213 protein-coding genes, 3 tRNA genes, 2 pseudogenes and 1 riboswitch (2 of these 219 only partly in view) are annotated in these 219,686 nt (G+C 67.0%); of the genes and pseudogenes, 116 read left to right on the top strand and 102 right to left on the bottom strand.

Annotation, left to right across the window (positions count from 1 at the left end; all coding sequences use genetic code 11):
• The 4 genes in view from ACSQ9A_RS18535 to ACSQ9A_RS18520 are tightly spaced (at most 13 nt apart) and all read left to right on the top strand, a layout consistent with a single transcriptional unit that may run on beyond the window.
• Positions 1-346, top strand: partial view of a sodium:proton antiporter gene (locus tag ACSQ9A_RS18535; RefSeq protein ID WP_436304693.1) — the 3' portion only. It extends 1,067 nt beyond the left edge of the window; 346 of the gene's 1,413 nt are visible here — the last part of the coding sequence; the start codon falls outside the window, past its left edge; it ends in the stop codon at positions 344-346.
• A 2-nt stretch (positions 347-348) separates the two neighbouring features.
• Entirely contained in the window at positions 349-1,335 is a 987-nt protein-coding gene (locus ACSQ9A_RS18530) for a 2-hydroxyacid dehydrogenase (RefSeq protein WP_436304692.1), read from the top strand.
• A gap of 5 nt (positions 1,336-1,340) precedes the next feature.
• Positions 1,341-2,693: a DNA recombination protein RmuC gene (rmuC, locus tag ACSQ9A_RS18525; protein ID WP_436304691.1), complete on the top strand. Its 1,353-nt coding sequence runs from the start codon at positions 1,341-1,343 to the stop codon at positions 2,691-2,693.
• A gap of 13 nt (positions 2,694-2,706) precedes the next feature.
• On the top strand, positions 2,707-3,888 hold the full coding sequence (locus tag ACSQ9A_RS18520; RefSeq protein WP_436304690.1) for an MFS transporter: 1,182 nt from the start codon (positions 2,707-2,709) through the stop codon (positions 3,886-3,888).
• Here ACSQ9A_RS18520 and ACSQ9A_RS18515 read toward each other — a convergent pair.
• From ACSQ9A_RS18515 to earP, 4 genes are all read right to left on the bottom strand, one after another.
• Positions 3,876-4,742 carry a TIGR00730 family Rossman fold protein gene (locus ACSQ9A_RS18515; protein WP_093109868.1) on the bottom strand — a complete coding sequence of 289 codons (867 nt, stop codon included), beginning with the start codon at positions 4,740-4,742 and terminating at the stop codon, positions 3,876-3,878. The two genes, ACSQ9A_RS18520 and ACSQ9A_RS18515, sit on opposite strands and share 13 nt — an antisense overlap.
• Positions 4,743-4,783: 41 nt before the next feature.
• Positions 4,784-5,560, bottom strand: a complete 777-nt coding sequence (locus ACSQ9A_RS18510; RefSeq protein WP_436304689.1) for a crotonase/enoyl-CoA hydratase family protein — start codon at positions 5,558-5,560, stop codon at positions 4,784-4,786.
• Between the two features lie 61 nt (positions 5,561-5,621).
• Positions 5,622-6,176 carry an elongation factor P gene (efp, locus tag ACSQ9A_RS18505; protein WP_093109866.1) on the bottom strand — a complete coding sequence of 185 codons (555 nt, stop codon included), beginning with the start codon at positions 6,174-6,176 and terminating at the stop codon, positions 5,622-5,624.
• A 138-nt stretch (positions 6,177-6,314) separates the two neighbouring features.
• Positions 6,315-7,385: an elongation factor P maturation arginine rhamnosyltransferase EarP gene (gene earP / locus ACSQ9A_RS18500; protein ID WP_436304688.1), complete on the bottom strand. Its 1,071-nt coding sequence runs from the start codon at positions 7,383-7,385 to the stop codon at positions 6,315-6,317.
• 17 nt (positions 7,386-7,402) lie between these two features.
• Between earP and uvrC the strand changes: the two genes are divergently transcribed.
• Genes uvrC through ACSQ9A_RS18485 form a run of 3 tightly spaced genes read left to right on the top strand, consistent with a single transcriptional unit; the run spans position 7,403 to position 10,853 of the window.
• Positions 7,403-9,364: an excinuclease ABC subunit UvrC gene (gene uvrC / locus ACSQ9A_RS18495; protein ID WP_093109864.1), complete on the top strand. Its 1,962-nt coding sequence runs from the start codon at positions 7,403-7,405 to the stop codon at positions 9,362-9,364.
• A 44-nt stretch (positions 9,365-9,408) separates the two neighbouring features.
• Positions 9,409-9,975 (top strand): CDP-diacylglycerol--glycerol-3-phosphate 3-phosphatidyltransferase, encoded by a 567-nt coding sequence (pgsA, locus tag ACSQ9A_RS18490; protein WP_093109863.1) that lies wholly within the window; start codon positions 9,409-9,411, stop codon positions 9,973-9,975.
• Entirely contained in the window at positions 9,972-10,853 is an 882-nt protein-coding gene (locus ACSQ9A_RS18485; RefSeq protein ID WP_436304687.1) for a DMT family transporter, read from the top strand. Before pgsA ends, ACSQ9A_RS18485 begins: the two co-directional genes overlap by 4 nt.
• A gap of 89 nt (positions 10,854-10,942) precedes the next feature.
• Here ACSQ9A_RS18485 and ACSQ9A_RS18480 read toward each other — a convergent pair whose 3' ends face one another.
• Positions 10,943-11,887, bottom strand: coding sequence for a LysR substrate-binding domain-containing protein (locus ACSQ9A_RS18480; RefSeq protein WP_436304686.1), 945 nt, complete (start codon positions 11,885-11,887; stop codon positions 10,943-10,945).
• 74 nt (positions 11,888-11,961) lie between these two features.
• On the opposite strand from ACSQ9A_RS18480, the gene ACSQ9A_RS18475 reads away from it, so the two are divergent.
• The 7 genes from ACSQ9A_RS18475 (at position 11,962) to ACSQ9A_RS18445 (ending at position 17,087) form a co-directional block, all read left to right on the top strand.
• Positions 11,962-12,852 carry an alpha/beta fold hydrolase gene (locus tag ACSQ9A_RS18475; protein ID WP_436296341.1) on the top strand — a complete coding sequence of 297 codons (891 nt, stop codon included), beginning with the start codon at positions 11,962-11,964 and terminating at the stop codon, positions 12,850-12,852.
• A gap of 3 nt (positions 12,853-12,855) precedes the next feature.
• Positions 12,856-13,941, top strand: coding sequence for a tartrate dehydrogenase (locus ACSQ9A_RS18470; RefSeq protein WP_436304685.1), 1,086 nt, complete (start codon positions 12,856-12,858; stop codon positions 13,939-13,941).
• A gap of 228 nt (positions 13,942-14,169) precedes the next feature.
• Positions 14,170-14,442, top strand: a complete 273-nt coding sequence (locus ACSQ9A_RS18465; protein ID WP_007830705.1) for an HU family DNA-binding protein — start codon at positions 14,170-14,172, stop codon at positions 14,440-14,442.
• A gap of 17 nt (positions 14,443-14,459) precedes the next feature.
• Positions 14,460-14,535: transfer RNA gene (locus ACSQ9A_RS18460), tRNA-Val, on the top strand.
• A 74-nt stretch (positions 14,536-14,609) separates the two neighbouring features.
• On the top strand, positions 14,610-16,523 hold the full coding sequence (locus ACSQ9A_RS18455) for a SurA N-terminal domain-containing protein (protein ID WP_436304684.1): 1,914 nt from the start codon (positions 14,610-14,612) through the stop codon (positions 16,521-16,523).
• Between the two features lie 30 nt (positions 16,524-16,553).
• Positions 16,554-16,629: transfer RNA gene (locus tag ACSQ9A_RS18450), tRNA-His, on the top strand.
• A gap of 119 nt (positions 16,630-16,748) precedes the next feature.
• Positions 16,749-17,087: an H-NS histone family protein gene (locus tag ACSQ9A_RS18445; RefSeq protein WP_093109857.1), complete on the top strand. Its 339-nt coding sequence runs from the start codon at positions 16,749-16,751 to the stop codon at positions 17,085-17,087.
• 66 nt (positions 17,088-17,153) lie between these two features.
• Here ACSQ9A_RS18445 and ACSQ9A_RS18440 read toward each other — a convergent pair whose 3' ends face one another.
• Entirely contained in the window at positions 17,154-18,140 is a 987-nt protein-coding gene (locus tag ACSQ9A_RS18440; RefSeq protein ID WP_093109856.1) for an NADPH:quinone oxidoreductase family protein, read from the bottom strand.
• Between the two features lie 126 nt (positions 18,141-18,266).
• On the opposite strand from ACSQ9A_RS18440, the gene surE reads away from it, so the two are divergent.
• The 5 genes from surE to rlmD are packed head-to-tail and all read left to right on the top strand — an operon-like array spanning position 18,267 to position 23,291.
• Complete coding sequence (surE, locus tag ACSQ9A_RS18435) at positions 18,267-19,031, top strand: 5'/3'-nucleotidase SurE (RefSeq protein ID WP_436304683.1); 765 nt, start codon at positions 18,267-18,269, stop codon at positions 19,029-19,031.
• Position 19,032: 1 nt separating this feature from the next.
• Complete coding sequence (locus tag ACSQ9A_RS18430) at positions 19,033-19,806, top strand: protein-L-isoaspartate(D-aspartate) O-methyltransferase (RefSeq protein WP_093109854.1); 774 nt, start codon at positions 19,033-19,035, stop codon at positions 19,804-19,806.
• Between the two features lie 11 nt (positions 19,807-19,817).
• Positions 19,818-20,762 carry a peptidoglycan DD-metalloendopeptidase family protein gene (locus ACSQ9A_RS18425; RefSeq protein ID WP_436304682.1) on the top strand — a complete coding sequence of 315 codons (945 nt, stop codon included), beginning with the start codon at positions 19,818-19,820 and terminating at the stop codon, positions 20,760-20,762.
• Positions 20,763-20,770: 8 nt separating this feature from the next.
• On the top strand, positions 20,771-21,811 hold the full coding sequence (locus tag ACSQ9A_RS18420; RefSeq protein WP_436304681.1) for a sigma-70 family RNA polymerase sigma factor: 1,041 nt from the start codon (positions 20,771-20,773) through the stop codon (positions 21,809-21,811).
• 43 nt (positions 21,812-21,854) lie between these two features.
• The gene (gene rlmD / locus ACSQ9A_RS18415; RefSeq protein ID WP_436304680.1) at positions 21,855-23,291 is read left to right on the top strand and encodes a 23S rRNA (uracil(1939)-C(5))-methyltransferase RlmD; all 1,437 of its coding nucleotides are present in this window, start codon (positions 21,855-21,857) and stop codon (positions 23,289-23,291) included.
• Positions 23,292-23,336: 45 nt separating this feature from the next.
• On the opposite strand, the gene ACSQ9A_RS18410 is transcribed toward rlmD, so the two are convergent.
• Positions 23,337-24,038 (bottom strand): Bax inhibitor-1/YccA family protein, encoded by a 702-nt coding sequence (locus ACSQ9A_RS18410; RefSeq protein ID WP_093109850.1) that lies wholly within the window; start codon positions 24,036-24,038, stop codon positions 23,337-23,339.
• Between the two features lie 179 nt (positions 24,039-24,217).
• On the opposite strand from ACSQ9A_RS18410, the gene ACSQ9A_RS18405 reads away from it, so the two are divergent.
• Positions 24,218-24,625, top strand: a complete 408-nt coding sequence (locus tag ACSQ9A_RS18405) for a GlcG/HbpS family heme-binding protein (RefSeq protein ID WP_436291094.1) — start codon at positions 24,218-24,220, stop codon at positions 24,623-24,625.
• A gap of 177 nt (positions 24,626-24,802) precedes the next feature.
• Here the strand turns inward: ACSQ9A_RS18405 and hemP are convergent, their stop codons facing one another.
• From hemP to bfr, 13 genes are all read right to left on the bottom strand, one after another.
• Positions 24,803-25,015: a hemin uptake protein HemP gene (gene hemP, locus ACSQ9A_RS18400; RefSeq protein WP_093109848.1), complete on the bottom strand. Its 213-nt coding sequence runs from the start codon at positions 25,013-25,015 to the stop codon at positions 24,803-24,805.
• Positions 25,016-25,110: 95 nt separating this feature from the next.
• Positions 25,111-25,524: an ExbD/TolR family protein gene (locus ACSQ9A_RS18395; RefSeq protein ID WP_436304679.1), complete on the bottom strand. Its 414-nt coding sequence runs from the start codon at positions 25,522-25,524 to the stop codon at positions 25,111-25,113.
• Positions 25,525-25,529: 5 nt separating this feature from the next.
• Complete coding sequence (locus tag ACSQ9A_RS18390; protein ID WP_093109846.1) at positions 25,530-26,243, bottom strand: MotA/TolQ/ExbB proton channel family protein; 714 nt, start codon at positions 26,241-26,243, stop codon at positions 25,530-25,532.
• 16 nt (positions 26,244-26,259) lie between these two features.
• Positions 26,260-26,967 (bottom strand): energy transducer TonB, encoded by a 708-nt coding sequence (locus ACSQ9A_RS18385; protein ID WP_436306322.1) that lies wholly within the window; start codon positions 26,965-26,967, stop codon positions 26,260-26,262.
• A 96-nt stretch (positions 26,968-27,063) separates the two neighbouring features.
• Positions 27,064-27,336, bottom strand: coding sequence for a (2Fe-2S)-binding protein (locus tag ACSQ9A_RS18380; protein WP_436306321.1), 273 nt, complete (start codon positions 27,334-27,336; stop codon positions 27,064-27,066).
• Positions 27,337-27,451: 115 nt separating this feature from the next.
• A complete protein-coding gene (locus ACSQ9A_RS18375; protein ID WP_093109843.1) occupies positions 27,452-28,132 on the bottom strand; it encodes a Fe2+-dependent dioxygenase in 681 nt (226 codons plus the stop codon).
• 85 nt (positions 28,133-28,217) lie between these two features.
• A complete protein-coding gene (locus ACSQ9A_RS18370) occupies positions 28,218-30,506 on the bottom strand; it encodes a catecholate siderophore receptor Fiu (protein ID WP_436304678.1) in 2,289 nt (762 codons plus the stop codon).
• A 223-nt stretch (positions 30,507-30,729) separates the two neighbouring features.
• Complete coding sequence (locus ACSQ9A_RS18365; RefSeq protein ID WP_436304677.1) at positions 30,730-32,091, bottom strand: sulfite reductase subunit alpha; 1,362 nt, start codon at positions 32,089-32,091, stop codon at positions 30,730-30,732.
• Positions 32,088-32,990, bottom strand: a complete 903-nt coding sequence (locus tag ACSQ9A_RS18360) for an FAD:protein FMN transferase (protein ID WP_436304676.1) — start codon at positions 32,988-32,990, stop codon at positions 32,088-32,090. Before ACSQ9A_RS18360 ends, ACSQ9A_RS18365 begins: the two co-directional genes overlap by 4 nt.
• A 125-nt stretch (positions 32,991-33,115) precedes the next feature.
• On the bottom strand, positions 33,116-33,922 hold the full coding sequence (locus ACSQ9A_RS18355) for a DUF4198 domain-containing protein (RefSeq protein ID WP_093109839.1): 807 nt from the start codon (positions 33,920-33,922) through the stop codon (positions 33,116-33,118).
• Between the two features lie 35 nt (positions 33,923-33,957).
• Complete coding sequence (locus ACSQ9A_RS18350; protein WP_093109838.1) at positions 33,958-34,479, bottom strand: DUF2271 domain-containing protein; 522 nt, start codon at positions 34,477-34,479, stop codon at positions 33,958-33,960.
• Between the two features lie 20 nt (positions 34,480-34,499).
• Complete coding sequence (locus tag ACSQ9A_RS18345; RefSeq protein WP_436306320.1) at positions 34,500-35,144, bottom strand: PepSY-associated TM helix domain-containing protein; 645 nt, start codon at positions 35,142-35,144, stop codon at positions 34,500-34,502.
• Between the two features lie 106 nt (positions 35,145-35,250).
• Positions 35,251-35,727, bottom strand: a complete 477-nt coding sequence (gene bfr, locus ACSQ9A_RS18340; RefSeq protein WP_093109836.1) for a bacterioferritin — start codon at positions 35,725-35,727, stop codon at positions 35,251-35,253.
• Between the two features lie 239 nt (positions 35,728-35,966).
• Between bfr and ahpC the strand changes: the two genes are divergently transcribed.
• Entirely contained in the window at positions 35,967-36,539 is a 573-nt protein-coding gene (gene ahpC, locus ACSQ9A_RS18335; RefSeq protein WP_093109835.1) for an alkyl hydroperoxide reductase subunit C, read from the top strand.
• 79 nt (positions 36,540-36,618) lie between these two features.
• Positions 36,619-38,196, top strand: coding sequence for an alkyl hydroperoxide reductase subunit F (gene ahpF / locus ACSQ9A_RS18330; RefSeq protein WP_436304675.1), 1,578 nt, complete (start codon positions 36,619-36,621; stop codon positions 38,194-38,196).
• Here ahpF and ACSQ9A_RS18325 read toward each other — a convergent pair.
• From ACSQ9A_RS18325 to ppsR, 3 genes are all read right to left on the bottom strand, one after another.
• Positions 38,148-39,167 (bottom strand): FUSC family protein, encoded by a 1,020-nt coding sequence (locus tag ACSQ9A_RS18325; protein ID WP_436304674.1) that lies wholly within the window; start codon positions 39,165-39,167, stop codon positions 38,148-38,150. The genes ahpF and ACSQ9A_RS18325 overlap by 49 nt on opposite strands.
• Complete coding sequence (locus ACSQ9A_RS18320; RefSeq protein WP_244503992.1) at positions 39,164-39,616, bottom strand: MarR family winged helix-turn-helix transcriptional regulator; 453 nt, start codon at positions 39,614-39,616, stop codon at positions 39,164-39,166. Before ACSQ9A_RS18320 ends, ACSQ9A_RS18325 begins: the two co-directional genes overlap by 4 nt.
• Before the next feature lie 62 nt (positions 39,617-39,678).
• Positions 39,679-40,500 carry a posphoenolpyruvate synthetase regulatory kinase/phosphorylase PpsR gene (gene ppsR, locus ACSQ9A_RS18315; RefSeq protein ID WP_093109831.1) on the bottom strand — a complete coding sequence of 274 codons (822 nt, stop codon included), beginning with the start codon at positions 40,498-40,500 and terminating at the stop codon, positions 39,679-39,681.
• Between the two features lie 194 nt (positions 40,501-40,694).
• Between ppsR and ppsA the strand changes: the two genes are divergently transcribed.
• The 7 genes from ppsA to dnaB all read left to right on the top strand — a co-directional run bounded on the left by ppsA (position 40,695) and on the right by dnaB (position 47,029).
• The gene (ppsA, locus tag ACSQ9A_RS18310; protein ID WP_093109830.1) at positions 40,695-43,088 is read left to right on the top strand and encodes a phosphoenolpyruvate synthase; all 2,394 of its coding nucleotides are present in this window, start codon (positions 40,695-40,697) and stop codon (positions 43,086-43,088) included.
• Positions 43,089-43,326: 238 nt separating this feature from the next.
• The gene (locus tag ACSQ9A_RS18305) at positions 43,327-43,863 is read left to right on the top strand and encodes a hypothetical protein (protein WP_436304673.1); all 537 of its coding nucleotides are present in this window, start codon (positions 43,327-43,329) and stop codon (positions 43,861-43,863) included.
• Between the two features lie 121 nt (positions 43,864-43,984).
• Positions 43,985-44,359 carry a 30S ribosomal protein S6 gene (gene rpsF / locus ACSQ9A_RS18300; protein WP_093109828.1) on the top strand — a complete coding sequence of 125 codons (375 nt, stop codon included), beginning with the start codon at positions 43,985-43,987 and terminating at the stop codon, positions 44,357-44,359.
• Between the two features lie 4 nt (positions 44,360-44,363).
• Positions 44,364-44,666 carry a primosomal replication protein N gene (priB, locus tag ACSQ9A_RS18295; protein ID WP_244503991.1) on the top strand — a complete coding sequence of 101 codons (303 nt, stop codon included), beginning with the start codon at positions 44,364-44,366 and terminating at the stop codon, positions 44,664-44,666.
• 21 nt (positions 44,667-44,687) lie between these two features.
• Positions 44,688-44,969 carry a 30S ribosomal protein S18 gene (gene rpsR / locus ACSQ9A_RS18290; protein WP_007830781.1) on the top strand — a complete coding sequence of 94 codons (282 nt, stop codon included), beginning with the start codon at positions 44,688-44,690 and terminating at the stop codon, positions 44,967-44,969.
• A 13-nt stretch (positions 44,970-44,982) separates the two neighbouring features.
• Positions 44,983-45,435, top strand: coding sequence for a 50S ribosomal protein L9 (gene rplI / locus ACSQ9A_RS18285; protein WP_436291105.1), 453 nt, complete (start codon positions 44,983-44,985; stop codon positions 45,433-45,435).
• A 187-nt stretch (positions 45,436-45,622) separates the two neighbouring features.
• Positions 45,623-47,029, top strand: a complete 1,407-nt coding sequence (gene dnaB, locus ACSQ9A_RS18280) for a replicative DNA helicase (RefSeq protein ID WP_093109826.1) — start codon at positions 45,623-45,625, stop codon at positions 47,027-47,029.
• Between the two features lie 25 nt (positions 47,030-47,054).
• On the opposite strand, the gene ACSQ9A_RS18275 is transcribed toward dnaB, so the two are convergent.
• From ACSQ9A_RS18275 to ACSQ9A_RS18250, 6 genes are all read right to left on the bottom strand, one after another.
• Complete coding sequence (locus ACSQ9A_RS18275; RefSeq protein ID WP_093109825.1) at positions 47,055-47,765, bottom strand: helix-turn-helix transcriptional regulator; 711 nt, start codon at positions 47,763-47,765, stop codon at positions 47,055-47,057.
• Positions 47,766-47,808: 43 nt separating this feature from the next.
• Positions 47,809-48,261: a GyrI-like domain-containing protein gene (locus tag ACSQ9A_RS18270; RefSeq protein ID WP_436304672.1), complete on the bottom strand. Its 453-nt coding sequence runs from the start codon at positions 48,259-48,261 to the stop codon at positions 47,809-47,811.
• A 19-nt stretch (positions 48,262-48,280) separates the two neighbouring features.
• A complete protein-coding gene (locus tag ACSQ9A_RS18265; protein ID WP_436291106.1) occupies positions 48,281-48,730 on the bottom strand; it encodes an EVE domain-containing protein in 450 nt (149 codons plus the stop codon).
• Between the two features lie 76 nt (positions 48,731-48,806).
• Positions 48,807-50,555 carry a PhoH family protein gene (locus tag ACSQ9A_RS18260; RefSeq protein ID WP_436304671.1) on the bottom strand — a complete coding sequence of 583 codons (1,749 nt, stop codon included), beginning with the start codon at positions 50,553-50,555 and terminating at the stop codon, positions 48,807-48,809.
• Between the two features lie 191 nt (positions 50,556-50,746).
• Positions 50,747-51,223 (bottom strand): peroxiredoxin, encoded by a 477-nt coding sequence (locus tag ACSQ9A_RS18255; RefSeq protein ID WP_093109821.1) that lies wholly within the window; start codon positions 51,221-51,223, stop codon positions 50,747-50,749.
• A gap of 135 nt (positions 51,224-51,358) precedes the next feature.
• Positions 51,359-51,745: an Mth938-like domain-containing protein gene (locus ACSQ9A_RS18250; RefSeq protein WP_436304670.1), complete on the bottom strand. Its 387-nt coding sequence runs from the start codon at positions 51,743-51,745 to the stop codon at positions 51,359-51,361.
• 66 nt (positions 51,746-51,811) lie between these two features.
• On the opposite strand from ACSQ9A_RS18250, the gene ACSQ9A_RS18245 reads away from it, so the two are divergent.
• From ACSQ9A_RS18245 to moaD, 6 genes are read left to right on the top strand one after another with little or no spacing between them, the layout of a single operon-like run.
• A complete protein-coding gene (locus tag ACSQ9A_RS18245) occupies positions 51,812-53,038 on the top strand; it encodes a pyridoxal phosphate-dependent aminotransferase (protein ID WP_436304669.1) in 1,227 nt (408 codons plus the stop codon).
• A gap of 28 nt (positions 53,039-53,066) precedes the next feature.
• Entirely contained in the window at positions 53,067-54,389 is a 1,323-nt protein-coding gene (locus ACSQ9A_RS18240) for a homoserine dehydrogenase (protein WP_436304668.1), read from the top strand.
• Positions 54,389-55,804 (top strand): threonine synthase, encoded by a 1,416-nt coding sequence (gene thrC, locus ACSQ9A_RS18235; RefSeq protein ID WP_436304667.1) that lies wholly within the window; start codon positions 54,389-54,391, stop codon positions 55,802-55,804. Before ACSQ9A_RS18240 ends, thrC begins: the two co-directional genes overlap by 1 nt.
• Before the next feature lie 15 nt (positions 55,805-55,819).
• Positions 55,820-56,365 (top strand): molybdopterin-guanine dinucleotide biosynthesis protein B, encoded by a 546-nt coding sequence (gene mobB, locus ACSQ9A_RS18230; protein ID WP_436304666.1) that lies wholly within the window; start codon positions 55,820-55,822, stop codon positions 56,363-56,365.
• The gene (locus ACSQ9A_RS18225; RefSeq protein WP_436304665.1) at positions 56,358-57,605 is read left to right on the top strand and encodes a molybdopterin molybdotransferase MoeA; all 1,248 of its coding nucleotides are present in this window, start codon (positions 56,358-56,360) and stop codon (positions 57,603-57,605) included. Before mobB ends, ACSQ9A_RS18225 begins: the two co-directional genes overlap by 8 nt.
• 2 nt (positions 57,606-57,607) lie before the next feature.
• A complete protein-coding gene (moaD, locus tag ACSQ9A_RS18220; RefSeq protein ID WP_126836506.1) occupies positions 57,608-57,859 on the top strand; it encodes a molybdopterin converting factor subunit 1 in 252 nt (83 codons plus the stop codon).
• Here moaD and dapA read toward each other — a convergent pair.
• Positions 57,846-58,835: a 4-hydroxy-tetrahydrodipicolinate synthase gene (gene dapA / locus ACSQ9A_RS18215; protein ID WP_436304664.1), complete on the bottom strand. Its 990-nt coding sequence runs from the start codon at positions 58,833-58,835 to the stop codon at positions 57,846-57,848. The genes moaD and dapA overlap by 14 nt on opposite strands.
• Positions 58,836-58,988: 153 nt before the next feature.
• On the opposite strand from dapA, the gene ACSQ9A_RS18210 reads away from it, so the two are divergent.
• The gene (locus ACSQ9A_RS18210) at positions 58,989-59,465 is read left to right on the top strand and encodes a molybdenum cofactor biosynthesis protein MoaE (protein WP_436304663.1); all 477 of its coding nucleotides are present in this window, start codon (positions 58,989-58,991) and stop codon (positions 59,463-59,465) included.
• A gap of 9 nt (positions 59,466-59,474) precedes the next feature.
• Here the strand turns inward: ACSQ9A_RS18210 and ACSQ9A_RS18205 are convergent, their stop codons facing one another.
• Together ACSQ9A_RS18205 and ACSQ9A_RS18200 are read right to left on the bottom strand one after the other, a co-directional pair.
• Complete coding sequence (locus ACSQ9A_RS18205; protein ID WP_093109811.1) at positions 59,475-60,473, bottom strand: Bug family tripartite tricarboxylate transporter substrate binding protein; 999 nt, start codon at positions 60,471-60,473, stop codon at positions 59,475-59,477.
• A gap of 94 nt (positions 60,474-60,567) precedes the next feature.
• Positions 60,568-61,461: a LysR family transcriptional regulator gene (locus ACSQ9A_RS18200; RefSeq protein WP_093109810.1), complete on the bottom strand. Its 894-nt coding sequence runs from the start codon at positions 61,459-61,461 to the stop codon at positions 60,568-60,570.
• Positions 61,462-61,574: 113 nt separating this feature from the next.
• On the opposite strand from ACSQ9A_RS18200, the gene ACSQ9A_RS18195 reads away from it, so the two are divergent.
• The 12 genes from ACSQ9A_RS18195 (at position 61,575) to ACSQ9A_RS18140 (ending at position 74,119) form a co-directional block, all read left to right on the top strand.
• A complete protein-coding gene (locus ACSQ9A_RS18195; protein WP_436304662.1) occupies positions 61,575-62,489 on the top strand; it encodes a ferritin-like domain-containing protein in 915 nt (304 codons plus the stop codon).
• Between the two features lie 10 nt (positions 62,490-62,499).
• Positions 62,500-63,480, top strand: coding sequence for a Bug family tripartite tricarboxylate transporter substrate binding protein (locus ACSQ9A_RS18190; protein ID WP_436304661.1), 981 nt, complete (start codon positions 62,500-62,502; stop codon positions 63,478-63,480).
• 4 nt (positions 63,481-63,484) lie between these two features.
• On the top strand, positions 63,485-64,381 hold the full coding sequence (locus ACSQ9A_RS18185) for an alpha/beta hydrolase (RefSeq protein ID WP_436304660.1): 897 nt from the start codon (positions 63,485-63,487) through the stop codon (positions 64,379-64,381).
• Positions 64,382-64,452: 71 nt separating this feature from the next.
• Positions 64,453-67,074: an ATP-dependent chaperone ClpB gene (gene clpB, locus ACSQ9A_RS18180; protein ID WP_436304659.1), complete on the top strand. Its 2,622-nt coding sequence runs from the start codon at positions 64,453-64,455 to the stop codon at positions 67,072-67,074.
• A gap of 5 nt (positions 67,075-67,079) precedes the next feature.
• On the top strand, positions 67,080-67,412 hold the full coding sequence (locus ACSQ9A_RS18175) for a hypothetical protein (RefSeq protein WP_436304658.1): 333 nt from the start codon (positions 67,080-67,082) through the stop codon (positions 67,410-67,412).
• Between the two features lie 45 nt (positions 67,413-67,457).
• Positions 67,458-68,375, top strand: coding sequence for a LysR family transcriptional regulator (locus ACSQ9A_RS18170; protein ID WP_093109806.1), 918 nt, complete (start codon positions 67,458-67,460; stop codon positions 68,373-68,375).
• Between the two features lie 151 nt (positions 68,376-68,526).
• Complete coding sequence (locus ACSQ9A_RS18165) at positions 68,527-68,907, top strand: cupin (RefSeq protein WP_436304657.1); 381 nt, start codon at positions 68,527-68,529, stop codon at positions 68,905-68,907.
• Between the two features lie 68 nt (positions 68,908-68,975).
• Positions 68,976-70,052, top strand: coding sequence for a TRAP transporter substrate-binding protein (locus tag ACSQ9A_RS18160; RefSeq protein WP_436304656.1), 1,077 nt, complete (start codon positions 68,976-68,978; stop codon positions 70,050-70,052).
• Positions 70,052-70,660: a TRAP transporter small permease subunit gene (locus ACSQ9A_RS18155; RefSeq protein ID WP_093109803.1), complete on the top strand. Its 609-nt coding sequence runs from the start codon at positions 70,052-70,054 to the stop codon at positions 70,658-70,660. The genes ACSQ9A_RS18160 and ACSQ9A_RS18155 overlap by 1 nt, the downstream gene beginning before the upstream one ends.
• Positions 70,657-72,057 carry a TRAP transporter large permease gene (locus ACSQ9A_RS18150; protein WP_436304655.1) on the top strand — a complete coding sequence of 467 codons (1,401 nt, stop codon included), beginning with the start codon at positions 70,657-70,659 and terminating at the stop codon, positions 72,055-72,057. The genes ACSQ9A_RS18155 and ACSQ9A_RS18150 overlap by 4 nt, the downstream gene beginning before the upstream one ends.
• An 11-nt stretch (positions 72,058-72,068) precedes the next feature.
• The gene (locus tag ACSQ9A_RS18145) at positions 72,069-72,782 is read left to right on the top strand and encodes a DUF2848 domain-containing protein (RefSeq protein ID WP_436304654.1); all 714 of its coding nucleotides are present in this window, start codon (positions 72,069-72,071) and stop codon (positions 72,780-72,782) included.
• A complete protein-coding gene (locus tag ACSQ9A_RS18140; RefSeq protein ID WP_436304653.1) occupies positions 72,782-74,119 on the top strand; it encodes an amidase in 1,338 nt (445 codons plus the stop codon). The genes ACSQ9A_RS18145 and ACSQ9A_RS18140 overlap by 1 nt, the downstream gene beginning before the upstream one ends.
• A 3-nt stretch (positions 74,120-74,122) precedes the next feature.
• Here the strand turns inward: ACSQ9A_RS18140 and ACSQ9A_RS18135 are convergent, their stop codons facing one another.
• From ACSQ9A_RS18135 to amrB, 3 genes are read right to left on the bottom strand one after another with little or no spacing between them, the layout of a single operon-like run.
• Positions 74,123-74,599 carry a YbhB/YbcL family Raf kinase inhibitor-like protein gene (locus ACSQ9A_RS18135; RefSeq protein WP_436304652.1) on the bottom strand — a complete coding sequence of 159 codons (477 nt, stop codon included), beginning with the start codon at positions 74,597-74,599 and terminating at the stop codon, positions 74,123-74,125.
• A gap of 11 nt (positions 74,600-74,610) precedes the next feature.
• Entirely contained in the window at positions 74,611-75,696 is a 1,086-nt protein-coding gene (gene amrS, locus ACSQ9A_RS18130) for an AmmeMemoRadiSam system radical SAM enzyme (RefSeq protein WP_436304651.1), read from the bottom strand.
• Positions 75,693-76,499 (bottom strand): AmmeMemoRadiSam system protein B, encoded by an 807-nt coding sequence (gene amrB, locus ACSQ9A_RS18125; protein WP_436304650.1) that lies wholly within the window; start codon positions 76,497-76,499, stop codon positions 75,693-75,695. The genes amrS and amrB overlap by 4 nt, the downstream gene beginning before the upstream one ends.
• A gap of 92 nt (positions 76,500-76,591) precedes the next feature.
• Between amrB and arfB the strand changes: the two genes are divergently transcribed.
• Together arfB and ACSQ9A_RS18115 are read left to right on the top strand one after the other, a co-directional pair.
• A complete protein-coding gene (gene arfB, locus ACSQ9A_RS18120) occupies positions 76,592-77,005 on the top strand; it encodes an alternative ribosome rescue aminoacyl-tRNA hydrolase ArfB (RefSeq protein ID WP_436304649.1) in 414 nt (137 codons plus the stop codon).
• A 79-nt stretch (positions 77,006-77,084) separates the two neighbouring features.
• Positions 77,085-77,879 carry a GntR family transcriptional regulator gene (locus ACSQ9A_RS18115; protein ID WP_244503987.1) on the top strand — a complete coding sequence of 265 codons (795 nt, stop codon included), beginning with the start codon at positions 77,085-77,087 and terminating at the stop codon, positions 77,877-77,879.
• Positions 77,880-77,894: 15 nt separating this feature from the next.
• On the opposite strand, the gene ACSQ9A_RS18110 is transcribed toward ACSQ9A_RS18115, so the two are convergent.
• The 4 genes from ACSQ9A_RS18110 to ACSQ9A_RS18095 all read right to left on the bottom strand — a co-directional run bounded on the left by ACSQ9A_RS18110 (position 77,895) and on the right by ACSQ9A_RS18095 (position 80,872).
• Entirely contained in the window at positions 77,895-78,632 is a 738-nt protein-coding gene (locus ACSQ9A_RS18110; protein ID WP_436304648.1) for an amino acid ABC transporter ATP-binding protein, read from the bottom strand.
• Positions 78,610-79,299, bottom strand: coding sequence for an amino acid ABC transporter permease (locus ACSQ9A_RS18105; protein WP_436304647.1), 690 nt, complete (start codon positions 79,297-79,299; stop codon positions 78,610-78,612). Before ACSQ9A_RS18105 ends, ACSQ9A_RS18110 begins: the two co-directional genes overlap by 23 nt.
• A complete protein-coding gene (locus ACSQ9A_RS18100) occupies positions 79,299-79,967 on the bottom strand; it encodes an amino acid ABC transporter permease (protein ID WP_093109793.1) in 669 nt (222 codons plus the stop codon). Before ACSQ9A_RS18100 ends, ACSQ9A_RS18105 begins: the two co-directional genes overlap by 1 nt.
• 71 nt (positions 79,968-80,038) lie before the next feature.
• Positions 80,039-80,872 carry a transporter substrate-binding domain-containing protein gene (locus ACSQ9A_RS18095; RefSeq protein ID WP_436304646.1) on the bottom strand — a complete coding sequence of 278 codons (834 nt, stop codon included), beginning with the start codon at positions 80,870-80,872 and terminating at the stop codon, positions 80,039-80,041.
• 204 nt (positions 80,873-81,076) lie between these two features.
• Between ACSQ9A_RS18095 and ACSQ9A_RS18090 the strand changes: the two genes are divergently transcribed.
• From ACSQ9A_RS18090 to ACSQ9A_RS18065, 6 genes are read left to right on the top strand one after another with little or no spacing between them, the layout of a single operon-like run.
• Complete coding sequence (locus ACSQ9A_RS18090) at positions 81,077-81,403, top strand: (2Fe-2S)-binding protein (protein WP_436304645.1); 327 nt, start codon at positions 81,077-81,079, stop codon at positions 81,401-81,403.
• Entirely contained in the window at positions 81,396-82,844 is a 1,449-nt protein-coding gene (locus tag ACSQ9A_RS18085) for an FAD-dependent oxidoreductase (protein ID WP_436304644.1), read from the top strand. The genes ACSQ9A_RS18090 and ACSQ9A_RS18085 overlap by 8 nt, the downstream gene beginning before the upstream one ends.
• A complete protein-coding gene (locus tag ACSQ9A_RS18080; protein WP_436304643.1) occupies positions 82,841-83,989 on the top strand; it encodes an NAD(P)/FAD-dependent oxidoreductase in 1,149 nt (382 codons plus the stop codon). Before ACSQ9A_RS18085 ends, ACSQ9A_RS18080 begins: the two co-directional genes overlap by 4 nt.
• 12 nt (positions 83,990-84,001) lie before the next feature.
• Positions 84,002-84,937, top strand: coding sequence for a dihydrodipicolinate synthase family protein (locus ACSQ9A_RS18075; RefSeq protein WP_093109789.1), 936 nt, complete (start codon positions 84,002-84,004; stop codon positions 84,935-84,937).
• 26 nt (positions 84,938-84,963) lie between these two features.
• Complete coding sequence (gene hydA / locus ACSQ9A_RS18070; RefSeq protein ID WP_436304642.1) at positions 84,964-86,376, top strand: dihydropyrimidinase; 1,413 nt, start codon at positions 84,964-84,966, stop codon at positions 86,374-86,376.
• Between the two features lie 6 nt (positions 86,377-86,382).
• Positions 86,383-86,646, top strand: coding sequence for an FmdB family zinc ribbon protein (locus ACSQ9A_RS18065; RefSeq protein WP_093109787.1), 264 nt, complete (start codon positions 86,383-86,385; stop codon positions 86,644-86,646).
• A 7-nt stretch (positions 86,647-86,653) separates the two neighbouring features.
• On the opposite strand, the gene ACSQ9A_RS18060 is transcribed toward ACSQ9A_RS18065, so the two are convergent.
• The 3 genes from ACSQ9A_RS18060 to ACSQ9A_RS18050 form a co-directional block, all read right to left on the bottom strand.
• On the bottom strand, positions 86,654-87,436 hold the full coding sequence (locus tag ACSQ9A_RS18060) for a metallophosphoesterase (protein WP_436304641.1): 783 nt from the start codon (positions 87,434-87,436) through the stop codon (positions 86,654-86,656).
• Entirely contained in the window at positions 87,433-89,124 is a 1,692-nt protein-coding gene (locus ACSQ9A_RS18055; RefSeq protein WP_436304640.1) for a SulP family inorganic anion transporter, read from the bottom strand. Before ACSQ9A_RS18055 ends, ACSQ9A_RS18060 begins: the two co-directional genes overlap by 4 nt.
• Before the next feature lie 74 nt (positions 89,125-89,198).
• Positions 89,199-90,020, bottom strand: coding sequence for an AraC family transcriptional regulator (locus tag ACSQ9A_RS18050; RefSeq protein WP_093109900.1), 822 nt, complete (start codon positions 90,018-90,020; stop codon positions 89,199-89,201).
• 89 nt (positions 90,021-90,109) lie between these two features.
• On the opposite strand from ACSQ9A_RS18050, the gene ACSQ9A_RS18045 reads away from it, so the two are divergent.
• Both ACSQ9A_RS18045 and ACSQ9A_RS18040 read left to right on the top strand, forming a co-directional pair.
• Positions 90,110-91,351 (top strand): MFS transporter, encoded by a 1,242-nt coding sequence (locus ACSQ9A_RS18045; protein ID WP_436304639.1) that lies wholly within the window; start codon positions 90,110-90,112, stop codon positions 91,349-91,351.
• 88 nt (positions 91,352-91,439) lie between these two features.
• The gene (locus tag ACSQ9A_RS18040) at positions 91,440-92,192 is read left to right on the top strand and encodes a sulfite exporter TauE/SafE family protein (protein ID WP_436304638.1); all 753 of its coding nucleotides are present in this window, start codon (positions 91,440-91,442) and stop codon (positions 92,190-92,192) included.
• 21 nt (positions 92,193-92,213) lie between these two features.
• Here ACSQ9A_RS18040 and ACSQ9A_RS18035 read toward each other — a convergent pair whose 3' ends face one another.
• From ACSQ9A_RS18035 to ACSQ9A_RS18025, 3 genes are all read right to left on the bottom strand, one after another.
• Positions 92,214-92,672: a hypothetical protein gene (locus tag ACSQ9A_RS18035; RefSeq protein WP_436304637.1), complete on the bottom strand. Its 459-nt coding sequence runs from the start codon at positions 92,670-92,672 to the stop codon at positions 92,214-92,216.
• A gap of 110 nt (positions 92,673-92,782) precedes the next feature.
• Positions 92,783-93,457, bottom strand: a complete 675-nt coding sequence (locus ACSQ9A_RS18030) for a glutathione S-transferase family protein (RefSeq protein ID WP_436304636.1) — start codon at positions 93,455-93,457, stop codon at positions 92,783-92,785.
• Between the two features lie 16 nt (positions 93,458-93,473).
• Positions 93,474-93,986 carry a 6,7-dimethyl-8-ribityllumazine synthase gene (locus ACSQ9A_RS18025; RefSeq protein ID WP_093109780.1) on the bottom strand — a complete coding sequence of 171 codons (513 nt, stop codon included), beginning with the start codon at positions 93,984-93,986 and terminating at the stop codon, positions 93,474-93,476.
• 89 nt (positions 93,987-94,075) lie between these two features.
• A riboswitch (FMN riboswitch) is annotated at positions 94,076-94,232 on the bottom strand.
• 166 nt (positions 94,233-94,398) lie between these two features.
• Here ACSQ9A_RS18025 and ACSQ9A_RS18020 point away from each other — a divergent pair.
• Both ACSQ9A_RS18020 and ACSQ9A_RS18015 read left to right on the top strand, forming a co-directional pair.
• Positions 94,399-94,860: an SRPBCC family protein gene (locus tag ACSQ9A_RS18020; protein WP_436294561.1), complete on the top strand. Its 462-nt coding sequence runs from the start codon at positions 94,399-94,401 to the stop codon at positions 94,858-94,860.
• A complete protein-coding gene (locus ACSQ9A_RS18015) occupies positions 94,844-95,200 on the top strand; it encodes an ArsR/SmtB family transcription factor (RefSeq protein WP_436296329.1) in 357 nt (118 codons plus the stop codon). The genes ACSQ9A_RS18020 and ACSQ9A_RS18015 overlap by 17 nt, the downstream gene beginning before the upstream one ends.
• On the opposite strand, the pseudogene ACSQ9A_RS18010 reads toward ACSQ9A_RS18015, so the two are convergent.
• The 17 genes and pseudogenes from ACSQ9A_RS18010 to ACSQ9A_RS17930 form a co-directional block, all read right to left on the bottom strand.
• A pseudogene (locus ACSQ9A_RS18010) lies at positions 95,169-95,405 on the bottom strand (hypothetical protein); the annotation flags it as partial. The gene ACSQ9A_RS18015 and the pseudogene ACSQ9A_RS18010 overlap by 32 nt on opposite strands.
• Positions 95,406-95,628: 223 nt before the next feature.
• Positions 95,629-96,537, bottom strand: a complete 909-nt coding sequence (locus ACSQ9A_RS18005) for a nucleotidyl transferase AbiEii/AbiGii toxin family protein (RefSeq protein ID WP_436304635.1) — start codon at positions 96,535-96,537, stop codon at positions 95,629-95,631.
• Positions 96,534-97,139, bottom strand: coding sequence for a type IV toxin-antitoxin system AbiEi family antitoxin domain-containing protein (locus tag ACSQ9A_RS18000; RefSeq protein ID WP_436294559.1), 606 nt, complete (start codon positions 97,137-97,139; stop codon positions 96,534-96,536). The genes ACSQ9A_RS18005 and ACSQ9A_RS18000 overlap by 4 nt, the downstream gene beginning before the upstream one ends.
• A gap of 28 nt (positions 97,140-97,167) precedes the next feature.
• Positions 97,168-97,428 carry a lecithin retinol acyltransferase family protein gene (locus ACSQ9A_RS17995; RefSeq protein ID WP_436304634.1) on the bottom strand — a complete coding sequence of 87 codons (261 nt, stop codon included), beginning with the start codon at positions 97,426-97,428 and terminating at the stop codon, positions 97,168-97,170.
• Positions 97,346-97,600, bottom strand: a pseudogene (locus tag ACSQ9A_RS17990) (DNA glycosylase AlkZ-like family protein); the annotation flags it as partial. The pseudogene ACSQ9A_RS17990 and the gene ACSQ9A_RS17995, both read right to left, overlap by 83 nt.
• 42 nt (positions 97,601-97,642) lie before the next feature.
• Positions 97,643-98,521, bottom strand: coding sequence for a sugar phosphate isomerase/epimerase family protein (locus tag ACSQ9A_RS17985; RefSeq protein ID WP_436304633.1), 879 nt, complete (start codon positions 98,519-98,521; stop codon positions 97,643-97,645).
• 34 nt (positions 98,522-98,555) lie between these two features.
• Positions 98,556-99,980 carry an enolase C-terminal domain-like protein gene (locus tag ACSQ9A_RS17980; RefSeq protein ID WP_436294556.1) on the bottom strand — a complete coding sequence of 475 codons (1,425 nt, stop codon included), beginning with the start codon at positions 99,978-99,980 and terminating at the stop codon, positions 98,556-98,558.
• On the bottom strand, positions 99,973-100,827 hold the full coding sequence (locus ACSQ9A_RS17975; protein ID WP_436304632.1) for a sugar phosphate isomerase/epimerase family protein: 855 nt from the start codon (positions 100,825-100,827) through the stop codon (positions 99,973-99,975). The genes ACSQ9A_RS17980 and ACSQ9A_RS17975 overlap by 8 nt, the downstream gene beginning before the upstream one ends.
• A 16-nt stretch (positions 100,828-100,843) precedes the next feature.
• The gene (locus ACSQ9A_RS17970) at positions 100,844-102,370 is read right to left on the bottom strand and encodes a tripartite tricarboxylate transporter permease (protein WP_093109772.1); all 1,527 of its coding nucleotides are present in this window, start codon (positions 102,368-102,370) and stop codon (positions 100,844-100,846) included.
• 21 nt (positions 102,371-102,391) lie between these two features.
• Entirely contained in the window at positions 102,392-102,964 is a 573-nt protein-coding gene (locus tag ACSQ9A_RS17965) for a tripartite tricarboxylate transporter TctB family protein (protein ID WP_436304631.1), read from the bottom strand.
• Positions 102,961-103,971, bottom strand: coding sequence for a Bug family tripartite tricarboxylate transporter substrate binding protein (locus ACSQ9A_RS17960; protein ID WP_436304630.1), 1,011 nt, complete (start codon positions 103,969-103,971; stop codon positions 102,961-102,963). The genes ACSQ9A_RS17965 and ACSQ9A_RS17960 overlap by 4 nt, the downstream gene beginning before the upstream one ends.
• 67 nt (positions 103,972-104,038) lie before the next feature.
• Positions 104,039-105,106 (bottom strand): dihydrodipicolinate synthase family protein, encoded by a 1,068-nt coding sequence (locus ACSQ9A_RS17955; protein ID WP_093109769.1) that lies wholly within the window; start codon positions 105,104-105,106, stop codon positions 104,039-104,041.
• 2 nt (positions 105,107-105,108) lie between these two features.
• Entirely contained in the window at positions 105,109-106,131 is a 1,023-nt protein-coding gene (locus ACSQ9A_RS17950; protein WP_436304629.1) for an NAD-dependent epimerase/dehydratase family protein, read from the bottom strand.
• 26 nt (positions 106,132-106,157) lie between these two features.
• The gene (locus ACSQ9A_RS17945) at positions 106,158-107,345 is read right to left on the bottom strand and encodes a dihydrodipicolinate synthase family protein (protein WP_436304628.1); all 1,188 of its coding nucleotides are present in this window, start codon (positions 107,343-107,345) and stop codon (positions 106,158-106,160) included.
• Between the two features lie 8 nt (positions 107,346-107,353).
• Entirely contained in the window at positions 107,354-108,517 is a 1,164-nt protein-coding gene (locus tag ACSQ9A_RS17940; RefSeq protein ID WP_436304627.1) for a Gfo/Idh/MocA family protein, read from the bottom strand.
• A gap of 24 nt (positions 108,518-108,541) precedes the next feature.
• Complete coding sequence (locus ACSQ9A_RS17935) at positions 108,542-109,519, bottom strand: tripartite tricarboxylate transporter substrate binding protein (protein WP_093109765.1); 978 nt, start codon at positions 109,517-109,519, stop codon at positions 108,542-108,544.
• Between the two features lie 97 nt (positions 109,520-109,616).
• Positions 109,617-110,264, bottom strand: a complete 648-nt coding sequence (locus ACSQ9A_RS17930; RefSeq protein ID WP_436304626.1) for a TetR/AcrR family transcriptional regulator — start codon at positions 110,262-110,264, stop codon at positions 109,617-109,619.
• 93 nt (positions 110,265-110,357) lie between these two features.
• On the opposite strand from ACSQ9A_RS17930, the gene ACSQ9A_RS17925 reads away from it, so the two are divergent.
• Positions 110,358-112,082, top strand: a complete 1,725-nt coding sequence (locus tag ACSQ9A_RS17925; protein WP_436304625.1) for a thiamine pyrophosphate-binding protein — start codon at positions 110,358-110,360, stop codon at positions 112,080-112,082.
• Positions 112,083-112,142: 60 nt separating this feature from the next.
• Here ACSQ9A_RS17925 and ACSQ9A_RS17920 read toward each other — a convergent pair whose 3' ends face one another.
• The gene (locus ACSQ9A_RS17920; RefSeq protein WP_093109762.1) at positions 112,143-112,559 is read right to left on the bottom strand and encodes an SWIB/MDM2 domain-containing protein; all 417 of its coding nucleotides are present in this window, start codon (positions 112,557-112,559) and stop codon (positions 112,143-112,145) included.
• Positions 112,560-112,741: 182 nt separating this feature from the next.
• Positions 112,742-113,668 (bottom strand): DMT family transporter, encoded by a 927-nt coding sequence (locus ACSQ9A_RS17915; protein WP_436304623.1) that lies wholly within the window; start codon positions 113,666-113,668, stop codon positions 112,742-112,744.
• Between the two features lie 35 nt (positions 113,669-113,703).
• Here ACSQ9A_RS17915 and ACSQ9A_RS17910 point away from each other — a divergent pair, with 35 nt between their 5' ends.
• Positions 113,704-114,120: a gamma-glutamylcyclotransferase family protein gene (locus tag ACSQ9A_RS17910; protein ID WP_436306319.1), complete on the top strand. Its 417-nt coding sequence runs from the start codon at positions 113,704-113,706 to the stop codon at positions 114,118-114,120.
• 216 nt (positions 114,121-114,336) lie between these two features.
• Positions 114,337-115,656 carry an isocitrate lyase gene (gene aceA, locus ACSQ9A_RS17905; protein WP_436304622.1) on the top strand — a complete coding sequence of 440 codons (1,320 nt, stop codon included), beginning with the start codon at positions 114,337-114,339 and terminating at the stop codon, positions 115,654-115,656.
• Positions 115,657-115,721: 65 nt separating this feature from the next.
• Here the strand turns inward: aceA and ACSQ9A_RS17900 are convergent, their stop codons facing one another.
• Positions 115,722-116,684, bottom strand: a complete 963-nt coding sequence (locus tag ACSQ9A_RS17900; protein WP_436304621.1) for a GlxA family transcriptional regulator — start codon at positions 116,682-116,684, stop codon at positions 115,722-115,724.
• Positions 116,685-116,798: 114 nt separating this feature from the next.
• Here ACSQ9A_RS17900 and ACSQ9A_RS17895 point away from each other — a divergent pair, with 114 nt between their 5' ends.
• From ACSQ9A_RS17895 to ACSQ9A_RS17850, 10 genes are all read left to right on the top strand, one after another.
• Positions 116,799-117,110 carry a putative quinol monooxygenase gene (locus tag ACSQ9A_RS17895; protein ID WP_093109758.1) on the top strand — a complete coding sequence of 104 codons (312 nt, stop codon included), beginning with the start codon at positions 116,799-116,801 and terminating at the stop codon, positions 117,108-117,110.
• Positions 117,111-117,331: 221 nt separating this feature from the next.
• On the top strand, positions 117,332-119,239 hold the full coding sequence (gene thrS, locus ACSQ9A_RS17890) for a threonine--tRNA ligase (protein WP_436304620.1): 1,908 nt from the start codon (positions 117,332-117,334) through the stop codon (positions 119,237-119,239).
• Positions 119,240-119,338: 99 nt separating this feature from the next.
• The gene (gene infC, locus ACSQ9A_RS17885) at positions 119,339-119,950 is read left to right on the top strand and encodes a translation initiation factor IF-3 (protein WP_093109756.1); all 612 of its coding nucleotides are present in this window, start codon (positions 119,339-119,341) and stop codon (positions 119,948-119,950) included.
• 147 nt (positions 119,951-120,097) lie between these two features.
• Positions 120,098-120,301: a 50S ribosomal protein L35 gene (gene rpmI / locus ACSQ9A_RS17880; RefSeq protein ID WP_028253491.1), complete on the top strand. Its 204-nt coding sequence runs from the start codon at positions 120,098-120,100 to the stop codon at positions 120,299-120,301.
• Between the two features lie 24 nt (positions 120,302-120,325).
• Positions 120,326-120,685 (top strand): 50S ribosomal protein L20, encoded by a 360-nt coding sequence (rplT, locus tag ACSQ9A_RS17875; protein ID WP_028253492.1) that lies wholly within the window; start codon positions 120,326-120,328, stop codon positions 120,683-120,685.
• 110 nt (positions 120,686-120,795) lie between these two features.
• Entirely contained in the window at positions 120,796-121,872 is a 1,077-nt protein-coding gene (gene pheS / locus ACSQ9A_RS17870) for a phenylalanine--tRNA ligase subunit alpha (RefSeq protein ID WP_436294546.1), read from the top strand.
• Positions 121,873-121,893: 21 nt separating this feature from the next.
• On the top strand, positions 121,894-124,332 hold the full coding sequence (gene pheT / locus ACSQ9A_RS17865; RefSeq protein WP_436304619.1) for a phenylalanine--tRNA ligase subunit beta: 2,439 nt from the start codon (positions 121,894-121,896) through the stop codon (positions 124,330-124,332).
• Positions 124,329-124,700 carry an integration host factor subunit alpha gene (locus tag ACSQ9A_RS17860; RefSeq protein WP_093109753.1) on the top strand — a complete coding sequence of 124 codons (372 nt, stop codon included), beginning with the start codon at positions 124,329-124,331 and terminating at the stop codon, positions 124,698-124,700. Before pheT ends, ACSQ9A_RS17860 begins: the two co-directional genes overlap by 4 nt.
• A gap of 63 nt (positions 124,701-124,763) precedes the next feature.
• The gene (locus ACSQ9A_RS17855) at positions 124,764-125,225 is read left to right on the top strand and encodes a MerR family transcriptional regulator (protein ID WP_436304618.1); all 462 of its coding nucleotides are present in this window, start codon (positions 124,764-124,766) and stop codon (positions 125,223-125,225) included.
• Positions 125,226-125,251: 26 nt separating this feature from the next.
• Positions 125,252-125,328: transfer RNA gene (locus ACSQ9A_RS17850), tRNA-Pro, on the top strand.
• A 238-nt stretch (positions 125,329-125,566) separates the two neighbouring features.
• On the opposite strand, the gene ACSQ9A_RS17845 is transcribed toward ACSQ9A_RS17850, so the two are convergent.
• Positions 125,567-126,886 carry a Fic family protein gene (locus tag ACSQ9A_RS17845; RefSeq protein ID WP_436304617.1) on the bottom strand — a complete coding sequence of 440 codons (1,320 nt, stop codon included), beginning with the start codon at positions 126,884-126,886 and terminating at the stop codon, positions 125,567-125,569.
• 900 nt (positions 126,887-127,786) lie between these two features.
• Here ACSQ9A_RS17845 and ACSQ9A_RS17840 point away from each other — a divergent pair.
• Positions 127,787-128,779 (top strand): hypothetical protein, encoded by a 993-nt coding sequence (locus tag ACSQ9A_RS17840; RefSeq protein ID WP_436304616.1) that lies wholly within the window; start codon positions 127,787-127,789, stop codon positions 128,777-128,779.
• Positions 128,780-129,193: 414 nt separating this feature from the next.
• Positions 129,194-129,556: a hypothetical protein gene (locus ACSQ9A_RS17835; protein ID WP_436304615.1), complete on the top strand. Its 363-nt coding sequence runs from the start codon at positions 129,194-129,196 to the stop codon at positions 129,554-129,556.
• A gap of 384 nt (positions 129,557-129,940) precedes the next feature.
• Here the strand turns inward: ACSQ9A_RS17835 and ACSQ9A_RS17830 are convergent, their stop codons facing one another.
• A complete protein-coding gene (locus tag ACSQ9A_RS17830; RefSeq protein WP_093112220.1) occupies positions 129,941-130,885 on the bottom strand; it encodes a GAF domain-containing protein in 945 nt (314 codons plus the stop codon).
• Between the two features lie 218 nt (positions 130,886-131,103).
• Between ACSQ9A_RS17830 and ygiD the strand changes: the two genes are divergently transcribed.
• Positions 131,104-132,009 carry a 4,5-DOPA dioxygenase extradiol gene (ygiD, locus tag ACSQ9A_RS17825; RefSeq protein ID WP_436306318.1) on the top strand — a complete coding sequence of 302 codons (906 nt, stop codon included), beginning with the start codon at positions 131,104-131,106 and terminating at the stop codon, positions 132,007-132,009.
• On the opposite strand, the gene ACSQ9A_RS17820 is transcribed toward ygiD, so the two are convergent.
• Both ACSQ9A_RS17820 and ACSQ9A_RS17815 read right to left on the bottom strand, forming a co-directional pair.
• Positions 132,006-133,067, bottom strand: a complete 1,062-nt coding sequence (locus tag ACSQ9A_RS17820; RefSeq protein WP_170855809.1) for an alpha/beta hydrolase — start codon at positions 133,065-133,067, stop codon at positions 132,006-132,008. The two genes, ygiD and ACSQ9A_RS17820, sit on opposite strands and share 4 nt — an antisense overlap.
• Positions 133,068-133,171: 104 nt before the next feature.
• Complete coding sequence (locus ACSQ9A_RS17815) at positions 133,172-135,283, bottom strand: carboxypeptidase regulatory-like domain-containing protein (protein WP_436304614.1); 2,112 nt, start codon at positions 135,281-135,283, stop codon at positions 133,172-133,174.
• Between the two features lie 152 nt (positions 135,284-135,435).
• Between ACSQ9A_RS17815 and ACSQ9A_RS17810 the strand changes: the two genes are divergently transcribed.
• The gene (locus ACSQ9A_RS17810; RefSeq protein ID WP_436304613.1) at positions 135,436-136,137 is read left to right on the top strand and encodes a response regulator; all 702 of its coding nucleotides are present in this window, start codon (positions 135,436-135,438) and stop codon (positions 136,135-136,137) included.
• Entirely contained in the window at positions 136,134-137,966 is a 1,833-nt protein-coding gene (locus ACSQ9A_RS17805; RefSeq protein ID WP_436304612.1) for a histidine kinase, read from the top strand. The genes ACSQ9A_RS17810 and ACSQ9A_RS17805 overlap by 4 nt, the downstream gene beginning before the upstream one ends.
• 89 nt (positions 137,967-138,055) lie before the next feature.
• On the opposite strand, the gene ACSQ9A_RS17800 is transcribed toward ACSQ9A_RS17805, so the two are convergent.
• The 8 genes from ACSQ9A_RS17800 to ACSQ9A_RS17765 form a co-directional block, all read right to left on the bottom strand.
• On the bottom strand, positions 138,056-138,964 hold the full coding sequence (locus tag ACSQ9A_RS17800) for a LysR family transcriptional regulator (protein ID WP_436304611.1): 909 nt from the start codon (positions 138,962-138,964) through the stop codon (positions 138,056-138,058).
• A 9-nt stretch (positions 138,965-138,973) separates the two neighbouring features.
• Positions 138,974-139,945 carry an ornithine cyclodeaminase family protein gene (locus ACSQ9A_RS17795; protein ID WP_436304610.1) on the bottom strand — a complete coding sequence of 324 codons (972 nt, stop codon included), beginning with the start codon at positions 139,943-139,945 and terminating at the stop codon, positions 138,974-138,976.
• A 20-nt stretch (positions 139,946-139,965) separates the two neighbouring features.
• Complete coding sequence (locus ACSQ9A_RS17790; RefSeq protein ID WP_436304609.1) at positions 139,966-141,105, bottom strand: DSD1 family PLP-dependent enzyme; 1,140 nt, start codon at positions 141,103-141,105, stop codon at positions 139,966-139,968.
• A gap of 1 nt (position 141,106) precedes the next feature.
• Positions 141,107-142,561, bottom strand: a complete 1,455-nt coding sequence (locus ACSQ9A_RS17785; protein ID WP_436304608.1) for an N-acyl-D-amino-acid deacylase family protein — start codon at positions 142,559-142,561, stop codon at positions 141,107-141,109.
• Positions 142,562-142,584: 23 nt separating this feature from the next.
• Positions 142,585-143,700 (bottom strand): DSD1 family PLP-dependent enzyme, encoded by a 1,116-nt coding sequence (locus ACSQ9A_RS17780; protein WP_436304607.1) that lies wholly within the window; start codon positions 143,698-143,700, stop codon positions 142,585-142,587.
• An 18-nt stretch (positions 143,701-143,718) separates the two neighbouring features.
• Complete coding sequence (locus tag ACSQ9A_RS17775) at positions 143,719-144,690, bottom strand: Bug family tripartite tricarboxylate transporter substrate binding protein (RefSeq protein WP_436304606.1); 972 nt, start codon at positions 144,688-144,690, stop codon at positions 143,719-143,721.
• A gap of 118 nt (positions 144,691-144,808) precedes the next feature.
• The gene (locus ACSQ9A_RS17770; RefSeq protein WP_436304605.1) at positions 144,809-145,672 is read right to left on the bottom strand and encodes a DUF2272 domain-containing protein; all 864 of its coding nucleotides are present in this window, start codon (positions 145,670-145,672) and stop codon (positions 144,809-144,811) included.
• A 167-nt stretch (positions 145,673-145,839) separates the two neighbouring features.
• Entirely contained in the window at positions 145,840-146,802 is a 963-nt protein-coding gene (locus ACSQ9A_RS17765) for an AraC family transcriptional regulator N-terminal domain-containing protein (protein WP_436304604.1), read from the bottom strand.
• A gap of 118 nt (positions 146,803-146,920) precedes the next feature.
• Here ACSQ9A_RS17765 and ACSQ9A_RS17760 point away from each other — a divergent pair, with 118 nt between their 5' ends.
• Positions 146,921-147,835 (top strand): LysR family transcriptional regulator, encoded by a 915-nt coding sequence (locus ACSQ9A_RS17760; RefSeq protein ID WP_093112268.1) that lies wholly within the window; start codon positions 146,921-146,923, stop codon positions 147,833-147,835.
• On the opposite strand, the gene ACSQ9A_RS17755 is transcribed toward ACSQ9A_RS17760, so the two are convergent.
• Positions 147,832-148,896, bottom strand: coding sequence for a maleylacetate reductase (locus tag ACSQ9A_RS17755; RefSeq protein ID WP_436304603.1), 1,065 nt, complete (start codon positions 148,894-148,896; stop codon positions 147,832-147,834). The genes ACSQ9A_RS17760 and ACSQ9A_RS17755 overlap by 4 nt on opposite strands.
• Before the next feature lie 126 nt (positions 148,897-149,022).
• Here ACSQ9A_RS17755 and ACSQ9A_RS17750 point away from each other — a divergent pair, with 126 nt between their 5' ends.
• Positions 149,023-149,892, top strand: coding sequence for an intradiol ring-cleavage dioxygenase (locus ACSQ9A_RS17750; protein ID WP_093111973.1), 870 nt, complete (start codon positions 149,023-149,025; stop codon positions 149,890-149,892).
• A 52-nt stretch (positions 149,893-149,944) separates the two neighbouring features.
• Positions 149,945-150,505 (top strand): NADPH-dependent FMN reductase, encoded by a 561-nt coding sequence (locus tag ACSQ9A_RS17745; protein ID WP_244504133.1) that lies wholly within the window; start codon positions 149,945-149,947, stop codon positions 150,503-150,505.
• On the opposite strand, the gene ACSQ9A_RS17740 is transcribed toward ACSQ9A_RS17745, so the two are convergent.
• Positions 150,480-150,749 carry a hypothetical protein gene (locus tag ACSQ9A_RS17740; RefSeq protein WP_436304602.1) on the bottom strand — a complete coding sequence of 90 codons (270 nt, stop codon included), beginning with the start codon at positions 150,747-150,749 and terminating at the stop codon, positions 150,480-150,482. The genes ACSQ9A_RS17745 and ACSQ9A_RS17740 overlap by 26 nt on opposite strands.
• Before the next feature lie 120 nt (positions 150,750-150,869).
• Between ACSQ9A_RS17740 and ACSQ9A_RS17735 the strand changes: the two genes are divergently transcribed.
• Together ACSQ9A_RS17735 and ACSQ9A_RS17730 are read left to right on the top strand one after the other, a co-directional pair.
• Positions 150,870-151,307 carry a DUF1810 domain-containing protein gene (locus tag ACSQ9A_RS17735; protein ID WP_436304601.1) on the top strand — a complete coding sequence of 146 codons (438 nt, stop codon included), beginning with the start codon at positions 150,870-150,872 and terminating at the stop codon, positions 151,305-151,307.
• Positions 151,297-152,919: a phospholipase D family protein gene (locus tag ACSQ9A_RS17730; protein WP_436304600.1), complete on the top strand. Its 1,623-nt coding sequence runs from the start codon at positions 151,297-151,299 to the stop codon at positions 152,917-152,919. Before ACSQ9A_RS17735 ends, ACSQ9A_RS17730 begins: the two co-directional genes overlap by 11 nt.
• On the opposite strand, the gene ACSQ9A_RS17725 is transcribed toward ACSQ9A_RS17730, so the two are convergent.
• The 5 genes from ACSQ9A_RS17725 to ACSQ9A_RS17705 form a co-directional block, all read right to left on the bottom strand.
• The gene (locus ACSQ9A_RS17725; protein WP_436304599.1) at positions 152,916-153,428 is read right to left on the bottom strand and encodes a murein hydrolase activator EnvC family protein; all 513 of its coding nucleotides are present in this window, start codon (positions 153,426-153,428) and stop codon (positions 152,916-152,918) included. The two genes, ACSQ9A_RS17730 and ACSQ9A_RS17725, sit on opposite strands and share 4 nt — an antisense overlap.
• Positions 153,429-153,490: 62 nt before the next feature.
• Positions 153,491-155,284, bottom strand: a complete 1,794-nt coding sequence (locus ACSQ9A_RS17720) for an ABC transporter ATP-binding protein (protein WP_436304598.1) — start codon at positions 155,282-155,284, stop codon at positions 153,491-153,493.
• A gap of 15 nt (positions 155,285-155,299) precedes the next feature.
• Positions 155,300-155,770, bottom strand: a complete 471-nt coding sequence (locus ACSQ9A_RS17715; protein WP_436304597.1) for a CreA family protein — start codon at positions 155,768-155,770, stop codon at positions 155,300-155,302.
• Entirely contained in the window at positions 155,767-156,318 is a 552-nt protein-coding gene (locus tag ACSQ9A_RS17710) for an NUDIX hydrolase (RefSeq protein ID WP_093111985.1), read from the bottom strand. The genes ACSQ9A_RS17715 and ACSQ9A_RS17710 overlap by 4 nt, the downstream gene beginning before the upstream one ends.
• Positions 156,319-156,411: 93 nt before the next feature.
• Positions 156,412-157,113 (bottom strand): fumarylacetoacetate hydrolase family protein, encoded by a 702-nt coding sequence (locus tag ACSQ9A_RS17705; RefSeq protein ID WP_436304596.1) that lies wholly within the window; start codon positions 157,111-157,113, stop codon positions 156,412-156,414.
• A gap of 104 nt (positions 157,114-157,217) precedes the next feature.
• On the opposite strand from ACSQ9A_RS17705, the gene maiA reads away from it, so the two are divergent.
• A complete protein-coding gene (gene maiA, locus ACSQ9A_RS17700) occupies positions 157,218-157,856 on the top strand; it encodes a maleylacetoacetate isomerase (RefSeq protein ID WP_436306317.1) in 639 nt (212 codons plus the stop codon).
• Positions 157,853-158,599 carry a peptidoglycan editing factor PgeF gene (gene pgeF / locus ACSQ9A_RS17695; RefSeq protein WP_093111989.1) on the top strand — a complete coding sequence of 249 codons (747 nt, stop codon included), beginning with the start codon at positions 157,853-157,855 and terminating at the stop codon, positions 158,597-158,599. The genes maiA and pgeF overlap by 4 nt, the downstream gene beginning before the upstream one ends.
• Here the strand turns inward: pgeF and ACSQ9A_RS17690 are convergent.
• Positions 158,531-158,827: a hypothetical protein gene (locus tag ACSQ9A_RS17690; protein WP_436304595.1), complete on the bottom strand. Its 297-nt coding sequence runs from the start codon at positions 158,825-158,827 to the stop codon at positions 158,531-158,533. The two genes, pgeF and ACSQ9A_RS17690, sit on opposite strands and share 69 nt — an antisense overlap.
• A 112-nt stretch (positions 158,828-158,939) precedes the next feature.
• Here ACSQ9A_RS17690 and phaC point away from each other — a divergent pair, with 112 nt between their 5' ends.
• The 4 genes from phaC to ACSQ9A_RS17670 all read left to right on the top strand — a co-directional run bounded on the left by phaC (position 158,940) and on the right by ACSQ9A_RS17670 (position 163,287).
• Positions 158,940-160,664: a class I poly(R)-hydroxyalkanoic acid synthase gene (gene phaC / locus ACSQ9A_RS17685; protein WP_436304594.1), complete on the top strand. Its 1,725-nt coding sequence runs from the start codon at positions 158,940-158,942 to the stop codon at positions 160,662-160,664.
• A 39-nt stretch (positions 160,665-160,703) separates the two neighbouring features.
• A complete protein-coding gene (locus tag ACSQ9A_RS17680; RefSeq protein ID WP_436304593.1) occupies positions 160,704-161,882 on the top strand; it encodes an acetyl-CoA C-acetyltransferase in 1,179 nt (392 codons plus the stop codon).
• 153 nt (positions 161,883-162,035) lie between these two features.
• Positions 162,036-162,515 (top strand): aminoacyl-tRNA deacylase, encoded by a 480-nt coding sequence (locus ACSQ9A_RS17675; protein WP_436294521.1) that lies wholly within the window; start codon positions 162,036-162,038, stop codon positions 162,513-162,515.
• A 31-nt stretch (positions 162,516-162,546) separates the two neighbouring features.
• Positions 162,547-163,287: a Mut7-C RNAse domain-containing protein gene (locus ACSQ9A_RS17670; RefSeq protein WP_436304592.1), complete on the top strand. Its 741-nt coding sequence runs from the start codon at positions 162,547-162,549 to the stop codon at positions 163,285-163,287.
• A gap of 159 nt (positions 163,288-163,446) precedes the next feature.
• Here ACSQ9A_RS17670 and ACSQ9A_RS17665 read toward each other — a convergent pair whose 3' ends face one another.
• On the bottom strand, positions 163,447-163,674 hold the full coding sequence (locus ACSQ9A_RS17665; RefSeq protein WP_093112001.1) for a CDGSH iron-sulfur domain-containing protein: 228 nt from the start codon (positions 163,672-163,674) through the stop codon (positions 163,447-163,449).
• Positions 163,675-163,964: 290 nt separating this feature from the next.
• Here ACSQ9A_RS17665 and ACSQ9A_RS17660 point away from each other — a divergent pair, with 290 nt between their 5' ends.
• A complete protein-coding gene (locus ACSQ9A_RS17660; protein ID WP_436304591.1) occupies positions 163,965-165,383 on the top strand; it encodes an MFS transporter in 1,419 nt (472 codons plus the stop codon).
• On the opposite strand, the gene ACSQ9A_RS17655 is transcribed toward ACSQ9A_RS17660, so the two are convergent.
• Positions 165,353-166,264 carry a LysR substrate-binding domain-containing protein gene (locus ACSQ9A_RS17655; RefSeq protein WP_436294518.1) on the bottom strand — a complete coding sequence of 304 codons (912 nt, stop codon included), beginning with the start codon at positions 166,262-166,264 and terminating at the stop codon, positions 165,353-165,355. The genes ACSQ9A_RS17660 and ACSQ9A_RS17655 overlap by 31 nt on opposite strands.
• Before the next feature lie 131 nt (positions 166,265-166,395).
• Here ACSQ9A_RS17655 and ACSQ9A_RS17650 point away from each other — a divergent pair, with 131 nt between their 5' ends.
• The 7 genes from ACSQ9A_RS17650 (at position 166,396) to ACSQ9A_RS17620 (ending at position 173,880) form a co-directional block, all read left to right on the top strand.
• Entirely contained in the window at positions 166,396-167,373 is a 978-nt protein-coding gene (locus tag ACSQ9A_RS17650; protein ID WP_436304590.1) for a tripartite tricarboxylate transporter substrate binding protein, read from the top strand.
• Positions 167,374-167,377: 4 nt separating this feature from the next.
• Positions 167,378-168,268, top strand: coding sequence for an FAS1-like dehydratase domain-containing protein (locus ACSQ9A_RS17645; RefSeq protein WP_436304589.1), 891 nt, complete (start codon positions 167,378-167,380; stop codon positions 168,266-168,268).
• 7 nt (positions 168,269-168,275) lie between these two features.
• Positions 168,276-169,445 (top strand): acyl-CoA dehydrogenase family protein, encoded by a 1,170-nt coding sequence (locus tag ACSQ9A_RS17640; protein ID WP_436304588.1) that lies wholly within the window; start codon positions 168,276-168,278, stop codon positions 169,443-169,445.
• A 13-nt stretch (positions 169,446-169,458) separates the two neighbouring features.
• Positions 169,459-170,640, top strand: coding sequence for a CaiB/BaiF CoA transferase family protein (locus tag ACSQ9A_RS17635; protein ID WP_436304587.1), 1,182 nt, complete (start codon positions 169,459-169,461; stop codon positions 170,638-170,640).
• A gap of 1 nt (position 170,641) precedes the next feature.
• Positions 170,642-171,997, top strand: a complete 1,356-nt coding sequence (locus ACSQ9A_RS17630) for an MmgE/PrpD family protein (protein ID WP_436304586.1) — start codon at positions 170,642-170,644, stop codon at positions 171,995-171,997.
• Complete coding sequence (locus tag ACSQ9A_RS17625) at positions 171,994-172,854, top strand: HpcH/HpaI aldolase/citrate lyase family protein (RefSeq protein ID WP_436304585.1); 861 nt, start codon at positions 171,994-171,996, stop codon at positions 172,852-172,854. Before ACSQ9A_RS17630 ends, ACSQ9A_RS17625 begins: the two co-directional genes overlap by 4 nt.
• 90 nt (positions 172,855-172,944) lie before the next feature.
• Complete coding sequence (locus tag ACSQ9A_RS17620) at positions 172,945-173,880, top strand: tripartite tricarboxylate transporter substrate-binding protein (protein WP_436306316.1); 936 nt, start codon at positions 172,945-172,947, stop codon at positions 173,878-173,880.
• Between the two features lie 12 nt (positions 173,881-173,892).
• On the opposite strand, the gene ACSQ9A_RS17615 is transcribed toward ACSQ9A_RS17620, so the two are convergent.
• Complete coding sequence (locus tag ACSQ9A_RS17615; protein WP_436304584.1) at positions 173,893-174,720, bottom strand: endonuclease/exonuclease/phosphatase family protein; 828 nt, start codon at positions 174,718-174,720, stop codon at positions 173,893-173,895.
• 154 nt (positions 174,721-174,874) lie between these two features.
• Between ACSQ9A_RS17615 and phbB the strand changes: the two genes are divergently transcribed.
• From phbB to ybaL, 5 genes are all read left to right on the top strand, one after another.
• A complete protein-coding gene (gene phbB, locus ACSQ9A_RS17610) occupies positions 174,875-175,612 on the top strand; it encodes an acetoacetyl-CoA reductase (RefSeq protein WP_436294511.1) in 738 nt (245 codons plus the stop codon).
• A 122-nt stretch (positions 175,613-175,734) separates the two neighbouring features.
• Positions 175,735-176,271, top strand: a complete 537-nt coding sequence (locus ACSQ9A_RS17605) for a (2Fe-2S)-binding protein (protein WP_436304583.1) — start codon at positions 175,735-175,737, stop codon at positions 176,269-176,271.
• Positions 176,268-177,263 (top strand): FAD binding domain-containing protein, encoded by a 996-nt coding sequence (locus ACSQ9A_RS17600; protein WP_436304582.1) that lies wholly within the window; start codon positions 176,268-176,270, stop codon positions 177,261-177,263. The genes ACSQ9A_RS17605 and ACSQ9A_RS17600 overlap by 4 nt, the downstream gene beginning before the upstream one ends.
• Positions 177,260-179,506 carry a xanthine dehydrogenase family protein molybdopterin-binding subunit gene (locus tag ACSQ9A_RS17595; protein ID WP_436304581.1) on the top strand — a complete coding sequence of 749 codons (2,247 nt, stop codon included), beginning with the start codon at positions 177,260-177,262 and terminating at the stop codon, positions 179,504-179,506. Before ACSQ9A_RS17600 ends, ACSQ9A_RS17595 begins: the two co-directional genes overlap by 4 nt.
• Before the next feature lie 52 nt (positions 179,507-179,558).
• Complete coding sequence (ybaL, locus tag ACSQ9A_RS17590; RefSeq protein ID WP_436304580.1) at positions 179,559-181,250, top strand: YbaL family putative K(+) efflux transporter; 1,692 nt, start codon at positions 179,559-179,561, stop codon at positions 181,248-181,250.
• A 7-nt stretch (positions 181,251-181,257) separates the two neighbouring features.
• Here ybaL and ACSQ9A_RS17585 read toward each other — a convergent pair whose 3' ends face one another.
• Positions 181,258-181,662 (bottom strand): hypothetical protein, encoded by a 405-nt coding sequence (locus tag ACSQ9A_RS17585; protein ID WP_436304579.1) that lies wholly within the window; start codon positions 181,660-181,662, stop codon positions 181,258-181,260.
• A 273-nt stretch (positions 181,663-181,935) separates the two neighbouring features.
• Here ACSQ9A_RS17585 and ACSQ9A_RS17580 point away from each other — a divergent pair, with 273 nt between their 5' ends.
• The gene (locus ACSQ9A_RS17580) at positions 181,936-182,124 is read left to right on the top strand and encodes a hypothetical protein (RefSeq protein ID WP_244503896.1); all 189 of its coding nucleotides are present in this window, start codon (positions 181,936-181,938) and stop codon (positions 182,122-182,124) included.
• A 28-nt stretch (positions 182,125-182,152) separates the two neighbouring features.
• Positions 182,153-182,725: a hypothetical protein gene (locus tag ACSQ9A_RS17575; protein ID WP_436294506.1), complete on the top strand. Its 573-nt coding sequence runs from the start codon at positions 182,153-182,155 to the stop codon at positions 182,723-182,725.
• A gap of 22 nt (positions 182,726-182,747) precedes the next feature.
• Here ACSQ9A_RS17575 and ACSQ9A_RS17570 read toward each other — a convergent pair whose 3' ends face one another.
• From ACSQ9A_RS17570 to ACSQ9A_RS17560, 3 genes are all read right to left on the bottom strand, one after another.
• Complete coding sequence (locus ACSQ9A_RS17570) at positions 182,748-183,002, bottom strand: hypothetical protein (protein WP_436304578.1); 255 nt, start codon at positions 183,000-183,002, stop codon at positions 182,748-182,750.
• 125 nt (positions 183,003-183,127) lie between these two features.
• A complete protein-coding gene (locus ACSQ9A_RS17565; RefSeq protein ID WP_436304577.1) occupies positions 183,128-183,508 on the bottom strand; it encodes a helicase SNF2 in 381 nt (126 codons plus the stop codon).
• A gap of 272 nt (positions 183,509-183,780) precedes the next feature.
• A complete protein-coding gene (locus tag ACSQ9A_RS17560; RefSeq protein WP_436294503.1) occupies positions 183,781-183,996 on the bottom strand; it encodes a hypothetical protein in 216 nt (71 codons plus the stop codon).
• A 263-nt stretch (positions 183,997-184,259) separates the two neighbouring features.
• Between ACSQ9A_RS17560 and ACSQ9A_RS17555 the strand changes: the two genes are divergently transcribed.
• Both ACSQ9A_RS17555 and ACSQ9A_RS17550 read left to right on the top strand, forming a co-directional pair.
• Complete coding sequence (locus tag ACSQ9A_RS17555) at positions 184,260-184,481, top strand: hypothetical protein (RefSeq protein WP_093108238.1); 222 nt, start codon at positions 184,260-184,262, stop codon at positions 184,479-184,481.
• Positions 184,478-184,843, top strand: a complete 366-nt coding sequence (locus ACSQ9A_RS17550; RefSeq protein WP_093108236.1) for a hypothetical protein — start codon at positions 184,478-184,480, stop codon at positions 184,841-184,843. Before ACSQ9A_RS17555 ends, ACSQ9A_RS17550 begins: the two co-directional genes overlap by 4 nt.
• 19 nt (positions 184,844-184,862) lie before the next feature.
• Here the strand turns inward: ACSQ9A_RS17550 and ACSQ9A_RS17545 are convergent, their stop codons facing one another.
• Entirely contained in the window at positions 184,863-185,258 is a 396-nt protein-coding gene (locus tag ACSQ9A_RS17545; RefSeq protein WP_436306315.1) for a response regulator, read from the bottom strand.
• Between the two features lie 250 nt (positions 185,259-185,508).
• Here ACSQ9A_RS17545 and ACSQ9A_RS17540 point away from each other — a divergent pair, with 250 nt between their 5' ends.
• Positions 185,509-186,309, top strand: coding sequence for an exodeoxyribonuclease III (locus tag ACSQ9A_RS17540; RefSeq protein ID WP_436304576.1), 801 nt, complete (start codon positions 185,509-185,511; stop codon positions 186,307-186,309).
• 29 nt (positions 186,310-186,338) lie between these two features.
• Here the strand turns inward: ACSQ9A_RS17540 and ACSQ9A_RS17535 are convergent, their stop codons facing one another.
• Complete coding sequence (locus ACSQ9A_RS17535) at positions 186,339-190,721, bottom strand: DEAD/DEAH box helicase (protein WP_436304575.1); 4,383 nt, start codon at positions 190,719-190,721, stop codon at positions 186,339-186,341.
• 149 nt (positions 190,722-190,870) lie between these two features.
• Between ACSQ9A_RS17535 and ACSQ9A_RS17530 the strand changes: the two genes are divergently transcribed.
• Positions 190,871-194,368 (top strand): indolepyruvate ferredoxin oxidoreductase family protein, encoded by a 3,498-nt coding sequence (locus tag ACSQ9A_RS17530; protein ID WP_436304574.1) that lies wholly within the window; start codon positions 190,871-190,873, stop codon positions 194,366-194,368.
• A 178-nt stretch (positions 194,369-194,546) separates the two neighbouring features.
• Here ACSQ9A_RS17530 and ACSQ9A_RS17525 read toward each other — a convergent pair whose 3' ends face one another.
• Both ACSQ9A_RS17525 and ACSQ9A_RS17520 read right to left on the bottom strand, forming a co-directional pair.
• On the bottom strand, positions 194,547-195,077 hold the full coding sequence (locus tag ACSQ9A_RS17525; protein WP_436304573.1) for a protein-tyrosine phosphatase family protein: 531 nt from the start codon (positions 195,075-195,077) through the stop codon (positions 194,547-194,549).
• A gap of 63 nt (positions 195,078-195,140) precedes the next feature.
• Positions 195,141-196,052, bottom strand: a complete 912-nt coding sequence (locus ACSQ9A_RS17520; RefSeq protein ID WP_436304572.1) for a LysR family transcriptional regulator — start codon at positions 196,050-196,052, stop codon at positions 195,141-195,143.
• A gap of 90 nt (positions 196,053-196,142) precedes the next feature.
• Here ACSQ9A_RS17520 and ACSQ9A_RS17515 point away from each other — a divergent pair, with 90 nt between their 5' ends.
• From ACSQ9A_RS17515 to ACSQ9A_RS17500, 4 genes are read left to right on the top strand one after another with little or no spacing between them, the layout of a single operon-like run.
• Positions 196,143-197,522, top strand: coding sequence for an acyclic terpene utilization AtuA family protein (locus tag ACSQ9A_RS17515; RefSeq protein ID WP_436304571.1), 1,380 nt, complete (start codon positions 196,143-196,145; stop codon positions 197,520-197,522).
• Positions 197,519-197,884: an AtuA-related protein gene (locus ACSQ9A_RS17510; RefSeq protein WP_436304570.1), complete on the top strand. Its 366-nt coding sequence runs from the start codon at positions 197,519-197,521 to the stop codon at positions 197,882-197,884. The genes ACSQ9A_RS17515 and ACSQ9A_RS17510 overlap by 4 nt, the downstream gene beginning before the upstream one ends.
• Before the next feature lie 40 nt (positions 197,885-197,924).
• Positions 197,925-198,890, top strand: a complete 966-nt coding sequence (locus ACSQ9A_RS17505) for a Bug family tripartite tricarboxylate transporter substrate binding protein (protein WP_436304569.1) — start codon at positions 197,925-197,927, stop codon at positions 198,888-198,890.
• Between the two features lie 36 nt (positions 198,891-198,926).
• On the top strand, positions 198,927-201,095 hold the full coding sequence (locus ACSQ9A_RS17500; RefSeq protein ID WP_436304568.1) for an alpha/beta hydrolase domain-containing protein: 2,169 nt from the start codon (positions 198,927-198,929) through the stop codon (positions 201,093-201,095).
• Positions 201,096-201,113: 18 nt separating this feature from the next.
• Here ACSQ9A_RS17500 and ACSQ9A_RS17495 read toward each other — a convergent pair whose 3' ends face one another.
• The gene (locus tag ACSQ9A_RS17495) at positions 201,114-202,469 is read right to left on the bottom strand and encodes an aspartate aminotransferase family protein (RefSeq protein ID WP_436304567.1); all 1,356 of its coding nucleotides are present in this window, start codon (positions 202,467-202,469) and stop codon (positions 201,114-201,116) included.
• A 91-nt stretch (positions 202,470-202,560) separates the two neighbouring features.
• On the opposite strand from ACSQ9A_RS17495, the gene ACSQ9A_RS17490 reads away from it, so the two are divergent.
• The gene (locus ACSQ9A_RS17490; protein ID WP_436304566.1) at positions 202,561-203,511 is read left to right on the top strand and encodes a LysR family transcriptional regulator; all 951 of its coding nucleotides are present in this window, start codon (positions 202,561-202,563) and stop codon (positions 203,509-203,511) included.
• On the opposite strand, the gene ACSQ9A_RS17485 is transcribed toward ACSQ9A_RS17490, so the two are convergent.
• The 4 genes from ACSQ9A_RS17485 to ACSQ9A_RS17470 are packed head-to-tail and all read right to left on the bottom strand — an operon-like array spanning position 203,508 to position 206,987.
• On the bottom strand, positions 203,508-204,806 hold the full coding sequence (locus ACSQ9A_RS17485; RefSeq protein ID WP_436304565.1) for an NAD(P)/FAD-dependent oxidoreductase: 1,299 nt from the start codon (positions 204,804-204,806) through the stop codon (positions 203,508-203,510). The genes ACSQ9A_RS17490 and ACSQ9A_RS17485 overlap by 4 nt on opposite strands.
• Complete coding sequence (locus tag ACSQ9A_RS17480; protein ID WP_436294495.1) at positions 204,803-205,558, bottom strand: amino acid ABC transporter ATP-binding protein; 756 nt, start codon at positions 205,556-205,558, stop codon at positions 204,803-204,805. Before ACSQ9A_RS17480 ends, ACSQ9A_RS17485 begins: the two co-directional genes overlap by 4 nt.
• Entirely contained in the window at positions 205,555-206,220 is a 666-nt protein-coding gene (ehuD, locus tag ACSQ9A_RS17475; protein WP_244503894.1) for an ectoine/hydroxyectoine ABC transporter permease subunit EhuD, read from the bottom strand. The genes ACSQ9A_RS17480 and ehuD overlap by 4 nt, the downstream gene beginning before the upstream one ends.
• Positions 206,220-206,987 (bottom strand): ABC transporter substrate-binding protein, encoded by a 768-nt coding sequence (locus ACSQ9A_RS17470; RefSeq protein ID WP_436304564.1) that lies wholly within the window; start codon positions 206,985-206,987, stop codon positions 206,220-206,222. The genes ehuD and ACSQ9A_RS17470 overlap by 1 nt, the downstream gene beginning before the upstream one ends.
• A gap of 178 nt (positions 206,988-207,165) precedes the next feature.
• Between ACSQ9A_RS17470 and ACSQ9A_RS17465 the strand changes: the two genes are divergently transcribed.
• Positions 207,166-207,969 carry an IclR family transcriptional regulator gene (locus tag ACSQ9A_RS17465; protein ID WP_436304563.1) on the top strand — a complete coding sequence of 268 codons (804 nt, stop codon included), beginning with the start codon at positions 207,166-207,168 and terminating at the stop codon, positions 207,967-207,969.
• A 17-nt stretch (positions 207,970-207,986) separates the two neighbouring features.
• Here the strand turns inward: ACSQ9A_RS17465 and ACSQ9A_RS17460 are convergent, their stop codons facing one another.
• Positions 207,987-210,095 carry a TonB-dependent siderophore receptor gene (locus tag ACSQ9A_RS17460; protein ID WP_436306314.1) on the bottom strand — a complete coding sequence of 703 codons (2,109 nt, stop codon included), beginning with the start codon at positions 210,093-210,095 and terminating at the stop codon, positions 207,987-207,989.
• A gap of 554 nt (positions 210,096-210,649) precedes the next feature.
• Between ACSQ9A_RS17460 and ACSQ9A_RS17455 the strand changes: the two genes are divergently transcribed.
• Positions 210,650-212,341 (top strand): ShlB/FhaC/HecB family hemolysin secretion/activation protein, encoded by a 1,692-nt coding sequence (locus tag ACSQ9A_RS17455; protein WP_436304562.1) that lies wholly within the window; start codon positions 210,650-210,652, stop codon positions 212,339-212,341.
• An 18-nt stretch (positions 212,342-212,359) separates the two neighbouring features.
• Positions 212,360-219,686: the 5' portion of a two-partner secretion domain-containing protein gene (locus ACSQ9A_RS17450; RefSeq protein WP_436304561.1), read on the top strand. 1,985 nt of this gene lie beyond the right edge of the window; 7,327 of the gene's 9,312 nt are visible here — the first part of the coding sequence; its start codon is at positions 212,360-212,362; its stop codon lies beyond the right edge, outside the window.

Raw genomic sequence — 219,686 nt, 5'->3', positions numbered from 1 at the left:
CGTGACCCGCCCCGACGGCCAGCCCGATCCGGCGATGTACTTCTGGGGCACCGGCGTGCTGAGCTCTTTCCTGGACAATGCACCCACCTACCTGGTGTTCTTCAATACCGCCGGCGGCGATCCGCAGGCGCTGATGACCACCTACGCCACCACGCTGGCCGCCATCTCGGCGGGCGCCGTGTTCATGGGCGCCAACACCTACATCGGCAACGCGCCCAACCTGATGGTCAAGGCCATCGCGGAAAGCCGCGGCGTGCGCATGCCGAGCTTCTTCGGCTACATGCTGTGGTCGGGTGCCATCCTGGTGCCGCTGTTCGTCGTCTCCACCTTCATCTTCTTCCGTTGATCATGAGCAAACCCAAAATCCTTGTTGCACGTTCGATCTTTCCCGAGACCATCGCACGCCTCGAAGAACACTTCGAGGTCGAGTCCAACCAGGGCGACCAGAGCTGGAGCAAGACCCAGCTGATCGACAAGCTCAGGGGCAAGCAGGGCGCCTTCACCACCGGCAGCGAGCGCATCGATGCCGAGGTGCTTGCGGCCTGCCCCGAGCTGAAGATCTGCGCCAACATGGCGGTGGGCTACAACAACTTCGACGTCGATGCGATGACCGCGTGCGGCGTGCTCGCCACCAACGCGCCGGACGTGCTGACCGAGACCACGGCCGACTTCGGCTTCGCGCTGCTGATGGCCACCGCGCGCCGCATCACCGAGAGCGAACATTTCCTGCGCGCAGGCAAGTGGGAGAAGTGGAGCTACGACATGTTCGCCGGCTCCGACATCCACGGCGCCACGCTCGGCATCGTGGGCATGGGGCGCATCGGGCAGGGCATCGCGCGTCGCGGTGCCTTGGGCTTCGGCATGAAGGTGATCTATCACAACCGTTCGCGGCTCGATGCGAAGCTCGAAGCCGAATGCAAGGCCAGCTACGTGAGCAAGGAAGAGCTGCTCAAGACCGCCGACCACGTCGTGCTGGTGGTGCCCTACACGCCGGCCTCGCACCACACCATCGGCGCCGCCGAGCTCGCGCTGATGAAGCCGACGGCCACGCTGGTGAACATCGCGCGCGGCGGCATCGTCGACGACGCGGCGCTCGCCGCTGCCTTGCGCGACAAGCGCATCGCCGCGGCGGGACTCGACGTGTTCGAGGGCGAACCCAAGGTGCATCCCGAACTGCTCCAGGTTCCGAACGTCGTGCTCACGCCGCATATCGCGAGCGCCACCGTGCCGACGCGGCGCGCGATGGCCGATCTGGCGGTGGACAACCTGATCGGCTTCCTGGTCCACAACAAGCCGGTGACGCCGCTCAACCCTGCAGTGCTTGCGAGCAAGTAGACGCAATGCCCCCGTTGGAACCCTGGATCCTCCTGGCCCTCGCGGCCCTGACTTTCATCCTCGTCGTCTGGCTGCTGCTGCGCAAGCCGCCGGCGCTCGACCACAGCACGCTGATCGCCACGCTGGGCGCGGCCAACGAACGCATCGAACGCGAGCTGCGCCACGAGATCGGCGAGTCCTCGCGCGGCGCGCGGCAGGAGACTGCCCAGTCCTTCGCGACCTTTCAGCAGGCGCTGGTGCAGCAGAGCGCCGAAGCCACGCGCACACAGAACGCCCAGATCGATGCCTTCGCGCAGCAACTCACGCTGCTGCAGAAGAGCTTGGCTGACACGCTCAATACCCAGCTGCAGGGCCTTTCCGAGTCGAATGCACGGCGGCTTGCCGAAGTCCGCGCCACCATGGAAACCCAGCTCGCGCAACTCCAGCAGAGCAACACCGCCAAGCTCGACGAGATGCGCAAGACAGTCGACGAGAAGCTGCAAAGCACGCTCGAGGCGCGCCTGGGCGAGAGCTTCAAGCAGGTGGCCGAGCGGCTCGAACAGGTGCACAAGGGCCTGGGCGAGATGCAGACCCTCGCGGTCGGCGTCGGCAGCCTGCAGCGCGTGCTGACCAACGTGAAGACGCGCGGCGTGTTCGGCGAAGTGCAGCTCGAGGCCCTGCTCGAGCAGGTGCTCACGCCCGACCAGTATGCGAAGCAGGTCGAGACCAAGCCGCGCAGCGGGCAGCGCGTGGACTTCGCGATCCGCTTTCCGGGCCGCGGCGGCGACGGCGCGCCGGTCTGGCTGCCGATCGATGCCAAGTTCCCGCGCGACGACTACGAGCGGCTGCTCGATGCCCACGAGCGCGTCGACCCTGGCGCCGCCGATCTCGCGGCCAAGGCGCTGGAGGCGCGCATCCGCAGCGAGGCGCGATCGATCGCCGAGAACTACCTGGCCGCGCCGCACACCACCGACTTCGCGATCCTGTTCCTGCCGGTGGAGAGCCTGTATGCCGAGGTGCTGCGCCGCCCCGGATTGATGGACGCGATCCAGCGCCAGCACCGCGTGACGCTGGCCGGCCCGACCACGCTGCTGGCCATGCTCAACAGCCTGCACATGGGCTTCCGCACGCTGGCGCTGGAGCAGCAGGCTTCCGAAGTGTGGAAGGTGCTCGGCGCGGTCAAGACCGAGTTCGAGCGCTATGGCGAATGGGTCGCGCGCATCAAGGAGCAGGTGGCCAAGGCCTCCGACACGCTCGACAAGGCCGACACGCGCGCCAAGCAGATGCGCCTGGCGCTGCGCAAGGTGGAGGCGCTGCCCGAGGCGCAGTCGCAGGCCTTGCTGCCATCGCCCGAGGACACCGACGACGGAGCCCCGTGAGCCCCAAGACTGCATGACCCCGGAGCTGCTGAAGCTCATCGCGGCCCAGATCTGTTTGCATGCGGCAATGACCGGCCTGCGCTTGGCGGGCCCCTTGCTCGCGCTCCAGCAGGGCTACAGCGCGGCGGCGGTGGGCCTGCTGATCGCGCTGTTCGCGCTCACGCAGGTTTTTCTGGCGCTCCCGGCCGGTCGCTTTGCCGACCGGCATGGGCTCAAGCGGCCGCTGATGCTGTCGGTGATCGCCGCCTCCGTGGGTACGGCGCTCGTGGCCGTCGTTCCGTGGTTTTCGGTGATGTGCCTCGCGGCGCTGATGACCGGCGGCGCCACCGGTGCGGCCGTCATCGCGCTGCAGCGCCATGTCGGACGGGCCGCGGCCGATCCGGTGCAGCTCAAGAAGGTGTTCAGCTGGCTCGCGATCGCGCCGGCCGTGGCCAACTTCGTGGGGCCCTTCTGCGCCGGATTGCTGATCGATCATGCAGGCCGAACCCCGGCCGACCTGCCAGGCTTTCGCATCGCATTCGCGGCGCTGGCGCTCTTGCCGCTTGCGGGCTGGTTCTTTGCGCGCAAGACCCCCGAGCTGCCGCGCGTGTCCTTGCCGGCCGGCGGCGCCAGGCCGCGCGCCTGGGATCTGTTGCGCGAGTCGATGTTCCGGCGCCTGCTGTTCGTGAACTGGCTGCAGTCTTCGGCCTGGGACGTGCATGCTTTCGTGCTGCCCATCCTCGGCCACGAGCGCGGACTGGGCGCTTCGGTGATCGGCTCGATCCTCGGCGCCTTCGCGATCGCGGCCGCGGTGATACGGATCGTGCTGCCGCTCGTGGCCTCGCGTGCGTCGGAGCGCAGCGTGATTGCCGCGTCGACGGTCGTCACCGCGCTGGTGTTCGCGGTCTATCCGCTGTTGTCGTCGGCGCTGGCGATGGGCGTGTGCTCGGTGGTACTGGGCTTCGCGCTCGGCGCCGTGCAGCCGATGGTGATGAGCATGCTGCACCAGATCACCCCGCACGCACGCCACGGCGAAGCGCTCGGGCTGCGGCTCATGGCCATCAATGCCTCGAGCGTCGCGATGCCGATGCTGTTCGGCTCGGTCGGTGCGCTGATCGGCGTCGCGGGCGTGTTCTGGCTGGTCGGCGGGGCGGTGGCCCTGGGCGCGCGAGCGGTGTGGGGCTTGCAACTGCCCCGGCACGATCAGAGCTTGTAGAAGCGCTTGATTGCGTCCCAGGCGTCCTGCGGCGCGTCCACGTACTCGATCAGCTTCACGTCCTCGGGCGAGATCACGCCCTCCTCGGCCAGGAAGTCGAAATTGATCAGCTGCTTCCAGTAGTCCGAGCCGAAGAGCACGATCGGCACCGGCTTGGCCTTGCGCGTCTGCACCAGCGTGATCACCTCGAACAGTTCGTCCAGGGTGCCGAAACCGCCCGGAAACGCGACCAGCGCCTTCGCCCGCATCATGAAATGCATCTTGCGGATCGCGAAGTAATGGAACTTGAAGCTGAGCGCCGGCGTGACGTAGGGATTGGCTTCCTCTTCCATTGGCAATGCGATCGCAAGACCGACCGAGAGCCCGCCGCCTTCGTAGGCGCCACGGTTGGCGGCCTGCATGATGCCGGGGCCGCCGCCGGTGCAGACGAAGAGCTTGTCCGCCGGATCCTTGTCGTCGCTGTACTGTGCGACCAGCTTGCCGAAGGCGCGCGCCTTCTCGTAGTAATGGGAGCTGCGCGCCAGCCTGCGCCAGCGGGCCGCCGCCACCGCGTCGCCGGCGGCATCGGCCTGGGCGATCAGGGCACCGGATTCCTCCTCGCTGCGAAAGCGGGCGCTGCCGAACACCACCACCGTGTTCTCGATGCCGTGCGCGCGCATCTCGAGGTCGGGTTTCATCAGCTCGAGCTGCATGCGCAGCCCGCGCGTTTCGCGGCGCAGCAGGAACTCGGGGTCGGCAAAGGCGAGGCGCGAAGGATCGGAATGGAGGGGAAGGCCCTTGTCGGCGTGGGACTGAAGGGTGGCCCAGGCGTCGGCGAGGCGTTTGTCGTGGAGGTCGTGCGTGCTGTTGTGCATGGTCTGGCGAAGGGTTTTTCTTGGATTGTGCGCGCGGTTGCTCAGAACCGGCCGTGCCGGCCCGCGCCGCCGACGAAGCGGGCCGCGCCGGCCGCACCCTCGGTGGCGACGATCGGTGCGCCCAGTCGGCCTTCCTGCTGCAAGGCTTGGGCCAGGGGCAGGTCCCACTGGGCATAGGCGGATGCGCGGTCGGCCAGCATGCATTGCTGCGGAAAGGCCGCCAGTTCGCGCGCAAGCTGTTCAGCCGTCTGCCGCGCGCCGCCGTCGGGCACCACGCGATTGACCAGGCCCATGGCGAGCGCTTCGCTGGCGGCCACGGCCCGGCCGGTAAGGATCAGGTCCAGCGCCCGCCCCATGCCGACGATGCGCGGCAGCCGCACGGTGCCGCCGTCGATCAGCGGCACGCCCCAGCGGCGGCAGAACACGCCGAGCACGGCGCTGTCTTCGGCCACGCGCAGGTCGGCCAGCAGGGCGAGTTCGAGGCCGCCGGCCACGGCATGGCCGCTGATGGCGGCGACGAGCGGTTTGGCCAGTGCCATGCGCGTCGGCCCCATCGGTCCGGTGCCGCCGCCTTCGGGATCCACCTCGTTGCGGCGCGCCGGGTCGTTCACCGCGCTCAGGTCGGCGCCGGCGCAGAACACGCCGTGTTCGCCCCAGAGCACCGCCACGCGTTGGCTGTCGTCGGCCTCGAAGCGCTCGAAGGCCTCGCGCAGCTGCCTTGCCATCTCACGGTCCACCGCATTGCGCTGCCGCGGGCGGCTCATGACGATGGTGCTGACGGGGCCGTCGATCTCGGTGCGAACAGAAGCTGCGCTCATGGCACGAAGCGTACGCAAAAAAGGCTCCCTCGGGAGCCTTCCTTGTCGGCGCAGCAGGCGTTTAGACGCGTTTGCGGTATTCGCCGGTGCGGGTGTCGATTTCGATGCGGTCGCCCTGGGCAACGAACAGCGGCACGCCGATCTCGAAACCGGTTGCGATCTTGGCCGGCTTCATGACCTTGCCCGAGGTGTCGCCCTTGACGGCCGGTTCGGTCCAGGTGATTTCGCGCTCGACGCTGGTCGGCAGTTCGACCGAGATCGCCTTGCCGTCGTAGAACACCACTTCGACCGGCATACCGTCTTCGAGGTAGTTGAGCGAGTCGCCCATGTTCTCGGCTTCGACTTCATACTGGTTGTACTCGGTGTCCATGCAGACGTACATCGGGTCGGCGAAGTAGGAGTAGGTGCACTCCTTCTTGTCGAGCACGATCTGCTCCATCTTGTCGTCGGCCTTGAACACGACTTCGGTGTTGAAGTTGGCGATCAGGCTCTTGAGCTTCATGCGCACGGTTGCGGAGTTGCGGCCGCCGCGGCTGTATTCGGTCTTGAGGACGACCATCGGGTCCTTGCCGTGCATGATCACGTTGCCGGCGCGGATTTCTTGAGCGATTTTCATAATCAGGGTCTCTGGATGTTGGCCGCTCGGTGTGCCATCGGGTTCGTATATCCCTTTGACACATTCACCGCGGCGGGTTCAGCGGAAGGTGCGGCAAACGGGGCTGACCCCGGCCGGAAATCCGCAAAGCCCGCAATTTTAGCTTTTTTGGGCGACGAAGCGCAGCAAGCGGGTCAGAAGATCATCCTGCGCGAGCAGGCACGCGCGCGCGGCGGCGCAGGCGGCGCCCCAGGAAGCCAGCGCCGCATCGTCCAGCGCCGGCAGTTCGCCCTCGGCCATCCCGTTCCACAGGTGGTGGAAGCGGCGCAACGAAGGCGGGGCTTCCAGCCAGTCGAGGAAGGCGCCCAGCTTGGTGTGGTGGGCGTCGTCGTCCTGCGCATAGATCTGCCAGACGAAGGGCGACCCGGCCCAGAGAGCCCGCACCAGCGAGTCTTCGCCGCGCACGAAATTCAGGTCGCAGGCCCAGAGCAGGTGGTCGAAGTCGGTCTGCGGCAGATGCGGCAGCCAGGTGATGTAAAGCGCGCCGCGCCGGGCCGGGCCCGGCGGCAGGGCACGGGCCGCGCGGCCGGCGGTCACCAGCAGATGCGTGGGCTCGCCGGCGCTCTCGAACTGCGCGAGCAGTGCATCGAGGGCCGGTGGCTCGTAGCAGAACAGGCAGACAAGGCGCTCGCCGTGCCATGCGATGCCCTGCTGCGCGAGCCAGGCGGCGCGGTCGAAGCGCTGGCGGCGTTCGAGCAGGTCCCCTTCGCGCAGCAGCCCGCCGGTCGCGGGCGTGAAGCCGGGGTAGAAGAAGTGCTTGGTCAGGCTGGTACCTGGCCCCTTGAACACGGGGGAGGGCAGGCCGTGCAGGCGCTCGACATAGGGTTCGGCCGAAAGGTATTCGAGATTGATCCACACGCGGCGTGCGCCGCCCGGGCGCACGGGCTCGGCAAAACGCGCGATCAGCTCGGGCTCGGGATCGCAGCCGAAGGCCTCGATCAGCACATCCGGCGGTGGGCCGGCGGCGGCCCGTTGCGCGGCATCCCTCCTGTTCCAGGTGACGATTTCGACGCCCTTGCATCCCCCCGGCGCCATCCAGGCCAGCGCCGACGGGTCGTCGATCCAGAGCCGCACCGTTTCGCCCCCGGCGGCGAGTCCGCGGGCCAGCCGCCAGCAGACGCCGGCGTCGCCGTGGTTGTCGATGACCTTGCAGAAGATGTCCCAGCGCATCGCGAGATACTCTACAGATGTCCGAGACGCATTCCGATCAACTGCTCAGCGAGGTGGCGGCACTGCCGCAACTGCCGGGCGTCTACCGCTACTTCGACGCGGCAGGCGCCGTGCTGTACGTGGGCAAGGCGCGCAATCTCAAGAAGCGCGTCGCCAACTACTTTCAGAAGAACCACGCCGGCACGCGCATCGGCCACATGATCTCGAAGATCGCCCGCATGGAGACCACGGTGGTGCGCTCCGAGGCCGAGGCGCTGCTGCTCGAGAACAACCTGATCAAGACGCTCAAGCCGCGCTACAACATCCTGTTTCGCGACGACAAGAGCTACCCCTATCTCAAGATCGCATCGCACACCTTCCCGCGCCTGGCCTACTACCGCGGCGCGGTCGATCGCAAGCATCGCTACTTCGGCCCGTACCCGAGCGCCTGGGCGGTGAAGGAGTCGATCCAGCTGCTGCAGAAGGTGTTCAAGCTGCGCACTTGCGAAGACACCGTCTACGCCAACCGCACGCGGCCCTGCCTGCTCTACCAGATCAAGCGCTGCACCGGCCCCTGCGTGGGCTACATCACGCCCGAGGCCTACGCGCAGGACGTGGCCAACGCCGAGGCCTTCCTGATGGGCGACACGCAGGCCGTGCTCACCCAGCTCGAGGCACGCATGATGGCGCACGCCGAAAAGCTGGAATTCGAGCAGGCGGCCGAGCTGCGCAACCAGATGTCGGCGCTGTCGCGCGTGCTGCACCAGCAATCGGTCGAGATCGCCTCCGACAAGGACGTCGACATCCTGGCGGTCAAGGTGCAAGGCGGCAAGGCCTGCGTCAACCTCGCGATGGTGCGCGGCGGCCGGCACCTGGGCGATCGCGCTTACTTCCCGGTGCACGTCGAAGACGCGACGCAGATCCAGCATGGCGAGAGCGCCATGGAAGGCGAGGAGGCCGCGCCGCCCGCCGAATCGGTCGAGGTGCAGGTGCTCGAGGCCTTCATCGCGCAGCACTACATCGATGTGCCGGTGCCGCCAACGCTGGTGTTGAGCGAGCTCGTGAGCCGCGAGCTGATCGAGGCGGTCGCCCAGCAGGCCGGCACCCGCGTCACGGCGGTGTTCCAGCCGCGCGAGCAGCGCCGGCACTGGCTCGAAATGGCGCAGACCAATGCCGGGCTCCAGCTCGCACGCCTGCTCGCCGAGGAGGGCTCGCAGCAGGCGCGCACGCGCGCGCTGGTCGATGCGCTGGAACTCGCGCCAGACGAGCTCGACAACTTCCGCGTCGAATGCTTCGACATCTCGCACACCGCCGGCGAGGCGACCCAGGCCTCGTGCGTGGTGTTCGAGCACCACACGATGCAGAACCGCGAGTACCGCCGCTACAACATCGAGGGCATCACGCCCGGCGACGACTATGCGGCGATGCGCCAGGTGCTGCATCGCCGCTACGGCAAGCTGGCCGAGGCGATGGCAGCGGAGACGGACGCGCCACCTGCCGGCGACGCAGGCGGCGTCGGCACCGATGCGCGGCCGGGCACGCGGGCGGCGCGCATGCCCGACCTGGTGCTGGTCGACGGCGGCAAGGGCCAGGTGTCAATGGCGCGCGAGGTCTTCGGCGAGCTGGGTCTGCCGCTGTCGCTGATCGTCGGCGTGGAGAAGGGCGAGGGCCGCAAGGTCGGGCTCGAAGAGCTGGTGTTCGCCGACGGCCGCGAGAAGGTCTACCTCGGTCGCGATTCGGCGGCGCTGATGCTGGTCGCGCAGATCCGCGACGAGGCGCACCGCTTCGCGATCACCGGCATGCGCGCCAAGCGGGCCAAGGTGCGGGTGGGCGGCAGCCAGCTGGAAGACATCCCGGGCATCGGCCCCAAGCGGCGCGCGCGCCTGCTGCAGCGCTTTGGCGGCATTCGCGGGGTGGCGGCGGCCAGCGTGGAAGACATCGCCTCGGTCGACGGCATCGCGTTCGATCTGGCCGAAGAGATCTATCGCGCGCTGCATTGACCGTCGACTCGAAGGCATACCTGCCCCGTGACACAATCGCTGCAATGTTCTGGACGCTCCCAACGATCATGACCTGGACGCGCATCGTCGCGATTCCGCTGATCGTGGGCGTGTTCTACCTGCCGCTGGCAGAGCCGATGCGCAACCTCATCGCCACGGTGATGTTCATCGTGTTCGCCGCGACCGACTGGCTCGACGGCTTTCTGGCGCGCAGGCTCAACCAGACCTCGGCCTTCGGTGCCTTCCTCGATCCGGTGGCCGACAAGTTCCTCGTGTGCGCCTCGCTGCTCGTGCTGGTGCATCTGAACCGCGCCGACGTGTTCGTGGCGCTGATCATCATCGGCCGCGAGATCGCCATTTCCGCCTTGCGCGAATGGATGGCGCAGATCGGCGCCGGCAAGAGCGTGGCGGTCCACATGATCGGCAAGATCAAGACCGTGGTGCAGATGGTCGCGATCCCTTTCCTGCTTTTCAACGGCACCTTGTTCGGCCTGATCGACACCGGGGCCTGGGGGCAATGGCTGATCTGGATCTCGGCCGTGCTCACGGTCTGGTCGATGGTGTATTACCTGCAGAAGGCCATTCCCGAGATCCGGGCCCGCGCGAAATGACGGGCACAGCCCGGCCGTCGGGTTGGCTGCGCGCCATGCCCACGGTCTTCGTGCTCATCTGGAGCACCGGCTTCATCGTCGCGCGCTATGGCATGCCCTATGCCCCGCCGCTCAAGTTTCTGGCGGTGCGATATGCGCTGTCGGTGTTCTGCTTCCTCATCTGGGTGCGGCTCGCGCGCGCGAACTGGCCGGAACAGCGCACGCAGTGGCGGCACCTCGTGGTCACCGGCGTGCTGATGCAGGCGGGCTACCTCGGCGGCGTCTGGGCCGCGGTCCGGGCCGGCATGGGCTCGGGGCTCGTCGCCTTGCTGGTCGGCATTCAGCCGGTGCTCACCGCCGTCTGGTTGTCCATGTGGGGCGGCTCGATCACGCGCCGCCAGTGGGCCGGACTGGCCCTGGGCTTCGCGGGCCTGGTGCTGGTGGTGTCGCGCAAGTTCGGCGAGGGCGGGGAGGTGAGTGCGATGACCATGGGCCTGGCGCTGATGGCGCTGTTCTCCATCACGGCCGGCACGCTGTACCAGAAGCGCTTTGTCGCACCTTGCGACGTGCGGTGCGCGGGCGCCATCCAGCTCGCCGCCGCCCTGATCGTCACGATGCCCTTCGCGGCGTTGGAATCCGACAGCATCCAGTGGAACCTGTACTCGGGCGGCGCGATGGCCTGGTCGGTGCTGGCGCTGTCGCTGGGCGGCAGCTCGCTGCTCTACATGTTGATCCAGCGCGGCACGGCGACGGCGGTCACGAGCCTGCTCTATCTCGTGCCACCGTGCACCGCGGTAATGGCATGGCTTCTCTTCGCGGAGCCGATCACGGCGATGACCTTGGCAGGCATTGCGATGACGGCCATCGGCGTGAGCCTGGTCGTGCGCGGGGAAAGGTAAACCGGCTCCCACGCTCCGTCACTGCGTGTACTCGCTGCCCCCCCGAGGGGGCCGCAGGCCGCCTTGGGGCGGCCCGGCGTCGGCCTGATTCAGCGCGAACGCTTGCCCTCGGGTTTCCACGGCTCGCCGCGAAAGCGTTCGATCAGGAAGTCGACCAGGACGCGCACTCGTTTTGGTGTCTTCGGGCGCCAGGGTGCGATCCACTGGATGTCGGCGTCCGGCATCGCGAACTGCGGCAGCAGTTGCACCAGTTCGCCCGATGCGAGCTGCGGGGCGATGTCCCACAGGCTGCGCAGCATGATGCCCTGGCCGGCGAGGCACCAGTCGCGCACCATCTCGCCCGAATTGCTCGACAGTGGGCCGCGCACGCGCACACGCGCCGTGCTGCCGTCCCTGACGTGACGCAGCGTCCAGAGCGCGGCCTCCCGTTCGCTGCCGTCGCCGTTCTCCCGCGCCACCAGGCAGTCGTGCGCGGCCAGCGCGGCGAGATCCGCGGGCTTGCCACGCCGCTCGAGGTAGCTCGGCGCTGCGGCCAGCACGCGCTGATTGCGCGCGATCCTGCGTGTGACCCAGTCGCCGGCGTGGCGACGCTGCACCGGCCACAGCCAGAGCGCGCCGTCGTGGCCTTCGGCGCCGAGGTCGGGGAGTTGCTCCATCAGCTGCAACTGGAACTGCAGCGCGGGGTGCTGCTCGCGAAAAGCCGCGAGCGCGGGGCCGAGCCAGCGCCGGCCGAAACCGAAAGTCGCAACAAGGCGGATCGTGCCGGCCAGCTCGTTTTGGCGCTCGCCGAGCTCGTTCTCGAGCGCCGCAAAGCCGGCCAGCAGGCTCTTGGCGTGCAGGCACACGGCTTCGCCTTCGGCGGTGAGGTTGAGCCGGCGCGTGGTGCGATCGAACAGGCGCTGGCCGAGCCGTGCCTCGAGCGCGCCGAGCCGCTTGGTGACGACGGAGGGCACGACGTCCAGCGCCGCCGCCGCGCCCGCGAGGCTGCCGCGATCGCGGATGGCGATCACCAGTTCCAGGTCTCCACGGTCCATTACTGCCATTTTGGAAAGTATCAATTGGCTGATTGTTGCTTGATGCTGTGCGGCACGCAACGCACAATCGGCCCGTGTTCACCTCGTTCTCCACCTTCGACCTGTCGCGCAACGGCGTGCGATTGCACGGCCGCATCGGCGGACACGGCGCGCCGCTGCTGCTGCTTCATGGCCATCCGCAGACGCATGCGATCTGGCATCGCACGGCCCCGGCGCTGGTGGAGCAGTTCACGGTCGTCATGGTCGATCTGCGCGGCTACGGCGATTCGGGCCGCCCTGCGGCGGATGCGGACCACGCGCACTACAGCAAGCGCGAGATGGCGCTCGATGCGCTGTATGCCATGCAGCAGCACGGCTTCTCACGCTTCGGCGTGCTGGCGCACGACCGCGGCGCTCGAGTGGCGCACCGGCTCGCGGCGGATCATGCGCAGGCGGTCGAACGGCTCATGCTGCTCGACATCGCACCGACCCTCGCGATGTACCAGAACACCTCGGAGGCCTTTGCGCGCGCCTACTGGCACTGGTTCTTCCTGATCCAGCCGCCGCCCTTGCCTGAAGCGCTGATCGAGTCCGATCCGGTGCGCTACGTTCGCAGCGTCATGGGCAGCCGTCATGCCGGTCTCGCGCCCTTTGCACCCGAGGCCTTGGCCGAGTACGAGCGGTGTGCGGCGATCGAGGGCACCGCGCGAGGTATCTGCGAGGACTACCGGGCCTCGGCCACGATCGATCTCGAACACGATCGCGCGGACATCGCCGCCGGCCTCAAGCTGACCCAGCCGCTGCGCGTGCTGTGGGGCGAGCATGGCGCGGTGGGCCGCTGGTTCGACGTGCTCTCGCTGTGGCGCGAACGCGCCGTCGACGTGTCGGGCGCGACCTTGCCTTGCGGTCACTACATTCCTGAGGAGGCGCCGCGCGAGCTGCTGGCCGAGGCGCTGTCTTTCTTCAACACCACTCCAAGGATCTGAGACATGAGCGCCCAACGAATCGCAGTCATCGCCGGCGACGGCATCGGCAAGGAAACGATGCCCGAAGGACTGCGTGTGCTCGATGCCGCGGCACGCAAGTTCGGCATCGATCTTCATTTCGACCATTTCGATTTTTCGAGCTGGGACTACTGCGAGAAGCACGGCAAGATGCTGCCCGACGACTGGAAGGATCAGATCGGCGGGCACGACGCCATCTACTTCGGCGCGGTCGGCTGGCCCGAGAAGATTCCGGACCATGTCTCGCTCTGGGGCTCCCTGCTGCTGTTTCGCCGCGAGTTCGACCAGTACGTCAACCTGCGTCCCGCGCGCCTGATGCCGGGCATCGTGGCGCCGGTGGTCCGGCGGGACGGTACGCCGCGGCAGCCCGGCGAGATCGACATGTACATCGTGCGCGAGAACACCGAGGGCGAGTACTCGAGCATCGGCGGGCGCATGTACGAGGGAACGGCGCGCGAGATCGTCGTCCAGGAGACCGTGATGTCGCGCGTCGGCGTGGACCGTGTGCTCAAGTTCGCCTTCGAGCTCGCGCAATCGCGACCGAAGAAGCACCTCACCAGCGCGACCAAATCCAACGGCATCTCGATCACCATGCCGTACTGGGACGAGCGCGTCGCCGCGATGGCGAAGAGCTATCCGGGCGTCAAGCTCGACAAGTTCCACATCGACATCCTGACGGCGCACTTCGTGCAGCGTCCCGACTTCTTCGATGTCGTGGTGGCGAGCAATCTGTTCGGCGACATCCTGTCCGACCTCGGACCTGCATGCACCGGCACGATCGGCATCGCGCCGAGCGCGAACCTCAATCCGGATCGCACCACGCCCTCGCTGTTCGAGCCGGTGCACGGCTCGGCGCCGGACATCGCCGGCACGGGCATCGCCAATCCGATCGGGCAGATCTGGTGCGGCGCGATGATGCTGGAGTTCCTGGGCCACAAGGCTGCGCATGACGCCATCCTGGCAGCGATCGAGAAAGTACTGGCGCCGGCGAGCGGCGCACCGCGTACGCCTGACATCGGCGGCAGCGCGGGCACGACTGACCTGGGTCGTGCGGTCGCACAAGCGCTCTGAAAAGAGCCGGCGCAAAACACCACTAAAATCGCGGTCCTCGCTGGATTGCGCGGCTGAGTGTCGTATTGACACCCCGTGGACCAGTGGTTGTAATCCTTGTCGGCAGTGCGCTGCCGGCGCGTCAGAACTGCCATCCTTTTTCATTCATCACACCCCATGGCACCGTCATGGGGCCGGCATTGTTTCTGACGTTACCTGATCAACAATTTTTTCCTGCAAGGGGTCCTTGTGAACAAAACCGAACTGATTGAGCACATCGCAAAAAACGCCGATATCTCCAAAGCCGCTGCCACGCGCGCACTTGAATCGACCATCGGCGCCATTCGTACCACGCTCAAAAAGGGCGGTTCCGTATCGCTCGTCGGTTTCGGCACCTTTGCAGTCGGCAAACGCGCTGCGCGCACGGGCCGCAATCCGCGCACCGGCGACGCGATTAAAATCAAGGCCGCCAAGATCCCGAAGTTCCGTCCCGGCAAGGCGCTCAAAGACGCGCTGAACTGAGACACTGGTTCCCGGTGGGGTGCTTAGCTCAGCTGGTAGAGCGGCGCCCTTACAAGGCGTAGGTCGGGGGTTCGAACCCCTCAGCACCCACCACCCGATGCAAAGGCGAACACTCAGTTCGCCTTTTTTGTTTGCTGTTTCGTTCATCCCGCAGAGAGTGTCCAAGCATGTTTGATTCCTTCCGCAAGTACAACAAGGTCATCATGGTGCTCTTGTTCTTGCTGATCATTCCGTCCTTTGTGCTGTTCGGCGTGGATCGCTACCAGGGCGGCGGCCAAGGGGAGAAGGTTGCACGCGTGGACGGCACCGACATCACGCGGCCGGAATGGGATGCGCAGCACCGCAACGAAGTCGACAGGATCCGGCAGCAGGCACCCAACATCGAACCGGGCTTGCTCGATTCGGACGCTGCCCGCTACGCGACCCTGGAGCGGATGGTGCGCGACCGCGTGCTCGCGGCAGCCGCTTCCAAATCGAACATGACGGTGTCCGAAGAGCGGCTCGCGCGCTTGTTCGCCGAAGATACGGGCCTGGCTTCTTTCCGTACGGCCGACGGCAAGTTCGATCGCGAGCGCTTCATGCGTGCGACGGGCCGCACACCCGAGCAGTACGAAGCCTCGGTGCGCGCCGATCTGGCAACGCAGCAGGTGCTGCTGGGCATTTCGGGAACGGCATTCGCCACGCCCGCCCAGGCAGCGGCCACGCTCAATGCGTTCTATGACCGCCGCGAAGTGCAGGTCGCACGTTTCAACCCGGGTGACTTCGCAGCAAAGGTCAGCGTGAGCGATGCCGACCTCGAGGCCTATTACAAGCAGCATGTCGCGCTATTCCAGGTGCCCGAACAGGCGAGCATCGAATACCTGGTGCTCGACCTCGAAGCGGCGAAGAAGAACATCGCGATCAACGAGGCCGATCTGCGCAGCTATTACGATCAGAACGCCGCGCGCTTCGGTACCAAGGAAGAACGCCGTGCCAGCCACATCCTGATCAGTGCGCCCGCGAGTGCGCCCGCTGCCGAGCGCGAGAAGGCGCGTGCGAAGGCGCAGCAGCTGCTGGCCGAAGTCAAGAAGGCGCCTGGCACTTTCGCCGACCTCGCGCGCAAGAATTCGCAAGATCCCGGATCGGCGGAAAAGGGCGGCGACCTCGATTTCGTGACGCGCGGCGCCATGGTCAAGCCTTTCGAGGATGCGATGTTCGCGCTCAAGAAAGGCGAGGTCAGCGATGTCGTCGAAACCGAGTTCGGCTATCACATCATCCAGCTCAACGACATCAAGCCCGCGGTGATACAGCCCTTCGAGCAGGCGCGCGCCGCCATCGAGAACGAAGTGCGCGGCCAGCAGGCCACGCAGGAGTTCGCCAAGGCGGCCGAGAGTTTTACCGACATCGTCTACCAGCAGCCCGACAGCCTGAAGCCGGCCGCCGACAAGTTGAAGCTCACCATCCAGACCGCGAGCAAGATCGGCCGCATGCCGGCGCCGGGCGCCGCGGGCGCGCTGGCAAGCCGCAACTTCCTGAACGCGCTGTTTGCCGCCGATTCGCTTGAGCGCAAGCACAACACCGAGGCGATCGAGATCGGGCCCAACCAGCTCGCATCGGGGCGCGTGACGCAATACAGCCCTGCTCGGGCGTTGCCTTTCGAAGAGGTCAAGGACAAGGTTCGCACGCAGCTTGTCGCCGAGCGCGCAGCCGCGCTCGCCAAGGCCGAGGGCGAAGCCAAGCTCGCGGCGTGGCAAGCCAAGCCGGCCGACGCGAGCCTTGGTGGGCCGGTGACGGTTTCGCGGCTCGAGACCCAGTCGCAGCCGGCGCCTGTCATCGAGAGCGCATTGCGGGCCGATCCGGCCAAGCTTCCTTCACTGGTTGGTGTCGATCTCGGCGCACAGGGCTATGCCGTTGTGCGCGTCAACAAGACGGTGCCGCGGACGCCGTCCGCACCCGAGGCGGCGCAGCAGGAGACGCAGCAGGTCGCCCAGGCCGTGGCCGCGGCGGAGAATGCGGCGTACTACGACATGCTGAAGAGCAGGTTCAAGGCGCAGATCCTGGTGCCGAAACCGGTGGATCCGATCGTTGTCGGCGGGCGCTAGTTTTTTGCCGCTACAATTGCAGGCTCTGTGGTGGCTGTAGCTCAGCTGGTAGAGTCCCAGATTGTGATTCTGGTCGTCGTGGGTTCGAGTCCCATCAGCCACCCCAAACCCCTTTGACATAAAGCGCCGATCATTCGATCGGCGCTTTTTTTTTGGAGTTGCCTCACTTGCGGCAATTGGGATTTGAATTAGAATTTTTACTTTCCAATTCGGAGGATTTCACCGATGGCCTCAACCCTTGCCGACATCAATTCCCAGATCAAGAAGCACGACGAGCAGATTGCGCAATTGCGCAAACAAGCCGAGGAGCTGCGCAATCAGGAGCGCGCGGGTGTCATCGAGGAACTGCGCAAGAAGATCGCGGAATACGGTTTGACTGCGGCCGATCTGAAACTCGGCACGCGTGGCGGCAAGCGCAGTACGGGGGTGGTCACGATCAAGGCGGCTGCAAAGTATCGCAGTCCCACCGGTGAAACATGGTCGGGCGGGCGCGGGCGCAAGCCGCGCTGGATTACGGAGGCGCTGGCCGCCGGCAAGTCGCTGTCGGACTTCGAGATCAAGTAGACGGTTTGCTTGGTCCCTCGTAAAAAAGCCCGCATGTGCGGGCTTTTTTATTGTGTGTAGCAGGCCTTAGTTGACCATCACGAGCTTGCCTTTGACGCCGCGCGAACCCATGTGCGCGTAGGCGGCCTTCAACTCCGCCATCGGCATGGTGCGGTCTATCACCGGCTTGATCTTGCCTTGGCCGTACCACTTTGCCAATTCGGCCATCATCTGCGCATTGGCTTTGGGTTCGCGCTTGGCGAAATCCCCCCAGAACACGCCAACCAGCGACGCGCCTTTGAGCAGCATCAAATTCAATGGCAGCGAGGGAATGGGACCGGCGGCGAAGCCCACGACCAGATAGCGCCCGCGCCAACCGATCGAGCGGAATGCAGGCTCCGCGAAATCGCCGCCTACCGGGTCATAAATGACATCCGGACCCTTGCCGTCGGTTGCTGCCTTGATGGCTTCGCGAAAGCCATTGGGCAGTGCATGCGTCGTGTAGTTGATCGTGAGATCGGCGCCGATGGATTTGCAGAGCTCGCATTTTTCATCGGTGGACGCGGCAGCGATCACCTTGGCGCCGGCGGCCTTGGCGATCTGGATCGCTGCCGTCCCGACGCCGCCTGCCGCACCGAGCACCAGCAAGGTTTCGCCGGCCTTGAGCTGCGCCCTGTCCATCAACGCGTGCCACGATGTCGCGTAGATCATGATGAAAGCCGCCGCATCGACATGGCCGAAGCCCTCGGGCAGCGGCATGCAAAGGGCGGCCGGCGCCAGCGTGTGGGTGCCGAAGCCGCCGGTGCCGGAAAGACAGGCGACGTTCTGGCCGACCTTCAGATGAGTCACTCCGTCGCCGACCGCCGCTACCACCCCTGCATATTCAGACCCAGGCACGAAGGGCAGCGGCGGCTTGATCTGGTACTTGTTCTGCACGATGAGCAGATCGGGGAAGTTGAGGCTGGCAGCCTTGATTTCGATCAGCACCTGACCCGGGCCGGGGGTTGGCGTCGGCAGTTCTTTCCAGGTCAGGGCGTCGACGCCGGTGGGGTTTTCGCAGAGCCATGCGTGCATGCTCGTGTCTCCTTGAGGTAGGTCTCTGGGGCAATGAATCCGGGCCATGATAGGCGGGCTGGCAGGCCGGCATTGTCCCTGCCGTGACGCATCGGCCGCCTACAATCGCGCGCACTCACAGACGACATGAAGATACTTATTTCGAACGACGATGGCTTCCAGGCTCCCGGCATCGTTGCGCTGCACGATGCGCTGAAGGAGGTGGCGGAAGTCGAAGTGGTCGCGCCCGAGCACAACAACAGCGCCAAGTCGAACGCGCTCACGCTGGCGGCGCCGCTCTACGTGCACACCGCGCACAACGGCTTTCGCTACGTGACCGGCACGCCCGCCGACTGCGTGCACATCGCACTCAAGGGGCTGCTCGACTACCGGCCCGATCTGGTGGTTTCCGGCATCAACAACGGCGCCAACATGGGCGACGACACCATCTACTCGGGCACCGTCGGCGCTGCCATGGAGGCCTACCTGTTCGGCATTCCGGCGATCGCGTTCTCGCAGATCGAGAAGGGCTGGGCCCATGTCGACGCGGCGGCCCGCGCGGCCCGGCGGCTGGTGGAGCAGATCGAGCGCGAACGCATGCTCGAGAGCGGCGCATTTCTGCTCAACGTCAACATCCCGAATCTTCCCTTCGACAAGCTGAAATCGCTCAAGGTTTGCAGGCTGGGGCGCCGCCATGCAGCCGAAAAGGTCATTACGCAGGACAGCCCGCGCGGCGAGACCATGTACTGGATCGCGGGGGCGGGCGGCGCCAAGGATAGCGGCGAGGGCACCGACTTCCATGCGACGGCGGCCGGCCACATTGCGCTCACGCCCTTGCAGATCGACCTGACCGACCATGCCAACCTCGGCCAATGGCGCGAGACGGTGGCTCGCCTGGGCGAGCCGTCCTGACATGGCGAGCCAGCGACCAGGATTCCCCGTCCGGCTCACGCCCACCGCGTCGGCTGCGACGCGCGGGCGCGCGTCGGCCGTGCCTGCCAAGCCGCTCGTTCATCACACGCCTTCGATGGCCTCCGACGCCGTGCGCGCGCGCATGGTTCAGCGGCTCGCGGCGCAGGGCATTGCCGACGCGCGGGTGCTGCGCGCCATGGGCACGGTCGAGCGTCATCTTTTCGTCGACAGCGCACTGGTCAATCAGGCCTATGAAGACACGAGCCTGCCGATCGGTCTGGGCCAGACCATCTCGAAGCCGAACGTGGTGGCCCGCATGATCGAACTCCTGCTTGGTGCGCCCGCATTGGCAAACAAGCCCGCCGACCGCCTGGGCCGCGTGCTCGAGATCGGGACCGGCTGCGGCTACCAAGCGGCGGTGTTGAGCCACATCGCGACCGAGGTCTACAGCATCGAACGCCTGCGCGGATTGCACGAGCGAGCGCGCATCAATCTCCGCTCGTTCCGGCTGGCCACGGTCCATCTGCTGCTGGGGGACGGCATGGTGGGCTATGCGAAGGGCGCACCCTACGCGGGCATCATCGCGGCGGCCGGCGGCGAAGCGGTGCCTGAGGCGTGGATCGCGCAGCTGGCCGTGGGCGGCCGCATCGTCGCGCCGACACAGTCCGAGGTCGGCAAACAGGCGCTTGTCGTGATCGACAAAACAGCGCGGGGACTGGAGCGCCGCATTCTTGAGGCGGTTCACTTTGTCCCCCTAAAATCGGGAATTGCTTGAAGGAAGAACACATGCTGGGTATTGGCAATCGGGGCTGGCTTGCCGGCGTGACGCTGCTGGTCGCGCTCTTGATTGCGGGGTGTGCCGCCAGGCGCGGCCCCGTACCGGTCGAGGACCGCGGCACGATGACCAGCGCGACGGTTGCCGCGCCCAGCGCGCCCGGTGTCCCGACCATCACCACGGACGCTTCGGGCAAGCCGCTGCCGGGCATCGAAAACTACGGCAAGCCCGGCTATTACGCGGTGCGTCCCGGTGACACGATTCGCCGCATCGGCACCGAAACCGGCCAGAGCTGGCAGAACATCGCTCGCTGGAACAATCTCGACAATCCCGACCTGATCGAAGTCGGTCAGGTGCTGCGCGTGATCCCGCCGGTCGGCGCTACCGCAAGCGCTGCGGCACCGGCATCTGCAACTGGCACGACCGACGCCTCGAGCGCCGTGACGCGGCCGGTCACGCAGGCCGCTGTCGCACCGTCCTCCGGCGCCGCAGCGGCTCCTGCGGCCGCGGCGAGTCCGGCTGTCAAACCCACCCCGCCCATCATCACCGCTTCACCTTCCGCGCCGGCTGCCACGGCATCGGGCGATGAAGATGTGGGGTGGATCTGGCCTGCGCACGGCTCGTTGATTGCGGGCTTCGACGAAGCCAAGAACAAGGGACTCGACATCGGCGGCAAGGCCGGCGATTCGGTGCTTGCTGCAGCCGATGGACGGGTGGTGTATGCCGGCGCCGGCCTGCGCGGCTACGGCAATCTGATCATCCTCAAGCACAACAACACCTACCTGACCGCTTATGCGCACAACAGGACGCTGCTGGTGAAGGAAGACCAGTCCGTGCAGAAGGGCCAGAAGATTGCCGAGATGGGCAACAGCGACGCGGATCGCGTGAAGCTGCACTTCGAAATCCGCCGCCAGGGCAAGCCGGTCGATCCGGCGCGCTACCTGCCCGCGCGCTAGGATCATGCATGGCTGCCTCCGTCCCGCGTCGCATTCCGGTCGTGCGGCGCGCGGCGGGCAACGGCAGCATCTCGACCTTCCGGCCCTACAAGCCTGCGAGCCTGCCCGCTCCTGCGGATGACGTCGTTGATCGCGCGGACAAGGGCGCGCTGCCTGAGATTCCGCACGACGCGGTGCCGGTCGACCTAGGCGGTGAAGGCGGCGATTCGCTGACGCTCTACCTGCGCGAGATCCGGCGCACCGAACTGTTCACTCCCGACGAGGAATACCAGACCGCCTGCGCCGCCCGCAGCGGCGACTTCTCGGCGCGGCAATCGATGATCGAGCACAACCTGCGGCTCGTGGTGAACATCGCCAAGGCCTATCTCGGCCGCGGCGTTCCGCTGGCGGATCTGATCGAGGAAGGCAACCTCGGCCTGATGCATGCGATCAACAAGTTCGAGCCGGAGCGTGGTTTTCGCTTCTCCACCTATGCAACCTGGTGGATCCGCCAGTCGATCGAACGGGCGGCGATGATGCAGGCTCGCGCGATCCGGCTGCCGGTGCATGTGGTTCGCGAACTGCAACAGGTGATGCGGGCGCGCCGTGCGCTGGAAGGCGACGCCGACTTCATCTCCCGCCGGCCCGACGGCGTGCGGGTCGAAGATGTCGCGGCGCTGCTGGGCCGCGAGGTGCAGGCGGTGGCCGAGCTGATGGCGCTCTCCGAGGCGCCACGTTCGCTCGACGCGGGCAGCGAGCGCGGCGACGACAGTTTCAGCCTGGCCGATACGGTGGCTTCGGAAGACGAGGGCGGAGACCCGACGGGCGTGACGCAGACGCACGAGGTCGAGAAGCTTCTCGATCGATGGATCCTCGCACTGAGCGAACGCGAGCGCGAGGTGCTGGAAGGCCGCTACGGCCTGCACGACCGCGATCCGGAGACACTCGAGGTGTTGAGCGTGCGCCTCGGCCTGACGCGGGAACGCGTGCGGCAGATCCAGAACGAGGCGCTCGCCAAGATGCGCCGCCAGCTCGCGCGCGCCGGCGTCCAGCGCGATGCGTTTTTGTAGCGCTCGGGCCGAGGGCGCCCCGCAGCCCTGAGACAATCCGTGCATGACGGATTCGATAGAGAAGAAGGCGGCGCAGCAGCAAGCCCGCGATGAATGGCTGCACGTCGAGTCGCTCGACCTCGACGCACAAGGCGTGGCGCACAAGGCCGACGGCATGGTGGTATTCATCGAAGGCGCATTGCCTTTCGAAGAAGTGCAGTTCAGCGTGCACCGCAAGAAAAACAACTGGGAGCAAGGCACCGTGGCCGCGATCCGCCGCGAGTCGTCGCAGCGTGTGCGGCCCGGCTGTCCGCATTTTGGTCTGCACGCCGGCGCATGCGGCGGCTGCAAGATGCAGCACCTGGATGCCGCTGCGCAGGTGGCGGTGAAACAGCGCGCACTCGAGGACAACCTGTGGCATCTCGGCAAGGTGCGTCCCGAGAACATGCTGCGGCCGCTGGAAGGGCCTGCCTGGCACTACCGCTATCGCGCCCGCCTTTCGATGCGCTACGTGGCCAAGAAGGGCACCGTGCTGATCGGCTTTCACGAGCGCAAGAGCCGCTACTTGGCGGACATGCAGGTGTGTCCCGTGCTGCCGGCCCGGGTCAGCGCCATGCTCATGCCCTTGCGCGAACTCGTCGGTTCGATGGAGGCGCGCGACACCTGCCCGCAGATCGAACTGGCTTGCGGGGACGCGCCGGACGGCGCCAGCCTCGGCGTGATCGCCTTGGTGCTGAGGCATCTGGAGCCGCTGTCCGCTGCGGACATGGCGCGGCTCAAAGCGTTCGCGGCGCAGCACGCCGGCGTGCAATGGTGGCTGCAGGCCAAAGGGCCCGAGACGGTGAAGCTCCTCGAACCCGACGGTCCCGCGCTGGCTTACGAGTTGCCGGAGTTCGGCGTCACGATGCCTTTCAAGCCGACCGATTTCACGCAGGTCAATCCGCACATCAACCGCGCGCTGGTCAGCCGCGCTTTGCGCCTGCTCGACGTGCAATCGGGCGAGCGCGTGATCGACTGGTTCTGCGGACTTGGCAACTTCACCCTGCCGCTGGCGAGCCGCGCGCGCGAGGTGCTGGGCATCGAGGGCAGCGATACGCTGGTGGCGCGGGCGACCGACAACTTCGAGCGCAACCGCCCCGCCGTGCCAGGTCGAAGCGCGCTGGCCGCGACTCGCTTCGTCGCGCGCAACCTGTTCGAGATGACGCCCGCGATGCTGATGGCCGACGGCGCCGCGGACAAGTGGCTGGTCGATCCGCCGCGCGAGGGTGCGTTTGCGCTGGCCAAGGCGCTCGCCGACCTTCATCAGCAGATCGAACTGCACGAGGGCGGCTGGTCGCCGCCGAAGCGCATCGTCTACGTGAGTTGCAATCCCTCGACGCTGGCGCGCGACGCTGGCCTCCTGGTACACCAGGCGGGCTATCGCTGCACCTTCGCGGGTGTGGTCAACATGTTCCCGCACACGGCGCATGTCGAGTCGATCGCCGTGTTCGATCGACCATGAAAAAGGGCCCCGAGGGGCCCTTATTGCTTCAAGCCGAGCAGGTGCTCAGTCGCGCTCGCCGCCGAAGATGCCGAGCAAGGCCAGCAGGCTCTGGAACACGTTGAACAGGTCCAGGTAAAGCGCAAGCGTGGCGCTGATGTAGTTGGTCTCGCCGCCGTCCATGATCTGCTTCAGGTCATACAGCATGAAGGCCGAGAAGATGCCGATGGCGGCGACCGAGATCGCCATCATGCCGGCGCTGGAGCCGACGAAGACATTGATGATCGCACCGACCATCAGCACCAGTGCGCCGACGAACAGCCACTTGCCCATGCCCGATAGGTCGCGCTTGATCACCGTTGCCAGCGAGGCCATCACAAAGAACACGCCGGCGGTGCCGCCGAAGGCGGTCATGATCAATTCGGAGCCGTTCTTGAAACCCAGCACCATCGCGATCAGCCGCGACAGCATCAGGCCCATGAAGAAGGTGAACGCCAGCAGCACCGGCACGCCGGCGGCCGAGTTCTTGGTCTTCTCGATGGCGAACATGAAACCGAAGGCACCGCCCAGAAAGACCATGAGGCCGATACCGCCGCTCAGCGAGCGGGTGATGCCGGTGGCGACGCCCAGCCAGGCGCCCAGCACGGTGGGCAGCAGGCTCAGGGCGAGCAGCCAATAGGTATTGCGCAGGACGCGCTGGCGCTCTGCCTGCGGCAACGTCTGGCCGTAGCCGACGGTGGTGTCGAGGGTGTTGACGCGGTCGTTCATTGCTGAAACTCCTGATGTTCGCTGCAACGCTGCAGTTGGGGCCCATTCTAGGTGGCCGCAAGAGCCGGCCGCGACAAAAACCCGCATCCGGATGTCCCTAAAGCACTTTCTGCCATCCGTAAGGGCTCATGCAGGTGCGGGCGCTATGCTTCAGGGCTTAGTTCACTTTTTGCAAGACCATGAAGACCAAGTCCTTTCTCGAACTCGCCGATGTCAAGGCCATTGCCGCCGCGGCCGAAGCCGAAGCGCTCAAGAACAACTGGGCCGTGACCATCGCCATCGCCGACGACGCCGGCAATTTGCTCTGGCTGCAGCGGCTCGATGGGGCAGCGGCCTTGTCGTCGCACATTGCGCCTGCCAAGGCCCACACGGCCGCGATGGGAAGGCGAGAGAGCAGGATCTATGAGGACATGATCAACGGCGGGCGCCCCTCGTTTCTGACGGCGCCTGGGGTGCAAGGCCTGCTCGAAGGCGGTGTGCCGATCGTCAAGGATGGCCAGGTGATCGGTGCGGTCGGCGTCAGTGGCGTCAAGTCGAACGAGGACGCGCAGATCGCCAAGGCGGGTATCGCCGCGCTCGGCCTCTGATCGCCAGACTTCCAAAACAAAAACGCCGACTTTCGGGTCGGCGTTTTCTTTTCGGATTCAAGGCGGAAAAAAAGCTTGGCTAGTCGGCGAACCGTTGGCTAGCAAAAAACGACCCTTCGGAGATGAATCTCCTCGAGTCGCCCCACGATGAAACTTGCGCGAGGGGCGGGCTGATCTCTATTTGGTCAGGATCAGCTTGCCGAGTTTGGTGGCTTGCAGCCGATAGAGCGAGCCGTTGTGCATGATCCCGACGATCTTGCTGCCCTTGAGAAGCTCCGTGCTTTCGAAAAGGGCAGCAGGGCGGGGCGCCTCGGCGGCGGCGCGGCCACCGCCCGAATGATCGAGCGAGGGATGGCTCAGGACGGTGAATGCGTTGGGAGTGGCTGGCATTGGAAATCCCCTTGTCGAAGCGATGCGCGAATGATAATGATTCGCAATAAAAAGTCAATCGTCTCGATCGATCTTTTTGCCTTGCAAAGCAGGCTTTACTTCGCCTCGGGTTCCGTGATGAAGCCGATCTTGCGTACGCCGGTCTCGCGCGCCGCCGACATCGCTTGTGCAACACGCTCGTAGCGCACCGCCTTGTCGCCGCGGATGTGCAACTCGGGTTGCGGTTCCTTGGCCGCTTCGGCCGCGAGCCGTGTCTTCAGCTCAGTGTCGTCGATCTTCTGTTCGTTCCAGTAATAGCTGCCGTCGGCGGCGACGGTGAACAGGATGTTCTGCGGTTTGGTCTGCTCCGGCTCGCTGCTCGCGCGGGGCAGGTCGATGTTCACCGCGTGCTTCATCACCGGCACGGTGATGATGAAGATGATCAGGAGCACCAGCATGACGTCGACCAGCGGCGTCATGTTGATCTCGTTCATCACCTCATCGGGTTCGTCCTGGGTTCCGAAAGCCATGGTGCTCAGCCTTTCTTGAGCGGGACGACGATGGCTTCGACGCCGCTCTGGACGCGTGCGCCCGTCACGAAGTAGGCATGGAGGTCATGCGCAAAGCTGTTGAGCTTGGTCAGCACGAACTTGTTGCCGCGCACCAGCGCGTTGTAGCCCAGCACCGCGGGAATGGCGACCGCCAGGCCGAGTGCCGTCATGATCAGCGCTTCGCCGATCGGGCCGGCCACCTTGTCGATGGTGGCCTGGCCGGCCGAGCTGATGCTCATCAAGGCGTGGTAGATGCCCCAGACCGTGCCGAACAAGCCGATGAACGGGGCCGTCGAACCGACCGAGGCCAGGACGGCCAGACCAGTCTGCAGGCGCGCGGTGAATTCATCGATGCCGTTGCGCAATGCGCGTGTGATCCAGTCGCTCACGTCGAGCGCATCGTGCAGATGGGCCTTGGTGTTGCGATGATGCGCCGCGGCTTCACGGCCTTCCAGGGCGAGGGCGCGGAACGGGTTGCTGTCGTCCTTGCCGAGCTTGTTGAGCGCGGTGGCGAAGTCTTCGCTGTGCCAGAAGTCCTGCGAGTGCTTCGCGAGGCGCTTGTACTTGATGACGTCCAGCGCCTTGATCAGGATCACGATCCACGAGGCGAGCGACATGCCGATCAGCAGCAAGGCGACGGCCTTGGTGACGAAGTCGCCCTGCGCCCATACGTTCATCAAGCCAAATTGGGAATCCATAACTACTGCTCCGGGACTATTGGGAAAGTGTGAAATTGAAAGGCGCCTTCAACAAGTAGACGGTCGCCTCGTCGGCGCCCGGCTGCCTGATCGGCGTGACCTGCGATGACATGGCTGCCTCGCGCGCTGCCTGGTCGAGCCGGTCATAGCCGCTGGACTTGAAAATCTCGGCGCGCTTGGGAAGGCCCGCGCTGTTGAAATAGACCGCCACGACCACCGTGCCGGTCTCGCCCAATCGCTTGCTCATCGCCGGGTAGGTGATGCGAGGTTCGCGGATGTATTGCGTCTGGCCCTGGCTGATTTCGACGAGCTTGGGCGCCGGCGGTGCGGGTGGCGAGGCAGGAGGAGCCGGCGGCTCTGCGGGGGCGGGCGGCGCAATGGGCGCGGGTGGGGGCGGCGGCTCGATGCTCCCCGTGGGCGCATTCGGCGCTGGTGTGGGCTTCGGCTCGCGTATCGCCTGAGGCCGCGGCGGCGGAGGCGTTTTCGTCACTTCCCGCTTGGGCGGTTCGGGTGGCGGGGGCGGCGGTTCTGCCGGCTTGGGCGGCTCAATGAACTCGCTCAGGATTTCCACCGGGATGACCACCTCGGCGGCGCGGCGGAGCAGGCCGCTCTGCAGCGCCCACAGGGCAGCGACGTGAAAAAGCACCACGCCGCCTGCGATGACGGCGTTGCGTGACAGGCCTAGAACGGAGGGAGGAGGCGAGGAAAAGCGGTCAGACACGATCAACTATGGAGTGCCGGCCCTTGCGAAAGGTGCCCGGGTGCAGCGGAACCGCCAGTTACTTACGAAGAATCCACCAGACCGAGCCGGTGACGAGGATCAGGCTGCCGCCGAGTGCCGAGAAGAGTTCCATGCCTTGCTTTCCGTGATGGAGTTGGCAAGCTGGATCGACCTCGGTTCCGATTCGCGGTTGAGTGCGGCAACCGGATGGGAAGCGCTGCATTGCGCGACCACGTCGCGCGCGCAGCCTTCGCACTGGCCGCACTGGGTGGCCACGCCGAGCTCAAACTGCACTTCGTCGAAGGTCATGCCGGCGCGCACATGGCGTGCGATTTCGCGGTCTGACACTCGGCGACATACGCAAACGATCATGGCGGTGAGGCGGCAGTTGGCTGGCTGTTTGTAGAAGGCTCGATTATAAATACGAATTCCTCGCATTTGCAATAACTATTGCAGCTCTGGGGCCAAGCCCTTCGATAGCTGGCCCCTACACCTCGGACCACATGCGCAGCAGGTTGTGATAGTGGCCGGTCAGGGCGACCGTCTCCTCCGATTCGCCGAGCCGGGCGCGCAACTTGATGATGGTTTGGTCGAGTTCGAACAGCATGGCCCGCTGCCGGTCGTCGCGCACCATGCTCTGCAACCAGAAAAAGGAGCAGATGCGCACGCCCTGCGTCACGGGATGCACGCGGTGCAGGCTGCTCGAGGGGTAGAGGATCAGATCACCGGCCGGCAGCTTGACTTCGTGGGTGCCGTAGGTGTCCACGACTTCCAGTTCGCCCCCTTCGTAGTCCTCGGGCTCGGACAGGAACAGGGTGCACGACAGATCGGTGCGCAATTGCTCGCCGGTGCCGGGCACGGAGCGTACCGATCCGTCCACATGCAGTCCGTAGTGTTCGCCGCCTTCGTAGCGATTGAACAGCGGCGGCACGAACCGGAGCGGCAACGCGGCGGAAAAGAGCAGGGCATTCTTGGCCAACGCGGCCAGGATGGTGCTGCCCAGCGCACGGGTCACGGGGGAGAACTCGGGCAGCTGACGATTACGCTTGACCCTGGCGCCCTGTTCCCCGACGGTTTCCCTGCCGTCCACCCAATCGGTCGTGTCGAGGGTTGCTCGCATTTCGCGCACCTGATCCCGCGTCAGGACATCGGGCACATGCAACATCATTTGCAAGATCTCCATGAAAAAAGCCCCAGCGCGACGACTGGGGCTGCGAGTTTCGCAGTCCTCGAGAGTGGGATGGCGGGGCGTGTCAGAACTTGAAGTTGGCGGTCAACGTCGCGGAGCGCGGCGTCCCCACCGTCAGCCGGTTCCCTGCGTTGTTCACCCGTGCCAGATAGAACTTGTCCGTCAGGTTGTACAGGTTGAGCTGGATCGCCACGTTCTTGTTGATTTCGTAGCCGATCATCGCGTCGAAGACCGTATAGCTCGGAATGGTCGGGAAGAAGGTGGTCGGTGTCAGCGCCGCGTTCGACGTCGCCCGCGCCTGCGTGTCGACGTAACGTGCGCCTGCGCCGACGATCAGGCCCATAGGAAACTTGTAGGTCGTCCAAAGCGTGGCCGTGAGCTTCGGCGAGAAGCGAATTTGCGCGCCGTTCTGCGTGGTGCTTGTCCGCGAACCTTCCAGGATCTCGGTGTCGATGCTGGCGATGCCTGCAATGACCTGCCATGCAGGCGTGATCTGCCCGATGGCGCTCAGTTCCACGCCTTGCACGCGCGTCTTGCCGTATTGCTCGGTGTTGCCGAAGGTATCGATCTGAACCTGTTCGTTCTCGTTGGTTGTCCGGAACAGTGCGCCGGTCACCGCGAGGCGCTTGTCGAGCAGATCCCACTTGGTGCCGACCTCGGCGGTCTTCGCCTTCTGCGGATCGAGGTTCGGATTGTTGATGTTGGTGGCCGTGCCCGACAGCGCGAAGTCGGAGCCTGGCGGTTTCGCGGAAGTGGCGTAGGCGGCATAGATGCTGCCGTTGGGGGCCGGCTTGAACACCACGCCTACCTTGCCTGTGAGAAGGTTGTCGGATTTACCGAGCCGTGTTGCGAGTTGCGTCCCGTTGGCTGCAGGTGCGTCCAGGCCGGAAAAGTCGCTCTTGTAGTGCTCGTAGCGGAGACCGCCGTTGATCAGCCATTGCTCGTTGAGCTTGATGGTGTCGAAAGCGTACAGCGCGGCCGTGGTCGTCTTGCCGGCCGTGCTGGCGCCGGTCGGCAGCACCGGAACGAAGGCGCGGTTGACATTGGGGGCGTAGAGGTTGTTGTAGGCAAGAAACGAAGTGCCCGAGCGCACGCCGTTGAGCGCGTTGATCTGGGCCGCCACGGCGGTGTTGTCCTGCTCTTCGCGGCCCAATTCGACGCCGGCGCTGATGGAGTGCTTCAAGCCGCCCAGGGTCAGGTCCGCCGTGATGTTCGTCTGGTTCGCAAAGATCTCGTTGTCTTGAAGCTTGCCCTGCGGCGTCGTGCGCACCGACCAGCCGAGCGGATTGAACACGTTCGGGACGAGCAGCCCGTTGCTGAACACGCCCGTGAGTACCAGGTCCTGCTTGGTGCGGCCCCAGCGGGAGATGTTGCGGATGGTCACGCCGGGCGCAATATCGTGTTCGATGCGCGCCGTGAACATGTCGGCCTTCACGTCGTCATGGTCTGACAGAAAGCCGTAGTAGTTGTTGGTGTCGACCCGGGGCCCGTTGCCGCCGATGCGCGCCAGATCGGCAAGGTAGTAGCCTTCGAGGCCGACCACTGGAATACCGCCGTCAGGGCGATTCTTCTGATCCATGTGCAGATAGGACAGGTAGATGCGCGTCGGCGTACCGAGGCCGATGGCGAGCGAGGGCGCGATGCCCGATCGATTGTTTTCGACCAGGTCCCGTCCCGGCACGCCGCCGTCCTGCACCATGGCATTCAGACGAAATGCCACGGAACCAGTTTCGTTCAGCGCCCGGTTGAGGTCGACCGTCGCCCGCTTCTGGCTGGCGGAGCCCAGGCTCACGCTGCCGGCGAAGAAGTTCTCGGCGGTGGGTACTTTGGATACGAGATTGATGTAGCCGGTCGGCGATCCGCGGCCAATGTCGGCGCCCGCCGGGCCTTTGACGACCTCGACCTGCTCGATATTGAACATGTCGCGCGAGACGGTGCCCACGTCGCGGATGCCGTCTACGAAGATGCTGCCCGAGGTGTCGAAGCCGCGCATGAACACGGCGTCGCCTGTGGACGTGTTGCCGTTTTCCCCCATCTGGAAGGTAATGCCGGGCGTATTGCGCAGCGCCTCGGTCAGCGTCGTCGCGCCCTGGTCCTGCAGGACCTCCTTCTTGATGACGGTGATGGTTTGCGGCGTATCCACCAGGGGCTGGGTGAACTTGGGCGATGAAGACGTTTCGGGCTTGTAGCCATCGGCCGTCGCTTCGATCTTGACTTCGCGCAACGTATTCGCCGTGTTGGTCTGCGCCGCTACGGGCATCGATATCGCGATCAGGGTTGCGGCTGCTGCGCCAGTCAACTGGGGTGACGGTGCACGCCCGACGGCGTGCTTGCGGCTCTTGATGTAGGCCATGAAGGGTTCTCCGGGAAGGACGGCATGTGAGAACTCGACTGGCGGGTCCGAGCGCGCTCCTCCAAGAGGCGGCGGGATTGGCTGGGTGAGCTGAGTTGCGGCTGCGCGAACTCGAAGCGAATGATAATTAATCTCAATACGTTTGTTTACGTATTTCCAAAATTGAGACTAAGTGCCGCTGTGTTTGTTGCCAGTTAGCAACTGGCCTGCAGGCGCCAAAGCGTCAATAGACGTCGCGTCTATAGCGGCCGGTGGCCGTGAGTTCACGCACCAGGGCTTCACCGGCGATCTGGCGCAATGCCGCGTCGACGCCGGAGGCCATTCCCTGCAGGCTGCCGCACACATACACGGCTGCGCCGCGACCGATCCACGAGAGCACTTCCTCGGAAGCCTGCAGCAAGCGGTGCTGGACATAGAGCCGGTCGGGCTGATCGCGCGAAAAGACCATGTCGAGCCGGCGCAGAACGCCTGCGGCGTTCCAAGCTTCGATTTCGGCGCGGTAGAGAAAGTCATGCCGCGCATTGCGCTCCCCGAACACCAGCCAGTTGTCGTGCTGGCGGGCGGCGGCACGGGCTCGCAGATGGCTGCGCAGGCCGGCCAGCCCGGTGCCGTTGCCGATGAGAATCAGCGGCCGCTGCGCATTGCCTTCGAGGCGGAAATTGCGGTGGGGCCGCAGGCGCAGCGCGACCGTGTCACCGATGGCCAAGGTCGAGGTCAGCAGGCCCGATGCGGCACCCAGAGTCCCGTCGGGGTGCTGTTCCTGGCGCACCAGCAACTGGAGTTCTGCGTCGGTTTGAATCGAGGAGATCGAATAGTCGCGCGGTCGACCTGGATCGCTGGCGATGGTGATCTGCGCCACGTCTCCGGACTCCCACTGTGCTGCAGTTCCCGCCGGCGCCACGAACGCCAGGTGGTACACCGGCGCGCCGGCGCTGCCCGCATTCAAGCGCTCGCGCGCTGCGAGACGCCAGGGCATGGTCCTTGCGCTGCTGTCTTCCGCCTGCGCAACTGCGTCGCCGCCGCATCGGGCTCGCCAGACGGCGAGGCTGGCCGGGTCGGTATTGTCGACTTCAAGGCGTTCGAATGTGCGTGTGGCGCCGGCCGAGTGAAGCCATTCGTCGAGCGCGCGGCCGAAGCCGCAGAAGCTTGCGTACTGGCGGTCACCCAATGCGAGCACGGCGTAGCGCAACGAGGAGAAGTCGGCAGTGCTGCCCATCACCTGCTCGGCGAACACGCTGGCGCCGTCGGGTGCGTCGCCTTCACCGTAAGTGCTGGCGATGAAGAGCGCAGAGCTTGCGCCGCGCAAGGTCTTCGTATCGGCTTCGTTGAGCGACATGACGCGGACCGGCGACCCTGCCGCGCGCAGCCAGCCTGCGGTCTGCCAGGCGATGGCTTCGGCCTGGCCGGTCTGGCTTGCGTACAGCACCAACGCGGCCTCTTCGGCGCCATTCCCCGCGAGCGCTGCGGCAGCGCGTGCCAGGACCTGATTGCGTCGGCGTTCGCGCCAGTACACCGCGAGGCACAGGCCCGCGTAGGCGCACACGGTCGAGCCGGCTGCCAGCGCGCGCACGGTGGCTTCGGTCATGCAACTTGCGCTGTCCAGGCCTCGCTGGCCAGCGCCCGGTGCCCCGCACCTTCGCGGCCAACGAACAGGGCTGCGATTCCGTGATGCTGCGCAAAGGTCAAGCCCTTGTCCGGACCGAGCACCGTGAGGACGGTGGCGAGCGCATCGGCGTGCATGCATTGGCGATGCAGCACCGTCACCGCTGTCAGCGCATGGCCGGGCGGCTCGCCGCAGCGCGGATCGAGGGTGTGCGACCAGCTTCGACCCTCGTGTTGACGCAGGTGCCAGCGGTCGCCCGAAGTGGCAACCGCCATGTCGCTGAGCGCAATGCGTGTTGCGACACCGGGCGCGGCATCGATCTGGACTTGCCAGGGCTGCCCACCGGGGCGGCGGCCGACGCCACGCAGTTCGCCGCCCACTTCAACGAGAAAATCCCCGAGCCCGAGAATTTGTAGTTCAGCTGCTACTTGGTCGACCGCAAAGCCCTTGGCGATGCCCGAGAGATCGAGCCAGACACCGCCCGGCTGCAGGATCGAATTGGTATCGGACTCGAAGGCGATGCGCTGCCAGCCGACATGCGAGCGTGCCGCCGCGAGTTCGGCGGGCGAGGGCGGCAGTGGCGATGCATTGGCGTGCGCGCCGAAACCCCAGAGCGCCACCAGCGCCCCGATGGTCGGATCGATGGCGCCGTCGCTTGCCGCAGCCCATTGCAATGCGCAGGCAAGCACCTTGCCGAATTCGGGCGCCAGTGCATGCCGGCTGCCGGCAGCAGCGCGGTTGAAGCGGCTGAGGTCCGAGTCCGATTCCCAGGTGCTCATCTGGGCGATCACCCGGTCCAGCGCAGCCTCTGCACTCGCGCGAACGGCGTCCAGAGGAATCAAGAGCGGGTTGTCGAACCTGAGCGACCAGGTCGTGCCCATGGTCCGCCCGGCAAGTTGCTGAAGACTCGCAGGATCGGCGCGACGCGGCACGGCCGCGTTGGCATAGCCACCCGTGCGCCGGACCGCGAAAGAAGGCCGCTTGTGCGGCGTGTCCCGAGACGTGTTCAGGGCATCACTTCCAAGGTGGCGGCATAGCTCAGGCGCCGCTCCTTGGCTTGCGGCACCGTGGTCTTGCCGTCCTTGGTGCTGGCTTCGAGCCAGTACATGCCGGCTTGCGGCCAAATCACGGAGAACTGGCCCTTGGCGTCGGTCTTGGCCGTGATCTCATCCACCTTGTCGCGGTAGCGCGTGTTGCCGGGCGTGACCGTCACTTCGAGGTCCTTGGCCGGTTGCCCGTCGATCTGCAAGACGAAGCTGGCCTTCTCCCCCTTCACCAGATCTGTCGGATGGGTGGTGGTCACCAGTTCCAGGCCCTTGCCGCTCGGTTTGAGCACACCGGGCTTGCCCACGGTCACGAAGGTTTCGATGCGGCCGGCCGACTGCGTTACCTCGACCTCCTGCGCATCGGCCGGGATCTGGCTGGCAATGTTCTCCGGCGTGCCGCGTGCGCGCTTGGGTTGACCGGTGGCCTTGTCCTTCCAGCGGGCAAACACGCCGCCATTGAGCACCGCGACGCGGTAGGTGCCGGGCTGCGCGAGGTTGAGGTCGAACACGCTGCGCAACTTGCCCTTGTGGATGTTCTCGGCCTTCACGGCGCTGCCGTCTGGTGCGGTCACGGCCAAGTTGTCGAGCGCCAGCGGGTTGTGATTGAAGAAGAACAAGTCGTTCGAGACGGCCGCGTCGACCGTGATCCAGTCGCCTTTCGAGAGCACGGTGCTCGAAGGCAGCAGCCACACGTTGTGCGCCTGCACGGCAGCGGCGCCGGCGGAAAGAGCAAGGGCCAGGGCGGCGGTGCGAAAAGCAAACTTCATGGTGAGACCCGATGAGGAGGATGAAAGGGGATGGATCAGGGCTTGAGCTCGAGCCGGACTTCGCCGAGCTCGCTGTTGCCGGCGACCTGGGGCTGCTCGGCTTTGGCCGGCGGCCACTGGAACGGAATGCTCACGATCTCGCGGCCGCCGACTTCGCGTGCCGCTTCGACGTACAGCTTGTAGGCGCCCGGCGCCAGCTTCGGCAGCGCGACCGAGCCTTCGGTGAAGCTGATCTGGTGCTTGCCGGCAGGGCGGGTGGCGCTGCTCACGCCGTCGACCGGCATTTGCAGCTCGCGTCCCGTGCGCCGCCACCACTGGCGCATGTCCTTGAGCCACTTGGTGCCTTCGCCTTCCGCGTTGCCCTTGTTCTTGATGTCGTACCAGACGGCCAGCGTGGTGGCGACCGACTGGTCGGCGCGCTCGATCCACGCTGCGACGTACGGGCGGTGGTATTCGGCCACCGTCAGGCGCGGCACTTCGATGTTGACCGCGAGGCCGGCTGCGAAGGCGGGCGCGCCGAAGAGCGCTGCGAGCGCGAGCGAATAGCGAACTTGCACGGGAAAACCTCTTTCCTGGATCAATGAATGAACAACAGCGCGAGCAGCACCGGCACGACCAGACCCATGCCCACCATGGGCCAGGTGAAAGGCCGGTTGCCCGCGTGCATCTTGAGAATGAACAGGCCGGTGACCGAGAACACCAGCGTGGCGGCCGCAAAAATGTCGATGAACCAGCTCCAGGCAACGCCGGTGTGGCGGCCCTTGTGCAGGTCGTTGAAATAGGAGAGCCAGCCGCGGTCCGTGCGTTCGTATTCGATCTGCCCGTCGGACAGGCTGAGCCGCAGCCAGGCGTCGCCGCCGGGGCGCGGGAGCGAGAGATAGATTTCGTCGTCGGACCACTCGGCTTCGCGGCCCGAAGTGTCGATCGCCCATTGCTTGTGCACCCAGGCCTGAAGTTCTGCCGGGAGTTCGGCCTTGCCTTTTCGCGCCTTGGCAGCCGGCAGTTGTTGCGCGAGGTGGCCGCGCAACGCGTTGTCGATAGTGCCGGTCAGGCTGCTGACCTTCGGCTTGGCTTCGATGCCGGCGGCATGATTGAGGGTGAATCCCGTGACGCTGAACAGCGCCATGCCGATCAGGCAGAGCGCCGAGCTGACCCAATGCCATTCATGCAAGGTCTTGAGCCAGTAGGCGCGGCGGCGGTTGTCGGTGGCGGCGGGGGGCATTGGAGCCCGCGATTCTAGCCTTGCAAATGAGAATGAATGCCATTTACAAGATGCGATGCGGGCAAAAAAATGCGGGCCGCAGCCCGCCTGCATGGCGCGATGCGCCTTACTCGATCTCGCCCATTTGCGACTGCAGATAGTTCTGCAGCCCGACCTTGTCGACCAGATCGATCTGGGTTTCGAGGAAGTCGATGTGCTCTTCGGTGTCGTCCAGGATCTCTTGCAGCAGGTCGCGCGAGACATAGTCGCGCACCGATTCGCAGTGGGCGATGCCGGCCTTGATGGTGGCTTGTGCGCCGGTCTCTGCGGTGAGGTCGCACTGCAGGATCTCGGGGACGTCTTCGCCGACATTGAGCTTGGCCAGATCCTGAAGATTCGGCAGGCCGTCGAGCACAAAGATGCGATCCATGAGCTTGTCGGCGTGTTTCATTTCGCCGATCGACTCCTCGTATTCCTTCTTGGCCAGCTTGTCCAGGCCCCAGTGCTTGAGCATGCGGTAGTGCAGGAAGTACTGGTTGATCGCAGTGAGCTCGTTCTTGAGCTGCGCCTGGAGATGGTCGATGACTTGAGGGTCGCCCTTCATGGTTATTCCTTGTTCTGAAACCGTCGATTGTGTGAGCCGCTCGTGACAGCACGCAAGCAAACCCATGCGCTGGCGGTCTGCATGCGTTTGATCGTGATAGGTGTTCGCATTTGGCGGTGGCCGCCGACCTCATAGGCCACCGCAATTTTTTTCATAGTTCATAACTATGAATTCGCCTTGATTGGTAGTTATACTAATCGCTCGCCACTTTCTTTCATCAGTCACCCAAGGAAAACTGAATGTCCCTGATCAACACCGAAATCATCCCGTTCAAGGCCACCGCGTACCACAACGGCAAGTTCGTTCCGGTCAGCAACGAAAACTTCAAGGGCAAGTGGTCCGTCGTGGTGTTCTACCCGGCCGACTTCACTTTCGTGTGCCCGACCGAACTGGGCGACCTGGCCGACCACTATGCTGAATTCCAGAAGCTCGGCGTCGAGGTGTATGGCGTGTCGACCGACACCCACTTCACCCACAAGGCCTGGCACGACACCTCGGAAACCATCGGCAAGGTCCAGTACCCGCTGATCGGCGACCCGAGCCAGCAACTCGCACGTGCCTTCCAGGTCCTCATCGAAGAGGGCGAAGACGCAGGCCTCGCCTATCGCGGCACCTTCGTGATCGACCCCGAAGGCAAGATCAAGACCATCGAAGTGCACGACAACGGCATCGGCCGCGACGCCGCCGAGCTGCTGCGCCGCGTGAAGGCCGCCCAGTACGTGGCTGCCCACCCCGGTGAGGTCTGCCCGGCCAAGTGGACCGAAGGCGCCGAAACGCTCAAGCCTTCCTTCGACCTCGTCGGCAAGATCTAACTCGCCGTTTGCGCCAGGCCCGGGCGCGTTTCGCTCCCGGGCTTTTTTGTTCCCCTCGTATTTTCAAAGTGAGTTCACCATGCTCGACGCCGGCACCAAGGCACAACTGAAAAGCTATCTCGACCGCATCACGCAGCCGATCGAAATCGTCGCTTCGCTCGACGACAGCAAGGCGTCGGGCGATCTGCAATCGTTGCTGAAGGACGTAGCCGACTCGTCTTCGCTGGTGAAGGTGACCGAGAGCCGCGACGACAACCATCGCAAGCCCTCGTTCTCGATCAACCGGCCGAGCCAGAGCCATGGCCCGCGCTTCGCGGGCATTCCGATGGGCCACGAATTCACCTCGCTGGTGCTCGCGTTGCTGCAGGTCGGCGGCTATCCGCCCAAGGTCGACGAAGCCGTGCTGCAGCAGATTCGCGCGCTCGACGGCGATTTCGAGTTCGAGATCTACATCTCGCTCACTTGCCACAACTGCCCGGACGTCGTGCAGGCGCTCAATCTGATGGCGGTGCAGAACCCGCGCATCAAGACCACCATGATCGACGGCTCGCTGTTCCAGGACGAGGTGAAAGAACGCCAGATCATGGCCGTGCCGACCGTGTTCCTGAACGGCACCGAATTCGGCCAGGGCCGCATGAGCCTGGAAGAAATCCTGGCCAAGATCGACACCAGCGGCGTCGAGCGCGAGGCGAAAAAGATCGCCGGCAAGGCTCCGTTCGACGTGCTCATCGTCGGCGGCGGGCCGGCCGGCGCGGCAGCGGCCGTGTATGCGGCGCGCAAGGGCATCCGCACAGGCGTGGCGTCCGAGCGCTTCGGCGGCCAGGTGCTCGACACCATGGGCATCGAGAACTTCATCTCGATCAAGGAAACCGAAGGACCCAAGTTCGCGCTGGCGCTCGAGGAGCACGTGCGCAACTACGAGGTCGACATCATGAACCTGCAGCGCGCCGCGGCGCTGGTGCCGGGCACGGATTTCATCGAGATCAAGCTCGAGAACGGTGCTTCGCTCAAGAGCCGCTCGGTCGTGATCTCGACCGGGGCGCGCTGGCGCAACATCAACGTGCCGGGCGAGCACGAGTACAAGAACAAGGGCGTGGCCTACTGCCCGCACTGCGACGGCCCGCTCTTCAAGGGCAAGCGCGTGGCCGTGATCGGCGGCGGCAATTCGGGCGTCGAAGCGGCGATCGACCTCGCCGGCATCGTGGGCCACGTGTCGCTGATCGAGTACGACACGCAACTGCGCGCCGACGCGGTGCTGCAGCGCAAGCTGAAGAGCCTGGCGAACGTCAGGATCGTCACCAACGCACAGACGACCGAGATCACCGGCGACAAGCAGAAGGTCAACGGCCTGATCTACAAGGACCGCGCGACGGGCGAGAGCCACCAGGTGGAACTCGAAGGCGTGTTCGTGCAGATCGGACTGGTGCCCAACACCGATTGGCTCAAGGGCACGGTCGAGCTCTCGAAGCACGGCGAGATCGTGGTCGACGCGAAGGGCCAGACCTCGGTGCCCGGCGTGTTCGCGGCGGGCGATGCGACGACGGTGCCGTTCAAGCAGATCATCATTGCGGCCGGCGATGGTGCGAAGGCCGCGCTCAGCGCCTTCGATCACCTGATCCGGACCTCGGCGCCGGCAGAGGAGGCCGTGGCTGCCTGAATGCGAAGGTGGGCGAGGCCCGTCAAGTCCTGCATCAGCAGGCGGGCGGCGGGTGCGATCCACGGGATCGGCGAAGAAGGCGAGGCCGGGGCGAACCGGCGCAATGCGGCAAGATCGGGTGGAGCGCCTGCTTCCAGGCTTTCTGCGCTGCTTTCGAGCGCTCGCCCCGCGGCTTGGCCGAGTGCTGTCCATGCTGCATCGTCGCGCGCGAGCGGCGCGCTCTCGGCCAGCCGAGCGAACAGGGCGGCGTCATGCGCGATGCGTGCCACGAGCTGCGCCGTCCGGGCGCAATCCTCGGCGCCGTCCTGCGCTCTGCGGCGCAGGCAGCGCCAGAGCTTCGCTTCCCGATCGGCGCCCACCGCCATCACGGCCAAGTCGCGCAATGCGAGCCGCGCTGCGCCAGCGGCGGCCTCCTTTTCTTCCGGCGTCAAAGGCGCCGGGCCGAGATCGCGTTGCACGTCGGCCGCGATGCGCCGCAAGACCGACGCACACGCCGCATCGAAGCGCGCTTGCGTGCGCGATGCCAGCCCCAGCATGGAGATCGCCACGCCCGTCGAGATCCCGATCGCAATCTCGACCACGCGCAGGCCGGCGACCTCGAGCGCCGGGTGGCCCGCGATCCCGCCGCTGGACAGCACGATCAATGCAGCGATCGGCGCGCTGCGCATCGAAGCAATCCATGCGCTCCCCAGCGCGAGCAGTGCCACGATGCCGAGCGTGGCCGCCGTCGACCCCACCCCGATGTGATGCTGCAGCCAGACACCGGCCAGTCCCAGGCCGGTACCGGCCAGCGTGCCGCGCACCCGGTCCCAGCCCGCACCGAGCGTGGAGCCCGTGGTCGGGCGCATCACGATCAAGGCGCTCATCACGGCCCAGAAGCTCTCGGGCATATGCAGGGCATCGGACGCCAGGTAGGACAGCACTACCGCGGCCGCCAGTTGAAGGCCGTGGCGCAACGTGGCGTCGTTCATGAACGGCCGACCGGGACTGTTGAAGGCTGCGCGCCCAAGCCTTCGGCCACACGGTCGATGAGCTCGCAGGCCGCGAGCAATTGCGCGCGCTCACCGGCGCTCAGCTGTGCGCCGAGCGCGGATGCAAGCGACGCCTCCCTGCGATGCACCTCGGCGGTGAGCAGATGCGCGCCTGCGGCAGTCAGGGACAGGATCGATTTGCGCGCGTCGCCCTCGTGGGCACGACGCTCCACGAGGCCATCGGTCTCGATTTCTGCGAGCAGCCTCGTCAAGGTCTGGAGCTTGACCCGCTCGTGCAGCGCCAGTTGCGTCGGCGTCAGCGGGCCGCGCCGGTACAGCTGTCCGAGCACGCTCAGCTTGGCCGAACCCGGCTGGTCTGTACTGCCCTGCGAACGAAGATGCCGTGTCAGCTGCGAAACCGCCGCGCGCAGACGCACGGCGGTGTGCATCGCATCTGCGGGAGGTTTGGGAGCCATCCGCAGATCATAAGATCAATCTTAGTAAAAGCCAATCAGTAGGTTAGCCGCTCGGGCCGCAGCTCCTGCAGGATGGTGGTCGCGATTTCCTCGATCGACTTGGTGGTGGTCGACAGCCAGCGGATGCCGGCCCGCCGCATCATCGCCTCGGCCTCGCTCACCTCATGCCGGCAATTCTCGATGCTCGCGTAGCGCGAGTTCGGGCGCCGTTCGTTGCGGATCTCGCTCAGGCGCTCGGGCTGGATCGTGAGGCCGAAGATCTTCTTGCGATGTGGCATCAGGGCTGGCGGCAACTGCCGGCGGTCGAAGTCTTCGGGGATCAGCGGGTAGTTCGCGGCCTTCAGGCCATGCTGCATGGCGAGATAGAGCGAAGTGGGCGTCTTGCCGCTGCGGCTGACGCCGACCAGGATCACGTCGGCGCCGTCGAGGTCGCGGTTGCTCTGGCCGTCGTCGTGCGCCAGGCTGAAGTCGATGGCCTGGATCCGCGCGTTGTATTCCTTGCTCTTGCTCACGTCGCTGAAGCGGCCGATGCGATGGTTCGACTTCATCGCCAGCTCGATTTCGAGCGGCCGCACGAAGGTGCCGAACATGTCGAGCAGCATGCCCTTGCAGCCGGTCTCGATCACCTCGAGCACGTCCATGTTGGCCAGCGTCGTGAAGACGATCGGCCGCAGACCCTCGATTTCGGCCGTGTGATTGATCCGCCGCACGGCCTGGTGGGCCTTGTCGACCGTGTCGGTGAAGGGCAGCCGCACGTGGCGGGGCTTCATCTCGAACTGGGCGAGGACGGCGTTACCGAAGGTTTCGGCAGTGATGCCGGTGCCGTCGGAAACGAAGAAAACGGTGCGCGTGTGCATGGTTGGCGGCCTTGTCCTGCGGCGCGCCGAAGCGGGCGGCGCCTACAATCCGGCCCATTATCGGGAATGCGCCAGCGCCGTTCCCCAATCCCAATGCCTTCTTTCATGCACACCGCCCCTGCGCCCAGAGCAAAAAGAACGATTGCGTCGCGCCGTCTGCATGTTGCCCCGGTTTTAACTTCTGGAGCTTTCCCATGTCTGCACTCTTCGAAGCGACCGCCCTGGTCGTTGCGTTTGAAAACCTGAGGATGACCGACGTCGAGTCGGTCGGCGGCAAGAACGCCAGCCTCGGCGAGATGATTTCCCAACTGCCCCAGGGGGTTCGTGTGCCCACGGGGTTTGCGACCACCGCCCACGCGTTCCGCCAGTTTCTCGCCCACGACGGCTTGGCCGACCGGATCAGCGCCAAGCTCAAGAGCCTGAATACCGAGGACGTGCGCGCGCTGGCCACGGTCGGCGCCGAGATCCGCGCCATGGTCGAGGCCCAGCCTTTCCCGGCCGACCTGCAGAAGGCGATCGGCGAGGCCTTCGCCAAGCTCAGCGCGGGCAACCCCGAAGCCTCTTTTGCCGTGCGCTCGTCGGCCACCGCAGAAGACCTTCCAGACGCCTCGTTCGCGGGCCAGCAGGAGACCTTCCTCAATGTGGTGGGCATCGACGACGTGCTCCACAAGATGAAGGAGGTGTTCGCCTCCCTCTACAACGATCGCGCCATCAGCTACCGGGTTCACAAGGGTTTCGCCCATGACGTCGTGGCGCTGTCGGCCGGCGTGCAGCGCATGGTGCGCAGCGACCTGGGCGCTGCGGGCGTGATGTTCACGATCGATACCGAGTCCGGCTTCGAGGACGTGGTCTTCATCACCTCGAGCTACGGCCTGGGCGAGACGGTGGTGCAGGGCGCGGTGAATCCCGACGAGTTCTACGTGCACAAGCCCACCCTTCGAGCCGGCAAGCGCGCGGTGATCCGGCGCAACCTCGGCTCCAAGCTGATCCAGATGGAGTTCGCGAGCGCGGAGGAAAAGGCGGCCAGCGGCAAGCTGGTGAAGACCACCGACGTGCCGACCGAGCAGCGCAACCGCTATTCGCTGAGCGACGCCGATGTCGAGCAGCTTGCGAAGTACGCCTTGGTCATCGAGGAGCACTATGGCCGTCCGATGGACATCGAGTGGGGCAAGGACGGTACCGACGGCCAGCTCTACATCCTGCAGGCGCGCCCCGAAACCGTGAAGAGCCAGCAGCAGGGCAAGGCTGAGCAGCGCTACAAGCTGCTGGCCAAGGGCGCCGTGCTGGCCGAGGGGCGCGCCATCGGGCAGAAGATCGGCACCGGTCCGGTGCGCCTGGTTCACAGCATCAGCGAGATGGACAAGGTCCAGCCCGGCGATGTGCTGGTAACCGACATGACCGACCCGAACTGGGAACCGGTGATGAAGCGCGCTGCCGCGATCGTCACCAACCGCGGCGGCCGCACCTGCCATGCGGCGATCATCGCGCGCGAACTCGGCATTCCGGCCGTGGTCGGCTGCGGCGATGCCACCGACCTGCTGAAGGACGGCACCCTGGTCACGGTGAGCTGCGCCGAAGGCGATACCGGCTTCATCTACGACGGCCTGCTGGAAACCGAAGTCACTGAAGTCCAGCGCGGCGAAATGCCCGAGATCGACATCAAGCTCATGATGAACGTGGGCAATCCGCAGCTCGCCTTCGACTTTGCCCAGTTGCCGAACCACGGGGTCGGCCTGGCGCGGCTCGAATTCATCATCAACAACAACATCGGCGTGCATCCCAAGGCGATCCTCGACTACCCGAATGTCGATGCGGACCTCAAGAAGGCCGTCGAATCGGTGGCGCGCGGCCATGCCTCGCCGCGCGCCTTCTACGTCGACAAGGTCGCCGAAGGCATCGCCACCATCGGCGCCGCGTTCTGGCCCAAGCAGGTGATCGTGCGCCTGTCCGACTTCAAGTCCAACGAATACCGCAAGCTGATCGGCGGCAGCCGCTACGAGCCGGAGGAAGAAAACCCGATGCTCGGCTTCCGTGGCGCGGCGCGCTACCTGAGCGCGGACTTCGGCGAAGCCTTTGCCATGGAATGCGAGGCGCTCAAGCGCGTGCGCAACGAGATGGGCCTGACCAACGTGCAGATCATGGTGCCCTTCGTGCGCACCCTGGGCCAGGCCGAGCGCGTCACGGGATTGCTGGGCGAGCATGGCCTGAAGCGCGGAGAGAACGAACTCAAGCTGATCATGATGTGCGAGGTGCCGAGCAATGCGATCCTGCCCGAGGAGTTCTTGAAGTACTTCGACGGCTTCTCGATCGGATCGAACGACCTGACGCAGCTCACTCTGGGTCTCGACCGCGATTCCGGTCTCGAACTGCTGGCGGCCGACTTCGACGAGCGCGACCCCGCAGTCAAGGCCTTGCTGAGCCGCGTGATCAAGGCCTGCAAGGCCCAGGGCAAGTACGTGGGGATCTGCGGGCAGGGGCCCAGCGACCATCCCGACTTCGCGCTCTGGCTGGCGGAAGAGGGCATCGAGTCGATCTCCCTGAACCCGGACAGTGTGATCGACACCTGGCAGCAACTGGCGCAACGCTGAAGCTCGAAGCTCGAAGCTCGAAGCTCGAAGCTCGAAGCGCGGCGGGCGGCCTGTCACCGCCGCGCTACAAATTTCGTCACACCCGGCTTGTAATTCCCATGTCAGCTCGGTGTAATTGCAACCAGATGAATCTTTAGTGTCAAACTCATGACCTAGGGGAGGCGCAGCCCCGAGAGCGTAGACAGAGGACAACCATGAAACCTCGATCGCTCTCGGGAAATTCGCGTTGGGGGACAGCATGATTCTTGTCAAGACGGAAGCCGGGCAGCAGGCGCTCAAGGACCGTTCGATCCGGCTCACGCCGCGCCAACGCTCGGCCTTCATCCTGTGCGATGGCAAACGCTCGGTGAGCGAAGTGCTCGATGCCGGCATGGGCATCGCACGCGAGGACATCGACCAGATGGTCGAACTCGGCTTGCTCGGGCAGGTGGGCGGAACGGCCGATGCGGCCAACGCAGGGACGGTTTCGGTCCCGCCCAATTCGGCTGCGCCGGCCGTTGAAGTTCCGAAGGAGGCCGCGCGGCCGGCCGCGCCCGCCCCGACGGAGGCGTCCGCGGCGCACCCAGCCCCGGGGCGCTCGAATCAGCAACGCTACAAGGACGCCTATCCGATCGCGACCCAACTCACCGGCAGCCTCGGCCTGCGGGGCTTCAGGCTCAATCTCTCGGTCGAAGGCACATCGACCTACGAGGAACTGCTCGCCCTGTCGCCCAAGATCCGCGACGCAGTGGGCCCGGAGAGGGCGGCCGCACTCGATCGCGCCCTGGGCCTTTGACGATCTTCAGGCACTTCCCGGACGGCGATACCCTGCTACAATAGCCGGCTTTGCCTTGCCACACTGCGACCGACGCTGCAGGTGGCTTTATCCCTTCCACGGAAGATCCACAAGGAGTGCCATGCGTCACTACGAAATCATTCTGCTGATCCATCCGGATCAAAGCGAGCAAGTTCCGGCCATGCTGGAGCGCTACAAGGGCCTGATCACGGCCGGCGGCGGCAAGGTCCACCGCGTCGAAGACTGGGGCCGCCGTCAGCTGGCCTACCAGATCAACAAGCTCAACAAGGCGCACTACCTGTGCGTGAACATCGAGGCCGAGCAGGCCGTGATGGCCGAACTCGAGCACGCGTTCAAATTCAACGACGCCGTCCTGCGCCACCTCACCGTGGTCAAGAAGAAGGCTGAGACCGGCCCGTCGTCGATGATGAAGACGGTCGAGCGCGAAGAGGCCCGCAAGGCTCAGCAGGCCGAGTACGCCGCCAACAACAACTGATGGTGTGAGCGCTGCCGCAGTCAACAGCCTCGTGCTGACTGCCTGCGTCGCCGAACTCGGTACCTTGCGCTTCACGCCTGCCGGCCTGCCTGCTATCGACCTGCGACTCGAGCACGAGTCGACGGTGACCGAAGCGGCCCAGCCCCGGCAGATCAAGGCGGCCCTCAAGGCCGTGGCCTTCGGCGCAGTGGCCGAGCGGCTCGCGAGACAGGCGTTGGGAAGTCTCTGGCGTTTTCAGGGCTTCCTCGCGACACCGGGCAACGGCAAGCACCCAGTGCTGCACATCCAGGATTTTCAGCAAGATTAATTTTCGAAAAGAGGTCCCACAATGGCCACGTTCAAGAAATTCAACAAAGACAAGCGCCCGAAGCGCAACACCCAGTCGCTGCTGTTCAAGCGCAAGCGCTTCTGCCGCTTCACCGTCGCCGGCGTCGAAGAGATCGACTACAAGGACATCGACACGCTGCGCGATTTCATCAGCGAAAACGGCAAGATCATCCCCGCGCGCCTGACCGGCACGCGCGCGATCTACCAGCGCCAGCTCAACACCGCGATCAAGCGCGCACGCTTCCTCGCGATGGTGCCGTACAGCGACCAACACCGCGTTTAAGGAGCAAGACACCATGCAAGTCATTCTTCTGGACAAGGTCGTCAACCTCGGCGTGCTCGGCGAGATCGTCAAAGTCAAGGACGGCTACGCGCGCAACTTCCTGATCCCCTCGGGCCGCGCACGCCGCGCCACCGAAGCCAACAAGGCCGAATTCGAAGCCAAGCGCGTCGAACTCGAAAAGGCCGCGGCTGCCAAGCTGGCCGAATCGCAAGCCCAGGGCGAGAAGCTCGCCGGCACCACCGTCAAGCTGACGCAGAAAGCCGGCGTCGACGGCCGCCTGTTCGGCTCGGTGACCAACCACGACATCGCCGAAGAGCTCAACAAGCAGGGCTACAAGGTCGCGAAGTCGCAGGTGCGCATGCCCAACGGCCCGATCAAGACCGTCGGCGACAGCACCGTCAGCGTTGCACTGCACACCGACGTGGTGGTCGACATCACCGTCACGGTGTACGGCGAAAGCGCGTAAGCCTTCGGCAAGGAGAAAACAAGATCGCTGGTGCGAACTTGTCCTTGTGGGCCGCCTTTGGGCGGCCTTTCTTTTTGGCCTGCTGTGTTGTCCCGCGCATTGCACCGACAACTCACCGTTTATCCACAGCCTTATAAGGTGACGCCGTCCGCCGTGCCGCTTAGCATGTGCGGCTGCAAGGAAGTCCATGTCCGCCGTTTTCTCCTATGCCGACAACGATCCGTCGGCCGACCGCCAAGTTGCGCAGCTGCGCATCCCCCCGCATTCGATCGAGGCCGAATCGAGCGTGCTCGGCGGCCTCTTGCTCGACAACGGCGCCTGGGACCGCATGGGCGACCTGCTCGTCGACGGCGACTTCTATCGCCACGAGCACAAGCTGATCTATGCGGCGATAGGAACGCTGATCAACGCCAGCAAGCCGGCTGACGTGATCACCGTCTACGAGCAGCTGCAGAACCTTGGCAAGGCCGAGGAAATCGGCGGTCTGGTCTACCTGAATTCGCTGGCGCAGTACGTGCCGAGCGCGAGCAACATTCGCCGCTACGCAGAGATCGTGCGCGAGCGCTCGATCCTGCGCAAGCTGGTGAGCGCCAGCGACGAAATCGCGACCAACGCTTTCAATACCCAAGGCAAGTCGGTCGACAAGATCCTCGACGAGGCCGAACAGAAGATCTTCAACATCGGTGAGGAAGGCACGCGCATGAAGCAGGGCTTCCAGGGCATGGATTCCCTGGTGGTCGAACTGCTGGACCGCGTGACCGAGATGGCGGAGAACCCCAACGACATCACCGGTGTGCGCACGGGTTTCTACGACTTCGACAAGATGACCTCGGGCCTGCAGCCGGGGGACATGATCGTGCTGGCCGCGCGTCCGTCCATGGGGAAGACTTCGCTGGCGATCAACATCGCCGAGCATGTGGCGCTCAACGAGGGGTTGCCGGTCGCGGTGTTCTCGATGGAAATGGGCGCTTCGCAGCTGGCGGTGCGTATCGTCGGCTCGATCGGGCGCATCGACCAGGGGCACCTGCGGACCGGCAAGCTCACCGACGAAGAATGGCCGCGCCTCACCGAGGCCATCGAGAAGCTGCGCAACGTGTCGCTGCACATCGACGAGACACCGGGCCTCACGACCAGCGAACTTCGTGCAAACGCACGCCGCCTCGCGCGCCAGTACGGGAAGCTCGGCCTGATCGTGGTCGACTACCTTCAGCTGATGAGCGTGTCGAGCAGCATGAGCGACGAGAACCGCGCCACGGCCGTGGGCGAGATCTCGCGCGGACTGAAGATGCTGGCAAAGGAACTCAAATGCCCGGTGATCGCGTTGTCGCAGCTCAGCCGCGGTGTGGAAAGCCGGACCGACAAGCGTCCGATGATGAGCGATCTCCGGGAGTCCGGTGCCATCGAGCAGGACGCCGACATCATCATGTTCATCTACCGCGACGACTACTACGACAAGAACAGCAAGGAGCCCGGCGTGGCCGAGGTGATCATCAGCAAGCATCGCAACGGCCCGACGGGCACGGTCAAGCTTGCATTCCTCAAGCCGCTCACCAAGTTCGAGAACCTGGCTGGCGGCGGAGGCGCCGACTTCTGACCCTGGCCGGCGGCGCGGACGGACGCTACCGCAGCCCGGACGATTGAGGTTCCGCCGGGTCCTCCTGCAGGCGGCGCAGCATCTCGGCCAGCGTCTTGCCGGGTTCGTCGCGAAAGCGCTCGGGCAGAACTTCGACCTGGTCGATGCGATCGATCCGGAAGGCTCGAAAGTCCTGCCGCAGCTCGCACCAGGCCGAGAAGGTCCAGACCCGGCCCCAATAGAAACAGCCGAGCGGCCGCACGATGCGCTGGCTCGGCGCGCCGCTGACGTCGCGGTAGTCCATGCTCAGCTTGTTGCGCGACTGCACCGCTTCGCGCAGCGTCTGCAAACGGGCGCGCGTGCCATCGTCGATGGAGAACGCCGGCGCGAAGAGCGCCAGGCTTTCTGCCGAGGCGCGCGCTGCCGGCGGCAGCACCGAGAGGATCTTGCCGAGCGCGGTCTGGATGTCGCGCGCCAGGGCGGGATCGACCGAGCTCTGGGCCAGCCTCGCCGAGGCGACGAGGGCCGCGGCCTCATCCTGCGTGAACATGAGCGGCGGCAGGTCGAAGCCGGCGCCCAAGCGGTAGCCGACGCCGGCTTCCCCTTCGATCGGCACGCCCTGGCGCTGCAGGTCGGCCACATCGCGGTAGACGGTGCGTTCCGACACTTCCAGGCGCTGTCCCAGGAATGCGGCGGTCGTGAGTCGTCGCCCGCGGATGAGCTGGACGATCTGGAACAGGCGGTCGGCGCGGCGCATGCAGGCAAGTCAATGTCGAACGGGCTTCTTGTCGAAATCTTTGTCAGTCCAGGGTGACGCCGATGTGGATGGCGACCTGGTCGGGGCCGCTGTAAGCCTCGAAGTCGCTGCGATAGGTGCGCTTGATTTCCGGGTGCTGCTCGAAATACTGCCAGATCGACTGCCAGACCGCGAGCACCATCTGCGGCATTTCGCCTTGTCCGCTGAAGACGAGGTAATCGCCGGCTTCGATCCGCACGGTCGCCGGGCCGTCCGAGACGGCCACGCCGGTCGTGATGTCGAAGGCGCCGTGCGCATCGGATTCGTAGGCCGAATAGACGCCGTAGAGCCGCATGTCGTTGATCCGGTGCGGCCTTTCATAGGCTCGCTCGTCGAAGAAGCGCGTCCAGAGCTTCCCGATCCGGGCCGATTGCGGATCGTTTTCCTCGCGGTTTGTGGTTCGCACGGTCAGGCCGGCGATGCTGAACGCGTCATGGCGTTGGAGCTGGGGTTGCATGGTTTCTTCTCCTCTTGAATCAAAGGTCCAATGCCCTGATGCTGGCGTTCATGGCGCCGGCGATCAGGTGGATGTCGTGGTCGCTGACTTCGAGCAGCCCGAAGCGGAGCTTGTAGCCCCAGCGCTTCGGGTCCTCGACGAAGTCGAGGTGGTCGATGAGCGGCAGGATCGGTGCCTCCTGCGCGGCCACGTAGCCCACGTCGCGTCGCCACGCCACGAAGCCGCCGCCCATGTCCGCTTCGTAGGGCTCGCCCTTCTGCACGACGCCGATCGAGACGAAGCTCTGCAGCTTGTCGGTGCCGTGGAGCACCGTGGCGGGCGCGTAATAGGCGACACGATCACCCGGCGCGAGGCGCCGGAGGGGCGCGAGTTTGCCATGGCCGACCTGCATGAAGCCCAGGCCGGCGTGGTCGCGCCCACGGCGTGCATGTTCTGCGCTGGCGACGGCGATCCAATTCCTGCGGTTCATGCCGCCAATGCTGCGCGGAGGCTACTGACAACGTCCTGTCAGCAGCCTTCGCGCAAAGCGCAGGAACGCAGGCCGGCTACAGCACGTCGCTCGCGAAATCCGCCAGGCGCGAGCGTTCGCCGCGCGCCAGCGTGATGTGCCCGCTGTGCGGCCAGCCCTTGAACTTGTCGACCGCGAAGGTCAGGCCGGAGGAGCCTTCTGTGAGATAGGGTGTGTCGATCTGCGCCAGGTTGCCCATGCAGATGATCTTGGTGCCCGGGCCCGCGCGCGTGACCAGCGTCTTCATCTGCTTGGGCGTCAGGTTCTGCGCCTCGTCGATGATCACGTACTTGTTCAGGAAGGTGCGCCCGCGCATGAAGTTCATGCTCTTGATCTTGATGCGGCTGCGAATCAGCTCGTTGGTGGCCGCGCGGCCCCATTCGCCGGCGCCGCCGCTGTCGCCCTTGGCCAGGAACTCGAGGTTGTCGTCGAGCGCGCCCATCCAGGGCCCCATCTTTTCCTCTTCGGTGCCGGGCAGGAAGCCGATGTCTTCGCCGACGCTCACGGTCGCGCGGGTCATGATGATCTCGGTGTAGCGCCGATCGTCGAGCACCTGGGTGAGGCCCGATGCCAGCGCCATCAGCGTCTTGCCGGTGCCGGCGGTGCCGGTCAGCGTGACGAAGTCGACCTCGGGGTCCATCAGCAGGTTCATCGCGAAGTTCTGCTCGCGGTTGCGCGTGTTCACGCCCCAGACGGCATTCTTGATCGACCCGTAATCCTTGAGCGTCTTGAGCACCGCCGTCTTGTCCCGGATCTCGGTGACCCGTGCATACATGCTCGGCTCGCCGGGCGCCTCGAAGTAGACGAACTGGTTGATGTAGAGGTTCGGGACGATCGGGCCGCTGATGCGGTAGAAGGTGCTGCTGCCGCTCTGCCAGCTTTCGATGGTCTTGCTCTGGCGCGTCCAGAAATCGGCCGGCAGCGCCAGCGAGCCGGAGTAGAGCAGGTCGCCGTCTTCGAGCGTCTTGTCGTTCTGGTAGTCGTCCGCCGCGAGGCCGAGTGCACGCGCCTTGACGCGCATGTTGATGTCTTTCGACACCAGCACGACCTCCTGCTTCGGCCGGCCGGGCGCGTCCTGGGCATAGAGGTCGCGCAGTGCCTGGACGACGCCAAGGATCTGGTTGTCGGCCTTGCCCTGGGGCAAGCTGGTCGGCAGCGCATAGTCGAGCGGAGCGGTCTGGAAGAACAGCTTGCCGCCGGACTCCCGGTGGCCGGTGGAGTCGAGCTTCAGGCCCTTGGCGATGTCGGCGCCCTGCGTGCCGGCGAGCGCATCGAGGGTGCGGCTGGTCTGGCGGCCGTTGCGCGCGACTTCGGTCGTGCCTTTCTTGTGGCCGTCGAGTTCCTCCAGCACGATCATCGGCAGGAAGATGTCGTGCTCCTCGAAGCGGAACAGGCACATCGGGTCGTGCAGCAGCACGTTGGTGTCCAGCACGAACAGCTTGGCCGGGCCGTTGGGTTTGCTGCGCTTGGCGCGCGCCGCGTTCTGTGGTGCAGCGGGGGCTGGAGCGGGGCGGCTCTCGATCTGGCTGCGCGACGGCGCGGTCGGCGCCGGAGAGGGCGCCAGCGCCCTGACTTTGGGCACGGGCGGCGCCTCGATGCTGCCGCCGCCTTCTGCGGCGTGACGGTCGAGCAGTTCGAGCGGCTGGGGCCCGCTGGACCGGGTCTCTTCAGTTCGCCGATCGGACGAGCGGCGGCCGTTTCTTCCGTGCGAAGAACGGGCGGGCGCGTCGTGCGCGTCCGGCGAAAGCAATGCGGCGCGTTTCGTGGGTGCGGGAGGCAGGGGCATGGGGCAGTTCGCTCGCAAAAAGAAAGAGGCCAGAAAGCGAAAAAGCCGCCTGAAGACCAGGGCGGCTTTGTTCGGGGGATGCGGTCGTGGAGCTCAACGGCATGAAACCATTATGCACATCGAATGTGTCACCTCCCGTGAACGTTGCGCATCGCCAACGCGACCGCGCAAAAGTACACGCTTGCAGGAGATCAGGCGGCCTTCTTGAGCGCCTTGACTGCTTTGAGCACGTCATCGACATGGCCTGGGACCTTGAGGCCGCGCCATTCGGCCTTGAGCACGCCGTCGGCACCGATCAGAAAGGTGCTGCGCTCGATGCCCTTGACCTTCTTGCCGTACATGATCTTGTTCTTGACCACGCCGAACATGTGGCACATCTTTTCTTCGGTGTCGGCGATCAGCTCGAAAGGGAGCTCGAGCTTGGCCTTGAATTCGTCGTGCGACTTCATGTTGTCGCGCGACACGCCGAAAACGGTGGCGCCGGCTTTCACGAAATCCTTGTAGCGGTCGCGGAACTGCATCGCTTCGGTGGTGCAACCGGGCGTGTTGTCCTTGGGGTAGAAGTACATCACCAGCACGTGCCCGAGGTGCGAGGTGTTCGAAACCTTGATGCCGCCGGTGGCGTTGGCGTCGAATTCGGGAATGGGTTTGTTGACAACGATCGCCATGAAACTTGTTTTCTCCGTTTGATTCCATGTTCGAGCCCGCTCCTGGCTCTGGAGGCGCTCGAAATGGAGGATTGGTCGTTGCTTTACTGGGCGGGCTGCCGCTTTGCAACCCGCTATTTTACCCCGAAACGCCCTCTATTTGCCGTCATCCGGCCTCTCGACCAGCAGGGCGGCAACCACATGACGGCCTTCGCCCGCGAGGATGTTGTAGGTGCGGCAGGCGGCGGCCGTGTCCATGGTCTCCACGCCCGTGCGCTGCGCCATGAGTGGCTGCAGCCAGGCTGCCTGCGGAAAACGGATGCGCCCGCCGCTGCCGAAGATGATCAGTTCGGCGCCCATCGAGGCCAACTGCGCGAAATGCTCGGCGCCGAGCTGGTCGAAGCGGGTGCAGTCCCACGCGAAGCGCTCGCCGCGCGAGCCGATCACCACGCTGCTTTCGATCTTCTCGTAGTTGACGGCCACCCAGCCGGGACCGTGTGCGGTGAGGGTCTGGACGTCGGATTTGTCGGGCTGGAGCTTCATCGGGAGGCCGGGGGAACTGTGGTCAAATTATAGGTTTTCCCCCGTGCAGACGCCCTTGGAGGGACTTTGAAAGCGATCAAGAAATCGGCCAAGCTGGCCAACGTGCTCTACGACATCCGCGGCCCGATCATGGACGCCGCGAAGCAGATGGAGGAAGAGGGCCAGAAGATCATCAAGCTCAATATCGGCAACCTCGCGCCGTTCGGCTTCGATGCGCCCGAAGAGGTGCAGCAGGACATGATCCGCAACCTGCCGGCCTCGTCCGGCTACTCGGACAGCAAGGGCATCTTCGCGGCGCGCAAGGCGGTGATGCACGAGACCCAGAAACAGGGCATCGCGGGCGTGACGCTCGACGACATCTACCTGGGCAACGGCGCCAGCGAATTGATCGCGATGGCCGCCAACGCGCTGCTCAACGACGGCGACGAGCTGCTGCTGCCTGCCCCCGACTACCCGCTGTGGACTGCGGTCGCGAGCCTTTCGGGCGGCAAGCCGGTGCACTATCTCTGCGACGAGGACAACGGGTGGATGCCGAGCCTCGACGACATCCGCGCCAAGATCACGCCCCGGACCAAGGGCATCGTGGTCATCAACCCCAACAATCCGACGGGGGCGCTGTATTCGGACGAGCTGCTCCAGAGCATTGTCGCGATCGCGCGCGAGCACGGCCTCGTGATCCTTGCCGACGAGGTCTACGACAAGGTGCTGTACGACGGCGTCAAGCACACCGCCATCGCCAGCCTGTCGAAGGACGTGCTGACCCTGACCTTCAACTCGCTGTCGAAGAGCTACCGCTCCTGCGGCTACCGCGCCGGCTGGCTCGTGGTGTCGGGCGACAAGAAGATCGCGCAGGACTACATCGAAGGCCTCAACATGCTTTCGAACATGCGCCTGTGTCCCAACGTGCCGGGTCAATGGGCGATCCAGACGGCGCTCGGCGGCTACCAGAGCATCAACGACCTCGTGGGGCCCGGCGGCCGCCTGCGCCACCAGCGCGATCTGGCCTACGAGCTCATCACCGCCATCCCCGGGGTGACTTGCGTCAAGCCGAATGCCGCGCTCTACATGTTCCCCAAGCTGGACCCCAAGGTCTACCCGATCGACGACGACCGGCAGTTCTTTCTCGAGCTGCTGAAGGAAACCAAGGTGATGCTGGTGCAGGGCACCGGCTTCAACTGGGCGACGCCGGACCATTTCCGCATCGTGTTCCTCCCGCATGAGGAAGACCTGCGCGAAGCGGTGCAGCGCATCGCCGACTTCCTCGAACGCTACAGAAACCGGGCCGCCGCCTGAGGCCCTCATCGCTCAAGAGACGAAACGAATGAAACCCATCCAAGTAGGCCTGCTCGGCATCGGCACGGTCGGTAGCGGCACCTTTCAGGTGCTGCGGCGCAACCAGGAAGAAATCAAGCGCCGTGCCGGGCGCGGCATCGAGATCACGATGGTCGCCGACCTCGACCTGGCGCGCGCCAAGGCTGCCGTCGGCGAGGGCGTGCAGGTCGTGAACGACGCGCGCGCCGTGATCGCCAACCCCGACATCGACATCGTGATCGAGCTGATCGGCGGCTACGGCATCGCGAAGGAACTGGTGCTCGAGGCGATCGCCGCGGGCAAGCACGTGGTTACCGCCAACAAGGCGCTGCTCGCGGTGCACGGCACCGAAATCTTCGCGGCCGCCCATGCCAAGGGCGTGATGGTGGCCTTCGAGGCCGCCGTGGCCGGCGGCATCCCGATCATCAAGGCGCTGCGCGAAGGGCTCACGGCCAACAGCATCCAGTGGATCGCCGGCATCATCAACGGCACCACCAACTTCATCCTCTCGGAGATGCGCGACAAGGGCCTCGATTTCGGCACCGTGCTGAAGGAGGCGCAACGCCTCGGTTACGCCGAAGCCGACCCGACCTTCGACATCGAAGGCATCGACGCCGCGCACAAGGTCACGCTGATGAGCGCCATCGCCTTCGGCATCCCGGTCCAGTTCGACAGGGCGCATATCGAGGGCATCACCAAGCTCGCGGCGCAGGACATCAAGTACGCCGAGCAGCTCGGCTACCGCATCAAGCTGCTCGGCATCACCAAGCGGAAGGCGCAGGGCATCGAACTGCGAGTGCACCCGAGTCTCGTGCCCTCGAAACGCCTGCTCGCGAACGTCGAAGGCGCGATGAACGCCGTAGTGGTCAACGGCGATGCCGTCGGCACCACGCTCTACTACGGCAAAGGCGCCGGCAGCGAGCCCACCGCCAGCGCGGTGATCGCCGACCTGGTCGACATCACCCGTCTGCACACGGCCGACGCGGCGCACCGCGTGCCGCACCTGGCCTTCCATCCCGACGCCATGAGCGACCTCAAGGTGCTGCCGATGGCCGAGGTCGTGACCAGCTACTACCTGCGCCTGCGCGTCGCCGACGAGGCCGGCGTGCTGGCCCAGGTCACGGGGCTGCTCGCCACGGCCGGCATCAGCATCGATGCGGTGCTGCAGCGCGAAGCCGACGAGGTGGGCGGCGAGGGTTCGACGCAGACCGACCTGATCATCCTCACGCACGACACGCGCGAAGGCACGCTGGACGACGCGCTCGCCCAGCTGCAGGCGCTGCCCACGGTGCTGGCGCCGATCGTGCGCATCCGCAAGGAAGAGCTGTCCTGATGCGCTACCTGTCCACGCGCGGCCATCCGGACCGCCGCCGCTTCTGCGAGATCCTGCTGGAAGGCCTGGCGCCCGACGGCGGCTTGTACCTGCCCGAGCGCTACCCGCAGGTCGACGCGGCCACGCTCGCGAAGTGGCGCGGCCTGCCGTACGCCGATCTGGCCTTCGAAGTGCTCTCGCTCTACATCGACGACATTCCGCCGGCCGACCTGAAGGCGATCTGCGCCAAGACCTACACCGCCGAGGTGTTCGGCACGCCCGAGATCGTGCCGCTGCGCGAGCTCGAAGATGGCGTCTATCTCGAGGCCCTGTCCAACGGCCCCACGCTCGCCTTCAAGGACATGGCGATGCAGCTGCTCGGCAACCTGTTCGAGTACGAACTCGCGCGCCGCGGCGAGGAGCTCAACATCCTCGGCGCGACCAGCGGCGACACCGGCAGCGCCGCCGAATACGCGATGCGCGGCAAGAAGGGCGTGCGCGTCTTCATGACCTCGCCCGACGGCCGCATGAGCCCGTTCCAGCAGGCGCAGATGTTCAGCCTGCAGGACGCCAACATCCACAACATCGCGATCGCCGGCGTGTTCGACGATTGCCAGGACATCGTCAAGGCGGTCTCGAACGACCTGAATTTCAAGCGCAAGTACAGGATCGGCACCGTCAATTCGATCAACTGGGCGCGCCTCCTGGCGCAGGTGGTCTATTACTTCGCTGGTTACTTTCAAGCGACGGCGGACAACGAAAAGCAGGTGAGCTTTACCGTGCCTTCCGGCAACTTCGGCAACGTCTGCGCCGGCCACGTGGCGCGTTCGATGGGCCTGCCGATCCGCACGCTGGTGGTCGCGACCAACGAGAACGACGTGCTCGACGAGTTCTTCCGCACCGGCGTCTACCGCGTGCGCTCGGCCGCCGACACGCACGAGACCTCGAGCCCCTCGATGGACATCTCCAAGGCCAGCAACTTCGAGCGCTTCGTGTTCGATCTCGTGGGCCGCGATGCAGCGAAGGCGCGCGGCCTGTTCGAAGGCGAGCTCGGCCGCAACGGCCGCTTCGACCTGAGCGCCGACCCGGCCTTCGCGCAGGCTTCCGAACGCTTCGGTTTCGCGAGCAGCCGCAGCACGCATGCGGATCGGCTCGCGACCATCCGCGACACGGACAAGCGCTTCGCCACGCTGATCGACACACACACGGCCGATGGCCTCAAGGCCGCCCGCGAGCATCTCGCACCGGGCATTCCGATGATCGTGCTCGAGACCGCGCTGCCCATCAAGTTCGCCGAAACCATCGTCGAGGCACTGGGCCATGAGCCCGAGCGCCCCGCGCGCTTCGAAGGCATCGAGGCGCTGCCCAAGCGCGTCGTCAAGCTGCCGGCCGAGGCCGAGGCGGTGAAAGCCTACATTGCCCAGCACTGTGATTGATCGCGAAGGCGGCGCATGAAAGTCATCGGCTTCGCCGGCTTTTCGGGCGCGGGCAAGACCACGCTGGTCGAACGCCTGATCCCCGTGCTCAAGCTGCACGGCCAGCGCGTTTCGGTGGTCAAGCATGCCCATCACAAGTTCGACATCGACCATCCGGGCAAGGACACCTTCCGGCATCGCGAAGCCGGTGCCTTCGAGGTGGTGGTCGGGTCGGACAAGCGGCTCGCGCTGATCCGCGAGTTCGAGCGACCGACGCAGCTCGGCGTGCACGACCTGGTGGCCGAGCTCGATGACCGTGTCGACTGGGTGCTGGTCGAAGGCTTCAAGCACAGCGACCTGCTCAAGATCGAGATCTGGCGCGAGCCCGGGGAGGGCGAGGCCGCTCGCCCCGCGCGCTACGTGGAAGACGCGCACATCGTCGCGATCGCGACCGACACGCCGGAACGCCTGCCTACCGCCACCGAGCTGCCGATCTTCGACCTGAATGACGTCGATGGCATCGGCGACTGGCTGCTGCAGAACGCGGGGCGTTTCGAGTACAAGGTGGAACGCCATGGCTGATCCATCCGCACGTCCTCCCTTGATGCCGCTCGACGAAGCGCTCGCGCGCCTGCTCGCGGCCGCCACGCCGCAAGTCGGCATCGAAAGCGTCTCCACCTTCGAGGCCGACGGCCGCGTGCTCGCACAGGACGTGGTGTCGGCACTCACCGTGCCGCCGCGTGACAACAGCTCGATGGACGGCTACGCGCTGCGCGTAGCCGATTGCGCGGCACCCGGCGCGGTGTTGCGGGTGGCGCAGCGCATTCCGGCCGGCAGCGTGGGCACGCCGCTTGCGGCCGGCACGGCAGCGCGTATCTTCACCGGCGCGCAGATTCCCGAAGGCGCCGACGCGGTCGTGATGCAGGAAGACACGAGCGCGCTGCCCGAGGAGGGTGGCCTCGGAAGCGTGCGCATCGAGACCGTGCCCACCGCGGGCCGGTGGATTCGCCGCGCCGGCGAAGACGTGGCGGCCGGCGACGTGGTGCTGTCCAGGGGCGAACGCCTCACGCCCGCGGGCCTGGGGCTGGCCGCCAGCGTCGGCCTCGACCGGTTGCAGGTGGCGAAACGCCCGCGCGTCACGCTGCTGTCGACCGGCGACGAACTCGTGATGCCCGGCGAGGTGGCGCCCGAGGCGATGAAGCCGGGCTCGATCTACAACTCCAACCGCTTCTTCATGCGGGCGCTGCTCCAGCGGCTGGGCTGCGAGGTGAACGATCTGGGCATCGTGCCTGACCGGCGCGACGCGACCATCGAGGCCCTGCGCGCCGCGTCGCTTCGCAGCGACGTGATCATCACCACCGGCGGCGTGTCGGTCGGCGAGGAAGACCACATCAAGGCCGCCGTGCAGGCGCTGGGCCAGCTCGACCTGTGGTCGCTCTCGATGAAGCCGGGCAAGCCCTTCGCCTACGGCCGCATCGGCGACGCGCACCTCACCGGGCTGCCCGGCAACCCGGTTTCGAGCTTCCTGACATTCCTGCTGCTCGTGCGCCCGTTCCTGCTCACTCTGCAGGGCGCGACGCGCGTGGCGCCGGCGCCGATCGCGATGCGTGCCGATTTCGACTGGCCGCGCGCCGACCGGCGCCGCGAGTTCCTGCGCGCGCGGCGCAACGCCGCGGGCGGGCTCGACCTGTTCGGCAACCAGAGCTCCGGCGTGCTGACCTCGATGGTCTGGGGCGACGGCGTGATCGACACGCCGGCGGGCCGGCCCTTCAAGGCCGGCGACACCGTGCAGTTCATTCCCTTCGCATCGCTCCTGGCCTGAACATGAAAGTCACGGTGCGTTATTTCGCCTCGGTGCGCGAGGCACTGGGAACCGGCAGCGAGACCGTCGAGACCGGCGCGTCCGATCTGGCCGCGCTGCGCGACGAGTTGATCGCGCGCGGCGAGCCCCATGCAAGCGCGCTGGCTCGCGGCAAGGCCGTGCGCATGGCGCTCGATCAGGTCATGAGCGCCGAGAGCGCTGCGCTGCGCGAAGGCCAGGAAGTGGCCTTCTTCCCGCCGGTCACAGGCGGCTGAGCGCGGCCTGCATCCGAAAGAGGTGCTCGCGCAGCGCGCTGCCGGCCCGCGTCATCGGCGCGCGCAACTCGTCCTGCATCCATCCTTCGTTGGCGAGCACGGCCTTCAACGGTCCGGGGTTCGGTTCGGCGAAGAGCGCTTCGATCAAGGGCAGCAAAGGCTGCCATTGCGCGCGCGCTTCGGCCAGCCGGCCTTCGCGCAACAGCTGAACGACCTGCACGAAACGCGCGGTCTGCAGATGCGCGCTGGCCGCGATGGCGCCCACGCCGCCCTCGGCCAGCGTGCCGAAGAGCTGTGCGTCTTCGCCGGCCAGCACCTGGAGGCGGCCGTCGGCGATCAGCGCCCGGGTCTTGGTCATGTCGCCGCCGCAATCCTTGACCCCGCGGATGCGCGGATGGGCCGCGAGCGAGAGCAGCGTCTCGCGCGCGATCGTCGCGCCGGTGCGGTAGGGGATGTCGTAGACCAGGAGCGGCACGGTGCTCGCTTCAGCGATCGCGCCGAACCACGCGACGAGGCCTGCCTGCGAGGGCCGGATGTAGCTCGGCGCCGGCACCAGCAGCCCGGCCAGCCCGCAGTCGTTCAGCCGGTGCACCCAGTCCAGCGTCTTGCCGAGGTGGTAGCCCGAGATGCCCATGATGCGCGGCAGCGCGGGCGCGGCCTTCGCGACCGTGGCGAGCACGGCCAGCTGTTCGTCGCCGTCGAGCGCCGCTGCCTCGCCGGTCGAGCCGCAGACCACGAAGCCGGCAATGCCGGTGGACGCGAGCCGCTCGGCCAGCGCGGCGAGCGCCGCGTGGTCGACGGTGCCGCCCTTGCGAAACGGTGTCACGAGCGGGATCCAGAGGCCCGAGAAATCAGGGGTGGAAGAAGAGGGGTGCACGCGGATGTCCTTCAGGAATCGACCGATGGAAGAACCACCATCGGATGCGCGCACACGAGAAAACAGCTTCAGCTGGAGCCTTGCAGTTCCGTCGCTCATCCGACGACGGAACCGAAGCTCCGGTCAGACGAGCTCTGGTTTTTTGGCTTTGCCGCCCACGCGCACGCAGGCCATCGCTTCGGGCGAAGCGGGGTGGCGGTGCGGGGCGCGGGAAGGCATCGCCGCAGTCTAGCGCGGTGCCACAATCCGGCCATGGGCAGCCCACGCGTTTTCATTCAAACAGGCGATTTCGACCTCGCGCACGAGATCGCCGCGTTGCGCGGCGACGACAAGCGGGTCGGAGCGGTCTGCAGCTTCATCGGCACCGTGCGTGACCGCAACGATGGGGATGCGGTCGCTTCGATGGAGCTCGAGCACTACCCCGGCATGACCGAGAAATCCATCGAAGCCATGATCGACGAGGCGCATCGCCGCTTCGACATCCTCGGCGCGCGCGTGATCCATCGCGTCGGCCTCTTGCAGCCGCTCGACCAGATCATGATGGTGGCGGTGATCTCGGCCCACCGCGGCCAGAGCTTCCAGGCCTGCGAGTTCCTGATGGACTACCTCAAGACGCAGGCGCCGTTCTGGAAGAAGGAGCAGACGCCCGACGGCGCGCGCTGGGTCGATGCGCGCGTGGACGACGATGCCGCCCTGGCGCGCTGGGGCATCACGAGCAGCAACGCCTGAGCCAAGGGCTTATTGAGGGGTGAAGCCGCTGGCCTTGATGATGCCTTCCCAGGTCTGCGTATAGCTCCGCACGCGCCCCGCGAACTGGCCTTGCGGCTCGTAGGCGACCGTCAGGCCCATCGTGGTGAGCTTCTGCTTCACGTCTGGCATGGCCAGCACCTTGGCCAGGGCATCGCCGAAGCGATCGATGACCGGCTGCGGCGTGCCGACGGGCGCGAACACGCCGTAGTAGGGCAGGTCTTCCAGGTTCGCGAAGCCGAGCTCGGTAAAGGTCGGCACCTGCGGCAGCAGCGCCTGGCGCTTGCTGCCGATGGTGGCGACGATGCGCACCTTGCCCGCCCGATGGTTCTCGATGAAGTCGGGCACCGAGGCGATGCCGGCGCTGATCTGGTTGCCCAGCATGTCGGCCGTCATCGGCGCGCTGCCGCGGTAGGGCGCCGACTGCACGTCGATCTTGTACTTGGTGCCGATCATCTTCACCAGGAACTCGGGGATCGAGGCCGGCGCCGGCACGCCGATGGTGTCCTTGCCGCCGCGCTGGGTGCGCACCCATTTGAGGTACTCGTCCAGGTTCTTCGCCGGGGTACCGCCCGATACCGCGAGCACGTTGGCGAAGGTCGCGAAGCCGGCGACCGGCACGAAATCGGTGGCCGGATTGAAGCCCGCGTTCTTCACCACCTGCGGCAGGATCGAAATGCTGTGGTCGTGCGAGAGGAACAGCGTGTGACCGTCCGGTGCGGCGGCCTTGAGGGCCTGCGCGGCGATCTGGCCACCGGCACCGGCGCGGTTCTCGACCACCACCGGCGCTCCCAGCTGGTCCTTGAGCTTCTCGGCCAGCGTGCGGGCGATCGCGTCGCTGCCGGCGCCGGCAGGAAAGCCGACCAGCAGCTTGATCGGCGTGCCCTGCTGCGCCTGCGCGAAGCCAGAGAAGCCCGCAATCGCGGCCAGGAGCCCGAGCGCGAAGACACGGCGCGGCGCGGAAGCGGCAATCCACCTTGAACAGAACATGAGCAACTCCAGACGATTGAATAAAGAACGAACGAGCGAGCAACACGCGTGCCCGGGTTCGAGGGAAGCTATTCTGAACGAGCGCGGTTCGCTTTCATCGCCGGCGCAGCCGATGCGCCATCGCGATGAAGGCATCCAGCGCCGGGTTGCCGTTGGACGGCCGGAAGGCCAGCCCCAGCGCGTACTTGACCGGTGCGTTGCGCCGCCGCACCTGCAGGTAGACCACGTGCTCGGTCTGCACCGCCTGCATGGCCTGCGGCACCAGCGCGATGCCCAGGCCGCCGCCCACCAGCGCGAGGATGGTCTGCATCTGCGAGGCGACCTGGACGAAGTTCGGTATGAAGCCGCTGTCCTGGCAGGCCGCCATCACCACGCTCTCGAAGCCGGGCCCTTCCTTGAAGGGAAAACCGACGAAAGGCTCCGAGGCCAAGTCGCGCAGCTGCACGCGCTTCTGCTGCGCGAGCGGATGCGTGTCGGGCACCGCCAGCGTGAGCTCCTGGTCGCAGAAGGGCTGGATCCGGAAGTCGCCCGCGTCGTGCAGCGGTGGCACGACGATGCCGACGTCGATGGCGCCGCTCAGGAGCGCCGCCACCTGCTGCGAGGTGGTGTCGCCGGTCAGCACCAGCTTGACGTCGGGGTAGTCCTCGCGAAAGGCGCGCAGGAGCCGCGGCACCACGCCCAGCGCGGCGCTGGGCACGAAGGACAGTCGCAGCGTGCCGAGCTTGCCGGCCGCTGCGCGCTGCGCGATCTCGATCGACAGCTGCGCATGCGCCAGCGTGCGCCGCGCTTCGCGCAGGAAGGCCTCGCCGGCCACGGTCAGGCGCACATGGTGGCGGGTGCGGTCCAGCAGGGTTGCGCCTACCTCGGCTTCGAGCCGCTGCACGGCCACGCTCAGAGGCGGCTGCGACACGTGAAGGCGCTCCGCGGCGCGCCGGAAGCTGCGCTCTTCCGCGACCGCGACGAATTGCCGGAGCTGACGAAGGTCCATCGCTGCTTCCAGGATTGGTGATCGCTCCAGCCTATCACCAGCCCCTTCAAACGGTATTGGACGAAGCACCCGCGCTGCCGCAGCATGCGGCTGAAACTGAGAAAGACCACACGATGCAGCCTTCGCTTCTCGAAGAACTCACCCCGGTTCCGAACCCGTATCCCATCAAGTCCGAGATCGAATATCCGGAGGTCTGGCGCCTGTGCGAACAATCGCGCGAACTGGCATGGAATCCGGCCGCGATCGATTTCTCGGACCTCCGCGACGCGGAGCTTCCCGCCGAGGTGCGAGAAGCCGGTGCGGAATGGTGGAGCCTGCGCGCCTGGATGGAGCACGGTGCCATTCCCTACGGCACCGAACGGCTGCGCGAAGCCGTGTTCGCGCACCAGCCTTTCGAGATCAAGCAGCACATCGTCAACTTCATCGCGGAGGAGCTGCGCCATCACGAGGCCTCATTCCTCGTCGCGCGCGGGCTGGCTGGCTACCAGGACGAGCCGCGCGCCGACTACTTCAAGGCGGTGATCCCGCGCTTCCACGACGAGCGCGACGAAAAGGCGATGTCCTTCTTCGCGGGGCTCGCGGTCAACACGCTGTTCGAGCAGCTCTCGGGCGAGCTGCTGCAGGCGCGCTACGAGAACGCGCGCTTCAAGTCGATCCGCACCGCCTGCCAGCTGATCCTGCGCGACGAGGCGCGGCACATCCAGTTCGGCCGCATCATCATGCGCAGGTTCTTTGCCGAGCTGTCCGCGGACGACCGCCGCCTGCTCGGCGAAAAGGTGGCCAAGAAACTGCGCGGCAGCCTGCTCAACGGCGTCTATGCGGTGGTCAACCTGCCTGACGACGAGCGGGCGCGGGCAGGGCGCAACCGGGCGCTGGCGGCCGAGCACGGGTTGGGCGCGACCCATCCCGACCAGGAGATCGCGATCATCCGGCGTGCGCTGGACCGGATCCGCGCCGACGTCGCGCCCTACGGCGTCGAGATACCGGAAGTGCCCGAAGTGGATCGCGCCGCGGTTTCGGCGCATTGAGGACGAAGCCATGAACCGACTGATGGAAACTCTGGGCTGCTGCCTGATGGCGGCCGTCGGCGCGGTCGCGCTCGCGCCGCCGGTTCATGCGCAGGGCGCGTATCCGCAGCGTCCGGTCACGATGGTGGTGCCGTACCCGGCCGGCGGCTCGGCCGACATCCTTGCGCGCACCGTGGGCCAGAAGCTGGCCGAGCGGCTCGGGCAGCCGGTGGTCGTCGACAACCGCGCCGGTGCGGCCACCGCCATCGGCGCCAGGTTCGTCGCGGCTGCCGCAGCCGACGGCTACACGCTGCTGATGGGCACCGTCAGCTCGCAGGCCATCAATCCGGCCATGAACAAGGTCGGCTACGAGCCGGTGAAAGACTTCACGCCGGTTGCGCCGCTGGCCTCCATTCCCTTCGTGCTTGTGGCACATCCGTCCTTCGCCGCCAGGAACGTGGCCGATGTGGTCGCGCAGGCCAAGACCAGGCCCGGCGAGCTGAGCTACGCATCGGCCGGGCTCGGAACCTCCAACCACCTGGCCGGCGAGCTGCTGGCCTCGGCCGCCGGCATCAAGCTGCTGCACGTGCCCTACAAGGGCAGCGCTCCCGCGCTCAACGACGTGGTGGCGGGCCATGTGCCGCTGATGTTCGATCTGCAGGCCACGGCCTTGCCCTATGTGCAGTCCGGCAAGCTCAAGGCGCTGGCAGTGACCGGCAGGACGCGCAGCGCCTTGTTGCCCGAGGTGCCGACCGTGATCGAGAGCGGGCTCGCGGGCTACGAGGTCACAGCCTGGTTCGGCGTTTTCGCGCCAGCCGGACTGCCGAAGCCGGTGCTCGATCGGCTCAACGCCGAGATCACGGCCGTGCTCAGGATGCCGGACATGCAGAAGCGCCTGCACGAGCTCGGCGCACAGCCCGAAGAGGCCGTGCCCGACGCCTTCGCCGCTTTTGCGCGCAGCGAAGTCGGCAAGTGGTCGGTGGTCGTCAAGAACGCGGGGCTCGCGCAATGACGGAATGATCGAGGGTCCCGAAACCCTGCGCGCGCTGATGGCCGAGATCGGCCCGCGCTGGGCGCTCGATCTCCCAGGGCACAGCCAACGCGTTAAGGACGCCTACGCACCGCTGCTCGCGAGCGCTCCCAAAAATGGCGTGGCGGTGGCGCGGAACCTGGCCTACGGCACGCACGCACGCCAGGTGCTCGACATTTTTCGCCCGAGCGGCGCGAGGCATGCGCCCGTGGTGGCCTTCGTCCATGGCGGCGCCTTCGTGCGCGGCGACAAGTGCACGAGCGCAGAGCTCTACGACAACGTGCTTCACTGGTTCGCGCGGCAGGGCTTCGTCGGCGTCAATATCGAGTACCGGCTGGCGCCCGAGGCGCCTTACCCCGGCGGTGCGCGCGACGTGGCCCAGGCCATGGCCTGGCTGCATGCGCAGGTGGCGGATTACGGAGGCGATCCGTCCCGCATGATGCTGATCGGCCATTCCGCGGGCGGGACGCATGTGGCGAACTACGCATTCGATCCGGATCTGCAGCCGGGCGGATGCCATGCGCGGGCCGTAGTGCTCGTCTCGGCGCGCCTCCAGGCCGACCAATCGCCCGAGAACCCCAATGCGCCGGGCGTCCGTGCCTACTTCGGCGACGACGTTTCGCTCTATGCAGCGCGCTCGCCGATGCGCCTTGCGGGCTTGAGCGACATCCCCGCCTTCATCGTGATCGCCGAGTTCGAGAACCCCCTGCTCGATGTCTACGGGCTCGAATTCGCCCACCGCCTGGCCGACGCGCGCCGGCGCGCACCGCGTTTTCTGCAGATGCGAGGCCATAACCACATGTCCGTCATGGCCCACTTCAACAGCGGCGAAGAGGCGCTGGGGCGCGAGATCATGGACTTCTTTTCCTCGCTGCCTGTTTAGGTGTAGGGTCGTTGCTTTCCGCTTGAATTCGGTGCCGCCCACCCCTACATGCCGGGGAATCGGAGTCATTCATGCGCCAAGACAAACTCACAACCAAATTCCAGGAAGCCCTCGCCGACGCGCAATCGCTCGCTCTCGGCAACGACAACCCCTATATCGAACCGCTCCACCTGCTGGTGGCCATGCTGCGCCAGGACGACGGCCCGCGGGCCTTGCTCGAGCGCGCCGGCGCCAACGTGCCGGGCCTCTTGCAGGCCGCCGAAGCGGCGATCAAGAAGCTGCCGCAGGTGCAGGGCCATGACCAGGTTCAGGTCGGCCCCGAGCTGGGCAAGCTGCTGCAGGCGACCGAGAAGGAAGCCATCAAGCGCAACGACCAGTTCATCGCCGGGGAGCTCTTCCTGCTCGCGCTGGCCGACAGCAAGGCCGAGATCGGCAACCTGGCGCGCAGCCACGGCGTGACGCGCAAATCGGTCGAAGCCGCTATCGATGCTGTTCGGGGCGGGCAGGGCGTGAATAGCGCCGATGCCGAGGGCCAGCGCGAAGCGCTCAAGAAATACTGCCTGGACCTCACCGAGCGCGCTCGCCTCGGCAAGCTCGATCCGGTGATCGGCCGCGACGAGGAAATCCGCCGCGCCATCCAGGTGCTGCAACGCCGCACCAAGAACAACCCCGTGCTGATCGGCGAGCCCGGTGTCGGCAAGACCGCCATCGTCGAAGGCCTGGCGCAGCGCATCGTCGCCGGCGAGGTGCCCGAGTCGCTCAAGGGCAAGCGCGTGCTCTCGCTCGACATGGCGGCGCTGCTCGCCGGTGCCAAGTACCGCGGCGAATTCGAGGAGCGCCTGAAGACCGTGCTCAACGAGCTCGCGAAGGACGAGGGCCAGACCATCGTCTTCATCGACGAGTTGCACACCATGGTCGGCGCCGGCAAGGCCGAGGGCGCGATGGACGCCGGCAACATGCTCAAGCCCGCGCTCGCGCGCGGCGAGCTGCATTGCGTGGGCGCCACCACGCTCGACGAATACCGCAAGTACATCGAGAAGGATGCCGCGCTGGAGCGCCGCTTCCAGAAGATCCTGGTGGGCGAGCCCAGCGTGGAGGCGACGGTTGCGATCCTGCGCGGCCTGAAGGAAAAGTACGAGGTGCACCACGGCGTCGATATCACCGACCCGGCGATCGTCGCCGCGGCGGAGCTGTCCGACCGCTATGTCACCGATCGCTTCCTGCCCGACAAGGCCATCGACCTGATCGACGAGGCCGCGGCCAAGATCAAGATCGAGATGGACTCCAAGCCCGAGGTGATGGACCGGCTCGATCGCCGCCTGATCCAGCTGCAGATCGAGCGCGAAGCCGTGCGCCGCGAGAAGGACGAGGCCTCGCAGAAGCGCCTGGCGCTGATCGAGGGCGAGATCGAGCGCCTGCAGAAGGAAATCGCGGATCTCGACGAGATCTGGCAGGCCGAGAAGGCGCAGGCCCAGGGCAGCGCGCAGATCCGCGAAGAGATCGACAAGATCAAGTTCCAGATCGCCGAGTTCACCAGCAAGGGCGACTTCAACAAGGTCGCCGAGCTGCAGTACGGCAAGCTGCCGGGCCTGGAGAAACGCCTGAAGGAAGCGCAGGACACCGAGGCCAACAAGGGCAAGTCCAGCGCGCCCACGCTGCTGCGCACGCAGGTCGGCGCCGAGGAGATCGCCGAAGTCGTGGCGCGCGCCACCGGCATTCCGGTGGCCAAGCTCATGCAAGGCGAGCGCGACAAGCTGCTCATGATGGAAGAGAAGCTGCACGAGCGCGTGGTCGGCCAGGACGAGGCCATCGGCGCGGTCGCCAACGCGATTCGCCGCTCGCGCTCGGGCCTCGCGGACCCGAACCGCCCGACCGGCTCCTTCCTGTTCCTCGGCCCGACGGGCGTGGGCAAGACCGAGCTGTGCAAGGCGCTCGCGGGCTTCCTGTTCGACAGCGAAGACCACCTGATCCGCGTCGACATGAGCGAGTTCATGGAGAAGCATTCGGTCGCGCGCCTGATCGGCGCGCCGCCCGGCTACGTGGGCTACGAGGAGGGCGGCCACCTGACCGAAGCGGTGCGCCGCAAGCCTTACAGCGTGCTCCTGCTCGACGAGGTCGAGAAGGCGCATCCTGACGTCTTCAACATCCTGCTGCAGGTGCTTGACGACGGTCGCCTGACCGACGGCCAGGGCCGCACCGTGAACTTCAAGAACACGGTGATCGTGATGACCAGCAACATCGGCTCGCCGATCATCCAGGCCATGGTGGGCCGGCCGAACGAAGAGATCAAGGACGCGGTCTGGGACGAGCTGAAGAACTACTTCCGCCCCGAGTTCCTGAACCGCATCGACGAGACCGTGGTGTTCCATGCGCTCGACGCCAAGAATATCGAGGCGATCGCGGCCATCCAGCTCAAGGTGCTGCAGGAGCGCCTGGTCAAGATGGACCTCGGGCTCGAGGTGTCGCCGGCGGCGCTGGCGGAGATCGCCAAGGTCGGCTTCGACCCGGTGTTCGGCGCCCGGCCGCTCAAGCGCGCCATCCAGCAGCGCATCGAGAACCCGCTCTCGAAGCTGCTGCTCGACGGCAGCTTCGGGCCGAAGGATACGATCGTCGTCACCACCGACCCGATCCAGGCGCCGGGGCAGTTCAGCTTCCGCAAGGCCGGGGAACAAAGCCTGGAGGCCGTGGCCTAACTTCGATGCTCAACTTTCTTTTGCGCCTCGTTCTTTTCTTCTTGGGCCTCTTGTTCGCGGCCAGCCTCGCAGTTGCCGTGCTGCTGTTGGCGGCGGTCTGGGGCCTGCGCTATGGCTGGGCACGTCTCACGGGGCAGCCGGTCCAGCCGTGGGTGATGCGCTTCGATCCACGCCACGGCTTCGATCGCTTTCGGGCTGCAGCGCGCCCGGCCGAGCCCACCGCGGCCGACGTGGCTGCGGCGCGAGCGCGCGGCGAAGCCGCCGACAGCCCCGTTCGCCTGCGCGATCCGGGCCGTGTGACGGACGTGGAAGCCCGTCCGGTGTCGCGCGGCGAGTAGAACCCCCCATCGTCCGCACTGCGGCGGGTCGCCTAGACTCCGCCCATGAACGTGCGTTTTCTCGAGGCCTTCGTCTGGGTTGCCAAGCTCGGCAGCTTCAAGGCGGCTGCCGACAAGATGCACACCACGCAGGCCGGCATCTCCAGCCGCATCGCCACGCTGGAGCAGCAGTTCGGCGTCAAGCTCTTCGACCGCGAGCACCGCGGCGTCATGCTCACCTACCACGGCACCGAGCTCATGCCCTATGCGGAACGCATGATCGAGATGCAGGCACGCATGATCGGTGCCATGGGCCAGGCCGATGCCTTCTCCGGCATGCTGCGCATCGGCGTGATCGAGACGGTGGTCCATACCTGGCTGCCCGACCTGCTGTCGCGCTTTGCCGAGCGCTACCCCAACGCCACGCTTGAGCTCGACTCGGACATCACGCCGCACCTGCGCGACGACCTGCTGCGCGGCACGCTGGACTGCGCCATCCTCTCCGAGGAGATCACGCCGGGCTTCATCGACAACCGGCGCATGGTGAACTTCGCGATGCGCTGGGTCGCGAGCCCGAGCCTGGCGCTGAAGCTGCCGGCGCGCAAGCTGCTGTCCTTTGCCGACATCGCCGAGCAGCCCATCATTTCCTTCCATCGCGAGTCGGGCGTCTACCGCAACATCGCACAGGGCGCGAGCGGCTGCGCCAATCTGCGCGTGAGCTACTTCTCGTCGCTGGGCGCCATGGTCGACCTCGCGCGCACGGGCTTCGGCACGGCTTTGCTGCCGCTCGCCGTGATCCAGGAAGACTTGCGCCTCGGGCGCCTCGTGGTGCTCGACGTCGACCCCTTGCCGATCCCGCTGCCGCTGGTTGCCAGCATGCGGCTGGAACCCGCCTCGCCGCTGGCCGAGGCGCTGGTCAACATGGCCCAGGCGGCCTGCGACCAGTTCGTCGCCAACAGCCGCGACGACGTGCTCGCGCCCTAGAGTCTGCCCTCATTCGGTACACCGCGCGCCCGTTGCTGGGGCGGCGGCATGCGCCAGGGCCGTGCATCAGAAAATCCTATCGGCCTCCAAAAAAATTTCCCGTTTGACCGGGCGGGGGTGCGCGACAACACTGCGCGCCATGCACAAGGCCATGTCAAGCAAATTACATCGCGAGTTCTTCGCGATCCGGCTCGATGCGGCATCGACCGCCTGGGTGCCGGTGCCTTCTTCCGCCGGCCGCATCGAGGAACTGGTGCTCGCCGACAACCTCGACGCGGCGGCCCGCACCGGCTCGCGCACGCGGCTCGCACGCTGGGCCGCCGGCGCGCTGATCGACCGGCCGGTGATCCATGACTTCCACGAGGAGGTCTTCATCGTCGAAGGCGAACTCGTGGTCGGCTGCAATGCCGAAGGGCAGGGCGGCGAAGCCTTCGGCCCCTACACCTTCGCCTGCCGCCCGCCGGGGGTCTGGCACGGCCCCTTCGCGTCGCCGGTGGGCTGCGTGCTGCTCGAGTTCCAGTACTACGGGTGAGGCAGCGACCGGCCTGCCGCTCCCCGATCGTTCGTTCCCTTTCTTCGTTTTCCCTCCAGGAGTTCCCGATGAAGCGTTCCCTGCCTCCTCTTGCATGCCTCGCAGCCGCCGCGATGCTGGCTGCCGTGTCTGCCTTCGCCCAGGTGCCCGCCGGTCCGAAGATCGCCGTGCAGGCCATTACCCAGGTGGCGCCCAACCTGCCGCAGTACACCAAGGTCGACCAGCCGATGCTGCGCGACGGCATGACCAAGGCCACCAACGGGCGCGTGGAAGTCACGCTCTCGTCCTGGCCCGAACGCAACGTCAACGGCCCCGAAGTGCTGCGCCTGGTGCGCTCGGGCCAGGTCGACATCGCCGCCGCGCCGCTGACCACCGTGTCGGGCGACGTGCCCATGCTCGACGGCGTGGACCTGGCCGGCATGAACGCCGACATCGCGCAGGCCCGCAAGGTGGCCGATGCGATGGTGCCGGTCGCCAACAAGGAACTCGAACGCCTGGGCATCAAGCTGGTCGCGACCTATCCCTTCTCAGGCCAGATGCTGTTCTGCCGCAAGCCGGTGGCGAGCCTCGCGGACCTGAAGGGCCTGAAAGTGCGGACCAACGGTCCCTCGGCGGCCGACCTCATGAAGGGCCTGGGCGCGCAGCCCGTGTCGCTGGCCTTCGGCGAGGTCTACACCGCGCTGGAGCGCGGTACGGTCGATTGCGGCATCACCGGCGCGGGGTCGGGCAACGGCGTGAAGTGGCCCGAGGTCACGACGCACCTCTACACGTTGCCGCTTTCGTGGTCCACCTCGGGCTACTTCGTCAACCTGGCCTGGTGGAACAAGCTCGACCCCGCCGTGCGCGCGCAGTTCGAGAAGACGATGTCCGAAGTGCAGGAGGCGCAGTGGAAGCTCGGTGTCGAAGCCACCAACGACGGCATCGCCTGCAATGTCGGCCGCGCGGCCGATTGCAAGCTGCACACGCTGGTCAAGAAGCCGATGGTGGAGGGCAAGCCGCAGGGCGACGTGAGCGCCACCCTCAAGAAGCAGCTCGCCGACGACGTGCTGCCCGGCTGGATCAAGCGCTGCGGCGAACGCTGCGTGGCGGTCTACAACGACGTGATCGCGCCGATCACCGGCATCAAGTACGCCGCGAGCCGCTGATGTTCCGCGCGCTCGAATGGGTCAGCGGCAAGGCGATGACCATCGCCGGCTGGTGCTACCTGGTCATCACGGTGCTGATCTGCTTCGACATCGGCGCGCGGCGCCTGCTGGGCTTCTCGACGGAGGCGACAACCGAAGTGACCGGCTATCTGATGGCCATCGGCATGAGCTGGGGCCTGGCCGGCACGCTGTTCGAGCGCGGCCATGTGCGCATCGACGTGCTGGTGCAGAAGCTGCCGCTGAAGATGCGCGTGTGGCTGCACCTCGCTTCGCTGCTCGCGCTGCTGGTCGCCACCGGCTTCTTCGCCTGGGGCGCGTTCTCGCTCGCCAAGGACTCGTGGGACTTCGGCGCCACCGACTTGTCGGCGCTGCACACGCCGCTGGCGATTCCGCAGGGCTTGTGGGCCGCGGGCCTGGCGCTGCTGCTCCTGGCCGGTTTGGCCATCGCGGCGCGCGCGCTGCGCCAGCTGGCGATCGGCGATGCCGATGCGATGGACCGCATGCTGATGGCGCGCACCTACATCGACGAAGCCGCCGAAACGCTCGAGGCCGTGGCCGAAGCGCAGCAGGGCATGCAGCCCGTCGCCGCCGCAGGAGCCACCCGATGATCGCCATCGTCTTCATCGTCGCGATCGGCCTCCTGATCGGCGGCGCTTCCTTGTTCGGCGTGCAGGGCCATGCCGCCGCCGTGGCCTCGGCCGGCGTGCCCTGGTGGGCGCTGGCCGCGGTGCTGCTCGCCTTCGTCGGCTTCTTCGCGGGCGGGATCTATGTCGGCGCCGCGCTGGCCGTGCTCTCGCTGCTGGCGGGTTTCGGCCTGTCGGACCGGCCGTTCTGGAACTTCATCGGCGAAATGATCTGGGGGCCCTCGACCAACTTCGTGCTGGTGTCGGTCCCGCTCTTCCTGCTGATGGGAGAGATCATGCTGCGCGCCGGGCTCTCCGAGCGGCTCTACCGCGCGCTCAACATCTGGATGGGCCGGCTGCCCGGCGGCCTGCTGCACACCAATGTCATGGCCTGCGGCGTGTTCTCGGCGGTGGCCGGCTCCAGCGTGGCGACGGCCGCGACCATGGGCTCGGTCGCGCTGCCGTATTTTGAGAAGAGCCACTACCCCCCGAAGCTGGTGCTGGGCTCGCTGGCGGCCGGTGGTGCCTTGGGCAACCTGATCCCGCCGGGCATCACCTTCATCATCTACGGGCTGATCACCGAGACCTCGGTGGGTGCGCTCTACCTCGCTGCGGTGGGGCCGAGCATGCTGGTGGTGCTGCTGTTCACGGCGGTGATCCTCTACTACAGCTTCAAGCTCGAGCTGCACGGCGACGCGGCTTCCAAGGCCATCACCTGGAAGCATCGCATCGCGAGCCTGTCGGATCTGGTGCCGACGGCCCTGCTGATCGCACTGGTGCTCGGCACCATCTACGCCGGCTGGGCCACGCCCACCGAATCGGCCGCGCTGGGCGTGGCCGGCAGCGTGGTGCTGGCGCTGGCCGACCGCAAGCTGACGTGGAAGATGATGGCGGAATCGATGCGCGCCACCGCGCGCACCACCTCGATGATCGCGCTGATCCTGTTCGGCGCCTACTTCCTCAACTACATCCTCTCCTCGCTGGGCATTCCGCAGATGCTGGCGAAGTTCCTCACGGGGCTGCCCTTTCCGGGCTGGGTGATCATGCTGGTGATCATCGGCTTCTACCTCGCGCTGGGCACCTTCATGGAAGGCATGTCGATGGTGATCACCACCATCCCGCTGCTCTTTCCGGTGGTGACGGCGCTGGGCTACGACCCGGTGTGGTTCGGCGTGGTGATCACCATGCTGGTCGAGATCGCGATGATCAGCCCGCCCGACGGCACCGTGCTCTACGTGCTGCAGGGCATGCGACGGCAGCCCGGGCCGATCACCGACGTGTTCTCCGGCGTTCTGCCTTTCATGGGCGTCTACATGCTCGCGATCATCGTGCTGATGGTGTTCCCCGCCATCGCGCTGTGGCTGCCGGGCGTGCTTATTTAGGACTTTCATTCATGTCATCGAAGCTTCATTTCGCCTGCGAGTCGGTCGCTGCCGACGGCACGCGCTCCGCGCAACTGATCGCCAGCGCGCCGCAACGCCTGGTGGTCGCGGGCTGGACCGGCCGCGACGCCGCCGCCATCGCACACCACATCGAGGAGCTGGAGGCCATCGGCGTGCCGCGTCCCTCGGGCGTGCCGCTCTACTACCGCGTCGGCGCCAACCTGCTGACGCAGGCGCCCGCGATCGAGGCGCTCGGCGAGCAGAGTTCCGGCGAGGCCGAGCCGGTGCTGTTCTTCGCGCGCGGCGAATGGTGGCTCAGCGTCGGCTCGGACCACACCGACCGCAAGGTGGAGGGCTACTCGGTCGCGGTCTCCAAGCAGATGTGCGCCAAGCCGGTGGCCACGGCCGCATGGCGCTGGGCCGACGTGGCCCACTACCAGGACGAACTGCAGCTGCGCTCGCGCATCCTCGAGGATGGGAAGTGGGTGAGCTACCAGCAGGGCAGCCTGGCGGCGATCCGGCCGCTCGCTTCGCTGCGCGACGGCATTTTCGAAGACAGCGAAGAGGGATGCTTCATGACCTGCGGCACGCTGGGCGCGCTGCCAAACGCACGCGGCGAGGGCATCCGGCCCGCGCCCGAAATGGAGATCGAGATCCACGATCCGCGGCTGAAGCGCAGCATCGTGCATCGCTATGCGGTCCAGCCGCTGCCGGTGGTGGCGTGATGAGTGGCGAGACGATCGCCGCGCTGCGCAGCCGCATGGCGCGCGACGAACTCTCGCACGAGCATCTCGTCGCCCAGGCGCTGGAAGGCGCCGCGGCCTCGGGCGCGCAGCATGTGTTCACGCAGCTGTATGCCGAGGCCGCGCTGGCCGCGGCGCGCCATGCCGATGCGGCGCTGCGCGCGGGCGTCGCGCTGCCTGCGCTCGCCGGCCTGCCGGTGTCGGTCAAGGATCTCTACGACGTGGCCGGGGAGACCACCATGGCCGGCTCCATCGTCTGCCGCGACGAGCTGCCGGCTGTGGCCGACGCGCCGGCCGTGGCGCGGCTGCGCGCGAACGGCGCCGCCATCGTCGGCAAGACCAACATGACGGAGTTCGCCTTCTCGGGCGTGGGCATCAATCCGCACCACGGCACGCCGCGCAATCCGGCGGACGCCGCGGTGGCGCGCATCCCGGGCGGCTCCTCCTCGGGCGCCGCCGTGTCGGTGGCGCTGGGGCTGGCGGTCGCCGGCCTGGGCTCGGACACCGGCGGCTCGATCCGCATTCCGGTCGCGCTCTGCGGGCTGGTCGGCTTCAAGAGCACGCAGGCGCGCACGCCACGCACCGGCGCGCTGGAGCTGTCGCGCACGCTCGACACGGTCTGCGCGATGGCGCGCAGCGTGGAGGACTGCCTGCGGGTCGACGCCGCCATCGCCGATGCGCCGCTGGTGGTGCGGCAACGGCCGCTCGCGGGCATGCGCTTCGGCGTGCCGCAGACGCTGATGTTCGACGGCATCGAGCCCGCGGTGGCCAGCGCCTTCGATCGTGCGCTGAAGATCCTGTCCGCGGCCGGCGCGCTGATCGTCGACATCGGGTTGCCGGAACTGGCCGAGATCGCGCAGCTCAACGCGCCCGGCGGCTTCTCGGCGGTCGAGGCGCATGCGGTGCATCGCGAGCGCCTGGCGCAGGCGCGCGAGCGATTCGACCCGCGCGTGGCTGTGCGCATCGCGACCGGTGCCGCGGCGAGCGCGGCAGACTACATCGCGATGCAGGACAAGCGCCGCGCCTGGATCGCGCGCACCGAGCGCGCGCTCGAAGGCTTCGATGCGCTGCTGTGCCCGACGGTGCCCATCGTCGCGCCGCCGATCGACGAACTGGTGCGCTCGGACGAGGCTTTCTTCAAGGCCAACGGCCTGCTGCTGCGCAACACCTTTGCGATCAACTACCTCGACGGCTGCGCCTTCAGCCTGCCTTGCCACCGCGCGGGCGAATTGCCGGTGGGACTCATGCTCTCCTCGGTGCAGGGCGACGATGCGCGGCTGGCCGCGGTGGCGCTGGCGGTGGAGGCGGCGCTGAAGTAGCGCCTATCGACGCTTCTCGTACGTGCCCACCAGCTCCGCCTGTGCGAGCACGTGTCCCTTCATCGCCTTCTCGAGCGCGGCCTTGTCCGGGCGCTCGAGTTCCGGCAGCACGGCGTCGAGCGCGTAGAGCTTGTGGAAGTAGCGGTGGCGGCCGATGGGCGGGCAAGGCCCGCCATAGCCCGTGCGGCCCCAGTCGTTGACGCCCTCGCGCGTGCCCGCCGGCAATGCCGCCGGCTTGACCGCTTCGGGAAGCTCGCCGGCCTCCGCGCCGATGTTGTAGAGCACCCAGTGGACCCATGTCATCTTGGGCGCCGCCGGATCGGGCGCATCCGGGTCGTCGACGATGAGCGCGAAGCTCAGGGTCGCCGCGGGTGCGCCGCTCCACGCCAGCGGCGGCGACACGTCCTTGCCTTCGCAGGTGTGGATGGGCGGTATCGCGCCGTCCGGTGCGAACGCGGTGGAAGTGAGGGTCAGGCTCATGGAGGTCTCCTTTATGATGGCAGTGATTGCGCTGCCCGCACCGGGATGCGCCGCCGGCCGAAGCCGTGGCTGAAGGCGCCGAAGCGGCCTGCGATCGGCGTGCCGCAGTGCGGGCATTCGCCGCGCGCATCGAGTTCGCAGTCCAGCACGAGATACCAGTCGCGGCGCACCAGCGGCGCGCGGCAATGCGGGCACCAGGTCGTCCCGCCTTCCACGTCGTGGACATTGCCGGTGTAGACATGGTTCAGCCCGTTGGCGAGCGCGATGGCGCGGGCGCGCGTCAGCGTGGCAGGCGGCGTCGGCAGCACGTCCATCATCTTGTAGTCCGGATGGAAGGCGGTGAAGTGCAGCGGCACGTCCGGCCCGAGGTGCTCGGCGATCCAGCGGCTCATCGCCTCGATCTCGGCATCGCTGTCGTTGTGGCCGGGGATCAAGAGCGTCGTGATCTCGAACCAGCAGCTCGTCTCGTGGCGCAGGTACTGCAGGGTGTCGAGCACCGGCGCGAGGTGGGCGCCGGTCTGCTGGAAATAGAAGGCTTCGGTGAAGCCCTTGAGGTCGACATTGGCCGCGTCCATCCTGGCGTAGAACTCGCGCCGCGGCGCGGCGTGCATGTAGCCCGCGGTCACGGCGACGCTGAACAGGCCCAGCGCATGGCAGGCATCGGCGGCGTCCATCGCGTACTCGGCGAAGATCACCGGGTCGTTGTAGGTGAAGGCCACGCTCAGGGCGCCGCGCTGGCGCGCCAGCTCGGCGATGCGTTGCGGCGATGCGGCATCCATCAGCCGGTCCATCTCGCGGCTCTTGGAGATGTCCCAGTTCTGGCAGAACTTGCATGCCAGGTTGCAGCCGGCGGTGCCGAAGGAGAGCACGCTGGAGCCGGGATGGAAATGGTTCAGCGGCTTCTTCTCGATCGGGTCGAGGCAGAAGCCCGAGCTGCGCCCGTAGGTCGTCAGCACCATTTCGTCGCCGACACGCTGGCGCACGAAGCACATCCCGCGCTGGCCTTCGTGCAGCCGGCAGTCGCGCGGACACAGGTCGCACTGGATGCGCCCGTCGTCCAACCTGTGCCACCAGCGCCCGGGATGGCTCGCGCTCATGATGCCGGCGCCTCGAACGCGATCGCCGCGTAGCCGACCACGCGGCGGCGGTCTCCCGCGGTATCGCCGGAATTGCGCAGGTCCAGCAGGCGCGGCTGCAGGCGGTGGCTGCGTGCCGCCTGCAGCGCACCGTTGATCGCCCGTGCGCCGCAAGCCTCTTCGGGAACCAGGGCGCCGTCGAAGGCGAGGATGCGCTGCACCGTCGCGCGGTCGCGCGCCTGGGCCTGCGCGTACGGCAGGTAGTGCGACAGGTCGGAGCTGACGACGATCAGCGTTTCGTCTTCGCCCCACAGCCGTTCCAGAATCTCCGCGACCTCGGAGGGACTTGCGTTGCCGACGAGCAGGGGGACCAACGCGAAGTTGTTCAGCACCGTCTGCAGGAACGGCAGTTGCACCTCCAGCGAATGCTCGAAGGCGTGAGGCCAGTCGTCGTGCACGACCTGCGGCGGGCTGCCGAGCAGGGCCAGGGACGCATGTTCCAGTGCGATGCGACCGAGCGGCGTATCGAAGGCGTCCGCTTCCGGTGCCGCCAGCGCGCGCACCGCGCAGCGATGGGCCGGACCGAGCAGCACGACGCGCGTGATCCGCTCGCGCCATGGTGCGAGCAGGGCATAGGCTTGTGCCGCGACGGCGCCGGAATACACATAGCCGGCGTGCGGGACGATCAGCAGCTTCGGTGGCTTCGTGGACTCGGCGACAGCGCTGCCGGCAGCGGCGAGGCAATCGCCGACCTCGCGCTGCAGCTGCAGCGCATCGCCGGGGTAGAAAGTCCCCGCGACCGCGGCGGGACGAACGGCAGGCACGGCATCACACCTCCTGCGTGAATATGGACTCACCGCGGGTCAGCGTCAACCGGCTCGAGATGAAGGCACCACCGCGCAAGCCAAAATAGCGGATGCCCGCGCCGCGTCCGCCCATCCTCATCGACCCTCTGGAAGTCGAGTTCAGCGCCATCCGCGCGCAGGGCGCGGGCGGGCAGAACGTCAACAAGGTATCGAGCGCGGTGCACCTGCGCTACGACATCGCGGCGAGCTCGCTGCCCGAGGACGTCAAGGAGCGCCTGCTCGCGCTGCGCGACAGCCGCATCACGCAGGAAGGCGTGCTGGTGCTGAAGGCGCAGAAGCACCGCAGCCAGGACATGAACCGCGCCGACGCGCTGGCGCGGCTGCAGGAGCTGGTCGACAGCGTCGCCACGCCGCCGCGCGTGCGCCGGCCGACCAAGCCCAGCTATGGCGCGAAGCAGCGGCGGCTCGAGGGCAAGAGCCAGCGTTCGGAGATCAAGAGCCTGCGCGGGCCGGTGAAGGATTGAGGCAGGCGCTTGGCGCCGGTCGCGAGAACACCGTATGCTGTGGCATCGCTCGATTGCACACAATTTGTAGACAAAGCATATGAAATCCAAAGTCACGGCCAAGGCGCCGGTGCATGAGGAGGCCAGGAAGCCCGGTCGGCCGAAGAAATCCGCCGCTCGCGCGGCTGCCGATGCCACGCCTGCAAAGCCGTCGCGCAAGGCCGCGGCGCCCGAGGCGCCGGCCGAGTTGTCGACGAACCTGACCGACCGGGCCTACGCCGTCGTGCGGCGGCTCATCCTCCAGCGGGAGCTGTCGGGTGGGGAAGTGCTGGTCGAAGGGCGCTTGGCCGAGCGGCTCCAGATGTCGCGCACGCCGCTGCGCGAGGCCCTGCTGCGGCTCGAAGGCGAGGGTTTGCTGGTGCGCGCCAATGCGCGCTCCTATGCGGTGCGGCGCATCGCGGCGTCGCATTACTTCCAGTGCCTGCAGGTGCGCGAACGCCTGGAGTCGCAGGCGGTGTCGCTTGCCATGGGGCGCGTGCCGGCCGAAGAGGTGCGGAACCTGCGCGCCAGCATCCTGTCGCTGGACTCGAGCCAGCAGGGCTCCAGCCACTGGCAGGCCGATGACGAGATCCACGGGCTGTTCGCGCGCGCCTCCGGCAATGCGATGCTGGCCGACACCATCGCCCATCTGCGCGTGCTGTGCCGCCTGTTCGAGGTGGTCGATCCCTTCAAGCGCATCGAGGACGACCGCAAGGAGCATCTGGCCATCCTGGACGCGTACATCGCGGGCAACGAAAAGGCGGCCGAGGAGGCCGTGGTGGCGCACCTGCGAAATCTCGCGCGCTACACGCTCTCGCGGCTCAGCAACGGGCTGGTGAGCGAGTTCTCACCATAGCCCGGGCGAACGCGGTCAGTGCCGCAGGATCTTCCCGACGAACTCGCGCGTGCGCGCTTCGCGGGGCTGATCGAAGATCTGCTTCGGGTCGCCGACCTCGACCACCTGCCCGCCGTCCATGAACACGACCTTGCTCGACACTTCGCGCACGAACCCCATCTCGTGCGAGACGATGAACATGGTCATGCCGTCGGCTGCCAGCAATCGCACCGTGTCCAGCACCTCGTTGACGAGCTCCGGGTCGAGCGCAGCCGTCACCTCGTCGAGCAGCACGATGCCGGGCTGCAGCGCGAGCGCACGTGCGATGGCCACGCGCTGCTGCTGGCCGCCCGACAGCTGGTCGGGGTAGGACTGCAGCTTGCTGCCCATGCCGACTTTTTCGAGCAGTTGCGTCGCATAGGCTTCCACCTGCTTGCGCGGCCGCCCCTTCACCTTGATGGGGGCGACGGTCACGTTGTCGAGCACCGTCATGTTCTGGAACAGGTTGTACTGCTGGAACACGATCGCCATCTGCGAGCGGATGCGGCGCAGCTGCCCGCGGTCGTTGTAGTCGAGCGCCTGGCCGTCGATGCGCACCTGGCCGGAAATCGGCGGCAGCAAACCCATCAGCACGCGCAGCAGCGTGCTCTTGCCGGAGCCCGAGGGTCCGATCAGGCTGACGATCTCGCCCTTCTCGACCGACAGGTTGATGCGCTCGAGCACGGTGTGCGCGCCATAGTTGGCCTTGAGGTCAACGATTTCGAGTTGGGGCAAGCTTTCTCTCCAGGTATTTGCCGAAACGCGCCAGCGGATAGGACAGCATGAAATAGAGGGCGAGCACCGTGCCGTAGACGAGCGTGGCCGAGAAGCCCTTGTTGTTCATCGTCTTGCCGGCGAAGGCCAGTTCGACCACGCCGATCTGCGATGCGAGCGCCGTGTCCTTGATGAACAGCACGAAGAAGCCGAACACCGGCGGCAGGATGATCTTCCAGGCTTGCGGAACGATCACCAGGCGCAGCGTCTGCAGGTAGCTGAAGTTCAGCGTGATGGCGGCGTCCCATTGGTTGCGGTGCACGGATTCGAGCCCGCTGCGCACGATCTCGGCGATGAAGGCCGTGGCGATCAGGCACACGCTGATCAGCGCCACCGCGAACATGCTGAGGTCCGCATGCATCCCCTGGAAGATGAAGAACACCAGCATCAGCGTCACGAGGAAGGGGATGCGCCGGAACAGCTCGGTGAAGATCGTCACCGCCACGCGCAGCGGCCTCGCCGCAGGCCGCGTGCTCAGGCGCACGGCCGCGAGCACGAAGCCGAGCGAGAAGCCCACGATGCAGCCGATGGCCGACAGCGCGAAGGTCGCGCCCAGTGCCTTGGCGAAGAAGATCAGGTTGTAGTAGCCGAAGAAGCGCGGCAGCTCTTCGATGATCTGGTCCCACATCAGAACCACCTCATCTTGGCGCGGAAGAAGCGCTTGCCGACGAAGGCGAGCGACAGCGTCGCGATCAGCGTGATCACGATGTAGAGCACCGCGGCGACCGAGAACACCTCGATCGAGCGGAAGGTTTCGGAGTTGATGTTGAAGGCCCGGCCGGTGAGTTCCTCGACCCCGAACACAGCGGCCATCGAGGTGCCGAGCGTCATCAGGATGTACTGGTTCGAAAGCGGCGGGAACAGCACGCGCACGATGTGCGGCACGATCACGTGGCGGATGGTCTGGAGGCGCGAAAAGCCCAGCGTCTCCGCCGCCTCGAGCTCGGGCAGGCGCACCGATTCGAAGCCCGCGCGCTGGATCTCGGTGAGGTAGGCACCGGCATTGAGCGTCATACCGATCAGCACCGCCTGGTAGGGCGACAGCAGGATGCCCGCGTCAGGCAGTGCGAAGAAGATGAAGAAGATCTGCACCAGCTGCGGCGTGTTGGTGAAGAACACCACGTAGGCGCCGACGATGCGGCGCGCCCAGCGCGGGCCGTAGGCGCGCACCGACGCGCCGCCCAGGCCGATCAGCATGCCGAAAGCGAAAGCGAGAAAGGCGATCTGCAGGCTCAGCCACGCACCGCCGATGAGGTAGGGCAGACGTTCGAGGACCGGGGTGTAGTCGAATTGCATGGGATCTCGGTCGTGCATGCGCGCCGCGCGCAGGCAGGCTGCGCGCGGCGCGGGATCATTCGGCGCGACGCCTACTTGTAGCTCGGCGCGGTGCGCGGGTCATGCAGCATGGGGCCGCCGAACCATTTTTTCCAGCGCTCGTCCACATAACCGTTGCGGTGCAGTTCCTTGATCGCGCCGCTCAGCTTCTCGCGCAGCGCGTCGTTGCCCTTCTGCACGCCGATGGCACAGAAATAGACGTCGATGGGCGCGTCCACGATGCGCCAGTCGATCTTGTGCTTGGCGGTGTGCTCGGTCATGAAGTCCATCACGTCGATCATCGCGTCGGCGCGGCCCTGGGCGATCGCACGCACCGCGTCGGGGTAGTTGTCCAGCAGCAGCAGTTGGGCCTTGGGCAGCTTCTCCTGCACCAGTTTCACGGGGGTGGCGCCGCGCACCTCGACCAGCTTGACCGAGGGGTCGTTGAGCTCCATCCAGTCCTTGTACGGCTTGGCCTTGGTCGTCAGGACGCCCAACACCTCGGTGTGCAGCGGCACGGTGAAGTCGATGACTTTCTGGCGTTCGGCCGTGATCGTCATGGCGCCGAGCACGGCATCGATCTTGCCGCTGCTCACGAAGGGAATGCGATCGGGCGAGCCGACCTGCACGATTTCGGTCTTCACGCCCAGCAGCTCGCCGAGCTTGCGTGCGATTTCGACGTCGAAACCATCGATCTCATTCTTGTCGTTGAAGATGCCCAGTGGCGGCAGCGTGGGATTGACGCCGATGACGATCTTCTTGCTGGCAACGATCTCGTCGAGCGTTCGCGCCGACGCGGACGCCGGCAGCCCCAGCAGGGTCGAGCCGAGTGCGAGCGATCCGGCCGCCAGCAAGGTGCGGCGGACTGCGTTCCTGATTTGCTTCATCGAGAAGAACTCCTAGAGATGGATGGTTGGATCGAACCGCCGATCGCGGTTCGCAGAGCGGGAACGAACGCAAGACGAATGCCAGTTCGATCGATGTCTGCAAAAGAAATAACATCGATATATGAAATGTATACAATAAAATCCAGCGGGTCCAGCCTGGACTTGCTCGGCTTGTTTCAATCGCTCATCCGACGCTTTTTCTTCATGACGAAGTCTTCCTATTCCGCGCCTGCGGCACTGCGTGCCGATCAGGCGGTGCAGCGGGGGCCGGCGGTGCAGTTCCTTGTCGATGGTTGCACCGTCCGGGCATTCGGGGGCGAAAGCGTCGCCGCGGCGCTGTTCGCGGCGGGCCGGCGCGAGCTGCGGTGCAGTCCGCGCGACGGGGCGCCCCGCGGCCTGTTCTGCCTCATGGGCTCCTGCCAGGAATGCCTGGTGTGGGTCGGTGCGCGCAAGCTGCTCGCCTGCCAGGTGCCGGTGGCGGGCGGGCTGGAGGTCGAAACGCTCCCCTTCAGGGAAGAGCGTCATGGCTGAGGCAGCGCTCCAGTCCGTCGATCTGCTCGTGATCGGTGCCGGTCCGGCCGGCGCGCGGGCGGCGCTGCGCGCGCAGGGCTGCGGCCTCAGCGTACTGCTGGTCGACGAGAACCACGACGCGGGCGGGCAGGTGTGGCGGCCGCTTCCCGCAGGATTCACACGTGCAAGCGGCACCGCGCTGTCGACCGAGGCGAGGCAGGGCGATGCCCTGCGCGAAGAACTGCGCCGGGCCGGCGTGCGCTGCCTCTTCGGCCACAAGGTGTGGAACGTCGGTACGAGTCTGCGCACCGACCTGATCGGTCCGGATGGCACCGTCAGCTGGCAGCCGCGTGCGCTGCTGGTGGCGACAGGAGCGACCGAGCGCGTCGTGCCCTTTCCCGGCTGGACCCTGCCGGGCGTCATGGGCCTGGCCGCCGCGACGATCCTGCTCAAGTCGCAGAACATGCTGCCGGGGCGCCGTACGGTGGTGGCGGGCAGCGGGCCGCTGCTGCTGGCGGTGGCGAACGGGATCCTCAAGGCAGGCGGCGAGGTGGCCGCGGTGCTCGACCTGGCCGGGCAGGCCGACTGGCTGCGTGCGCTGCCGTCGCTCACTGGCCGCCCCGATCTGCTGTGGCGAGGGGCGCAGTGGTACGCCAGCCTGCGCATCGCCGGTGTGCCGGTGCTCCACCGGCACGGCATCCATTCCGTCCAGGCGGTGGGCAATGGGTTTCAGGTACGTGCGCTGCGTGTCGATGCGGCCGGCAAGCCGATTGCCGATGTCCCGTCAGCCGTGTTCGTGGCCGACGGCGTGACGGTCGGGCACGGCCTGGTACCGGGCACCGACGTGACCCGGCTGCTGCGCGCCCGCCATCGCTATGCCGCGGAACGCGGCGGCTGGATCGCCGACACCGACGCCGACGGCCGCAGCTCGGTCGCGGGCCTTTACGTCGCAGGGGACGGCGCGGGCATTGCCGGCGCCGCCGCGGCCGGCGCCCATGGCGAACTGGCAGCCTTGGCCTGTGCGCACGACCTCGGCCGGCTGGTGCCAGAGGTCCATGCAAGCGAACGCGCCCGCCTGCTGGCGCAATGGCACAGGCCTGCACGATTCGGGCGTGCGATGGCGGGCCTGATGGCACTGCGCGAAGGCACGGTTGCCGGCATTGCCGCGGACACCATCGTGTGCCGCTGCGAAGACGTGACCCGCGCCGAGATCGATGCGGCAGCGCGCGACGGTGCACGCGACATGAACCAGCTCAAGGCCTGGACCCGCTGCGGCATGGGACCGTGCCAGGGCCGAAGCTGCGGCGATGTGGCCGGGGCACTGCTCGCAGCGCATGTCGGCAGTCGCGAGGCAGTGGGCTGCTTCACGGGCCGCGCGCCGCTGCGTCCGGTCTCGCTCGCCGAGGTGGCGGGCGACTACACCTACGCCGACATCCCCATTCCGAAGGCGGCCCCGCTGTGAGCGAGGCCACGCGCCATGCGGCGGCCTACGACGCGGTCGTGATCGGCGGCGGGGTCATGGGCTGCGCCACCGCCCTGCATCTGGCCGAGGGCGGCATGCGGGTGGCGGTGGTCGATCGCGGACCGCTGTGCCGCGAAGCCTCGGGCGTCAACGCCGGCACGCTCACGCTGCACATGACGCGCGCCGCGCTCGTGCCCTATGCCATGCGCGCGTGGCAGATGTGGATGGATGCGGAGAAGTGGCTCGGCATGGGGGTGCTCGCGACCCACGTGCCCGGGCTCACGCTGGCCTTCACCGAGGCGGAGTGCGAACTGGTCGAATTGCGCGCCAAGGCCCGCCGCGCGTATGGCGCGCCGATCGAGGTGATCACGCCCGAGCGTGCGCGGGAGATCGAGCCCGGCCTGCATTCCGGCCTGCTGAAGGCGGGTTACTGCGAGATCGATGGTTTCGCAAGCGCCTACCTCACGGGCCGGGCGTTCCGCCATGCGCTCACGCACGCCGGCGTCGAGGTGCTCGAAAACGCGCCGGTTGCGGCCATCGATTCGGGCGATGCGGGCCACGTGATTCGTCTCGACGCCGCCGCCGGCCGCGCACCGCTGCACGCGAAGCGGGTGGTGCTGGCCGGCGGCGTGTGGATCCAGAACATGCTGGCCTGGCTCGGCGTGCAGATTCCGATCAAGGTGTTGATCAACCAGCTCATCATCACCGAGCGCATCCGCCCCGTGATGCGCACCGTGCTCAGCGTCGCGAGCGGTCTGCTCTCGCTCAAGCAGTTCGCCAACGGCACCGTGCTGATCGGCGGCGGCTGGCAGGGCGATGGCGACCGAGAGCGCGGCGGCGTCGAGGTCCGCCCGCAGAACCTGGTGGGCAACGTGCGCCTCGCGGCCTACGCGGTACCGGCGCTGGCCGAAGCCCGCATCGCGCGCATCTGGCTCGGCCTCGAGGCCGAGACCGCGGATGCGATGCCCATCATCGGCGACGTGCCCGGCGTGCCGCAGGCCTATGTGGTCGGCAGCGCGCACTCGGGCTACACCAGCGGCCCGTTCATGGGCCGGATCATGGCCCAGCACATCCTCGGCCAGGAGCCCGACCTGCCTCTTTTCGATCCCGCCCGCCTGCTGGGCATGCCGATGTCCGGCACTTGAAATGTCCCCTCCATGATTCCTCAACGACCTGACCCTTTTCACGGCATCTATGCCGCCACGCTGTGCCCGCTGCAGGGCGATGGCCGCATCGACGAGACCACGCTGGCGTCCCACCTGGAGGCCAACGCCTCCGTGCCCGGCATGACGGGCCTGCTGATCAACGGACACGCCGGCGAGAATTTCCTGCTCTCGCGCGAAGAGAAGCGCCGCGTGACCGAGATCGCCTTCGAGGTCTGCGGCCAGCGCGCCATTCTGGTTTGCGGCATCAACGCCGAGGACAGCCTCGAGGCCCGGCACCATGTCGACGATGCCAAGGCCGCCGGTGCCGACGCGGTGCTGGTCTTCCCGCCGTTCTCCTGGGCGCTTTCGCAGGATTCGCGCATGGCCGTGACGCACCACAAGACGGCCAACGCCAACGCGCAGATGCCCTTGATGCTCTACCAGGCCGGCGTCAATGCGGGCGCGATGGCTTATCCGCCGGAGGTGCTCGCCGAGCTCGCGCAGCTGCCGCACGTGGTCGGCGTCAAGGAGGGCAGCTGGGAGGCTGCGGCCTACGAGGCCAACCGCCGCCTGGTGAAGCGCGTGGCGCCGCAGGTGGCGATGATGGCTTCGGGCGACGAACACCTGTTCACCTGCTTCGCCATCGGCACCGAGGGCAGCCTAGTGAGCTTGGCCGTCGTGGTACCGGAGCTCGTGATCGCGCTCGACCAGGCCATCCGGCGCAAGGATCTCGACGAGGCGCGCCGTCTCAACGAGCGCATCTATCCGCTTGCCAAGGCAATCTACGGCACGGCGCCGGGCGGCTACGCGACGGCACGGCTCAAGACCTGCCTGAAGCTGCTCGGACGTTTTCCGAGCGATGCCATGCGGCTGCCGATGGGGCCGCTGCCGGCCGAGGAAGTCGCCGCCCTGGAGCGTGCGCTGGCCGAAGCCGGCGTCAGCGCGTAGCTCGGATTTTTCAGGAGTCAACACCCATGTCCCGCAAAATCATTCTCAACGGCCGCATCGTCACGGCCGTGGACGACTACACCGCAGACCTGCTGGTCGATGACGGCCGGATCGTCGCCATCGGCCGCTCGCTCGACGCGGGCCCCGACGCCGCGGTCATCGACGCCACCGGTCTTCTTGTGTTGCCGGGCGGCGTGGACTGCCACACGCACATGGACAACACCTTCGGAGACTCCACCACCTGCGACAGTTTCGAGTCCGGCACGCGTTCGGCCGCCTTCGGCGGCACGACGACGATCGTGGACTTCGCGTTCCAGCGCAAGGAGGTGAGCGTGCTCGAGGCGATAGCACGCGCCCAGGCCAAGGGCGTGGAGGGCGCTTGCATCGACTACGGTTTTCACGTCATCGTGACCGCGGTCGACGACCAGGCTCTGGCCGACATGCAGCACGCGATCCGGCACGAAGGCGTCTCGAGCTTCAAGATGTTCATGGCCTATCCGGGCTCGGTCATGGTCGACGACGCGGCCATCTTCCGGGCCATGCGCATGGTCGGCCAGCACGGCGGCATGATCGCGCTGCATGCCGAGAACGGCACCATCATCGAGCTTCTCATCCAGGAAGCGCTGGCGCAGGGCCACACCGCGCCCAAGTACCACGCGCTCACGCGGCCGGCCCTCATGGAGGGGGAAGCGACGCACCGCGGCATCAAGCTCGCCGAACTCGCCGATGCGCCGGTGTACTTCGTGCATCTCTCGGCCAAGGAAGCGCTCAAGCATGTGATCGAGGCGCGCGACATGGGCGTGCCGGTGTTCGCCGAAACCTGCCCGCATTACCTGTTCTTCGACGAGAGCGCCTACGACAGCGAGGACTTCGACCTGGCGCGCTACGTCATGAGTCCGCCGCTGCGCTCCAAGGAGTCGCAGCAGGCGCTGTGGACCGCACTGCGCACCGACGATCTGCAGCTCGTGTCGACCGACCATTGCCCGTTCTGCATGAAGGAAGGGCATCTGGGCCGCGTCAACCAGAAGCCGTACGGCCGCGATGATTTCTCGAAGATCCCGAACGGCGTGCCGGGCGTCGAAACACGCATGGCAACCCTCTACGACGGCGGCGTCCGCTCCGGCCGCATCTCGCTCAACCGCTTCGTCGAGCTGACCTCGACGGCGCCGTCGAAGCTCTTCGGCCTGTTTCCGCGCAAGGGCACCATCGCGGTCGGCAGCGACGCCGATCTGGTGCTCTTCGATCCCGGCGCCCAGCATGTCATTTCGGCGAACACGCAGCACGGCAACTGCGACTTCACGCTCTTCGAAGGCCGCAGCGTGACGGGCCGGGTGAGCAAGGTGCTGCTGCGCGGCGAGCTCATCGTCGATGGCGAGCACTGGCTCGGCAAGACCGGCAGCGGCCGCTACGTGCCGCGCGGCGAATCGGGCGGCTGGTAAACGCCTGTGCCCACCTACGACTACGCTTGTGCACGCTGCGGTCCCTTCACCGCGCGGCGGCCTCTGGCGCTGTTCGACCAGCCCGCCCCGTGCCCTGCATGCGGCGCCGAGTCCGGCCGCGCGCTGAGTGTTCCGGTTTCGCTGGGCATGGGCAGCCGGGAGCCAAGATCCGGACTGCGGTCGGAGCAGGGCGCCGGTTCGGGCTACCAGCGCCTGCGGCATGGCGGCGCTTGCGGCTGTTGCCCGCCGGCGCTGCGGACCCGCGCCTGAGGCCGCGTCAGCGGCCGGTGTTCCGCGTGCCGACCTCGACCACGAGCAGCGGGTCGAAGAGCGCGTTCTCGTTGACCCCGTCGCGCGCATAGCCGCGCGGGTTGCACAGCACGCGCGTGTCGTTCACGCGGTAGTCGAAGCTGTCGTGCGTGTGACCGTGGATCCAGAGTTCGGGCCCGCCGCCGGGCATCAACGCCTGCAGGTCGGACACGAAGGAGGCGTTGATCGGCGAGCCGGCAAAGCGCGGATGAATGCTCTTCGGCGAAGGCGCGTGGTGCGTGATGACCACGGTCGGCCCTGCATTTGGGTCGGCCAGCTTGCCCGCCAGCCAGGCCGCGTGGCGCCGGAACAGCGCGGCCGCGTCCGCCGGCGTGAAGAGGGCAGGCGAATCCTCGTTCAGCCGGATGCGGCTGAAGTCGCGCATGAACTGGGCGGCCAGGGCCGTCGCCGACGTGCGCGCCTCACCCGCGCCGAACAGCATGTAGTCGGTCCACAGCGTGCTGCCGAGAAAACGCACGCCGTCGACAACGACCTCCTCGTCGTCGAGCACGCGGATGCGCGTTCCGGCCGCGCCTGCCTTGAGTTCGCGCATCGTGCCGTCGATGCTGGCGCCGTAGAACTCGTGATTGCCGGCCACATAGAGCACCGGCTTGTCGAAGCCCGCGGCCCAGGCCATCGCTTCGGCCGGGCGCGCGATGTCGCCGGCCAGGATGACCAGATCGGCATCGGTTTGCGGATGCGGCAGCACGCCGCGGCTCAGGTGTAGGTCCGAGAGGATGTGGAGTTTCATGCGACGCTCTCCTGCTGCAGGACCGACGCATCGGCCAGCGCGGCCAGCGCGTCGCTGTCGGTCCGGTAGACGAAGAGCATCGGCCCCGGCGCCAGCAGCCCGGCGCGTTCCAGCACCTGCTGCGCCGGCAGCTTGAGCCCGCTCAGGTGCAGCCGCACGCCCTTGGATTCCACCAGCCGGCGGATGGCACCGAAGACCTCCGCGCCGGTCACGTCGATGCGGTTGATCGGCTGCGCGAACAGGCAGATGTCGGTGAGCTCGGGCCGCATCGCCAGCGTGACGGTGATGGCGCGCTCCAGCGTGCTCGCGGTGGCGAAGTCGAGTTCGGCGTCCATGCGCATCGCGTGCAGCTGCGGCGCCAGCGGCGGCAGGTTCCACAGGTGGCGGTCGCGCAGGCTGCCGTCGGGATGCAGGCCCACCTCGATGATGCGTGGATGCAGGTGCCGGTACATGTAGTGGCTCAGGCTCATCAAGAGGCCAGCCAGCACGCCCCAATAGATCGAGGGCGCGGTCGCGATCGTGAGCACGAAGGTGACCAGCGCCGTGACCGCTTCGACGCGCGAGATGCGCCAGAGCGATACGAACTGCCCCGGCCGCACCAGCCCCAGCATGGCGATGACCACGATCGCCGCGAGCACCGCCTGCGGCACGTGGTAGAGCAGCGGCATCGCCCACAGCAGCGCGGCGCCGATCAGCAGCACGCAGAACACGGTGGCCCAGCCGGTCTGCGCACCGGCGTAGAGATTGATGGCCGAGCGCGAAAACGAGGAACTGGTGGGGAAGGCGCCCGAAAAGCCGGAGGCGATCTTGGCCAGGCCCTGGCCGATCAGGTCCTGGTTTTCGTTCCAGAGCTTGCCGGCGCGCGCGTTGTCGACCTTGGCGCTCGATGCGGTTTCGAGAAAGCTCACCAGCGTGATCATCAGGGCCGGCAGCAGCAGCGTGCCGAAGCTGCCGAGCGGGAGCGGGCCGGGCCAGTAGAAGGCCGGCAGGCCCGAGGGCAGGGTGCCGATCACGGCGCCGCCGCGCAGCGCATAGCCGATGGCGGCGCTGATGGCCGCGCAGGCGCCGACCACGATCATCGCGGCCGGAAAGCGCGGCCAGCGCTCCTTGGCGAGCCACAGCGCGGCGATGCTGCCGAGCCCGAAGGCAATGGCCAGGAAGTCGGGCGGCGCGCCATGCAGCAGCTGGCCGATGCTACGGCCCGTGAAGCCGAAGAGCGCCGGCAGCTGCGACAGGATGATCAGCACCGAGGCCGCCTGCGTGAAGCCGATCAGCACCGGCGAATTGACCAGTCGCAGCACCCAGCCGAAACCGCCGAGTCCGAGCACCAGCTGGATTGCGCCGGACATGAGACAGAGCCACACCGCGAGCGTCACCCACTCGGCGCTGCCCGGAATGGCCAGCGGCCCGAGCGAGGCCGCGACCAGCAGGCTGGACAAGGCGGTCGGCCCGACCGAGAGCCTCGTCGATGCACTGAACAGCACGCCGATCAGCGCCGGCAGCAGCGAGGCGTAGATGCCGGTGACCAGCGGCATCCCGGCCAGCGCCGCATAGGCCACGCCCTGCGGGATCATCATCAGCGCCACGGTGACGCCGGCCAGCGCCTCGCCGGTGAGCAGCGCGCGACTCGGGCGGGGCCAGCCGAGGAAGGGAAGCCAGCGCACGAGCTGGTCGCGGTGGAGGGCCATGCCTTCAGCGCGCGGGATGTTGTTCGAGGTGCACCGGCCGATGATACGAAAGCGCTTCCGAGGCGCCGCGGCAGCTACTTCTTCTTGTGCTGGAACGCCGTCGGCGATTTCCCCGTCGCGGCCTTGAACATCGCGCAGAAGGCGCTGTCGGTCGCATAGCCGCTGGCCGACGCCACCTGGCTCACGGCCATGCCGCGCGCGAGCAGGGGCAGCGCATGCGCGAGCACGGCCTGCTGGCGCCATTGCTGCCAGCTCATGCCGAGCTGGTCGCGGAACAGCCGCGCCACGGTGCGCTCGCTGGCGCCGATGGCCTCGGCGCGTTCGGCCAGCGTGGCGCGGCTGGCCGGGTTGCGCAGCAGCGTCTCGCACAACTGGCGCAGGCGCTTGTCGGCCGGCAGCGGCACATCGATGCGGATCTGCGTCGCGCGCTCGAGCTCGTCGACCAGCAGCGGCGCGATCCAGCGCTCGCGCTGCGCCGCATGCGGGTCGGACGGCGGCAGGCCGTCGGGCGTGGTGTCGAGCGCGAGCATCAGGGCGCGCAGCAAGGGGCTGATCTCGAGCACCTCGCATTTCTCCCAGGCCGGCCCGAGCCAGCTGTGCAGGTAGACGGTGCGCAGCTCGGCGTCCTCGATCAGCGTGACGCTGTGCGGCATGTCGGCTGGCACCCAGAGCGCGCGCGAGGGCGGCACGATGTAGCTGCCGTCCTCGGTGCTCAGGCGGATCACGCCGCGCGTCGAGAAGGTCAGCTGCGGCCAGGGATGGGAGTGCAGCTCGACGAGGGTGTCGGCCTTGAGAAAGTGTTCCTTGGCCCGCAGTGGGCGCAGCGCGTCTGGCGCATAGAGATGGGGCGTGAGCGAGGCGACGCTGTAGATCGGCGTGGCGGCAAGGGGCGGCATGATTTCGACAAATGTTGTCTCTGTATCGGCATTCTGCCGCGGCATCCGGGAATACGATCGGTGCCCGCTCCAGTTTCTTGTTGCAATTCATGTCTTCATCCCACGCTTCCGCCGCCACGCCCACCCTGCGCTCCGACGCCAAGCTGATCGGCCTGGTCGGCCTGGCGCATGCCATCAGCCATTTCGCCCAGCTCGTGCTGCCGCCGCTGTTTCCGTGGCTCAAGGACGCCTTCGACGTGAGCTACACCGAACTCGGCGCGGTGCTCACCGTGTTCTTCGTGGTCTCTTGCGTGGTGCAGGCGGCCTCGGGCTTCGTGGTCGACAAGCTGGGTCCGCGGCCGGTACTGTTCGTGGGGCTCGGCCTGCTGGCCCTGGCCGCCGTGGGTTATGCGCTGGCGCAGAGCTACTGGATGCTGCTCGCGAGCGCGGTGGTTGCGGGCGTCGGCAACGGCGTGTTCCATCCGGTCGACTACACGCTTTTCAATCGCAAGGTGGCGCCCACGCGCCTGGGCCATGCCTACAGCGTGCACGGCATCACCGGCAGCCTGGGCTGGGCGGTGGCGCCGGCTTTCGTGGTGCCGCTGGCCATCGCTTTCTCGTGGCGCGTGGCGCTGGCCTCGGCGGGCGCGGTGGCCTTGGTGGTGCTGGCGGTGCTGTGGTGGAACCGCAGCGTGTTGGCGCTCGATGTGAAGGCAGTGCACAAGGCGACCGGATCGGACGCGGCCGCGGGCAGCGAATTCACCTTCCTCAAGATCCCGGCGGTCTGGATGTGCTTCGGCTTTTTCCTCTTCTATGCGATGGCGCTGAGCGTGGTGCAGACCTTCGCTCCGGCCGCGGCCGGCCATCTGCACGCGGTGCCGGTGGCGCTGATCGCGGTGTGCCTCACGATCTACATGGTGGCCAGCGCCGCCGGCATGGTGGTGGGCGGCTTCCTGGCGTCCGACCCCTCGCGGTGCGAGCGCATCGTGGGTGCCGCCTTCGGTGTGGCCGCGGTGCTGGCGCTGGTGCTCGCGCTGGCCGACTTCCCGCCCATCGTGGTGCCGGTGATGTTCGGCGCGATGGGCTTCGCCTCGGGCATCGCAGGGCCTTCGCGCGACCTGCTGGTCAAGCGCTCGACGCCGGCCAATGCATCCGGCCGCGTCTATGGCGTGGTCTACGCGGGCCTGGATATCGGCCAGGCGGTGGCGCCGCTGATCTTCGGCCGGCTGATGGACCATGGCCAGTACGCGAGCGTGATCGTCGGGCTGGCGGTGGTGCAGGCGGTGCTGATCGCCAGCGCGTTCAATGTGCGGCGCGTGCGGCGCGAGGCCTTGGTTCCTGCCTCGGCATGACGAGCCCCCACGCTCGGCACTGCGTGTCCTCGCTGCCCCCCGAGGGGGCCGCAGCCGCCTTGGGGCGGCCCTGCGTCGGCCGATTCGCTTGTCTCTCTACCTGATCGTCGCGCTCGGCGCGGTCGTGGCCGGCTTCGTGCAGGGCCTGTCGGGCTTCGCCTTCGGGCTGGTCGCGATGTCCTTCTGGGCCTGGACGGTGGATCCGAAGCTGGCCGCGGTGCTCGCGACCTTCGGCGCGCTCGCCGGCCAGGTGATCGCGGCCGTCACGGTGCGCCGCGGTTTCAACTGGGCGCTGCTGCTGCCCTTCATCCTTGGCGGCCTCGTCGGCGTGCCGTTCGGCGTCTGGCTGCTGCCGCGGCTCGATGTGCCGCTGTTCAAGGCGTGCCTCGGCGGCCTGCTGGTGCTCTGGTGCCCGGCCATGCTGATGGCGCGCAATCTGCCGCGGGTGAGCGCGGGCGGCCGGGCGGCCGACGCGGTGATCGGCCTGATAGGCGGCGTCTGCGGCGGCCTCGGCGGCTTCACCGGCGCGATCCCGACGCTCTGGTGCACGCTGCGCGGCCTCGAGAAGGACGTGCAGCGCTCGGTGATCCAGAACTTCAATCTCTCGATGCTGGTGGTGGCCTTCTCGTTCTACCTCGGCGCGGGCTTCGTCGCTACCGAGACGCTGCCGCTGCTCGGCATCGTCGCAATCGCGGTGCTGGTACCGGTGCTGCTCGGCGCGCGGCTCTACATCGGCATCAGCGAGGCGCGCTTCCGCCAGGTCGTGCTGGGGCTCCTGACGCTGTCGGGCGTGGCGCTGCTGGCGTCCTCGGTGCCGGTGCTGCTGGCGCGGATCGGCTAGGGCCTGTTAACAGGCCCTAGTTCATTCCAGGTAGTCGATGAACTCCGGGATCACCTCGCGCAGGAAGGTGATTTCCTCCGCCGGAATGCTGCGCGGCTCCAGATCGAAATGGATGAAGGTGCCATAGGGCGTGCCGTCGGCGCGCGTCAGCAGCTGGCCGTAGTAGGACTCGACGAAGCCGGCGTAGGGGCGGTTCGTCAGGCGCTGGTCCTTGGAGGCATCGCTGGTCACGAACTCGCCATGCTCGATCGCATATTGGCAGAAGCTCCTGCCGAGCGGCACCACCTTCAGCCAGCTGCGGTATTCGGAAATGCGGTCGAAAGCGTGCGCCGCATGCATCACTTCGCCGCTCAGTTTGTAGATCGCCGTGAACCGATAGAGCGTCCGGTCGTTGAGCAGGGCCAGCGCCGGGACGATCCCGTGGTTGGCAAGAAGGCTGCGAACCGCCGCAGCAGGCACGGGCAAATCGATGTCGAGCATGGGGATCCTGGTTGGCGTGGGCGCGAATCTTACGCAATTCTTACGGGACTCGGGAACAGGGTTTGACCCCCATCTTGTCAGCGCAAACCCTTGGATGGCCTCACGGAGGCTCAGGGCTCCGCGGCCTCCCAGCCGGGCGTGAAGGGATAGCGCGCGGCCCAGAACTGGGCCAGGCGCGGCTCCGCGTCGACGCGTCGCACCACCTCGGCCATGCGCGGCGCCTCGCGGTAGAAGCGCAGCCGTCGCGGCGTCCAGCGCGAGACCACCGTCACGTAGAGGTCGAGCATGCCGATGGTGTCGCCCAGCAGATAGGGTGTGCCGCGCGGCATCTGCGCATCCATGAGGCGCCAGCATTCGGCGATGCGTTCTTCCGTGCGCTCGAGGATCACCTTCTCGGCCGCCGCATCGGCCGCCAGCCGCGACGGCACATCGCGCGCCCAGAATAGCGAATAGATCGCCGCGGAGACGAAGCTCATCCAGCGCAGGTACTGCGCGCGCTGCGGATCGTCGATGGCGGGGGCGAGACCCGCCTCCGGATGGCGGTCGCCGAGCCAGACCAGGATCGCGGCGCTCTCGGTCATGAGCTCGCCCGAAGGCAGCACCAGTACCGGCACCTGCCGCATCGCGTTGACCGGCAGCAGGCGGTCGCGCTCGGCTTCGCTCTCCCAGGGCGCGACGTCGACGATGGTGCAGGGGGCACCGATGAGCGTGAGCGCGGCATGCGCCGGCGTCGCGCCGGAACCGGGCGCGCCGTAGAGGGTGTAGGGCTTGGCGATGGTGTTCATCGCGAAAGCCTAGGGCTCAGGCGGCGAGCAGCGCATCGACGCGCCGCAATCCCTCCAGGGTCTTCACGCAGGCCTCGGCCACTTCCGTGCCCTTGACCGCGAAATGGCGGTGGAAGTACTTGCGGTGCTCGATGTGTTCGTGGAAGTGGTGTGGCGTGAGCACGGCCGAGAAGACCGGCACGTCGGTCTCGAGCTGCACCTGCATCAACGACTGGACCACCGTGCTGGCGACGAACTCGTGGCGGTAGATTCCGCCGTCGACCACCAGCGCGCAGCCGACGATGCCGGCATAGCGCCCCGAGTTGGCGAGCCGCTTGGCATGCAGCGGGATCTCAAAGGCGCCGGGCACGTCGAAGATGTCGATGCTGTCCTGCGGCACGCCTTGGCGCTGCATTTCCTCGAGGAAGGCGTCGCGCGCCTGGTGGACGATATCCGAATGCCATTGCGCCTGCACGAAGGCGATGCGCCGGCCGCGCGGTGCTTCCGTCGACGCGACGGCGGAGAGGGGAAGGTCGTTGATCTGACTCATGGTTTGCCTTTTGAAGAAGGGTTTCCTGAATCAGGGCGCACGAACCCGAGGCCCGGCACGCGCGCGAACGCGCCTGCCCGGCAACGGGATCGCGCTCTCTTTCATCCGGACTGTGACCGTCGGCCCCGGGATCTCACCAGGTCTGCTGACCCTGCGGCGCATTGCACGCCGCAGGCGCTCGCGGGCTCGTGCGAACGTGTCGCCATCACCGCCGGTGGGGAATTCCACCCCGCCCTGAGAACGCTTTGCCGCTGCGCTTTCGTGCGGCGGCCCGGCGATTCTAGAAGCCGGGCGGCGAGCCGGTTGTCGCGCGTGCGGCAGACCTCGCGTGGCGCGGGGCTTTCGCTAGAAATGCAATGAAATGGTTGCGTTTGACGTTCGCACTGCCTAATATGCAGCCAGGAGGTTGCATATGAACGCATCCACGGACCGCATCGAAAGAAAGATCCTGCTCAAGGCCCCGCGCTCGCGGGTCTGGCGCGCGCTGTCGAACGCCGAGGAGTTCGGCGAATGGTTTCGCGTGTCGCTGAAGGGGCAGGCCTTCGTCGCCGGCCAGCGCGCACGGGGACACATCACCTATCCGGGTTACGAACATCTGGTCTTCGATGTGCTGGTCGAGCGCATCGAACCGGAGCGCCTGCTGGCCCTGCGCTGGCATCCGGCCGCGATCGATCCCGCTGTCGACTATTCGAAGGAGCCGACCACGCTGGTCGAGTTCGAGCTGACCGAAGTCGAGGGCGGCACCTTGCTCACGCTGGTCGAATCCGGCTTCGACAAGATCCCGCCGGAACGCCGGCTGGAGGCCTTCCGCATGAACAGCGGCGGCTGGGACGAGCAGATGAAGAACATCGAGAAGCATGTCGCCACGCCCTAGCGCGCCGGTGAAGCTGAAGAAGCCGGCCCTGAAGAACTCGGCGTCGATCTTCGCGGCGCTGGGCGACGAGACGCGCCTGCGCCTGGTCACCGTGCTGTGCGCCGGCGGCGCGATGTCGATCGCGCAGCTCACATCCGGCACCGAGATCACGCGGCAAGCCGTCACCAAGCACCTGCAGGTGCTGGCCGGCGCGGGTCTGGTGCATGACCTGAAGGTCGGGCGCGAACGGCTCTGGGAGCTCGAGCGGGCGCGGCTGGAAGAAGGCCGGCGTTCGCTCGACGCCATCGCCCAGCAGTGGGATCAGGCGCTCATGCGGCTGAAGCTGGCCGTCGAGGATTGAGCGCCGGTGGCCGCCTGGCCATGAACTCGCTCATGCGCTGCAGCTCGTCGTCGAGCGCCGCGCGAAAGGCCGCGTCGCGCGGCTTCGCGCCGGCATAGCCGAAGGCCGGTTGCAGCCGGCCTTCGCGCGCCGTGACGTTGGCCCAGCCGATCACGCGGTCGTGCCACAACAGGGGCAGCGCGTAGTAGCCGAACTGGCGTTTCGCAGGCGCGAGCCGGCGTGGACGTTTTATCTTCGCAGGGACGTGATCTTGGCCACGCCGAACGCCTCAGCGGTGATCGTCACGACCGGGCATGGGGTTGCACAGAAGACGATGCTCTACAAGCTCGCGGCCGTGCTCTTGGAGTCTGGCCGATTCCTGCCGCGTGCGCCTACACCAGCGCCTGCACGCTAAGAGCGAAAGCGGTCTGACATCACTGTCAGACCTATCAGCGCCACTGCTTCTCCGGAGCTTTCCATGCAGCGGTGGCGTTGCTGCCGCTGCCGGCGACCTGGGTCGCCGGCCACAGCAGGGTATGGAGCAGAGTGACGGTCTCCGGCAGGGTGCTGGCTGCGACAGCGATGCGGCTCTTGTTCAGGAAAGCCTGCCATTGGCGACGCTTGACGTCGTCATCGCCGAATGCCGGGGTCAGCGCAGTCGGAGCCTGGGTGGGCAGGGCGGTGCCGCGGCGCGCAAAGGTGGCCGCAATGGCGCGCGCCAACGTGGCGCCGTCGAGATCGGTCCGCTGCGCGATGAAGGCGATGTCGAAGAAGTCCTTCATGCGGGTGTTGGCCAAGCCGAGCACTGTCATCGCGTGGAACTTCTCGGCGATGACGGTATAGATTGGGTAGACCTTGAGCGTGGGCGCGGCCAAGTCATCGAGAAGCACCGGGAACACGATGGTCTGGGGCTCGGGTGTGACTGCGTCGCCGAACCCGACGTCAATCTGCAGAGCGCAGCGCACGTTGCCGATGCGGCCGGTGAGGCGCACGCGCAGTCCGCCGTAGCGGTTGTCCTCGCGGATCACATCGGCGCGAACAGACTGGGGATCGAAGGCGATGCCGTCGTGGAGGTCGATGGCGGCGATATCGCGGAAGGTCGCGATCAGTGTCTCGGCGTCGTCGGGGCCGAAGCCCAGCAGTTCGGCGTCACGCGTCGGACGGTGGGGCTGGTCGTACCAGAGCGAGAAGAGCAGGGCACCTTTGAGCAGGAAGCGCTCCGCGTGCGCGGACGCAGCGACGCGGCACAGCAGTCGTTCCAGCGCGAAGCGGTTCAGCAGCAGGTTGTAGTCGTCGCCGCGCTGCTTCGCCAGGTTCAACAGGCGGGCAAGCACCGAGGCCCCGAGGTTTGCCGTCATGCGACGACGGTTTCTAGGTAGGGCTGCATGACCTGGGCCACGCGATTGATCTTGGCGTAGCGTGTCACTTCATCGATGTTCAGCTTGCGCTGGCGCCAGGCCTCCTTGAGCGCTTCAAGAGCCACGTCGAGCCCGACCTTGTGGCGGAACTTGAAGCAGTCAGTGATAGTCTTGGACAGGCTGTAGACGCGGATCGTCGAGCCATGCTCGACGATGGTCTCGATGCCTTCGCTGTAGGCCTTGCCGCGCAGGCGCGCGATGCGCAGCGATGGATAGTCGATGGCGGGCGTCTGCGTCGCCTCGGGCAGCGCTATCCAGACCTCATGGGGGAGCTGCGTGCCGATCTCGTGAAACTGCAGCGCGGAGAGCAGGCAGATGACGGCCTTGGGCACACGCCGGCAGACCTCGACAAGCGATTGGTGCTCGGTCATCTCGCTGTCTGGCAGGCTGTAGAGGCCGCGGGTGACGCGTTGGAGCTGACCGGTCCGGTGGAGCTTGAGGAGAAGTTGCGGCGACCAGCCGTGCGAGCGCAGATCAGCCGCGCTCAGCAGTCGCTGGCGGCGGGCGAGTTCGAGTATGCGTGCGGTCTGGGTAAGTGGCACCTGGGAAGTTTAATGTACGCATCACTTGTCAGCAAGTCATGCGCCATTTCGCCAACCAGAGGACCGTACCAAGCAGCCCGAGAACGACGGCACCGTTCACTTGTGGGCTCTGTGGCTTCTCGCCCATCAGCCAGGTGGCGTAGTGCTCACAGTTGCGATTCCACAGGTCGTAGGGCGGCGTGCGGCCGACCGACTGGTGAGCGCGCCTCGCGCGGCAGGAAGCCGTAGTTGACGAGGCAGTCCTCGTCGATCGCCAACCTGGCGTGTCGGCTTTCGAGATCGCCCGCACGGTAGTCCTCGACGCGGTGGCGCAGCGTCAGGTCCTGTGCGCGCGCCGGCGCGCGGATCGGATCGGCCTGCACGAAGCCGAGGCGCCGGATCGCGCGCGGGAGGGTCGTGGCCTTGAAGAGGGTGCGCGCCACGGCATAGCGGCGCAGGTCGTCGAGGGTCGGTTCAGCCATGCGGCGGATTGCAGCACAACCGCCTGCCGCGTGCAGCGCGGCTCAGACCGCGCTGCAATGGCGCTCGATGCAGGTGTCGAGCACTTCCTCGCCGGGGCGCTGCCACCAGTCGAGCGCCGAGAAGATCTCGACTTCGCTGAAGCCGTCGAAGCCGGCGGCCTCGACCCAGCCGCGGATCTTCTTCAGCTCGACCACGCCGTCGCCCATCATCCCGCGGTCGCTCAGCAGGTCGCGCGTGGGCGTGAGCCAGTCGCAGACGTGGTAGGCGAGCAGGCGTTGCTTGCCGGCGCGCGCGATCTGCTGCTGCAGCTTCGGGTCCCACCATACGTGGTAAATGTCGAGCGCGACGCCGAGCATGCCCGAGCGCTGCGGATCGAGTTCGTCGCACAGGTCCAGCGCGTGCTCGAGCGTGTTGATGCAGGCGCGGTCGGCCGCCTGCATGGGATGCAGGGGCTCGATGGCGAGCGGCATGCCGACCCCGCGCGCGTAGTCGAGCGAGGCGGCGATGCCGTCGTGCACTTCGCTGCGTGCGCGAGACAGATCCTTGTAGGCCGCATTGCCTTCGAGCGCGCCGGGCAGGGAGCCGACCACCAGCACGAGACAGGGCGCACCCAGCAGCTTGGCTTCGTCGATGGCGCGGCGGTTGTCGTCCAGCGCGGCCGCGAGGCCGGCCGCATCGGGCGCCGGAAAGAAGCCGCCGCGGCAGTAACCCGACAGGCCGATGCCGTGCGCCTTGAGCTGCTTCGCGATCTTGTCGATGCCGGCGGCGGCGACCTGGTCGCGCCAGGGGCTGATGGCACGGATGCCGCGCGCGGCGCACTGGTCGATGATGCGGTCGAGCGCCACTTCGGCGCCGCGTTGCTTGCGCACGGTGGCGGTGTTGATGGAGAGCCACTCGTGGTCTTGAGAGAAATCGCGCATGGGGAAAAATTCGAAGCGAAGGGGTGGTGAAGAATCAGATGGCGAGCGCCGTCATGGCGTCGAAGTCGGGCATCGCGGCGCTCGCGAAACCAGGGCAGTCCAGTGAGGCGAGGGCGATGCGGCCGTTCGCGATACGCAGGCGCACCGCGCCGTGCGAGCGCTCGTAGAGATCGCCGTGCGCATCGAGAAAAGCTCGCTGCTCTTCGACCGGCAGCGCGGCCATGCCGTTGACGTAATGGTGGCCGTTGCGCTCCACGTGCGTGATGCCCAGCAGGTTGACCAGCGCCAGGTCCTGCTGCACGGCCAGGCCGGCCTGCGTCGTCAGGTCCTCGGCCGACATGAAGTAGCGGATCTGCGAGGGCTCGGCGTTCCATGCCGCGCAGCGCGCCGCATTGAGCAGCGACTTGTAGAAGCCCTTGCAGGTTTTCGAGGACACGCCGGCATAGCCGCGCGCCCGGGCCTGGACGAAGCTGTCGAGCTCGCCGTCGGACTCGTCGATGATCACCGGCTTGCCGATGCTCGCGCTGCGCAGGTCGCGAAGGTCGCGCTCGAGCGCGAGCTTGCGCGCGATCGGCTGCTCGACGAAAAGGATCGAGGCGTAGAGGCGCGCGAGCGCAGGCGTCTCGCGCATCCGCGCCATCAGCTCGGCGATGCCGGCCGCGTCGGTGTATTGCTCGTTGCCGTCGAGCGAGACGAAGTAGGGTTCGGCGGTGCGGTCCAGCACGGCTTCGATCGCGCCGAGGCGCGCGAGGTCGGCATCGATGTCGCCGCCCACCTTGAGCTTGAAATAGCGGTGGCCGTAGACGCGCACCACGTCTTCGAGCGTTTCCGGCAGGCCGTCGGCCACGGGCTCCTTCAGCTCGGTCGCAGTGATGGCATCGACCATGCCGACGGTGTGGCGTGCCTCGATGTGCGCGGCGGGCGCGAGACCGGCGAGGAAAGCGTCCATCCCCAACCCGTCGAACTCGGGCCGCGCCGACCCGATGCCGGCCGCGTTGCTGCGCACCGCTGCGTAGAAGGACATCTGCAGCGCGCGGCACAGCGCGTCGAGCACCGCGCGGTCGAGCAGCGCCGGTCCGTAGCTGGCCAGGAGAGGATTGAAGCCGAGCCGCCCGGCGGCCAGACGGTGCGCATCGTGGTGCCGCGCGAAGTGGCCGAAGGCGCTCCCGGGCGTGGCGTCGCTCAGGTAGGCCTCGCGCGCGAGGGCGGTGACGCGGCGCAGCTGGTCGAAGTTGTCCTCGTTGCTGAGCGCGAGGTTCTTGTCGAACCACTTGGGCGCCATCAGCTCGGCGGCGGCGCCCCAGGCGCTTTGCCCGTCGGCGAACACGATGCGAACGTGCGCGAAGACCTGGGGACATTCGGTCAGCGTCACCACGCCGAAGCGGAAGGGCAGGCGCAGCACCACCGGGCGCTCGTACAGTGCGATCTCGCGGATCACGAAGCGCGGTGCCTCAACCATGGCGAGTTCCTGCGGCTTCCTCGAGCCCGCGCAAATAGCCGATGGCCCGCGCGGCCGAGCCCATGCCGTCGGGCACGTAGTCGAAAGGCTCGACCGCGACGATGCCCTCGTAGTGGCCGCTGTCCTGCATCTCGCGCACGGTCGCCAGGATGGGCGCGAAGCGCATCTCGCCTTGCCCCGGCCCGCGGCGGTTGGGGTCGTTCACCTGCACGTGGGCAATGTGGCCGGTGGGCATCCAGCGGCGCATCAGTGCGGGCACGTCTTCGGCCTCGACCTGGCCTGCAGCACTGCAATCGATCATGGTCTTGAAGGCGGGCGAGGCGATGGCTTGCACCAGCTCGACCGCCTGGGCCACGGTGTTCAGCAGGTCGGTCTCGGTTGTGGACAGCGGCTCGATGCAATAGACCACGCCGCACTGCTGCGCGGACCGCGCGGCGGCCGCCAGGCATTCGCGTGCGCGTTCGAGCGCCGCCGCCTGCGTATCGCCCGGTGGCACCGAGCGCTGCTTCGGCGAGCCGTGCACCAGGTAGCGCCCGCCCATCAGCGCGCAGAGCTCGACCAGGCGCTGCATGACGGCGGTGGTCCGTTGCCTCAAAGCGGCGTCGGCGCTGACGATCGACAGGCCCGCGGGCGCGACCAGCAGCCAGTGCAGTCCACTGATCTCGATGCCGTGGTCCCGCGCCATGCGGCCGAAGGCGCGCGCCTGCGCGTCGCCGATGGCCATCGGGTCCACCGCGAGCGTGAAGGGCGCCACTTCCAGTGCGTCGTAGCCGAGGGCGGCCGCGGCGCGGCACTGCGCCTCGAAGGGCATCTGCTTCAGAACCTCGTTGCAAAGAGAGAACTTCATCGGCGTCAGTCTTCGTTCAGGCACTGCGGCGGAACACGAAGCGTTTGGCGCCGCCCCAGGCACGCCGCAGGCGAACGTTCACCGCCGGGATGTACATCAGCATGGTGAGGATGGTGACGGCAGCCAGCGCCGCGCAGATGGGCCGCGTGAAGAAGGGCGCGATGCTGCCGTCGGACAGCACCAGGCCGCGGCGCAGGCTCTTGTCCAGCAGCTCGCCCAGCACCAGGCCCAGCACGAAAGGCGCCATCTCGTAGCCGCGGCGGCGCAGGAAGAAGGCGCCGACACCGATGGCCAGCATGCAATAGACGTCGAACAGGCGCGAGGCGATCGCGAAGGCGCCCACGGTGCACAGCACGAAGATCACCGGCATCAACACCGAACGGCGCACGCGCAGCACGTGCAGCAGCGGCCGCACCAGGAAGAGCCCGAAGATCAGGATGCTGAAGGTGGCCAGCGTGGTCATCGCCACCACGTCGTAGACGAACTGCGGCGTCTTGATCATGAGCATCGGGCCGGGCTGGATGCCGTGGATGATCATCGCCGCCATCAGCACCGCCGCCGGCGCCGAGCCCGGAATGCCGAGCGCCAGCGCCGGAATGATGCCGCCGGGAATGGCCGACATGTCGCCGGTCTCGGCCGCCATCAGGCCGTCGATCGAGCCCTTGCCGAACTGCTCGCGCTCGGGGCTCACCGTCTTGGCGGCCGCATAGGACATCCACGCGCCCGAGTCCTCGCCGATGCCGGGCAGGATGCCGGTCACCACGCCGATCACGCCGGAGCGGATCACGGTGCGCCAGTACTTCACGACCTCGCGGAAGCGCGGCAGCACGGAGTCCTTCATCTCGACGATCTTGCGCTCGATGGGATCGGCCAGCGAGGTCAGCACCTCGGCGAAACCGAAGGCGCCGATCAAGGCGGGGATGAGCGCGATGCCGCCGGAGAGCTCGTCCCAGCCGAAGGTGAAGCGGTCGTAGGCGTAGAGGCCTTCCTGGCCGATCTGCGCGACCAGGAGGCCCAGGCAGCCCATGAGCCAGCCCTTGATCGGGTCTTCGCCGACGATGCTGCCCGACATCGCCACGCCGAAGAGCGCGAGCCAGAAGAACTCGAAGGCGCCGAAGGACAGCGCGATCTCGGCCAGCGCGGGCGTGAACATCGCCAGGCACAGCACGCCGAACAAGGTGCCGGTGAAGGCCCCCGAGGTCGCGATGCCGATGGCGCGGCCGGCCTCGCCCTTGCGCGCGAGCGCATAGCCGTCGGCGCACGACGCTGCGTTGGCCGCGGTGCCGGGAATGTTGAGAAGAATGGCGCTGCGGCTGCCGCCGTAGAGCGTGCCGACGTAGGCGCAGATCAGGATCAGGATGGCGTCGTTGGGCGCCATCTTGATGGTGAGCGTGGTCAGGAGCGCGATGCACAGCGTGGCCGACAGGCCCGGCATGCAGCCCACCAGGATTCCCAGCAGTGCCCCGCCAAGCCCGTAGGTGATGGACCAGAAGTTCAGGAAGCTGAGGTAGGAGTGCCCCAGCATCTGCAAGCCTTCGAACATGCCGTCTCCTTGGTCTGCGCGTCAGGGCAGGCGCACCAGGAAGAACTCCTGGAACACGAGCGTGACGATGACGCCGGCACCCAGGCCCACGGCCAGCGCGAAGGCCAGGCCGCGGAGGCGCTGGTTCTTCGCCGTCCGCTCCGCGTACTGCAGCAGGCTGATGGTGACGGTGACGAAGATCGCGGCCGCGAGCCAGAAGGGCAGGCCATGGCCCACCAGGCCAGCCGCGAAGCCGATGCACAGCGCGAGCACGGTCCACATGCGGCGCATCTCGGCGCGGTCGGCCTCGGTGCGCGCGTGCGGCACGTGCGGCGCCTTGGCCAACCGGCGCCACGAGCGGTAGAGCATCAAGAGGCCGAAGAACACGATCGCCGCGCCGAGCAAGCCCGGCAGCAGGCCCGGCACGGTGTAGGGGTTGATGTCCTGCCGCTCGAGCCGGTCCATGCGCAGCGAGCCGATGGTGGTCGCGATGCCGAGCGCGATCCAGCCCAGCGACTGCCAGAGGTCCGCGCGCGGCGAGGTCTTGCGCTCGTGCGCCGCGGCCTCGGCCTCCGCCGCGGCGCGTTCGGCGCTGTGGGCGGTGTCGGTCGTCACGGCCGCGCGATGCCGAGCGTCTCGGGCGAGACCTTGGCCTTGCCGCTGTCGAAGAGCAGCCAGGCATTGGCCTGGATGGCCGGCGTGACCGCGGTCTGCGCCTCGGCGCCGTGGAGCGGCGCGAAGAGGGCGCCGCGGCTGGTGGCGTACTTCTTCAGCACCTCGCTCTTGGAGACGTTGTCGACCCAGATCTTCTCGACCGTCTTGACCACCTCGTCGGGCACGCCCTTGGGAATGAAGATGCCGAAATAGTTGGCCGGCGCCTTGAAGCCGGGCAGCGTCTTGGCGAGCGGCTCGATGGTGCCGAAGCCTTCGAGCTCCAGCGCCTTGTCGCTCACCGTGGCCAGCGGCCGGATGCGCTTGCCGCGGATCATGTCGGCCTGCTCGACCGCGAGCTGCGTCGTGACCTCGGTCTCGCCGGCCACCGTCGCCACCACCGCCGGGTTGCCGCCGTCGTAGGTGACGTGCCGGTACTTGACGCCGGTGATCTTGGCGATGAGCTCCATCGCATTGTGGCCGGCCGAGGTCACGCCCGCGGTGGCCACGCTGATCTGGCCGGGCTTGGCCTTCATCGCGTCCAGCAGATCCTTGGCGTTCTTGTACGGCGCGGCCGCATTCACGCCGATGACCTGGACGTTGGCGACATTGAGGAACAGGTGCCAGTCGGCGATCTTGGTCTTGAGCATGCCCAACGTCTCGTAGGAGCCCAGGTCCTGCGCTGCGCCCGCCGTCCAGGTGTAGCCGTCCTTGGGCGCGTCGAGCGCGCTCTTGCTGCCGATCGAGCCCGAGGCGCCGGGCTGGTTGACGATCACCACCTTCTGGCCCAACGTCTTTTCGATCTCCGCCGCCGTGACGCGCGTCACCTGGTCGGTGGAGCCGCCGGCGGCCCAGGGCACGATGATGGTGATGGGCCGCTCGGGCTTCCACTGCTGGGCCAGGACGGGCCCGCCCAGCGCGGCGAGTGCCGCGGCGAAGGCGATGCTTCGGATCAAGGTGCGCTTCTGCATGGTGTCTCCTGGGGTGAGTTGGACTGGGGAAACGGGATGCGGGAACCTTTGAAAAGTGAAGCGGCGCTCAGCTCAGCCAGCGCTTCAGGTGTTCGGCAACGAAGCCGTCGTCGTGCAGATCGGGGTAGGCGTCGTGCACGCGCGTGAGTTCGCTGTCCTGGCCCGGGCTCAGGCCTTCCTGCGGATCGAGGCACCAGGTGCCGGCCAGCAGGCCCTGGCGCCTGAGCACCTCGTGGCAGCCGGCGATGCAGCCGCGGAAATCGTTGGCGACGTCGAACAGGGCGGCGTTGCAGTCGGTCACTTGCGCGTCGAGCGCGAGCATGTCGGCGGGCACGGCGCCGGACGGAACCATGTCGTGGATGCGCGCCAGCAGCTGCACGGCGCGGCGCGTCCACACGCTCCAGTGGCCGAGCAGCCCACCCTTGATGCGCACCGTCACTTCCTTGCCGTCGCGCACGAAGCGGTAGGGCGTGAGCAGGTCCAGCACGATGTGATCGTCGTTGCCGGTGTAGAGCGTGACGCGCGCCTCGGCGCCGGCCTCGACCACGCCGCGCAGCACGTCCAGCGTGCGGTAGCGGTTGAAGGGCGCCATCTTGATGGCCACCACGTTGTCGATCGCGGCGAAGCGGCGCCAGAAGCTCGTGGGCAGGTGGATGCCACCGACCGCGGGCTGCAGGTAGAAGCCCACCAGCGGCATGAGCTCGGCGATGGCGCGGCAGTGGTCGATGAGCGCGTCTTCGCTCGCGCCCTTCAGCGCGGCCAGGCTCAGCAGGCCGGCGTGGTAGCCCAGCCCGCGTGCGGTGATCGCTTCGGCGCCGGCTTGCGCGGTCGAGCCGGCCAGGCCGGCGACCATGAAGAGCGGGCGCCTGCCGTCCAGCGTTTCCCAGGTGAGCGCTTCCTGCATCGCGAGCTCGAGCACCGGCTTGTAGAGGCCCGCCTCGCGGATTGCGAACTGCGTCGAGTGCACGCCCACGGCCAGGCCGCCGGCGCCGGCGTCGAGGTAGTAGCGGCTCATCGCGCGCTGGCGGCGCTCGTCGAGCTTGCGATCGGCATCGAGTGCCAGCAGGTGCGCCGGAATCACTGCGCCGCGCTTGAGCAGCGCGAGCGAGGCGGGCGGGATTTCGGAGTAGTGCATGGTCAGTACTTGCCGTCGCGCGCCTCGAAGTGCGTGGGCTTGCCGAGGCTGGCCATGCCGCGACGCGTCCAGTCGGCCGTCCAGTCCAGCATGCGCGCGAGCGTGACCTGCTGCGGGCCGAAGAGTTCGAAAGCGCGGCTGCAGTCGATCAGCCAGGCGGTGTCGGCCTCGCGGCCGGTGAAGACCGCTTCGACGCCGAGGCGCTGCGCGAGTCCTTCCGCGGCCTCGCGGATGGAAATGGCCGGCCCGCTCAGGTTGAGCGGCGAGGTCGGCGTGTCGCAGTGGGCCAGGGCGCGCAGCGACCAGTCGTTGGCCTCGCCCTGCCAGATGATGTTGGCATGGCCCATGGCCAAGTCGATCGGCGCGCGCGCGATGAGCTTCTGCGCCAGGTCGTGCAGCACGCCGTAGCGCATGTCGATCGCGTACGAGAGTCGGATCAGCCGCCCCGCGGTGCCGTGCAGGTGCGAGAAGTGCTGGAACATGCGCTCGCGCGCGACGCAGGAGTTCGCGTATTCGCCGGCCGGCGGCGTGGGCGGCACCTCTTCGCGTGCGCCCGGCCCGTGCACATCGGCGAACGGGTACACGCAGGCGGTCGAGAAGGCCACGATGCGGGAGCTGCGCCAACGCTCCGCCACCAGTGCCGGCACATGGGCATTCATCGCCCAGGTCAGCCATTCGCTGCCGGAGGAGCCGAACTTGCGCCCGGCCATGAAGACCACGTTCGGTGCATCGGGCAGGGCGGCCAGCGCCTCGCGCGAGAGCAGGTCGGCTTCGATGCAGTCGACGCCGTGGCCTTCGAGCCGTTCGCGCAGGCCGGGTTCGGAGAAACGCGCGACACCGATCACGCGCCGGCCCGGCGTCGCGCGCTTGGCCATACGGGCCAGCGTGGGGCCCATCTTGCCGCCCACGCCCAGCACCAGGATGTCGCCCTCGATCTTCTGCAGCGTCTGCACGAGCGCCGCGGAAGGCTGCGACATCAGGTCCTCGAGCTGCTCGAGGTCTTCGAAGCGGTCGGGCAACGGCATGATGGCGACTCCCGGGTGGTGTGCAATCAGCTGTCGACGCCGTGCATCGCGAGCAGCGTTTTCATGCGCGACACAGCCAACTCCGGCTGCTCCAGCAGATTGGCCGCATCGGCCAGTCGGAACAGTTCGGCGAAATGCGGCAGCGAACGCGTGCTCTGCTGGCCGCCGACCATCGCGAAATGCTTCTGGTGGCCATTGAGCCAGGCCATGAAGACCACGCCGGTCTTGTAGAAGCGCGTGGGCGCCGCGAAGATGTGGCGCGACAGCGCCACCGTGGGGCCCAGGATCGCGTGGAACTTCTCGGTGTGGCCCTGCGCCAGTTCGCCGAGCGCAGCGCTCGCGGCCGGCGCGATGGCGTCGAAAATGCCCAGGAGTGCATCGCTCTTTCCGTGCGTGGGCTCGCTGCCGAAGCCGTCCCCCGCGATCAGCTCGGCATAGTTGAAGTCGTCTCCCGTGTACATGCGCACATCCGCCGGCAGGCGGCGGCGCATCGCGATCTCCTTGTCCTTGTCGAGCAGCGAGATCTTGATGCCGTCGACCTTCTGCGGATGGGCGGCGATGATGCCGAGCGCGGTGTCCATCGCCGCGTCGACATTCTTCGTACCCCAGTAGCCGGCGAGCGCCGGGTCGAACATGTCGCCCAGCCAGTGCAGCACCACCGGCTGCCTCGCCTGCGAGAGGATGCGGTCGTACACGCGCTCGTAGTCGGCCGGGCTCTTCGCGACATGGGCCAGCGCGCGGCTGGCCATCACGATCAGCTTGCCGCCGAGCGCCTCGATGGCTTCCATCTGCTCTTCGTAGGCGCGGATCACGTCGTCGACGTTCTTCACGTCGATCAGGCTCAGATGGTCGGTGCCGCAGCCGGAGGCGACCAGTGCGCCCGGCACGTCCTTGGCTGCGTCGAGCGAACGGCGGATCAGCTCCAGCGAGGTCGGCCAGTCCAGGCCCATGCCGCGCTGCGCGGTGTCCATGGCCTCGGCGACGCCCAGGCCCAGCGACCAGAGATGGCGGCGGTAGGCGATGGTGGCGTCCCAGTCGACCGCGCATTCCAGCCACGGATCGATCGCGGCCAGCGGATCGGCCACCACATGTGCGGCCGAGTAGGCGATGCGGTTGAAGCGGACGCCCGGCGGCGGCTTGACCGGTGTCGTGCCGCGCAGCGTGTAGGGCGCGAGCTTGCCGCCGGTGGTGGGAAGCGTGAGCGAGAGGGTCATCGCAATCCTCAGATCTTCAGCGCTGGCACGTCGATCCAGCGCCGGTCCTTCCACGATTCGAGCGCGGCCTCCACCAGCTGCACGCCCTTGGCGCCTTCGGGCAAGGTCCACTTGTAGGGCGCGTTCTCCACCACGTGGCGAATGAAGTGCTCCCACTGGATCTTGAAGCCGTTGTCGTAGGCCTGCGAATCGGGGATCTCCTGCCACTGGTCGAAGAAGTTCATGCTCTGCTTCTCGTCCGGGTTCCACACCGGGCGCGGCGTGGCGACGCGCGACTGCGCTCGGCACGACGAGAGCCCGGCCACGGCCGAGCCGTCGGTGCCGTCGACGTGGAAGGTCACGAGGTCGTCGCGGCGCACGCGCGTGGCCCAGCTCATGTTGAGCTGCGCGATCACCGGCTCGCCGTTGTGGCCTTTGAGCTCGCAGGTGGCGTAGGCGGCGTCGTCGGCGGTGGCTTCGTAGGGCTTGCCGTCCTCGTCCCAGCGCTTGGGGATGTGCGTGGCGCCCAGGCAGGAGACCGACTGCACCTCGCCGAACAGGTTGTCCAGTACATAGCGCCAGTGGCACATCATGTCCAGGATCATGCCGCCGCCGTCTTCCTTGCGGTAGTTCCACGAGGGGCGCTGGATCGGCTGCAGGTCGCCCTCGAACACCCAATAGCCGAACTCCAGGCGCACCGAGAGCATGCGGCCGAAGAAGCCGGCGCGGCGCAGCATGTCGAGCTTGCGCAGGCCGGGCAGGAAGAGCTTGTCCTGCACTGCGCCATGCTTGAGGCCCGAGCCCTCTGCCAGACGCGCGATCTCGACGGCTTCGTTGAGGTTGGTGGCGATCGGCTTCTCGCAGTAGACATGCTTGCCGGCACGGATCGCCTTGGCCAGCAGGGTGGGGCGCATCTGCGTGGTGCCGGCGTCGAAGAAGATCGTGTCGTCCTTGTTCTCGAGCGCGCGGTCGAGGTCGGTGCCCCAGCGCTCGATGCCGTGCGCCTTGGCCAGCGCCTCGATCTTCTCGGCGTTGCGGCTGATGAGGATCGGATCGGGCATGACCTTGTCGCCGTTGGAGAGCGGGACGCCGCCCTGCGCGCGGATCGCGACGATCGAGCGGATCAGGTGCTGGTTCATGCCCATGCGTCCGGTGACGCCGTGCATGATGAGTCCGAGTCGTTGCTGTGCCATGTATGTGTTTCCTTCCCTGGGTTCTTACTGCGTCGGCGTGAGGCCAGCGGCCTTCACGAGCTTGGCGTTGCTGGCGATTTCTTCCTTGATGTAGGCATCGAACTGCTCGGGCTTGAGCGTCCAGGCGTCGGCGCCGAGCTTCAGGAAGCGTTCCTTGACTTCCGGGCTGGCGAGCGCCTTCGCGACCTCGTCGTGCAGCCGGTTCACGATCTCGCGCGGCGTCTTGGCCGGCGCCATCATTCCGATCCAGAAGTTGAATTCGGAGCCCGGCACCCCGGCCTCGGCCGTGGTCGGCACATCGGGCAACGCGGCCGCGCGCTTGGGCGAGCCCACGGCCAGCGCGAGCAGCTGGCCGTCCTTGATCTGGCCGATGACCGGCGCGATCGGCGAGAAGTAGTAGTCGACGCGGCCGGCCAGCACTTCGGTCACGGCCTCGGCCGAGCCCTTGAACGGGATGTTGGTGGCATCGATGTTGGCCGCCAGCTTGAACTTCTCGGCGTTCAGGTGCGTGGCGCTGCCCTGGCCCGCGGATGCGAAGTTGATGCTGCCGGGCTTGGCCTTGGCGGCGGCGATCAGCTCCTTCAGCGTCTTGATGTTCTTAGAAGGCGAGATCACCAGCGCGTTGGGCAGCGAGGAGATCGGCGTGACGCCGGCGAAGTCGCCCACCGTGTCGAAGGGCAGCTTGGCGAAGGTGGAGGGGCTGACCGTGTGCGAGGACGAGTGGATCATGATCGTGTAGCCGTCCGGCGCGGCCGTGGCCACGGCCTGTTGGCCGATGGTGCCGCTGGCGCCGCCGCGGTTGTCGATCACCAGCGTCTGGCCCATGCTGGCCCCCATCTTGTCGGCGATGGCGCGCGCAATGATGTCGGTGGTGCTGCCGGCGGCGAAAGGCACGATCACGCGGATCGGCTTGTTGGGGTAGACGCCCTGCGCCGCGGCGCCGAACGAGGTGCAGAGCGCGAGCGCGGCAATGAGGGCGGTACGTCGGGTGGTGGGTCGCATGGGAGTCTCCTGTGTGCAATTCACCAAAAAGTGAATTAGAGATTCTAGGAAGCCACTCGCCGGCTCGTCAACGGCCGGACCCTAGGAGATACCCGTATCAGCGCAGCACGTAGCCCAGCACCAGGTCGGTCATGTGCGACAGACGCTGCGCCATGGCCTTGGGCGCGCGCAGGTCGCGGCCGAAGACGGCTGACAGCGTGTCGTTGTTCGAGAGGTAGAAGTAGCAGAGCGAGGCGATGGAGATGTAGAGCTGCACCGGGTCGACGCCGGCGCGGAAGAGGTTGTCGCGCCGGCCGCGCTCGAGCACGGTGTCGAGCAGCTGTACCAGTGGCGAGTTCATGTCCTGGATGCGGTCCGAGCGCTTGAGATGCGCCGCGCGGTGCAGGTTTTCGCTGTTGAGCAGCGTGATGAACTCGGGATGCTCGAGGTAGTAGTGCCAGGTGAAGGAGATCAACCGGCGGACTGCTTCGACAGGCTCGATCTCGTCGAGGTGCAGCCTTTGCTCGGCCTCGCGGATGTCGGCATAGGTGCGTTCGAGCACGGCCAGGAACAGGTCGTCCTTGCTGCCGAAGTAGTAGTAGATCAGGCGCTTGTTGAGCCCGGCGCGCGCCGCGATGCTGTCCATGCGCGCGCCGGCGAGGCCACGCTGCGCGAACTCGTCCCGCGCCGAGGCGAGGATCGCGAGCTGCGAGCGATCGGCATCGCGCGAGCGCGGTTCGGCGGGCACAGGGGATGGGGCTTTCATGGGCGGAATTTAACCAGTTGGTGAATTAAGGCAAGAGGTTTCGGGGCGCGCAGATAATCCGCGCACCGATATTGCAACAGAGGCATCACGTCCATGAGTTCATCGCAACCCGCAGGCCATTTGATCGTCGAGTGCCTGGTCGAGCAAGGCGTGGAGCTGGCTTTCGGCGTCCCGGGCGAGAGTTTTCTGGCAGTGCTCGACGGCTTCCATGCCTACGGCGAGCGCATCCGCTTCATCGTCAATCGCCAGGAGGGCGGGGCCGCCTTCATGGCCGAGGCGCACGGCAAGCTCACGGGCCGGCCGGGCATCTGCTTCGTCACCCGCGGCCCGGGCGCCACCAACGCTTCGATCGGCGTGCACAACGCCTTCCAGGATTCGACGCCGATGGTGCTTTTCGTGGGCGATGTCGGCAGCGACTTCCGCGATCGCGAGGCCTTCCAGGAAGTCGACTACGGCAGCTTCTTCGGCCCCAGCACCAAGGGTTTTGCCAAGCGCGTGGAGCGCATCGACGCTGCGAACCGCATTCCCGAGTACATCGCGCGCGCCTTCGCCACGGCGATGAACGGCCGTCCGGGTCCGGTGGTGCTCGTGCTGCCAGAGGACATGCTGCGCACCATGACCTCGGCGCGACCGCTGGCGCGCGTGGAGGCCGTGCAACCCTGGAGCGACCCCGGCGCGCTGCGCACGCTGCGCGAGCTGCTGATGAAGGCCCAACGCCCGCTGGTGATCGCCGGCGGCGGCGGCTGGACCGTCCAGGCGGCGCAGGCGCTGCAGCGCTTCGCCGAGAACTGGAGACTGCCGGTCGCCAATGCCTTCCGCTTCCAGGACACCTTCGACAACCACCACCCACTCTATGCCGGCGACGTCGGCATCGCGATCAATCCGAAGCTGGCCGAACGCGTGAAGCAAAGCGACCTGATCCTCGCGATCGGCCCGCGCTTGGGTGAGATGACCACCGGCGGCTATACGCTGCTCGAAGCGCCGAAGGCAAAGCAGACGCTGGTGCACATCCATGCGAGCGCCGAAGAGCTCAACCGCGTCTACCAGGCCGACCTGGCCATCAATGCCGGCATGAGCGCGGCCGCACGCAGCCTCGAGGTGCTGAGTGCGCCGGCCGAGTTGCCATGGGAGGCGTGGACCGCGCAGGCCAACGCGGACTACCTGGCGAACCTCGAGCCTCAGGCTCTCGCCGGCTTGCCGGTGGAGACGCCGCGCGGCGCGGTCGACATGGCGGCGGTGGTCCGCCTGCTGCAGCAGCACCTGCCGCAGGATGCGGCCATCACCAACGGCGCGGGCAACTTCGCGAGCTGGGTGCATCGCTACTTCCGCTACCACGGTCTCGTGAAGGGCCACAAGACGCAGCTCGCGCCGACCAGCGGCGCCATGGGCTATGGCGTTCCCGCCGGCATCGCGGCCAACATCGCGACCGGGCGCATCGCCTTCACCATCGCCGGCGACGGCGACTTCCTGATGAACGGCCAGGAACTCGCCACCGCTTCGCAGCATGGTGGCAAGAGCATCATCGTGCTGCTCAACAACGGCATGTTCGGCACCATCCGCATGCACCAGGAACGCGAGTACCCGGCGAAGGTGAGCGGCACGGCCTTGCGCAATCCGGACTTCTGCGCGCTGGCCCGCGCCTACGGCTATGCGGCCGAAAGTGTGACCGAGACTGCCCAGTTCGAAGCGGCACTGCTGCGGGCGCTGGCGGCCGATACGGGGACGCTGATCGAGATCCCGCTGGACCCCGAGGTGATCACCACGCGCGGCACGCTGTCGTCGATCACCAAGGCCGCGCAGGCGCGACCGATCGCGTAGGGCAAAAAAAAGCCGGCTCGCGCCGGCTTTCTTCATTCGGGCACCGATGGCGCCCGAGGCTCACTTGACGTGCTTGCCGATCAGCGAGGCGAGCTCGAACATCGACACTTGCGGCTTGCCGAAGATTTCCTTCAGCTTGGCATCGGCGTTGATGTTGCGCTTGTTGGCCTTGTCTTGAAGGTTGTTCTTCTTGATGTAGTCCCACAGCTTGCTCACGACAGCGGTGCGCGGCAGAGGCGTCGAGCCGACCACGGCAGCGAGTGCCGGGCTGGGGGTCAGTGCCTTCATGAACGCAGCGTTGGGGGTGCGCTTCTTGGCGGGAGCTGCCTTCTTCGCAGGAGCCTTCTTGGCGGGAGCGGCCTTCTTTGCGGGTGCTGCCTTCTTCGCCGGAGCCTTCTTGGCAGGAGCCGCCTTCTTGGCCGGAGCGGCCTTCTTCGCAGGAGCTTTCTTGGCCGGAGCCTTCTTTGCAGTTGCCATGGTTGATTTCCTTTTTGGATTGGATACTTTCACCAATGAAAAGCGGTGTCTCCACTGGCATTGCGGATGCTAAAGGAGAAAAAACGCGTTTCCAAGGGAAAAAGCGGTTTTTTCATTGGGAGCTGTTGTTTTTTCAGAGGAGAGAAGCGCTCGTTTTCCCTCTGAGCGGCGCGCAAGCTGTCTCAGGAGCGGCGCGAAGGCCACGTGGCGAGCACCACGCCGAGCAGCGCGAGCGCGAATGCGCAGACCTGCAGCATCGACAAACTCTCGCCGAGAACGAGCACGCCGACGACGGCCGCGCTGACCGGCAGCATCACGGTGAACACGCCGGCCTGCGAGGCCGGCACGCCCTTCAAACCGGTCATCCAGAGCCACACCGTCCAGATGCTCGCGGCCAGCGCATAGACGATCAGGAGGCCCCAGAGGCCGAGCGACACCGCGCCGAAGTCGAAGCGAAGCGCGAACCAGATGCCCAGCGGCGTCGAGAGCACGAAGCCCCAGAGGTTGATCAGCGAAGAGATGCGCTTGGGTCCGAGCCGCCCGGTGAGCGACTTGCCGATCACCGCGTACGCGGACTCGCAGAGCACCGCGCAGAAGACCAGCAGGTTGCCGAGCCAGGGCAGCGGTGCGGAGGCGTCCCTGCCCGGATGGGTTTGCGCAGGCGCCGGCGCGAACGCGAGCAGCCCGATGCCCAGCGCCGCGCAAGCGATCGCGATCCAGATGCGCAGCGTGATGCGCTCGCGCAGAAACAGCCAGCTTGTGAGCGCAACGACAGCGGGGATCGACGCCATGATCACGCCGGCCGACACCGCGCTGGTCAGGCTCACGCCGAACAGCATGCAGATCGAGAACATGAAGTTGCCGAGGAAGGACTCGAGAAAGACCAGGCCGCGCGTGCGCGCCGTCATCGCGGGTTCGTCGCTCGGGCGGCGCAGCCAGTGCGGCATCGCCAAGGCGGCGATGCCGAAGCGCAGCCAGGCGAGCAGCAGCACAGGGAAGGCGACCACCAGGGGTTTGGAGAGCGCGACGTAGCTGCCGACGAGCGACATGCTCAGGGCCAGGCAACCGTAAGCCACGAAGCGGCCGGGCGCGGGGAGGGCGGTGTTCAATAGACTGGGCGCGTTGTGCGAGGAGTGATTCGATGATGCCCCAATCCGCAGCGCCTGCAGACCCGGCCCGCCATGTGTTCGTCTACGGCACCTTGCGCCGTGGCGGGCGCAACGACATCGCACGCTTTGTGCCGGCGCCCGCGCATGTGGCCGATGCCTCCATCGCCGGCACGCTGTACGACCTGGGCAGCTATCCGGGCGCCGTGCTCGGCGGGACTGCGCGGGTGGTCGGAGAGATCTACGCGATCGCATCGGCGCTCGAAGCGCAGCTCGATCTGCTCGAAGAAGTGAAGCCCGATGACAGCGGCGAATACATCAAGCGCGAAGTGAAGGTGCAAGCCGGCGCGAAGGAACTCGTGTGCCTGGTCTACGAGATTCATCCGAAGCGCATCGTGGGCAGGCCGGTGATCGCGAGCGGCGACTGGCTGGCACACATGCCCCCGATTTCATGAGCGAAGAGTTCATTGCGCATCGCGAAATCCGTGCATGCTGCGACGCAATATTTTTTCTCAATACAAGAAAATTTATTCCGCATTGAGAAAACATCGCGTAAGTGGTTGATTTTAAACGGTGAAAAATATGTCTTCTATAAGACATAAGAGTGTGGCCTTGTCGTACAGTAAGTCCACGGCCGCAGCGCCACCTCTCAATCAACCCTCGGAGTGACCATGCCCCAAACCATCACTGAACAACTGAGCCGCGAACAGCAAATCGCCGCCCTCGAAAAAGACTGGGCGACCAACCCGCGCTGGAAAGGCATCAAGCGCGGCTACAGCGCAGCCGACGTGGTGCGCCTGCGCGGTTCCTTCCCGATCGAATACACCCTCGCACGCCGCGGCGCCGAGAAGCTCTGGGATCTCGTGAACAACGAGCCCTACGTCAACTGCCTCGGCGCGCTCACCGGTGGCCAGGCCATGCAGCAGGTCAAGGCGGGCGTCAAGGCGATCTATCTGTCCGGCTGGCAGGTCGCCGCCGACAACAACAGCTACGCATCGATGTACCCCGACCAGTCGCTCTATCCGGTGGACTCGGTGCCGACGGTGGTCGAGCGCATCAACAACACCTTCCGCCGCGCCGACGAGATCCAGTGGTCCAAGGGCGGCAACCCCGGCGACAAGGACTATGTCGACTACTTCGCGCCGATCGTGGCCGATGCCGAAGCAGGCTTCGGCGGCGTGCTCAACGGCTTCGAATTGATGAAGGCGATGATCAAGGCCGGCGCCGGCGGCGTGCACTTCGAAGACCAGCTCGCCTCGGTCAAGAAGTGCGGCCACATGGGCGGCAAGGTGCTGGTCCCGACCACCGAAGCGGTGCAAAAGCTGATTGCCGCGCGCATGGCCGCCGACGTCTGCGGCACGCCGACGCTCGTGATCGCCCGCACCGATGCCGAAGCGGCCGACCTGCTGACCAGCGACTACGACGAGAACGACAAGCCCTTCCTCACGGGCGAGCGCACCGCCGAAGGCTTCTACAAGACCAAGAAAGGCATCGAGCAGGCCATCTCGCGCGCCGTCGCCTACGCCCACTACGCCGACCTGGTGTGGTGCGAGACCGGCACGCCCGACCTCGAGTTCGCACGCAAGTTCGCCGAAGCCGTGCACAAGGTGCATCCCGGCAAGATGCTGGCGTACAACTGCTCGCCTTCGTTCAACTGGAAGAAGAACCTCGACGACGCGACCATCGCGAAGTTCCAGAAGGAGCTGGGGGCCATGGGCTACAAGTACCAGTTCATCACGCTGGCCGGCATCCACTCGATGTGGTTCAACATGTTCGACCTGGCGCAGGACTACGTGAAGCGCGGCATGTCGGCATACGTCGAGAAGGTGCAGGAGCCCGAGTTCGCGGCGCGCGACCGCGGCTACACCTTCGTGTCGCACCAGCAGGAAGTCGGCACCGGCTATTTCGATGAAGTGACCACCGTGATCCAGGGCGGCAAGTCGAGCGTGACGGCGCTCACCGGTTCGACCGAGGAAGAGCAGTTCCACTGATCTTCGTCGGCGCTTGAGTTTTGTCCCCGCGCGAGCAATCCGCGGGGATTTTTTTTCGTCTCGCCTCAGTCGACCATGCGCAGCTCGCGCACGCCGCGGCCCAGGCGCTGGCGCAGCAGTGCGCGCAGCGTCACGCCCTCGGCGTAGCCCACCAGCGTCGCGATCTGTTCCAGGCTCTTGTCGCTGGTCTTGAGCAGATGCACGGCGCGTTCCACGCGCAGGTCCTGGAAGTAGGACAGCGGCGTCTTGCCGAGCACCTGCTGCATGCGTCGCGCCAGGGTGCGTTTGCTGGTGCCCGCCGCCGCGGCTGCCTCGTCGAGCGAAAACCCGTCTGCCAGCCTGCCGCGAGCCCAGCGTTCGAAGCGCTCCACGGTCGGGTCCGAGTGGCTCAGGTGATCGGTGATCACGTAGGCGGACTGTGAAGGCCGCGAGTCGACGATCAGGTATTTCGCCACCAGCGCCGCGAGTTCGGGGCTGGCCTGGCGCACCAGCAGCAGCGCCATGTCGATGTGGCTCAGCGCGGCGCCTGCCGTGACGAAGGCGCCGGAGCTCACCAACATGCGCGATTCGTCGAGCTTCACGCAGGGATAGCGTTGGCGAAACAGCGAGGCCAGCCACCAGGTGGTCGTGGCGTGCTGGTGGTCGAGCAGCCCCGACTCGGCCAGCACGAAGGTGCCGATGCAGGCTGCGGCGATGCGGACACCTCGTACGGATTGCGCGCGCAGGCAGGCCGCAGCCTCTGCGACGTCGCGCCGCTGCAGCGCGAACTGGAGGCCGTCGGGCATCTTCTCGCCGATCGCGGGCACGACGATCCAGTCCGGCTTGCCGGCATCGGGCGATGAGGCCACGGGCACGCTCAGGCCTTGCGAGGTGCGGACCCTCTTTCTCACGCCGGTGAGCTTTGCCTCGAAAGGCGCGACATCCAGACTGAGCATGCCGGCCAGTTCGTTGGCTGTGGTGAACACGTCCAGTACCGTGGCCAGGCCGGTGTCGAACACGCCGTCGAGTGCGAGGATGTTGACCTTCATGACAACAACGATATCAAAGATGTCAAAAATGCCAATAGGTCCTATGCCGCGGCATGCCTAGAGTCACCACCATGGACGCGCAATCCCGCGCTTCCGTGTCCACCGGAGACCTTCATGATCAAGTTCGCATTGTTCGCCCGCCTCGAAGCCAAGCCGGGCAAGGAAGCCGAGGTCCAGCAGTTTCTCGAAGCGGGGCTTTCCATGGCGCGCGACGAGAAGACCACGCCGATCTGGTTCGCCCTGCGCATTTCGCCCACCACCTTCGGTGTCTTCGACGCGTTCGAGGACGAGGCCGGTCGCCAGGCGCATCTGAACGGCCCGATCGCCCAGGCCTTGATGGCCAAGGCGCCGGAGCTGTTCGCCAAACCGCCGGCCATCGAGCCGATCGAGGTGCTGGGTCTCAAGAATGCAGCGCCCGCGTCCTGAGCGGGCTGCGGATAGAATCGGCAGCTCCGTCTCAGCAGCAACAAGAGCGAGAAAGGCACCCTGGTTATGACACCGCGAACTACACCGCAAGCAATGAGCGGTCTTTTCCTTGAAGGAAGAGGCCGGTAGTCCGCGCACGCTGGAAGCATCCAGCACTCAAACCACAGCCAAGCGCGGTCCCAGACCGCGCTTTTTTGTTTTCTCGCCGAGGTTTTCTTCCCATGATCCAGATCACTCTCCCCGACAACTCGCGCCGCGAGTTTCCCGGCCCGGTTTCGGTGGCCGACGTTGCCAAGTCCATCGGCCCCGGCCTCGCGAAGATGACCGTGGCCGGCAAGGTCGACGGCCAGCTGGTCGATGCCAGCGACCTGATCGAGCATGACGCGAAGCTGCAGATCATCACGCCCAAGGACGACGAGGGCCTGGAGATCATCCGCCACTCGACGGCCCACCTGGTCGGCCATGCAGTGAAGCAGCTCTACCCGACGGCGAAGATGGTGATCGGTCCGGTGATCGAGGAGGGCTTCTACTACGACATCGCCTACGAGCGCCCTTTCACGCCCGAGGACATGGAGGCGATCGAGGCGCGCATGCGCGAGCTGATCGCGCGGGACTACGACGTGGTCAAGAAGATGACGCCGCGCGACGAGGTCATCGAGGTGTTCAAGTCCCGCGGCGAGGACTACAAGCTGCGGCTGGTGGAGGACATGCCCGACGAAAAGGCGATGGGCCTGTACTACCACCAGGAGTACGTCGACATGTGCCGCGGCCCGCACGTGCCGAACACTCGCTTCCTCAAGGTCTTCAAGCTCACGAAGCTGGCCGGCGCCTACTGGCGCGGTGATGCGAAGAACGAGCAGCTGCAGCGCATCTACGGCACGGCCTGGGCCGACAAGAAGCAGTTGGACCAGTACGTCCAGCGCATCGAGGAGGCCGAGAAGCGCGACCATCGCCGGCTGGGCAAGGAGCTCGATCTGTTCCACATCGACGAGGTGGCGCCCGGCGTGGTGTTCTGGCATCCCAAGGGCTGGGCGATCTGGCAGCAGGTCGAGCAGTACATGCGCAAGGTGTACCGCGACACGGGCTACCAGGAAGTCAAAGGACCGCAGATCCTCGACAAGAGCTTGTGGGAAAAAACGGGCCACTGGCAGAACTACCGCGAAAACATGTTCACGACGGAGTCGGAAAAGCGCGACTACGCGCTCAAGCCGATGAACTGCCCGGGCCACGTGCTGATCTTCAAGTCCGACCTGCGCAGCTACCGCGACCTGCCGCTGCGCTATGGCGAGTTCGGCCAGTGCCATCGCAACGAGCCCTCGGGCGGCTTGCACGGGATCATGCGGGTGCGCGGATTCACGCAGGACGACGGCCACATCTTCTGCACCGAAGACCAGATCCTCGAGGAATGCGTGGCCTACACGGGGCAATTGCTCAAGGTCTATGCCGATTTCGGCTTCACCGAGATCCTCTACAAGGTGGCAACACGGCCCGATAACCGCATCGGCGCCGACGAACTCTGGGACAAGGCCGAGCATGCGCTGATGGAGGCACTGCGCCGATCGGGTGTGGAATTCGTCATCTCGCCCGGCGAAGGCGCCTTCTACGGGCCGAAGATCGAATACACGCTGCGAGACGCCATCGGCCGCCAGTGGCAGTGCGGCACGATGCAGGTGGACTTCAACATGGCTGAGCGCCTGGACGCAGAGTACGTCACCGAGTCCAGCGGCCGCGCACATCCGGTCATGCTGCACCGCGCGATCGTCGGCAGCCTCGAGCGATTCATCGGCATGTTGATCGAACATCACGCCGGCGCACTGCCCGCTTGGCTGGCGCCGGTGCAGGTCGCGGTGCTCAATATCAGCGAAGGACAGGCGGATTACGCATCTCAAGTTGCGAAATCGCTGCAAAATCAAGGGCTTAGAGTTTTGCTCGATCTGCACAACGAGAAGATTACGTATAAAATACGGAAGCATTCGTTGCAAAAGCTTCCCTACATCCTCGTCGTGGGCGACAAGGAGAAGGAAGCAGGTGCCGTCGCAGTGCGCGCCCGGGGCAATCTTGATCTCGGTGCCATGTCGGTGGAGGCGTTCTCCCAAAAGATCGCCGCCGACATCCAACACAAGCTTTGAATTTGAACCGGTTCAAAGGCTGATTTTGAGCAATCAGGCTGCTTGTGGGCGTGGACTCTACGGCGTTCGCTACAATTTTTGTAGCAGATTGATTGAAGGATTCTGACCATCGCTACTGCATTTCGCGACCGCCGCCACCGCGAGGAACGCCAACACCGCCTGAACCGGGAAATCATGGCCCCGGAAGTCCGCCTGATCGGGCCCGATAACGAGCAATTGGGTGTCGTGAGTCTTGCCGAGGCATTGCGCCTGGCTGGTGAGCAAGACGTGGATCTGGTGGAAGTCGTCGCGGCGGCCAATCCGCCGGTCTGCCGCCTGATCGAGTACGGCAAGTTCAAGTACCACGAGCAGAAGAAGGCCGCCGAAGCGAAATCGAAGCAGAAGGTCATCGAGGTCAAGGAAATCAAGTTCCGGCCGGGTACCGACGAAGGCGACTACAACATCAAGATGCGCAACATCCGGCGCTTTCTTGACGAGGGTGACAAGTGCAAGATCACGCTGCGTTTCCGGGGGCGCGAGATCACGCACCAGGAACTCGGGCTGGCGCTGTTGCAGCGCATTCGTGAGGATCTCGGCGACGCGATCGTGGTTGAGCAGTTTCCGAAGCTCGAGGGCCGGCAGATGATCATGATGATCGCGCCGGGCCGCAAGAAGGCGGGTGGCGCGGCAAAACCGGCGGCTGAGTCGACAACCGCACCCGCCGCGGCCTGAGCTGAAGAGATAGAAGGATTCGAAGGGATTTCGCCCTTGTCAGCACTCCAAGGTGCAGGCAAGGGCGGGATAAAGAAGTGTCTCGGGGCCAACAAGCCCGTGGAATATCCGCGGCGCCTCACGAGCACAAACTAAAGGAGCATTCACATGCCCAAAATGAAGACCAAGAGCAGCGCGAAAAAGCGTTTCCGCGTTCGTCCCGGTGGCACCGTCAAGCGCGGTCAAGCCTTCAAGCGTCACATCCTGACCAAGAAGACCACCAAGAACAAGCGTCACCTGCGTGGTGCAACGGCAGTGCACGAGACCAACATGGTTTCGATGGCCGCCATGTTGCCCGGCAGCGGCATTTAATCCAGACGAACAAGGAGTACACACATGCCTCGCGTCAAACGTGGTGTAACGGCTCGCGCCCGCCACAAGAAGGTTCTCGCACTCGCCAAGGGTTTCCGCGGTCGCCGCGGCAATGTCTTCCGCATCGCCAAGCAGGCGGTGATGAAGGCAGGCCAATACGCCTACCGTGACCGCCGCACCAAGAAGCGCGTGTTCCGTCAACTGTGGATTGCCCGTATCAATGCCGCTTCGCGCGAACTGGGCCTGACCTACAGCCAGTTCGCCAACGGCATCCGCAAGGCCGGTATCGAGATCGACCGCAAGGTCCTGGCCGATATCGCCGTGCACGACAAGGCCGCTTTTGCCGGCATCGTGGAGCAGGTCAAGGCCAAGCTGGCTGCTTGATCCTGCACAGCGGGTTGCCGTCTTCCGGGACAGCGGCCTGCGCCCACGGCACAAGGGCTGGCGCTTGAAAGGGCTCCAGCCCTTTTTTCTTTCACCTCGAAGTATTCCCCATGAACGAGTTGGACTCCCTGGTCGACACCGCACGTGCTGCCTTCGCGAAGGCGAAGGCCCCGGCCGAACTCGAGAACGCCAAGGCGCAGTTCCTCGGCAAGGCCGGCCGCATCACCGAGTTGATGAAGGGCATGGCCGCGCTCTCCGTCGACGAGAAGAAGTCGCGCGGCGCGGCGATCAACGTTGCCAAGCAGGCCATCGAAGCCGCGCTCACCGAGCGCCGCCAGCAACTGGCCGACGAGGAACTCGCCGTCCAATTGCGTGCCGAGGCGCTCGATGTCACATTGCCCGGCCGCCAGCGTGCGCCTGGCGGCCTGCATCCGGTGAGCCGCACGATGGAGCGCATCGAGGCGATCTTCTCGAGCATGGGCTTCGATGTCGCGGACGGTCCCGAGATCGAGAGCGACTGGCACAGTTTCACCTCGCTCAACAACCCGCCGAACCATCCCGCGCGCTCCATGCAGGACACTTTCTACGTCGACATCAACGGCGAAGACGGCATCCCGTACAACCTGCGCCCCCACACCAGCCCGATGCAGGTGCGCTACGCGCATCAGCACGTCAAGAAGTACGCGGCCGAGTTCGAAGCCGCGGCGGCCGACACCACCGGCACGGTCAAGGCGCCCGAGATCCGCGTGATCGCGCCGGGCCGTACCTACCGCGTCGACAGCGACGCCACGCACTCGCCGATGTTCCACCAGTGCGAGGGCCTCTGGCTCGGCGAGAACGTGAGCTTCAAGGACCTCAAGGTCGTGTTCACCGACTTCTGCCGCACCTTCTTCGAGACCGACGACCTGGTGCTGCGCTTTCGTCCGAGCTTCTTCCCGTTCACCGAACCGAGCGCGGAGATCGACATCCAGTTCCAGACCGGCCCCCTGGCCGGCCGCTGGCTCGAGGTCTCGGGCGCGGGCCAGGTGCATCCGAACGTGGTGCGCAACATGGGCCTGGACCCCGAACGCTACATCGGCTTCGCCTTCGGCATGGGCCCGGACCGGCTCACGATGCTGCGCTACGGCGTCAACGATCTGCGCCTGTTCTTCGATGGCGACCTGCGCTTCCTGAGCCAATTCCAGTAAACAGAGAACGAGAACGACGAGATGCAATTTCCAGAGTCCTGGTTGCGCGAGTTCTGCAACCCGCCGCTTTCCAGCGCAGAACTGGCGGAGACGCTCACGATGGGCGGGCTCGAGGTCGAGGAGCGCCGGCCGGTGGCGCCGCCCTTCACCAAGGTCGTGGTCGGCGAGATCAAGGAAGCGGGTCCGCATCCCAACGCCGACCGGCTGCGCGTGTGCCAGGTCGACGCGGGGCAGGGCAGCTTGCTCAACATCGTGTGCGGTGCGCCCAACGCGCGCGCCGGCATCAAGGTGCCGCTGGCGCTGGTCGGCGCGGAGCTGCCGCCGGGCGATGACGGCCAACCTTTCCTGATCAAGCTGGGCAAGCTGCGCGGCGTCGAAAGCCAGGGCATGCTGTGCTCGGCGCGCGAGCTCAAGCTCAGCGAAGACCACGGCGGCCTGCTCGAACTTCCGGCCGATGCGGCCGTAGGCGCCGACGTGCGCGAGGTGCTGAAGCTCGACGATTCGCTGCTGACGCTCAAGCTCACGCCCAACCTGGCGCACGGACTGAGCGTCTACGGCATCGCGCGCGAGCTCGCGGCGTTGACCGGTGCACCGCTCAAGACACCTGCCATCGCCCCGGTGGCGGTGGCATTGAAGGACAAGCTGCCGGTCCAGGTCGCAGCCCCCGATCTGTGCGGCCGCTTCTCGGGCCGCATCGTCCGCGGCGTCGATACGAAGGCCGCCACGCCGGCGTGGATGGTCGATCAACTTGCGCGCTGCGGTCAGCGCAGCGTGTCGCCGCTGGTCGACATCTCGAACTACGTGATGTTCGAGTACGGGCAGCCGTCCCATATCTTCGACCTCGACAAGATCCACGGCGGCCTCACGGTGCGCTGGGGCAAGCCGGGCGAACAGCTCAAGCTGCTCAATGGCAACACGGTCACGGTCGACGAGAAGGTCGGCGTGATCGCCGACGAGCGCGGCCAGGTCGAATCGCTGGCCGGCATCATGGGCGGCGATGCGACGGCGGTGTCCGACGACACCCGCAACATCTATGTCGAGGCGGCCTTCTGGTGGCCCGAGTCCATCCAGGGCCGTTCGCGCCGCTTCAATTTCAACACCGACGCGGGGCACCGCTTCGAACGGGGCGTCGACCCGAGCCGCACGGTGCAGATCATCGAGCGCATCACGCAGCTGATCGTCGACATCTGCGGCGGCCAGGCCGGCGCCATCGACGACCAGAGACTGCGCCTGCCGGAAGCCAAGCCCGTCACGCTGCGCGTGGCGCGTGCTGCGCGCGTGATCGGCATGCCGCTCACCCAGGCCCAGTGCGGCGACGCGCTGCGCCGGCTCGGCCTGCCCATGGAAGAGGGCGAAGGCACGCTGGTCGTCACGCCGCCGCCGCACCGCTTCGACCTGCAGATCGAAGAAGACCTGATCGAAGAGGTTGCCCGCCTGGTCGGCTACAACAACCTGCCGACCATGGCCCCGCTGGCACCGATCACCGCGCGCGTGCGGCCCGAGGTCCAGCGCAGCCGCTTCGCCGTGCGCCATCGCCTGGCCGCGCTCGGCTACCAGGAAACCATCAACTTCAGCTTCGTCGAGGCGCACTGGGAGCAGGAGCTCGCGGGCAACGCCAACCCGATCAAGCTGCTGAACCCGATCGCGAGCCAGATGAGCGTGATGCGCTCGTCGCTGATCGGCTCGCTGCTCCAGGCGCTGAAGTTCAACCTCGACCGCCGGGCGCCGCGCGTGCGCGTGTTCGAGCTGGGCCGCGTGTTCCTGCGCGACGACACAGTCGTCACCACCGACAGCACCGTGAAGGGCATCCACCAGCCCATGCGCGTGGCAGGCCTGGCCTGGGGCGATGCCGAGGCCGCGCGCTGGGACGGCAAGGCGCAGCGCGTCGACTTCTACGATATCAAGGGCGACGTCGAAGCGCTGCTCGCGCCCCTTGTGCCGAGCTTCGAGGCGACCGAGCATCCCGCGCTGCATCCGGGCCGCGCGGCGCGCGTGCTGCTCGACGGCCGTGCGATCGGCGTGGTGGGCGAGCTTCACCCGCGCTGGCGCCAGACATGGGAGTTCGCCCAGGCGCCTGTGCTGTTCGAACTCGAGCTCGATGCCGTCACCGCGCGGCCGCTGCCCGAAGCCCAACCGGTGCCCAAGCACCAGGCGGTGGAGCGCGACATCGCCGTCGTGGTGGCCGAAGCGATCACGCACGATGCGCTGATGCGTACCATCCGCGCGGCCGCCGATCCCAGCTTGCTGCGCGACGCCGTGCTGTTCGACATCTACCGGCCGCCCGTGGCGAGCGACGGCACTGTCGCGCCCGGCGGCCTGGCGCAAGGCGAAAAGAGCATGGCCGTGCGCCTGAGCTTCAATAGCGACAGCGCCACTCTGACCGACGAGCAGGTCGAAGCGGCGGTGGCCACGATCCTCGAGCAACTCAGCGCGCGGCTCGGCGCGCATCTGCGGGTATGAACGCCATGGAATTCACGCTCGAAGTCCTCGAAACGCCCGCGCTCACCAAGGCGCACCTGGCCGACCTGCTGTTCGAGCAGATCGGCCTCAACAAGCGCGAATCCAAGGACATGGTCGAAGCCTTCTTCGACCTGATCGCGGCCAGCCTGATCGAAGGCACGGACGTCAAGATCTCGGGCTTCGGCAATTTCCAGATCCGCGTCAAGGCGCCACGGCCTGGCCGCAATCCGCGTACCGGCGAGGCCATTCCGATCGGCGAGCGCCGCGTCGCCACCTTTCACGCCAGTGCCAAGCTGAAGGAACAAATTCACGGCAGCATCGGCGAAGAGGGGCCGCAAGAGGTGGAGTGGAGTCTCGGCGCCGAATAGTGCTTGGTCGCGCGCGGTGCGTGGAGTAATCTCTAAGGTTTCCCTCGCACCGTCTTGATTTCAATGGAGAAAACGCTCCCACCGATTCCTGTCAAACGCTACTTCACGATCGGTGAGGTCGGCGAGTTGTGCGGCGTCAAGCCGCACGTGCTGCGCTACTGGGAGCAGGAGTTCACGCAGTTGCGCCCGATGAAGCGGCGCGGCAATCGACGCTACTACCAGCACCACGAGGTGCTGATGATCCGCCGCATCCGCGACCTGCTCTACGACCAGGGCTTCACCATCAGCGGGGCGCGCAACAAGCTGCAGGAAATGGTCCAGTCGGAGCGCGACCGCCGCAAGGCTGGCGAAGTGCCGCTCGAAGGCATGGAGGCGGTCGAGATCGATCAGGAAGAGTTCGAAGCCGCACTCAAGGAAGGCACGGATATGCCGCAAGGCGCAGACCGGACCATCGATCCGTCGCAGCTACTCCACCTGCGGCGCGAACTGTACGAAATTCGCGAACTGCTGAGTCCAGGTCACTGAAAACGCACGGCTATAATCGAGAGCTTCGGTGTGTGGCGCAGCCTGGTAGCGCACTTGCATGGGGTGCAAGGGGTCGAAGGTTCGAATCCTTTCACACCGACCAATTTAAAGTCCGGCGTAATCCGGCAAGCTCCGAAAAGCCCTTAAGAATCAACGCTTAAGGGCTTTTTCTTTGTCCGGGTTTGTCCGCCGGGATTCGGCGGCATCCGGCGCCTGTGGGGGCAGCTGGAAATCTGAACGTCAAAGGGCTGGCTCAGAATCCAGGCTCGTAGGAACCTTGGCACATGTCTTTTTGCGCCTTCTCAGAGGCCGCCTCGCGCCTCGCGGGCGTAGCCGGCTATCTATTCGAGCGCCGCCGTGGCGGCCTCTGGATACAGGTTTGGGAACAGGATGTTGAGCGAGGACATGGGGAATCCAATGCTGAGTTCCGACCGGTGGCCGTCGCTCTTCAGCAACCCGTCGGCGAGGAATCGAGACACGACCTTGCGGGCTGTTCGCTCCTCCAAGCCGGTCATTCTGATGAAGTCGCCCCGCGCGACCGAACCCGTCGTTGCGACCGTCTGAAGCGGAAAGACCGCCTCCTCCCGGTACTCCGAGATGCCGTCCGTGGTCCCTCTCACGAGCACGTAAGCCCGAATGCGATCTTTGAGCTTCGGAAGGTCAAGCATGGTGGCCATGAACGTGACCTGGTCCTCGCACAGCTCGATGAAGTAACGACACCACTCCCAAAGCATCTTCTGGCTGAGGTTTCCGCGGCCATCGAGGTCGCCCTGCCGGGCACTGTCGGCGTTGTCGAGCATTTCGTAATAGCGCTGTCGCTGGCGTGCCAGCGCTCGATTTGGGGACCATAAGCCGCCGCTGAGGGGAAACAGGGCGCAGTGGCTCTGCAGTCGAACAGCACGCCCGTTGCCGTCCTCGAACGGATGAGTCCACGCCATGCGGTGATGGGCGGACGCAATGGCGTAGAGAACGGCGTCGACGCCCTTGAGCTGGCCATATCGCTCATCCATCCGCTTTAGGAATTGAGGGACGGACTGCCAGGTCGGAGGTTGATGTCGGCCGACTGCGACGTCGTGCTTCCGGAGCTCTCCCGGAACAACAATGCGTCCATCGTCGGTGCGCCGGTCTTCTTCCGAGAGCCTGCCGTACAGACTTGCGTGCGCCCTCAAGAGAAAATCGCTGCTCAGGGCCGCCGCCTCCGTCGTCACGAGGTGCTCGAGCTCCTGTTCCGCTTCGATGTGCGCCACGGCCACCCGCTGGCGCATGGCCACGTCGGGTTTCTCGGAAAAGTCGTGCCTGAGCGCCCGCTCGATGTTCGCAGGGTGCGTGCCCTGGCCCTCGATGCTGTTCGAGTAGTAGGAGTTCATCGAGCGGACAATTGCGCGCAGGGCATCTCGTGCTTCTGGGCTTGCCGAGGCTCGCAGCTGCGCCGATTTCTCGAAGACGCGGCGCGTGGCCTCAATCAACCCGTCCAGGTTCAGCGCTGGTAACAGCGGCTCAAACTGGTGGGGTTGGTCATAGGCGGCAATCGTCTTGGGTTTTTCTGACATGATTTCCGGTTCTGTTTCCGGTATTGTCGATGAAAAAGTCATACGAAACAACGGGTTAGAGACGAAGCTGGCTGGCGTGGATTCCGGTTGGTTTACCGGTTTGGTTTCCACTTGGATTTCCGATTGGGATGCCCTTCACCAGTTGTTGCGCCAGCATTTAGCCCCTCCAGCGCCACACACGACCAGAGACGCTCCGTTCTAGCGACCTCGCGGCACGCATGGTGCCGTGCGACACTGAGTGAGACGAGGCGCGGAGACGCGCACGGGCGAGTGGCCATCCGCGATACAGCAAGGCCTCCGATTTGACCGGCGGAACGCCTGATCGACCCGTCGATTGCCCGGTCGCACGTCCCCGCATTCGATCCGAGCCGAGCGTCATGCGCGAGGGCGCGCGTTCTTGGAATCAATCGGGTGAGGGCCTGTGCGAAAGGCGCACGTCCATGAGTTCGTGCAGGCAGAGGCAATGTCACACTACCGCGCCGAGAGTCCCGATGCGTTTGAACGGTCATTTCTCGTGCGGTAACGAGGCGGTGTTGCACCAGAACATCGTGGGGGCAGCTATGGGGGCAATTTCTACAACCAAGACGTTGATTGGCAGTAGTGGCGCGGGCTGCAGGTCGAAATATGGATCCTTTCACAGCCAACAAAACGTCCAAGGGCGTCCGGTTTCATCCACCGGACGCCCTTTTTCATTGGGGGACTGGGCGAATGATGTCTATCGGCGTGGGAATGTTTGGGGCATGGATCCTTGCCTCCATTGTCGCCCAGTCGTGGGGAGCGGGGATTTGCGCTCCAGGGCGATTCGATGGCGCCGCGCGAGACGGAGATGGCTGATTGGCCCGTTCCAACGTCGAACAGTGGGCGCGTGCGGGCGTGGAGGGGCGTGCTGAGGGACGCACAGGCTTTGGGGGCCGATCCAGGGGAGAGCCGGCTCAACCTTGAGTAACACAAATTCGCACGATAACAGTGCCTGTGTTATCGTGCGGAACCGATGTTACATAGGAATCAGCCGTGCCGGCCCTCACAACCGCCGTTCGACACTACCTCCATGAGGTCTTGGGCATTGCCGCGCCCGGCGTCAAGCCGTGGGCGCGCGCCGACGAACTGCCGTATTTCCTGCGGGACGCGTTTCAGTTCAGTGAGCTGGAACTGCTGGGGCAGCCTATTGTGCTGGCAGTGGGACGCGCTGGGCGCAAGTATTCCCTCAGCGAGGTCCGAACCTGGCTGACCAAGGTCAGGGCGCTCGCTGGCCAGCCGGCGGTCTACGTCACCGATGCCCTCGCTTCCCACGAACGGAGGCGCCTGATCGACTACAAGGTGCCGTTCATCGTTCCGGGCAATCAGCTTTACCTGCCGGACCTCGGTCTCGACCTGCGTGAATACTTTCGCCAGCGCGCTCCGGCTGCGGAAGCGCTGAGCCCGTCTGCACAAGCCATGTTGATCACGGCGCTGCTGCGCCGGCCGTGGGAACCCGAGTGGCAACCTTCCAAGGTGGCAATAGCCTTGGGCTACACGCCCATGACGCTGTCGCGCGTGGTGAAGGAGCTGACCGCGGCCGGGCTCGCGAGCGTGCACGCTGTGGGCCGCGTGCGCCTGCTGCGCATGGGAGGCCCTCCAGAGCAGGTCTGGGAGCGGGCGAAACCTGTACTGCGAACACCCGTCAGGCAAACGGTGTGGGTTGCCCCCGAAAGCGTCCTTGCCAACGTGCATGGCCGTTTGGCCGGGTTGAGCGCGCTCGCACGGTACTCGATGCTGGCCGAGCCCCAATGGCCGGTGTATGCGATGACGGGCTCCGATTGGAAGGCAACCACGGAGGCAGGCATTCGGGAGCTGCCTGAACCCGTCGCCGGCGCGCAGGAATGGCAGTTGTGGAGCTACAGCCCGGCGTTGCTGCCGAACGCCGCCACGGTAGACCCGCTTTCCCTGACGCTCAGCCTGCAGGACAACACCGATGACCGGATCCAGCTTGCGCTGGACGAACTGAAAGGACACCTACCATGGTGAGAGGGCTAGACGTTTTCAAGGAATGGTTCGCGGCCTACGCCGACCAGTACGTTCTGATTGGCGGCACGGCCGCCACCTTGACGATGGAAGGCGCCGGGCTGGCATTTCGCGCCACCAAGGACCTCGACATCGTCCTACATGTGGAAGCGCTGACGCCGGCCTTCGGGGAGGCCTTCTGGAAATTCGTCGACGCGGGCCGCTACGAAATCCGCCAAGCCAGCGACACGGGCAAGCCGATCTTCTACCGCTTTCAGAAGCCCGGCGACGAACGATTCCCGGCAATGGTCGAGCTCTTTGCGAGAGCGCCCGACGGACTGCAGCTGGCGGAGGGCAGCCAACTCACTCCGATACCCCTGGACGAAGCCGTCTCCAGCCTGTCCGCCATCCTGTTGGACGAGGTCTACTGCGCTCATCATGGCGGGCCGTCGCGAAGAAGATGGCCTGCCATGGGTCGGCGAGGACCGCCTGATTCCCCTCAAGGCCATCGCGTGGCTGGAACTGAGCGCGCGCAAGGACCAGGGTGCCAAGGTGGACGCCAAGGATGTGCGCAAGCACCTCAACGATGTGCTGCGCCTCTCGCAACTGCTGGCGCCCGCCACACGCATTGCGCTCGACCGGAAGGTCGGGGAGGACATGGCGCGGTTCCTGACCGCGGTGGCCGCCGACACCACCATCGATCCGAAGGCGCTGCAACTCGGCGCTGTCACCATCGCCGAACTGGTCGGACGGATCGCCCAAGCTTATGAAATTGAACTGCCGGCACAGGCGGTGAAGTGAGAAGGGGGAGGTGGCATGGCCTTATTCAAGGACTGGTGCGCCGGTACCAAGCAGACAGACAAGAAGAAGACCTTTCGCACGTATATGGCGGGCCCTGCTGCGGGGGCGGCGCGCCGCGGAGCGCAGCAGCAGCGATCGGCGTGGCCCTCCTCCGCCGACCATCTCTTGGGGGCAGGAGGAGTTCAAACCAAAAGCTGCAAAAAGTTCATGCTAAGTTGAAAACCGACAGCCGTCACTTGATCCCGGCGTAGTACTGATGCGTCATGCTTCCGACTGACAGTCGTCCGGCGCTGGTGCTGGTAGAGGTGGCTTCGGCGCCCGACCGAATCGGGCGGCATCCTCGGTGCCGGCGGCTGTCTCAATTTTCGGGGCCGCGGCGGGCAGTTAGAGGTACAGCGCCACCACCTCGACCACTTCGCTCTCCCACACCACAGGTATTGCCAACAGCGCCCAGGACCCGATCGCCGTCGCGGCAGCAGCGGGAGCGCCTGGTTCGGAAGCCGGCCAGTCATTGATCGCCGGCACCCCGCTGAGCCAGGCCCTGGCGATCGATCCCATCGGCGCTGACAAGGGCAGCGTCGCTTCGATCAGCGAGGCACCACCATGGAGTTCACTGAAGGCGTAGACGCGCTGCAGCAAGCCGCCTGGCGCAGCGGGAACCCAGCGCTCGATGCGGCGCGCCAGCGGCAACGTCGCACCGGCAAGGAAGGTCACGACATGGCTGTCATCGAGCCGCGAACCAACTGGGATTGCCAGACCCCGCAGAAGGCCTGCATCGGCCGCCTCATGCGCGCGCAGGAACCGTCCGGTGGTAGGCAGGTTTTCCATGAACACTGCTTCGCCGCGTTGCCAGGCCAGCCCCGGCAGGCCCACGCCGCGCGGCAGGTAGGTCTCGAGCGAGGCTGATTCGAAGGCTTGAGCGTTCGCGCCAAACGCACCATCGACAAGTCTCATGTCGCTGGTGATGCGTGCGTCGTGATGCCAGAGTTCCAAACAGCTGGCTGCGGCGGCCTCGTGTCCGCAGAAGATCACGAGCACCGAAGTGAGGCGGTCATGCACAAAAAGCGGCAGCGCGATGGCGCAGTCCAGGCCGGCGTCGCGGGCGGCCGAAATGCGGCGGAAGTTCGAGCCTTCGAACTGACGCAGAAGGATCGGTCTGCCTTCGTCCCAGGCGCGACCCGGCAAACCTTCCCCTGGGCCGAAGCACATCTCCCGGCTGATGGCCGCGAATCGCCTGGCGGCACCGAATGCGCCGCTTCCGAACTCGAGCAGGGAGCCGTCGTCGCTCGGCAACCAGACTTCTGCGGCCTTGATGAATGTTGAAGTCATGCTGCGACCTGCATACGAACAATCCAAAGCAAGTTGCAAGCCATGGCTACCGGGTGGCGGGTCTTCGCACCACGACTGTCGAGGCCGAATCCATGCATCCGTCGCTATGATCCGGCGGCGGCAAGGCACGAACGACTGCGTTGCGAAGACCTTGGGTCCACGCACGCAGATTGTTCGGCGAGCCTCCAAGCCGTGCACCGAGCCACTCACTTGAAATCATGTTTTCTGCTGACCTGCGCCGCCGCGGCTTCCTTCTGAACACCACGGCGCTCGGCGCCACGGCCGCGCTCGCCTCCCTGTCGTCGTACGCTCACGCCGCGGCCGCCAAGGCCGGCAAACCCTCGAGCCGCATGCCGGTCATCTTCATTGGCCATGGCAGTCCCATGAACGCCATCCGCGAGAACGCGTTCACCCGCCGCCTGATCGACTGGGGCAGGGCGCTGCCGCGACCGACCGCGATCCTGAGCATCTCCGCGCACTGGCTCAGTTCGGGGGCGACGGGCGTTGGCATCCAGGAGAAGCCAAAGACGATTCACGACTTCGGCGGTTTTCCTCAAGCGCTCTTTGACATCGAGTACCCGGCGCCGGGCCATCCGGCCATTGCCCAGGAGGCGCCGAGCCTCGTGAAGCAGGCCAAGGTCATCCCCACGCAGGAGTGGGGCCTCGACCACGGCAGCTGGACCGTCCTGAAATACCTGTACCCGAAGGCTGACGTGCCGGTCTTCCAGATGTCCATCGACTATGACAAGCCGGCGGCCTTCCACTATGCGGTGGGTCGCGACCTGGCCGCCCTCCGCGACAAGGGCGTCTTGGTGCTGGGAAGCGGCAACGTCGTGCACAACCTGCGCGCGACCGACCGCGGCACGCCCGATGGCCTCAGGGCAAGCCGGCCCTGGGCGCAGTCGTTCGACGATGCAGTCAAGGCGGCCCTCCTGGGCCGCGACGACCAGGCCCTCCTCAATTACGGGAAACTGGAAGGCGCGTCCATCGCCGTCGCCACGCCCGACCACTACTACCCCTTTCTGTACGCGCTGGGCGCTGCCAGCGCCAACGAGCGCGCGCAGACCATCTATGAAGGGTTCCAGTCGGGGACCTTGAGCATGCGCTGCCTGCAGTTCGGTTAAGGCTGCCCTGCGATCCCCGGAATTCCCGGCGCACCCATGTAGCAGGTGAGGCCATCGGCGTCGCAGCCGACCAGATACACCTTCTTGGGGGCCTCGTCCCCTTGCAGATCCCGTTCAGACGAGAACACCCGTTCGAACAGAAGCTTCATCTTCTTGGGCATGCCGTCGTTCACGAAGTAGCCATGGCCCCCCTTTCCAACTTCGCCGTTCGTGAAATTGACGTACCGCATGTGTGGAGCTCGAAGCAGTTCGCTCCCTGGAGCGGCGCCGAGCTTGAACTGACTCTTGTCGGCAATGAAGGCTCCGGCCAACACGGTGTCGTTCTTGTTGAAGGTGACAAAGACCTGCCCCTTGGGCCGCACGTTCGCAAGCCAGTCGCGATGCCCGCTCGAGCGAACGCAAGGCGCCAAGAGTGCGACGTTCTGCGCGGCCGCCACGGATTCCGTGGCGCCCGCGACGTCGAGCGAGTACTGAAGGAAGTGCGCGCCGAGGCTGTGTGCAGCGATGGTGAACGGCTGACGATTGATGAACAGCCTGGCTGCGGCGACCATGCGGAAGAATCGCGCGAGAGCTTCCCCGGAATTGATGGCGTTGGTCTTGGCCCTCTGGTACCGCAGGATCTTCGACTTGATCCGTGACGGCTTCTGCTTGCCGACGGCCACGCCGGAAAGGTCGTCCTCATCGCCGTCTTCTGTGTCGGGCTCGACCTCCGGGAGCTTGTCGCCGTTGGAGAGGTAGCCCTCCGACGGCCAGGAAAAGCCGACGACTTCGACGTTGTACATTGCCTCCAGCGTTGCGCATCGCGCGAAGCACTTGGCTGGCGTGTTGTTGTTGCCATGGAGATAGACCAGAACGGGGCGACTTCCCTCGAACAATGGCCGAAGGGCGCCCATGGAGTCCTGGTTGTCGACATCGTTGTCCACGCCGGAGACGCTCCAGCCTTTGCTGGTCTTCTTGACCGTAGCCAACCCGAGGCGATCCGACTGCTCGATGAAGCTGGTGCTAAAAACAGCTTCGTCCGTGCCAGTGGTCAACAAGCGATTCGTGAAGATCAGCATGGGTCCTCCAGTTGTTTTGGGGCGCATTCTGCACCTGCTCGCAGGTGCGTTCAAAGAAAAACAGCCCCGCAAGCGGGGCTGGATTGCGAAGCCGCCGCGGCTTGCTACTGGAGCTTGTAGAACCCGATCTTCTTGCTGATCTCCACCTGGCGCGCGTTGCGGGCCCAGAGTTCGACGGTGTTGATCGATGTGCCCTCGGCGTACTGCTGGCCGAAGGTGTTGTCGCAATGCTTGTCGCTGCTGCCTTGGGTCGAGCAGAACACCATCGCCTTGCGCGCCGAACTCGCTACGCCGGTGCTGTCGTTGAAGCGCGCGCCCGGCTGGCCGGCAGTGGTGCTGCCGAAGGGCGCACGACCGTACACGGCCAACGAGGTCGGCGCCAGCGCGCCCTGCGGCACGGTCCAGGCGTCCAGCTGGCCGTCGGCGCTGAAGTCGACGTTGTTCGGATCGTTCTGGCTGGGCGCGCCGTAGATGCTGGCGCCGTCGGTCGCGATGTCGGTTTCAGCGAGCAACCCGGCACGCATCGTCGCGGTGATGTTCGCAAAGGTGAGCTGCCGGATTTCGGCGACCGACTGCGCGCGGGCCAGGGTGCGGTACTTCTGCGTCGCGACGCTGGCGTTGCTGGTGTCGAAGAACTCCAGCGTCCACACGCTCTGGTTTTGCAGCGCCGCGATTTGCGCGTCGGTGTACTGCGTGCCCACGAAATAGAGGCCGAGCTCCTTGTCGGCCGGGTTGCCGGCGGTGGCCGTGTTCTGGTAGGCGCCGGCGAGCCGAACGATCGGGCTGCCGCTCGGCGTCACGCCGTCGTCCTTCATCACCACCAGGTACGACAAGCCCGACTGCGGCACGAAGGTGCGCACCACGCCGTCAGGCGCGGTCACCAGCACCTTGCTGAAGATCGGGTTGCCGCTGCCGTCGGTCTTGTTGTCGATGTTGATGTTGTAGCCGGTGGTGTAGGAGTTGAAGTTCGGCGTGTTGATCAGGTCGCGGTGCTCCGAGAAGGGGCGCACGCTGGCGCTGTGGTCGTTGCCGTTGCCCGCGAGCTTGAGCGTGCCGCCGACATTGCGCGCAATGATGGTGTCGTTGTCGGCGTTGCCGGCCGTGTCGGTCCAGCGGTAGCTGAGCACCAGGTCGCCGTTGGCGCGCACGAACTCGAAGTTGCCGCGGTCCCACACCAGGCCGGTGGGGCCGGGCCGGAACAGGCTGTTGAATGCGCCCCGGTTGCTGGCAGTGCGGCCCACGGTGTTGCCGTTGTTGTAGTAGGTGGACGGATCGTCGCCGACAAACAGCGTGCGGCAGGCCGGGGCGATCACGTCGGCCGGACCGCCCGTGACGGCGGCCGTGTCGTTCGGCGCGTTGACCCGCTGCGACAGCGGCAGCGCATAGCAAGCCGTGAGGCGCGTGAAGAGGTCCGCGACCGTCGCCGGCGAGGGCGTGTTGGTCAGCGCGCTGGCCGTGACGGTGGGCAGCACGGGCGTGATGGCGCTGCTGGTGCTGTAGCTGATGGACAGCGGCGCGCTGCCGTCGTCCGCGGGCGTGGCCTTGACGGTGATTTCGATGTTGGCGGCGGTGCCGTCGGGCAGCACGCTGACCGAGATCGAATCGAGCACCTTGTCCTGGCCGGTGCCGTCGGCCGCGAAGCTGCCCGAGATCGGGTCGATCGCCGCCAGGCCCAGAGCCGACAACAGCGGGGTGATGGCCGCCACCAGCTCGTCGGTCTGCTTCTTGATGGTCTCGGCTGTCACGGCGCCGGGATTGGTCTGGATCGCGCCGGCCAGGCTGGCCGGATTGCCGTCGGGTGAGAGCTCGGCCACGATGATGGTGGTCAGCGGCGTCACGTTGGCGGTGCCGCCGGCCGCGCTGGCCGTGGTGCTGTAGAAGGCCTGGTCATCGCGCACGGCCTTGATGACCAGCGGTGCCTTGGTGGTGGCCGGCAAGGTGCAGGCGTAGGCGCCGGCGCTGTCGGTCTGGGTCGTGCAGACCGTGCTGCCGGTCTGGTCGACCACGGTGATCGTGGCGCCGCTGAACGCCGCGCCGGTGGCGGCCACGCCGCTGAGCTTGGCGGCCGTCGTGGTGCCGCCGGTGTCGGTGCTGCCCGTACTGCCGGCGGCGGTCGGGAATCCACCTCCGCCTCCTCCGCCGCCTCCGCAGGCGGCCAGCGAGAGCACCAGTGCCGCGGCCCAGCCGGCACGGATCTTGGGGGAAATGGATGTCATGAAAAGAACTCCTCGTGGTTTTGGGTTGTTGACAGGTGGTTGCATGAAAAGAAGCGACGCGAGTGTCGAGGCAGGGTCGGCGAGAGCGCATCCCATGAACGAGTGAGGCGAGGGCGGCCTGCGGCGGGTTCTGTGGCTTTATGCTCACCGCCATGCAAACAGAGGGATCCGAGGCGGAGACGCCGAGCCGTTGGAACGTGCTGGTGGTCGAGGACGATCGCAATGCGCGCGCGTTCTTCGAGGCCAGCGTGCGGCGCAGCCCCCAGCTGCGCTGGCTGGACGGCCTGGGCACGGTGCGCGAAGCGCTGGCCTGGCTGGCCGACGCCGACGAGATTCCCGACGTGCTGCTGGCCGATCTGGGCCTGCCCGACGGCAGCGGGCTGGATGTGATTCGCGCTGCGGTGGCGCGTTTTCCGGAATGCGAGCCGCTGGTGATTTCCGTGTTCGGCGACGAGGACAACGTGCTCGCCAGCATCGAGGCCGGAGCCGTGGGCTACATCCATAAAGATGCCGCGCCCGAGGACATCGCCCACACCATCCTGGAGATGAAGGCGGGCGCCTCGCCGATCTCGCCGATGATCGCGCGTCGCGTGCTCGCCAAGTACCGCAGCTTGCGGCTCGAGCGCGGGCCCGCACCTGCGGTGGCTCCGGAAGCACCGTCGCTGCTCTCGGTGCGCGAGCAGGAGGTGCTGGCGCTGATCGCGCGCGGCTTTTCCTACGCCGAGATCGCGCGACTCAAGACGCTGAGCGTGCACACGGTACAAACGCACATCAAGAACCTCTACGGCAAGCTGGCGGTGCACTCCAAGAACGAGGCGGTGTTCGAGGCGACGCGGCTCGGCCTCTTGCCATGACCGGCACTGCGCGCCGGCTGATGGCGCTGCTGCTGCTGGCGCTGGCCGCCTGGGCGGCGGCGCCCGGCGCGCGGGCCGAAGTGCTCGAACTGCGCCAGGCGCGCGTCAATGTGATGCAGCCCGACGAACCACCGGGTTGGCGCGACACGATGCTGCCCTATCACTGGGACCGCGTGCACCGCAACGTGCCCGGGCACGCGAGCTTCGAGATTCCGTTCGACTTCGCCGAAGCGCCCTCCGAGCCCTACGGCCTGTTCTTCCCGGTCGTGGGCAATGCGGCCGAGATCTGGCTCAACGACAAGTTGCTGGCGCGCTTCGGCGACGTCGCAACGCCGAACCGCGACGACTACGCCAAGGCGCCGCGCTACGTGGCGGTACCGCCGGCGATGCTGCAGAAAGAGAACCTGCTGCGGGTGCACATCCGGGCCGACGGGGGGCGGCGCGGCGGCCTGTCGACCATCCGCCTCGGGCCTTCCCATGAGATGCGCGACAACGTTTTTTCCCACGCCTACGCGTGGCGGGTGACCGGCTCGCTGCTGCTGGGCATGTTCAGCCTCCTGGTCGCCTTCATCGCGTTCACCTGCTGGGCGACGCAGCGCCAGCTCGCGCCCGACGGCCGGCTGCACCGCGACAGCGTCTACTTCTGGGCCGGCGTGGCCGAGCTGTGCTGGACGCTGCGCGTGGGCGACGCGGTGATCCAAGAGCCGCCGCTGGCCTGGCCGCTGTGGGGCGTGGTGCTGACGGCGTCCTACGCGGGCTGGATCTGCGGCGTGCTGCTGTTCTGCCACCACGTTGCGGGGTGGCGTGCGCACCGCTCGATGCGATGGATGCAGGTCGCGACGGCGGCGTTGTTCGCCAGTGGGGTGCTGGCTTCCTGGCTGTCGTTCGCGCAGCACCAGCCTGTGTTCCTCACCGCCTGGCTCGGCTTCGCGAGTTTGAGTTCGGCGCTTTACGCCTGCTTCTATTTCGTGGCCACGCTGCGCCATCCGACCACCGCCCGCTGGCTGGTGGCGGGCGCCGGCATGCTCAACGTGGCGGTGGGCGTGCGCGACTGGGTGATGATTCGCCTCAGCGACAGCTTCGGCGTCATCACCTGGAACCGCTACGTCTCGGTGGTGTTCGGCCTGGCACTGCTCTACATCGTGCTGCTGCGCTTCCGCGAGGCCAGCGGCCAGGCGCGCGAGCTGCTGGGCACGCTCGCCGCCCGAGTGGCACAGCGCGAGCAAGAACTGGCCAGCACCTATGGCCGGCTCGAGCAGGCGGCGCGCGAGCAGGCCCGCACGCACGAGCGCGAACGCATCCTGCGCGACATGCACGACGGCGTCGGCTCGCACATCAGCGCGGCCATTCGCCAGCTGCAGGCGGGGGAGGGCAGCCAGCCGGAGCTGCTGCGCACGCTGCGCGATTCCCTGGACCAACTCAAGCTCACCATCGATTCGATTCACCTGCCCGACGGCGACGTGGGCGCGCTGCTGGCGGCCCTGCGCTACCGCCTGGCGCCGCGCTTCGACGCCTCGGGCATCGCCCTGGAGTGGGCGGTCGACGAACTGGTGCCGGTCGAGCGCCTCGACGCCCAGGCCATGCGCCACCTGCAGTTCCTGCTGTTCGAGGCGATCTCCAACGTGCTGCAGCATGCGCAGGCCACGGTGCTGCGCATCGAGGCAGCGATGGTGGGCACGGCGGTCCGGCTCAGCGTGATCGACGACGGCCGCGGCTACGACGCCTCGCGCGCGCCGCGGTCGCTGCGCGAGCGCGCCCAGGCGATGGGAGTCCGGCTCGTGCTCGAAAGCCGACCGGGTCGCACGGTCGTTCAGCTCGAAATGGCGTGACTAGCAGCGGGAGTGGTCAAAGCCGGAGGGAACTTTGATGGAGCGTTGATGCTTTGCTGAAGCGCTCCGCAGCGTACGGCGTTGGGACCTTAGCTGCGCCATGGCGGCACCGGCTTGAAGCGCTGCTGCAGGAACGACAGGAACAGCTTCACCCTGGCGGACATGCCAAGGCGCTGCGCCACCAGCGCCACCACGTCGGCGGCCGGCAGGCTCCAGTCCTCCAGTACCCGAACCAGATGCCCAGAGGCCAGGCTCTCGGCGATGTCCCATTCCGAGCGCATGATCAGGCCCTTGCCCTTCAGCGCCCACTGTCGCACGACGTCGCCGTCGTTGCTGCTCAGGGTCGCCGCCACCCGCACCGCGACTTCGCTGCGCTTCTTCTTGAAGTGCCACAGCGTCACGTCTTCCTGGTTTTCGCGCAGCGCGATGCAGTCGTGCCCGGCCAACTCCTGCGGCGTGCGCGGCGCAGGGCGGCGGGCGAGGTAGTCGGGCGCGGCGCAGACGAAGCGCGCATTGGGCGCGATGGGGTAGGCGACCATGCTCGAATTCGCGAGGTTGCCGATGTGCACGATCAGGTCGAAGCGGTTCGCGTCGGCCGCCGACACCACGTCGCTGAGCGTCAGGGAAACCTTCAGCCCCGGGTGCCGCGTATGAAAGTCGGCGATGGCGGCTGCCAGGTGATGCCGGCCGAAGCCCAAGGGGCCGCACACGTTCAGCGTCCCCGCGACCTCGCCCGAACGGGCGCGCAGGTTGTCGATCAGGCCATCCAGTTCGGCGAGCAGGCTCACGGCCCCCGCGTGGAAGAGCTCGCCCTCGTCGGTGAGGCTGAAGCGGCGCGTGCTGCGATGGACCAGGTGCAAGCCCAGGCGGCTTTCGAGTTGCCGCAGCCGCTGCGAGACGGACGAGGCCGTCACGTCCATGCGCCGCGCGGCCTCCGCGAGGGAGCCGCTTTCGGTGATGGCGACGAAGAAGCGCAGGTCGGTGATGTCGTGCGACATCCTTCGATACTAATAGTCCACGCTGCTGCCGAGTCCCCGCTTCGCGGCCGCGCGCACGGCGAGATCGGCCACGGCCAGATCCTGCAGCGCCACGCCCGTTCCGTCGAAGAGCGTGATCTCGTCGGCCGTGCGGCGGCCGTCGCACAGGCCTTCGATGACCGCGCCTATGCTGCCGCGGAAGCTCCGATCCGTGATCAGGCCCGCGTCGTAGGCATGCTGGCATTCGCCGATGCTGATGGCCTGTGCGGTCTCGTCGACGAACAGGGCCGCCGTCGCCACCAGCGCCGGATCCAGCTCCTGCTTGCCCCGGGTGTCGGCGCCCATCGCGTTGATGTGGGTGCCGGGGCGCACCCAGGATTTCTCGACCAGGGCCTTCTGCGAGGGCGTCACGGTGATCAGGATGTCGGCGTGGGCGGCCACGGCCTGGGCGCCGCTTTCCGGGACGAACTCCAGGCCGAGTTGCTCCACGATGCGGCCGAAGGCTGTCAGGTTCTCGGCCGAGCGATTCCACGCATGGACCCGGCGGATGGCACGCACGGCCAGTGTCGCGCGCAGCTGGTATTGCGACTGCGCGCCCGCGCCGATGATGCCGAGCACGCTGCTGTCGGGACGCGACAGGTGCTTGGTCGCGATGGCGCTGGCCGCGCCGGTGCGCACGCCGGTCAGGTAGTTCGCGCTGACGAGTGCGCAAGCGCGGCCGGTGTCCGCGTCGAAGAGCAAGGTCGAAGACTGATGGTTGCTCAGGCCCTTGCCCATGTTGTGCGGCCAGTACCCGCCCGCCTTGAGGCCGAGAATGGGTGCGCTGGCGTCGCAGCCGGCCTTGACGCCGAAGACGGCGTCCTGGTAGCCCACGCCCTCGCGAACCACCGGGTAGTTGCGCGCCGCCTGGGCTGCCATGGCGGCGAAGCATTGTTCGACCGCCGCAATGGCGTCCTCGACGCTCACCAGCGCGCGGGCTTCCTGCTCCGAGATGATCAACATCGTGTCTTCCTGTTTGCGCTTCACCAGCCGCTGAAGCGCTGCCAGGTTGCAGTGATCTCGTGGCCGGCGCCGAGCACCTTGTAGTGCTCGTACTGCGCCGCAGTGGGGCAGGCGTGGTTGGGCACGATGCGTACCTGCGCGCCGACCGGCAGATGCAGCGCGCCCTCGATCTTGCCGGAGCGGTGCGCCATGATCCCGTGCTCCTGGTTGGCGCCCACGAGGATGAGGTCGTCCAGCGGCCGCCCGTCGAGGTCGCAGACCAGCCCGTAGCCCTGGTCGACCGGCTGCCTGGCTGTGCCGCGGTCGCGCGACATCGCCATCCATCCGGCGTCGAGGATCGTCCAGCCTTTTTCGCGCTGGTGGCCGATCACCGTGGCCAGCACCGACAGGGCAATGTCGTCCACCCGGCAGACGTTCAGGCCGGCCATCACGAGATCGAAGAACACGAACACGCCGGCGCGCACTTCGGTGACGCCTTCCAGCTGCTCGGCGAAGAGCGCGGTCGGTGTCGAGCCGACGCTGACCACGGGGCATGCGATGCCCGCCGCGCGCAGGCGCTGCGCCGCGTGCACGGCCGCCGCACGCTCCTGCTCGGCCATTGCGCAGATCGCCTCGGTGGATGTGCAGTCGTAGGAGCTTCCGGCGTGCGTGAGGATGCCCTGCACCGGAATGCCGGCGCCTTCGAGGAATTGCGCGATCTCGAGAAGATCGCCGCTATCGGGATTCACGCCCGAGCGGTGGCCGTCCGAGTCGATCTCGATCAGCACGTCGAAATGCCGCTGGGCCGCCTTCGCGCGCCCGGCGAGCATGCGTGCCGCCTCGATGCTGTCCAGGATCAGCGTGAGCCGCACGCCCTGGTCCTGGAGCCTCATCACATGGTCGAGCTTGTTCGGCGCTATGCAGACGGCGTAGAGGATGTCCGTGACGCCGTGCGCCGCGAAGTAGTCGGCCTCGCGCAGCGTCGAAACCGTGATCGGCCCTTGCGGCGATTCCATGATCCGGCGCGTCACCTCGATCGACTTGTTGGTCTTGACGTGGGGACGGAACGAGACGCCGAGGCGGCGCGCCTGGCGGCGCATGCGCTCGATGTTGCGGTCCATGCGCGCCTCGTCGAGCAGCAGCGCGGGCGTCTCCAGTTGTTCGAGAAATTGATTCGTCATTTCAGTGGGCCTCCCGCGCCAGCACGCGCCCGGGGCGCGCGCCGGTCGGGCGGCCGTCTTGCCAGACCATCGCGCCATTGACGATCACCGCGTCGATGCCGCGCGCCGGGGCGATCGGCGTTTCGTAGGTCGCGGCTTCGTCCACGCTGTCGGCGTCGAACAGGGTCAGGTCGGCGTACGCGCCTTCCTTCAGCACGCCGCGGTCCTTGAGGCCGAAGTTCTTCGCCGTGAGCCCGGTCATCTTGTAGACGGCCGTCTCCAGCGGGAACAGCCCGAGCAGCCGGCCGTAGTGGCCCAGCACGCGCGGGAAGCTGCCCCACAGACGCGGATGCGGCGAGGCGTCGTGCGGCAGGCCGTCGGAGCCGATCATGGTCTTGTCGAACTTCAGGATGCGCTGCACGTCGCTCTCGTCGAGCCGGAAGTAGATGCCGCCGGCGGGGCTGAGCCGGCGGATCGCTTCTTCCTCGCTGACGCCCAGCTTCTTCGCAATGACGTCGAGGTCCTGGCCCGCATGTTCGGGCATGGGCTTCGACCAGCTCACGATCACGCGCGACGAGGTCGCTGCGCGGTCGGCCGAGAGGATGGTGGAGCCGGCCGTGTACGGGTAGCAGTCCAGGCAGATCGGCTGGGTGGCCATGTTCTTCTCGATGAAGGACAGCGCCTCCTGCGAACGGCCATGGTTCGCGGGCCCGACCACCTTCATGTGCGAGATCACCACCTGCACGCCGACCTCGCGGCCGACGCGGAAGGTTTCTTCGAGCGAGTCGATCACCTGGTCTGCTTCGTTGCGCATGTGCGTGCAGTACACGCCGTCGAAGTCCTTGAGCGGGCGGCAGGTCTCGATCACTTCCTCGGTCGGCGCGGCGACCGCGGGCTCATAGAACAAGCCGGTGGAGACGCCGATGGCGCCGGCTTCCAGCGCTTCCTGTACCAGCGCGCGCATGCTGGCGATTTGTTCTTCGGTGGCAGGCAGGCCCAGGTCGTCCAGCGTCGCGACGCGCAAGGTGGTGTGGCCCACCAGCAGCGCGCAGTTGGTCGCCGCGGGCTTGGCGCGCAGTGCCTCGATGTACGACGCGAAGGTGGGGAAGGCGAACCAGCCGCCTTCCTCGTCGAGCAGATTCAATGGCGGCGTGACCGGCTGCGTGATTCCGCCCGGCATCGGCGCCAGCGAGATGCCGCAATTGCCCGCGATCACGGTAGTGATGCCCTGGCTGACCTTGGGCGCCATGTCGGGGTTGGAGAGCATGAGGCGATCGTCGTGCGTGTGCGCATCGATGAAGCCTGGCGCCGCGATGCGGCCGCCCTGGTCGATCTCGACGTCGCCGTGCATCGCCGACAGATCGCCGATGCGCGCGATGCGGTCGCCGCGAATGCCGATGTCGCCGGCGAAGCGGGGCGCGCCGGTGCCGTCGACGACGCTGGCGTTGCGGATCAGAAGGTCGAATTTTTCCTGCATCGGATATCTCGAGTTGAAAAGGGTCACAGCAATGCGCCGCGCGCAGCGATCGGCCAGAGGGCTTCGACCCGCTCGCCGCGCACGCAGATCAGTTCGTCATAGAGATTGACGGTCGGGTCGCAGTGGCCGGGCACCAGCATCAGCGGGTCACCCAGCGAAAGCGCGGCTCCGTTGGGGGTGGCCAGCACGCCATGCTCATCCGAGGCTTTCACATAGCGCAGGTCGGCACGCTGCCACACGGTCGGCAGGCCCGAGTCCACGCTGGATGCCTTCAGGCCGGCGTCGACCACGGCGCGCTCGGGCGTCGCGCGGCTCATGACCGTGGTGCGCACGAACAGCGCATGCTCGAAAGCGACGTCGTTCTCGCCGCGCTGGTTGTCGCCATAGTCGCGATCCATGAAGACATAGGAGCCGGCCTGGATCTCGTTGAAGACGCCGGAATCGCGTTCGTGCAGGAAGCTGCCGGTACCCGCGCCCGTTACACACTCGACGGCAATGCCGCAGGCCTCGATGGCCGCGCGGGTGGTGCGCGCGGCCTCCACGGCGCCGGCGATGGCCGCGGCCCGCTCCTGCGGCGCGCGCATGTGCTGGGCCGGGCCGTGGTAGCAGTGCAGGCCCATGAAACGCAGCGGCGTGCCGGCAACGATCTGCCGCGCCAGCCGCACGGCCTCGTCGCCGGGGGCGACGCCGCAGCGGTTCGCGCCTACATTGACCTCGACATAGACATCGAGCGCCACGCCGTGCGCCTGCGCAACGGTGGCCAACGCCTGCACCTGTTGCGGATGATCAACGAGCACGCCCACGCGCGCCTTGCGCGCCAAGGCTGCCAGATGACGCAACTTGGTGTCGCCCATCACCTGGTTGGTGACCAGCACATCCTCGATGCCGGCCTCCACGAACACCGCCGCCTCGCTGACCTTCTGGCAGCAGATGCCGGCGGCGCCCAAAGCCATTTGGCGCAGTGCGATCTTGGGGGTCTTGTGGCACTTGGCGTGGGCACGAAGACGCACGTTCGTGCCGCGCAGCGCCTCGGCCATGCGCGCGAGGTTGCGCTCGAATGCATCGAGGTCGAGCACCAGCGCGGGCGTGTCGATGGCGCTGAGCTGATCGCCGGGCCTTGCAGCTTTCCAGGGGGTCATGGTGTATCAGCCCGACCGTCAGTCGATCTTCGCGCCCGAGTCCTTGATGATCTTGGCCCACTTGACCGTCTCGCGGCGCGAGAGTTCGAGAAACTGCTCCGGCGTGCTGGGGTCGGTCTCGGCACCCAGCATCTTGAAGCGCTCGCGCACCGCCGGGTTGGCCAGCGCGGTACGGATTTCGGCATTGAGGCGGGTCACGATGTCCTTGGGCATACGAGCCGGCCCAACGATGCCGCCCCAGGCCGCAACCTCGAAGCCCGGCACACCGGATTCGGCAATGGTGGGAATGTCCGGGTAGGTGGGCGAGCGCTGGGCGGACGAGATTCCCAGCGCTCTCACGCGGCCGGCCTGGGCCGGCGGACCGGACACCGGCGTGTTGATCATCATGAGCTGAACGCCGCCGCCGATCAGGTCGGTGAGGCCTGCCGTCCCGGCCTTGTAGGGCACATGCAGCATGTGGGTGCCGGTCATGGACTTGAAGAGTTCCACTCCCAGATGGGCGGTGGTGCCGTTGCCGTCGGATGCAAAAGCCAGCTTGCCCGGGTTCTTCTTCGCATAGGCGATCAGCTCGGGCACGCTTTTGACCGGCAGCTCGTTGTTGACGATCATCAGATTGGACAGGCGCAGCGTGTTGGCGACCAGCGTCAGGTCCTTCTCCACGTCGTACGGCACATTGCTCAGCAGCGAGCGGTTGGTGGCCAGCGAGACGACGTTGCCGTAGGCCAGCGTGTAGCCGTCGGCCGGAGAGCGGACCAGGTCCATGGTGCCGATCGTGTAGGAGCCACCGGGCTTGTTGTCGACCACGATGGGCACGCCCATCTGCTGCGACAACTGCGTGGCCAGTGCGCGCATCAGCGCGTCGGGTGCACCGCCGGGAGCCGACGGCACGATCAGGCGGATCGGCTTGTCAGGATAGGCCGCCAGGGCCGGCATCGAGATGGCCGCCAGCGCGGCAAGAACAAGAGAGGGCAGCAGAGAACGCAGACGCATGGCACGGACCTCCGGCAGTGTGGAATCGATAAGCCGGAAAGCACGGCCTGGAGGCAAGTCTAGGTTTGCGTATTCAAAAAATAAACTACCTGAAACTACATCTATCCTTCAATTTTTCTTACGAGCTGACCCTGTTGTCCAGGAGGACGATCGCCTCGCCGACGAGCTTGCCGTCCGCGGTGATCCTTGGATTGCTCAGCAGCGTGCCATCCGAGCTCAGCTGATAGCCCGTTGCGAACACCGAGTTCTGCACGTTCCCGCCGATCGCCCATGCGACCTCCGGCCCGACGGCCACGACGATGTCGCAATGGCTCGGCAACTCGGGATTGTTCGAGGCATTGAGGTAGTCGTCGTAGCTCGCCGGCTTCTCGCGCCAGCTTCCGATGATGTCGCCCGCCTGGGGTTTTGCCTTGTCGAGCCGCACCCCCCAGAAGGGCGCTGCCAGGTCGCCGCTCGCGTTCTTCTTGATCGCATCCCACATGTACGCGGCATGGCCGATCGACTGCTGGAAGGACTTGTACTCGTCGAACTCCCTGGCCGCCGTCCTCACCATCAGCGAGATCGCCACCGCCGACCAGGGCTGCGTGGCGGTCTTGCCTGTGAACGGCTTGCCGAACGCTTTCCACATCTCGCCGATGAAGCCGCTGAAGGGCTCCTTCGCTTCCTTGCCGGCGCCTCTGTCGAAGCGCAGCCATTGCTCGACGGCCGCGGCAACGAGCGCCTCCCGCGCCGGAGAGGCCGGGTCGCGCAAGGTGGGCTGCTCGGGCGGCTGCCAGTCGAATTTGGTGATCGGCAATGCAGCCTTGACGAAGCCCTCGGTCGATTTCCCATCGACGGCGGTGCGGACGTGATGCCAGCCCTCCGGTCCGTCTTCCAGGTCATCGACGGCCTGCCCGAGGAAGATGGGGCCGATCAGCGTGTCGGGCTCGACCCTGGCCTCGGACCGCACATTGATCGCTTCGACGTTGACGAGTTTCTGCATCGGAAGCTCCTTGTCTCCATGACCAGGCGAGTTGACCACGAAGCCGCGGGCGTAGCCAGTCGCAAACGGCTGACAAGCAGCTCGGCGTCAGCGATGGGGCGACCTCGCCGCCTTCGCGAGTGCCATGACAGGGCGGATGGAAAAAACCAGTTGAACGCTTGCGGATCTCAAAGCCTGCCGCCCAGCTCACCCTGTCTGAAGCGCCGCACGTCGCGCGCAGGCGGCGCGCCGAACATCCGGCTGTACTCGCGGCTGAACTGCGACGGGCTTTCGTAGCCGACCTTGTAGCCGGCCTCCGCGGCGTCCGCCATGTCGCTGAAGAGCAGACGGCGCGCTTCCTGCAGGCGCAACTGCTTCTGGTACTGCAGCGGGCTCATCGCGGTCACGGCCTTGAAATGATGGTGCAGGGACGACACGCTCATGTGCGCGGCCCGTGCCATGTCCTCCAGCTTCAGTGGCGCCGTGCTGTGTTCCCGCAGCCATGCAATGGCGCGGCAGATGCGTTGGCTCTGGCTGCCCGCGACCGCCAGTTGTCCGAGCCGCCAGCCGTTCTCGGCCTTCAGCAGGCGGTAGTAGATTTCCCGGATGACCAGCGGCGCGAGGGCAGGGACGTCCTCGCGCGTGTCGAGCAGGCGGATCAGGCGCACCACCGCGTCGAGGAGTTCGATGGAGGTCTCGCCGGTGAAGATGCCTCGCGCCGCTGCCTTCGGCGACTTGAGGTGGTCCGCCTCCAGCATCATCGTCGCGATCTCCGCCGGATCGATGTCGAGGCGCAGGGCCAGGTAGGGCGCTTCGGGGGTCGCATCGATGACCTGTCCGGTCACCGGGAGGTTCTGCGACACCACGAGATGGCTGGACGAGTCGTAGACGAACAGCTCGTCGCCGAGCATGACGCGCTTGCTCCCCTGCGCAATGAGGCAGAAGGCGGGTTCGTAGGCGCCATGAAGCGGTTCCCCGACGCGCGTGGATCGGAACACCGCCAGGCCGGGAACGGCGGTGGGGTTGGTGCCCTCCGCGACGGCAAAGCGCTCGATCAGCGCGGCGAGTTCGGCGCGCCGGAGGACCAGTTGCAGTTGCTGGTCCGGACGTTCGCGTGCGGTGGCGGCAGTGGAGACGGTGGTCATGTCCATAGCTTAGGCAAGCCTGCTGCGTTTGTCTCGCGCGGCCGGCAGGGTTTGGACGATCGGGCAAGAACTCGCGGCGATCCTGCAAGTCCGGGAGGCCGTTGCCACGCAACTAAGATGCCGCATGGATCGCTGGACCGAGATCGAGTTGTTCGTACAAACCGCGGAGCAGGGCAGCCTGTCGCGCGCTGCCGAGGCCGTGGGCCTGTCGAACGCCGCCGCCAGCCGGCACCTGGCCTCGCTGGAAGCGCGGCTGGGCGTGCGGCTCGTGCAGCGCAACACACGCCGCCTCTCGCTGACCGAGGCGGGCGAGAGCTACTACCACCGCTGCAAGACCATCCTGGCCGATCTGCGCGATGCCGATTCGGCGGTCAATGCCCAGGCGCTCGATCCGATGGGCACGCTGCGCATCAGCGCATCGCTGTCCTTCTGCATGCACCACATCGCGCCGCTGCTGCGCGCCTACACCGAGCGCTATCCCAAGGTCGCGGTCCAGGTGGTCGCGGCCAACCGCTACTACGACCTGATCGACAACAACATCGACGTCGCGATCCGCACGCGCGAGTACGAGAACGACTCCAACATCACCATCCGCAGCCTGGCCGAGACGCGGCGCATCCTCGCCGCCTCGCCGGGCTACCTCGATCGGCGCGGCACGCCGCAGAGCGTGGACGAGCTGGCCGCGCACGACCTGCTGATCTACACCTACAGCCACAACCCCGACGAGCTGGCCTTCCGCCGCGGCAGCGAGCGGCGCGTGATCAAGGTCAAGGGCCTGCTCGAGGCGAACGACGGCCAGGTGCTGCGCGCGGCGGCGCTCGACGGGCTCGGCATCCTGGTGCAGCCCAAGTACATCCTCTATGACGACATCGTGGCCGGCCGCCTGGTGCCGGTGCTCGACGAGTGGGACTTGCCGCGCCTGCGCATCAACATCGCCTTCCAGAGCCGGCGCCACATGTCGGCGAAGGTGCGCACCTTCATCGACTTCCTGGTCGAGCACTTCGAGCGCATGGACTACCAGCGCAAGTGGACCAGCTAGGCCGGCGGCTCGCCGTCGAAGGCGCGCTGCAGCAGCGCGCGGATCGCCTCGCGCTCGACCGGGCGCGGATTCCAGTACGGGTTGGCCGCCGCGATGTCCGCCGCGCGGTCGAGGTCGCTGTGCTTCATTCCGATGTCCTTGAGCGCGACCGGCGCGCCGTTGTCGCGCGCCAGCTCGAAGAGCCCTTGCGCCGCGTTCTTTCGGCCCAGCGCTCGCGCAATGCGCTCAATCGCCCGCGGCGCCGCGGCCGCGTTGTAGGCGATCGCATGCGGCAGTACCACCGTGTGCACCTCGGCATGCGGCAGGTTGAAGCTGCCGCCCAGCGTGTGGCACAGCTTGTGGTGCAGCGCCATGCCGACATTGCCCAGCACGCTGCCGCACAGCCACGCGCCGTAGAGCGCATCGGAGCGCGCCTCGATGTCCTCGGGCTGGCGCCGGATCGCGGGCAGCGCACGCGCGATCGCGGCAATGCCTTCCTCGGCCATCAGGTCCATCACCGGGTTGCTGTCCTGCGCATACAAGCCCTCGGCCGCATGCGCGATCGCATTGATGCCGCTGGTGACGCTCAAACCCACGGGCAGGCTGCGCGAGAGCTCGGGGTCGTAGATCACGGTGCGCGGCAGCACACGGGGATCCTTGCCGGTCTTCTTGAGGCCCGCTTCGGTCAGGCCGTAGATCGGCGTCATCTCGCTGCCCGCGTAGGTGGTGGGAATCGCCAGGATGGGCAGACCCGAATCCAATGCAATGGCCTTGCCCAGGCCGGTGGTGGAGCCGCCGCCGATGGCCGCGGCGCAGTCGGCATCGAGCTCACGCGCGATCTCGCGAGCCTCGCGCGCGGTCTCGATCGGCACGTGCATCGCGGCGCGGTCGAAGATGCCGGCGGCCTGCGCGCCCAGCAGCTCGGCCACGCGCTCGGCCTGGGCGCGCTGCTCGGGCGTGCACAGCACCAGCGCGCGGCGCGCGCCCAGCGCGTCGATCTCGCGCGCCAGGTGGGCGAGGCTGCCGGCGCCGAAGACCACGCGCTGCGGCTGGCTGGTGTAGACGAAGGCCAAGGGTTTCATGCGGGGATGGTAGGCCGAACGCCCCGCGGGAGGCGGCGTGCCGGCGCAAAACAGTTTTCCGCCAAGCTCCTTCCTTGCGTGGCGCGGCAATGCCATAGTCCGGCCCGAACGTTCAAGGAGACCCGCGTGCGCAACCTCGATGAAGACACCATCACCCAGGCCGTACTGGCACGTCACACGGGTGCGGCCGACCCGCGGCTGCGCGAAGTGATGACCAGCCTGGTGCAGCACCTGCATGCCTTTGCGCGCGACATCCGGCTGACCGAGGCCGAGTGGTTTGCGGGCATCAAGTTTCTGACCGAAGTCGGCCACATCACCGACGACAAGCGGCAGGAGTTCATCCTGCTGTCGGACACGCTGGGGCTGTCGATGCTGGTGACGGCGCTCAACAACCGCAAGCCGCGCGAATGCACCGAATCCACCGTGTTCGGACCCTTCCACGTCGAAGGCTCGCCCGAGTATCCGCTCGGGGCCGACGTGGCCAATGGCGCGCGGGGCGAGCCCTGCTTCGTGCGCGGCCGCGTCCTCGGACTCGACGGCGCACCGGTGCCGAATGCGCAGCTGCAGGTCTGGCAAGCCGATGCCGACGGGCTCTACGACGTGCAGTATTCCGGCGAGCACGGCCACCGCGCCCGCGGCACCCTGCATGCCGATGCCGAGGGGCACTTCCATTTCAAGTCGATACGCGCCGAGGCCTATCCGATCCCGCACGACGGGCCGGTCGGCCGCATGCTCGATGCGCTGGGGCGCCATCCGTGGCGGCCCGCCCACCTGCACTTCATGATCACCGCGCCGGGTTTCGAGCGCCTGATCACGCACGTGTTCCGCGACGGCGACAGCTACCTCGACTCCGACGCCGTCTTCGGCGTGCGCCGGTCGCTGATCGCCGACTGGCTGGAGCATCCGCCCGGCACCACGCCCGACGGCGGGATCAGCGAGGTGCCGTACTACACCCTCGACTTCGATTTCATCCTGAATCCCGTAGCGGCTGCATGAAGACGGCTTCGCTGTTCAAATCCAGCTTCCACAACCAGCAGGAAAAATCATCGTGAGCACATTGGATATCGTCGGCCTCTGCGGCAGCCTGCGCGCCGACTCGGTCAACCGGATGGCGCTGAACCTGGCCGCATCGCTGATGCCGGACAGCATGCGCATGGACGCCATCGAATGGCGCGAAATACCGCCCTTCGACGGCGACGTACTGGCCAGGGGCCTTCCGCCGGCCGTGCTGGCGCTGCGCGAACGCATCCGCCGCGCCGACGGCGTGCTCATCGCCACGCCCGAATACAACTTCTCGATACCGGGCGTGTTCAAGAACGTGCTCGACTGGGTGAGCCGCGGCGAGGACCAGCCCTTCGCGCACAAGCCGGTGGCCATTCTTTCGGCCTCGCCCGGCCCGGTCGGCGGCGCGCGCGTTCAGTACGACCTGCGCCGCGTGATGCTGTTCATGAATGCCATGGTGCTGGCGAAGCCCGAGGTGTTCATCGGCGGCGCGGGCGCCAAGTTCGACGCGGCAGGCCAGTGCACCGACGAGACGACCCGCAAGTTCGTCGGCGACCAGATGCGCGCCTTCGACAAGTGGATCAGTGCAGTAAAGCGCATGAGCTGACGTCGGTCGCGTCCAGCACGATGGGCGCGGAGGGCGCGGCGCGGTAGCGCTCCAGGGCCTTGGCCTCGATGCAGTCGAAGTAGTTCTCGCAGGTTTCCGTCAGGTCGCCATCGAGGGTTGGAGACAGGCCGCGCAATGCGGTTTCGGAGATGTGGGCAATGATGCGGGGGCCGTCGAGGCCGTCGGGATAGATGGCGAACCGGACGGTTTTCGTCTCGGTGCAATGGATTGCTTCGCAGTTCATGAAAGTCTCTGGGCTCTCTTTTTCGTGTGCATGGATTTCATGCCGTTGCGATTGCAAAACCGCGCGGCATACTTCGCCACCTGGAGAAAGAAAGCGCCTACAGAGAGCTCCCTGTTGCCCATGAACGATCCCTTCAATTTGCAGCGTTTCGTCGATGCCCAGGACGCCGTGATCGACCGCGTCCGGGACGAGCTGCGCGACGGCAAAAAGCGCAGCCACTGGATGTGGTTCGTCTTTCCGCAATTGGCGGGCCTCGGCCGCAGCGAGATGGCGCGCCACTACGCGATCGCATCGCTGGACGAAGCGCACGCCTACCTCGCGCACGCGCTGCTCGGGCCGCGCCTGCGCGAATGCAGCGCGCTGGTGCTGGCCGTGCAGGGGCGCACGATTGGCGAGATCTTCGGCGCGCCGGACGATCTCAAGTTCTGGTCGTCGATGACGCTGTTTCTCCAGGCCGACCCGTCGCAGGCGGTGTTCCTCGACTGCCTGCACAAGTACTTCGATGGCCGGTCCGATCAGGGGACCTTGTCCCTGATCGAGAGCGGCCATGGCGGCTGATCCTTCGATGCGGCGGGCGCAGGGCGGCTGGGGCAGGGTGGGCGCGTGGCTCGTTTCGATCGTGCTCGCGCTTCTCGTCACGGGCTGTGCCGGCCTTCCGGCGATCGTCGAGCGTCCGCCGTCCTTCGCCCTGGCCGATACGGCGCACACGGCGCTCGCGCGCATGGCCGCCAAGGGCGCGCCCGACGCGCAACTGAGCGGCTTCCGGTTGTTGCCGATGCCGGCGTATTCGATGCATGCACGCCTCGAACTCGCGCGCCGCGCGCAACGCAGCATCGACATCCAGTACTACCTGGTGCAGAACGACGAGACCGGCCGCTACCTGCTGCGCACCCTGCGCGACGCGGCCGAGCGCGGCGTGCGCGTGCGTGTCCTCATCGACGACCTCTACACCGCCGGCGCCGACGAGCTGCTGGCCGGCCTGGGCGCCCATGCGAACGTGGAGGTGCGCCTGTTCAATCCCTTCCCGGCAGGACGCGACCGCCTCGTCACGCGGCTTGCGGCCTCGCTGTTCGACATCGACCGTATCCATCGCCGCATGCACAACAAGCTCTTCGTCGCCGACAACGCGATGGCGGTGGTCGGCGGGCGCAACATCGCCAACGAATACTTCCTGCGTGACGCCGGATCGAACTTCATCGACATCGATACGCTGGTGACGGGCGCGGTGGTCCCGAGGCTCTCCTCGCTGTTCGACGTCTACTGGAACAGCCCTTACGTGTACCCCGTCCAGTCGCTGGCGGCCGTCGGCGGCTCGCTGCGGCAACTGCGCGAGCGCTTCGAGGAGATGACCTGGGACGCCGCCATCTGGATGCCCTCGGCACCGATCGAGCGCGACTTGCTGGGCTATCGGGCGCTGGGCGAGGATTTCGAGGAGGGCGAGCTCTCGCTGATCTGGGCGCGGGCCGAGGCCTACGCCGACGCGCCGCACAAGGCACTGGGCCCGCGCGAGGACCGGCCGCGCGTGACGGCCGATGCGCCCGAGGGCGTGCTGTACAACGTGCGCCGCCTGGTTCGCTCGGCCGAGCGCGAGGCGCTGATCACCACGCCCTACCTGATCCCGGGGCGCGGCGGCATGGAGTCGGTGCGCCTGTTGCGCGAGCGCGGCGTGCGCTTCACGCTCGTGACCAACTCGCTCGCGGCCACCGACGAATCGCTGGTGCACCTGGGCTACCGCCGCTACCGGCCCGAACTGGTCAAGGTCGGCGTGCAACTCTACGAACTGAGCCCCAAGCGGGTCGAGCAGACCAAGCGCTTCGGCGTCTTCGGCTCGGCCGCCGGGCGCCTGCACGGCAAGTCGGCGGTGGTCGACGGCAAGGCGGTGTTCCTCGGCTCGCTGAATTTCGATCCGCGCTCCGATCTGCACAACACCGAACTCGGCCTGTTCATCTACAGCCCGCAGATTGCGGCGCAGCTCACCAGCCTGATCGGCTTCATCACCATGGACGCGGCCTACCGCGTCCGGATGGGGGACAGCGGCAAGATCGAATGGGTGAGTCCGTCGGAAGACGGTGGCCCCGATCTCGTCTTCCACGAGGAGCCCGAAACCGACTTCGGCTCGCGCCTGAAGCTGGAGTTTTTCGCACCGCTGGTGCCGGAGAGCTTGCTCTAGGGCATCAAGCGTCCGCTGAGGTAGGGCTCGGGATCGACCGCCACGCCCTGCTTGCGGATCTCGAAATGCAGCTTCACGCGGTCGGCGCCGCTCATGCCCATCTCGGCGATTCTCTGGCCCTGGCGCACCACGTCCTTTTCCTTTACCAGGATGTTCTGAGCGTGCGCGTAGGCGGTGAGGTAGGTTTCGTTGTGTTTCACGATCACCATGTTGCCGTAGCCGCGCAGTTCGCTGCCGACGTAGACGACGCGGCCGTCGGCGGAGGCGAGCACCGCATCGCCCATGCTGCCGGCGATGTCCAGGCCCTTGTTGCGCTTGCCGTCGAAGCGCGAGAGCGTCGGGCCCGCCGCCGGTCGGATGAAGGCGGCCTGGGCTTGTGGGGCCGGATTGCTGGGAACGTTGGGCTGGCCGGCGCGCGGCGTAGGCAGCGGTGTCGTCGAGCAGGCGGCGAGGCCGGCGACTGCAAGAGCGACGAGGCCGGTGCGGAGAGCGAGGGTCTTGGATGGCATGGCTTTTTTTGGAACGGATTCGGCGCCAAGGGTTCCACCGGGATCCGGGCCGAGGCGCATTTTTAGCACGGTGCGCGCGCCGAGGGCGAGGCCGGCGCCTGGAGCGACGGCTGGCGCGCCAGCACCGCCGCGCGCGCGCCGGCATCGACGATGCGGCCGGCTTCCATCAGCACGACGGTGTCGAAGCGCTCGAGCAGGCTCAGCCGATGGACCGATGCGATCACGCAGGCCTCGGGAAAGGCCGCCGCAATGCGCTCCAGCACGCGGCCTTCGGTCGCTGCATCCAGCGCGCTGGTCGGTTCGTCGAGCAGCAGCAGCGAGCTGCCTTTCGCGGCCAGCACGCCGCGCGCAAGGCACAGGCGCTGCCGCTGCCCGCCGGACAGATTGAAGCCGCGTTCGGATAGCGGCGTGTCCAGATCGCCGCGCGTGGCCGCGAGCACTTCGTCGAAGGTGCTGGCATGCAGCGCGGCCCGGATCGCATCGTCATCGAGCGGCTGGCCGAAGCCCAGGTTCTCGCGCACGCTGGCCTCGAAGACCTCGGTTTCCTGCGGGATCAGGGTCGCGATGCTGCGCAGCCGCGGCCAGGCCGTGGGCTCGCCGTCGATTGCCAGCGTGCCGCCTTGCGGCGCATACAGCCCGGCCAGCACGCGCAGCAGCGTGCTCTTGCCGCCGCCGCTGGGCCCGACGAGCGCAACGCGCTGGCCGCGCCGCAGCATGAGCGCGAGCTCGTGCAGGCCGCTCGGCACATGCTCGGTGACCGCCTCGGTGCCGCGCGGCCGGTAGTTCCAGACCAGTCCGTCGACCTGCAGCGTGCGCCAGGCTGCATCGCGATCGATGCGTTCCTGCGCCAGGTCGTCCGCGCGCGACGGCGCCTGCCAGATCGGCGCCGCGCTGCCGTAGTCGGTGTGCATGCGCGCGAAGAAGCTGAAGTTGGCCGCCATCGAGGTCACGACGCTCGCGGCCTGCTGCGCGTACTGGTAGATCATGAACACCGCACCCAGCATCACCGTCTGGCCCGGCGTGCGCGACTGCCAGACGTAGACCACGACCAGGCCCCAGGTCAGCGCCAGCCCCATGACATCGACCGAGAACCACTTGCCCTCGTTGAGCACCACCGTGCGCTTGAGCGGGGCCGAGATGGCAGCCATGCGCCGGCCCAGCAGCAGGCGCGAGGCGGCCGAGAGCCGGAGGCCGATCACGGTCGAGGCATTGGCCAGGAAGTCGAGCAGCGCCGCGACGTAGCGCCGGTCGGCATCGTTCTCGGCGCGGGCCAGCCGCATCAGTGCGCGGTCGAAGCGCACGATGACGATCGCGATCACCACGTAGCCCGCGATCGCCATCGCGCCGCTGGTGCGCGAGAGCAGCGTGAGCGCGATCAAGGGCCCGATGAAGTTGACGATGTTGGTGAGGTAGATGAACTGGTTCTGCGCGAAGTCCGACAAGGCGCGGCTCGCCTGGTGCACGCGGTGCTGCAGCTCGCCGGAATGGTGGCCATCGTGCCAGGCGAGCGACGCGGCGGCGATGCGCGCATAGAGCGCATCGGCCAGCGCCTCGCGCACGCGCAGACCCACGTTGCGCTCGAGGATGCGCCCTGGGCCGTGGACAACCCACGACAGCACGTAGATCCCCGCCAGCGCCGCGATCCAGCGTCCGGAGCGCGCGATGTCGCCGGTCTGCAGCGCATTGATGGCCTGCGCCGCGAGCCACGGCATCGTGAGCCGCAGCAGTTGGGAGCCGGTGAGCAGCGCGGTCGCGCCGAGCAGCTGCCCGCGCTTGCCCTCGGCGTGGCGCCACAGCGCGCCGTAGAGCTCGCCCATGGCGCCCATCGCATGGCCCGGTGCAGCTGCAACGCTCATGCCAGGCGGCCGCCGCTACTTCAGCGGGATCGGCGTGCCCCGGTCGATCGGCACCGCGGTCACGCTGTTCTTCGGCGAACCGTCGATCAGCAGGTCGGAGTAGGTGAGGTAGACCAGGGTGTTGCGCGCCGGATCGACCATGCGCACCACGCGCAGCCGCTTGAACAGGATCGACAGCCGTTCGCTGTAGACCTCTTCGCGCTTCGGCAAAGGCTGGGTCACGCGCACCGGGCCGACCTGGCGGCAGGCGATGGAGGCCTCGGCCTTGTCCTCGGCCAGGCCGAAGGCACCCGAGAGCCCGCCGGTCTTGGCGCGCGAGACATAGCAGGTCACGCCGCTCACCTTGGGGTCGTCGTAGGCCTCGACCACGATCTTGTGGTCCGGCCCGATCAGCTTGAAGGCGGTGTCGACCTCGCCGACCGGTTCGGCCAGCGCACTCGCGGCCAGCGCGGCGCAGCACAACAGTGCGAGAAGAGGATGCCTCATACGATGTCGAGCGTGTGAACGCGGTCGAAGCTGCCGCGCCGCCGGTCTTCGAAGTAGTGCTCCAGCGCCGCGCGAACGGTGCGGAAGGCGATCTCCTCCCAGGGAATCTCTTCCTCGGTGAAGAGCCTGGCCTCGAGGGTCTCGTGGCCCGGATCGAACTTCTCGCTCAGGAGCCGTGCGCGATAGAAGAGATGCACCTGGCCCACGCGCACCACGCTCATCACCGCGAACAGGCCTTCCATCTCGTACTCGGCGCCGGCTTCCTCGTCGGTCTCGCGCGCCGCGCCCTGCTCGGTGGTCTCGCCCAGTTCCATGAAGCCGGCCGGCAGCGTCCACTTGCCCCAGCGCGGCTCGATGTTGCGCTTGCACAGCAGCACGCGTTCGCCCAGCACGGGAATGGTGCCGACCACGTTCAGCGGGTTCTCGTAGTGCACCGTATGGCACGCCGGACAGATGGCGCGCTCCTTGGTGTCGCCGTCGTCGGGCAGGCGGTAGACCACCGCGGTCCCGCAGTTCTTGCAATGCTTGATGGGGACGCGCAGGAGCATCTTCAGCCCGCGCGCCGGGCCGCCCCAAGGGCGGGCTGCGCGCCCTCGGGGGGCAGCGAATACACGAAGTGATGAGCGTGGGGGCCCATTGCTTCAGATGACTTTGACAGTCAGGGTCGGCAGGCCGGTGACCTCGCCGACCATCGTGTCGCCGGCCATCACCGCGGCCACGCCTTCGGGCGTGCCGGTGAAGATCAGATCGCCGGGCGCGAGCTCCCAGGCGGCCGACAGGTGCTCGATGGTCTCGGCGATGCTCCAGATCAGCTTGCTCACGTTGCTGCGCTGGCGGTCCTTGCCGCCGACCTGCACCGAGATCTCGGCCTTCTCGACATCGCCGGCCTGCGCCACCGGCACGATCGGGCCGATCGGCGCGCTCTGCTCGAAGCTCTTGCCGATGTCCCAGGGGCGCCCCTGCTTCTTCATCTCGCCCTGCAGGTCGCGGCGCGTCATGTCCAGGCCGACCGCGTAGCCGAAGATGTGCTTGTGGGCATCGGCCGCCAGGATGTTCTTTCCGCCGGTGCCGATGGCCGCCACCAGCTCGATCTCGTGGTGCAGGTTCTTGGTGAGAGTCGGGTAGGCCATGGTGCCGGTCTCGCCGGCGGCGACCACCACCACGGCGTCGGCCGGCTTCATGAAGAAGAAGGGCGGCTCGCGGCCGGTAAAGCCCATTTCCTTCGCATGCTCTTCGTAGTTGCGGCCCACGCAGTAGATGCGGTGCACGGGGAAGCGGCCTGCCTGGCCGACCACGGGAATGGAGACCACCGGCGGCGGCGTGAAAACGTATTCGGAAGCCATGGGGAAAAACGTCCTTTTCAGCGAAAGCGGCAGTGTGCCAGAGGGCCGGGCGCGCTGCCCGGGTTTGGCACCCCCCCGGGGCCGGGGCTATGCTTCACACCATGATGAAGCTTCATTCCTACTTCCGCTCCTCGGCCTCGTTCCGGGTACGAATCGCGCTGAACCTCAAGGGCCTCGACTACGACTACATCCCGGTGCACATCGCGCGCGGCGAGCACAAGACCGGGCCCTTCTCCGCCATCTCGGCCGACATGCTGGTCCCGCTGCTCGAAGACGAGGGCGAGCGCTTTTCGCAGTCGATGGCGATCATCGAATACCTGGACGAAGTGCATCCCGAACCGGCGCTGCTGCCGCACGATCCGGTGGGCCGCGCGCGCGTGCGGGCGCTGGCGCAGTCGATCGCCTGCGAGATCCATCCGCTCAACAACCTGCGCGTGCTCAAGTACCTGGTGCGCGAGCTCAAGCTCGACGAGGCGGCCAAGAACGCGTGGTATCGCCACTGGGTGCGCGAGGGCATGCTGGCCTTCGAACGCCAGCTCGCGCAGCATCCCGCCGGCCTCTATTGCTGGGGCAGCGCGCCCACGCTGGCCGACTGCTGCCTGGTGCCGCAGGTCTTCAACGGCCAGCGCTTCGACTGCGACTTCAGCGGCATGCCGCGTACCATGGCGGCCTTCGAGGCCTGCATGCAGCTCGATGCCTTCCAGCGCGCCCAGCCCTCGCGCTGCCCCGACGCAGAAGCATGAACGCTGCCGACTGGCTGGTGCCCGACTGGCCAGCGCCGGCTGGCGTGCATGCGCTGTGCACCACGCGCCGAGGCGGAGTCTCTGGCGGCAACTACCGCGGACTGAACCTCGGGGATCACGTTGGCGATGCACCGGCCGATGTGGCAGCCAACCGGGCGCTTCTGCGCCAGGCCATCGGCGCGCGGGCCGTGTTTCTCCGGCAGGTGCATGGCACGCAGCTGCTGCCGCTCGATGCGTCCACGCCGGATGGCGAGGCCGCCGACGCCTGCACCACCAGCGCCAGCGGCGTGGCCTGCACGATCATGGTCGCCGATTGCCTGCCGGTGCTGTTCACCGACGAACAAGGCCGACGCGTGGCCGCCGCGCATGCGGGTTGGCGCGGCTTGGCGGCCGGGGTGCTCGAACGGACGGTGGAGAGCTTCGGCGCGGACGACCGGCTCATGGCCTGGCTCGGGCCCTGCATCGGGCCCGATGCCTTCGAGGTCGGCGACGAGGTGAAGGCGGCCTTCGATGCCGGCGCCCCTGAAGCCGCTCGATGCTTCAAGTCCGCTGGACAACCCGGCAAATGGCTGGCCGACCTGGCCGGCCTGGCCCGCCAGCGCCTGCGGGCGGCCGGCGTGACGCAGCTTCACGGCAACGACAGCTCCGAGGCTTGGTGCACGGTGCACAACCCGTTACTCTTTTTCTCGCACCGGCGGGACCGCGTCAGCGGGCGTTTCGCGGCCTGCATCTGGCGCGGCTGAAGCGTTCGCGCCAGCCCGGAACGCGGCTTCGCGTTCGGCCGCTTCGCGTTCGCGCAGCGCCCGCCGCCGTGCCGGCGTGGCCATCAGGTAAACCACCAGTGCCACCGGCGCCAAGCCGTAGAGTAGAAAGGTGAAGACCGCGCCGAGCACGGTGCCGGTGGTGTTGGTGGCTTCTGCGACCGCCATCATCAGGGCGACATACAGCCAGGCGATGACGACGAGGTGCATAGACGATTGTTTCAGGAAGGTATAGCGGGGCTTGCTGGTCGGGCCCCTGCGAATGCAGCATACTCAAAACCCGTTGCCATGAGGCGAGTCAGGCGAGGAACCAGGAGACGTCATGAGACCAGAACAACAGGCCGCGGCAGCCGATAGTTTCGCGCCCTTCCAGCAGGCGCTGACCCAAGGATGGGGGAAGGCGCTCGAATCCTTCCAGTCGCTCGGCGCCGGCGGCAACGCGGGCGCCCCGTGGGAGATGCCGAAGTTCTCGTTGTCCGCCGAGAAACTGCAGCAGTTGCAGCAGCAGTACGTCGAAGAGGCCACCGAGCTGTGGCGCCAGGACCTCGCGGCCCGCGCCGGCGGCGACAGGCGCTTTGCGGGCGAGGCCTGGGGCAGCAATCCGGTCTCGGCCTTTTCGGCGGCGGTCTACCTGCTCAACACGCGCACGCTGCTCGGCATGGCCGAGGCCGTCGAAGCCGACGAGAAAACCCGCTCCCGCCTTCGCTTCGCGGTCGAGCAGTGGACGGCCGCCTCGGCGCCCAGCAACTACTTCGCTTTCAACGCCGAGGCGATGAAGAAAGCCCTCGACACGCAGGGCGAGAGCATCGCCAAGGGCATCCAGAATCTCCTGCACGACGTGCAGCAGGGCCACCTGAGCATGACCGACGAAAGCGCTTTCGAGGTCGGCCGCAACGTCGCGACCACCGAAGGCTCCGTGGTGTTCGAAAACGAGCTGTTCCAGCTGCTCGAATACAAGCCGCTCACCGCCAAGGTCTACGAGCGGCCGCTGCTCCTGGTGCCGCCTTGCATCAACAAGTTCTACATCCTCGACCTGCAGCCCGAGAACTCGCTGATCCGCTATGCGGTGGAGCAGGGCCACCGCGTGTTCGTCGTGAGCTGGCGCAATCCCGATGCATCGATGGCCCAGTACACCTGGGACCGCTACATCGAGGACGCCGCGATCAAGGCGATCCAGGTTACGCGGGAGATCACCGGCCAGGACAAGAAGGGTGGGCAGATCGACACGCTGGGCTTCTGCGTCGGCGGCACCATCCTCTCGACCGCGCTGGCGGTGCTGGCGGCGCGCGGCGAGCAGCCGGCGGCGTCCGTAACGCTGCTGACCACCTTGCTCGACTTCGTCGACACCGGCGTGCTCGACATCTTCATCGACGAGGGCTTCGTGCAGTTCCGCGAGATGCAGATGGGCCAGGGCGGCCTTCTGCAGGGCGGCGAGCTCGCCTCGACCTTCAGCTTCCTCAGGCCCAACGATCTGGTGTGGAACTATGTGGTCGGCAACTACCTGAAGGGCGAGACCCCGCCGCCCTTCGACCTGCTCTACTGGAACAGCGACGCCACCAACCTGCCGGGCCCGATGTACTGCTGGTACCTGCGCAACACCTATCACGAGAACAAGCTGGCCCAGCCCGGCGCGCTCACCGTGGCCGGCGAGAAGATCGACCTCGGTCGCATCGAGGCGCCGGTCTACATCTATGGCTCGCGCGAAGACCACATCGTGCCGATCGGCGGCGCCTACGCCTCGACGCAGGTGCTGTCGGGCAAGAAGCGCTTCGTGATGGGCGCCTCGGGCCACATCGCCGGCGTGATCAACCCGCCGGCCAAGAAGAAGCGCAGCCACTGGATCCGCGCCGACGGCAAGCTGCCGAAGACACAGGCCGAGTGGCTGGCCGGCGCGACCGAGCATCCCGGCAGCTGGTGGACCGACTGGTCCGCCTGGCTCAAGACCCATGCGGGCAAGCAGATCCCTGCCCCCAAGACCTACGGCAAGGGCAGCGCCTACAAGGCGATCGAGCCGGCGCCCGGTCGCTACGTCAAGGCAAAGGCCTGAACTTCACTTTTTTTCAATAGCAGCCTCGGAGAGCACACCATGGAAGACATCGTCATCGTTTCAGCCGCACGTACCGCTGTCGGCAAGTTCGGCGGATCGCTGGCCGGGATTTCGGCCACCGAGCTCGGCGCCATCGTCATCAAGGAGGTGCTGGCGCGCGCCAAGGTCGGCAGCGACCAGATCGGCGAAGTCATCATGGGCCAGGTGCTGGCGGCGGGTGCCGGCCAGAACCCGGCGCGCCAGGCGCTCGTGAAAAGCGGCATCACCAAGGAAACGCCGGCGCTCACCATCAATGCCGTGTGCGGTTCGGGCCTCAAGGCCGTGATGCTGGCGGCGCAGGCGGTGGCCACCGGCGACAGCGAGATCGTCGTCGCGGGCGGGCAGGAGAGCATGAGCCTGGCGCCCCACGTGCTGCCCAACTCGCGCAACGGCCAGCGCATGGGCGACTGGAAGCTGGTCGACACGATGATCATCGACGGCCTGTGGGACGTCTACAACCAGTACCACATGGGCATCACGGCCGAGAACGTGGCCAAGAAGTACGACATCAGCCGCGCCGCGCAGGACGAGCTCGCGCTCGGCAGCCAGACCAAGGCGGCCGCCGCGCAGGATGCCGGCAAGTTCAAGGACGAGATCGTCGCCGTCAACATCCCGCAGAAGAAGGGCGATCCGCTGGTCTTCAACCAGGACGAGTTCATCAATCGCAAGACCAGCGCCGAGGGCCTGGCCGGCCTGCGCCCGGCCTTCGACAAGGCCGGCGGCGTGACCGCGGGCAATGCCTCGGGCCTGAACGACGGCGCCGCCGCCGTGTTGGTGATGACCGCCAAGAAGGCGGCCGCGCTGGGCCTGAAACCGCTCGGCCGCATCGCGAGCTACGCGAGCACCGGCCTCGACCCGGCCTTCATGGGCATGGGCCCGGTGCCTGCTTCGACCAAGGCGCTGCAGCGCGCCGGCTGGAAGCCGCAGGACCTCGACGTGCTCGAGATCAACGAGGCCTTCGCCGCGCAGGCCTGCGCCGTCAACCGCGAGATGGGCTGGGATGTGAACAAGGTCAACGTGAACGGCGGCGCCATCGCCATTGGCCACCCGATCGGTGCCTCCGGCTGTCGCATCCTGGTGACGCTGCTGCACGAGATGCAGCGCCAGAACGCGAAGAAGGGCATCGCCTCGCTGTGCATCGGTGGCGGCATGGGGGTGGCGCTCACGATCGAACGCTGAAGCGTCCATCACCACCCCTGAAAGCGCCGCGCAACACGCGGCGCTTTCACTTGCGATCCGCTGGCGCCGGGAGCAAACTGAGGAGACGGCCGGGCCGAGCATGCCGAGCCGCTGTTCGAACCAGGGCCCGTGGCTTCGCACAAGGAGCATGCCATGTCCATTCCTTCGCATCTGTCCGACTACCTCGAACAGCGCGGCACACGCTACGAGGTTTGCATGCATGAGCACAGCCGCACCAGCGCGGAGACGGCTCACAACGCCCATGTTCCTCCGGGTCAACTGGCCAAATCGGTCATCCTCGAGGACGAAACGGGCTGCGTGATGGCCGTCGTTCCCGCCGACAAGATGGTCATGCTGGGCGAGTTCTCCCGCATACTCGGCCGCCACAGGCTGAGGCTGGCCGACGAAGCCCGCGTTGCGACGCTGTTCGAGGACTGCGAACCCGGTGCGATACCGCCGATCGGCATGGCCTGGGGTATCCAGACCATCGTCGACGACGAACTCGAGACCAGCGACGTCGTCTACATGGAAGGCGGCGATCACGAGCGGCTGCTGCGGATGTCGCGCGAGCAGTTTCACGAGCTGATGCGCGCTCAGCCGCACGGGAATTTCTGCAAGTCGCCGACGCATTGAGTGCGATGTCGGAAGCCGTCATTGGCTGGCAATGGTCACTGCGACCTTCCGGTTCTACGAGGAGCTGAACGACTTTCTGGCACGCGAGCGGCGCGGGCACGAGTTCTCCTGCACGTGCGCGCGGGCGGCGACCGCCAAGCACATGATCGAGGCGCTCGGTGTGCCGCACACAGAGGTCGAGCTGGTGCTGGTCAACGGCGAGTCGGCCGGATTCGGGGTGTTGCTGAGCGATGGCGATCGGGTCGCCGTGTTTCCGAAGTTCGAAGCGCTCGATGTCACGCCGCTGCTGCGCGTTCGCGAGCATGCGCTGCGCGTCACGCGCTTCGTCGCCGATGCGCATCTGGGCGGGCTCGCTCACCTGCTGCGCATGACCGGGTTCGATACCCTGTACGACAACCATTTCCGCGACGAAGAGATCGAGCGTATCGCTGTAGCGCAGGGGCGCATCGTGCTGACGCGGGATCGGGAGCTGCTCAAGCGCCGTGGGATCACGCATGGCTGCTACGTGCATGCCTTGCGATCGGCCGAGCAGTTGCGCGAGATCTTCGATCGACTCGACCTGGCGCGTGGTGCGCGGCCGTTCACGCTGTGTCTGAACTGCAACACGCCCTTGCATGGGATCGACAAGGCGCTGGTCACATCGACGCTGCCACCGGCGGTGCGCGAGCGCTACCAACGTTTCAGCGTATGCGATGTTTGCCGTCGCGTGTTCTGGGAGGGGTCGCACTGGCAGCGCATGCGCGTTATGGTGGATGGGTTGCTGGCGGAGTGATGGCCGACAGCGCTCGGAACGTCACGGACCTCGTAGCCACCGGATAGGGCCTTTCGTGACCATGATCGGCAGCCCGCCGACTGGCTCGATGGCTGTGGTCGGGCACTGGCCTTGCGTACCGTCAGCTATTGCACTGAAAACGAGGGGACCCCGGGACAACTATTCGCTCGGGATGCGGATGTTGGGGAACGCATCTGCGACTTCGTTGCGACCGACGTCGGCGTCGTACCAGCAAATCGTCCCCTCTTTCTCGTCGCGAGTCTGCTTGTGCGTACCGTCGCAGAAGGGCTGGGTCGCCGACAGGCCACAGCCGCAGATGAATTTCGTCTCGCCGCCAATGGTCACTGGATAGGGTTTGCTGCGCGTGCGCATCACCAGTCTTGTCATGATTGCCTCCGACGGGTTAGAAGCGGCAAAAGGATCAACTCGAGTGAGCCGAGTCGACAATTCAGTATAGTCCGCGCTGCCCGGGACAAGCGCCTGATACTCACCGCTCAAGCTCCGAAGATCGCGTCCTACTTAGGACGATGGAGTAAAGGCCCAGCAGCAACTCGGACTTGTCAGCGCAGTCTGGTCGAGCATCAACGCGCACTAACCATGGCTGCCGACAAAGGGGCTTGCGCGACTTGACCTTGGAGGTCATTGCGGCGCCGCGCGCCGCGCGCGAGAGTGGCCCCATGACATCCGCTCTTCCCGTCCCTCGCTCCGGCTGGCCCACGCTGCTGCTGCTCTTGAGCGGCACCTTCATGGTGGTGCTCGATTTCTTCATCGTGAACGTCGCGCTGCCTTCGATCCAGCATGACCTGAAGGCCAGCGACAGCGCCCTGCAGCTGGTGGTCGCAGGCTACGGCCTCGCGAACGCGGCCGGGCTCATCACCGGCGGGCGGCTCGGCGATCTGTTCGGACGCCGCCGCATGTTCATGCTGGGCCTGCTGCTGTTCACGCTTGCCTCGGCCGCCTGTGGCCTGGCGCAGGGCACGACGACGCTCATTGCGGCGCGCATCGTGCAGGGCTTGGCCGGCGCCTTGCTGCAGCCGCAAGTGCTGGCGATGCTGGGCTTGGTCTTCACCGGCGAGGCGCGCGCCAAGGCTTTCGGCGCCTACGGCGTGGCGCTGGGCCTGGCTGCGGCGCTCGGCCAGCTGGTGGGTGGGCTGCTGATCCATGCCGACTTCGCGCAGCTGGGCTGGCGGATGTGCTTCCTGATCAACTTGCCGATCGGCCTGGCCGGGTTGCTGTTCGGCCTGCGCTTTATTCCGCCTTTCGCGCCCGAGGCGCGCAGCCGGCTCGACGTGCCCGGCGCGCTGTGGGTCGCGCTGGCACTGGCCGCGGTGCTGTGGCCGCTGGTCGAGGGCCGGCAGCAGGGCTGGCCCCTGTGGAGCGTGCTCACGCTGATCGTCGCGCTGCCGCTGATCGCCGGGCTGGCGCTGCATCAACGCCGGCTGGAGCAGCGTGGCGGCAATCCGCTGATCGCGCCGGCGCTGTTCCGCCTGCCGGCTTTCGTTATCGGGCTGGGCGTGACGCTCGCGTTCTTTGCCGGCAATGCATCGTTCTACTTCGTGCTCGCGCTCTACCTGCAGCAGACCCTCGGGCTCGAGGCGCTGGCCTCGGGCCTGGTCTTCACGGTGCTTGCGGTGGGCTTCTTCGCGACCTCGATGACGGCGAAGAAGCTGGCCGCTCGGCTCGGTCCGCAAACGATCGCGATCGGCGCCTTGCTGCTGGCCGCGGGACACGGGCTGATGATCGCGGTCGTGCTGACGCACCCCGGCAGCGGGGCGGTGGCCTGGCTGCTGCCGGTGTTGTGCCTGCAGGGGGCAGGGCTCGGCATGATCATCGCGCCGCTGATGTCGGCGGTGCTGGCCAGCGTGCCCGCGGCCCATGCGGGCGTGGCGGCCGGCGTGGCTTCCACCGTGCAGCAGGTCGGCAACTCGCTCGGCGTGGCGCTGATCGGCATCCTGTTCTACGCGGGCTGGACGGAGCCGCGGCTCGCCTTCGTCGCCTCGACGGTCTACCTGCTGCTGCTCGCGCTGGCGGTGGCGGCGCTGTTCCAGCGGCTGCTGTGTGCGCCTCAGCCGGCAGAGGCGTCTTGCGCCGCGTAGTGCGCGCAGAGGGTATCGACCAGGGCCTGCGCATAGGTGGGAAGCGTGGCGCGGTCGCGGACCAGCAGGTAGCGCTCGCGCACGCACCAGGGATCGCTGAGTTCGATCAACGCGAGCCGCATGCTCTCGAGATTGCGGCGCGCGGCCGACTCGGGCACCACGCCGATGCCCACGCCGCTGCCGATCATGCGGCACATGGCATCGAAGCCGCCGAGCTGGATGCGCAGCTTCTGGCTCTTGCCCAGGCTTTCAGTGATCTGCGCCAGGAAGGCGTGCAGCGTGCTGCCCTGCTGCATGCCGACGGCGTCCTCGTCCAGCGTCTCGGCAAAGGCGATGCGGCGGCGCCGCGCGAAGCGGTGCTTGCGCGAGGTCACGAGCACCAGCCGGTCGGTACTGAAGTGGATCGCCTCCAGCCCCAGCGTGTCGACGCGCCCGGCGACGATGCCGATGTCGGCGCGGCCGTCGAGCACGCCGTGCGGGATCTGGGTGTTCGGTTTTTCCTGAAGGTCGATGTTGATCCGCGGGTGCCGGGCCAGGAAGCCCGGCAGGATCTCGGGCATGAAATCGCTGACCGCCGTGGTGTTGGCGAACACCCGCAGATGACCGCGCAGGCCCTCGCCGTACTCGGCCAGTTCGGAGCGCAGCTGCCCGGCCTGGTGCAGCATCAGCCGCGCGTGGTGGAGAAAGGCCTCGCCCGGCGGCAGCAGGCGCACGCCGCGCGCTTCGCGCGACAGCAGCGCCAGCCCGGACTGCGCCTCCAGCGCCTTGATGCGCGCGCTGGCTGCGGCCAGCGACAGGTGCTGGCGTTCGGCCGCGCGCGTGAGGCTGCCCAGCTCCGCCGCGGCGACGAAAAGACGCAGGTCGGTCAGGTCGAAATGCATGGGTGCATCCTAGCAAGCCTTCGGAAATCCTGAAGGCTCGGTCTCGAAATCGAAGATTGCGCGCAGGTGCCGCCATGGCCACCATGCGGGTGGGGGCGTGGCTTGAACGCCCAAACGCAACGGAGACACAAATGAGCTTTCGCGCACTCGCGCTTCTTCTGGCTGCTGCTGCCGCGCTATGGCCGGTCGGGCACGCGGCCGTACAAACCGGCTATCCCTCGCGCCCGATCACGCTGGTCGTGCCGCAGGCGGCCGGCGGCACCAACGACATCGTCGGCCGCCTGGTCGGCCAGAAGATCGCCGAGGTGCTGGGCGCCAGCGTGGTGGTGGACAACCGGCCCGGCGCCGGCGGCAACATCGGCACACAGCTGGTGGCCAAGGCGCCGAAGGACGGCTACACGCTGCTCATGACCATCAGCAGCAGCCAGGCCATCAACCCCGCGCTCTACAAGAACCCGGGCTTCGATCCGGTCAAGGATTTCCGCCCCGTGGGCCTGATCGGCGCGGTGCCCAACGTGCTGCTGGTCAACCCGTCGTTCCCGGCCAGGTCGCTCGGCGAGCTGCTTGCGCTCGCGAAGCGCAAGGACGCGGCCTACCAGTACGCCTCGGCCGGCAACGGCACGCTCAACCACCTGCTCGGCGAGATGCTCAACAGCATGGCGGGCATCCAGCTGCAGCACGTGCCTTACAAGGGCGTGGCGCCCGCCATCAACGATGTGCTCGGTGGCCAGCTGCCGATCGTGTTCGCGAGCCTGCCCTCGGCGCTGCCGCACATCAAGGCCGGCAAGCTGCGCGCGTTGGCGGTGAGCGGCGACAAGCGCTCGCCGGTGCTGCCGGACGTGCCCGCCATCGCCGAATCGGTGCCGGGCTACAACGGCACGCTGTGGATCGGCCTGTTCGCACCGGCCGGCGTGCCGCAGGACGTGCTCGCCAAACTGCAGGACGCGACGCAGAAGGCCATGGTCGCGCCGGACCTGCGCGAAAAGCTCGACCAGCAGGGCGTCGAGATCGCGGCGCCGACCTCGCCCGAGCAGTTCACGAAGCTGCTGCAGGACGACATCGCCAAGTGGGCGCGGATCGTCAAGGCTTCCGGCGCCGCCGTGGATTGAACGCATGGCCCTCTCTCAACACCCTTCAGTGATCGATGCCGAGGCATTGGCCCGCCTGCAGGCCTGGCAGGGCCGCAGCGAAACGCTGGCCGACGAGGTCACGGCCGCGCCGGTGCGCGCGCTGGCGGCCACGCTGGACCGCGACGATCCTGCCCCCGGGCAGGGCACGCGGCTGCCCGAGCTCTGGCACTGGCTCTACTTCCTGCCGCACCACCGTCAATCCGAGATCGGCCCCGACGGCCACGCCAAGCGCGGCGGCTTCCTGCCGCCGGTGCCGCTGCCGCGCCGCATGTGGGCCGGCGGTCGACTGGCGTGGGAGGCAGGCAATCCGCTCGTGGTCGGCGATGCGCTCGAACGTACATCGACCATCGCTTCGGTCTCGCACAAGGCAGGCCGCAGCGGCGAGCTGGTCTTCGTGTTGGTGCGCCACGAGGTCCGCAATGCGCGCGGCCTGGTGCTGACCGAGGAGCACGACATCGTCTACCGTGCAGCGCCGGCCGCGGGCGAAGCCGCGCCGCCGCCCATCCCGGCACCGAAGGACGCGGCATTCAGCCGCGAGATCGTGCCTGACGACGTGCTGCTGTTCCGTTATTCGGCGCTCACCTTCAACGGCCACCGCATCCACTACGACCGGCGCTACGTGACCGAGGTCGAGGGCTACCCGGGCCTGATCGTGCACGGCCCGCTGATCGCCACGCTGCTGGTCGACCTGCTGCGGCGCGAGAAGCCGCAGGCCACGTTGTCGAAGTTCGAGTTCCGCGCGGTGCGACCCACCTTCGACACCGCTTCCTTCCGCGTGCATGGCCGCCCCGAGGCCGACGGCAAGAGCTTCCGGCTGTGGGCCGAAGACGCCGACGGCTGGCTCGCGATGCAAGCCACCGCCACCCTGTCCTGAGAGCCTCATGAAAACCCAGATCCCCACCCCCGATGCGCATCAGGAGATGCGCGATGCCCTGCGCGCGCTCTGCGGCAGTTTCGATTCCGCCTACTGGCAGAAGGTCGATCACGAGCGCGGCTACCCCGAAGCCTTCGTGAACGCGCTGACCGAGGCCGGCTGGCTCGCCGCGCTGATCCCCGCCGACTACGGCGGCTCCGGCCTGGGCCTGGCCGAAGCCTCGGTGATCATGGAAGAGATCAACTTCGCCGGCGGCAACGCGGGCTCTTGCCACGGCCAGATGTACAACATGGGCACGCTGCTGCGCCACGGCAGCGAGGCGCAGAAGCGCCAGTACCTGCCGAAGATCGCGACCGGCGAACTGCGCCTGCAGACCATGGCCGTGACCGAGCCCACCACCGGCACCGACACCACGCAACTCAAGACCACCGCGGTGAGGAAGGGCGACCGCTACGTGGTCAACGGCCAGAAGGTATGGATCTCGCGCATCCAGCATTCCGATCTGATGATCCTCTTGGCGCGCACCACGCCGCTCGCGGAGGTGAAGAAGAAGTCGGAAGGCATGTCGATCTTCATCGTCGACCTGAAGCAGGCCATCGGCCGCGGCATGACCGTGCGGCCGATCCTCAACATGGTCAATCACGAGACCAACGAGGTCTTCTTCGACAACCTCGAGATCCCGGCCGAGAACCTGATCGGCGAGGAGGGCAGGGGCTTCAAGTACATCCTGGATGGGCTCAATGCCGAGCGCACGCTGATCGCGGCCGAGTGCATCGGCGATGCCTGGTGGTTCATCGATCGCGCGCGCCGCTACGCGAGCGACCGGCAGGTGTTCGGCCGCGCGATCGGCCAGAACCAGGGCATCCAGTTCCCGATCGCCGACAACTACATCGAGACCGAGGCGGCGAACCTCATGCGCTTCAAGGCCTGCGCGCTGTTCGACGCCGGCCAACCCTGCGGCGCCGAGGCCAACATGGCCAAGTACCTCGCGGCCAAGGCCTCGTGGGAGGCGGCCAACACCTGTCTGCAGACCCACGGCGGCTTCGGCTTCGCCTGCGAATACGACGTCGAGCGCAAGTTCCGCGAGACGCGGCTCTACCAGGTGGCACCGATCTCGACCAACCTCATCTATTCCTATGTGGCCGAGCACCTGCTGGGCTTGCCGCGCTCCTTCTGATCGGAGATCCGTCATGACACGACCTTTGGACGGCATCACCGTCGTCTCGCTCGAACACGCGATCGCGGCACCCTTCTGCACCCGCCAGCTGGCCGATCTCGGCGCTCGCGTGATCAAGGTGGAGCGGCCCGGCGGCGGCGACTTCGCGCGCGCCTACGACCAGCGCGTGGCCGGCGAGGCCTCGCACTTCATCTGGGTCAACCGCTCGAAGGAAAGTCTCACACTCGACCTTAAGCAGCCGGCCGCGCAGGCCGTGCTGCAGGAGCTGGTCGCCGGCGCCGACGTGCTGGTGCAGAACCTCGCGCCCGGCGCCGCCGCACGCATGGGGCTCGGCGCGGAGGTGCTGCAGGCGAAGCATCCGTCGCTGATCGTCTGCGACATCTCGGGCTACGGCGAGGACGGGCCCTACCGCGACAAGAAGGCCTACGACCTGCTGATCCAGAGCGAGGCGGGCTTCCTGTCGATCACCGGCACGGCCGATGCGCCCTGCAAGTCGGGCAACTCGATCGCCGACATCGCGGCCGGCATGTACGCCTACACCGGCATCCTCGCGGCGCTGCTGCAGCGGGGCAAGACCGGCAAGGGTTCGCACATCGATGTCTCGATGCTGGAGTCGCTGGCCGAATGGATGGGCTACCCGATGTACTACGCCTACGACGGCGCGCCGCCGCCGCCGCGCAGTGCGGCCTCGCACGCCACCATCTACCCCTACGGCCCCTTCGCCGCGGGCGATGGCGGCACCGTGATGCTGGGCCTGCAGAACGAACGCGAATGGCGGGCCTTCTGCGAAGGTGTGCTGATGCAGGCCGGGCTCGCGACCGATCCGCGCTTCGACAGCAACGCCAAGCGCAATGCGAACCGCGAGGTCTTGCAGGCCCTGATCCTCGAGACCTTCGCCGCGCTGAGTACGGCGCAGGTGCTCGAACGCCTCGACGCGGCGCAGATCGCCAATGCGCGCATGAACGACATGGCGGGCCTCTGGCAGCACCCGCAGCTGCAGGCGCGCGAGCGCTGGCGCGAGGTCGAGTCGCCGGCCGGTGCCATTCCCGCGCTGCTGCCACCGGGCCGGCAGAGCGCCTTCGACTACCGCATGGATGCGATTCCGGCAGTCGGCGAGCACACCGAATCCATCCTGCGTTCGATGGGCCGCAGCGAGGCCGACATCCACGCACTGCGCGGCGCGGAGGCCATCTGACATGAGCACCGAATCCCTCGCACGCTTCGCCGCCGGGCTGCGCTTCACCGACATTCCGGCGCCCGTGATTCGCCGCACCGAAGACCTGCTGGTCGACTGGTTCGGCTCCGCGATCGCAGGGCACGGCGCACGGCCGGTCGAGACCATTGCCGCCTTCGCGCGCGAGATGGGGCCCGCGGACGGCCGCAGCGAAGTGCTGGTGGGTCGCACGCGCACGAGCCCGTACTTCGCGGCCCTGGTCAATGCCGCGGCCTCGCACGTGGCCGAGCAGGACGACGTGCACAACGGCTCTGTGTTCCATCCGGCGACGGTGGTCTTCCCGGTCGCGCTGGCCTGGGCGCAGGCGCTGGGTGCCAGCGGCGAACGACTGCTCGCGGCGGCGGTCGCGGGCTACGAGGTCGGCATCCGCGTGGGCGAGTTCCTCGGGCGTTCGCACTACAAGGTGTTCCACACGACCGGCACGGCCGGCACCCTTGCGGCAGCGGCCACGGCCGGCCATCTGCTGGGGCTCGACGCGGCACGCATGCAGCATGCCTTCGGCTCGGCCGGCACGCAGTCGGCCGGGCTCTGGGAGTTCCTGCGCACCGCGGCCGATTCGAAGCAACTGCACACCGCGCATGCGGCCGCGGCCGGGCTGATGGCGGCGACGCTGGCGCGCGACGGCTTCACCGGGGCGCAGCAGATCCTCGAAGGCCCGCAGGGCATGGCCGCGGGCATGTCGCAGGATGCCGATCCAGAGCGGCTGGTCGATGGCCTGGGCACACGCTGGGCGCTGGCCGAGACCTCGTTCAAGTACCACGCCTCGTGCCGCCATACGCATCCGGCGGCCGATGCGCTGCTCGAAGTCATGCGCGCGAACGATCTGCGCGCCGAGAACCTGGCGCGCGTCACGACGCATGTGCACCAGGGCGCGATCGATGTGCTGGGGCCGGTGGTCGACCCGGCCACGGTGCACCAGTCCAAGTTCTCGATGGGTACCGTGCTCGCGCTGGTGGCGCGCTTCGGGCAGGCCGGGCTGGCCGAGTTCGACGCGCATTTTCGCGATGCCGAAACAGTGGCGCTGCGCGATCGCGTGCAGATGGTGCTCGACCCCGAGGTCGATGGCGCCTACCCGAAGCGCTGGATCGGCAAGGTCACGGTGCACACGAACGACGGCCGCGTGCTGCAGGGCCGCGTCGACGAACCCAAGGGCGACCCCGGCAACACGCTCTCCCGCGAGGAGATCACGGCCAAGGCGCTGCGGCTCGCGGCCTACAGCGGCGGCGCCAGCGAGGCGGAGATGCACGACGCCATCGAGCGGCTCTGGGACGTGGCGCGCGCGCCCTCGGTCGGCATGCTGCTGGGAGCGTCTTCATGAAGGCTGCTACACCGCTCGCATTGGCGCGTACCTTCCTCTTCGTGCCGGCCGACCGGCCCGAGCGCCATGCGCGTGCGCTGGCTTCGGGCGCCGGCGCCGTGATCGTCGATCTCGAAGATGCGGTGGCGCCCGAGCGCAAGGCGGCGGCGCGCGAGCAGCTCGCCCGCAGCCATGCGGCGCTGTCCGCTGGCGAGCGCAGCCGCCTGTTCGTGCGCGTCAATCCGTCAGGCACGGCCTGGCACGACGAAGACCGCGCGCTCGTGGCGCAGCTGTCGCGGCAAGGGCTCGCCGGCGTGGTGCTGCCCAAGGCCGAGCGTGCCGAAGAACTCGCAGCGCTGGTCGCGACGGTCGGGCCGCAGGGCGTGCTTGTGCCGTTGATCGAATCGGCCGCCGGGCTCGCCGCGCTCGATGCGCTCGCGAACGCAGCGCAGGTGCTTCGGCTTGCCTTCGGCCATCTGGACTTCCAGGCCGATCTCGGTCTGGCCTGCGAAGCCGACGAGGCCGAATTGGTGCCGGTGCGCCTTGCGCTGGTGCTGGCTTCGCGCCGCGCCGGGCTCGCAGCACCGATCGACGGCGTGTCGCCCGACTGGCGCGATCGGGAGCGGCTCCAGCTCGACTGCGCACGCGCGCGGCGCGGTGGCTTCGGCGCCAAGCTCTGCATCCATCCCGAGCAGGTGGGTCCGGTGCATGCGGCCCTCGGCCCGAGTGCCGAGCAACTGGCCTGGGCGCGGCGCGTGAACGAGGCCATGCAGTCCGCCGGCGGTGGCGTGATCAGCCTCGACGGCCGCATGGTCGACGCGCCCGTGCTGCGGCTCGCGCAACGCCTGCTCGCGCTGGAAGCGCAGGGCGCGGTCTGAATCCGGTTTTTATCGACATCAGGAGACGACGACATGGAACTGAAATCCAAAGTTCTGCTTTGCGCATCGCTGGCCGCGGGCCTGCTGGGAATGCAATCGCCCGCTGCGGCCCAGGCCGCGTGGCCCGACAAGCCCATCACGATGGTGGTGCCTTACTCGGCCGGCGGTCCGACCGACGTAGTGGCCCGCATGCTGGCGATCCCGATGGGCAAGTCGCTCGGGCAGACGGTGGTGGTCGAGAACACGGTCGGCGCCGGCGGCACCATCGCGCCCGCGCGGGTCGCGAAGGCGAAGCCCGACGGCTACACCATCCTCATCCATCACATGGGCATGGCCACCGCGCCTGCGCTCTACAAGAAGCTGTCCTATGACCCGCTCAAGGACTTCGAGTACATCGGGCAGGTGATGGACGTGCCGATGACGCTGCTGTCGCGCAAGGACTTCCCGGCCAACAACTTCAGGGAGCTGCTGACCTACGTGAAGGCCAACAAGGACAAGGTCTCGCTTGCCAATGCCGGCATCGGCGCCGTCTCGCAGCTGTGCGGCCTGCTGTTCGCGAGCCAGATCGGCGTCGACCTGACGACCGTGCCCTACAAGGGCGCCGGCCCGGCGCTCAACGACCTCATGGGCGGCCAGGTCGACCTCCTGTGCGACCAGACCACGCAGACCGCGCCGGTCATCAAGGACGGCAACCGCGTCAAGGTGTTCGGCGTGACCACGCCCAAGCGCCTGGCCAGCATGCCCGACATCCCGACGCTCGACGAGCAGGGACTCAAGGGCTTCGACGTGCGCGTGTGGCACGGCATTTACGCGCCCAAGGGCACGCCGGCCGCCGTGACCGGGAAGCTCAACGTCGCCCTGCGCGCGGCCCTGCAGGACGAGGTGGTCAAGCAGCGCCTGGCCGACCTGAGTTCGGAGATCGTGCCCATGGACAAGGTCACGCCCGAGGCGCTGCGCAGCCACCTCGCGGCCGAGACCGCCAAGTGGGGCAAGGTGATCCGCGCCGCCGGCATCCAAGGCGAGTGAGAACCTTAGGCCTCAATCGCCGAACTCGACGAACACGGGCTGGTGGTCGGATGCGCGCGTGGCCAGGTCGACCTCGATGCGGCGCACGCGCGGCGCCAGGCCGTCGCTGACGAACACGAAGTCGTAACTCACCGGATCGGGGCCGTACCTGCGGTCGAAGAGCCGGAAGGTGGGTGCGTGGGGGGCATTGCCGTGCACCAGCGGCCACGCATCCCGCAGGCGCTCGCGCAGCGTCGCGTGCGCCGGGTCCGATGCGGCCATGTTGAAGTCGCCGCAGAGGATGACTTCCTTCGCATGCAGCTTGGGCTGGAAGGGGCCCTCGTAGTCGGCCTTCGGCGGCGCTGCGGCCTGTTCGCAGGCCTCGGCGTGCAATGCGAGCAGGGCCCTTGCCTGCGCCGTGCGCTGCTTCGACGAGTAGTACTCGAGGTGCGTGGTCATCACGCGCAGGGGCCCGAGTTTGGGGCTGGTCAGCGTGAGGACGGTGCACATGCGCGGCATGCTGGTCACGTCCGGGTCGGCCGGCCAGGGCAGCGGGTGGTGCTGGACCCGGGACACCGGCAGGCGGGTCGCGATCACGTTGCCGAAACGCTGGCGCCGGCCCTCGGGGTCGAACTCGTCCACCGCGGCACCGAAGAAGAGCTGAAAGCCCGGCAGCAGCGCGCTGAGCTCGGCCGGCTGGTCGCCCGGGCCGCCGGGCATGGCGCCATAGCCCGATGCGATCTCCTGCAGGCACAGGACGTCGAAGTCGTCCATGGCGCGCGCGCCCTCGACGATGCGCTGCGGGCTCACGACGCCGTCGAGGCCGCAGCACCATTGGGTGTTCCAGGTCACGAGTTTCATTGGATGCCTGCCTTCCTTCTGTTCGAACGCGGTATATGGACGGCTTGTGACACCCCGTTGCATTGAGGGGTCAGTGTTTTCCTGAGCCGGTGGCTGCGCGAAACTTCGCTACAGTGAACAGCGCCTGTTCAGGCTCGTCAACATAAGGAACATCATGAGCAAAAGAGTCGCATACGTCACCGGGGGCATGGGAGGCATCGGAACCGCCATCTGCCAGCGCCTGCACAAGGATGGTTTCACGGTCATCGCCGGCTGCGGTCCCACGCGGGACCATGCCAAGTGGCTGGCCGAGCAGAAAGCCTTGGGCTACGAGTTCCACGCGTCGGTCGGCAATGTCGGCGACTGGCAGTCGACGGTCGAGGCCTTCACCAAGGCCAAGGCCGAACACGGCAGCATCGACGTGTTGGTCAACAACGCGGGCATCACGCGGGACCGCATGTTCCTCAAGATGACGCCCGAGGACTGGAGCGCGGTGATCGAGACCAACCTCAACAGCATGTTCAACGTCACCAAGCAGGTGGTCGCGGACATGGTCGAAAAGGGCTGGGGCCGCATCATCAACATCAGCTCGGTCAACGGCGCCAAGGGCCAGGCCGGCCAGACCAACTACTCGGCCGCCAAGGCCGGCATGCACGGCTTCACGATGGCGCTGGCGCAGGAACTGGCGGCCAAGGGCGTGACGGTGAACACCGTGAGCCCGGGCTACATCGGCACCGACATGGTCAAGGCGATCCGCCAGGAAGTGCTCGACAAGATCGTGGGCACGATTCCCGTCAAGCGGCTCGGCGAGCCCAGCGAGATCGCTTCCATCATCGCGTGGCTCGCGACCGACGAAGGCGGCTACTCGACGGGCGCCGACTTCTCGGTCAACGGCGGCCTGCACATGCACTGAGGCGCCGACGCTTCGGCCAGTTGCAAGAAGACCCGCCGCGGCGGGTCTTCTTGTTTCCGGCGACGATGCTTGCGGTCACGTCCTACTGCGCCAGCCTCCGCCGCACGACAAGGTCACAGCCCATGGATGCCACCTCCACCCTCGGCACGCAGGAGCGCACCGCCTGCGAGGTGCACACGGTCCGCTTCCACCTGAACGGCGTTGCGCGCACGGTGCGGCTCGAGGCCTGGACCACGCTGCTGGACCTGCTGCGCGAGCACTGCGGCCTGACCGGCACCAAGAAGGGCTGCGACCATGGGCAGTGCGGCGCCTGTACGGTGCTGGTGGACGGCCGCCGGATCAACGCCTGTCTCGCGCTCGCGGTGATGCAGGAGGGCGCGACGATACAGACCATCGAGGGGCTGGCGCACGGCGACCTTCTGCATCCGCTGCAGCAGGCCTTCGTCGACCACGATGCTTTTCAGTGCGGCTACTGCACGCCGGGCCAGATCTGCTCGGCGGTCGGCCTGCTGCGCGAGGGCCATGCGCAGAACGAAGACGACGTGCGCGAACAGATGAGCGGCAACCTCTGCCGTTGCGGCGCCTATCCGAACATCGTCAGGGCGGTGGTCGAAGTGCTGGGGCATCAGCAGTCCGGTGCGTGGAAAGCCGTGCGATGAATCCTTTCGAGTACCACCGCGCCACCGATGCGGCCGATGCGCTGCGCTCCATTGGCGGCGTGGACGGCGCGCGCTTCATCGCCGGCGGCACCAATCTGCTCGACCTCATGAAGGAAGGCGTCGCCCGGCCTGCGCGGCTGGTCGACATCACGCACCTGCCGCTGCGCGAGGTGCGCGTCACCGAACGCGGCGGCCTCCACGTGGGCGCGCTGGTGCGCAATGCCGACCTGGCCTGGCATCCGGAAGTGCAGCGCCGCTATCCCCTGCTGGCGGAGGCGCTGCTGGCCGGCGCCTCGCCGCAGCTGCGCAACATGGCGACCGTCGGCGGCAACCTGCTGCAGCGCACGCGCTGCTACTACTTCTACGACATCGTCACGCCGTGCAACAAGCGCGCGCCGGGCAGCGGCTGCCCGGCGATCGAGGGGCTGAATCGCATCCACGCGATCCTCGGCGCCAGCGAGCAGTGCGTTGCGGTGCATCCTTCGGACATGTGCGTCGCGCTGGCGGCGCTCGAAGCGGTGGTTCACGTGCAGGGGCCGCAGGGCGAACGCTCCATCGCCATGGCCGACTTCCATCGGCTGCCCGGCGATGCACCGGAGCGCGATACCACGCTGGCCGCGGACGAACTGGTCATCGCGCTCGAGCTGCCGCCCGATCCCTTCGCTCGCCATTCCTGCTATCTCAAGCTGCGCGACCGGCGCTCCTACGCTTTCGCGCTGGTGTCCGCGGCCTGCGCGCTCGACATCGCGCAGGGGCGCATCCGGTCGGCGCGCATCGCGCTTGGCGGTGTGGCCCACAAGCCCTGGCGCCGGTGCGAAGCCGAGGCGCTGCTGGCCGGCCAGGTGCCCGGTGTCGCTGCGTTCGAGGCGGCCGCCGCCGTTCTGGTCGAGGGCGCGCGGGCGCTGGAGCACAACGGCTTCAAGATCGAACTGGCGCGCCGTACCGTCGTGCGTGCGCTGCTGCAGGCGGCCGGCATGGAGGCGGGTGCGTGACGGCACAACCCGGATTGCCCTTCGGGGCGCCGGTGGCGCGTGTCGACGCTCGGGCCAAGGTGACGGGTGCGGCCCGCTACGCCGCCGAGCATCCGGCCAAGGGCCTGCTCTACGGCGTGGTGGTGCCGAGCCCGATCGCGCGCGGCCGCATCCGTTCCATCGACAGCCGCGCGGCGCGCGCCGTGCCGGGCGTGATCGAGGTGCTGACCCACGAGAACCGGCCGCCCATGGCACGCTTCGATCTGCTGCACAAGGACATGGATGCGCCCGGCGGCTCGCCGTTCCGGCCGCTGCACGATGCGCAGATCCACTCCGACGCGCAGCCGGTGGCGCTGGTCGTGGCGGTGAGCTTCGAGGCCGCGCGCCATGCGGCGCGGCTGATCGAGGTGCACTGCGCCGCCGAGCGGCCGCGCAGCGACATGCAGCGGCTGGCGATCGAGGCCCGCAAGCCGAGCCGCCTCAAGTTCGGCTACCAGGTCGCGCCCAAGGTGCGCGGCGAACCGGAAGATGCCTGGGACGAAGCGCCGGTCAAGATCGAGGCGCGCTACCGCTCGCCGGCCGAGTTTCACAACCCCATGGAAACGCATGCCAGCACGGCGATCTGGGAGGGCGAAGGGCGGCTCACGATCTACGACAAGACGCAGGGCGCGCAGAACAGCCGCGCCTACCTGGCGCGCGTGCTGAAGCTGCGCAAGCGCGATGTGCGCGTGCTGTGTCCCTTCGTGGGCGGGGCCTTCGGGTCGGGGCTGCGGCCCGGCTACCAGCTGGTGCTGGCCGCGATGGCGGCGCTGACGCTGCGGCGCGCGGTGCGCGTGGTGCTCACGCGCCAGCAGATGTTCAGCTTCGGCCATCGGCCCGAGACCCTGCAGACGCTGAAGCTGGCCTGCGATACCGAAGGGCGGCTGCGCTCCGTCGTGCACGAGGCGGTGTCGGAGACTTCGCGCAATGAGGACTACGTCGAGAACATCGTCAGCTGGACGGGTCTGCTCTACAACACGCCGAATCTGCGGCTGGCCCATCGCGTGGTCGAACTCGACCGTTTCACGCCGACCGACATGCGCGCACCCGGCGCGGCCCAAGGGGTTTATGCGCTCGAAAGCGCGATGGACGAACTGGCGCATGCCGTCGGCCTGGACCCGCTGGCCCTGCGCCTGCGCAACTACACCGAGACCGAGCCCGGAAGCGGCAAACCCTTCTCGAGCAAGGCGTTGCGCGAATGCTATGCGCGCGGCGCGGAGCGCTTCGGCTGGTCGCGCCGAGAGCCCGAGCCGCGCTCGATGCGTGACGGCCGCACGCTGATCGGCTGGGGCATGGCCACCGGCGTGTGGGACGCGATGCAGATCCACGGCGCCGCACGCGCCGTGCTGCGGGTCGACGGCACGCTGGAGGTCGGCAGCGCCACCACCGACATCGGCACCGGCACCGGCACCGTGATGTCGCAGATCGCAGCGGCGACCTTGGGCCTGCCGCTTGCCAAGGTGGACTTCAGCCTCGGCGATTCGAGCCTGCCGCTGGCGCCGGTCCAGGGGGGCTCCTTCACCGTGGCCACCATCGGCACGGCGGTTCAGGCCGCCTGCCTCAAGATCGCGGCCAAGCTGCTCCTCATGGCGCGTGCGCAAGGCGATACGCCGCTGCGCCAGCCGCGGTTGAAGGATGTCGAATTCGTCAACGGCCTGGTGCGGCTGCGCGTGGATCCCTCGCGTTCCATCAGCCTGCGCGAGCTGATGCAGCGCGCCGGTGCGGCCCAGATCGAAGCCAAGAGCCTCGCATTGCCCAATCTCATGAAGCAGCGCAAGTACGCGCGCGCCACGCATTCGGCGGTGTTCGCCGAGGTGCGCGTGGATGAAGACCTGGGCAGCGTGCACGTCACGCGCGTCGTCAGCGCGGTGGCGGCCGGACGCATCGTCAATCCGAGAACAGCCACCAGCCAGATCGAGGGCGGCGTGGTCTGGGGCATCGGCATGGCGCTGCACGAGGAGGGTCTCGTCGATCACCGTTTGGGCCGCGTGATGAACCACAGCCTGGCCGAATACCACCTGGCTGCCAACGCCGACGTCGGGGAGATCGAGGTGATCTTCGTCGACGAGCAGGACGAGGTCGTCAATCCGCTGGGCGTCAAGGGCGTGGGGGAGATCGGCATCGTGGGCGTCGCGGCGGCCGTGGGCAACGCGATCTTCCATGCGACGGGGCGCCGCGTGTACAGCCTGCCGATCACGCTCGACAAGGTGCTGGGACTGGATTGACGGCGCGCTGAAAGGTGCAGGTGCGTTGGCGTCGATCTTGCAAAATGCAGCGATGCCCCACAGCGTCTCCCTGATCAATACCGTTGCGGCCGGTCTCGGCCTGGCGCTGGTACTCGGCTTCCTGGCGGCGCGGCTTCGGCTGCCGGCGCTGGTGGGCTACCTGCTCGCGGGCGTGATCATCGGCCCGTTCACCCCGGGCTTCGTGGCGGATGCGGAGATCGCCGCGCAGCTGGCCGAGATCGGCGTGATGCTGCTGATGTTCGGCGTCGGCCTGCACTTCTCGCTCGACGATCTGCTCGCGGTGCGCAAGATCGCATTGCCCGGCGCGATCGTGCAGATGGCGGTGGCCACGCTGCTTGGTGGCGCATTGGCCACGTGGTGGGGCTGGAGCCTGGGCGGCGCACTGGTGTTCGGGCTCGCCTTGTCGGTGGCGAGCACGGTGGTGCTGCTGCGCGCGCTCGAAAGCCTGGGGCTCCTCGATTCCTTCACCGGCCGCATCGCGGTCGGCTGGCTGGTGGTGGAAGACCTCGCGATGGTGCTGGTGCTCGTGCTGCTGCCGCCGCTGGCCGGCGTGATGGGCGGCAAGACGGCCGTGGCCGACGCGGCGCCGGTCTGGCAGACGCTGGGCCTCACGCTGCTGCAGGTGGGCGGTTTCGTGGTGCTGATGCTGGTGGTGGGGCGGCGCGTGTTCCCGTGGATCCTGTGGCAGGTCACGCGCACCGGTTCGCGCGAACTCTTCACGCTGTGCGTGGTGGCGGCCGCGGTCAGCATCGCCTTCGCATCGGCGGCGCTGTTCGGCGTGTCCTTCGCGCTCGGCGCCTTCTTCGCGGGGATGGTGATGCGCGAATCCGAGTTCAGTCATCGGGCGGCGCAGGAATCGCTGCCCCTGCGCGACGCCTTTGCCGTCCTGTTCTTCGTCTCGGTCGGCATGTTGTTCAACCCGGCCGTGCTGATCGAACGCCCGCTGCAGGTGTTGGCGGTCGTGGGGGTGATCGTGGTGGGCAAGTCCGTGGCGGCCTGCGCGCTGGTGCTGCTGTTCCGCTATCCCTTGAGCACGGCGCTCACGGTGAGCGCGAGCCTGGCGCAGATCGGCGAGTTCTCGTTCATCCTGGCTGCGCTCGGCGTCTCGCTCGGGCTGCTGCCGGCCGAGGGCCAGAGCCTGCTGCTGGCCGGCGCGCTGATCTCCATCGCCACCAATCCGCTGTGGTTCAGCCTGATCGGTCCGCTGCAGAAATGGCTGCATGCGCGTTCATCCCTTGCGCGCAGCCTGGCGCTGCGCGACGACCCGTTGGCCGAGCTGCCGGTGAGCACCGAGGCGAAGTACCTGTCGCGCCACGTCGTGCTGGTCGGTTATGGCCGCGTGGGGCGGCGCATTGCCGCCGAGCTGGCAGCCCACGATGTTCCCTTCGTGGTGGCGGAGCAGAACCGCGAACTGGTGGAGAAGCTGCGCGCCGAGGGGATGGCGGCCGTCTGGGGCGATGCGGCCGATCCCGCGGTGCTGATCCAGGCGCATGTGGCGCGGGCCCGCGTGCTCGTGGTCGCCGTCGCCGATGCGATGAATGTGCGGCAGATGATCGAGACCGCGCGCACGCTCAACCCCGCGATCGAGACCGTGATCCGCAGCCACAACGAGGAGGAGGCGCGGCTGCTCTCGGAGGAGGTGGAGGCCACCGTGTTCCTCGGCGAGCACGAGCTTGCGCAGTCGATGGCGCGCGCCGTGCTCAGCCGCGCCGCGCCGGCCTGAGACCTGTTCAGAGGTCCTCGATCACCAGCCTGCAGTAGCGCTCGGCGATCGAATAGGGCACCGTACGCACCACCTCCATCAGGCGCTCGGCCGCGGCCCTGTTCTCGGTCTTGACCAGGAGGCCGGTGTGGCCGTCGCGCGCGAGCTTGGTGTAGGCGCGCACGGTGGCGCCGTCGGTGCCGGCCGAGGGCAGCGGGTTGTCCGCGTCCCTGACCGTGGGCGAGATCTGGGCCAGCATGGTCTTGGGAGGGATCAGGTAGACCTCGTCGCCGCTGAAGCCGTTCTCGATCAGCTGGTGTCCGACTCGGCTCGCGTCCTCGGCATTGGGAAACATCACCATGGAATGGCCGGTCGGATAGAAGGCCCCTCCGAAGGCGGCGACCATGTGGGGGTCGAGGGTGAAATGCTTCATGTCTCCTCCTTGGCACAGCGGTGTTGTTGAGGTGCATTCAGCTTAGGCATGGCGGCACCCGGGCGCTGTAGGAAAAGCTTGGCAGGTGCAAATTACCCACATTCAGGCTATTGAGGGTATTCAAGACTTGCCAATTTAATTACCGTTCATCACATTTGAGACGAAACGTGAAGTTTTGGCTAGGTGTTGTAACGCGCGTTGAATAGGATCGATGAGTTCACTCGATGACCCCCTCCTAAACTCATGTCGCAATTGCGAAATATCGCGCTCACCGTGCACGAACTCGAAGAGGGCGAGTTCTATTGGGTATTGATGGAGGGCACCGACTACGCGATGGAAGAAGCGCTTCCATACCTGCCGCTCGAGGCTGCGAGCGATCCGCAAGCGACCTACGCCAATGCATTGGTGGCAGGGATTGCGGCGATAAGAAAACTGTTCGGCAAGGACGGGCCGCGCGCCTGAGGCGGCGTACCCAGACCCAGAGGAAAGCATGCGGAAATTCGGAGCGGCGGTCGCCGCGCTCACTGTCGCACTGGTGGTCGTCGGCTGGTTCAACCGTCCTGCGACCTCGACCGAATGGGCGGCATGGGTCCAGACACTGGGCGTTCTTGCCGCGATCCTGTGGGCGCTGCGGCTGCAGGCCCTGGCCTCGAAGCAGAGCCTGCGGCAGGCCGGGCAGGTGGCGGCGATCTTCGCCACCAACATGCACTGGGTCTTCAGGGAGCTGAACGACGCCTGCGGCAAGCGCAGCTGGCCCGACTACACGGTGAATCGCCGCATCCTCGATGAAATCCTGGCGCAGGGTCGCGAGGTGACGCTGCAATTGCTCGACGGGCGCTCGCTGGCGATGGTGAGCAGCTTGCGCGCGATCGCGGTCGAGGCGCTCGAAATGACCGCGCCCCATACGGAGGGCGGCAACTGGTCCCACCTGCAGCTCTATTTCGACAAGCGCCTGCCCAGCATCGCGGCCTGGCTGTCGGCGACCGGTCATCCACCCGAGAGCAGCGGGCCGACCGACTATGTGGGGCTTCGCACCTCCTTCGGGCAGCTCGGCGGCCGCTGAAGAAGGAGGAAGCGCCGTCCGTTCAGGACGTGACGTGCTCGCTCATCGAGGGCCACCATCGGCGCCACCACGGGCGTTTCGGTTCGGGCGCCGCGGCGCTGGCCATCAGCTCGGCTGCCATCGAGGCGCGCACGCGTTCGCGCAAGGCAGTCTCGTAAGCGTGCGCGGGCGCTCGCGCGCTGCGGTCTCCGCGCAATGCCAGGCGTCGCCAGGCATGGGCGTGTTCAGCGAGCTCCGCATCGCTCAGGTCATCGGGGTGGGGCAATTGCTGCGTCATGCTGACGAGATTGTGCCGCGCTCCCGGGCCGCCGGCATTCTTTCAGCGAGGCCGAGTGGCCTGCGGCCAACGCCGCACGAAAAAACCGGGCTCGCGGCCCGGTTTGTCGTCTCGAGTGCAGCCGATTACAGCGCAAGCTGGTCGATGCCGCGCGCTGCGGCGCGGGCTTCGGCGCGCACGGTGGCACGGTCAACCGTGCTGGCGAGCACCGGCGCCACGCCTTGCGCATAGCCTTCCGCGTACGGGTTGGCGCTGCGGGCGGCGGCGACGGCTTCGGCTCGCACGCCGGCACGGTCGCTCGAGGCGGTCAGCGCCGGCGCGACGCGGGACGAGACGCCTTCGGCGTACGGGTTCTCGCTGCGTGCGGCAGCCACCGCTTGGGCCCTCACGTCGCCACGGCTGTTGGCCGACACCAGCGAATGCACGCCTTCATAGGTTTCGGCTTGGGCGCCAGCGGCAGCAAGAAGCGAGAGAGCGGCGGCGGCAAAGATCTTCGAGGTCTTCATTTCAATTTCCTTCAATGGTTTGGATGATGATTTCGAACCGGTCTTGGGTGGGGCGCCGTCCCTTCGGGGGCGGCCACCTCGCTCGGTGCCCTGTTCATCCAGAACAGTGAATGGCTGCTCTGTGGGGATGAAGTTTGCGCCCGAAATCTAGGTAGAAACCCTGCCAAATGGAATTGCGGTGTTTTCGTTCCGGCAACAATCCGGACGCGGCACCCCGATCCGGATCGGGCAATTGGACCCAGAGAAGGCTGCGCGGAAGGACGAAGAAGGCCTCAGCGCTTGTCGGGTGACTGGTTCGCGGGGAGTTTGCGTCCGAGCAGTCGGGTCAGCGCATCCAGTTCGCGTGCGAGCCGTATCGCTTCTGCGCGCGCGCTTTCATCACCCTGCTTCATGTGCAGCAGGTGCTGCTCGTAGGCGTCCGAGAGTTGCGTCCATCGCTCGAAGGATGCGTCGATGGGCGTCACCGAATCCTGCATGGCTGCCTCCATTTCATGGCGCTCGGGCCATTTCGATGGTTATCTCCTGCTCCACGAAAGACTACACAAAGCGCCGGACCCTTTCCATGGCAGGGGTGGGGCCTTGCGCGTCGCATTCGGCACTACTTCATGCTTTTGCCGGATTCGCGAACGCGTGAAATGGATCACGAAAGAAGTTAACCTGTAAGTACTACATGTAATTACAATTGGCTACATGGACATACGCTCCGAGACAAACCACGGTCGGTCTCTTCGCCGTGCCTGCCTGGCAGCACATGTCCTATAGCGTGCTCCAGCGCGTGGCCAAGGGTCCTCTGCCGATGGTCTTCACTGCGGCAGAGGACATCGAGAGCCTGCGCATCCTGAAGGACGGGGGCTGGGTCAAGGTCACGTTCTCGGCGCCGCCGGGACGGGCGGGCACGGCCACCGTGACGGAACTGACCCCTCTGGGTCGTTTCGCGATGCAGTTCGTGCAACCCGACAAGGACAAGCCATGAGAGTCATTGTCTGCATTCTGGCCAGCATCTCGGTCTTTGCCGCTTGCGTCGGCGGGTGGTGGTTCTATTGGCCGATCTGGCAGGTCCAATCACAGGTGAAAACCAGGCTGCCGGAACCCCGCTTCGCCGTGTTCTCCGGCGTGACCTACAACAAGAGCACGGGCACGGGCTGCGGCTACGTGCATGCCGACGACCGCAGCGGCCGCTTGTCCGGCCGAACGCATTTCATTCTGTTGCCCGACGGCGACGTGAGGTTCGACCCGAAGGACCCGATCCGCGGCAACACGGTGCAGCAGCTCGAGAGCCTTCGAAAGCACGCGGACTATCTGGCCCTGGTCTACGACCGCTGCCCGCCGGCTTGAGTGCTTCGCAGCGCCGCTTCTAGGCGCCGCTTGCCGCGACCCGTGGTGCAGGCGCGAGCGGGTTGTCGACGAGCTTCAGCTCGACGAGCTGGGACGCCTGGCGCAGTGCGTCGCGCAGTTGCTCGAGGCTGAAGGGCTTGCACAGCCAGACGGCGCTGTGCAGAGGCCCGTCCGGCGCCTTTCTGCCCGTGGCAAAAATGACCGGCAGCTTGCAACGAGACTGCAACTTGCCGGCCAGTTCCAGCCCGGACAAGGCCGGCAGGCCGACGTCGACCATCAGCACGTCGAACGCGCCTTCGAGGAAGCGGGTGAGCGCACCCTCGGCGCTGCGGACGCCGGTCGCCCAGTGGCCCAGGAGTTCCAGGGCCTCGAGCGCGGCTTCCAGCACATCGGGATCGTCTTCGACCACCAGCACCCGCAAGCTGCAAGCATTGGGCGAGCATGCGGTTGGGGGGGCCATCTGCGATCTCTCGGGACGTTGGGATCGGGAGCATCGTCCTGCGCCGAGGGGCGGACTGTAGGAACGCGCCGCGATCAGATGACCGCCTCCGGTGTATGGCGATACAGGGCGCAACACATGGAAAAGCAGAGCATGTTCTCCGACGCGGCCGATGACGGCTTGCACGTCATGATGCCGACGTCATTCTTCCTCCCATGCCTGCGCCATGAAGATCGCGACCTTCAACGTCAACGGTGTCAACGGCCGTCTCCCGCGCCTGCTGGAATGGCTGGCCGAGTCGAGGCCGGACGTGGCCTGCCTGCAGGAGCTCAAGTCGCCCGACGAGAATTTTCCAGCGGCCGCGATTCGCGCAGCGGGCTACGGCGTCGTGTCTCATGGCCAGCGTTCGTGGAACGGCGTGGCCATCCTCGCGCGCGGCCGGGAGCCGATCGAAACCGGCCGCGGCCTGGACGGCAACAGCGAAGACAGCCAGAGCCGCTACCTCGAGGCCGTGGTCGGCGGCGTGGTCGTCGGCTGCCTGTATTTGCCCAACGGCAATCCCCAGCCCGGCCCCAAGTTCGACTACAAGCTCGAATGGTTCGGACGGCTCGAAGCGCATGCGCGCAAGCTCTACGCCTGCGGGCTGCCGGCGGTGCTGGCCGGGGACTTCAACGTGGTGCCTACCGATGCCGACATCTACAACCCCGCCTCGTGGCGCGACGATGCGCTGCTGCAGCCGGAGGCTCGTGCCGCCTTCGCGCGCCTCTTGAAGCAGGGCTGGACCGACGCGATCCGCGCGCGCCATCCGAACGAGGCGATCTACACCTACTGGGACTACTGGCGCAACCGCTGGCCGCGCAACGCGGGCCTGCGCATCGACCACCTGCTGCTCAATGCGGAGCTCGCGCCCTTGCTGATCGATGCGAACGTGGATCGCGAGGTGCGTGGCCGGGCTGGTGCCAGCGATCACGCGCCGGCCTGGGTCGAACTCGATCTGCCCTCGATCGGGCTCTCCGACAAGAGCTGAAGCAGCGATGCGCTCGCCGACGCCGGCGTTCAGCGGCGAAGCTCCTCGGCGATCTCCGTTGTTCGATGCACCCAATGCAGCGCGGGGTCCAGCGAGAGCGTCTTGCGCGCCGCGTCCTGCTGCGCGGCGCTCAGGGGCGCAAGCATCTCGACCTGGCCCGCGGCGCTGGTCGCGATAGGGATGCCATCCCGGTACAGCACACGCGAGCCTGCGACCCGCGGAATCTTGGTGCCCGGAATGACCGTTCCGAGCAGGTTGGCGGGATCCGAAGCCGACAGGCAGACCAGGCTTTCGTCGGCCGGCCGGCGCCGCATCTGGCGCATGAGCCCGATGGCCTCGGGCAGCGCGAACTGCTCGCCGGACAGGCCCGCGATGAAGCGGCCGCCGCGGATCTCGCCGCGGGCTTCGAGCCGGCGGTAGCTGCGCACCAGGTCGCGCCATGGCGGCAACCAGGCGGCCTCGCGCTCGAGCATGCTCCAGCACACCACGCCATAGCGGCGCAGCAGCACGCGCGCGACCTGTTCGATGGATTCGGGCGCGAGGGCGCGTGGCGGCTCTTCGGTCGTCGCGGAGCCCGGCTGCCGCGTCAGCAGCCAGCGGCCCGCGTCCTCGATGCCGAAGAGCGCGGCGCGGCGCCGGCGCTGCTGCTGCGCGTGCGTCGGCGCGCGCTTCGAGGCCGGAACCAGCAATGCGCGCAGGCCCGCATAACTGTCGCAGCGCACGCGGCCGCGCGCGACCAGTTCGCTGAGCGCGTCTTCGACCTCGGTGCCCAGCAGGCGTGCGCCCTCGGCGATCTCGTCGAAGAATGACGCGCCGTTGGCCGCGAGCCAGGCAGCCACGCGCTGCGCGCGCGAACCCAGTCCCGCGTCGTCGACCGGTGCCGGCGCGAGTCCGTTCCAGAGCGCTGCGCTGCGCCGCGGCAGCAGCAGGATCGGCGTGGCGCGCAGCGACTGGCCGGCACCCCCTGCCGCGCGGCCATCGTTGGCGGACGGCCGCAGCCGCGTCCACAGCACGCGCCCCGCGGTGCACAGGTCGTCGAGCCAGGCGCTGGCATAGTCGTTGACGCGCGCCGGCAGCAGTTCGGCCTCCCACAGCGCGGCCGGCGCCTCGTAGCCTTCCAATAGGGTCAGCACGCCGGCCAGGGCCTCCGGGCCGCTGACACGCGCGGCCGCGCCGACGTGCTGCCATTCGAAGAGAAAGCGTGCGAAGTCGCGCGGCTCCACGGGTTCGATCTCGCGCCGCAGGCGCTTGAGGGTGTAGCGGTGGATGCGTGCGAGCAGATGCCTTTCGCACCACTCCTGGGCGTCGGCCTCGGGCGTGAATCGCCCCTGCAGCACTTGGCCTTCGCTTTGCAATCCCAGCAGTGCGGCTTCGATGTCTGAGAGCGGCAACCGGAGCTGCTGCGCCAGTTCGTCCGCCGAGACCGGGCCCAGCCCGCCGAGGCGCGACTGCAGCAGCTCGCGCAGCAGCTCGTCGCGGCTCCCGGAGGTCTGCGCATATTCGGCAGGGGCCTCGATGAGCGGCTGCATGGCGGCGCCGGGATAGAGCGCCTGGGTCAGCGCCAGGCGCTCGGCCGCGACCCACAGGCCAGGCGACAGGCGCGTCGCGCGGCCGGCGCCGGCGAGCGCCTCGAGCCATGTTTTCCAGTTCGCATTGCGGGCCACGTCCTCGTCGTTGACCACGCCGAGCCCGCTGAGCGCTTCATGCATCTCGTCGGGGTTGCGCGGGCCGGGCCAGGCTTCCTCGCGCACGCTGCCGATCGCCTCCGGGTCCAGCCGGCCCATGTCGTCCGCGCTCTCCGGATCGGTGTAGCGGCGGCTCTGCACGGCCTGGGTGCGGCGCTCTTCCAGCGGCGCATCGTCGAGAAAGGCATAGGGCAGTGCGTTCAGCACTTCCGCGGCGAGCGGCGAGGGCGCGGGAAGATCGCACGCGAGCACGCTCACTTCGCCCGCTTCGATGCGACGCAGCAGGCGCAGCCAGCCCTCGGCGTCCATGGCCTCGTGCAGGCAGTCGTCCAGGGTCTGCGCGACCAGCGGGTGCTCGGGGATCTCGCGTTCGCCCGCGAGGTTCTCGGCGCAGGCGACCTGGTCCGGGAACACGGACGCCAGCAGGTCTTCGGACTTCATGCGCTGCAGCTGCGGCGCCACCTTGCGGCCGCCGATGAAGCGCGGCAGGGCGAGTGCGGTGGTTGCATTCCAGCGCCAGCGCACACCGAACAGCGGCGCGTCCAGCAGCGCCTGCACCAGCACGTCCAGCGCCGTGGCCGAGTGCAGGTAGCGGGCCACCTCCGGCAGCGCAAAGCTGTGGCTGGTGGACAGCGAGAGCACGATCGCATCCTCGGTGGCCGCGGCCTGCAGCTCGAAATTGAACTTGCGGCAGAAGCGCTTGCGCAGGGCCAGGCCCCACGCGCGGTTGAGACGGCTTCCATACGGCGAATGGATCACCAGCTGCATGCCGCCCGATTCGTCGAAGAAGCGCTCGATCACGATCCGGTCCTGCGTCGGCACCGCGCCCAGCGCTGCCACGGTGCGCGCGAGGTGGTCGACGATCTGGCGTGCGGCTTCGTCGTGCAGTCCCACGCCGCGCGCCAGCCGGCGCACCGCGGCCTCGGCGCCTTGCGTGGCGACGTGCTGTCCGACCTCGTCGCGCAGCCGCGAGACGCCGAAGGAGAGCTCGTCGCTGCGGCCCGGCGCCTCGCCGAGCCAGAACGGGATGTTGGGCGCCGCACCATGCGCATCTTCCACGCGCACGCGGCCCGGCTCGATGCGCAGGATGCGGTAGCTGGTGTTGCCGAGCTGGAACACGTCGCCGGCCAGGCTCTCGACCGCGAAGTCTTCGTTCACGGTGCCGATCTTGTGGGCCTGCGGTTCGAGCACCACGCTGTAGTCGCCGGTCTCGGGAATGGTGCCGCCCGAGGTGAGGGCGGTCAGGCGCGCGCCCTTGCGTTCGCGCAAGCGGTGATGAACCGCGTCACGGTGCACATAGCCGGCGCGCGGTCCGTTGCGGGTGGTGAAGCCTTCGGACAGCATGCGCACCACGGCGGCGTAGTCCTCGCGCTTCAACTGCGCATAGGGCCAGGCGCGGCGCAGCAGGGCGAACAGCTCGTCTTCGTCCCATTCGCGGCTGGCGGTCTCGGCCACGATCTGCTGCGCCAGCACATCGAGGGGCGCGGGCAGCACGTGCAAGGCATCGAGCTCGCCGCGGCGGATGCAATCGAGCAAGGCCGCGCATTCGACCAGCTCGTCGCGCGACTGCGGGAACAGGCGCGCCTTGGGCGTGCCGCCCACCGCATGGCCCGAGCGGCCGGCGCGCTGCAGGAAGGTGGCGATCGATCGGGGCGAACCCAGCTGGCACACCAGGTCGACATCGCCGATGTCCAGGCCCAGTTCCAGCGAGGCGGTGGCCACGAGCACTTTCAGTTCGCCGCGCTTGAGGCGTTGCTCCGCGTCGAGGCGCGCCTCCTTCGCGAGGCTGCCGTGATGGGCCGCCACCGCTTCCTTCCCGAGGCGCTCGCCCAGATGCCGCGCCGCACGTTCGGCCATGCGCCGGGTGTTGACGAAGACCAGCGTGGTGCGATGCAGGTGCACGAGTTCGGCGACGCGCGAATAGACCTGCTCCCACTGCTCGTTCGACATCACCGCGCCGAGCGGCACGGGCGGCAGCTCGAGCGCGAGATCGCGTTCCTTGGCATAGCCGATGTCGACGATCTCGCAATCCGCAACGCCATCGGTGACTGCGCCCGCACCCACCAGGAAGCGCGCGACCTCGTCGATGGGCTTCTGCGTGGCGGAGAGACCGATGCGCGTCAGAGGCTTCTCGCAGAGCGATTGCAGCCTTTCGAGCGACAGCGACAGATGGCTGCCGCGCTTGCTGGCCGCGATCGCATGGATCTCGTCGACGATCGCCGTGCGCACGGTCGACAGCATCTTGCGGCCCGATGCCGAACCGAGCAGCACGTACAGCGACTCCGGCGTGGTGACCAGGATGTGCGGCGGCTTGCGCAGGTTCTGCTGGCGATCCCTGGGCGCCGTATCGCCGGTACGCACGGCGCTGCGGATGTCGACGTCCGGCAGGCCCAGCGCGGCCAGTTCGGCGCGGATGCCCGCCAGCGGCACTTCCAGGTTCAGGTGGATGTCGTTGGACAGCGCCTTCAGCGGCGAGACGTAGACCACCGTGGTTTCGTCGGCGAGCCCCTCGGGCTTCAAGCCCTGGCGCACCAGTCCATCCAGCGCGGCGAGGAAGGCCGTCAGGGTCTTGCCCGATCCGGTCGGCGCGGCGACCAGCGTATGGCGGCCCGCACGGATCGCGGGCCACGCCGCCGCCTGCGCCTCGGTGGGCGCAGCGAAGCTGCGGCTGAACCAGCCGCTGACGGCGGGGTGGAAGGCTTCGAGGGACACAGGCAGAACGGACATCGTAGCGGCCGATGGGCCAGCTTGCGATATCCGGTCAATTCGGGCCTTTGTCGCGAATGTCAAGTCAAAAAAAAACGGCTCCTGGGCGAAGCCATGCCGGTGACGCGCGGCAAGACTACTATTTGTTTTTGCGCACGATGAACGACGACATGAAACGCGACCCCGAGCCGGTTCCGGCAACGAGCTACCGGCTCGCCGACAACCGCAGCGCGCTTCAGGGACGCGTGTTCCTGACCGGCACGCAGGCGCTGGTGCGGCTCTTGCTCCTGCAGCGCAAATGGGACGAAGTGCACGGCCTGAAGACGGCAGGTTTCGTGAGCGGCTACCGCGGCTCGCCGCTCGCCGGCGTGGACGTCGAACTCTGGCGCGCGGAGGCCGATCTCGAGGCGCACGACATCCGCTTCCTGCCCGCCATCAACGAGGACCTGGCCGCCACGGCGCTGATGGGCACCCAGCAGGTGGGCGCCGATGCAGAGCGCAGCTTCGACGGCGTCTTCGGCATGTGGTACGGCAAGGGCCCCGGACTGGATCGGGCCGGCGATGCGCTGCGCCACGGCAATGCCGCGGGCACGACGCGCCAGGGCGGCGTGCTGGTGGTGGTGGGCGACGATCATGCGGCGGTCTCGTCCTCGATCCCGAATGCGAGCGAGCTCTCGCTGATGGGCTGGGGCATGCCGATCGTCCATCCGGCCTCGCTCGACGAGTACGACGCCTTCGGGCTGTGGGGCTGGGCCGCATCGCGGCACGCCGGCCTCTGGGTCGCATTCAAGGCCATCTCCGAAACGGTGGAGAGCGGGCGTTCGATCGAGGTGGCGCCGTTGCCCGAGTTCACCGCGCCCGATGAGGCGCCCGGCGCCGCCGAAGCGCGGGCCTACCGCAGCGACGACTTCCTGACGCTCGCCATCGAAGTGCGCCTGGCCGCGAGGCTGGAGGCGCTGAAGGCCTTCGCGCGGCTGAACTCCATCGATCGCCTGGTGGTCGCTGCGCCGGAGGCGACGGCGGGCATCATGGTGGTCGGCAAGTCCTTCCATGACCTGATGGAAGTGCTGCAGCGTTGCGGCATCGACGAAGCCGAATTGCAGTGCATTGGCCTGCGCATCTACAAGCCGGGCCTCTGCTTCCCGCTCGAATCGCAGCGCGCGCAGGACTTCTGCGCCGGCCTGCGCCATGTGCTGGTCATCGAGGAGAAGGCCTCGGTGGTCGAGCAGCAGCTGAAGGAGCTGGTGTTCAACCAGCAACAGCGGCCCACGGTCTGCGGCAAGCACGATCTGGCCGGCGGGCCGCTACTGACGTGGGTGGGCCAGCTGGGCCCCGCATCGATCGCCTCGGCCTTGTGCGCCTGGCTCGGATCGATCGGAGACCCGCTCGCCGAGCGCATCGACGCCGGCCTGTTCGCGAAGCCCGCCTTGCTGTCGAACGAGTCGGACGGCATGCGCCGGCTGCCTTACTTCTGCTCGGGCTGCCCGCACAGCTCGTCGACCAAGGTGCCGGAAGGAAGCAAGGCCCTCGCCGGCGTGGGCTGCCACTACATGGCGAGCTGGATGGACCGCAGCACCGGCGGCTTGACGCAGATGGGTGGCGAGGGCGCCGACTGGCTGGGCCATGCGCCCTTCACCGCGATGCCGCACATCTTCCAGAACATGGGCGAGGGCACGTATTTCCACTCGGGCTACCTGGCGCTGCGCCAGGCGATCGCGAGCGGCGCGAACATCACCTACAAGATCCTGTTCAACGACGCGGTCGCGATGACCGGCGGCCAGCCGGTCGACGGCAGCATCTCCGTCGCGCAGATCTGCACGCAGGTCGCGAGCGAAGGCGCGAAGCGGGTCGTGGTGGTCACCGATGACCCGGAGGTCTACCGCGGCGTGCGGCTGGAAGAAGGGGTGCAGGTGCACCACCGGCGCGACATGGACGCGGTCCAGCGCGAGCTGCGCGAGATCGCCGGCGTCACGGTGCTGGTCTACGACCAGACCTGCGCGGCGGAGAAGCGGCGCCGGCGCAAGAAGAAGAGCTACCCCGATCCGGCCAAGCGCATGTTCATCAACGCCGCCGTGTGCGAGGGCTGCGGCGATTGCGGCGTGCAATCCAACTGCTTCTCGGTCGCGCCGCTCGAAACCGAGTTCGGGCGCAAGCGGCAGATCGAGCAATCGAGCTGCAACAAGGACTATTCCTGCGCCGAAGGCTTCTGCCCGAGCTTCGTGACCGTGCTGGGCGGCGAGGTGCGCAAGAGCAGCACGGCCCTGTCGCCCGCGCCGGATCTGCATGCGCTGGCCGGGGCGCTGCCGCTGCCCGCGCTGCCGAAGGTCGACAGGCCCTTCGACATGCTGGTCGCGGGCGTCGGCGGCACGGGCGTGATCACCATCGGCGCGCTGGTCGCGATGGCGGCGCACCTGGAAGGCAAGGGCGCGTCGGTGCTGGACTTCACCGCGCTGGCGCAGAAGGGCGGCTCGGTCGTGAGCCACATCCGCATCGCCGGCCGGCCTTCGCTCCTGCATGCGGTGCGCGTGCAGCCGCAGCGCGCACGCACGCTGATCGTGGCCGACATGGTGGTGGGTGCGTTGCCCGACGTGCTGGGCACGGTGAAGGAGGGCGGCACGCAGCTCGTCGTCAACTCGCACTTGCAGACCTTGGCGGAGTTCACGCGTTCGCCGGACCTGCCTTTCCGCCACGATGCGCTGTTGCAGAAGTTCCGGGCCGCCGCCGGCGAGGCCCAGGTCCAGGCCATCGATGCGCACGACGCGGCCAAGGCCCTGCTGGGCGACGCGATCGGCGCCAACATGCTGCTGCTCGGCTTTGCCTGGCAACGGGGCGGTGTGCCGGTCGGGCTCGATGCGCTGACGCGGGCCATCGAGCTCAACGGTGTCGCGGTCGAGGCCAACAAGAAGGCCTTTGCCGCCGGGCGCCTGGCCGCGCACGATCCGGCCTGGAAGGCCAAGCTGTCGGGCCGCGAGGGCACGGTGGTGCAGCTGACGCGGCCGCAAGGCCTCGAGAAGATCATCGAGACCCGCGTGCGTTTTCTCGAGGACTACCAGAGCCTGTCGTACGCGAAGCGCTACCTGGATTTCGTGCGGCGCGTCGAGGCTGGCGAGCGCGCGGTCGTGCCGGAGGGCCGGCGGCTGCGCTTGACGGAAGCCGTGGCCCGCAACCTCTTCAAGCTCATGGCCTACAAGGACGAGTACGAGGTGGCGCGCCTGTACACGCGTCCGGAGTTCCTGGCCGAGTTGCGCGCGCAGTTCGAAGGCGATTTCCGGCTCCAGTTCAATCTCGCGCCGACCTGGTTCGCGAAGCGGAATGCGCAGGGCCTGCCGATGAAGCGCGCCTACGGGCAGTGGATGCTGGCGATGTTCAAGGGACTCGGTGCGCTGCGCTGGCTGCGCGGCACGCCTTTCGATGCCTTCGGCTACACGGCGGAACGCAGGCAGGAGCGGCAGCTGATCGCCGAGTACCGCCAGCTGGTGGAGCGCCTGCTCGAGGGCTTGGGTCCCGATCGGCTGGCCGAGGCGGCGCGCATTGCCGGCCTGGCGGAAAAGATCCGCGGTTACGGCCACATCAAGGACGAGAGCATCCGCACGTACCGGGAGAGCCTGGCCGCTGCGCTGGACGGCGCGCAGAAAAGCCGTGCGGCGCCTGCCTTGAGGATCGCCTGAGCGAGGAAAAATTCTCAGGTGCGCGCGCGATCCGGCCCGCCGCCATCGATGCCCGTATTTTTTGCCGAATCCTTCACGCGGTACCCGGGCCGTTTGCGCCGACACTGCGACCCAGGTTCTCTGGGGGATTGCTGACTGCAATCATTCGGCCCGCTTCGTGCGGGCCTTTTTTTGCCTGTCAGCGAGGCCGATGGCCGTAGGCCAGGGTCTTGAAATCGTCGAAGCTCGGCAAGCGCCAGTCGACGTCGTCGCGGGAGAAGCGATAGTCGTCGAGCCACGCCGACCAGCATGCGAACTGCGGCGGCGAGGGCGCCACCACGGGGCGCTGCCTCTTCATCAGTTCGAGCGCCTCGAGCGGCGCATGGCCGCGGTGCACCAGCAGGCACAGCGCCAGCGTGGCGGAGCGGCCGATGCCGTACTCGCAATGGACGAGCACGCGCTGCCCCGCGTCGAGAAACTCGTTCGCGAAGCGGATGCCGTGCTCGACATCTGCCATCCGTACGCCGCACATGTCCTCGGTGGGCAGGTGCAGCAGCGCGATGCCGTGCCGGCGCAGCACGTGCGGATCGGGGATCGCTTCGCCGCGCAGGTCGATCACGGCCTGGATGCGATGCTCGCGCGCGAGCCGCTCCGCGCAGTCGTAGGGGAAGCTGCCGCCGACGGCGAGCAGCTCGGTGATCCAGCTGAAGTTCGGTTGCCAGGGGTCCATGAACCAAACCTAGCGCCTTCTGCCTGGCATTTGCGTAGGCGGTTGTAGAAAGAGATCGCCTTGCTAGACCGACAGCGACCCCAGTCGCGCCACCACCATGTCGTGCAGCGCCCGTGCCGCCGCGGACAAGCTGCCCTCGCGGCGTTGCACGAGGTAGATCCGGCGCGTGAGCTGGGGCATCGGAAGCGGCCGGGTGGCGATCGTCTCGCGCCGGAACTGGTAGAGCGTGAGCGTCGGGACGACGCTGATGCCGAGCCCGGCCTCGACCATGCCCATCACGGTGGCGAGCTGCTCGACCTCGAGCACGGTGTTCATGGCCAGCGGATGCAGCGCGGCTTCGAGCGCCTGCCGCACGCTGCTGTTGCGCGTCATGTGGATGAAGGGCCAGGGCGCCAGCTTGCGCAGCGTGAGCCGCGGCTCGGAAGCCAGCGGGTGGTCGGCTCGGCACACGAGGTGAAAGCGATCGGTGCACAGCACGCGCATGCGCAGCTCGGCCGCATCCGCGACGCGCGTGCTGCCCGACGCCAGCGCGAAATCGGCCTGGCCGCCGCGCACCAGGTCGATGCAGGCATCGGACAGCTGATCGCTCAATGCGAGCTCGATTCCCGGCCAGGTCTGGCGGAACTCCGCGAACAGCGCCGGCAGCCAGCCGGCCGCGAGCGAGGGCAGCGCCGCGACATGCACGCGCCCCTTGCGCCGCTCCACGTGGTCGCCCAGGTCGGCGAGCGCACGGCCCATGTCGGCGAGCAGGCGGCGCGCAGAAGGTTCGAACAGCCGGCCCTCGGGCGTGAGCTGCACGCTGCGCGTGTTGCGGTCGAACAGGCGCGTGCCCACCGATTCCTCGAGCGCGCGGACCAAGGTGCTGAAGGCCGGCTGGGAGAGATGGCAGGCCTCTGCAGCCCGCGTGAAGTGGCGCAGATCGGCCAGCGCGAGAAAGGCGCGCAGCTGGCGGGTGGAAAGGTCGGCGGATGCCATTGATTCGAATAGTGAATGAATCCATCCAAACTTTCGATTGTACGGATGAGGCCCTAAAACCTACATTCACCGCATGACGAGATCGGAGACATGAGCAACTTGCCCGCTTCCCCCTTGCTGGTCGGCTGTGCGGCCGGCTTTTCGGGCGACCGCACCGATGCCGCCGGACCGGTGGTGGACACGCTGATCGCGCGCATGCAGCACGGCCCCTCGGAGCAGCGCGCTTTCCTGATCTTCGAAACCCTGGCCGAGCGGACGCTCGCGCTGGCGCAGCTGCGCCGGCGCGCCGATCCGGAAGCGGGCTACGAGCCGCTGCTCGACGCGATGCTGCGTCCGGTGCTCGCACGCTGCCTGGCGCACGGCATCCGCATCGTCAGCAACTTCGGTGCTGCGAACCCGCGCGCCGCCGCCCGCCACATCGCCCGCATGGCGCGCGAGCTCGGCGTTGCCGCGCCGCGCATTGCGGTGGTGGAAGGCGACGATCTGTCGGCGCCCGCGCAGCGCGCGCTGCTGCGCGAACAGCTGGGTGCCGAGATGGACCGGATGCGCCTGGTCAGCGCCAACGCCTACATCGGCGCCGAGCCGATCGCCGCCGCGCTCGATGCCGGCGCGCAGATCGTGGTGTGCGGGCGCGTTGCCGATCCGTCGCTGACGGTGGGGCCGGCCATGTCGCACTTCGGCTGGCGTTCCGACGACTGGGACCGGCTCGCACGCGCCACCATGGCCGGCCATCTGCTCGAATGCGGCGCGCAGGTCTGCGGCGGCTACTTTGCCGATCCGGGCTACAAGGAGGTGCCGGGCCTGGAGGCGATCGGTTTTCCGATCGCCGAGATCGACGCAGACGGCCTCTGCATCATCGGCAAGGCCGATGCCACGGGCGGCCTGCTCAGCGAGGCCACGGTCAAGGAGCAGCTGCTGTACGAGGTGCACGACCCGGCTGCCTACCTGACGCCCGACGTGGTGGCCGACATCGGCGACGCCGAGGTGAGCGCCGTCGGGCCCGAGCGCGTCGCGCTCTCCGGCGTGCGCGGCCATGCGCGGCCCGCCGACTACAAGGTCAACGTCTGCTACGAAGGCGGCTGGCTGGCCGAAGGCGAGATCTCCTACGCCGGCGCACGCGCCGAGGCGCGGGCACGGCTGGCCGCCGACATCCTGCGCAAGCGGCTCGCGGGCCTCGCGCTGCGGGTCGACCTGATCGGCGCGATCAGCATCTTCGCGGACGACGCCGGCCGCATGCTGGACGCGATGCCCGAGAGCGGCGCGCGCGACGTGCGGCTGCGCGTGGCCGCGACGCACGAGGAGCGCGGCGAGGCCGAGCGGCTCACGCGCGAGGTGATGGCGCTCTACACCTGCGGCCCGGCCGGCGGCGGCGGCGTGCGCACGGCGCTCACGCCGCGGCTCAACACGCGCTCCTGCCTGTTGCCGCGGGAGCAGGTGCCGGTGCGCTTCGAGATCGTGGAGGCGGCATGACACAGGTGCACAAGGTCGCGCTCTTCCGCGCCGCCCACGGCCGCACCGGCGACAAGGGCAACCGCTCCAACATCAGCGTGATCGCCTGGCATCCGGAGCTCTATCCCTTGCTGGTGGCACAGCTCACGCCCGAGGCCGTGGCCGCGCAGTTCGGCCACCGGCAACCGAGCCGCGTGCAGCGCTTCCTGCTGCCGAAGCTGCACGCGATGAACTTCGTGCTCGACGATGTGCTGGACGGCGGCGTCAACGATGCGCTGAACCTCGATGCGCACGGCAAGGCGCTGTCCTTCCTGTTGCTGGACATGTCCATCGAGGTGCCTGCCTCGCTGGCGCATCTGCTGATCGGCCCGGCCGATGCCTGATCTTTCGCTTCGCTTATTCATTCATCCAGGAGACATCACCATGATTCGCATTCGACCCCTCGCGCTGGCCTTCGCCGCGCTGCTGGGCGCCGGCGCCGCAGCGGCGCAGACCTACCCCGACAAGCCCATCAGCTTCGTCGTGCCTTTTGCCGCAGGCAGCGCGACCGACCAGATCGCGCGTGCGCTCGGCAATGGCGTGACGGCGGAAACCAAGCAACCGGTGGTGATCGACAACAAGGCCGGCGCCAGCGGCTTCATCGCCTCGCAGCAGGTTGCGAAAGCGCTGCCCGACGGCTACACGGTGCTGATCACCACCAACACCACGCACGCCGCCAACGAGCACCTGTTCAAGAAGCTGCCCTACGACCCGGTGAAGGACTTCAGCCCGATCGCCGCTTTGGGCAAGGGCGGCCAGATCATGGTGGTGAATCCGAACTCGCCGGCCAAGACGGTGGCCGAGTTCGTCGCGCTCGCGAAGAAGGAGCCCGGCAAGCTGAGCTTCGGCAGCGGCAGCTCCTCGAGCCGCATGGCCGGCGAACTGCTGCAGCAGTTGGCCGGCATCAAGCTGCTGCATGTGCCCTACAAGAGCAACCCGCTCGCGGTGACCGACCTCTTGGGCGGCCAGATCGACATGATGATCACCGACACCGCGACCGGCCTGCCGCAGGTCAAGGCCGGCAAGCTGCGCGCGCTCGGCGTCTCGGGCGCCCAGCGCTCGCCGCTGGCACCGGAGGTGCCGACCATCGCGGAAGCCGGCGTCAAGGGCTACGAGATGGGCTACTGGTTCGCGGCCTATGCGCCCGCGAAGACGTCGCCGGCGGTGGTCAAGCGGCTCAACGAACTGCTGGTCAAGGCGGCGAAGAGCGAGGCTGCGAAGACCGCGTTCTACGAGCCGAGCGGTACCGAAGTGTTCACCACCTCGCCCGAGGAGCTCGCGAAGTTCCAGCACGGCGAATCGCAGAAGTGGGGGCGCATCGTCAAGGCGGCGGGCATCGAGGCCGAGTAAGCGTCGCTGTCCGAAGAGGCAGCCGAGGAGACAAAAATGCAGATGAGAATCAATGGACGCTGCCGCGTCCTGTGCGCAGCCGCGCTTGCGGCACTGATGACGCTGGCCTGCGGTGGCGGCGGCGGTGGTGGTGGCGGCATCGTTGCGCCCCCTGCGTCCGCACCCGCGGCGGCGCAGATGAAGCTGACGATCAGCGCCACCACCGACATGCCGGGCAGCTTCGGCAGCGTCGGCGCCTACGAACAGCTGACCGGCACGATCAGCGGCGAAGTCGATCCGAAGGACCCGAAGAATGCCGTGATCCAGGACCTCGATCTCGCGCCGGTCAATGCGCGCGGCATGGTCGAGTACAGCGCCGATTTCGTGATGCTCAAGCCGAAGGACATGAGCAAGGCCAGCGGCGTGCTGCGCTACGACGCGCCGAACCGCGGCAACATCCTGACGATGCCGAATCTCGCGGCGAATCCCAGCGATGCGGTGTTCTTCGAGCGCGGCTACGTGTGGATGTTCTCGGCCTGGCAAGGCGACGTTCCGAAGAGCTCGCCGCAGCGCTTGACGGTCACGGTGCCGGTCGCGAAGAACAAGGACGGTTCGTCGATCACGGGGCCGTACGCCACCGAGCTGCTGACCTCGGCCGCCGCGCCTTCGCTCAGCCTGCCGGGCGGCGTCTTCAACGGCACGATGATTGCGTATGCGCCCGCGAGCCTCGACAACACGCAGCCCGGCTATCTGCTGACGCGCCGCGTGAACGAGACCGACCCGCGCATTGCGATCCCCGCCGCGGACTGGAAGTTCGCGAGCTGCAACGCCACGGACAACCCGTTCCCGGGCACGGCGGATCCCGCGCGCATCTGTCTGAAGGGCGGCTTTCAGCCGAACACGCTTTACGAGCTCCAGTACGTCGCGAAGGATCCCAAGGTGATGGGTGTCGGCCTCGCGGCGCTGCGCGACACGATCGCCTTCTTCAGGAGCCAGCAAGCCGATTCGGCCGGCACCCCGAATCCGATCGCCGGCAAGATCCGCCATGCGATCGGGCAGGGCACCTCGCAATCGGGCAATGCGATGAAGACCTTCCTGCACCTGGGTTTCAATCAGCGGCTCGACGGCGGGCAGGTCTTCGAGGGCATCTACGCCCATGTCGCGGCGCGCCAGACCAACATCAACACGCGTTTCGCGGTGCCGGGCGGCGGCGGAGGCTTGCGCACCGATCACCGTGCCTTCGGCCAGACCGCGCCGCGCGCACTGGCGGCCGACTACGCCGACGCGATCTCGGGCCGCACGGGCGGCGTGATGAAGCGCTGCACCGAGACCGCCACCTGTCCGAAATTCTTCCTCGGCCTGTCGGGCACGGAGTTCTGGCAATTGCAAGGCTCGCCGGTGTTGACCGATGCCCTGGGTGCCTCGGACCTCGTCCAACCAGCGAATGCGCGCATCTACTACTACGCGAGCACGCAGCACGGCAGCGGCACGGGAAGCCTGGCGAGCGGAATCAATTTCAGTCCGACCTCGGCGGTGTATCCGATCGGGTCGATGACGGACCACGCCGATACCTTCCGCGCCTTGTTCATCGACTTGGAGGATTGGGTCGTCAAGAATCTCGCCCCGCCCGCGAGCCAGGTGCCGAAGCTCGCCGACGGCACGCTGGTGCGGCCCGACCAGCTGGTGTTCCCGACCATCGCGGGCGCCACCTGGCCGCTCGCGGGCGGCGGCGCGCCGACGGCGATTCCGGCCTTCAACTATCTGGCGCGCTACAACGGCTTTCCGCTGCTCGACTACGGCCCGCAGTACAGGCCGCAGGACGAGTCCGGCATCCCGACGGTGGTTCCACCCTCATACATGGGCAAGGACTACGCGATCCTGGTACCGCAGGTCGATCCGGGCACCGGCCTCACCAAGGCCGGCATCCGCAACGTCGACGTGCAGGCGCCGCTGGGCACCAGCCTCGAGTTCAACTACGTGGCCACGCCGGGCATCGTCGATCTGGTGAACCTGTCGGGCAGCTTCATCCCCTTCCACAAGACCGAAGCGGCGCGCATCGCGGCCGGCGACACGCGGCCATCGATCGAATCGCTCTATGGCAACCAGGCCGGCTTCGTGACCGCGGTGACCGGCGCGGCCAACAGCCTGGTGGCCCAGCGCTTCCTGTTGCAGCGCGACGCGGACCGGAGAATCGCGCGGGCTCAAAGCACCGTGGTGCTGCCTTGAGCGAAGCGCGCGGCCGGATCAGGCGGTCTCCGCGAGCGCGTCGCCCAGCGCATTGACCAGGCGGTCGATCTCGGCCTTCTCGGCGATGAAGGGCGGCGCGAGCTGGATGGTGTCGCCGCCGTAGCGCACGTAGAAGCCCTTCTTCCAGCAGTTCATCGCGATCTCGTAGGGGCGGCGTCCCGGCTCGCCGGGCAGGGGGGCGATCGTGAGGCCGGCAGCCAGCCCGAAGTTGCGGATGTCGGCCACGTGCTTGCTGCCCTTGAGGCTGTGCACGGCGTTCTCGAAATGCGGCGCCAGCGCCTTCGCGCGGCCGGGCATGTCTTCCTTCTGCAGAACGTCGAGCGCGGCGATGCCGGCGGCGCAGGCGACCGGATGCGCCGAGTAGGTGTAGCCGTGCGGGAACTCGAGCATGTAGTCGGGGCCGCCGGCCGCCATGAAGGTGTCGTAGATCTCCTTGCTCGCAATCACCGCGCCCAGTGGCTGTGCGCCGTTGGTGACCTGCTTGGCCACGTTCATGATGTCCGGCACCACGCCGAAGGCATCCGCGCCGGTGAGCGCGCCGCAGCGGCCGAAGCCGGTGATGACCTCGTCGAAGATCAAGAGGATGTTGTGGGCGGTGCAGATCTCGCGCAGCCGCTGCAGGTAGCCGCGCGGCGGGATCACCACGCCGGCCGAGCCCGCGAAGGGCTCGACGATCACGGCCGCGATGTTCGATGCATCGTGCAGCGCGATCAGATCGAGCAGGCGCTCGGCCAGTTCGGCGCCGTGTTCGGGCATGCCGCGCGAGAAGGCGTTGGATGCGAGCTGCGTGTGCGGCAGATGATCCGCCTCCACGCCCTGGCCGAAGAGCTTGCGGTTGGCACCGATGCCGCCGACCGAGATGCCGCCGAAGTTGACGCCGTGGTAGCCCTTCTCGCGGCCGATCAGCCGCGTCTTGCCGGCGAGGCCCTTGGTGCGCCAGTAGGCGCGCGCCATCTTGAGCGAGGTGTCCGCGGCCTCGGAACCCGAGCCGGTGAAGAACACGTAGTCGAGCCCGGCGGGCGTGAGTTCCTTGAGCTTGTTGGCGAGTTCGAAGGAGAGCGGGTGGCCATGCTGGAAGGCCGGCGCGTAGTCGAGCTTGGCGATCTGGCGGCTCACGGCCTCGGTGATCTCGGGGCGGCCGTGGCCCAGGCCCGAACACCACAGGCCCGAGAGGCCGTCGAAGATCTTGCGGCCGTCGCCGTCGGTGAAATAGGCGCCCGTGGCCTCCACGATCATGCGCGGGTCGGCCTTGAAGTTGCGGTTGCCGGTATAGGGCATCCAGTGCGCGTCGAGCCAGGCGGCGTCGGTGCGCAGGGCAGGGTTCGGTTCGAGGGCGGTCGATGCGGTGCTCATGGGCGCTTCCGGAGGTGATGGGAATGCGTCGATTGTTCGCACGGCCTTCAGTGTGGAGAATGGCGCAATATCAATCTTCACTTGACGATCCATGCAAGTAAAACCGCCGCGCGAAAGCGCCGCCAGGAGCCGCGCCGTGCTCGGCCAGCTGAGCGACATGGACCTGCGCCTGCTCAAGGTGTTCAAGAGCGTGGTCGAGTGCGGCGGCATGGCGGCCGCCGAGCTGGAGCTCAACATCGGCACCTCCACCGTGAGCCGGCATGTGAAGGATCTCGAAACCCGGCTCGGCCTGGTGCTGTGCCGGCGCGGGCGGGCCGGCTTCTCGCTCACCGCCGAGGGCCAGCGCGTCTACGACGAGACCCTGCGCCTCTTGGCCTCGGTCGACGCCTTCCGCGGCAGCATCGACGACATCCACAACCGCATGGGCGGGCAACTCGAGGTGGCGCTGTTCGACAAGACGGCGAGCAACCCGCAGGCGCGCATCAGCGAGGCCATCGCCCGCTTCACGCAGCTCGCGCCCGAGGTGAGCCTGAGCGTGCACGTGGGGTCCATCAACGCCATCGAGCAGGGCGTGCTGGAGGGCAAGTTCCAGATCGGCATCATTCCGGCGCACCGTACGTCGAAGAGCCTGGTCTACGCGGATCTGTTCGACGAGACCATGCTGCTGTACTGCGGCGCGGGGCATCCGCTCTTCGACAGCAGCCACGCGAAGCTGAACTGGGCGCGGCTGCGCGAGCATCACTTCGCCGGGCTCGGCTACCACTCGCCCAACATGCAGCTCAGCCATCGCGCGAAGCTCACGCGCAAGGCCACCGGCTTCGACCAGGAGGCGATCGCGACCTTGATTCTCTCGGGGCGCTTTCTCGGCTTCCTGCCCGATCACTATGCGCAGGCCTTCGAGCAGCGCGGCCTCATGAAGGCCGTGCTGCCGGCGCGTTTCAACTACAGCTGCCGCTTCGTCAGCGTGCTGCGGCGCTCGCCCAAGCCTTCGCGCGCGGTGCTGGCCTTCCAGGCCTGCCTCGCGGCGGCGCACGCGCCCTAGGAGAGCCGGTCCAGCAGGCTGTACCAGGCGACGCCTGCCGCCACGTAGAAGCGCTGGAGGCCGTGCAGCGGTATGGCCTGCATCGGCGTCACCGGGTAGGGGAAGCTGCTGCTGTCGCCGGTCAGGCGCGCGGCCAGATGCCGGCCCATGCTGGTCGCCAGCGCAATGCCGCGCCCGCTGTAGCCGAGCGCCATCGTGACGCCCGGCGCCGGCGTGTGCACGTGCGGCATGAAGTCGCGCGTGACCGCGATGCGGCCGGCCCAGCGGTACTCGTAGCGCAGCGGCCCCAGCTGGGGAAAGAGCAGCTCGAGCGAGCGCTCCAGGTGCGCGAAATCCTGCGGCCCGCGCGGATCGGCGAAGTGGCCGCGCCCGCCCATCAGGAGCCGCCCCTGCGCATCCTTGCGGAAGTAAAGCAGCAGGCGCTGCGAGGTCGATGCCGTTTCGCCGCGCGGGAGGATCTTGTCGGCGGCAGCACCTTCGATCGGCTGCGTGGCGACGATGAAGCTGTTCGCGGCCAGGATGGTGCGCGCGAGGCCGGGCCACAGCGGGCCCGTGTAGCCGTTGGTCGCCAGCACCACCTGGTCGGCTGTGACGGTGGCGCCCGTCGACGTGCTCGCATGCCAGAGCGCGCCGCGGCGCTCGAGCCCCGTCACCTGCGTTTCGCCGTGCACCGCCGCGCCCAGACTTTGGGCGGCGCGCACCAGGCCGCGCGTATAGGCCAGCGGCTGGATGCCCCCGGCGCGTCCGTCGAGCCAGCCGCCGGCAAAGGCTTCGGTGCCGAGGCGGGCGGCGACGCCGGCGCGGTCCAGCAGCTCCGTTGTCACGCCGCGCCGTGACCACTGCGCGGCACGGGCGTGCAGGCCGGCCACCGCCCGCTCAGAGTACGCGGCCTGCACCCAGCCGCTGCGCACCGGCTGGCAGTCGATGCCGTGACGTGCGATCAGCTCGAACACGAGGTCGGCCGATCGTGACACGGCGTCGATCAAGGGCTCCGCGCGCTCGACGCCATACAGACGCACCAGGTCGTCGGGATCGTGCTTGAGCGTCGGGTTGACCTGCCCGCCGTTGCGCCCGGAGGCGCCCCAGCCCGGCTCATGGCTTTCGAGCACGCAAACCTGCGCGCCGGCCTCGGCCAAGTGCAGCGCCGTCGACAGGCCGGTGAAGCCGCCGCCGACGACGAGCACGTCGGTCTTGTGCGATTCCGTGAGCCGCGGCGTCGGCGGCGCGGCTGGCGCGGTGGCGGCCCAGAGCGAAGGTGGAAGCTGTTGGCCCGATGCGAACCGGTTGTCCGTCACTGCAAAACCTCCGCGGGTGCGGCCGACGGGTGCAGCACGCGCCGCAGGAAGTCCTGCGTGCGCGGCTGCCGCGGCGCGCCCAGCACCTGCGCCGCCGGGCCTTCCTCGACGATGCTGCCGCTGTGCAGGAAGCAGACGCGGTCCGCCACCTCGCGCGCGAAGCCCATCTCGTGCGTGACCACGATCATCGTCATGCCTTCGCCCGCGAGCGCGCGCATCACGGCGAGCACGTCGCCGACCAGTTCCGGATCGAGCGCCGAGGTGGGCTCGTCGAACAGCATGGCTTCGGGCTTCATCGCCAGCGCGCGGGCGATCGCCACGCGCTGCTGCTGGCCGCCCGAGAGCTGGGCCGGGTAGGCCTGCGCCTTCTCGGCCAGCCCGACCTTGGCCAGGAGCGCCATCGCCTCGTTGCGCGCCTGCGCGGGGTTTTCGCGCAGGACGTAGACCGGGCCTTCCATCACGTTCTGCAGCACCGTGCGGTGCGGGAACAGGTTGAAGCGCTGGAACACCATGCCCATGCGGCTGCGCAATTTGTGGATGTTCTTGCTGCCGCGGTCGACGCGTTCGCCGAAGGCGCGCACCTCTCCGCCTTCGTACGACTCCAGCCCGTTGATGCAGCGAAGCACCGTGGACTTGCCCGAGCCCGAGGGGCCGATCAGGCACACCACCTCGCCGGCATCGACGTGCAGGCTGACGCCCTGCAGCACGCGGTGCTGGCCGAAGCGCTTCTCCAGTTCGGTGACGCGGATCATGCTTTCCTCCCGGCGCCGAGACGGCGCTCCAGCCGGCGAAGGCCGTAGACCAGCGGCAGGCTCATGATCAGGTAGAGTAGGGCGACCAGCGTGTAGACCGTCATGTTCTGGAAGGTCGAGGACGCGATCAGCTGGCCGGCGCGCGTCATCTCGGCCACAGTGATGGTGGAGACCAGCGAGGAGTCCTTGAGCATCATGACCAGCGTGTTGCCGTAGGGCGGCAGCGCGATGCGAAAGGCCTGCGGCAGGATCACGCGGCGCATGATCATCGCGGAGCGCATGCCCATGGCCTGCGCGGCCTCGCGCTGGCCCGCGTCGACGGCCTCGATGCCGCCGCGGAAGTTCTCGGCCTGGTAGGCCGAGTAGGCGATGCCCAGCCCGATCACGCCGGCCTGGAAGGCCGTGAGCTGCACGCCGAACTCGGGCAGCACGAAGTAGATGTAGAAGAGCTGCACGATGATCGGCAGGCCGCGGATCAGGTTGATCACCGCCGTTCCGGTCCAGGACAGGGCGCGCACCGGCGACAGTTTCATCAGCGCCAGCGCCAGGCCGAGCACGCTGCTGAGCAGAAAGGAGAGGACGGTCACCTGCACCGTGACGACCGCGCCCTGCAGCAGGATCGGGAGGAAGTCGCGGGCGTGCTGGAGGAAGGACGCGGGCACTAGATGCCCCACTTCTGCACGATCTTCTGCAAGGTGCCGTCAGCCTTGATCGCCGCGATGGCCTTGTTGATCCGGGCCAGCGTCTCGGTGTCGCCCTTGCGCACCACCAGGCACACGTCGCCGACGTTGACCGGCTTGTAGCTGTCCACCAGCTTCACGCCGGTGAAGGTGTTCTGCCGCAGCTGGTAGGCGATGATGGGCTGGTCGCCCAGGCCCGCCTTGATGCGCCCCAGCGCGAGATCGCGCGTCATGTCGGCCACCGAGTCGTAGCTGCGCACCTCCTTGAAGATGCCCTTCTTGGTGAGCATGTCGATGAAGACCGTGCCGACCTGCGCGCCGACCACCTCGCCCTTGAGCTCGTCCAGCGAGGTATAGGCCCGCGTGTCCTCGCTCTTGACGATCAGGCCTTCGCCATAGGAATAGACCGGATCGCTGAAGTCCACCACCTGCTGGCGCGCGGCCGTCTTCAGCATGGCCGCCGAGACGATGTCGATCTTGTTCGAGGTGAGCGAGGGAATGAGCGCCGAGAACACCGTCTGCTGCACGTTGACCCCGAAGCCGCCCGCCTTGCCGACGGCGGTGACGGTGTCCACCATCATCCCCTGGATGGTGTTGGTCTTCACGTCCAGGAAGGTGAAGGGCACGCCGGTGGCCGTGGCGCCCACGTTGTAGGTCGGCGAGGCGCCCTGGGCGCAGGCGAGCGAAACGACACCTGCAGCGAACAGACCCGCGGCAAAGCGATGAAAGCGGCGAACGAAGGGATTCATGTGGACTCCTTGAGGAAGATGCAAATGGGCGGGCCGGAACAGCCCGGCCTTCATGCGATGCAACATGCGTGCCAATATTCGATTCTTAAGAACCTCATATCAATTGATGAAAACCACTAGTCGAATCATATGAATCGATAGTCGATTCTTTCGAATGGGGTCGCTATACTCTTCTGCGATGGACGCCCCACTGAAATCCGCCCCCGACGACAGCAGCAGCCTGCTTTTCAACCAGTCGCTGGAAAAAGGGCTGGCGGTCCTGCGCGCCTTCAGTGCACGGCGGCGCACCATGACGCTGGCGGAAGTGGCCGCAGCCACGGACATCAACAAGAGTTCGGCGCAGCGCATGGTCTTCACGCTGGAGCGGCTGGGCTATGTGCGCAAGCATCCCCAGACGCGGCGCTACCAGCTCACGCCGCGCGTGATGGAAATAGGCTTCAACTACCTGGCGGCCGATCCGCTGATCGACCTGGCCAACCCCTTCCTGTCGGAGCTGACCAAGGTCACCACGGAAACCTCCAACCTCACGGAGCCGGACGGGCTCGACATGGTCTACGTCGCCCGCTTCGTCAGCGCGCAGTTCGTGCCCGTCCACATGCCGATCGGCAGTCGGATCCCGATGTTCTGCACGGCCTCCGGGCGCGCCTACCTGAGCGCGCTTCCGGAGAGCGAGGCGCTGGCGCTGATCGAGGCCTCGGATCGCGTGGCCCACACCATCCACACCCGCACCGCGGTCGAGGACATCCTGGAGGCGCTGCGCCAGGCGAGGCTGCAGGGTTTCGCCACCAACAGCGAGGAGCTCTTCCTCGGCGACATGACCGTGGCGGCGCCCGTGCTGGGCAGCAACGGCCGGCCCGTGGCGGCCGTGCATGTGGTGGCGCCCACGAGCCGCTGGACGATGGATGACGCCGTGCGCAAGCTCGGCCCGACGCTGCTGCAATGCGCGCGGTCGCTGACGGGGTCGGTGCGGGGCATCGGCTGAGCCCCCCGCCACTACGCCTAGAAATCCAGCTTGGCGCTCAAGCTGAGGGTGCGCGGGTCACCGGGCTTGATGTAGTTCGCATACTGGTATTCCCAGTAGCGCTTGTTGGTCAGGTTGTTGACCGCCACCCGGAAGGTCGTGTCGTGGCCGCCAATGCGTGTCGCGTAGCTCGCGCCGATGTTCGCGACCGTGTAGCCGGCGAGTTTCAGCTGGTTCGAGGCGTTGAGCATGGTGCCGCCCGTGTACTTCGCGTCTGCCGACAGCTTGAGACCCGGCACCTGCGGCACCGCATAGGACAGCTGCGCCGTCGCCACGAAGTTCGGCGCACCCGCCACGCGGTTGCCGACAAAGTCGCTGCCGCGCTGGTAGGAGGTGTCGAGGAACATCAGGTTGCCGCCGAGCTGCCATTGCGATCCCAGGCGGGTGGAGGCGCCCAGTTCGAGGCCTTGGTAGATGGACTGCCCGTCTTGCACGAGGACGTTCTGGCTGTTCGCGTATTCGGCTCCGCGTTCGATGCGGAACAGGGCGGCCGTGGCGCTCCAGCGTTCGCGCTGGGTCTTGATGCCCAGTTCGTACTGCTTGCTCTTGAGCGGATTCAGGAGGTCACGGTAGTTGGCATAGGTGATGCCCACCGAAGCGCCTTGCTCGAGGGATTCGACATAGCTGGTATAGAGCGTCGTGTCCGGCGCCGGCTTGAACATCAGCGCCAGCGTGGGCGTCACCACGCCGCTCTTGGTGTATTGCGAAGACCTGGCGCCGGCGATGCTGTAGCTGTTCTGCTCGTAGTTGGTGCTGCGCAGGCCAAGCAGCGCGGACCACTGGTCCGACAGCTTCACGGTGTCGCTGGCGAAGATCGCGCGCTGCGTGATGTCGCTGTCGCGGTAGACCGAGAAGTCGGTCACGCTGGCATAGCCGTTGGTGTTCTGTGTATGGAGGTTGCCGGTGCCGATCTGCTGGTAGACGCTGTTGCTGCTGTAGTCGTTGGTCTGCTTCTGCCAGGACGCGCCCAGGGTTAGCTGGTGTTCGATGGCACCCGTGCGCAACACGCCTTGCGCCATCGCCTGCCATTGGTCGAAGCGATGGCCCTCGCTGCTGTCGGAGCGGAAGTCGTTGTAGTTGCCGCTCGGATCCAGCAGGTAGGCGATGCCCTCGTTGCGACTGCGTGTGGCCGTGCTGTGGCTGTAGCTGGTGCTCAGCGTCCAATCGGGTGACAGCTTGTACTGGAGCCCGGTCGAGTAGAGCTTCAGATCGGTGTCGAGGTGCTGTCCGGGCCCCACGAGGCGCTGGTTGTCGCCTCGGATTGCGGTGGGCAGCTGTGCCCCGACATAGCTGCCGGTGAAGATCGACGGGGTCTGGTCCGTGGAGTTGCGCTTCTGGTACAGCGCGTCGAAATTCCAGCTCAGGTCGCGCGTCAGCCTGGCATCGAGCGCCAGCGACACGGAATCGCGGCGGATGCCGCCGTCGTTGAAGGTCTTGCCTTCCTCGTGCGTGGCGTTGAGCCGGTAGCCGAAGCGGTCGTCGGCGCCGAAGCGCCCGCCGAGGTCGACGTGCTCGCTCCACACGCTGTCGGACTTGTAGCCGACCTCGATGCTCCTCACCGGCCGATCGGTCGGCCTCTTGGACACGTAGTTCACGATGCCGCCCGGCGATCCGAAGCCGTACATGAAGCCGGACGAGCCCTTGAGCAATTCGATCTGCTCGAAGTGCTCGTAGGGCAGGGTGATGGCATAGCTGAGGAAGGGCTTGCCGTCGATCCGATAGGCGTTCTGCCAATCCAGCGGCAGGCCCCGGACCGTGATGTAGCTGGCCCAACTGCTGTAGGCGCCGCTGTTGTCGGAGACCGAGGCGTCGAGGGCGAACACGTCGCCCAGCTTCGATACCTGGCGTTCCGCCAGGTCATCGTTCCTGACCACAGTGGTGGAGAAGGGCGTTTCAAGTTGCGTCCGCGCGCCGAGGGCGCCGCTGCTTACCTTCGTATCGAGGTGCTGGGACGTGTCGTCCTGCGACGCGGTCACGGTCACGACCGGCAGCGCTTTTTGTTCGCTCGTGGGCTCTTGCGCCTCGGCGCGGCCGCCCTGGGCGGCGGCCCATAGAACGAGCAGCGTCGCGCCGGTGTGCAGACTCAGCGTCGAGCGCTTGAAAGGGGGTGCAGAGGCAGATTTTGGCGACCGGTGGGTTTTGGCTGTGGCAATGGGTGTGAGTCTGACGTTCAACAATTTCTATCTCAGTAGTACAAATAGAAATCATTATCATTCACATTTAGGAGAAATCTTGGAGCCGATCGCTCGATATGGAATGGGAATTCGTGAGTGAGCCCTCGGCAAGGCACGCCATGAGAATGAACAAGAATTTCCATCACATCGTCTTCAACGCGGCTCGCGGGGCTCGCATAGCCGTTCGCGAACCAACCATTTCGCGAAGCGGCGGACCCTGAGCGGAGTCTTGGTTCAATAACACGAACGGCTTAAGCGAACTTTCACGCGGGATCCCGCCGCTGCGCATTCGGTCACGAAAGCGCGCAGATTCTTGCCACGCAGCTTGAAGCCTCGACCATGGCCGCCAGAATGCGCGCCTCAACAAGAAGAAGGTGTCGGGGCCAGCGATGGTATTCAGGGGAGGTCGAGGGCCACAGGCTCATGAGAAAACGCGCGCCGTTTTTTTGCGGCGCCATGCCTGGACGATGACGGTGCTGGGCACCGCGGCGGCAGTGGCGCAAGCGCAGACGGCGCCGCTGCCATCGGCGCCCAATCCCTTCGTCGAAGAACAGCGCCAGCAGGAGCGCGAACGCGCGCTGCGCCAGCAGCAGGAACGCGCGGTCGACAGCCGCCTGCAGCCCGCAGCGCCGCCCGAAACCCGGCGCCTGGCCAAGGACGAAAGCCCGTGCTTTCGTATCGAGCGCATCGTGCTCGACGGCGAGCTCGCCGAAGACTTCCAGGGCCTCCTCTCGTCCGCTGCCGGTGAAGACGGCAGCGACGACCCGCTGGGCCGCTGCCTCGGCACCGAGGGCGTCAACATCGTCCTGACCCGGCTGCAGCAGGCCGCCGTCGCGCGCGGCTACGTCACCACCCGCGTGCTCGCGGCGCCGCAGGACCTGAGCCAGGGCACGCTGACGCTCACGCTGATCCCCGGGCGCATCGCCGCCATCCGCTTTGCTGAAGGCAGCGATGCGCGCACCAGCCTCGCGAGCGCCATCCCTGCACGCCCCGGCGAGCTGCTCAACCTGCGCGACATCGAGCAGGGCCTGGAAAACCTCAAGCGCGCACCGACCGCCGAGGCCGACATCCAGATCGAGCCCTCCAAGGCCGCCGGCGCGCGCCCCGGCGACAGCGACCTGGTCGTCAAGTACAGCCAGCGCTTCCCGCTGCGCACCACGCTCAGCCTGGACGACGGCGGCACCAAGGCCACCGGCAAGACCCAGGCCGGCGCCACCGTCGCGTGGGACAACCCGCTCGGACTCAACGACCTCTTCTACGTCAGCGCGAACCACGACGCCTTCAACCACAGCGGCCAGGGCACCAGCGGGCAGACCGTGCACTACTCGGTGCCCTACGGCTACTGGCTCTTCGGCGCCACCGCTTCGCGCAACCGCTACCACCAGACCGTGCAGGGCGCCGACCAGGACTACGTCTATGCCGGCGAGTCGGGCAATGCCGAGCTCAAGCTCTCGCGCCTGATCTACCGCGACCAGCGCCGCAAGACCACGCTCGGCCTGCGCGGCTTCAGGCGCAGTGCGCGCAACTTCATCAACGACACCGAGATCGAGGTGCAGCGGCGCGTGACCGGCGGCTGGGAGCTGGGCCTCGCGCACCGCGAGTTCATCGGCCAGGCCACGCTCGACGCCAACCTTGCGTACCGCCGCGGCACCGGTGCCTTCGGCGCGCTGCCGGCGCCCGAAGAAGCCTTCGGCGAAGGCACCTCGCGCTTCAGGCTCGTCACTGCCGAACTGGGCTTGAACGCGCCCTTCGAGCTCGGCGCGCAGAAGCTGCGCTACACGGGTCTGTGGCGCGGCCAGTGGAACCGCACGCCGCTCACGCCGCAGGACCGCTTCTCGATCGGCGGGCGCTACACCGTGCGCGGCTTCGACGGCGAATCGAGCCTGATGGGCGAGCGCGGCTGGCTGCTGCGCAACGACATCGGCTGGGCGTTGGGTGCGAGCGGCGCCGAGCTCTACCTGGGCATCGACTACGGGCGCGTGGGCGGCCTGTCCACCGAGCAGTTGGCGGGGCGGCACCTGAGCGGCGGCGTGATCGGGCTGCGCGGCGCTCTGAAGGGCCTGAACTACGACCTCTTCGTCGGCGCGCCGATCAGCAAGCCCGAGGGCTATCGCACGGCCAAGACGAGCGGGGGATTCAACCTGAACTTCAGTTTCTGAGCACGCAAGGTAAAAAGAATGAACAAGCACCTTCACCGCATCGTCTTTAGCGCCGCGCGCGGCATGTGCATGGCCGTGCAGGAAACGGCCATGAGCGCGGGCAAGGCCACGGGGGCGACCTCGGCTGTCGTGGCGACTGCCCTCGCTGGCCTGCTTGCCGTTGCACCGGCGCCGGCGCAGATCGTCGGTGCGCCGGGCGTGGCGCCCAACCTGCGGCCCACGGTGCTGGTGGCACCCAACGGCGTGCCCCTGGTCAACATCCAGACGCCATCCGCGGCGGGCGTCTCGCGCAACCTCTTCAACCAGTTCGACGTTCAGCGCAACGGCGTCATCTTGAACAACAGCCGCACCGATGTGCAGACGCAGCTCGGCGGCTTCGTTCAAGGCAATCCCTACCTCGCGACAGGGCCCGCGCGCATCATCCTCAACGAGATCACGAGCGGCAACCCGACGCAACTGCGCGGCTACGTGGAGGTCGGCGGCCAGCGGGCCGAGGTGATCATCGCCAACCCGGCGGGCATCGCCGTCGACGGCGGCGGGTTCGTCAACGCCAGCCGCGCGACGCTCACGACCGGCACGCCGCAGCTCAATGCGCAGGGCGGGCTCGACAGTTATGTGGTGCGCGGCGGCACCATCAGCATCGATGGGGCCGGGCTCGATTTGAGCCGCACTGACTACGCGGCGATCCTCGCGCGCGCCGTGCAGGTCAACGCCGGCCTCTGGGCCAACGAGCTCAAGGTGGTGACCGGGGCCAACCAGGTCTCGGCCGATCACGGGCAGATCAGCCCGACCGCAGGGACCGGCGCCACGCCGACCTTTGCGCTCGACGTCGCGCAGCTCGGCGGCATGTACGCCGGCAAGATCACCCTGATCGGCACCGAGGCCGGGCTCGGTGCGCGCAATGCCGGCACCATTCAGGCCGCGAACGGCGCGGGCACGCTGGCCGGTGCCGGTCAGCTCGTCGTCACCGCGGCCGGGCGGCTGGAGAACATCGGCACCCTGCAGGCCACGGCCGGTGCCAACCTATACGCCGACAGCCTGGCCAACAGCGGCCGCATCGCCAGCGGCGGCGAACTCAAGATCGCCACGCAGGGCACGCTCGGCAACGCGGGCGGCACCCTCGAAGGCCCGAGGGTCGAACTTGCGAGCGCAGGCGGCGATATCGACAACCGCGGCGGCACCATCCGCCAGACCAGCGGCGTCGGCCTGACGGTGGCGGGGCCGAGCCTGAGCAACACCGCGGGCGGCGTGATCGGCGCGGAGCCGATTCCCGAAGCGCCTTCGCAACCCAGCCCCGGCGCGGGCACAGGCGGAACAGGCACCGGCGGCACCACGGTCCCCGGCACGCCGACCACGGGCGATGGGGGCGGCACCGCCACCGGCGGCGGCACAGCCCCTTCGCAACCCTACGTGCCTCCCGCACCCGGCAGCATTACCGCCGCGGGTTCCATCCTCAACGATGGCGGGCGCATCTATGCGGGCGGCCCGATCGCGCTGCAGACGCCGCAGGTCAACAACAACGGCGGCGCGCTCACCACGACGAGCCTGGCCGCGAGCGGCCCGAGCTTCAGCAACGTGGGCGGCAGCGTCAACGTCAGCAACAGCTTCAGCGCCAATGTCGAGCGCTTCGACAACACCGGCGGGAGCCTGCGCGCAGGCAGCCTGAACATCGTCGCCACCGGCGATCTGGTCAACCAGGACGGCAAGCTCGAGAGCAATGGCGATGCGAGCTTGAGCGCCGGCGGCTCGCTCGACAACACGCGCGGCACCGTCTCCGCTGCGGGTAGCTTGACGGGGAGCGTCGCGGGCGCCGTCAACAACACCGCCGGCACTCTGCTGGCCAACCAGGGCGTCGCCCTCGGCGCGCAGTCGCTTACCAACAGCAAGGGCAGCATCCAGTCGGCCACCGCCGGCACCCGGCTCACGGTGGCGAACCAGGTGCTCAATGCCGAGGGCACGATCGGCGCGGCCACGGACCTGTCGGTCCAGGCGGGGAGCCTGAGCAACAGCGGCAGTTTGCGCGGCAGCAACGACACCACGATCGATGTGGCCGATGCACTCGTCAACGACGGCAGCATCACGGCCGGGCGCAACACTGCGATCACTACCGGCAGCCTGCAAAGCCCTTCGACAAGCTCAGGACAGGCGGTATTGGGCGCCGGCATCCAGGCCGATGGCAAGCTCGGCAGCACCGGCGATCTGCGCGTGACGACCACCGGCGCGCTGGTGGCCACAGGCACCCAGCTTGCCGCGGGCGATGCCGTGCTGCAGGGCGCGAGCATGGACCTGTCATCCAGCACCACCAGCGCGGCGAACATCGCGCTGACCGCCACTCAGGGCAATGTCAGCACGAGCGGTGCGACGGTCCTCTCGCCGGGCACGCTGAGCGTCGCGGCGAATGCACAACCTGGCCAGACGCTGGTCAACGACGCAGGCATCCTCAATGCGGGCCAGCTCGACATCCGCGCGTCGAACATCGCCAATACGAACGGCGGCGAGATCGTGCAGACCGGCACCGGCGCAACCACCATCGCCACCTCGGGCGCCATCGACAACACCCAAGGCCGCATCGCCACCAACGGCCAGGACCTGAGCCTCTCGGCCGCGAGCTTCACCAACACCGGCGGCAAGATCGAGCACGCGGGCAGCGGCACGCTGACCATCGCCGGCGGCAGCTACAACAGCGGCGCCGACGGCCAGATCACCGGCAACGGGGCGCTGGTCGTCAACCTTGCGGGCGCCTTCAACCAGGACGGCGGCAGCACCTACGCCAAGCAGATCACCATCGATGCCGGTGCCTTGAGCAACCAGAGCGGCAAGATCGTCCAGGGCGAGTCCGGGAATACGCGCATTACCGTGGTCGGTGCCTTGAACAACAACGCCGGTACCATCGCCAGCAACGGCAACACCATCGTTGCTGCGGGGAGCCTGAGCAACCAGGCCGGCACGATCCGCGTGGCCGAGACTTCGAACCTCGGCCTCACCGTCGGCGGCATGCTGGACAACAGCAGCAAAGGCGAGATCGGCGCCGGCGGCAGCACGACCATCCAAGCCGGCAGCCTGAACAACAACGCCGAAGGGCGCATCACGGCAGTCGGCGATCTCAGCGCGACCGTCGCCGGTACCCTGACCAACGTCGACGGTACCCTGGCTGCCAACGGCAACACCACCGTCGAATCCGCCAGCCTCGACAACACACGCGGCACCGCCGCGGCGGTCAACGGCGACCTGCGCGTCACCACCGCAGGCATCACCGACAACACCACCGGCAAGCTGCAAGCCGGCGGCAACGTCGTGCTGGCCAACGGCGGGCTCGTGAACATCGGCGGCAAAGTGGGCGGCAACAGCCTTTCGGTCGACACCCGCGGCAATGCGCTGAACAACACGCAGGGCACGCTGGCTGCGACGCAGAGCGTCGACCTGAAATCGGGCGTGCTCACCAACACCGCCGGCCTGATCCAGTCCGGCGCTGCGATGCGCATCGACACCAACGGCCAGGCGCTCATCAACACCGCAGGCGCAAGCTACGACAACAAGCAGGGCGGCATCACCAGCGGCGACACCCTGACGTTGAGCACCGGCGCCGTGAACAACACGGCCGGCTTCATAGGTGCGAAGAATGCGCTGAGCGCCAGCACTCAGTCCTTCACCAATGCCGCCGGCGGCCTGGTGCTCGGCCAGGACGCGGTGATCATCAACACCAACGGCGCCGGCTACGACAACCGCGACGGCCAGACGCAGGCCATGGGCGACCTGCGCATCGATGCCGGCGCCATCGACAACACCGCCAGCCTGATCCGCTCGCTCGCGACGACAACGCTGAATGCGGGCACGCTGGCGAACGCCAGCACGCAGGGCACCGAGCAGGGCATCGAGGGCAAGAGCGTGGCCATCAACACCGGTGCGCTGATCAACACCTCGGGAGCCATCCGCGCCGATGTGAACACGACCGTCACCAGCGGCGGCGGCGTCGACAACACCACTGGCCTGATCTCCGCCGGCGACACGCTGGCGATCAAGGATTCGAATGCGGCCAAGACGCTCAATCTGGTCAACACCAACGGCACGCTGGTGGCGGACAAGAGCCTCAAGATCGATGCCGCCAGGTTCAGCGGCGATGGCCAGGCCGTCTCGGGCAAGGACCTGAGCATTGCCCTGACGCAGAACATCGTGAACAACGCCGAGGTGGCCGCCAACGGCAACCTGACCTACACCACCAGCGGCGACTTCACCAACAACGGCAAGCTGCTCGCAGGCGAGACGCTCACCGTCGGCGGCAACAACGTCGAGAACACCGCCAATGCGGAGATGTCGGGCCTGAACACGATCGTCAACGCTGCCGGCACCTTGACCAACCGCGGACTGATCGACAGCAGGGGCAACACGCAGATCGATGCCGGCACGCTCAACAACATCGGCACGGGCCGCATCTACGGCGATGCAATCTCTATCGCCGCCGGCACGCTCAACAACGACGCCGAGACCGTCAATGGCGTGACCAAAGCGGGCACCATCGCCGCGCGTTCAAGTCTCGATATCGGGGCCAACACCATCAACAACCGCGAGCATGCGCTGATCTTCAGTGCCGGCGACATGTTCATCGGTGGCGCCCTGGACGCCAACCGCTATGCCACGGGCCAGGGCGCCACGCTCAACAACCACAGCGCCACCCTCGAATCGCTGGGCAGCATGGCCATCGCCATGGGTGCCATCAACAACTGGGACATTCACCTCCAGCTGGGGCAGCAGGTCACGCATTCGACCACCTCCCGCCTTGCCACCATGGACGGCAAGTTCTGGGACCGCAGCGACACCTGGGGCGACGACGCCAGCCGCTTTGTGTTCCATCGCAACGCCGACGGCTCCGTCGTCGTCGTGGGCTCGGGGTGGGGCATCTGGGACGACACCACCGACGCAACCACCGACTACGCCACGCACACCGATCCGGCGCGCATGGTGGCCGGTGGCAACATCGACATCAACGGCTTCCTCCACAACCGCGACAGCCAGGTGCTCGCCGGCGGCACCATCAATGCCCCCGGCGCCAAGAACGAGGCCACGCAAGGCACCAGGACCGCCACCGTCACCACGCTCGTCACCGGCTACATGGCCAGCAAGCCAGGGACGGGCCCCAACAACTTCACCGTGCTGGGCCCGAACACGTCGAGCGGCACAGTCGACGTCGGCAGCTTCAGATACGAGTCCAACTACCTTGCAACCAGCGGTGCTGCGCCCGCGTCGGCGACCGGCGTGGCCGTGGGTGGCACGGCGGGCGGAACCGGCAGCGTGAACGGTGGCACGCGCCTCGGCGCCATCGTCGAAGTTCCGGCCAACGTCGGCGGCGTCGTCAAGACCTCGGGCACCGGCGCCGATGCGGCTGGCGGTGCAGGCGCCGCCAGCCGCATCGGCGCCAGCCAGGCCATACCGATGGTGGTGCGCACCAGCACCCCGAACACCTCCATCCCCACCGCAAGCCTGTTCGCCATTCATGGCGGCCTCGGCGGCTACTTGATCGAAACCGATCCGCGCTTCGCCAACTATCGCAATTGGCTTGGCAGCGGCTACCTGCTCGACAAGCTGGGCCTGGACCCCGACACCATCCAGAAGCGTCTGGGCGACGGCTTCTATGAGCAGAAGCTCATCCGCGAGCAGGTCGCTCAGCTCACCGGCTACCGCTACCTCGACGGCTTCTACAACGACGAGGACCAGTACACCGCGCTGATGAATGCGGGGGCCACCTTCGCCAAGGAATACGGCCTGCGCCCCGGCATCGCGCTTACGGCCGAGCAGATGGCGCAGCTCACCAGCGACATCGTCTGGCTGGTCGAGCAGACCGTCACCCTGCCCGACGGCAGCACGCAGCAGGTACTGGTGCCGCAGGTCTACGTGCGCATACGCCCGGGAGACATCGACGGCTCAGGCGCACTGCTCAGTGCCGACGCCGTCAAGATCAAGAGCAGCGGTGACGTGACCAACACCGGCACCATCGCCGGCCGCACCCTGGTAAGCATCAACGCCGACACCATCAACAACCTGGGCGGGCGCATCAGCGGCGGCAATGTCGCGCTGGAAGCCGTCAACGATCTGAACAACATCGGCGGCACGATCGATGCGCGCGACAGCTTGTCGCTCAAAGCCGGACGCGACATCAATGTCCGCACAACGACCACCACCAACACTGTCGGCCTGAACAGCAACACCAGCATCGATCGCGTGGCGGGCCTGTATGTGACCAACCCCGGTGGCACGCTGGTGGCCAGTGCGGGCCATGACGTGAACCTGATCGGTGCCATCCTCGAGAACAAGGGGCCGGGCGGCTACACCTCGATCACCGCGAAGAACGACATCAACCTGAGCACGGTGCGCGAGTCCAGCGCGATCGTGGGCAAGGGGATCGGCAGCAACAACTCGATGGCCGCGTCCTCCTCGCGCGAGCTCGGAACGACCATTGTCACCGATGGCACGACGATCCTGAACGCAGTCCGCGACGTCAACGCGCGTCAAGCCACCGTGGATGCCGGCAAGGGCCTCTTGAGCGTGCAGGCCGGGCGCGACATCAACATCGCATCGGGACAGGCCCAAACCTCCGGCAGCTTCTCTGCGCAGTGGACGGACAAGGGCCTGACGCGCAGCACCGACAACAAGCTGAGCAGCGAGTTCGCCAACAGCACCAGCATCGGCAGCAGTTTCTCCGGCGGCATGGTCGCGATCGGCGCCAAGAACGACATCTATATCGAGGGCTCGCACGTCAGCGGCACGCAGGGTGTGATGATCGATGCCGGCCGGAACCTCAGCATCGTCGAGGGGCGCAACACGACTTATTCCTCGGCCGAACAGGACCGCAAGACCAGCGGCGTGAGCGGCTTGCTGGGGATGGCGGTGGGCGCGCCGATCACCCCCGTCTTGCCCTTCTCCAAGGGGAGCACCACAGGCATCGAGCTGCAATCCGACACCGCTTCGGCCAGCACCATCACCAGCAGCCAGGGTGGCGTGCTGCTGCAGGGCGGCACCGTGAACATGGTGGGCGTCCAGGTCGATGCCGCCAAGGACATCGTCATCAACGGCGGCCAGGTCTACATCCAGGCTGCCACCAACACCAGTTCAGTCACCGGCACCAGCAGCACCAGCGGCAAGGGCCTGACAGCCAACCAGTTCATCTGGCACGACCCCAGCACCGGCATCAACGCCAAGCGGACCATCACCACCGACATCCAGGACAGCACGCTCACGCGCACCACGCTCAACGGCGCCAACGTGACAATCACGGCGGCCGACACGCTCGCCATGTTCGGCACCACGGTGAATGCGTCGGGCGCCCTCACGCTCAACGCCGACACCCTGCTCA

Source organism: Variovorax sp. LjRoot290, assembly GCF_964253985.1.
In the GTDB taxonomy this organism is placed as follows: Bacteria; Pseudomonadota; Gammaproteobacteria; order Burkholderiales; family Burkholderiaceae_C; genus Variovorax.
This window is presented reverse-complemented; position numbering and strand designations above follow the sequence as displayed.

Excerpts from the sequence above, each read along its gene's own strand:
- ACSQ9A_RS18530 (WP_436304692.1), top strand. The coding sequence starts at position 349 with ATGAGCAAACCCAAAATCCTTGTTGCACGTTCGATCTTTCCCGAGACC.
- rmuC (WP_436304691.1), top strand. The coding sequence starts at position 1,341 with ATGCCCCCGTTGGAACCCTGGATCCTCCTGGCCCTCGCGGCCCTGACT.
- ACSQ9A_RS18520 (WP_436304690.1), top strand. The coding sequence starts at position 2,707 with ATGACCCCGGAGCTGCTGAAGCTCATCGCGGCCCAGATCTGTTTGCAT.
- ACSQ9A_RS18515 (WP_093109868.1), bottom strand. The coding sequence starts at position 4,742 with ATGCACAACAGCACGCACGACCTCCACGACAAACGCCTCGCCGACGCC.
- ACSQ9A_RS18510 (WP_436304689.1), bottom strand. The coding sequence starts at position 5,560 with ATGAGCGCAGCTTCTGTTCGCACCGAGATCGACGGCCCCGTCAGCACC.
- efp (WP_093109866.1), bottom strand. The coding sequence starts at position 6,176 with ATGAAAATCGCTCAAGAAATCCGCGCCGGCAACGTGATCATGCACGGC.
- earP (WP_436304688.1), bottom strand. The coding sequence starts at position 7,385 with ATGCGCTGGGACATCTTCTGCAAGGTCATCGACAACCACGGCGACGCC.
- uvrC (WP_093109864.1), top strand. The coding sequence starts at position 7,403 with ATGTCCGAGACGCATTCCGATCAACTGCTCAGCGAGGTGGCGGCACTG.
- pgsA (WP_093109863.1), top strand. The coding sequence starts at position 9,409 with ATGTTCTGGACGCTCCCAACGATCATGACCTGGACGCGCATCGTCGCG.
- ACSQ9A_RS18485 (WP_436304687.1), top strand. The coding sequence starts at position 9,972 with ATGACGGGCACAGCCCGGCCGTCGGGTTGGCTGCGCGCCATGCCCACG.
- ACSQ9A_RS18480 (WP_436304686.1), bottom strand. The coding sequence starts at position 11,887 with ATGGACCGTGGAGACCTGGAACTGGTGATCGCCATCCGCGATCGCGGC.
- ACSQ9A_RS18470 (WP_436304685.1), top strand. The coding sequence starts at position 12,856 with ATGAGCGCCCAACGAATCGCAGTCATCGCCGGCGACGGCATCGGCAAG.
- ACSQ9A_RS18455 (WP_436304684.1), top strand. The coding sequence starts at position 14,610 with ATGTTTGATTCCTTCCGCAAGTACAACAAGGTCATCATGGTGCTCTTG.
- ACSQ9A_RS18445 (WP_093109857.1), top strand. The coding sequence starts at position 16,749 with ATGGCCTCAACCCTTGCCGACATCAATTCCCAGATCAAGAAGCACGAC.
- ACSQ9A_RS18440 (WP_093109856.1), bottom strand. The coding sequence starts at position 18,140 with ATGCACGCATGGCTCTGCGAAAACCCCACCGGCGTCGACGCCCTGACC.
- surE (WP_436304683.1), top strand. The coding sequence starts at position 18,267 with ATGAAGATACTTATTTCGAACGACGATGGCTTCCAGGCTCCCGGCATC.
- ACSQ9A_RS18430 (WP_093109854.1), top strand. The coding sequence starts at position 19,033 with ATGGCGAGCCAGCGACCAGGATTCCCCGTCCGGCTCACGCCCACCGCG.
- ACSQ9A_RS18425 (WP_436304682.1), top strand. The coding sequence starts at position 19,818 with ATGCTGGGTATTGGCAATCGGGGCTGGCTTGCCGGCGTGACGCTGCTG.
- ACSQ9A_RS18420 (WP_436304681.1), top strand. The coding sequence starts at position 20,771 with ATGGCTGCCTCCGTCCCGCGTCGCATTCCGGTCGTGCGGCGCGCGGCG.
- rlmD (WP_436304680.1), top strand. The coding sequence starts at position 21,855 with ATGACGGATTCGATAGAGAAGAAGGCGGCGCAGCAGCAAGCCCGCGAT.
- ACSQ9A_RS18410 (WP_093109850.1), bottom strand. The coding sequence starts at position 24,038 with ATGAACGACCGCGTCAACACCCTCGACACCACCGTCGGCTACGGCCAG.
- ACSQ9A_RS18405 (WP_436291094.1), top strand. The coding sequence starts at position 24,218 with ATGAAGACCAAGTCCTTTCTCGAACTCGCCGATGTCAAGGCCATTGCC.
- hemP (WP_093109848.1), bottom strand. The coding sequence starts at position 25,015 with ATGCCAGCCACTCCCAACGCATTCACCGTCCTGAGCCATCCCTCGCTC.
- ACSQ9A_RS18395 (WP_436304679.1), bottom strand. The coding sequence starts at position 25,524 with ATGGCTTTCGGAACCCAGGACGAACCCGATGAGGTGATGAACGAGATC.
- ACSQ9A_RS18390 (WP_093109846.1), bottom strand. The coding sequence starts at position 26,243 with ATGGATTCCCAATTTGGCTTGATGAACGTATGGGCGCAGGGCGACTTC.
- ACSQ9A_RS18380 (WP_436306321.1), bottom strand. The coding sequence starts at position 27,336 with ATGATCGTTTGCGTATGTCGCCGAGTGTCAGACCGCGAAATCGCACGC.
- ACSQ9A_RS18375 (WP_093109843.1), bottom strand. The coding sequence starts at position 28,132 with ATGATGTTGCATGTGCCCGATGTCCTGACGCGGGATCAGGTGCGCGAA.
- ACSQ9A_RS18370 (WP_436304678.1), bottom strand. The coding sequence starts at position 30,506 with ATGGCCTACATCAAGAGCCGCAAGCACGCCGTCGGGCGTGCACCGTCA.
- ACSQ9A_RS18365 (WP_436304677.1), bottom strand. The coding sequence starts at position 32,091 with ATGACCGAAGCCACCGTGCGCGCGCTGGCAGCCGGCTCGACCGTGTGC.
- ACSQ9A_RS18360 (WP_436304676.1), bottom strand. The coding sequence starts at position 32,990 with ATGGGCACGACCTGGTCGCTCAGGTTCGACAACCCGCTCTTGATTCCT.
- ACSQ9A_RS18355 (WP_093109839.1), bottom strand. The coding sequence starts at position 33,922 with ATGAAGTTTGCTTTTCGCACCGCCGCCCTGGCCCTTGCTCTTTCCGCC.
- ACSQ9A_RS18345 (WP_436306320.1), bottom strand. The coding sequence starts at position 35,144 with ATGCCCCCCGCCGCCACCGACAACCGCCGCCGCGCCTACTGGCTCAAG.
- bfr (WP_093109836.1), bottom strand. The coding sequence starts at position 35,727 with ATGAAGGGCGACCCTCAAGTCATCGACCATCTCCAGGCGCAGCTCAAG.
- ahpC (WP_093109835.1), top strand. The coding sequence starts at position 35,967 with ATGTCCCTGATCAACACCGAAATCATCCCGTTCAAGGCCACCGCGTAC.
- ahpF (WP_436304675.1), top strand. The coding sequence starts at position 36,619 with ATGCTCGACGCCGGCACCAAGGCACAACTGAAAAGCTATCTCGACCGC.
- ACSQ9A_RS18325 (WP_436304674.1), bottom strand. The coding sequence starts at position 39,167 with ATGAACGACGCCACGTTGCGCCACGGCCTTCAACTGGCGGCCGCGGTA.
- ACSQ9A_RS18320 (WP_244503992.1), bottom strand. The coding sequence starts at position 39,616 with ATGCACACCGCCGTGCGTCTGCGCGCGGCGGTTTCGCAGCTGACACGG.
- ppsR (WP_093109831.1), bottom strand. The coding sequence starts at position 40,500 with ATGCACACGCGCACCGTTTTCTTCGTTTCCGACGGCACCGGCATCACT.
- ppsA (WP_093109830.1), top strand. The coding sequence starts at position 40,695 with ATGTCTGCACTCTTCGAAGCGACCGCCCTGGTCGTTGCGTTTGAAAAC.
- ACSQ9A_RS18305 (WP_436304673.1), top strand. The coding sequence starts at position 43,327 with ATGATTCTTGTCAAGACGGAAGCCGGGCAGCAGGCGCTCAAGGACCGT.
- rpsF (WP_093109828.1), top strand. The coding sequence starts at position 43,985 with ATGCGTCACTACGAAATCATTCTGCTGATCCATCCGGATCAAAGCGAG.
- rpsR (WP_007830781.1), top strand. The coding sequence starts at position 44,688 with ATGGCCACGTTCAAGAAATTCAACAAAGACAAGCGCCCGAAGCGCAAC.
- rplI (WP_436291105.1), top strand. The coding sequence starts at position 44,983 with ATGCAAGTCATTCTTCTGGACAAGGTCGTCAACCTCGGCGTGCTCGGC.
- dnaB (WP_093109826.1), top strand. The coding sequence starts at position 45,623 with ATGTCCGCCGTTTTCTCCTATGCCGACAACGATCCGTCGGCCGACCGC.
- ACSQ9A_RS18275 (WP_093109825.1), bottom strand. The coding sequence starts at position 47,765 with ATGCGCCGCGCCGACCGCCTGTTCCAGATCGTCCAGCTCATCCGCGGG.
- ACSQ9A_RS18270 (WP_436304672.1), bottom strand. The coding sequence starts at position 48,261 with ATGCAACCCCAGCTCCAACGCCATGACGCGTTCAGCATCGCCGGCCTG.
- ACSQ9A_RS18265 (WP_436291106.1), bottom strand. The coding sequence starts at position 48,730 with ATGAACCGCAGGAATTGGATCGCCGTCGCCAGCGCAGAACATGCACGC.
- ACSQ9A_RS18260 (WP_436304671.1), bottom strand. The coding sequence starts at position 50,555 with ATGCCCCTGCCTCCCGCACCCACGAAACGCGCCGCATTGCTTTCGCCG.
- ACSQ9A_RS18255 (WP_093109821.1), bottom strand. The coding sequence starts at position 51,223 with ATGGCGATCGTTGTCAACAAACCCATTCCCGAATTCGACGCCAACGCC.
- ACSQ9A_RS18250 (WP_436304670.1), bottom strand. The coding sequence starts at position 51,745 with ATGAAGCTCCAGCCCGACAAATCCGACGTCCAGACCCTCACCGCACAC.
- ACSQ9A_RS18240 (WP_436304668.1), top strand. The coding sequence starts at position 53,067 with ATGAAACCCATCCAAGTAGGCCTGCTCGGCATCGGCACGGTCGGTAGC.
- thrC (WP_436304667.1), top strand. The coding sequence starts at position 54,389 with ATGCGCTACCTGTCCACGCGCGGCCATCCGGACCGCCGCCGCTTCTGC.
- mobB (WP_436304666.1), top strand. The coding sequence starts at position 55,820 with ATGAAAGTCATCGGCTTCGCCGGCTTTTCGGGCGCGGGCAAGACCACG.
- ACSQ9A_RS18225 (WP_436304665.1), top strand. The coding sequence starts at position 56,358 with ATGGCTGATCCATCCGCACGTCCTCCCTTGATGCCGCTCGACGAAGCG.
- moaD (WP_126836506.1), top strand. The coding sequence starts at position 57,608 with ATGAAAGTCACGGTGCGTTATTTCGCCTCGGTGCGCGAGGCACTGGGA.
- dapA (WP_436304664.1), bottom strand. The coding sequence starts at position 58,835 with ATGAGCGACGGAACTGCAAGGCTCCAGCTGAAGCTGTTTTCTCGTGTG.
- ACSQ9A_RS18210 (WP_436304663.1), top strand. The coding sequence starts at position 58,989 with ATGGGCAGCCCACGCGTTTTCATTCAAACAGGCGATTTCGACCTCGCG.
- ACSQ9A_RS18205 (WP_093109811.1), bottom strand. The coding sequence starts at position 60,473 with ATGTTCTGTTCAAGGTGGATTGCCGCTTCCGCGCCGCGCCGTGTCTTC.
- ACSQ9A_RS18200 (WP_093109810.1), bottom strand. The coding sequence starts at position 61,461 with ATGGACCTTCGTCAGCTCCGGCAATTCGTCGCGGTCGCGGAAGAGCGC.
- ACSQ9A_RS18195 (WP_436304662.1), top strand. The coding sequence starts at position 61,575 with ATGCAGCCTTCGCTTCTCGAAGAACTCACCCCGGTTCCGAACCCGTAT.
- ACSQ9A_RS18190 (WP_436304661.1), top strand. The coding sequence starts at position 62,500 with ATGAACCGACTGATGGAAACTCTGGGCTGCTGCCTGATGGCGGCCGTC.
- ACSQ9A_RS18185 (WP_436304660.1), top strand. The coding sequence starts at position 63,485 with ATGATCGAGGGTCCCGAAACCCTGCGCGCGCTGATGGCCGAGATCGGC.
- clpB (WP_436304659.1), top strand. The coding sequence starts at position 64,453 with ATGCGCCAAGACAAACTCACAACCAAATTCCAGGAAGCCCTCGCCGAC.
- ACSQ9A_RS18175 (WP_436304658.1), top strand. The coding sequence starts at position 67,080 with ATGCTCAACTTTCTTTTGCGCCTCGTTCTTTTCTTCTTGGGCCTCTTG.
- ACSQ9A_RS18170 (WP_093109806.1), top strand. The coding sequence starts at position 67,458 with ATGAACGTGCGTTTTCTCGAGGCCTTCGTCTGGGTTGCCAAGCTCGGC.
- ACSQ9A_RS18165 (WP_436304657.1), top strand. The coding sequence starts at position 68,527 with ATGTCAAGCAAATTACATCGCGAGTTCTTCGCGATCCGGCTCGATGCG.
- ACSQ9A_RS18160 (WP_436304656.1), top strand. The coding sequence starts at position 68,976 with ATGAAGCGTTCCCTGCCTCCTCTTGCATGCCTCGCAGCCGCCGCGATG.
- ACSQ9A_RS18155 (WP_093109803.1), top strand. The coding sequence starts at position 70,052 with ATGTTCCGCGCGCTCGAATGGGTCAGCGGCAAGGCGATGACCATCGCC.
- ACSQ9A_RS18150 (WP_436304655.1), top strand. The coding sequence starts at position 70,657 with ATGATCGCCATCGTCTTCATCGTCGCGATCGGCCTCCTGATCGGCGGC.
- ACSQ9A_RS18145 (WP_436304654.1), top strand. The coding sequence starts at position 72,069 with ATGTCATCGAAGCTTCATTTCGCCTGCGAGTCGGTCGCTGCCGACGGC.
- ACSQ9A_RS18140 (WP_436304653.1), top strand. The coding sequence starts at position 72,782 with ATGAGTGGCGAGACGATCGCCGCGCTGCGCAGCCGCATGGCGCGCGAC.
- ACSQ9A_RS18135 (WP_436304652.1), bottom strand. The coding sequence starts at position 74,599 with ATGAGCCTGACCCTCACTTCCACCGCGTTCGCACCGGACGGCGCGATA.
- amrS (WP_436304651.1), bottom strand. The coding sequence starts at position 75,696 with ATGAGCGCGAGCCATCCCGGGCGCTGGTGGCACAGGTTGGACGACGGG.
- arfB (WP_436304649.1), top strand. The coding sequence starts at position 76,592 with ATGCCCGCGCCGCGTCCGCCCATCCTCATCGACCCTCTGGAAGTCGAG.
- ACSQ9A_RS18115 (WP_244503987.1), top strand. The coding sequence starts at position 77,085 with ATGAAATCCAAAGTCACGGCCAAGGCGCCGGTGCATGAGGAGGCCAGG.
- ACSQ9A_RS18105 (WP_436304647.1), bottom strand. The coding sequence starts at position 79,299 with ATGTGGGACCAGATCATCGAAGAGCTGCCGCGCTTCTTCGGCTACTAC.
- ACSQ9A_RS18100 (WP_093109793.1), bottom strand. The coding sequence starts at position 79,967 with ATGCAATTCGACTACACCCCGGTCCTCGAACGTCTGCCCTACCTCATC.
- ACSQ9A_RS18095 (WP_436304646.1), bottom strand. The coding sequence starts at position 80,872 with ATGAAGCAAATCAGGAACGCAGTCCGCCGCACCTTGCTGGCGGCCGGA.
- ACSQ9A_RS18090 (WP_436304645.1), top strand. The coding sequence starts at position 81,077 with ATGACGAAGTCTTCCTATTCCGCGCCTGCGGCACTGCGTGCCGATCAG.
- ACSQ9A_RS18085 (WP_436304644.1), top strand. The coding sequence starts at position 81,396 with ATGGCTGAGGCAGCGCTCCAGTCCGTCGATCTGCTCGTGATCGGTGCC.
- ACSQ9A_RS18075 (WP_093109789.1), top strand. The coding sequence starts at position 84,002 with ATGATTCCTCAACGACCTGACCCTTTTCACGGCATCTATGCCGCCACG.
- hydA (WP_436304642.1), top strand. The coding sequence starts at position 84,964 with ATGTCCCGCAAAATCATTCTCAACGGCCGCATCGTCACGGCCGTGGAC.
- ACSQ9A_RS18060 (WP_436304641.1), bottom strand. The coding sequence starts at position 87,436 with ATGAAACTCCACATCCTCTCGGACCTACACCTGAGCCGCGGCGTGCTG.
- ACSQ9A_RS18055 (WP_436304640.1), bottom strand. The coding sequence starts at position 89,124 with ATGGCCCTCCACCGCGACCAGCTCGTGCGCTGGCTTCCCTTCCTCGGC.
- ACSQ9A_RS18050 (WP_093109900.1), bottom strand. The coding sequence starts at position 90,020 with ATGCCGCCCCTTGCCGCCACGCCGATCTACAGCGTCGCCTCGCTCACG.
- ACSQ9A_RS18045 (WP_436304639.1), top strand. The coding sequence starts at position 90,110 with ATGTCTTCATCCCACGCTTCCGCCGCCACGCCCACCCTGCGCTCCGAC.
- ACSQ9A_RS18035 (WP_436304637.1), bottom strand. The coding sequence starts at position 92,672 with ATGCTCGACATCGATTTGCCCGTGCCTGCTGCGGCGGTTCGCAGCCTT.
- ACSQ9A_RS18030 (WP_436304636.1), bottom strand. The coding sequence starts at position 93,457 with ATGAACACCATCGCCAAGCCCTACACCCTCTACGGCGCGCCCGGTTCC.
- ACSQ9A_RS18025 (WP_093109780.1), bottom strand. The coding sequence starts at position 93,986 with ATGAGTCAGATCAACGACCTTCCCCTCTCCGCCGTCGCGTCGACGGAA.
- ACSQ9A_RS18020 (WP_436294561.1), top strand. The coding sequence starts at position 94,399 with ATGAACGCATCCACGGACCGCATCGAAAGAAAGATCCTGCTCAAGGCC.
- ACSQ9A_RS18015 (WP_436296329.1), top strand. The coding sequence starts at position 94,844 with ATGTCGCCACGCCCTAGCGCGCCGGTGAAGCTGAAGAAGCCGGCCCTG.
- ACSQ9A_RS18005 (WP_436304635.1), bottom strand. The coding sequence starts at position 96,537 with ATGACGGCAAACCTCGGGGCCTCGGTGCTTGCCCGCCTGTTGAACCTG.
- ACSQ9A_RS17985 (WP_436304633.1), bottom strand. The coding sequence starts at position 98,521 with ATGCGCGATTTCTCTCAAGACCACGAGTGGCTCTCCATCAACACCGCC.
- ACSQ9A_RS17980 (WP_436294556.1), bottom strand. The coding sequence starts at position 99,980 with ATGGTTGAGGCACCGCGCTTCGTGATCCGCGAGATCGCACTGTACGAG.
- ACSQ9A_RS17975 (WP_436304632.1), bottom strand. The coding sequence starts at position 100,827 with ATGAAGTTCTCTCTTTGCAACGAGGTTCTGAAGCAGATGCCCTTCGAG.
- ACSQ9A_RS17970 (WP_093109772.1), bottom strand. The coding sequence starts at position 102,370 with ATGTTCGAAGGCTTGCAGATGCTGGGGCACTCCTACCTCAGCTTCCTG.
- ACSQ9A_RS17960 (WP_436304630.1), bottom strand. The coding sequence starts at position 103,971 with ATGCAGAAGCGCACCTTGATCCGAAGCATCGCCTTCGCCGCGGCACTC.
- ACSQ9A_RS17955 (WP_093109769.1), bottom strand. The coding sequence starts at position 105,106 with ATGCACTACTCCGAAATCCCGCCCGCCTCGCTCGCGCTGCTCAAGCGC.
- ACSQ9A_RS17950 (WP_436304629.1), bottom strand. The coding sequence starts at position 106,131 with ATGCCGTTGCCCGACCGCTTCGAAGACCTCGAGCAGCTCGAGGACCTG.
- ACSQ9A_RS17945 (WP_436304628.1), bottom strand. The coding sequence starts at position 107,345 with ATGACCCTCTCGCTCACGCTTCCCACCACCGGCGGCAAGCTCGCGCCC.
- ACSQ9A_RS17940 (WP_436304627.1), bottom strand. The coding sequence starts at position 108,517 with ATGGCACAGCAACGACTCGGACTCATCATGCACGGCGTCACCGGACGC.
- ACSQ9A_RS17935 (WP_093109765.1), bottom strand. The coding sequence starts at position 109,519 with ATGCGACCCACCACCCGACGTACCGCCCTCATTGCCGCGCTCGCGCTC.
- ACSQ9A_RS17930 (WP_436304626.1), bottom strand. The coding sequence starts at position 110,264 with ATGAAAGCCCCATCCCCTGTGCCCGCCGAACCGCGCTCGCGCGATGCC.
- ACSQ9A_RS17925 (WP_436304625.1), top strand. The coding sequence starts at position 110,358 with ATGAGTTCATCGCAACCCGCAGGCCATTTGATCGTCGAGTGCCTGGTC.
- ACSQ9A_RS17920 (WP_093109762.1), bottom strand. The coding sequence starts at position 112,559 with ATGGCAACTGCAAAGAAGGCTCCGGCCAAGAAAGCTCCTGCGAAGAAG.
- ACSQ9A_RS17910 (WP_436306319.1), top strand. The coding sequence starts at position 113,704 with ATGCCCCAATCCGCAGCGCCTGCAGACCCGGCCCGCCATGTGTTCGTC.
- aceA (WP_436304622.1), top strand. The coding sequence starts at position 114,337 with ATGCCCCAAACCATCACTGAACAACTGAGCCGCGAACAGCAAATCGCC.
- ACSQ9A_RS17900 (WP_436304621.1), bottom strand. The coding sequence starts at position 116,684 with ATGAAGGTCAACATCCTCGCACTCGACGGCGTGTTCGACACCGGCCTG.
- ACSQ9A_RS17895 (WP_093109758.1), top strand. The coding sequence starts at position 116,799 with ATGATCAAGTTCGCATTGTTCGCCCGCCTCGAAGCCAAGCCGGGCAAG.
- thrS (WP_436304620.1), top strand. The coding sequence starts at position 117,332 with ATGATCCAGATCACTCTCCCCGACAACTCGCGCCGCGAGTTTCCCGGC.
- rpmI (WP_028253491.1), top strand. The coding sequence starts at position 120,098 with ATGCCCAAAATGAAGACCAAGAGCAGCGCGAAAAAGCGTTTCCGCGTT.
- rplT (WP_028253492.1), top strand. The coding sequence starts at position 120,326 with ATGCCTCGCGTCAAACGTGGTGTAACGGCTCGCGCCCGCCACAAGAAG.
- pheS (WP_436294546.1), top strand. The coding sequence starts at position 120,796 with ATGAACGAGTTGGACTCCCTGGTCGACACCGCACGTGCTGCCTTCGCG.
- pheT (WP_436304619.1), top strand. The coding sequence starts at position 121,894 with ATGCAATTTCCAGAGTCCTGGTTGCGCGAGTTCTGCAACCCGCCGCTT.
- ACSQ9A_RS17860 (WP_093109753.1), top strand. The coding sequence starts at position 124,329 with ATGAACGCCATGGAATTCACGCTCGAAGTCCTCGAAACGCCCGCGCTC.
- ACSQ9A_RS17855 (WP_436304618.1), top strand. The coding sequence starts at position 124,764 with ATGGAGAAAACGCTCCCACCGATTCCTGTCAAACGCTACTTCACGATC.
- ACSQ9A_RS17835 (WP_436304615.1), top strand. The coding sequence starts at position 129,194 with ATGGCGGGCCGTCGCGAAGAAGATGGCCTGCCATGGGTCGGCGAGGAC.
- ACSQ9A_RS17830 (WP_093112220.1), bottom strand. The coding sequence starts at position 130,885 with ATGACTTCAACATTCATCAAGGCCGCAGAAGTCTGGTTGCCGAGCGAC.
- ygiD (WP_436306318.1), top strand. The coding sequence starts at position 131,104 with ATGTTTTCTGCTGACCTGCGCCGCCGCGGCTTCCTTCTGAACACCACG.
- ACSQ9A_RS17820 (WP_170855809.1), bottom strand. The coding sequence starts at position 133,067 with ATGCTGATCTTCACGAATCGCTTGTTGACCACTGGCACGGACGAAGCT.
- ACSQ9A_RS17815 (WP_436304614.1), bottom strand. The coding sequence starts at position 135,283 with ATGACATCCATTTCCCCCAAGATCCGTGCCGGCTGGGCCGCGGCACTG.
- ACSQ9A_RS17810 (WP_436304613.1), top strand. The coding sequence starts at position 135,436 with ATGCAAACAGAGGGATCCGAGGCGGAGACGCCGAGCCGTTGGAACGTG.
- ACSQ9A_RS17805 (WP_436304612.1), top strand. The coding sequence starts at position 136,134 with ATGACCGGCACTGCGCGCCGGCTGATGGCGCTGCTGCTGCTGGCGCTG.
- ACSQ9A_RS17800 (WP_436304611.1), bottom strand. The coding sequence starts at position 138,964 with ATGTCGCACGACATCACCGACCTGCGCTTCTTCGTCGCCATCACCGAA.
- ACSQ9A_RS17795 (WP_436304610.1), bottom strand. The coding sequence starts at position 139,945 with ATGTTGATCATCTCGGAGCAGGAAGCCCGCGCGCTGGTGAGCGTCGAG.
- ACSQ9A_RS17790 (WP_436304609.1), bottom strand. The coding sequence starts at position 141,105 with ATGACGAATCAATTTCTCGAACAACTGGAGACGCCCGCGCTGCTGCTC.
- ACSQ9A_RS17785 (WP_436304608.1), bottom strand. The coding sequence starts at position 142,561 with ATGCAGGAAAAATTCGACCTTCTGATCCGCAACGCCAGCGTCGTCGAC.
- ACSQ9A_RS17780 (WP_436304607.1), bottom strand. The coding sequence starts at position 143,700 with ATGACCCCCTGGAAAGCTGCAAGGCCCGGCGATCAGCTCAGCGCCATC.
- ACSQ9A_RS17775 (WP_436304606.1), bottom strand. The coding sequence starts at position 144,690 with ATGCGTCTGCGTTCTCTGCTGCCCTCTCTTGTTCTTGCCGCGCTGGCG.
- ACSQ9A_RS17770 (WP_436304605.1), bottom strand. The coding sequence starts at position 145,672 with ATGCAGAAACTCGTCAACGTCGAAGCGATCAATGTGCGGTCCGAGGCC.
- ACSQ9A_RS17765 (WP_436304604.1), bottom strand. The coding sequence starts at position 146,802 with ATGGACATGACCACCGTCTCCACTGCCGCCACCGCACGCGAACGTCCG.
- ACSQ9A_RS17760 (WP_093112268.1), top strand. The coding sequence starts at position 146,921 with ATGGATCGCTGGACCGAGATCGAGTTGTTCGTACAAACCGCGGAGCAG.
- ACSQ9A_RS17755 (WP_436304603.1), bottom strand. The coding sequence starts at position 148,896 with ATGAAACCCTTGGCCTTCGTCTACACCAGCCAGCCGCAGCGCGTGGTC.
- ACSQ9A_RS17740 (WP_436304602.1), bottom strand. The coding sequence starts at position 150,749 with ATGAACTGCGAAGCAATCCATTGCACCGAGACGAAAACCGTCCGGTTC.
- ACSQ9A_RS17735 (WP_436304601.1), top strand. The coding sequence starts at position 150,870 with ATGAACGATCCCTTCAATTTGCAGCGTTTCGTCGATGCCCAGGACGCC.
- ACSQ9A_RS17730 (WP_436304600.1), top strand. The coding sequence starts at position 151,297 with ATGGCGGCTGATCCTTCGATGCGGCGGGCGCAGGGCGGCTGGGGCAGG.
- ACSQ9A_RS17725 (WP_436304599.1), bottom strand. The coding sequence starts at position 153,428 with ATGCCATCCAAGACCCTCGCTCTCCGCACCGGCCTCGTCGCTCTTGCA.
- ACSQ9A_RS17720 (WP_436304598.1), bottom strand. The coding sequence starts at position 155,284 with ATGAGCGTTGCAGCTGCACCGGGCCATGCGATGGGCGCCATGGGCGAG.
- ACSQ9A_RS17715 (WP_436304597.1), bottom strand. The coding sequence starts at position 155,770 with ATGAGGCATCCTCTTCTCGCACTGTTGTGCTGCGCCGCGCTGGCCGCG.
- ACSQ9A_RS17710 (WP_093111985.1), bottom strand. The coding sequence starts at position 156,318 with ATGCTCCTGCGCGTCCCCATCAAGCATTGCAAGAACTGCGGGACCGCG.
- ACSQ9A_RS17705 (WP_436304596.1), bottom strand. The coding sequence starts at position 157,113 with ATGGCTTCCGAATACGTTTTCACGCCGCCGCCGGTGGTCTCCATTCCC.
- maiA (WP_436306317.1), top strand. The coding sequence starts at position 157,218 with ATGAAGCTTCATTCCTACTTCCGCTCCTCGGCCTCGTTCCGGGTACGA.
- pgeF (WP_093111989.1), top strand. The coding sequence starts at position 157,853 with ATGAACGCTGCCGACTGGCTGGTGCCCGACTGGCCAGCGCCGGCTGGC.
- ACSQ9A_RS17690 (WP_436304595.1), bottom strand. The coding sequence starts at position 158,827 with ATGCACCTCGTCGTCATCGCCTGGCTGTATGTCGCCCTGATGATGGCG.
- phaC (WP_436304594.1), top strand. The coding sequence starts at position 158,940 with ATGAGACCAGAACAACAGGCCGCGGCAGCCGATAGTTTCGCGCCCTTC.
- ACSQ9A_RS17680 (WP_436304593.1), top strand. The coding sequence starts at position 160,704 with ATGGAAGACATCGTCATCGTTTCAGCCGCACGTACCGCTGTCGGCAAG.
- ACSQ9A_RS17675 (WP_436294521.1), top strand. The coding sequence starts at position 162,036 with ATGTCCATTCCTTCGCATCTGTCCGACTACCTCGAACAGCGCGGCACA.
- ACSQ9A_RS17670 (WP_436304592.1), top strand. The coding sequence starts at position 162,547 with ATGGTCACTGCGACCTTCCGGTTCTACGAGGAGCTGAACGACTTTCTG.
- ACSQ9A_RS17665 (WP_093112001.1), bottom strand. The coding sequence starts at position 163,674 with ATGACAAGACTGGTGATGCGCACGCGCAGCAAACCCTATCCAGTGACC.
- ACSQ9A_RS17660 (WP_436304591.1), top strand. The coding sequence starts at position 163,965 with ATGACATCCGCTCTTCCCGTCCCTCGCTCCGGCTGGCCCACGCTGCTG.
- ACSQ9A_RS17655 (WP_436294518.1), bottom strand. The coding sequence starts at position 166,264 with ATGCATTTCGACCTGACCGACCTGCGTCTTTTCGTCGCCGCGGCGGAG.
- ACSQ9A_RS17650 (WP_436304590.1), top strand. The coding sequence starts at position 166,396 with ATGAGCTTTCGCGCACTCGCGCTTCTTCTGGCTGCTGCTGCCGCGCTA.
- ACSQ9A_RS17645 (WP_436304589.1), top strand. The coding sequence starts at position 167,378 with ATGGCCCTCTCTCAACACCCTTCAGTGATCGATGCCGAGGCATTGGCC.
- ACSQ9A_RS17640 (WP_436304588.1), top strand. The coding sequence starts at position 168,276 with ATGAAAACCCAGATCCCCACCCCCGATGCGCATCAGGAGATGCGCGAT.
- ACSQ9A_RS17635 (WP_436304587.1), top strand. The coding sequence starts at position 169,459 with ATGACACGACCTTTGGACGGCATCACCGTCGTCTCGCTCGAACACGCG.
- ACSQ9A_RS17630 (WP_436304586.1), top strand. The coding sequence starts at position 170,642 with ATGAGCACCGAATCCCTCGCACGCTTCGCCGCCGGGCTGCGCTTCACC.
- ACSQ9A_RS17625 (WP_436304585.1), top strand. The coding sequence starts at position 171,994 with ATGAAGGCTGCTACACCGCTCGCATTGGCGCGTACCTTCCTCTTCGTG.
- ACSQ9A_RS17620 (WP_436306316.1), top strand. The coding sequence starts at position 172,945 with ATGCAATCGCCCGCTGCGGCCCAGGCCGCGTGGCCCGACAAGCCCATC.
- ACSQ9A_RS17615 (WP_436304584.1), bottom strand. The coding sequence starts at position 174,720 with ATGAAACTCGTGACCTGGAACACCCAATGGTGCTGCGGCCTCGACGGC.
- phbB (WP_436294511.1), top strand. The coding sequence starts at position 174,875 with ATGAGCAAAAGAGTCGCATACGTCACCGGGGGCATGGGAGGCATCGGA.
- ACSQ9A_RS17605 (WP_436304583.1), top strand. The coding sequence starts at position 175,735 with ATGGATGCCACCTCCACCCTCGGCACGCAGGAGCGCACCGCCTGCGAG.
- ACSQ9A_RS17600 (WP_436304582.1), top strand. The coding sequence starts at position 176,268 with ATGAATCCTTTCGAGTACCACCGCGCCACCGATGCGGCCGATGCGCTG.
- ybaL (WP_436304580.1), top strand. The coding sequence starts at position 179,559 with ATGCCCCACAGCGTCTCCCTGATCAATACCGTTGCGGCCGGTCTCGGC.
- ACSQ9A_RS17585 (WP_436304579.1), bottom strand. The coding sequence starts at position 181,662 with ATGAAGCATTTCACCCTCGACCCCCACATGGTCGCCGCCTTCGGAGGG.
- ACSQ9A_RS17575 (WP_436294506.1), top strand. The coding sequence starts at position 182,153 with ATGCGGAAATTCGGAGCGGCGGTCGCCGCGCTCACTGTCGCACTGGTG.
- ACSQ9A_RS17570 (WP_436304578.1), bottom strand. The coding sequence starts at position 183,002 with ATGACGCAGCAATTGCCCCACCCCGATGACCTGAGCGATGCGGAGCTC.
- ACSQ9A_RS17565 (WP_436304577.1), bottom strand. The coding sequence starts at position 183,508 with ATGAAGACCTCGAAGATCTTTGCCGCCGCCGCTCTCTCGCTTCTTGCT.
- ACSQ9A_RS17560 (WP_436294503.1), bottom strand. The coding sequence starts at position 183,996 with ATGGAGGCAGCCATGCAGGATTCGGTGACGCCCATCGACGCATCCTTC.
- ACSQ9A_RS17555 (WP_093108238.1), top strand. The coding sequence starts at position 184,260 with ATGTCCTATAGCGTGCTCCAGCGCGTGGCCAAGGGTCCTCTGCCGATG.
- ACSQ9A_RS17550 (WP_093108236.1), top strand. The coding sequence starts at position 184,478 with ATGAGAGTCATTGTCTGCATTCTGGCCAGCATCTCGGTCTTTGCCGCT.
- ACSQ9A_RS17540 (WP_436304576.1), top strand. The coding sequence starts at position 185,509 with ATGAAGATCGCGACCTTCAACGTCAACGGTGTCAACGGCCGTCTCCCG.
- ACSQ9A_RS17535 (WP_436304575.1), bottom strand. The coding sequence starts at position 190,721 with ATGTCCGTTCTGCCTGTGTCCCTCGAAGCCTTCCACCCCGCCGTCAGC.
- ACSQ9A_RS17530 (WP_436304574.1), top strand. The coding sequence starts at position 190,871 with ATGAAACGCGACCCCGAGCCGGTTCCGGCAACGAGCTACCGGCTCGCC.
- ACSQ9A_RS17525 (WP_436304573.1), bottom strand. The coding sequence starts at position 195,077 with ATGGACCCCTGGCAACCGAACTTCAGCTGGATCACCGAGCTGCTCGCC.
- ACSQ9A_RS17520 (WP_436304572.1), bottom strand. The coding sequence starts at position 196,052 with ATGGCATCCGCCGACCTTTCCACCCGCCAGCTGCGCGCCTTTCTCGCG.
- ACSQ9A_RS17515 (WP_436304571.1), top strand. The coding sequence starts at position 196,143 with ATGAGCAACTTGCCCGCTTCCCCCTTGCTGGTCGGCTGTGCGGCCGGC.
- ACSQ9A_RS17510 (WP_436304570.1), top strand. The coding sequence starts at position 197,519 with ATGACACAGGTGCACAAGGTCGCGCTCTTCCGCGCCGCCCACGGCCGC.
- ACSQ9A_RS17505 (WP_436304569.1), top strand. The coding sequence starts at position 197,925 with ATGATTCGCATTCGACCCCTCGCGCTGGCCTTCGCCGCGCTGCTGGGC.
- ACSQ9A_RS17500 (WP_436304568.1), top strand. The coding sequence starts at position 198,927 with ATGCAGATGAGAATCAATGGACGCTGCCGCGTCCTGTGCGCAGCCGCG.
- ACSQ9A_RS17495 (WP_436304567.1), bottom strand. The coding sequence starts at position 202,469 with ATGAGCACCGCATCGACCGCCCTCGAACCGAACCCTGCCCTGCGCACC.
- ACSQ9A_RS17490 (WP_436304566.1), top strand. The coding sequence starts at position 202,561 with ATGCAAGTAAAACCGCCGCGCGAAAGCGCCGCCAGGAGCCGCGCCGTG.
- ACSQ9A_RS17480 (WP_436294495.1), bottom strand. The coding sequence starts at position 205,558 with ATGATCCGCGTCACCGAACTGGAGAAGCGCTTCGGCCAGCACCGCGTG.
- ACSQ9A_RS17470 (WP_436304564.1), bottom strand. The coding sequence starts at position 206,987 with ATGAATCCCTTCGTTCGCCGCTTTCATCGCTTTGCCGCGGGTCTGTTC.
- ACSQ9A_RS17465 (WP_436304563.1), top strand. The coding sequence starts at position 207,166 with ATGGACGCCCCACTGAAATCCGCCCCCGACGACAGCAGCAGCCTGCTT.
- ACSQ9A_RS17455 (WP_436304562.1), top strand. The coding sequence starts at position 210,650 with ATGACGGTGCTGGGCACCGCGGCGGCAGTGGCGCAAGCGCAGACGGCG.